This is a genomic window from Nocardia sp. NPDC056100, assembly GCF_042266325.1.
GTDB lineage: Bacteria > Actinomycetota > Actinomycetes > Mycobacteriales > Mycobacteriaceae > Nocardia.
The window spans coordinates 55806-286491 of the sequence record NZ_JBHJVY010000002.1 but is presented as its reverse complement, the minus strand read 5'-3'; the positions used below and the strand labels follow the sequence as shown (position 1 = coordinate 286491).

General features: G+C 65.0%; 221 protein-coding genes, 1 tRNA gene and 1 pseudogene (2 of these 223 only partly in view). 84 read left to right on the top strand and 139 right to left on the bottom strand.

Annotated features, from left to right (window positions below; translation table 11 throughout):
* The 3 genes from ACFC0O_RS12975 to ACFC0O_RS12965 all read right to left on the bottom strand — a co-directional run.
* On the bottom strand, window positions 1–570 hold the 5' portion of the coding sequence (locus tag ACFC0O_RS12975) for a TetR/AcrR family transcriptional regulator (RefSeq protein ID WP_375956919.1). Its footprint begins 57 nt before the window's first position; the window shows 570 of its 627 coding nt (coding positions 1–570); the start codon lies at window positions 568–570; its stop codon lies off the left edge, out of view.
* A gap of 307 nt (window positions 571–877) precedes the next feature.
* Window positions 878–2056 (bottom strand): PucR family transcriptional regulator, encoded by a 1179-nt coding sequence (locus tag ACFC0O_RS12970; RefSeq protein ID WP_375956916.1) that lies wholly within the window; start codon window positions 2054–2056, stop codon window positions 878–880.
* Window positions 2057–2312: 256 nt separating this feature from the next.
* Window positions 2313–2558, bottom strand: a complete 246-nt coding sequence (locus ACFC0O_RS12965; protein WP_375956913.1) for a hypothetical protein — start codon at window positions 2556–2558, stop codon at window positions 2313–2315.
* Window positions 2559–2819: 261 nt separating this feature from the next.
* On the opposite strand from ACFC0O_RS12965, the gene ACFC0O_RS12960 reads away from it, so the two are divergent.
* On the top strand, window positions 2820–3434 hold the full coding sequence (locus tag ACFC0O_RS12960; RefSeq protein WP_375956910.1) for a TetR/AcrR family transcriptional regulator: 615 nt from the start codon (window positions 2820–2822) through the stop codon (window positions 3432–3434).
* Between the two features lie 423 nt (window positions 3435–3857).
* On the opposite strand, the gene tatC is transcribed toward ACFC0O_RS12960, so the two are convergent.
* Window positions 3858–4739 carry a twin-arginine translocase subunit TatC gene (gene tatC / locus ACFC0O_RS12955; protein WP_375960704.1) on the bottom strand — a complete coding sequence of 294 codons (882 nt, stop codon included), beginning with the start codon at window positions 4737–4739 and terminating at the stop codon, window positions 3858–3860.
* A 355-nt stretch (window positions 4740–5094) separates the two neighbouring features.
* Between tatC and ACFC0O_RS12950 the strand changes: the two genes are divergently transcribed.
* On the top strand, window positions 5095–5700 hold the full coding sequence (locus ACFC0O_RS12950; protein WP_375956907.1) for a TetR/AcrR family transcriptional regulator: 606 nt from the start codon (window positions 5095–5097) through the stop codon (window positions 5698–5700).
* Window positions 5701–5743: 43 nt separating this feature from the next.
* On the opposite strand, the gene ACFC0O_RS12945 is transcribed toward ACFC0O_RS12950, so the two are convergent.
* Genes ACFC0O_RS12945 through ACFC0O_RS12930 form a run of 4 tightly spaced genes read right to left on the bottom strand, consistent with a single transcriptional unit; the run spans window position 5744 to window position 10310 of the window.
* Window positions 5744–6649 (bottom strand): hypothetical protein, encoded by a 906-nt coding sequence (locus ACFC0O_RS12945; RefSeq protein ID WP_375956904.1) that lies wholly within the window; start codon window positions 6647–6649, stop codon window positions 5744–5746.
* A complete protein-coding gene (gene hpnE / locus ACFC0O_RS12940) occupies window positions 6646–8082 on the bottom strand; it encodes a hydroxysqualene dehydroxylase HpnE (RefSeq protein ID WP_375960702.1) in 1437 nt (478 codons plus the stop codon). Before hpnE ends, ACFC0O_RS12945 begins: the two co-directional genes overlap by 4 nt.
* Window positions 8007–9041 (bottom strand): NAD(P)H-dependent flavin oxidoreductase, encoded by a 1035-nt coding sequence (locus ACFC0O_RS12935; protein ID WP_375956901.1) that lies wholly within the window; start codon window positions 9039–9041, stop codon window positions 8007–8009. Before ACFC0O_RS12935 ends, hpnE begins: the two co-directional genes overlap by 76 nt.
* 48 nt (window positions 9042–9089) lie before the next feature.
* Window positions 9090–10310, bottom strand: coding sequence for an oxygenase MpaB family protein (locus ACFC0O_RS12930; protein WP_375956898.1), 1221 nt, complete (start codon window positions 10308–10310; stop codon window positions 9090–9092).
* Window positions 10311–10628: 318 nt separating this feature from the next.
* Here ACFC0O_RS12930 and ACFC0O_RS12925 point away from each other — a divergent pair, with 318 nt between their 5' ends.
* The 4 genes from ACFC0O_RS12925 (at window position 10629) to ACFC0O_RS12910 (ending at window position 15505) form a co-directional block, all read left to right on the top strand.
* Complete coding sequence (locus ACFC0O_RS12925) at window positions 10629–12164, top strand: flavin-containing monooxygenase (RefSeq protein ID WP_375956896.1); 1536 nt, start codon at window positions 10629–10631, stop codon at window positions 12162–12164.
* A 315-nt stretch (window positions 12165–12479) separates the two neighbouring features.
* A complete protein-coding gene (locus ACFC0O_RS12920) occupies window positions 12480–12965 on the top strand; it encodes a gamma carbonic anhydrase family protein (RefSeq protein ID WP_375956893.1) in 486 nt (161 codons plus the stop codon).
* A gap of 5 nt (window positions 12966–12970) precedes the next feature.
* Window positions 12971–14032 (top strand): hypothetical protein, encoded by a 1062-nt coding sequence (locus tag ACFC0O_RS12915; RefSeq protein ID WP_375956890.1) that lies wholly within the window; start codon window positions 12971–12973, stop codon window positions 14030–14032.
* 417 nt (window positions 14033–14449) lie between these two features.
* Window positions 14450–15505 (top strand): alpha/beta hydrolase, encoded by a 1056-nt coding sequence (locus ACFC0O_RS12910; protein ID WP_375956887.1) that lies wholly within the window; start codon window positions 14450–14452, stop codon window positions 15503–15505.
* Window positions 15506–15545: 40 nt separating this feature from the next.
* On the opposite strand, the gene ACFC0O_RS12905 is transcribed toward ACFC0O_RS12910, so the two are convergent.
* Genes ACFC0O_RS12905 through ACFC0O_RS12890 form a run of 4 tightly spaced genes read right to left on the bottom strand, consistent with a single transcriptional unit; the run spans window position 15546 to window position 21062 of the window.
* Window positions 15546–16481, bottom strand: coding sequence for a glucosyl-3-phosphoglycerate synthase (locus tag ACFC0O_RS12905; RefSeq protein WP_375956884.1), 936 nt, complete (start codon window positions 16479–16481; stop codon window positions 15546–15548).
* Window positions 16478–18010, bottom strand: coding sequence for an ArnT family glycosyltransferase (locus ACFC0O_RS12900; RefSeq protein WP_375956882.1), 1533 nt, complete (start codon window positions 18008–18010; stop codon window positions 16478–16480). Before ACFC0O_RS12900 ends, ACFC0O_RS12905 begins: the two co-directional genes overlap by 4 nt.
* The gene (locus ACFC0O_RS12895; RefSeq protein ID WP_375956880.1) at window positions 18007–19641 is read right to left on the bottom strand and encodes an MFS transporter; all 1635 of its coding nucleotides are present in this window, start codon (window positions 19639–19641) and stop codon (window positions 18007–18009) included. Before ACFC0O_RS12895 ends, ACFC0O_RS12900 begins: the two co-directional genes overlap by 4 nt.
* Complete coding sequence (locus ACFC0O_RS12890; RefSeq protein ID WP_375956878.1) at window positions 19638–21062, bottom strand: condensation domain-containing protein; 1425 nt, start codon at window positions 21060–21062, stop codon at window positions 19638–19640. Before ACFC0O_RS12890 ends, ACFC0O_RS12895 begins: the two co-directional genes overlap by 4 nt.
* Window positions 21063–21352: 290 nt before the next feature.
* On the opposite strand from ACFC0O_RS12890, the gene ACFC0O_RS12885 reads away from it, so the two are divergent.
* Together ACFC0O_RS12885 and ACFC0O_RS12880 are read left to right on the top strand one after the other, a co-directional pair.
* A complete protein-coding gene (locus tag ACFC0O_RS12885) occupies window positions 21353–22360 on the top strand; it encodes an alpha/beta hydrolase (protein ID WP_375956875.1) in 1008 nt (335 codons plus the stop codon).
* A 118-nt stretch (window positions 22361–22478) separates the two neighbouring features.
* Window positions 22479–22865, top strand: coding sequence for a hypothetical protein (locus ACFC0O_RS12880; protein ID WP_375956872.1), 387 nt, complete (start codon window positions 22479–22481; stop codon window positions 22863–22865).
* 28 nt (window positions 22866–22893) lie between these two features.
* Here ACFC0O_RS12880 and ACFC0O_RS12875 read toward each other — a convergent pair whose 3' ends face one another.
* The 7 genes from ACFC0O_RS12875 to ACFC0O_RS12845 form a co-directional block, all read right to left on the bottom strand.
* Complete coding sequence (locus tag ACFC0O_RS12875; RefSeq protein ID WP_375956869.1) at window positions 22894–23253, bottom strand: STAS domain-containing protein; 360 nt, start codon at window positions 23251–23253, stop codon at window positions 22894–22896.
* Window positions 23254–23425: 172 nt separating this feature from the next.
* Complete coding sequence (locus ACFC0O_RS12870) at window positions 23426–23686, bottom strand: DUF4235 domain-containing protein (protein ID WP_375956867.1); 261 nt, start codon at window positions 23684–23686, stop codon at window positions 23426–23428.
* Window positions 23683–24075 carry a DUF3618 domain-containing protein gene (locus ACFC0O_RS12865; protein WP_375956865.1) on the bottom strand — a complete coding sequence of 131 codons (393 nt, stop codon included), beginning with the start codon at window positions 24073–24075 and terminating at the stop codon, window positions 23683–23685. Before ACFC0O_RS12865 ends, ACFC0O_RS12870 begins: the two co-directional genes overlap by 4 nt.
* Window positions 24072–24509 carry a phage holin family protein gene (locus ACFC0O_RS12860; protein WP_375956862.1) on the bottom strand — a complete coding sequence of 146 codons (438 nt, stop codon included), beginning with the start codon at window positions 24507–24509 and terminating at the stop codon, window positions 24072–24074. Before ACFC0O_RS12860 ends, ACFC0O_RS12865 begins: the two co-directional genes overlap by 4 nt.
* Before the next feature lie 68 nt (window positions 24510–24577).
* Window positions 24578–25882 carry an NAD(P)/FAD-dependent oxidoreductase gene (locus tag ACFC0O_RS12855; RefSeq protein ID WP_375960700.1) on the bottom strand — a complete coding sequence of 435 codons (1305 nt, stop codon included), beginning with the start codon at window positions 25880–25882 and terminating at the stop codon, window positions 24578–24580.
* Window positions 25883–26077: 195 nt separating this feature from the next.
* Window positions 26078–26323 carry a CsbD family protein gene (locus ACFC0O_RS12850; RefSeq protein ID WP_375956859.1) on the bottom strand — a complete coding sequence of 82 codons (246 nt, stop codon included), beginning with the start codon at window positions 26321–26323 and terminating at the stop codon, window positions 26078–26080.
* 428 nt (window positions 26324–26751) lie between these two features.
* Window positions 26752–27669: an NmrA/HSCARG family protein gene (locus tag ACFC0O_RS12845; protein WP_375956857.1), complete on the bottom strand. Its 918-nt coding sequence runs from the start codon at window positions 27667–27669 to the stop codon at window positions 26752–26754.
* 105 nt (window positions 27670–27774) lie between these two features.
* On the opposite strand from ACFC0O_RS12845, the gene ACFC0O_RS12840 reads away from it, so the two are divergent.
* From ACFC0O_RS12840 to ACFC0O_RS12810, 7 genes are all read left to right on the top strand, one after another.
* Window positions 27775–28356, top strand: coding sequence for a TetR/AcrR family transcriptional regulator (locus tag ACFC0O_RS12840; protein ID WP_375956855.1), 582 nt, complete (start codon window positions 27775–27777; stop codon window positions 28354–28356).
* 919 nt (window positions 28357–29275) lie between these two features.
* Window positions 29276–30553 (top strand): cytochrome P450, encoded by a 1278-nt coding sequence (locus tag ACFC0O_RS12835; protein ID WP_375956852.1) that lies wholly within the window; start codon window positions 29276–29278, stop codon window positions 30551–30553.
* Window positions 30550–31803 (top strand): cytochrome P450, encoded by a 1254-nt coding sequence (locus ACFC0O_RS12830; protein ID WP_375956849.1) that lies wholly within the window; start codon window positions 30550–30552, stop codon window positions 31801–31803. The genes ACFC0O_RS12835 and ACFC0O_RS12830 overlap by 4 nt, the downstream gene beginning before the upstream one ends.
* Window positions 31804–31961: 158 nt before the next feature.
* Entirely contained in the window at window positions 31962–33791 is a 1830-nt protein-coding gene (locus ACFC0O_RS12825; RefSeq protein ID WP_375956846.1) for an acyl-CoA dehydrogenase family protein, read from the top strand.
* Window positions 33792–34434: 643 nt separating this feature from the next.
* Window positions 34435–35232 (top strand): DMT family transporter, encoded by a 798-nt coding sequence (locus ACFC0O_RS12820; protein WP_375956843.1) that lies wholly within the window; start codon window positions 34435–34437, stop codon window positions 35230–35232.
* A gap of 98 nt (window positions 35233–35330) precedes the next feature.
* Complete coding sequence (locus ACFC0O_RS12815; protein WP_375956840.1) at window positions 35331–35909, top strand: HAD family hydrolase; 579 nt, start codon at window positions 35331–35333, stop codon at window positions 35907–35909.
* A gap of 136 nt (window positions 35910–36045) precedes the next feature.
* A complete protein-coding gene (locus ACFC0O_RS12810) occupies window positions 36046–36396 on the top strand; it encodes a DUF732 domain-containing protein (protein ID WP_375956837.1) in 351 nt (116 codons plus the stop codon).
* Between the two features lie 57 nt (window positions 36397–36453).
* Here the strand turns inward: ACFC0O_RS12810 and ACFC0O_RS12805 are convergent, their stop codons facing one another.
* From ACFC0O_RS12805 to ACFC0O_RS12770, 8 genes are read right to left on the bottom strand one after another with little or no spacing between them, the layout of a single operon-like run.
* A complete protein-coding gene (locus tag ACFC0O_RS12805; protein WP_375956834.1) occupies window positions 36454–37854 on the bottom strand; it encodes an aspartate ammonia-lyase in 1401 nt (466 codons plus the stop codon).
* Window positions 37855–37869: 15 nt separating this feature from the next.
* A complete protein-coding gene (locus tag ACFC0O_RS12800; protein ID WP_375960698.1) occupies window positions 37870–39027 on the bottom strand; it encodes a M20 family metallopeptidase in 1158 nt (385 codons plus the stop codon).
* Window positions 39028–39032: 5 nt separating this feature from the next.
* A complete protein-coding gene (locus tag ACFC0O_RS12795) occupies window positions 39033–39707 on the bottom strand; it encodes a DUF1028 domain-containing protein (protein ID WP_375956831.1) in 675 nt (224 codons plus the stop codon).
* The gene (locus ACFC0O_RS12790) at window positions 39704–40150 is read right to left on the bottom strand and encodes a RidA family protein (protein ID WP_375960696.1); all 447 of its coding nucleotides are present in this window, start codon (window positions 40148–40150) and stop codon (window positions 39704–39706) included. The genes ACFC0O_RS12795 and ACFC0O_RS12790 overlap by 4 nt, the downstream gene beginning before the upstream one ends.
* A 25-nt stretch (window positions 40151–40175) precedes the next feature.
* Complete coding sequence (locus ACFC0O_RS12785; protein ID WP_375956829.1) at window positions 40176–41444, bottom strand: flavin-containing monooxygenase; 1269 nt, start codon at window positions 41442–41444, stop codon at window positions 40176–40178.
* A 42-nt stretch (window positions 41445–41486) separates the two neighbouring features.
* Entirely contained in the window at window positions 41487–42992 is a 1506-nt protein-coding gene (locus tag ACFC0O_RS12780; protein WP_375956827.1) for an aldehyde dehydrogenase, read from the bottom strand.
* Between the two features lie 2 nt (window positions 42993–42994).
* A complete protein-coding gene (locus tag ACFC0O_RS12775; RefSeq protein WP_364645631.1) occupies window positions 42995–43366 on the bottom strand; it encodes a cupin domain-containing protein in 372 nt (123 codons plus the stop codon).
* Window positions 43367–43377: 11 nt separating this feature from the next.
* Complete coding sequence (locus ACFC0O_RS12770; protein ID WP_375956823.1) at window positions 43378–45492, bottom strand: FAD-dependent oxidoreductase; 2115 nt, start codon at window positions 45490–45492, stop codon at window positions 43378–43380.
* 146 nt (window positions 45493–45638) lie between these two features.
* On the opposite strand from ACFC0O_RS12770, the gene ACFC0O_RS12765 reads away from it, so the two are divergent.
* From ACFC0O_RS12765 to ACFC0O_RS12755, 3 genes are all read left to right on the top strand, one after another.
* Complete coding sequence (locus ACFC0O_RS12765; RefSeq protein ID WP_375956820.1) at window positions 45639–46274, top strand: TetR/AcrR family transcriptional regulator; 636 nt, start codon at window positions 45639–45641, stop codon at window positions 46272–46274.
* Window positions 46271–47185: a LysR family transcriptional regulator gene (locus ACFC0O_RS12760; protein ID WP_375956817.1), complete on the top strand. Its 915-nt coding sequence runs from the start codon at window positions 46271–46273 to the stop codon at window positions 47183–47185. Before ACFC0O_RS12765 ends, ACFC0O_RS12760 begins: the two co-directional genes overlap by 4 nt.
* 169 nt (window positions 47186–47354) lie before the next feature.
* Window positions 47355–48869 carry an APC family permease gene (locus ACFC0O_RS12755; RefSeq protein ID WP_375956814.1) on the top strand — a complete coding sequence of 505 codons (1515 nt, stop codon included), beginning with the start codon at window positions 47355–47357 and terminating at the stop codon, window positions 48867–48869.
* 33 nt (window positions 48870–48902) lie between these two features.
* Here the strand turns inward: ACFC0O_RS12755 and ACFC0O_RS12750 are convergent, their stop codons facing one another.
* From ACFC0O_RS12750 to ACFC0O_RS12740, 3 genes are read right to left on the bottom strand one after another with little or no spacing between them, the layout of a single operon-like run.
* Window positions 48903–50360 (bottom strand): flavin-containing monooxygenase, encoded by a 1458-nt coding sequence (locus ACFC0O_RS12750; RefSeq protein WP_375956811.1) that lies wholly within the window; start codon window positions 50358–50360, stop codon window positions 48903–48905.
* Window positions 50357–51979, bottom strand: coding sequence for a GMC family oxidoreductase (locus ACFC0O_RS12745; protein ID WP_375956808.1), 1623 nt, complete (start codon window positions 51977–51979; stop codon window positions 50357–50359). The genes ACFC0O_RS12750 and ACFC0O_RS12745 overlap by 4 nt, the downstream gene beginning before the upstream one ends.
* A gap of 3 nt (window positions 51980–51982) precedes the next feature.
* A complete protein-coding gene (locus ACFC0O_RS12740; RefSeq protein ID WP_375956805.1) occupies window positions 51983–52606 on the bottom strand; it encodes a TetR/AcrR family transcriptional regulator in 624 nt (207 codons plus the stop codon).
* 353 nt (window positions 52607–52959) lie between these two features.
* Between ACFC0O_RS12740 and ACFC0O_RS12735 the strand changes: the two genes are divergently transcribed.
* Both ACFC0O_RS12735 and ACFC0O_RS12730 read left to right on the top strand, forming a co-directional pair.
* Entirely contained in the window at window positions 52960–54057 is a 1098-nt protein-coding gene (locus ACFC0O_RS12735; RefSeq protein ID WP_375956802.1) for a ferredoxin reductase, read from the top strand.
* Between the two features lie 15 nt (window positions 54058–54072).
* On the top strand, window positions 54073–55401 hold the full coding sequence (locus tag ACFC0O_RS12730) for a fatty acid desaturase family protein (protein ID WP_375956799.1): 1329 nt from the start codon (window positions 54073–54075) through the stop codon (window positions 55399–55401).
* Window positions 55402–55448: 47 nt separating this feature from the next.
* Here the strand turns inward: ACFC0O_RS12730 and ACFC0O_RS12725 are convergent, their stop codons facing one another.
* The 3 genes from ACFC0O_RS12725 to ACFC0O_RS12715 form a co-directional block, all read right to left on the bottom strand.
* Window positions 55449–56741 (bottom strand): YhgE/Pip domain-containing protein, encoded by a 1293-nt coding sequence (locus ACFC0O_RS12725; RefSeq protein ID WP_375956796.1) that lies wholly within the window; start codon window positions 56739–56741, stop codon window positions 55449–55451.
* Between the two features lie 236 nt (window positions 56742–56977).
* Window positions 56978–57820: an IPT/TIG domain-containing protein gene (locus ACFC0O_RS12720; protein ID WP_375956794.1), complete on the bottom strand. Its 843-nt coding sequence runs from the start codon at window positions 57818–57820 to the stop codon at window positions 56978–56980.
* Between the two features lie 194 nt (window positions 57821–58014).
* Window positions 58015–58392, bottom strand: a complete 378-nt coding sequence (locus ACFC0O_RS12715; protein WP_375956791.1) for a hypothetical protein — start codon at window positions 58390–58392, stop codon at window positions 58015–58017.
* Here ACFC0O_RS12715 and ACFC0O_RS12710 point away from each other — a divergent pair.
* Window positions 58382–58606 carry a hypothetical protein gene (locus ACFC0O_RS12710; protein ID WP_375956789.1) on the top strand — a complete coding sequence of 75 codons (225 nt, stop codon included), beginning with the start codon at window positions 58382–58384 and terminating at the stop codon, window positions 58604–58606. The genes ACFC0O_RS12715 and ACFC0O_RS12710 overlap by 11 nt on opposite strands.
* Window positions 58607–58618: 12 nt before the next feature.
* Here the strand turns inward: ACFC0O_RS12710 and ACFC0O_RS12705 are convergent, their stop codons facing one another.
* Both ACFC0O_RS12705 and ACFC0O_RS12700 read right to left on the bottom strand, forming a co-directional pair.
* Entirely contained in the window at window positions 58619–59623 is a 1005-nt protein-coding gene (locus ACFC0O_RS12705; protein ID WP_375956786.1) for a MaoC family dehydratase, read from the bottom strand.
* Window positions 59620–60510: an HpcH/HpaI aldolase/citrate lyase family protein gene (locus tag ACFC0O_RS12700; RefSeq protein ID WP_375956783.1), complete on the bottom strand. Its 891-nt coding sequence runs from the start codon at window positions 60508–60510 to the stop codon at window positions 59620–59622. The genes ACFC0O_RS12705 and ACFC0O_RS12700 overlap by 4 nt, the downstream gene beginning before the upstream one ends.
* A gap of 93 nt (window positions 60511–60603) precedes the next feature.
* Between ACFC0O_RS12700 and ACFC0O_RS12695 the strand changes: the two genes are divergently transcribed.
* Complete coding sequence (locus ACFC0O_RS12695; RefSeq protein WP_375956780.1) at window positions 60604–61761, top strand: acyl-CoA dehydrogenase family protein; 1158 nt, start codon at window positions 60604–60606, stop codon at window positions 61759–61761.
* 163 nt (window positions 61762–61924) lie between these two features.
* Here the strand turns inward: ACFC0O_RS12695 and ACFC0O_RS12690 are convergent, their stop codons facing one another.
* The 18 genes from ACFC0O_RS12690 to ACFC0O_RS12605 all read right to left on the bottom strand — a co-directional run bounded on the left by ACFC0O_RS12690 (window position 61925) and on the right by ACFC0O_RS12605 (window position 80158).
* On the bottom strand, window positions 61925–63235 hold the full coding sequence (locus ACFC0O_RS12690) for a phytoene desaturase family protein (RefSeq protein ID WP_375956777.1): 1311 nt from the start codon (window positions 63233–63235) through the stop codon (window positions 61925–61927).
* A gap of 14 nt (window positions 63236–63249) precedes the next feature.
* Window positions 63250–64113: an SDR family oxidoreductase gene (locus tag ACFC0O_RS12685; RefSeq protein ID WP_375956775.1), complete on the bottom strand. Its 864-nt coding sequence runs from the start codon at window positions 64111–64113 to the stop codon at window positions 63250–63252.
* A 39-nt stretch (window positions 64114–64152) separates the two neighbouring features.
* Entirely contained in the window at window positions 64153–65316 is a 1164-nt protein-coding gene (locus tag ACFC0O_RS12680) for an acyl-CoA dehydrogenase family protein (protein WP_375960694.1), read from the bottom strand.
* Window positions 65316–66119 carry an enoyl-CoA hydratase/isomerase family protein gene (locus ACFC0O_RS12675; RefSeq protein ID WP_375956772.1) on the bottom strand — a complete coding sequence of 268 codons (804 nt, stop codon included), beginning with the start codon at window positions 66117–66119 and terminating at the stop codon, window positions 65316–65318. Before ACFC0O_RS12675 ends, ACFC0O_RS12680 begins: the two co-directional genes overlap by 1 nt.
* Window positions 66120–66194: 75 nt before the next feature.
* Window positions 66195–67388: an acetyl-CoA acetyltransferase gene (locus tag ACFC0O_RS12670; protein ID WP_375956769.1), complete on the bottom strand. Its 1194-nt coding sequence runs from the start codon at window positions 67386–67388 to the stop codon at window positions 66195–66197.
* Window positions 67385–68770: an OB-fold domain-containing protein gene (locus tag ACFC0O_RS12665; protein ID WP_375956766.1), complete on the bottom strand. Its 1386-nt coding sequence runs from the start codon at window positions 68768–68770 to the stop codon at window positions 67385–67387. The genes ACFC0O_RS12670 and ACFC0O_RS12665 overlap by 4 nt, the downstream gene beginning before the upstream one ends.
* Window positions 68767–69963 (bottom strand): acetyl-CoA C-acetyltransferase, encoded by a 1197-nt coding sequence (locus ACFC0O_RS12660; RefSeq protein WP_375956763.1) that lies wholly within the window; start codon window positions 69961–69963, stop codon window positions 68767–68769. Before ACFC0O_RS12660 ends, ACFC0O_RS12665 begins: the two co-directional genes overlap by 4 nt.
* On the bottom strand, window positions 69960–71219 hold the full coding sequence (locus tag ACFC0O_RS12655; RefSeq protein WP_375956760.1) for an acetyl-CoA hydrolase/transferase family protein: 1260 nt from the start codon (window positions 71217–71219) through the stop codon (window positions 69960–69962). Before ACFC0O_RS12655 ends, ACFC0O_RS12660 begins: the two co-directional genes overlap by 4 nt.
* Window positions 71216–71452 carry a hypothetical protein gene (locus ACFC0O_RS12650; RefSeq protein WP_375956757.1) on the bottom strand — a complete coding sequence of 79 codons (237 nt, stop codon included), beginning with the start codon at window positions 71450–71452 and terminating at the stop codon, window positions 71216–71218. Before ACFC0O_RS12650 ends, ACFC0O_RS12655 begins: the two co-directional genes overlap by 4 nt.
* A gap of 9 nt (window positions 71453–71461) precedes the next feature.
* The gene (locus ACFC0O_RS12645) at window positions 71462–71947 is read right to left on the bottom strand and encodes an aromatic-ring-hydroxylating dioxygenase subunit beta (RefSeq protein WP_375956754.1); all 486 of its coding nucleotides are present in this window, start codon (window positions 71945–71947) and stop codon (window positions 71462–71464) included.
* On the bottom strand, window positions 71947–73218 hold the full coding sequence (locus tag ACFC0O_RS12640) for a Rieske 2Fe-2S domain-containing protein (protein ID WP_375956751.1): 1272 nt from the start codon (window positions 73216–73218) through the stop codon (window positions 71947–71949). Before ACFC0O_RS12640 ends, ACFC0O_RS12645 begins: the two co-directional genes overlap by 1 nt.
* A complete protein-coding gene (locus ACFC0O_RS12635; protein WP_375956748.1) occupies window positions 73215–74927 on the bottom strand; it encodes a class I adenylate-forming enzyme family protein in 1713 nt (570 codons plus the stop codon). The genes ACFC0O_RS12640 and ACFC0O_RS12635 overlap by 4 nt, the downstream gene beginning before the upstream one ends.
* Window positions 74924–76579: a class I adenylate-forming enzyme family protein gene (locus ACFC0O_RS12630; protein WP_375956745.1), complete on the bottom strand. Its 1656-nt coding sequence runs from the start codon at window positions 76577–76579 to the stop codon at window positions 74924–74926. Before ACFC0O_RS12630 ends, ACFC0O_RS12635 begins: the two co-directional genes overlap by 4 nt.
* 8 nt (window positions 76580–76587) lie before the next feature.
* Window positions 76588–77361, bottom strand: a complete 774-nt coding sequence (locus tag ACFC0O_RS12625) for an enoyl-CoA hydratase/isomerase family protein (protein WP_375956743.1) — start codon at window positions 77359–77361, stop codon at window positions 76588–76590.
* Between the two features lies 1 nt (window position 77362).
* A complete protein-coding gene (locus tag ACFC0O_RS12620; RefSeq protein ID WP_375956740.1) occupies window positions 77363–78172 on the bottom strand; it encodes an enoyl-CoA hydratase/isomerase family protein in 810 nt (269 codons plus the stop codon).
* Window positions 78169–78966, bottom strand: coding sequence for an enoyl-CoA hydratase/isomerase family protein (locus tag ACFC0O_RS12615; RefSeq protein ID WP_375956737.1), 798 nt, complete (start codon window positions 78964–78966; stop codon window positions 78169–78171). Before ACFC0O_RS12615 ends, ACFC0O_RS12620 begins: the two co-directional genes overlap by 4 nt.
* On the bottom strand, window positions 78963–79709 hold the full coding sequence (gene fabG, locus ACFC0O_RS12610) for a 3-oxoacyl-ACP reductase FabG (RefSeq protein WP_375956734.1): 747 nt from the start codon (window positions 79707–79709) through the stop codon (window positions 78963–78965). Before fabG ends, ACFC0O_RS12615 begins: the two co-directional genes overlap by 4 nt.
* Complete coding sequence (locus tag ACFC0O_RS12605) at window positions 79706–80158, bottom strand: MaoC family dehydratase (protein ID WP_375956732.1); 453 nt, start codon at window positions 80156–80158, stop codon at window positions 79706–79708. Before ACFC0O_RS12605 ends, fabG begins: the two co-directional genes overlap by 4 nt.
* A gap of 154 nt (window positions 80159–80312) precedes the next feature.
* Here ACFC0O_RS12605 and ACFC0O_RS12600 point away from each other — a divergent pair, with 154 nt between their 5' ends.
* A complete protein-coding gene (locus ACFC0O_RS12600; protein ID WP_375956729.1) occupies window positions 80313–81011 on the top strand; it encodes a TetR/AcrR family transcriptional regulator in 699 nt (232 codons plus the stop codon).
* 5 nt (window positions 81012–81016) lie between these two features.
* Here the strand turns inward: ACFC0O_RS12600 and ACFC0O_RS12595 are convergent, their stop codons facing one another.
* The 4 genes from ACFC0O_RS12595 to ACFC0O_RS12580 all read right to left on the bottom strand — a co-directional run bounded on the left by ACFC0O_RS12595 (window position 81017) and on the right by ACFC0O_RS12580 (window position 84800).
* On the bottom strand, window positions 81017–82171 hold the full coding sequence (locus tag ACFC0O_RS12595) for an acyl-CoA dehydrogenase family protein (RefSeq protein ID WP_375956727.1): 1155 nt from the start codon (window positions 82169–82171) through the stop codon (window positions 81017–81019).
* A gap of 1 nt (window position 82172) precedes the next feature.
* Window positions 82173–83321, bottom strand: coding sequence for an acetyl-CoA C-acetyltransferase (locus tag ACFC0O_RS12590; RefSeq protein ID WP_375956724.1), 1149 nt, complete (start codon window positions 83319–83321; stop codon window positions 82173–82175).
* 85 nt (window positions 83322–83406) lie between these two features.
* Window positions 83407–84006, bottom strand: coding sequence for a TetR/AcrR family transcriptional regulator (locus tag ACFC0O_RS12585; protein WP_375956722.1), 600 nt, complete (start codon window positions 84004–84006; stop codon window positions 83407–83409).
* Complete coding sequence (locus ACFC0O_RS12580; RefSeq protein ID WP_375956719.1) at window positions 84003–84800, bottom strand: SDR family NAD(P)-dependent oxidoreductase; 798 nt, start codon at window positions 84798–84800, stop codon at window positions 84003–84005. Before ACFC0O_RS12580 ends, ACFC0O_RS12585 begins: the two co-directional genes overlap by 4 nt.
* Window positions 84801–84902: 102 nt before the next feature.
* On the opposite strand from ACFC0O_RS12580, the gene ACFC0O_RS12575 reads away from it, so the two are divergent.
* Window positions 84903–85781, top strand: a complete 879-nt coding sequence (locus tag ACFC0O_RS12575) for a PaaI family thioesterase (protein ID WP_375956716.1) — start codon at window positions 84903–84905, stop codon at window positions 85779–85781.
* Between the two features lie 356 nt (window positions 85782–86137).
* On the opposite strand, the gene ACFC0O_RS12570 is transcribed toward ACFC0O_RS12575, so the two are convergent.
* Window positions 86138–86404 (bottom strand): hypothetical protein, encoded by a 267-nt coding sequence (locus ACFC0O_RS12570; RefSeq protein WP_375956713.1) that lies wholly within the window; start codon window positions 86402–86404, stop codon window positions 86138–86140.
* Between the two features lie 290 nt (window positions 86405–86694).
* A complete protein-coding gene (locus ACFC0O_RS12565) occupies window positions 86695–86979 on the bottom strand; it encodes a hypothetical protein (RefSeq protein WP_375956710.1) in 285 nt (94 codons plus the stop codon).
* 291 nt (window positions 86980–87270) lie between these two features.
* On the opposite strand from ACFC0O_RS12565, the gene ACFC0O_RS12560 reads away from it, so the two are divergent.
* Genes ACFC0O_RS12560 through ACFC0O_RS12550 form a run of 3 tightly spaced genes read left to right on the top strand, consistent with a single transcriptional unit; the run spans window position 87271 to window position 90818 of the window.
* Entirely contained in the window at window positions 87271–88731 is a 1461-nt protein-coding gene (locus ACFC0O_RS12560) for a glycosyltransferase family 87 protein (RefSeq protein WP_375956708.1), read from the top strand.
* Between the two features lie 60 nt (window positions 88732–88791).
* Window positions 88792–89802, top strand: a complete 1011-nt coding sequence (locus ACFC0O_RS12555) for an alpha/beta hydrolase (protein ID WP_375956705.1) — start codon at window positions 88792–88794, stop codon at window positions 89800–89802.
* Between the two features lie 38 nt (window positions 89803–89840).
* Window positions 89841–90818, top strand: coding sequence for an alpha/beta hydrolase (locus ACFC0O_RS12550; protein ID WP_375956702.1), 978 nt, complete (start codon window positions 89841–89843; stop codon window positions 90816–90818).
* A 14-nt stretch (window positions 90819–90832) separates the two neighbouring features.
* Here the strand turns inward: ACFC0O_RS12550 and ACFC0O_RS12545 are convergent, their stop codons facing one another.
* Window positions 90833–91612, bottom strand: coding sequence for an IclR family transcriptional regulator (locus ACFC0O_RS12545; RefSeq protein WP_375956700.1), 780 nt, complete (start codon window positions 91610–91612; stop codon window positions 90833–90835).
* Window positions 91613–92132: 520 nt separating this feature from the next.
* A complete protein-coding gene (locus tag ACFC0O_RS12540) occupies window positions 92133–95426 on the bottom strand; it encodes a BTAD domain-containing putative transcriptional regulator (RefSeq protein WP_375956697.1) in 3294 nt (1097 codons plus the stop codon).
* A gap of 389 nt (window positions 95427–95815) precedes the next feature.
* On the opposite strand from ACFC0O_RS12540, the gene ACFC0O_RS12535 reads away from it, so the two are divergent.
* Genes ACFC0O_RS12535 through ACFC0O_RS12490 form a run of 10 tightly spaced genes read left to right on the top strand, consistent with a single transcriptional unit; the run spans window position 95816 to window position 105621 of the window.
* On the top strand, window positions 95816–96646 hold the full coding sequence (locus ACFC0O_RS12535) for an ABC transporter permease (RefSeq protein ID WP_375956694.1): 831 nt from the start codon (window positions 95816–95818) through the stop codon (window positions 96644–96646).
* Window positions 96643–97503, top strand: coding sequence for an ABC transporter permease (locus ACFC0O_RS12530; protein WP_375956691.1), 861 nt, complete (start codon window positions 96643–96645; stop codon window positions 97501–97503). The genes ACFC0O_RS12535 and ACFC0O_RS12530 overlap by 4 nt, the downstream gene beginning before the upstream one ends.
* A gap of 26 nt (window positions 97504–97529) precedes the next feature.
* Window positions 97530–98564, top strand: coding sequence for an MlaD family protein (locus ACFC0O_RS12525; protein WP_375956689.1), 1035 nt, complete (start codon window positions 97530–97532; stop codon window positions 98562–98564).
* Entirely contained in the window at window positions 98561–99568 is a 1008-nt protein-coding gene (locus ACFC0O_RS12520) for an MlaD family protein (RefSeq protein WP_375956686.1), read from the top strand. The genes ACFC0O_RS12525 and ACFC0O_RS12520 overlap by 4 nt, the downstream gene beginning before the upstream one ends.
* Complete coding sequence (locus tag ACFC0O_RS12515) at window positions 99556–100587, top strand: MlaD family protein (protein ID WP_375956683.1); 1032 nt, start codon at window positions 99556–99558, stop codon at window positions 100585–100587. Before ACFC0O_RS12520 ends, ACFC0O_RS12515 begins: the two co-directional genes overlap by 13 nt.
* Entirely contained in the window at window positions 100587–101690 is a 1104-nt protein-coding gene (locus ACFC0O_RS12510) for an MlaD family protein (RefSeq protein ID WP_375956680.1), read from the top strand. Before ACFC0O_RS12515 ends, ACFC0O_RS12510 begins: the two co-directional genes overlap by 1 nt.
* Window positions 101687–102754 carry an MlaD family protein gene (locus tag ACFC0O_RS12505; RefSeq protein ID WP_375956677.1) on the top strand — a complete coding sequence of 356 codons (1068 nt, stop codon included), beginning with the start codon at window positions 101687–101689 and terminating at the stop codon, window positions 102752–102754. Before ACFC0O_RS12510 ends, ACFC0O_RS12505 begins: the two co-directional genes overlap by 4 nt.
* Window positions 102751–103731, top strand: a complete 981-nt coding sequence (locus ACFC0O_RS12500) for an MlaD family protein (RefSeq protein ID WP_375956674.1) — start codon at window positions 102751–102753, stop codon at window positions 103729–103731. Before ACFC0O_RS12505 ends, ACFC0O_RS12500 begins: the two co-directional genes overlap by 4 nt.
* 26 nt (window positions 103732–103757) lie before the next feature.
* Window positions 103758–104351, top strand: coding sequence for a hypothetical protein (locus ACFC0O_RS12495; RefSeq protein ID WP_375956671.1), 594 nt, complete (start codon window positions 103758–103760; stop codon window positions 104349–104351).
* A 37-nt stretch (window positions 104352–104388) separates the two neighbouring features.
* Window positions 104389–105621, top strand: coding sequence for a DUF445 domain-containing protein (locus ACFC0O_RS12490; protein ID WP_375956668.1), 1233 nt, complete (start codon window positions 104389–104391; stop codon window positions 105619–105621).
* Window positions 105622–105627: 6 nt separating this feature from the next.
* On the opposite strand, the gene ACFC0O_RS12485 is transcribed toward ACFC0O_RS12490, so the two are convergent.
* A complete protein-coding gene (locus ACFC0O_RS12485; protein ID WP_375956665.1) occupies window positions 105628–105849 on the bottom strand; it encodes a hypothetical protein in 222 nt (73 codons plus the stop codon).
* Between the two features lie 124 nt (window positions 105850–105973).
* Window positions 105974–107461, bottom strand: a complete 1488-nt coding sequence (locus tag ACFC0O_RS12480; protein WP_375956662.1) for a cytochrome P450 — start codon at window positions 107459–107461, stop codon at window positions 105974–105976.
* Window positions 107462–107567: 106 nt separating this feature from the next.
* Here ACFC0O_RS12480 and ACFC0O_RS12475 point away from each other — a divergent pair, with 106 nt between their 5' ends.
* The 4 genes from ACFC0O_RS12475 to ACFC0O_RS12460 all read left to right on the top strand — a co-directional run bounded on the left by ACFC0O_RS12475 (window position 107568) and on the right by ACFC0O_RS12460 (window position 112491).
* Window positions 107568–109121 (top strand): succinic semialdehyde dehydrogenase, encoded by a 1554-nt coding sequence (locus ACFC0O_RS12475; RefSeq protein ID WP_375956659.1) that lies wholly within the window; start codon window positions 107568–107570, stop codon window positions 109119–109121.
* 27 nt (window positions 109122–109148) lie between these two features.
* The gene (locus tag ACFC0O_RS12470) at window positions 109149–109952 is read left to right on the top strand and encodes an SDR family oxidoreductase (protein ID WP_375956656.1); all 804 of its coding nucleotides are present in this window, start codon (window positions 109149–109151) and stop codon (window positions 109950–109952) included.
* Between the two features lie 48 nt (window positions 109953–110000).
* A complete protein-coding gene (locus ACFC0O_RS12465) occupies window positions 110001–111776 on the top strand; it encodes an AMP-dependent synthetase/ligase (RefSeq protein ID WP_375956653.1) in 1776 nt (591 codons plus the stop codon).
* 82 nt (window positions 111777–111858) lie between these two features.
* On the top strand, window positions 111859–112491 hold the full coding sequence (locus tag ACFC0O_RS12460; protein ID WP_375956650.1) for a TetR/AcrR family transcriptional regulator: 633 nt from the start codon (window positions 111859–111861) through the stop codon (window positions 112489–112491).
* 90 nt (window positions 112492–112581) lie between these two features.
* Here ACFC0O_RS12460 and ACFC0O_RS12455 read toward each other — a convergent pair whose 3' ends face one another.
* The 5 genes from ACFC0O_RS12455 to ACFC0O_RS12435 form a co-directional block, all read right to left on the bottom strand.
* Entirely contained in the window at window positions 112582–113406 is an 825-nt protein-coding gene (locus ACFC0O_RS12455; protein ID WP_375956647.1) for an SDR family oxidoreductase, read from the bottom strand.
* A gap of 1 nt (window position 113407) precedes the next feature.
* Complete coding sequence (locus ACFC0O_RS12450) at window positions 113408–113932, bottom strand: hypothetical protein (protein ID WP_375956645.1); 525 nt, start codon at window positions 113930–113932, stop codon at window positions 113408–113410.
* Between the two features lie 75 nt (window positions 113933–114007).
* Complete coding sequence (locus tag ACFC0O_RS12445; protein ID WP_375956642.1) at window positions 114008–115048, bottom strand: alpha/beta hydrolase; 1041 nt, start codon at window positions 115046–115048, stop codon at window positions 114008–114010.
* Window positions 115045–116583, bottom strand: coding sequence for a flavin-containing monooxygenase (locus ACFC0O_RS12440; protein WP_375956640.1), 1539 nt, complete (start codon window positions 116581–116583; stop codon window positions 115045–115047). The genes ACFC0O_RS12445 and ACFC0O_RS12440 overlap by 4 nt, the downstream gene beginning before the upstream one ends.
* A gap of 96 nt (window positions 116584–116679) precedes the next feature.
* Window positions 116680–117594 (bottom strand): oxygenase MpaB family protein, encoded by a 915-nt coding sequence (locus tag ACFC0O_RS12435; protein ID WP_375956637.1) that lies wholly within the window; start codon window positions 117592–117594, stop codon window positions 116680–116682.
* Window positions 117595–117735: 141 nt separating this feature from the next.
* Between ACFC0O_RS12435 and ACFC0O_RS12430 the strand changes: the two genes are divergently transcribed.
* Window positions 117736–118374: a TetR/AcrR family transcriptional regulator gene (locus ACFC0O_RS12430; RefSeq protein WP_375956634.1), complete on the top strand. Its 639-nt coding sequence runs from the start codon at window positions 117736–117738 to the stop codon at window positions 118372–118374.
* A 201-nt stretch (window positions 118375–118575) separates the two neighbouring features.
* On the opposite strand, the gene ACFC0O_RS12425 is transcribed toward ACFC0O_RS12430, so the two are convergent.
* Both ACFC0O_RS12425 and ACFC0O_RS12420 read right to left on the bottom strand, forming a co-directional pair.
* The gene (locus ACFC0O_RS12425; protein ID WP_375956632.1) at window positions 118576–119478 is read right to left on the bottom strand and encodes an oxygenase MpaB family protein; all 903 of its coding nucleotides are present in this window, start codon (window positions 119476–119478) and stop codon (window positions 118576–118578) included.
* Window positions 119479–119542: 64 nt separating this feature from the next.
* Entirely contained in the window at window positions 119543–120172 is a 630-nt protein-coding gene (locus ACFC0O_RS12420) for a TetR/AcrR family transcriptional regulator (RefSeq protein WP_375956629.1), read from the bottom strand.
* Between the two features lie 358 nt (window positions 120173–120530).
* Here ACFC0O_RS12420 and ACFC0O_RS12415 point away from each other — a divergent pair, with 358 nt between their 5' ends.
* Entirely contained in the window at window positions 120531–123251 is a 2721-nt protein-coding gene (locus ACFC0O_RS12415) for an alkaline phosphatase family protein (protein WP_375956626.1), read from the top strand.
* Window positions 123252–123331: 80 nt separating this feature from the next.
* Here the strand turns inward: ACFC0O_RS12415 and ACFC0O_RS12410 are convergent, their stop codons facing one another.
* Window positions 123332–123547, bottom strand: coding sequence for a hypothetical protein (locus ACFC0O_RS12410; protein ID WP_375956624.1), 216 nt, complete (start codon window positions 123545–123547; stop codon window positions 123332–123334).
* Between the two features lie 369 nt (window positions 123548–123916).
* Between ACFC0O_RS12410 and ACFC0O_RS12405 the strand changes: the two genes are divergently transcribed.
* The 3 genes from ACFC0O_RS12405 (at window position 123917) to ACFC0O_RS12395 (ending at window position 127593) form a co-directional block, all read left to right on the top strand.
* A complete protein-coding gene (locus ACFC0O_RS12405; RefSeq protein WP_375956621.1) occupies window positions 123917–124942 on the top strand; it encodes an alpha/beta hydrolase in 1026 nt (341 codons plus the stop codon).
* 436 nt (window positions 124943–125378) lie between these two features.
* The gene (locus tag ACFC0O_RS12400; RefSeq protein WP_375956619.1) at window positions 125379–126473 is read left to right on the top strand and encodes a S1 family peptidase; all 1095 of its coding nucleotides are present in this window, start codon (window positions 125379–125381) and stop codon (window positions 126471–126473) included.
* Window positions 126474–126573: 100 nt separating this feature from the next.
* Window positions 126574–127593, top strand: coding sequence for an alpha/beta hydrolase-fold protein (locus tag ACFC0O_RS12395; protein ID WP_375956616.1), 1020 nt, complete (start codon window positions 126574–126576; stop codon window positions 127591–127593).
* A 175-nt stretch (window positions 127594–127768) separates the two neighbouring features.
* On the opposite strand, the gene ACFC0O_RS12390 is transcribed toward ACFC0O_RS12395, so the two are convergent.
* The 11 genes from ACFC0O_RS12390 to ACFC0O_RS12340 all read right to left on the bottom strand — a co-directional run bounded on the left by ACFC0O_RS12390 (window position 127769) and on the right by ACFC0O_RS12340 (window position 138993).
* Window positions 127769–128686 carry a DUF4913 domain-containing protein gene (locus ACFC0O_RS12390; protein WP_375956613.1) on the bottom strand — a complete coding sequence of 306 codons (918 nt, stop codon included), beginning with the start codon at window positions 128684–128686 and terminating at the stop codon, window positions 127769–127771.
* Window positions 128683–130539, bottom strand: a complete 1857-nt coding sequence (locus ACFC0O_RS12385) for a type IV secretory system conjugative DNA transfer family protein (protein ID WP_375956610.1) — start codon at window positions 130537–130539, stop codon at window positions 128683–128685. Before ACFC0O_RS12385 ends, ACFC0O_RS12390 begins: the two co-directional genes overlap by 4 nt.
* Window positions 130540–130612: 73 nt before the next feature.
* Window positions 130613–131899, bottom strand: a complete 1287-nt coding sequence (locus ACFC0O_RS12380; protein ID WP_375956607.1) for a hypothetical protein — start codon at window positions 131897–131899, stop codon at window positions 130613–130615.
* The gene (locus ACFC0O_RS12375; RefSeq protein WP_375956604.1) at window positions 131896–132681 is read right to left on the bottom strand and encodes a hypothetical protein; all 786 of its coding nucleotides are present in this window, start codon (window positions 132679–132681) and stop codon (window positions 131896–131898) included. The genes ACFC0O_RS12380 and ACFC0O_RS12375 overlap by 4 nt, the downstream gene beginning before the upstream one ends.
* A gap of 334 nt (window positions 132682–133015) precedes the next feature.
* Window positions 133016–133948 carry a hypothetical protein gene (locus ACFC0O_RS12370; RefSeq protein ID WP_375956601.1) on the bottom strand — a complete coding sequence of 311 codons (933 nt, stop codon included), beginning with the start codon at window positions 133946–133948 and terminating at the stop codon, window positions 133016–133018.
* 57 nt (window positions 133949–134005) lie between these two features.
* A complete protein-coding gene (locus ACFC0O_RS12365) occupies window positions 134006–134947 on the bottom strand; it encodes a hypothetical protein (protein WP_375956598.1) in 942 nt (313 codons plus the stop codon).
* Window positions 134944–135855, bottom strand: coding sequence for a hypothetical protein (locus tag ACFC0O_RS12360; RefSeq protein WP_375956596.1), 912 nt, complete (start codon window positions 135853–135855; stop codon window positions 134944–134946). The genes ACFC0O_RS12365 and ACFC0O_RS12360 overlap by 4 nt, the downstream gene beginning before the upstream one ends.
* Before the next feature lie 85 nt (window positions 135856–135940).
* Window positions 135941–136813 (bottom strand): hypothetical protein, encoded by an 873-nt coding sequence (locus ACFC0O_RS12355; protein ID WP_375956594.1) that lies wholly within the window; start codon window positions 136811–136813, stop codon window positions 135941–135943.
* A 67-nt stretch (window positions 136814–136880) separates the two neighbouring features.
* Window positions 136881–137879 (bottom strand): hypothetical protein, encoded by a 999-nt coding sequence (locus tag ACFC0O_RS12350; protein WP_375956592.1) that lies wholly within the window; start codon window positions 137877–137879, stop codon window positions 136881–136883.
* Entirely contained in the window at window positions 137876–138445 is a 570-nt protein-coding gene (locus ACFC0O_RS12345) for a hypothetical protein (RefSeq protein ID WP_375956591.1), read from the bottom strand. Before ACFC0O_RS12345 ends, ACFC0O_RS12350 begins: the two co-directional genes overlap by 4 nt.
* Window positions 138442–138993, bottom strand: coding sequence for a hypothetical protein (locus ACFC0O_RS12340; protein ID WP_375956589.1), 552 nt, complete (start codon window positions 138991–138993; stop codon window positions 138442–138444). The genes ACFC0O_RS12345 and ACFC0O_RS12340 overlap by 4 nt, the downstream gene beginning before the upstream one ends.
* A gap of 339 nt (window positions 138994–139332) precedes the next feature.
* On the opposite strand from ACFC0O_RS12340, the gene ACFC0O_RS12335 reads away from it, so the two are divergent.
* On the top strand, window positions 139333–139767 hold the full coding sequence (locus tag ACFC0O_RS12335; protein ID WP_375956586.1) for a bleomycin resistance protein: 435 nt from the start codon (window positions 139333–139335) through the stop codon (window positions 139765–139767).
* Window positions 139768–139837: 70 nt separating this feature from the next.
* Here the strand turns inward: ACFC0O_RS12335 and ACFC0O_RS12330 are convergent, their stop codons facing one another.
* From ACFC0O_RS12330 to ACFC0O_RS12260, 15 genes are all read right to left on the bottom strand, one after another.
* On the bottom strand, window positions 139838–140887 hold the full coding sequence (locus ACFC0O_RS12330; protein ID WP_375956583.1) for a C40 family peptidase: 1050 nt from the start codon (window positions 140885–140887) through the stop codon (window positions 139838–139840).
* 63 nt (window positions 140888–140950) lie between these two features.
* Window positions 140951–142648, bottom strand: coding sequence for a hypothetical protein (locus ACFC0O_RS12325; protein WP_375956581.1), 1698 nt, complete (start codon window positions 142646–142648; stop codon window positions 140951–140953).
* Window positions 142649–142707: 59 nt separating this feature from the next.
* Window positions 142708–144183, bottom strand: a complete 1476-nt coding sequence (locus ACFC0O_RS12320) for an SCO6880 family protein (RefSeq protein ID WP_375956578.1) — start codon at window positions 144181–144183, stop codon at window positions 142708–142710.
* Window positions 144180–145517, bottom strand: coding sequence for a hypothetical protein (locus ACFC0O_RS12315; RefSeq protein ID WP_375956575.1), 1338 nt, complete (start codon window positions 145515–145517; stop codon window positions 144180–144182). The genes ACFC0O_RS12320 and ACFC0O_RS12315 overlap by 4 nt, the downstream gene beginning before the upstream one ends.
* A 107-nt stretch (window positions 145518–145624) precedes the next feature.
* Entirely contained in the window at window positions 145625–146401 is a 777-nt protein-coding gene (locus tag ACFC0O_RS12310) for a hypothetical protein (RefSeq protein ID WP_375956572.1), read from the bottom strand.
* Between the two features lie 42 nt (window positions 146402–146443).
* A complete protein-coding gene (locus ACFC0O_RS12305; RefSeq protein WP_375956569.1) occupies window positions 146444–147025 on the bottom strand; it encodes a hypothetical protein in 582 nt (193 codons plus the stop codon).
* A gap of 79 nt (window positions 147026–147104) precedes the next feature.
* On the bottom strand, window positions 147105–147338 hold the full coding sequence (locus ACFC0O_RS12300; protein WP_375956566.1) for a hypothetical protein: 234 nt from the start codon (window positions 147336–147338) through the stop codon (window positions 147105–147107).
* A complete protein-coding gene (locus ACFC0O_RS12295) occupies window positions 147338–148174 on the bottom strand; it encodes an alpha/beta fold hydrolase (protein ID WP_375956563.1) in 837 nt (278 codons plus the stop codon). Before ACFC0O_RS12295 ends, ACFC0O_RS12300 begins: the two co-directional genes overlap by 1 nt.
* A 164-nt stretch (window positions 148175–148338) precedes the next feature.
* A complete protein-coding gene (locus ACFC0O_RS12290; RefSeq protein ID WP_375956561.1) occupies window positions 148339–148632 on the bottom strand; it encodes a hypothetical protein in 294 nt (97 codons plus the stop codon).
* Window positions 148632–149102: a hypothetical protein gene (locus ACFC0O_RS12285; protein WP_375956559.1), complete on the bottom strand. Its 471-nt coding sequence runs from the start codon at window positions 149100–149102 to the stop codon at window positions 148632–148634. The genes ACFC0O_RS12290 and ACFC0O_RS12285 overlap by 1 nt, the downstream gene beginning before the upstream one ends.
* A 192-nt stretch (window positions 149103–149294) precedes the next feature.
* Complete coding sequence (locus ACFC0O_RS12280; RefSeq protein WP_375956556.1) at window positions 149295–149696, bottom strand: hypothetical protein; 402 nt, start codon at window positions 149694–149696, stop codon at window positions 149295–149297.
* Between the two features lie 431 nt (window positions 149697–150127).
* The gene (locus ACFC0O_RS12275) at window positions 150128–151612 is read right to left on the bottom strand and encodes a cutinase family protein (RefSeq protein ID WP_375956553.1); all 1485 of its coding nucleotides are present in this window, start codon (window positions 151610–151612) and stop codon (window positions 150128–150130) included.
* Between the two features lie 54 nt (window positions 151613–151666).
* Entirely contained in the window at window positions 151667–152560 is an 894-nt protein-coding gene (locus ACFC0O_RS12270) for a lipase family protein (protein ID WP_375956550.1), read from the bottom strand.
* Between the two features lie 197 nt (window positions 152561–152757).
* Window positions 152758–153963 (bottom strand): cutinase family protein, encoded by a 1206-nt coding sequence (locus ACFC0O_RS12265; protein WP_375956547.1) that lies wholly within the window; start codon window positions 153961–153963, stop codon window positions 152758–152760.
* Window positions 153964–153998: 35 nt separating this feature from the next.
* A complete protein-coding gene (locus ACFC0O_RS12260) occupies window positions 153999–154790 on the bottom strand; it encodes a hypothetical protein (RefSeq protein ID WP_375956544.1) in 792 nt (263 codons plus the stop codon).
* A gap of 779 nt (window positions 154791–155569) precedes the next feature.
* Here ACFC0O_RS12260 and ACFC0O_RS12255 point away from each other — a divergent pair.
* The 4 genes from ACFC0O_RS12255 (at window position 155570) to ACFC0O_RS12240 (ending at window position 159108) form a co-directional block, all read left to right on the top strand.
* Window positions 155570–156379, top strand: coding sequence for a helix-turn-helix domain-containing protein (locus ACFC0O_RS12255; RefSeq protein ID WP_375956541.1), 810 nt, complete (start codon window positions 155570–155572; stop codon window positions 156377–156379).
* A 1311-nt stretch (window positions 156380–157690) separates the two neighbouring features.
* Window positions 157691–158374 carry an alpha/beta hydrolase gene (locus tag ACFC0O_RS12250; protein ID WP_375956538.1) on the top strand — a complete coding sequence of 228 codons (684 nt, stop codon included), beginning with the start codon at window positions 157691–157693 and terminating at the stop codon, window positions 158372–158374.
* Window positions 158361–158510, top strand: coding sequence for a hypothetical protein (locus ACFC0O_RS12245; protein ID WP_375956535.1), 150 nt, complete (start codon window positions 158361–158363; stop codon window positions 158508–158510). Before ACFC0O_RS12250 ends, ACFC0O_RS12245 begins: the two co-directional genes overlap by 14 nt.
* Before the next feature lie 58 nt (window positions 158511–158568).
* Window positions 158569–159108 carry an NUDIX domain-containing protein gene (locus ACFC0O_RS12240; RefSeq protein ID WP_375956533.1) on the top strand — a complete coding sequence of 180 codons (540 nt, stop codon included), beginning with the start codon at window positions 158569–158571 and terminating at the stop codon, window positions 159106–159108.
* 288 nt (window positions 159109–159396) lie between these two features.
* On the opposite strand, the gene ACFC0O_RS12235 is transcribed toward ACFC0O_RS12240, so the two are convergent.
* The 3 genes from ACFC0O_RS12235 to ACFC0O_RS12225 all read right to left on the bottom strand — a co-directional run bounded on the left by ACFC0O_RS12235 (window position 159397) and on the right by ACFC0O_RS12225 (window position 162473).
* Window positions 159397–159990, bottom strand: coding sequence for a GNAT family N-acetyltransferase (locus ACFC0O_RS12235; RefSeq protein ID WP_375956530.1), 594 nt, complete (start codon window positions 159988–159990; stop codon window positions 159397–159399).
* A gap of 153 nt (window positions 159991–160143) precedes the next feature.
* The gene (locus ACFC0O_RS12230; RefSeq protein WP_375956527.1) at window positions 160144–161037 is read right to left on the bottom strand and encodes a phosphotransferase enzyme family protein; all 894 of its coding nucleotides are present in this window, start codon (window positions 161035–161037) and stop codon (window positions 160144–160146) included.
* Window positions 161034–162473 (bottom strand): XRE family transcriptional regulator, encoded by a 1440-nt coding sequence (locus ACFC0O_RS12225; protein ID WP_375956525.1) that lies wholly within the window; start codon window positions 162471–162473, stop codon window positions 161034–161036. The genes ACFC0O_RS12230 and ACFC0O_RS12225 overlap by 4 nt, the downstream gene beginning before the upstream one ends.
* A gap of 677 nt (window positions 162474–163150) precedes the next feature.
* Between ACFC0O_RS12225 and ACFC0O_RS12220 the strand changes: the two genes are divergently transcribed.
* From ACFC0O_RS12220 to ACFC0O_RS12205, 4 genes are all read left to right on the top strand, one after another.
* A complete protein-coding gene (locus ACFC0O_RS12220; protein ID WP_375956522.1) occupies window positions 163151–163408 on the top strand; it encodes a helix-turn-helix domain-containing protein in 258 nt (85 codons plus the stop codon).
* The gene (locus ACFC0O_RS12215; RefSeq protein WP_375956520.1) at window positions 163405–163782 is read left to right on the top strand and encodes a hypothetical protein; all 378 of its coding nucleotides are present in this window, start codon (window positions 163405–163407) and stop codon (window positions 163780–163782) included. The genes ACFC0O_RS12220 and ACFC0O_RS12215 overlap by 4 nt, the downstream gene beginning before the upstream one ends.
* Window positions 163779–164582, top strand: coding sequence for an SAM-dependent methyltransferase (locus ACFC0O_RS12210; RefSeq protein ID WP_375956517.1), 804 nt, complete (start codon window positions 163779–163781; stop codon window positions 164580–164582). Before ACFC0O_RS12215 ends, ACFC0O_RS12210 begins: the two co-directional genes overlap by 4 nt.
* 108 nt (window positions 164583–164690) lie before the next feature.
* Entirely contained in the window at window positions 164691–164906 is a 216-nt protein-coding gene (locus ACFC0O_RS12205) for a hypothetical protein (RefSeq protein ID WP_375956514.1), read from the top strand.
* 303 nt (window positions 164907–165209) lie between these two features.
* Here the strand turns inward: ACFC0O_RS12205 and ACFC0O_RS12200 are convergent, their stop codons facing one another.
* Window positions 165210–165917, bottom strand: coding sequence for an alpha/beta fold hydrolase (locus ACFC0O_RS12200; RefSeq protein ID WP_375956512.1), 708 nt, complete (start codon window positions 165915–165917; stop codon window positions 165210–165212).
* Window positions 165914–166240: an ArsR/SmtB family transcription factor gene (locus ACFC0O_RS12195; protein WP_375956509.1), complete on the bottom strand. Its 327-nt coding sequence runs from the start codon at window positions 166238–166240 to the stop codon at window positions 165914–165916. The genes ACFC0O_RS12200 and ACFC0O_RS12195 overlap by 4 nt, the downstream gene beginning before the upstream one ends.
* A 64-nt stretch (window positions 166241–166304) precedes the next feature.
* Between ACFC0O_RS12195 and ACFC0O_RS12190 the strand changes: the two are divergent.
* Window positions 166305–166439, top strand: a pseudogene (locus tag ACFC0O_RS12190) (pyridoxamine 5'-phosphate oxidase family protein); the annotation flags it as partial.
* Between the two features lie 141 nt (window positions 166440–166580).
* Here the strand turns inward: ACFC0O_RS12190 and ACFC0O_RS12185 are convergent.
* Complete coding sequence (locus tag ACFC0O_RS12185) at window positions 166581–167087, bottom strand: DUF6879 family protein (RefSeq protein WP_375956506.1); 507 nt, start codon at window positions 167085–167087, stop codon at window positions 166581–166583.
* Window positions 167088–167390: 303 nt separating this feature from the next.
* Here ACFC0O_RS12185 and ACFC0O_RS12180 point away from each other — a divergent pair, with 303 nt between their 5' ends.
* Window positions 167391–168143: an HAD family hydrolase gene (locus tag ACFC0O_RS12180; protein WP_375956503.1), complete on the top strand. Its 753-nt coding sequence runs from the start codon at window positions 167391–167393 to the stop codon at window positions 168141–168143.
* 181 nt (window positions 168144–168324) lie between these two features.
* Here ACFC0O_RS12180 and ACFC0O_RS12175 read toward each other — a convergent pair whose 3' ends face one another.
* From ACFC0O_RS12175 to ACFC0O_RS12160, 4 genes are all read right to left on the bottom strand, one after another.
* Window positions 168325–168846, bottom strand: a complete 522-nt coding sequence (locus tag ACFC0O_RS12175; RefSeq protein ID WP_375956500.1) for a DUF6879 family protein — start codon at window positions 168844–168846, stop codon at window positions 168325–168327.
* A 161-nt stretch (window positions 168847–169007) separates the two neighbouring features.
* Window positions 169008–169679, bottom strand: a complete 672-nt coding sequence (locus ACFC0O_RS12170) for an SGNH/GDSL hydrolase family protein (protein WP_375956498.1) — start codon at window positions 169677–169679, stop codon at window positions 169008–169010.
* A gap of 159 nt (window positions 169680–169838) precedes the next feature.
* A complete protein-coding gene (locus ACFC0O_RS12165) occupies window positions 169839–170726 on the bottom strand; it encodes a phosphotransferase enzyme family protein (RefSeq protein WP_375956495.1) in 888 nt (295 codons plus the stop codon).
* Complete coding sequence (locus tag ACFC0O_RS12160) at window positions 170723–172060, bottom strand: helix-turn-helix domain-containing protein (protein ID WP_375956493.1); 1338 nt, start codon at window positions 172058–172060, stop codon at window positions 170723–170725. Before ACFC0O_RS12160 ends, ACFC0O_RS12165 begins: the two co-directional genes overlap by 4 nt.
* 1180 nt (window positions 172061–173240) lie before the next feature.
* On the opposite strand from ACFC0O_RS12160, the gene ACFC0O_RS12155 reads away from it, so the two are divergent.
* Complete coding sequence (locus ACFC0O_RS12155; protein WP_375956490.1) at window positions 173241–173624, top strand: hypothetical protein; 384 nt, start codon at window positions 173241–173243, stop codon at window positions 173622–173624.
* Window positions 173625–173792: 168 nt separating this feature from the next.
* Window positions 173793–174155, top strand: a complete 363-nt coding sequence (locus ACFC0O_RS12150; protein ID WP_375956487.1) for a hypothetical protein — start codon at window positions 173793–173795, stop codon at window positions 174153–174155.
* A 120-nt stretch (window positions 174156–174275) separates the two neighbouring features.
* Here the strand turns inward: ACFC0O_RS12150 and ACFC0O_RS12145 are convergent, their stop codons facing one another.
* Window positions 174276–175424: a helix-turn-helix domain-containing protein gene (locus tag ACFC0O_RS12145; RefSeq protein ID WP_375956484.1), complete on the bottom strand. Its 1149-nt coding sequence runs from the start codon at window positions 175422–175424 to the stop codon at window positions 174276–174278.
* A 133-nt stretch (window positions 175425–175557) separates the two neighbouring features.
* Between ACFC0O_RS12145 and ACFC0O_RS12140 the strand changes: the two genes are divergently transcribed.
* Window positions 175558–177144, top strand: a complete 1587-nt coding sequence (locus ACFC0O_RS12140; RefSeq protein WP_375956481.1) for an MFS transporter — start codon at window positions 175558–175560, stop codon at window positions 177142–177144.
* Window positions 177145–177211: 67 nt separating this feature from the next.
* Here ACFC0O_RS12140 and ACFC0O_RS12135 read toward each other — a convergent pair whose 3' ends face one another.
* The 3 genes from ACFC0O_RS12135 to ACFC0O_RS12125 form a co-directional block, all read right to left on the bottom strand.
* Window positions 177212–177619, bottom strand: coding sequence for a hypothetical protein (locus ACFC0O_RS12135; RefSeq protein WP_375956478.1), 408 nt, complete (start codon window positions 177617–177619; stop codon window positions 177212–177214).
* Between the two features lie 24 nt (window positions 177620–177643).
* Complete coding sequence (locus ACFC0O_RS12130) at window positions 177644–178177, bottom strand: hypothetical protein (protein WP_375956475.1); 534 nt, start codon at window positions 178175–178177, stop codon at window positions 177644–177646.
* A gap of 1343 nt (window positions 178178–179520) precedes the next feature.
* Window positions 179521–180168: an MspA family porin gene (locus ACFC0O_RS12125; RefSeq protein ID WP_375956472.1), complete on the bottom strand. Its 648-nt coding sequence runs from the start codon at window positions 180166–180168 to the stop codon at window positions 179521–179523.
* Between the two features lie 294 nt (window positions 180169–180462).
* Between ACFC0O_RS12125 and ACFC0O_RS12120 the strand changes: the two genes are divergently transcribed.
* Complete coding sequence (locus ACFC0O_RS12120) at window positions 180463–181728, top strand: helix-turn-helix domain-containing protein (RefSeq protein ID WP_375956469.1); 1266 nt, start codon at window positions 180463–180465, stop codon at window positions 181726–181728.
* Between the two features lie 310 nt (window positions 181729–182038).
* Here ACFC0O_RS12120 and ACFC0O_RS12115 read toward each other — a convergent pair whose 3' ends face one another.
* Complete coding sequence (locus ACFC0O_RS12115) at window positions 182039–182710, bottom strand: HdeD family acid-resistance protein (protein ID WP_375956466.1); 672 nt, start codon at window positions 182708–182710, stop codon at window positions 182039–182041.
* An 86-nt stretch (window positions 182711–182796) separates the two neighbouring features.
* Here ACFC0O_RS12115 and ACFC0O_RS12110 point away from each other — a divergent pair, with 86 nt between their 5' ends.
* Window positions 182797–183075 (top strand): hypothetical protein, encoded by a 279-nt coding sequence (locus ACFC0O_RS12110; RefSeq protein WP_375956464.1) that lies wholly within the window; start codon window positions 182797–182799, stop codon window positions 183073–183075.
* A 296-nt stretch (window positions 183076–183371) separates the two neighbouring features.
* Window positions 183372–184022, top strand: coding sequence for a hypothetical protein (locus ACFC0O_RS12105; protein WP_375956461.1), 651 nt, complete (start codon window positions 183372–183374; stop codon window positions 184020–184022).
* An 84-nt stretch (window positions 184023–184106) separates the two neighbouring features.
* Here the strand turns inward: ACFC0O_RS12105 and ACFC0O_RS12100 are convergent, their stop codons facing one another.
* From ACFC0O_RS12100 to ACFC0O_RS12080, 5 genes are all read right to left on the bottom strand, one after another.
* Window positions 184107–184859: a hypothetical protein gene (locus ACFC0O_RS12100; protein ID WP_375956458.1), complete on the bottom strand. Its 753-nt coding sequence runs from the start codon at window positions 184857–184859 to the stop codon at window positions 184107–184109.
* Window positions 184860–185004: 145 nt separating this feature from the next.
* Window positions 185005–185469, bottom strand: coding sequence for a hypothetical protein (locus tag ACFC0O_RS12095; RefSeq protein WP_375956456.1), 465 nt, complete (start codon window positions 185467–185469; stop codon window positions 185005–185007).
* Window positions 185470–185618: 149 nt separating this feature from the next.
* Window positions 185619–185996 (bottom strand): hypothetical protein, encoded by a 378-nt coding sequence (locus tag ACFC0O_RS12090; RefSeq protein ID WP_375956454.1) that lies wholly within the window; start codon window positions 185994–185996, stop codon window positions 185619–185621.
* A gap of 77 nt (window positions 185997–186073) precedes the next feature.
* A complete protein-coding gene (locus ACFC0O_RS12085) occupies window positions 186074–186529 on the bottom strand; it encodes a hypothetical protein (protein ID WP_375956452.1) in 456 nt (151 codons plus the stop codon).
* Between the two features lie 39 nt (window positions 186530–186568).
* Window positions 186569–186841, bottom strand: coding sequence for a hypothetical protein (locus tag ACFC0O_RS12080; protein WP_375956449.1), 273 nt, complete (start codon window positions 186839–186841; stop codon window positions 186569–186571).
* 217 nt (window positions 186842–187058) lie between these two features.
* Between ACFC0O_RS12080 and ACFC0O_RS12075 the strand changes: the two genes are divergently transcribed.
* The gene (locus ACFC0O_RS12075; RefSeq protein ID WP_375956446.1) at window positions 187059–187679 is read left to right on the top strand and encodes a DUF4304 domain-containing protein; all 621 of its coding nucleotides are present in this window, start codon (window positions 187059–187061) and stop codon (window positions 187677–187679) included.
* A 51-nt stretch (window positions 187680–187730) separates the two neighbouring features.
* Here the strand turns inward: ACFC0O_RS12075 and ACFC0O_RS12070 are convergent, their stop codons facing one another.
* Window positions 187731–188627, bottom strand: a complete 897-nt coding sequence (locus ACFC0O_RS12070; RefSeq protein ID WP_375956443.1) for a tachylectin-related carbohydrate-binding protein — start codon at window positions 188625–188627, stop codon at window positions 187731–187733.
* Window positions 188628–188892: 265 nt separating this feature from the next.
* Between ACFC0O_RS12070 and ACFC0O_RS12065 the strand changes: the two genes are divergently transcribed.
* The 3 genes from ACFC0O_RS12065 to ACFC0O_RS12055 all read left to right on the top strand — a co-directional run bounded on the left by ACFC0O_RS12065 (window position 188893) and on the right by ACFC0O_RS12055 (window position 192318).
* Window positions 188893–189327, top strand: a complete 435-nt coding sequence (locus ACFC0O_RS12065) for a hypothetical protein (protein WP_375956440.1) — start codon at window positions 188893–188895, stop codon at window positions 189325–189327.
* A 235-nt stretch (window positions 189328–189562) separates the two neighbouring features.
* Window positions 189563–190048: a hypothetical protein gene (locus ACFC0O_RS12060; protein WP_375956437.1), complete on the top strand. Its 486-nt coding sequence runs from the start codon at window positions 189563–189565 to the stop codon at window positions 190046–190048.
* A complete protein-coding gene (locus ACFC0O_RS12055) occupies window positions 190045–192318 on the top strand; it encodes a M48 family metalloprotease (protein WP_375956434.1) in 2274 nt (757 codons plus the stop codon). The genes ACFC0O_RS12060 and ACFC0O_RS12055 overlap by 4 nt, the downstream gene beginning before the upstream one ends.
* 77 nt (window positions 192319–192395) lie before the next feature.
* Here the strand turns inward: ACFC0O_RS12055 and ACFC0O_RS12050 are convergent, their stop codons facing one another.
* The 3 genes from ACFC0O_RS12050 to ACFC0O_RS12040 all read right to left on the bottom strand — a co-directional run bounded on the left by ACFC0O_RS12050 (window position 192396) and on the right by ACFC0O_RS12040 (window position 194015).
* The gene (locus ACFC0O_RS12050) at window positions 192396–192953 is read right to left on the bottom strand and encodes a hypothetical protein (protein WP_375956431.1); all 558 of its coding nucleotides are present in this window, start codon (window positions 192951–192953) and stop codon (window positions 192396–192398) included.
* 110 nt (window positions 192954–193063) lie between these two features.
* Window positions 193064–193435, bottom strand: a complete 372-nt coding sequence (locus ACFC0O_RS12045) for a hypothetical protein (protein ID WP_375956428.1) — start codon at window positions 193433–193435, stop codon at window positions 193064–193066.
* Between the two features lie 31 nt (window positions 193436–193466).
* Window positions 193467–194015 carry a roadblock/LC7 domain-containing protein gene (locus ACFC0O_RS12040; protein ID WP_375956426.1) on the bottom strand — a complete coding sequence of 183 codons (549 nt, stop codon included), beginning with the start codon at window positions 194013–194015 and terminating at the stop codon, window positions 193467–193469.
* A gap of 627 nt (window positions 194016–194642) precedes the next feature.
* Between ACFC0O_RS12040 and ACFC0O_RS12035 the strand changes: the two genes are divergently transcribed.
* Window positions 194643–195674, top strand: a complete 1032-nt coding sequence (locus ACFC0O_RS12035) for a mechanosensitive ion channel family protein (RefSeq protein WP_375956423.1) — start codon at window positions 194643–194645, stop codon at window positions 195672–195674.
* Between the two features lie 50 nt (window positions 195675–195724).
* Here ACFC0O_RS12035 and ACFC0O_RS12030 read toward each other — a convergent pair whose 3' ends face one another.
* Window positions 195725–196147 carry a hypothetical protein gene (locus ACFC0O_RS12030; protein WP_375956420.1) on the bottom strand — a complete coding sequence of 141 codons (423 nt, stop codon included), beginning with the start codon at window positions 196145–196147 and terminating at the stop codon, window positions 195725–195727.
* Window positions 196148–196410: 263 nt separating this feature from the next.
* Window positions 196411–196482 (bottom strand) — tRNA-Val (locus tag ACFC0O_RS12025).
* Window positions 196483–196784: 302 nt separating this feature from the next.
* On the opposite strand from ACFC0O_RS12025, the gene ACFC0O_RS12020 reads away from it, so the two are divergent.
* Complete coding sequence (locus tag ACFC0O_RS12020; RefSeq protein ID WP_375956417.1) at window positions 196785–197654, top strand: patatin-like phospholipase family protein; 870 nt, start codon at window positions 196785–196787, stop codon at window positions 197652–197654.
* Between the two features lie 183 nt (window positions 197655–197837).
* On the opposite strand, the gene ACFC0O_RS12015 is transcribed toward ACFC0O_RS12020, so the two are convergent.
* Both ACFC0O_RS12015 and ACFC0O_RS12010 read right to left on the bottom strand, forming a co-directional pair.
* The gene (locus ACFC0O_RS12015; protein WP_375956414.1) at window positions 197838–198836 is read right to left on the bottom strand and encodes a CapA family protein; all 999 of its coding nucleotides are present in this window, start codon (window positions 198834–198836) and stop codon (window positions 197838–197840) included.
* A gap of 771 nt (window positions 198837–199607) precedes the next feature.
* Complete coding sequence (locus tag ACFC0O_RS12010; protein WP_375956411.1) at window positions 199608–200225, bottom strand: HAD-IA family hydrolase; 618 nt, start codon at window positions 200223–200225, stop codon at window positions 199608–199610.
* 531 nt (window positions 200226–200756) lie between these two features.
* Here ACFC0O_RS12010 and ACFC0O_RS12005 point away from each other — a divergent pair.
* On the top strand, window positions 200757–201143 hold the full coding sequence (locus ACFC0O_RS12005) for a hypothetical protein (RefSeq protein ID WP_375956409.1): 387 nt from the start codon (window positions 200757–200759) through the stop codon (window positions 201141–201143).
* 95 nt (window positions 201144–201238) lie between these two features.
* On the opposite strand, the gene ACFC0O_RS12000 is transcribed toward ACFC0O_RS12005, so the two are convergent.
* Complete coding sequence (locus ACFC0O_RS12000; RefSeq protein ID WP_375956406.1) at window positions 201239–203485, bottom strand: ATP-binding cassette domain-containing protein; 2247 nt, start codon at window positions 203483–203485, stop codon at window positions 201239–201241.
* A 61-nt stretch (window positions 203486–203546) separates the two neighbouring features.
* Here ACFC0O_RS12000 and ACFC0O_RS11995 point away from each other — a divergent pair, with 61 nt between their 5' ends.
* Window positions 203547–204524, top strand: a complete 978-nt coding sequence (locus ACFC0O_RS11995) for a helix-turn-helix transcriptional regulator (protein WP_375956403.1) — start codon at window positions 203547–203549, stop codon at window positions 204522–204524.
* Window positions 204525–205041: 517 nt separating this feature from the next.
* Here the strand turns inward: ACFC0O_RS11995 and ACFC0O_RS11990 are convergent.
* Window positions 205042–205404 (bottom strand): hypothetical protein, encoded by a 363-nt coding sequence (locus tag ACFC0O_RS11990; protein WP_375956401.1) that lies wholly within the window; start codon window positions 205402–205404, stop codon window positions 205042–205044.
* A 640-nt stretch (window positions 205405–206044) separates the two neighbouring features.
* Between ACFC0O_RS11990 and ACFC0O_RS11985 the strand changes: the two genes are divergently transcribed.
* Together ACFC0O_RS11985 and ACFC0O_RS11980 are read left to right on the top strand one after the other, a co-directional pair.
* Window positions 206045–206245 carry a hypothetical protein gene (locus ACFC0O_RS11985; RefSeq protein ID WP_375956398.1) on the top strand — a complete coding sequence of 67 codons (201 nt, stop codon included), beginning with the start codon at window positions 206045–206047 and terminating at the stop codon, window positions 206243–206245.
* 802 nt (window positions 206246–207047) lie between these two features.
* Window positions 207048–207434 (top strand): hypothetical protein, encoded by a 387-nt coding sequence (locus ACFC0O_RS11980; protein ID WP_375956395.1) that lies wholly within the window; start codon window positions 207048–207050, stop codon window positions 207432–207434.
* Between the two features lie 129 nt (window positions 207435–207563).
* Here the strand turns inward: ACFC0O_RS11980 and ACFC0O_RS11975 are convergent, their stop codons facing one another.
* Together ACFC0O_RS11975 and ACFC0O_RS11970 are read right to left on the bottom strand one after the other, a co-directional pair.
* Complete coding sequence (locus ACFC0O_RS11975; protein WP_375956392.1) at window positions 207564–207980, bottom strand: response regulator; 417 nt, start codon at window positions 207978–207980, stop codon at window positions 207564–207566.
* Window positions 207959–209899, bottom strand: coding sequence for a PP2C family protein-serine/threonine phosphatase (locus ACFC0O_RS11970; RefSeq protein WP_375956389.1), 1941 nt, complete (start codon window positions 209897–209899; stop codon window positions 207959–207961). Before ACFC0O_RS11970 ends, ACFC0O_RS11975 begins: the two co-directional genes overlap by 22 nt.
* Window positions 209900–210014: 115 nt before the next feature.
* On the opposite strand from ACFC0O_RS11970, the gene ACFC0O_RS11965 reads away from it, so the two are divergent.
* The 3 genes from ACFC0O_RS11965 to ACFC0O_RS11955 all read left to right on the top strand — a co-directional run bounded on the left by ACFC0O_RS11965 (window position 210015) and on the right by ACFC0O_RS11955 (window position 213350).
* The gene (locus tag ACFC0O_RS11965; protein ID WP_375956385.1) at window positions 210015–212348 is read left to right on the top strand and encodes an ATP-binding protein; all 2334 of its coding nucleotides are present in this window, start codon (window positions 210015–210017) and stop codon (window positions 212346–212348) included.
* Window positions 212349–212547: 199 nt separating this feature from the next.
* Entirely contained in the window at window positions 212548–212901 is a 354-nt protein-coding gene (locus ACFC0O_RS11960) for an STAS domain-containing protein (protein ID WP_375956382.1), read from the top strand.
* Window positions 212902–212942: 41 nt separating this feature from the next.
* The gene (locus ACFC0O_RS11955) at window positions 212943–213350 is read left to right on the top strand and encodes an ATP-binding protein (RefSeq protein ID WP_375956379.1); all 408 of its coding nucleotides are present in this window, start codon (window positions 212943–212945) and stop codon (window positions 213348–213350) included.
* A gap of 109 nt (window positions 213351–213459) precedes the next feature.
* Here the strand turns inward: ACFC0O_RS11955 and ACFC0O_RS11950 are convergent, their stop codons facing one another.
* Entirely contained in the window at window positions 213460–213648 is a 189-nt protein-coding gene (locus ACFC0O_RS11950) for a hypothetical protein (RefSeq protein ID WP_364645426.1), read from the bottom strand.
* An 845-nt stretch (window positions 213649–214493) separates the two neighbouring features.
* Here ACFC0O_RS11950 and ACFC0O_RS11945 point away from each other — a divergent pair.
* Complete coding sequence (locus ACFC0O_RS11945; protein WP_375956376.1) at window positions 214494–214994, top strand: SRPBCC domain-containing protein; 501 nt, start codon at window positions 214494–214496, stop codon at window positions 214992–214994.
* A 195-nt stretch (window positions 214995–215189) separates the two neighbouring features.
* Window positions 215190–215576, top strand: coding sequence for a hypothetical protein (locus ACFC0O_RS11940; protein ID WP_375956374.1), 387 nt, complete (start codon window positions 215190–215192; stop codon window positions 215574–215576).
* 141 nt (window positions 215577–215717) lie between these two features.
* Here ACFC0O_RS11940 and ACFC0O_RS11935 read toward each other — a convergent pair whose 3' ends face one another.
* Entirely contained in the window at window positions 215718–216146 is a 429-nt protein-coding gene (locus ACFC0O_RS11935) for an HIT family protein (RefSeq protein WP_375956371.1), read from the bottom strand.
* 282 nt (window positions 216147–216428) lie between these two features.
* Here ACFC0O_RS11935 and ACFC0O_RS11930 point away from each other — a divergent pair, with 282 nt between their 5' ends.
* The 3 genes from ACFC0O_RS11930 (at window position 216429) to ACFC0O_RS11920 (ending at window position 218414) form a co-directional block, all read left to right on the top strand.
* Window positions 216429–216929 carry a CPCC family cysteine-rich protein gene (locus tag ACFC0O_RS11930; protein ID WP_375956368.1) on the top strand — a complete coding sequence of 167 codons (501 nt, stop codon included), beginning with the start codon at window positions 216429–216431 and terminating at the stop codon, window positions 216927–216929.
* Entirely contained in the window at window positions 216916–217974 is a 1059-nt protein-coding gene (locus tag ACFC0O_RS11925; protein WP_375956364.1) for a hypothetical protein, read from the top strand. Before ACFC0O_RS11930 ends, ACFC0O_RS11925 begins: the two co-directional genes overlap by 14 nt.
* 299 nt (window positions 217975–218273) lie before the next feature.
* Complete coding sequence (locus ACFC0O_RS11920; protein WP_375956361.1) at window positions 218274–218414, top strand: SEC-C metal-binding domain-containing protein; 141 nt, start codon at window positions 218274–218276, stop codon at window positions 218412–218414.
* Window positions 218415–218550: 136 nt separating this feature from the next.
* On the opposite strand, the gene ACFC0O_RS11915 is transcribed toward ACFC0O_RS11920, so the two are convergent.
* A complete protein-coding gene (locus ACFC0O_RS11915; RefSeq protein WP_375956358.1) occupies window positions 218551–219780 on the bottom strand; it encodes an alpha/beta fold hydrolase in 1230 nt (409 codons plus the stop codon).
* 183 nt (window positions 219781–219963) lie between these two features.
* Between ACFC0O_RS11915 and ACFC0O_RS11910 the strand changes: the two genes are divergently transcribed.
* The gene (locus ACFC0O_RS11910; protein WP_375956355.1) at window positions 219964–220668 is read left to right on the top strand and encodes an enoyl-CoA hydratase-related protein; all 705 of its coding nucleotides are present in this window, start codon (window positions 219964–219966) and stop codon (window positions 220666–220668) included.
* Between the two features lie 107 nt (window positions 220669–220775).
* On the opposite strand, the gene ACFC0O_RS11905 is transcribed toward ACFC0O_RS11910, so the two are convergent.
* The 5 genes from ACFC0O_RS11905 to ACFC0O_RS11885 all read right to left on the bottom strand — a co-directional run bounded on the left by ACFC0O_RS11905 (window position 220776) and on the right by ACFC0O_RS11885 (window position 225606).
* The gene (locus ACFC0O_RS11905) at window positions 220776–221108 is read right to left on the bottom strand and encodes a hypothetical protein (protein ID WP_375956352.1); all 333 of its coding nucleotides are present in this window, start codon (window positions 221106–221108) and stop codon (window positions 220776–220778) included.
* 890 nt (window positions 221109–221998) lie between these two features.
* Window positions 221999–222223 carry a DUF3263 domain-containing protein gene (locus tag ACFC0O_RS11900; RefSeq protein ID WP_375956349.1) on the bottom strand — a complete coding sequence of 75 codons (225 nt, stop codon included), beginning with the start codon at window positions 222221–222223 and terminating at the stop codon, window positions 221999–222001.
* A 6-nt stretch (window positions 222224–222229) separates the two neighbouring features.
* Window positions 222230–223264 carry a phosphotransferase family protein gene (locus ACFC0O_RS11895; RefSeq protein ID WP_375956346.1) on the bottom strand — a complete coding sequence of 345 codons (1035 nt, stop codon included), beginning with the start codon at window positions 223262–223264 and terminating at the stop codon, window positions 222230–222232.
* Window positions 223257–224039: an SDR family oxidoreductase gene (locus tag ACFC0O_RS11890; RefSeq protein ID WP_375956343.1), complete on the bottom strand. Its 783-nt coding sequence runs from the start codon at window positions 224037–224039 to the stop codon at window positions 223257–223259. Before ACFC0O_RS11890 ends, ACFC0O_RS11895 begins: the two co-directional genes overlap by 8 nt.
* A gap of 31 nt (window positions 224040–224070) precedes the next feature.
* On the bottom strand, window positions 224071–225606 hold the full coding sequence (locus ACFC0O_RS11885; RefSeq protein ID WP_375956340.1) for a class I adenylate-forming enzyme family protein: 1536 nt from the start codon (window positions 225604–225606) through the stop codon (window positions 224071–224073).
* A 93-nt stretch (window positions 225607–225699) separates the two neighbouring features.
* Between ACFC0O_RS11885 and ACFC0O_RS11880 the strand changes: the two genes are divergently transcribed.
* Window positions 225700–226317 carry a DUF1345 domain-containing protein gene (locus ACFC0O_RS11880; RefSeq protein WP_375956337.1) on the top strand — a complete coding sequence of 206 codons (618 nt, stop codon included), beginning with the start codon at window positions 225700–225702 and terminating at the stop codon, window positions 226315–226317.
* Between the two features lie 6 nt (window positions 226318–226323).
* Here ACFC0O_RS11880 and ACFC0O_RS11875 read toward each other — a convergent pair whose 3' ends face one another.
* Together ACFC0O_RS11875 and ACFC0O_RS11870 are read right to left on the bottom strand one after the other, a co-directional pair.
* A complete protein-coding gene (locus tag ACFC0O_RS11875) occupies window positions 226324–228021 on the bottom strand; it encodes an aldehyde dehydrogenase family protein (protein WP_375956334.1) in 1698 nt (565 codons plus the stop codon).
* The gene (locus ACFC0O_RS11870) at window positions 228018–229586 is read right to left on the bottom strand and encodes a GMC family oxidoreductase (protein WP_375956331.1); all 1569 of its coding nucleotides are present in this window, start codon (window positions 229584–229586) and stop codon (window positions 228018–228020) included. Before ACFC0O_RS11870 ends, ACFC0O_RS11875 begins: the two co-directional genes overlap by 4 nt.
* Before the next feature lie 257 nt (window positions 229587–229843).
* Here ACFC0O_RS11870 and ACFC0O_RS11865 point away from each other — a divergent pair, with 257 nt between their 5' ends.
* A protein-coding gene (locus ACFC0O_RS11865) for a saccharopine dehydrogenase family protein (RefSeq protein WP_375956328.1) crosses the window boundary here: on the top strand, window positions 229844–230686 show its 5' portion. Its footprint extends 411 nt past the window's final position; the window shows 843 of its 1254 coding nt (coding positions 1–843); its start codon is at window positions 229844–229846; its stop codon lies off the right edge, out of view.

Sequence of the window (230686 nt, the reverse complement as noted above, 5' to 3'; positions counted from 1 at the left end):
CAGCAGTGGCACCACCGTGGTCCGCACGAATTGCCGAGTCTGAGCCTCGTCGTTGAAGTCCACTCCCCCATTGGGGGTCAATAGTAGCGAATGGGCAAGGCGGGCAAGCAGTTCCGCGACCGGACGCGGTTCGTAGGGCGCCAGAACCCCGGCGCGCTGACCGCGTTCGGCGAAGGCGACGATGTAGAAGATCCCGGCCTGAACGAGCTCTTCACCGCGCAGGGTGTAGAAGCTCAGCGCGTCCTCGGGCGCGACTTCGAGCAGCCGGGTCGCGAAGGGGTGGGTGAGCGTCGCGCGGATCAGGGCGCACATCGTGGCTTCGATCTGCTCGTCCACACCGACGGCTGCCCTGCCGACCGCGGTGACCTCGCCGAGCACTCGCAACAACTCGCGCCGGAGTACCTGCTCCACGAGATTGTCCTTGGTCGTGAAGCGTCGATAGATGGTGATGCGATTCATCCCGGCCCTGCGGGCGATGTCGTCCAGGCTCGCCCGCCTGACCCCGAGCAGCAGAATCCGTTCCAACGCGGCATCCAGAATCTTCTCGTCGACCGGATCGCTGTCAACCATGTATCGAAGTTATCCGTTCCGTTGCAATGATTCAACGACGCGAACTCACGTTACCCAATCGTTTCCGGTACGGCGAGCAGTGGTTCGAGTACGTTGCCCGTCTCACCGCGCGGCAGTGCGGTCAGGAAGGACACATCGCGGGGCCCTGCTATGCGGCCCGGGCGACAACGGATGTATTCCCGCATCATCGGCGAATCCAAACCGGAATCCGCAACTTTCCTCGGTTCGAAGGTTCGCGCGCGGCGCCGCTGGAGCACTCACCGCGCGAACCTCTTCGACCGCAGACACTTTCACGAGCGGAACGGACTCATAGCGGGTCGCAGGCTCGCGCGATCAATGCCGCCCGCAGGTGCCACAGTCCGGTGGCCTGCGTGGGATCGTAGCCGGTCAACTGCCCGATTCGCTTGAGGCGATAGTCGACGGTATTACTGTGCACATGCAACAACCGGGCGGTGCGTTGCCGATTCAGGTTGGTTCCGATATGTCGCTCCAGGGTCCGCAGCAACTCCGGATGCGTATCCAGAGGATCGAGCAGCGACCCCAGCACGTCCCGGCCGAAACCCTCGCGCGAGAGCTGGTATTCCAGTGCGAGATCATCGAAGCGGTACAGGCGCGCCGCCCAGCCGAGTTTGCCCGCCATGGTGAGCAATTCGTGCGCCTGCGCGGCGGCGGTGGGTATCTGTTCCGGTGCTGCGAGCGTGGCGACCGCCGTGATGGCCGCTTCCACGGTGCGAGAGAGTGACCCGATCAATTCCTCGGCAGCCTCGGAATCCATCACGTCCCGCGGGATCAGGACGGTCCCTCCATCCACCGACAGCAGCGACAACGCCGATCCCGCTGTGCCGCCCGCGAGTTCCTCCTGGATACGGTGCACCATGCGCCTGCCGGCCTGCGTGCCGTCGAGAGCCGATGTCGCCTCCGCGGACGGTTGCAGAGACAGCACGAATACGTGATAGAACTCCGCGACCTCTATCCCGCATTCACGAGCGATCGTGGAGAACGGGTGGCCCGCGAGCAAAGCCGATGTCAAGGTCGCGACCGCGATATTGTGCTCGGTGACCGCGGTTCGCGCCTCGCGGACGTAGGCCGCCGAGACCGTCGCGGTTGTCCGATCCAGCATTTCGATGATGAGTTTGGTTGCCCGAGCGAGGTTCTCGCAGTTGGCGAGCGCTTTGTCCAGACGTGCCTCGGTGGCCCGCCCACCGGCCTCGGGCGCGATCGTCATGGTCGACACCACACGGTCCAGGCCCAGCTCGAGACCGTCGTGTATCGACTGGTGAATCGTGTCGATCGGGACGCCATCCTGCGCCCACTGCGCAACGAAACTCCCAAGCCTTTCGATCTTGTCCGGCAGATCGCGGCCATCGAGCATACTGGCGGTCAGTTCGAGGCAGGTGCGGGTGACGGTTCCGAGATCGGCGTAATTGGCGTCTTCGGCGATCGCCGGCCCGTCCGTGCCGGGCGCCGCGGCGGGTCCGAACCTCAACCACGACGAAGCCTGGGACGCTTTGGGTTGAGAGGTCGTCAGCCCGTGCATCGCTGGGCGATCGGTTTCCTCGAATGTCATCACTGGCCCTTTCCGACCTCGATCATGTCGACAGGCGGATCACCCTAACGACCGAGCGCGGGCGCACGGGACCCATCGCGACGCCGTTGTTCGAAATGCGAAGACGCACACGGCGTTTTACTGTGCGCGATCCCAATTCGGCGCGCACACCGCCGGCGGCGTCGTCGCCCGGGACTCAATGCCATAGCCGTCGGCACGGGAGTAACCGCAATCCGGGGCGCACCCGGTGATCGACGGTGACACGCAAACCGGGCACACCCACCGCCGCCAGGGCGAATTCGGTTGCCTCGGACCAGGTCGCGGTGTACTCGAGCGCCAGCTCGCCACCCGGTGTCGAACCTTCGAAGCGAACCACGATTCGGCAGTACCCATCGCGTTCCGCTCCGAGGCAGAAGGATTCATGGAATTCGGCGACCGACACATCGTTCCTTAGGTCGGGAGTCGCTGCGCGATACGGGCGGCAGTCCCCGGTATCCGCTCGTCGTTCGACGGTACGGCCTCACGCCGAGGAGGTGGTGCGGGCCGATGTCATGCTGGAGTTCTGACAGCGGGCGTCCCGAAGATGCTGCGCCACAGGCCAGTACAAGTGAAATGCGTGTAGTGCAGATTTATCGCCAATGACCAGGTTCAGCGCGGACGAGAGCCGCTTGAAACGAAGCAACGAAGAGTTTATCTTCGGTGCATGGTCGTGCCGAATGCTGATGTCGACGAGAGGATCCTGGACGCGGCATTGCATCGCATATCCCAGGTCGGCATCCGACGAGCTAGCGTGGACGATATCGCCCGCGGCTGCGGCATTACGCGGATCACGATCTATCGCAGGTTCATCAGTAAGGAGAACTTGGTCGACGCGGTTCTCACGCGCGAGGTGCACCGACTGCTGTCCGAACTGACGACCATCGCCGCGGTCACCGACAGCCCCGACGTCCAGATCGAGGAATCGGTGCTCCATGTCCTGCGGCAGACGCACGCCCATCCGCTACTGAGTAGGCTGACCGCGGTCGCGCCCGAGGAGGCTGTCGCCTTCTATACCTTGCGCGGCGGCGAAATCATCACTCTGGGAATCGATTACATTGTCGAGGCGCTCGGCCAGGCGCAACGGGGCGGCCTGATAGACCAGTACGACCCGCGTCCTGTCGCGGAATTGCTGGCGCGACTGGCGCATTCGTTGCTGCTCACCCCGGCGGGCGGGTTACGACTGCAGAACGAGGAGACGGCGCGCGAGTTCGTTCGCGGCTTCATCACTCCGCTGGTCAAACATGGCATCAAAGGCCATTCCAGCAACCTGAGTGGCTAGGAGCCGAACTGCCAGCTCGAGCCGAATTCACGTCGAGGTCTATCAGTCGGCAAGGCCCCCAGGCGATCTCAGCCCGGCCAGCTTCCTCGACGGGAGTGCTACGCTGAAGAGGTAGCCAGGGCTCGCTCGGCGGCCCCCAACCGGAGGCCTGGTTGATTGGATGGAAACCGCCGAGCGGGCTGTGGCACAGTCGCAAGATTTTGCGCCACGAGATAGACCGTAGGCCATCGCTCGCCATTCCCGGCCCGTTGAAAACAAATGTTGGATGTCCTCCGAGGCGTTTCGCGAAACCACTCGACATCCTCACAAGATCTCTCCATGTCGTTCGTGCCCACAGCTGTCAGCCCCGAAATATGCTTTCCGACAGCATATTTCGGGGCTACAGAAATGGTGGGCGACGAACTCGGTCCGCGGACCGTCGAGTCAGCGCTCGGAGATCGGTTCGGGGCGCTCGATGGCAGCGGCCTCGTCATCGGCCGGTTCACCCTGCAGAGCGCGGGCTCGACGCCGGTCGTTGAATCGCGCGAACTGCACGGCCAACTCGAACAACGCGGTCAAGGCGAAGGCCAGGGCGAGCATCGAGAAGGGGTCCTGCGGGGTCACCGCGGCCGCGAAGACGAACAACGCGAAGATCGCGCCTCGCCGACTGGAGGCGAGCCTGCGGTAGCTGAGTACGCCGACCACATTGAGCCCGATAACCAGAAGGGGCGCTTCGAAACTGACGCCGAAGATGATCAGCAGCTTGATGATGAAACCGAAGTATTGAGCGCCGCTGAGCGCGGTGATCTGGACGTTGTTCCCGATGCTGAGCAGAAACGCCAGCGCGTGAGCCACCACGGCGTACGCCAGCGCGGCGCCCAGTGCGAACAGGGCGGTGCCGGTGCCGACGAAGCCGATGGCGTAGCGACGTTCGCGACGGAACAGCCCGGGTGTCACGAATGCCCACAGCTGATACAGCCAGACGGGCGTAGCGAGGACCACGCCCGCCGTGAGCCCGATCTTCAGGCGCAGGGTGAACTGTTCGAACGGCGCGGTGGCCAGCAACAGGCAGGAGCCGTCCGAGGTCAGTACGGCACGTGAACTCTGCGGGAGCGAGCAATAGGGTCCCCGCAGGACGTCACCCAGGCTCTGCATACCGAGCAGTGAGTGTGAATACCACAGGAACCCGAGCAGACTGGTCGCCACCACGGCCGCCAGCGCCTTGAGCAGGCGGGCCCGAAGTTCGGCGAGATGCTGGACCAGAGACATGGTGCCGTCACGAGGGCCGGTTCGGCGCGGACGACGGAGATCGAACGGGATGTGCATGGCTTGGATGGCTCCCGATCCGGTGAAGACCCGAGTGCCCACCGAGGGGGGCACTCGGACCCTCGGTGGGACGTCATACCGCGCATGGTTTCGGTGAATGCGCGGTAAACGGGCGCGGCTACGGACGAGGGGATTGGAAGCAACTCGCCCGGACCACGTTCAGATGGCTCTTGTCGAATGCAAAGCTAGAACGAAAGCCGCTTTGCGACAACGGATTCAAGCGGGCGCTGGAAAGCCGACAGTCCGGTTGGCCGCATCGGATGTGCAACCGCACAGCCGCGGGGATGAGATCCGAGCCCACGGGCCCTCGAGCACATCCGGTGAATCAATGAAACACAGTCTGTAGGATCGATGCATGGTGTACGGGTGCGACGAACTCCACGAACGAATTCTCGACGCCGCACTCGCGCGCATGCTTCAGGTCGGGATTCGGCGAGCGAGTCTTGATGACATCGCACGCCGCTCGGGAGTGAGCAGGGTGACGATCTATCGCCGGTTCACCACCAAGGAGAATCTGATCGACGCGACGATCGCGCGCGAGATCCAGCGGGTGCTGACGGCCGTGGCGACCGTCGCGCCCGCGGACGGCACCCTCGACGCGCAGATCGAAGCGATGGTCCGATACGTTCTGCGTCAGACACAGACTCATCCGCTGGTCACCCAACTGTTGGAGATCGCCCCGGAAGAAATATTGGGTTTCTACACCGTCCGCGGTGAGCAAGCCGTCGGACTCGGCGTCTACTACATCGTCGAGGTCCTCGAGGGCGCGCAGCGCCGCGGATTGATCGGCCGATACGACACCCGCCCCGTCGCCGAACTTCTCGCCCGGCTGATGCATTCGGTATTCCTCACCCCCACCGGAGGAGTCGACTTCCGCGACGAAGCGACCTCAGGTGCGTTCATCGCTCAGTGTGTGGTGCCGATGATCAAACACGGCATCCCATCGCACGCCCTCCGCTGATACCGAAGGCGCACCGCGTGTCGATCGCGCCGTGCGCATCGCGTTACCACGTAACGCCCAGTCCCAGATAGGCCAGTCGGCTCGTCTGGATCTCGCGGGACCGGGCAAGCGCAACGTCGATGCGCTCGTCGGCAGTGGTGTCCAGTAGGCGTCGTCCCGGCCAGATCTCGTAGTCCCCGACCAGATCCGGCTCGGCGAGCAGAGCGGCCTGAAACAACCGCTCGCGTTCGCTGAGCACGGTCAGTATCGGAATGTTCGACCACCGCGACCACGCGTGATCGACGATGTCGGCCACGCGATCTCGGTCGTAGGGCTGCTGTTCGAGCCAGGTTCTGATCAGTGTGCTGCCCGCGTCGAGATAGCGGGACTCGTCCCGCCCCGCACGACGCTCACGGTCCGCGACAGCCGGAGCCAAGGGCTGCCAGCGCCGTTCGCTCAGTTCGAGCAGCGGGCCGAGGTACTCTTCGGCGGCGAGGATGAGCAGCAGCGCCCCGGCCAGGACATCACCCCGCACGAGCAGCGGTGTGATGTAGGCGTCAACGGGTGCGAGCAGCCGATCACGCGTGCTGCCACCGCGGTGTTCGATGACATCACGCAGATCCCGTCCTGAGATGCCCATCTCGACCAGGCAGTCCCGAAATGCCTTGGTATGGCGCACCGCGTCGATCATCTGCGTGGCGAAGAACTCCATTGTCGCGGTATCCGGGGCGGCCGCCACCAGGAGCCCGGACGCGCGCGCCGCTTCTTCCCCTATCGCGCAACGGAATCCGAGTTCGTGCACCAGTGCGTCCCGTAACGGACCGGCACTCGGTATTCGGTCGGGCGGGACCGTGGGGGCGGTGACCGCCTCGGTCGCGGACTGCCGGACCAGGGCGGCCAACCAGGATTCGAGGTCGCAGTGGGCGATCGTCAGGGTGGGCGCACACGCGCCTTCCGCGTACCGCGTCATACCGGCGGCAATTCCAGCAGGGCCGCAACGGCTTTGGCCGCACTCTGCACGGCGCTCTCCATCGTCGCCGACCAGTCGGTGCTGGTCCAATCCCCCGCCAGCATCAAGGTGGGGACGGAAGTGCGCTGGTCGGGTCGCAAGCCGTCGAGACCGACAACCTGGGAGAAGGTGGCCTGGGCCATCTTCACCACGTGCGCGTGCACGACGCGAGCCTGCGCGGCCTCGGGATAGTAGCGGCGCAACAGGGCGACCTGCTCACGGATGATCTCCTCATTGCCGCGATTGATCTGTTCATAGGCGCCACTGGTCGTCAGGCAGTACAGCCACGTGCCGTCCGCGCTCCGGCGATGCATGCGCTGGCGGTCGAAGACCTCGTCGATGACGCCGGTTCCGCCGATGAGCGCCTCCATCGCCGCCTTGGTCCGCAGCGGGCGGTCCAGATAGAGATTGGTGCTCACGATGGGCGTGTGGCCCAATTTGTCCGCCGCGGCGTAGATTTCGGAGTGTTCGGGAAGGTCGTCGAGCAATCCGCCGATGCGGGAGTTGGGTACGGCGCAGATCACCGCATCGGCGGGGATTCGGCTGCCATCCGCGAGTTGCACACCCACGACCGCACCCGATTCGATCACCACGCGCCGCGCGACCGTGCGATACCGCACATCCACCCCGAACTTGTCGAAGACCCGCTTGGCTCCATCGATGAGCAGGGTGTCCAGGTCCACGGTCGGATATCCGATCGTCACGGCCCGGCGCTCGCGCGTGCCCAGCCGAATCGCCGTCGCCACCACGTCCGCGAAGATCTTGGCCGATTCTCGCTCGACGGGCTCGGCTGCGATACCGAGGGCCAGCCAATCCCACACCGCCTCACGAGCTTTCGCCGGCATACCGACACGCCGCAACCACTGATCGGTGGTGATGTCGGCCAGATCCGGCGGCTGCCGCAATGCCTGGCGGCCCAGTCGCAGCGTCGCGCGAACAGCGCGTAGCCGGTCCAGCGGGCTCGCGTCGGGGTGCGCGCCCATCAGAGTGCACAGCGCGCGAAATCCCTTGGTATGCATGATTACCGTGCGACCACCGGGCCACCGCAGCGCCCCGTGGTGCGGAAACTCCAGATAGTCCTGGGATCCGATACTGGTCAGGTACCGGATCATGTGTTCGTAGCCGGTGGCCAGGACGTGCTGGCCATTGTCCGGCCGATCCTCGACCTCCCCCACCCACATCGCTTGCGTGCGCCCACCCAGCCGTGCCCGCCGTTCCAGGAGGGTGACCTGTTTACCTGCTTCGGCCAGCCAGACCGACGCGGCCAGGCCCGCCAGACCACCGCCGACAACGACATAACGCCGCGGATCACTCATTCTCAATGCTCCTGCGCTGCGCGAGGTTTCGTGAAATGGGTGGTCATCCCTCGATGGGCTCTGCTGCCGGCCAGGGATTGCACCAGGTGCGAACCGATCAGCTCCTCCGCCTCGGTGACGATGCGAGAGATCAGTTCCTCGCAGCTGGGAATGTCCTCGATCAGCCCCTGCACCTGCCCCGCGGTCCAGGTACCGGCGTCGAGATCGCCGTCCTCGAGCACGCGTCGCCCGCGCGCGCCGGACACCAGATCGCGCACATCCGCGAAAACCCCTCCCGCCTGCTCGATCTCGACCACCTTGCGACTGATCTCGTTATCGGCGACGCGGGCGGTGTTGTGCATGGTGCGCAGAATCAGTCGGGTGTCACGTTCGGTGTTGGCGACGATGCGGGCCTTGACCTTGGGGTGGATCGGGGCTTCTCGCGTGCACATGAATCGGGTGCCCATATTGATGCCGTCCGCCCCCAGGGCCATGGCCGCCACCAGCCCGCGTCCGTCGGCGATTCCCCCCGAGGCGATGATCGGGATCTCGAGGGCGCGGGCCGTGATCGGGATGAGCACCAGCCCGGTGACGTCATCCTCACCGGGATGCCCGGCGCATTCGAATCCGTCGATCGATACGCAGTCCACGCCGACCGCCTGCGCCTTCACCGCGTGCCGCAGGCTGGTGCATTTGTGAATCACCTTCACCCCGGCCGAGCGGAACAGCGGCATGAACGGTTCGGGATTGCTGCCCGCGGTCTCGACGATGCGTATGCCGGAATCGATGATCGCCTCGGCGTACTCACGATAGGGCGGCGGCGAGATCGTGGGCAGAATGGTCAGATTGACCCCGAAGGGTTTGTCGGTCAGATCCCGCGTGCGTTCGATCTCACGAACCAGGTCCTCGGGCGTCGGCTGGGTCAGCGCGGTGATGAATCCCAGCGCGCCCGCTTGGGCGACGGGAGCGACCAGCTCGGCCCGCCCCACCCACATCATCCCGCCCTGTGCGATCGGATGGTCGATGCCGAACATCTCGGTGAATCGGGTGCGAATCATATCGTTCCTCCTCGTGCATTGCCTTGGTAGCTCTGCGATTTCAGTTGCTCAGGCGGGGTGGTGGCTCACCGAACCGCCGATCACGGCCGGTTCGGAGCCGACCAGGGTCCGCAGGAAGCCCTCCTGTGCGCGCCGCCCGCGCGCGGCGAAGTATTCGGCCGATCCGGGGATCATCCGGGTGGTCGCCGAGCGGGCGATATTGACCGGTAGTCGCATCAGCGGATACCAGGGCGTGGCGCGACCCGGCAGACCCAGGTGGCGCATGGCTCGGGCGCCCAGGAAGGTCGAGGCCAGCGAAAGATGCTGAGCGCGTGCGAGTTTGCGACGCTGGGGGGCCAGGCGCCGGTAGTGCCATGCGAGCGGATCGTCGGCGAGGGATCTGGCCAGCCGCGATGAGGTCTCATCGGGGTTGGTGATCGCTGCGAGCGTGAGTCGCAGGATGCGCACCGAATCCTGAAAGCTCTTGGGCAGCAGATCATCCTGCACACCCATCAGCCAGCCGACATAGCGGGTCAGATGCGCGGCGGCTTCCAGATCCGCACGGCGCGGCACGATTCCCATTGCCATGCCCACGAGTACGGGCACCATCAGCGAGCCGACCAGTGTCGCGGCCATGTCGGTCTGATTGATCGGTATCCCCCACTCCCGGGTCTCCCAGTCCGGCATGGCCGCGACGTGGCGGCGTACGAACGAGTGGATCAGCCGGACGTGGATCGTGGATCGGTAGCCGGGCCCGCGCTCGTGCATCCCGTTCTCCGATGTGACATCCAATGCCCACTGCAGCGTCTCGGCGAACCGTCGCGCGGGCCCGCGCTCGAGCGCACCGGTGCGGAGCAACGTCCGGTTGAATCCGGAGGCCAGGTAGCCGCCCAGGAACGCGACGTCGCGGGCCAGGTAGACCCCGTCCACTCCGCCGCTGCGGTAGACCCACGCGCCGCGTCGGAGCATGTCGTGATCGACCCACTCCGGCTCCTGTTCGATGCGGGCGAAGAACTCCCGCAACGGTTCCGGCGCCTCGGGCACCTGGTCGATGCCCAGCCGCACGGCCCGGTCGAACATGGGTCGAGTCCGCTCCAGGCCCACCTCGGCCATCCAGTCCAGCAATCGATCCATCGGCTCGTCACCGACCAGCAGATCCGCACCGAGAGTTGCCCATTCCTCGGCCGAAGGCGCGCACACGCCCAGCCGGGCGGAGATGAGGTCGAGCCCCGCGATCTTGCGGGGCGCGGCCGGGTGGCGCGCGGGGATTTCGGATATCGATGCGTTCATGGTCCGCCTTTTCGCGAGAGAGGAGAGTTGCAGTGAAATCTGCTGTTGGTCACCGCAATTCGATGCACTCAAGGCTCGCGTCGACTGGCGGCACGGGCGTCGGCTCGTGGCGACGGCATGCATCGAAGATACGAACTTTGTATCATTGGGTCAAGATCTGGAGAGACAAAGCACCCATACTTGTTACATCGATACTTCTCGGATACATTGGACCGCCGGAGGCGCATTCTCCGATCCGCCGCGCGGGATCAATCCGATCTGTCCCGATCGAGACGCGGAAATCTTTCCGGCACAAGCGATTGCCACACAGGAGCGACCGTGAGCAACAACCAATCGACAAAGCCGTCGATCGCGATCATCGGCAGTGGGTTCAGCGGAATCGGGCTGGCGATCCGCCTGAAACGAGCCGGTTTCTCCGATCTCACCGTCTACGAGAAAGCGGGCGATGTCGGTGGCGTCTGGCGCGACAATACCTACCCCGGCGCGGCCTGCGATGCTCCCTCGCACCTGTACTCATACTCGTTCGAACCGAATCCGGACTGGTCTCGCCGCTTCGCCGAACAACCCGAGATTCTGCGCTACCTACGGCACTGCGCGGCCAAATACGATGTGCTGCGCCATGTTCAGGTCAATACCGACATCACCGAGGTCGAGTTCGATTCCACCTCGCGACTGTGGCGATTGCGGACCGAGGACGGTCGGCACGCCACCGCCCAGGTGCTGATCTCGGCCTGTGGCCAATTGAGCACGCCCGCCTACCCCGACCTACCCGGCCTCGACAGCTTCACCGGCAAGATCTTCCATTCCGCGCAGTGGGACCACGACCACGATCTCACCGGTCGCGATGTCGCGGTCATCGGTAACGGCGCCAGCGCGATTCAGTTCGTACCGCATGTGGCCGAACAGGCTCGCTCATTGACGGTCTTCCAGCGTCAGGCGCACTGGATCAGCCCCAAACCCGATCACGTGTATCCCCGGCTGCGTAAGCGAGCGAACCGACGACTTCCGCTGTTGCAGCGGATGTCCCGGCTCGCGGTGTTCTGCTGGTTCGAGGGCGTGCTCAATCCGATGCTGATCTCACCGATGGGCCGTCGCATACTGTCCGCACCGGTTCGCGCGTGGTGTCGGTGGAATCTGCGCACGGTCAGCGATCCCGAGGCGCGTCGCGCGCTGCTGCCGTCCTACGAGGTGGGATGCAATCGGATCCTCACTTCCAACGACTACTACGCGACCCTCAATCGCCCGAATACCGGGCTGTGCGCCAGCCCCATCACCGATGTCCGCCCGCGCGCTCTGATCACCGAGGACGGTCGAATTCATCACGCGGACACCATCATCCTGGCCACCGGCTTCCGCTCGCACGACTTCGTCGCGCCGATGCGGGTCATCGGGCCGGGCGGGTTGTCGCTGCGGGAGGCCTGGAGCGACCGCCCCCACGCCTATCTCGGCCTGACCGTCCCCGGGTTCCCCAACTTCTTCCTGATGTACGGCCCCAATACCAATGTCGGTTCGGGGTCGATCGTGCATATGCTCGAGAGCCAGATGAACTACATCGTCAGCGCCGTGGAGCAGGCCGCGACCTCGCACTACCTCGACGTGCGCGCGGATCTGCTCGAACAGTTCGACCGGACGACCCAGGACCGCCTCGAGCGCACCGTGTGGAACACCGGCGGATGCAACAGCTGGTACATCGCCACAACGACGACCGGCCCGGCCAATACCAACAACTGGCCCGGTTCCATGCTCGGCTACCGCTTGCGCACACGTGCCCTGGATCCGGCGGATTACCGCACCACGACACCGCTCACCCTGGCCCCGGAGCCCACCGATCCGTCGGTTCCTACCCATTCCTGAGGTCACCGACGAGGCGATGCCGCCCTCCAGCCGATATCGACACGGATCCGCCGCATGCCGGGGCGGGTCCGTGTCGTGCGTCTCGGACGTATCGACCGATCCGCAGGAGCGGTGGCTTTGTGATCCAGCCCGACCACCAACAGCGGTTCGCCCTGTCGGCCCTCCAAGAACCCGATTCCGACCGTCGACTGACCCCGCCTTCATCCTACTTTGTACCGAATAGTCAAGTGGAACAACGGGTTCGAGTGCTCAGGATGAGCAGACACCCGAGTCCGGCGAGCCATCGGCGATCGACCCGACAACGAAAGGCCATCCATGCCAGTCCTCTCATCCGGCGATAAGGTCCCCCGCGTACACCCCGACGCGGTCGTGTCGACAAGCGCCACCCTCATCGGCGATGTCGTCGTGGAGGCGGACTGCTCCATCGGGCACGATGCCGTCCTTCGCGGTGATCTCGCCCCGGTGCTCGTGCGATCCGGGGCCACGATTCAGAATGGCGCGGTCCTGCACGCCCCGGCCGGCGCACCGGTCGAGATCGGCCGGGACGCCACGATCGCCAATCGCTGCTGTGTTCAGGGCGCGAGAATCGGCGCGCGAACCGTGGTGGCGGACGGGGCGATCATTCTCACCGACGCGATCGTCGGCGCGGACTGCGCGGTCGCCGCCGGGGCGGTCGTGCTGGGCGGAACCTGCGTCCCCGACCGGATGCTGATCACGGGCAGGCCCGCGACCGGCTGGTCACCGCGCACCACCGAGGTTGGGCCGAGTCGAGCCTACGACCGTATCGATGTGGCCGGGTGAGCGGCGTGCGTAGCGATTTCGAGCGTCAATGGATCGCGCTGAGCGTGGTCGCCGAAGTGGTCGAGCACTTCGACACCCATGCGACCCTGGGGCCGCTGATCCACGTCGATCCGCATTTCGGTCGAGTCACCTTCTTCCGAATTCCGGGCCGCATGATCCTGCATGTCGTCGGGGACGATCGTGCCGCCGACGAGTGTCGGCATCTGTTGTCGGACAGGGGACTTCGAGGCTGGCGACTGCATCCCGTACCGGACGGGGAGACCCCGCTGGTCAGCGTGTGCGAGGACATCCACCGGATCACCGGCGGCGATCGGGTGTACAACGTCCTGGCCGACGCGGGTTTCGCGACGATCGAGGAGCTCGCGGCGACTCCGATACAGGCGCTTCGAGAGCTACCGAACCGCGGCCCGGACACCACCGCTCACATCGAAGACATCTTGATCTGGTGGCATGCGAATTTCGCTCTCACTCAAGGGTTTCTGCCAGCGCCGGTGAAAGCGGCGTTGGCCGAGACGGCCGCCTCACTCGAGGGGTGCGGACTGCTGGCGGTGTGCGGATTCCCGGTGTCGGGCAAGTCCACGGCGGCGAAGTACATCGCCGATATCGCCGGAGCCACCGTGCTGACCCAGGCCGGGTTCGCACCCGAACTCGAACGTGTGGCGCTGGCGGCCCTCGGTGGCGCGGCGGGAGATCGCGATAGTGACCTCTATCGGCGGGTGGTGGCCCCGGCGCTCTACGAAGGGCTGGTGCGCACCGGCTTGCGGATAGCCCCGAAGCACCCGGTCGTACTCGACGCCTCGTTCCTTCCCGTCATACGGCACGTCACGACAAAGCATCTCGCACTCGCCGACTATCTGCGAGGTATGGCCGACGTGCCTGCCGCGACGCCGGTCGTCACGGTGTGGATGGATTCCTCACCTTCGGATATTCGGACGCGAATGACCAAGCGCGGCACCGAACGCGACGTGTCACGACTGGCAGGTTGGGACTACTTCCGAACGACGATGTTCAGCGACCATGATCGCGTAATCGCTTGCGCCGCATCCGATTTCATCATAATAAACTGAACCGCCGAAGGCTCATGGATTCACATCCCCGGCGGCGCGCACCCAGGTCATGTACCATTGCGTCGCAATTCGATTCATCGCTTCATCTCGATGAGCGGCCGACCGCGCTCATCACGATCCTCCGTTCGGACACCGGTGGCCATTTCCTGGCGGCGCGACCGGACCGGGCGGATCGATGAGGTTCCGTCTCGCCCCACGCACGGAACCACGTCACGGTGGTCCGGAGCACCCAACCCCCCGCTCCGGACCACCACCTCGTTTCACCCTCGCCCCGCTTTCGGGTATCACGGTTCGCTGTTGCAGGTCGTGTGCCGAGCGCGCTGGAAGGTTCACAGCAATCGAACTCGATAGCCATCGGGGCCCTTCCGATGCCGTTCACTACGGGAAATCGTAAGTCGCACAGAGGACTACCAACCCGTGACAACATCCAGATACGCGAATCACCGTGGGCTGTCGCGCTCGGCGGCGTTGCTGCTGTCGGTAATCGTGGCCGTGGCCGCGATAGTGCGCGTGCCCGGCTCGGCGGCGGCGGACACCGAATCGGCGCCGTTGTCCCCCAACGGCTCCCACCTCGATCGGATCGAGACCAGGGGACATGACGCGATCGACATGTACGTCCATTCCGCGGCCATGAACACCGATATCCGGTTGCAGGTGCTGCGCGCGGTGGATCCCACCCGGCCCGCGCCGACCCTCTATTTGCTCAATGGATCCGATGGGGGCGTCGGCGGCGGCTGGTACGACGAGACCGATGTCGTCCGCTTCTTCGCCGATAAGCAGGTCAATGTGGTGATTCCGATCGGCGGCGCGGGCAGCTATTTCACCGACTGGCGTTCGGAGGACCCCACTCTGGGCCGTCCGCGCTGGACCACGTTCCTCACCCGAGAGTTGCCTCCCATCGTCGATGCCACGCTGAACGGATCGGGTGTCAATGCCATCGCCGGAATCTCGATGGGCGGTACCGCGGTGTTCCAATTGGCCGAAGCCGCACCGGGTCTGTACCGGGCCATCGCCTCCTACAGCGGATGCGTGCCGACCAGCGATCCGGCGGGTCAGGCGTTCGTCGCCCTGGTGGTCGCACGCTTCGCGGGCAGCCCGACGAACATGTGGGGTCCGCCCGACGATCCCGAGTGGACCGCCAAGGATCCCGCACTGCACGTGGATCTACTGCGCGGCACCGAAATCTATGTATCGGTTGGCAGCGGGCTGCCCGGACCGCTGGACACCCCCACCGGAGTCCGCGGCGACACTCAACGCCTGACCTGGCAACTGCTGTTCGGCAGTCCACTAGAGGTCCTGGCCAACGATTGCACCCATCGCCTCCGAGATCGTTTGCACGACTTGGCGATTCCGGCGACATTCGACTTCCGCCCGACCGGTACCCACTCCTGGGGCTATTGGCAGCAGGACCTGCACAACTCCTGGCCTCGACTCGAGGCGGCCCTGTCCGGGTCGAACCGCGCGGGCCGGTAGCTCGCGCGGTTCGACCGCTCGGCCGATAGCGGTTCGGACATCAGATCCGCGCGGGCAACTGCGGCCCGAGCGCGGCGGGGATACCCGACATGGGCGGTCGGTCGGCGGCATCGAGTTCGGCGGCTGTGCGCAGCCAGGTGTCGCCATCGCGGGTCAGCTGCGGCAGGGGTACACCGGAATCTTGAATTCGCAAGCGGTGCAGCAGGGTTGCGATGATCTGGCGACTCATGACGGCTAATTCGTGGGTGGGCCGATTGCGATGGATGCGGGTGCCGAGGTCGACCTCGGTGATGGCACGCAGACCGTGTCGCTGCCAGCAGTCGATGAGGATGCCGATCTCCACCCCGTAGCCGGGCGCCATCGGAATGGTGGTGAGCAGGCTACGTGTGGCGGCGTATTCGCCGCTGAGCGGTTGGGCGAGTTCGGCCAGCGCGGGTGCCAAGGCAGCGAGCAGGGGTCGGGCCACCAATTGGGTGACGCGCCCGCCGCCGTCGAGATCGTAGGTCGCGCCGATCCGCAGCGGTCGACGGTAGCAGCCCTTGACCAGTCGCAGCCGGTGGTCGGTGAGTAGGGGTGCGAGTAGGGACGGCACGATCGTCGGGCTGGGCGACACCAGATCCGAATCGACGAACACGATCAGATCGCCGCTCGCGACCGCCAATGAGCGCCACAGCACTTCGCCTTTACCCGGCCGCGTCGGCAGATCGGGAACCGCCTGCTCCCGGGTATAGACGATCGCGCCGGCGGCCCGGGCGCGATCACGGGTTCGGTCGGTGGATCCGGAGTCGACGACCAGCAGTTCGTCGACGAGCCCGCCCACCAGCGGACGAATCGACGCGATCACCCCGGTGATGGTCTCCTGCTCGTTCAACGCGGGCAGCACCACCGAGACGCGCCGCCCGTTCTTGCGGGCGATGAGTTCGGGGATCGTCCAGGGCTGATCGAAGCGGACGAAGTCGGTGGGGGGCGGGGTCATCGAAGGCTCCTGTTGTCGAGGATGTCGGTGGTCATGTCTGCCCAGATGTCAGACCAGGGGCGGGTGGGACGCTCACAACGCCAGATCGTCACGTGGCGGTCGATGCCGGGGAACCCGAGCCGATCATCCACATGAACGAGCGCGGTGATGTCGGAAAAAGATTGGCGCAGAGTGGTTTCGGAGCCGTCGATCATGACGAACAGCGCGCTCGTGGTCGCGGGTGGCGGGGTGCCGAACAGCGCGAAACCACGGTTGGGGCTGTACACCGAGAAAGGTCCACCGGCCAGATTGTCCAAAGCGGCAGCCTGCCAATAGGTTTGCGCGATCACAATGGTGCCCTCGCGTCGATCGGCGGGTAGGTCCCGGTAGGCACCGGTGACGGCGGAGACCAGCCGATCCCACCCCGAGGTTCCGAAAAGTCGCATACGCAACGAGATTTCGGCCTGGGTGTCGGCGGGTTCGCGCAGGTGCGAAGCGGGTAGCGGGAGCAAGCCCACGATGAGGACGAAGACGGCGGCCGATACCGCCACAGCACAGGCCAACACACCGCGCGATGCCCGGGAACGCCATGGGCGCAGTGTCGTCAACGCGTACGTGGCGCCGGCTGCGAACAGCGCCGGCAGATAACTCGCGAAGTAGTAGGGGCGACCGTCGATCGCGACGATGAAGACGATATCGGCCCCCGCCGCGATGGCCACGAAGCGGTGGCGACGCCACTCGACGTCGACAATCAATGCCCGCAATCCATTGAGCAGCAAGGGTATTCCCAGCAGACCGGCAAGTAGTGCGAACTGAACCGGCAGCCCGGCGACGCCGCCGGTGGCGGCGCGTTGTTCACGGTCCACGACCGCTCCCATCGCCAGTTGCGGCCAGCCGTGCGAGTGCTGCCACCAGGCCATCGGTATTGCCGACACGCAGACCAGCGCCAGCCCCATCCAGAGTGCGCTGCGCCTGAGCAGATTTCGCGGACCTGCGGTCACCACGCCCACGGCGAGGGTTCCCAGAAGCACGGGGGCAAGGAGTTTCACCTGCACATCGAGGGCGACGATCAACGTCGCGGCGAATAGCAACCTGTCATCTCGCGTGCGAGTCCAGCGGATCAGCAGCCATATCGTTGTCGCCGAGAGCGTGGCGTCGAACGCGAAGGTCGACAATGTCGCGGTCTGGGTGATCAGAAAGGGGCACGTGGCGTAGGCCAGTGCCGCGAGGGTTTGCGCGGCCCGATCACCGCCGAACTCCCTGGCGATGGCCGCGGATACCGCGATCGCCGCGGCACCGGCGAGGATCGATGAAATACGCAGTACCACAAGAGATCCCGGGGCGACCGAGTGTGCGGCGTGTGCGAGCAAGGGAACCAGCGGCCCCTGGTCGACATACCCCGGCGACAGATGCCGACCGGCCGACAGAAAGTACAGCTCGTCGCCGAAATAGTCGTACCGCGCGCACCGGGCCAGCAGCAGGACGGTTGTCACGGCCATGATCGTGATCACCGGCCCGGTGGCGAAGCGGACCCCGTTCTCGCGGCTCATGCCCGGCTGCCCGCATCGCGTGGCATGAGCAGTGTCAGCATGCCGAGGGCGAACGCGATCGCGGCCATGATGGACATCAGCGTGCTCAGCGCCGCGATGTAGGTCTGGGCCATGGTGACCGCGGCGGCGTCGATACCGACGTCGGGAATGGTTGCCGGGCAGGTGGAACCGTCGACCATCGGTGTGGGGGAAGCGAATGCGGCATGGGCGCAGGTGTCGAACCGCCCCACCTCGGCCAAGGTCCGCTCGAGTGGTATTCCGCGCTCCATCAGCGCGCGCGCGAACGCCGACTCCCCCGCTGCGATGCCGTCGCCGTCGCTGATCCGAGCGAAGAACACGGTGCCCAGCGCGGCAGCACCGAACGCGCTGCCGAGCTGTTGGATGGTCGGCAGCAGGCCCGACGCCGAGCCGACCTCACTGTCGGTCACACGCGCGGTCATCAGCGCGGGCAGTGCCGCGGCGAACCAACCGATGCCTATGCCCGCCAGGCAGATCGGCGCGGCGAGAACACGGGCCTCGACACCTGCCGATGAGTGGTGCAGCAAGCTCGCGATCACCGCCGCCGACACCGCGAACACCAGGATGCCGACGGTGAGGGTCCGCGATCCCAGACGTGCAACCAGCAGCGGTGCGGTAGCCGCGGCCGGGATCGCCCCGAGCGCGAACGGTGTCATGAACGTGGCGGTCTGCCACGCGGACAGGCCGATCCCGGATTGCATGGTGGCCGAGACCGTGAACAGGAAGGCGGTGAAGACTCCGTAGAACACCAGCATCGCGATCGCGCCGACGGCGAAGGTGCGATCGGTGAAGATCGCACCGCGGAGCAGTCCGGTTCCTTCTGCCCGGTATTGCTGCCAACCGAATACGACCAGCACCAGGCAGCCCACGCCCAGCATAACCAGAATGGCTGCCGGCCACCCTCTTTCGCGACCGACCGTGACCGGATACAACACCAGCAGCAGCCCCACCGAGGCCAGAAGCACGCCGGGGATGTCCGCACGCGTGGAGGTGGGCGACGCACCGATGTGCAGCCCCCGATACGCCAGAATCAGGGCGAGCACGCCGACGGGTGCGTTGAGCAGGAAGATCGCATGCCATCCCAGTCCCAACGGGTCGGTGGCGACGATCGCGCCACCGACGAGCGGGCCCGCCAGTCCGGCGGATCCGGCGACCGCGCCGTAGATTCCGAATGCGAGCGCGCGCCGATCGGGGGCGAAGCTGGCATTGACGATGGCCACCGTCTGCGCCGCCATCCCGGCGGCCGCGATGCCCTGCACCATTCGTCCGCCGATCAGAGCCGTGCTCTGCTCACAGCAGCCACACCAGATCGACGCCATGATGAACCCGGCCATCGACGCCAGGAAAAGCGTTCTGCGACCATGGATATCGCCGAGTCGGGTAGCGGTCGGGAGTGCGCACGCGAAGGCGAGGCTGTAGCCGGTGACGACGAACAGTTGCGCGGAACCTGTCGCCGCCAGGTCGCGAGCGAGGGTGGGAAGCGCGGTGTTGACGACGGTCATGTCCAGCATCTGGAGAAAGACCGCGAGCAGGCACGCTGCGAAAGCGCCCCGGGCCGTGCGCAGCGGAACGGGGCGGACGGTGCCCACGTCCGCCGCGGTTCGGATGCTCATCGCCGAGTATCGATATCGACGCTGTAGTCGCCGTCCGTCGCCACCGTCGTCAGGATCGCGGTCAGTGTTTTGACATAGCGGTTGATCGAGGCATGCGCCTCGGGGGTGTCGGGGAACAGCAGACTCAGGGTGGTCACGTCGGAGAAACGATTGACCCAGACGTAGACCGCACCCGAGGCGGCCCGGTTGCCGTAGATACCGCCGTTGATGTGATCGAGAATCTCCGCGCCCGGGATCTTGCGGACATCGATATGCGAGAGCATGGTCGCGGCCCAGCCTGGTCGCGTGCGGATGGCCGGGTCGGTCGCGGCGAGTTCCAGGACACGATGCGGGGAGATATCGGTGAGTTCCTTGGCTTCGTCGACAACCCACTGGGCGGTGGACACCAGCGAGGTGAAGGTGTCGGTGGGCTCGAGTTGGAACGCGATCGGGATCAGGTTGGTGTACCAGCCGATGGATCCACTCTCACCGGATTCCTTGCGGGTGTTGACCGGGGTGAGCGCGAAATACCATTCGCGCCCGGCCAATTCGAGATCGGTCAATGCCAGCGCGACGAACAGTCCGCTCAGAAAGCGCCCACCGTTGTCGGTACACACCTGCTCGAACCGCAGTGCGGTCCGCTCGTCGAACAGCGGGACGGTGATCTGCGCGCCGTCGCGAAACCCGGATCCCTTGTCCTGGCCCAGATCCACCGGCATAGCGGGCATCTCACCGCCGTTCTGGCGAAGCAGTCGCACCCACGTGCGCGTAGGTGGCGACTCGGGGAGCAATATTGCGTTGAGCGCACGCTCACGGCAGCAGTAGTGCAGGTGGCTGCCGACGGGTGGGAGTTCGGCTCTGCTGCCGGCGGATTCGATGCCGTAGATCATGAGCAGTTCGGCGAAGGTCAACGCCTGACCCACACCATCGGTGTGCAGGTGGTCGATGGCGGCGAAGATGGTGAACGAGGTCCCGTGATCGATGACCCCGAAGCCGAAGCAGTCCCAGTGCAGGGCGTTGGGAACAAGCCGGTGTACATGTGCGCGGATCGCACTGCCGGAGTCGAACAGTCCGTAGTCGCGGGTGATCACCGAGATCGTGTCGGCGGGGACGGTTCGCCGCGCGATCGCCCCGCCGGGTTCGTGGGTGAACCAGCTGGCGAAGGTGTCGTGGCGACGCAGGAACCGAGTCACGGTGCGTTTGAGAGCCGGACGGTCCGGGTGTCCCGGTAATTCGACCGCGATCATGCACAACCGTGAGGCATGCACGCCCGCATCGACATTGCGCAGGGTGGCTCGCAAATACTGCTCCTGCTGATAGGACGGCGGCGTGGGATGCGGTGGTGCGGCGAGCATGGCGGCGTGGGACTCCGGGGCGATTGTCCAGCCGGTAATGCGGCCGGGCGCGGGAGTCCAATCGTCGATGAAGCCGAAGTCGAGCACGGACCCCTCGATTCCTCACGGGATTTCTCCGAGAACTGTTGTCGCAGCGCAGTTAACGACACCGTGCGAGATCAGAGCGCGGGGAACCCGAATCTTGTGAGGACTTCCAACCATCCGCGCGCCCCGACTCCCGCGACGATCCGGGATTTCCAGAGATGTTGCTGGCCAGTCGAGTTCGCACCTACCGTCTCCGCTCACAACCAACCACGAGTGCGGGAGTCGCGATGAGGCATGTATCCGGGTGGCCGCTGCGCCGATGCCGAATCCGGTCGCGACGATTGCTCACCACGATGACCCTGGCATTGGTTCTACCGAGCTCGGTGATCGGCACCGCGGCACCGGCTCCGACACCAATCGCGGTATCGGAGGTGAGGGTGAACGCGCGTGGCGCGGCCGACGGATCGCACCTGGTCTCCGCCGCCGACGGAGCCGGGCGCATGCTCGATCTCGATGTGTACTCGGCGGCCATGGACAGCGTCATCACGGTGAAAGTGCTTCGCGCACCGGATGGTTCGATCCCCACCCCGGTTCTGTACCTGCTCAACGGCGCCAATGGCGGGCTCGATGCGAGCAGTTGGTTCGACCAAACCGATATCGCGGACTTCTTCGCCGATACACAGATCAGCCTCGTGATTCCGATGGGCGGGCGCGCCAGTTATTTCACCGACTGGCGTACCGACGACCCGGTACTCGGACGACAACGGTGGGCGACATTCCTGACCAGCGAACTGCCGGTGATCATCGATTCGGCCATTCGAGGAAACGGCTCGAATGCCATCGGCGGAATTTCCATGGCCGCCACATCGGTCTTCCAATTGGCGTTGGCCGCACCGGGACTGTATCGGGCGATCGGCTCCTACAGCGGCTGTGCCCGCACAAGCGACCCCGTCGGCCACGCTTTCGTGAGTGCGGTGGTGGCCCGCTGGGCAGGAAACGCGGTCAACATGTGGGGCCCGCCCGGCGACCCCGAATGGAACGCCACCGACCCCTACCTGCACGCGGATCAGTTGCGCGGCACCGCGATCTACGTCTCGGCCGGTACCGGCGTACCGGGCGCGCTCGACACGCTCGACGGTCCGGGCATCGCGGGCGATACCGCCAAACTGCAAGCACAGCTGACCACCGGCGTCGTCATCGAGGCGCTGTCCGCACGGTGCGCGGTGGCCCTGCGCGACCGTCTGGCAGCTCTCCGAATACCCGCCACCTTCAATCTGCGCCCGGTCGGAACTCACTCCTGGGGGTACTGGCAACAGGATCTTCATGATTCGTGGCCGCTGTTCGAACACGCACTGCACTGACCCGTGCGGATCGTCCGCCGGAAATCCACCACGCCGTCGTCTGCGTGTTTCGGGTCACCGGCGCCGGGCATTCACCCAATGCCCGCCAGGGTGTGGTTGACCAATCGAAAGGCCCGTCATGACAAAGGATTTCGACTCTCGACCTGGCGGCATCGCGACCGAGGATTCCGCTCGCGCGCAGTTGCTCGCGTTGATCGCCGAACTCGCGGCGGCAGGGGTCCGCCCCACCGAGCATTCATTCGGCGCGAGCGCGGATCGGCGAGCCTCGATCCGTGTGGTCGGCTGGGGTGTGGGTGGCTGCCGGGGGCGCTGGCACGGCTGTGAGCCGGGATGCGAGCTGGTGGTGACGACCAACGCGAAACTCGCGCTGATGTGCGAGCAGCCGGACCGCGTGCGCTTCTCGCGCGCCCGGCCGCGATATGTTGCCCCTTCGGATCTACCGAATCTGCGACAGGTGCTGGCGGCTGCACGAGTACTGCTGCTGCCGCGCCCACTCGCTGCCTGACACGCTCGCCGCTGAACGGCGAAAGCGGTCATCCCAACGCGTTCGCCTGGTTCATTGCCGCGGGAAGGCTGTCACACATGGCGAACAGCACGTCCGCGCCGGTGATCTCGAGCGGACGCGATACCGGGTACGAGCCGACGATGCGCAGCGATTCCGGGCTGTGCTGGGCCGCGGCGGCCAGCACGGTGATCCCGGCCGACCCCAGAAAGCTGACCCCGGTCATATCGATCACCACGGTGCGCGGGCTTGTATGCAAGGCGTCGCGCAGCACACGGTCCAGCAAAGGCGCTGATGTCACGTCGACTTCCCCGGTCACGGTCACGACCGGGGTTGTGGTGTCGGTGTCGAGCTGCACCTGTAGGAGCTGAGTCTTGTCGGGATCGTTCATCCGCGAGTTCCCTGTCACGTTGCCCGATTTACACCATTACGTGAACGGGTTTACCACTTCGTCGGAGGTTTCGATAATGACCGTTCCGCTGACCATTCAGTCAATCCGACCGACCAGTCGCTGACGTTCGACCAGCTCACGAATGGTGACCGGGTGGAACTCGCCCTGTGTCCTACTTGTCGGGCCACGTGCCGGTCAGTCGCTGGTAGCCCGCCGCTCCGGCGCGGTCGATGGAGGCTTTCACCAGACCGAAGATCGCGCCCTGCAGTGCCGCCGCGACGAGGACTTCCTGCCAGCTGTAGTTCCGCGCGGTCGCGCTCGGGGCCTGGTCTTCGCCGCTGGCCCGGCGCCAGATCTGGGTGAACACCGCGTTCGCTGCGATACCACCGAGCACCCCGACCAGCATGCCGATGGGTTTGTACAGAGTATTCACGCACGCCTCCGCTTCGAGATCCACCAGAACACGGCGACACCGGAAAGTGCTGCGGCCGTGAGGGGAATCGGGTTCCGGCGCGCGATGTCGGTGGCTTGCAGGACCCGAGCGAGCACCGGTTCGGGTGTTCTGGCCACTGCCGTGTCCGCGGCCAGGGCCGCCTGTTCGCGCACCTGTGCAGCGGCCGCGCGGGCGTGCTCGCCGACCTCGGTTGCGCGCTCACGCGCCGCCTGTGCGGTCTCGTGCGCCTTGTCCTGCGCGCGGGCGCGCACGTCGGCTTTGTCGCTCAGTTCTGAGACCGTTTGAGCGAGTTCCGCTCTGGCTTGGTCGCGATCCTGGCGGACACTGTCGAGTTCGTCCGCACCATGTGATTCTGCTGGGTCGCTCATCGCCGCCCTCGTTCCTTGATGGTTTCCACATCGTCGCGGACGCCCGCGAGTGTGTCGGTCGGGACCGGGGGCGCGGCCTGGCCGACGGTCTTCTTGCCCGCCAATGCCAGCACCCCGCCGAGTACGAGCAGCACGGCCGCGATGATCAAGGCCGCCGCCCAATCGGGCACCGCGCGCGATAGCCCCAGTACCGCAGCGGCGACCAGGGTCGCGCCGCCGTAGAACGCCAGGAGCGCACCGGCTCCCGCGATGCCCGCGCCTTTGGCTATACCGCCGGCTTTGGCTTGCGTTTCGAGCACGGCCAGTCGCATTTCGTCCCGAACCAAGCGGGTCAATTGGGTGCTGGCGTTCTCGACAAGTTCTGCGACGGAACGTTTTTCCTCGGCCAGGGATACCGAGGGAATCTGGTTCCTCGTTCCTGCTGCATCGGTCATGATCGTCACCTCCTGTTATGTGGCACTTACCCGGCGATCTCGATGTGAAACGATGTCGCGGGGTGCCGTCAGTGGTGTTCCGGAATGCCCTCGCTGCCGGTGAAACTCGCTTCGCCCGAGTCGACGAGGCCGAGGGTCGACAGCGGGCGCGGAGTGACCACGTTGGTGAGATAGGACAGGGTGATCGCCCAACGGTTGACGCCTCGGGACACCGCGAAGGTGTGGTAGGCCCGGGTGATCGCCTTTGCCGGGAATCCCGACAGATGCACGCCCAGTGGGTTGGCGACCGCGAAGCGCGGCCCGAGGTCTACGACCAGACCCATATCGCGATGCTTGTACGATTTCGCCACTCCCACACCCACACTGGCCGCGACATTGCGCGCCAGAGCCTTGCCCTGGCGGGTGGCGTGCTGTGCGGTGGGCGGGGTGATCTTGCCCGGGTTGGTGACATCGGGAACCGCCGCCGCGTCACCACCGGCGAAGACATCGGGATGAGAGGGAACGCGCAGGGAGGTGTCCACGACCAGCCGTCCGCGTTCCATCGGCAGATCCAATCCCGTGAGCAGCGGCGCGCCGGTCACCCCGGTAACCCAGGCGACCGTGCGCGTGGGAACGACTGTGTCGTCGGTCAGTACGACCTGATCCTCGGTCAATTCTCGCAGTGAGGTCTGTAAGCGGATATCGATACCGCGATCGCGCAGGACACTCAATGCGTTGTCCCCCAACCTATTACCGACCTCGGGCATCACACGGTCGGCGGTATCCAGGAGCAGGAAACGGATCTCGGTGGGGTCGAAACCGCGGCGACGCGCATACGCGTCGGCCAGCGCGCGCAACTGCGCGATCAGTTCGGTTCCGGCGTAGGAGGCCCCGACCACCACCACCGTGCGTAGGGCTTGGCGGACGGCGGGATCGGATTCGTGGTCGGCCAATTCGAGCTGGCGCAGGAAATGCTCACGCAGATACACCGCCTCGGCGATGGTCTTGAGACCGCGAGCGTGCTCGGACAAACCGGGGACGTCGAACAGCCGGGTGACCGAACCCGGGGTGAGAACCAATCTGTCCCATGACAATTCGGTCCGCGTATCACCCTCGCCGGTGATCGTGACGGTCTTGCCATCCAGGTCCACCGCATCGACCTTCCCGATCACCAGCTTGACCCGGGGCAGGGTGTCGGTGAGGGAGATGGCGACGAACCGGGGATCGATCAGACCGCCCGCCACATCGGGCAGCAACGGTGTGTAGAGGTGGTAGTCGGTCGGGGAAACGAGCACGACCTCCACATCCTCATCCGATCTGCTCAGGATGCGACAGAGCTTCCTCGCGCAGGTGAAACCTGCGAATCCACTGCCGACTATCACCACGCGCCGCAGACCCGCGCTCTTGTCAACCGTCACCGGAGGCACTCCGTTCGTCTCGACTCCCTACGCCTTTCCCGCCGCATCGGATATGAAACCGCGCAGGGCGCAGGGGACCGGGCCGACTATGCGTTGGAGCTCATCTGGTCTATAGGCAGCCGGTGGCATCGCTGACACCGTCCGCCTCATGGATGGGAAGCGATTCAGGACCTACCGGTTCTGATGCGCGCGCTGACGCTGTTCGTCCAATTCCGCCGCGGCACGCTCCTTCCCGGCCTCGGCTTCCTTCTTTGCCGCGTCACGCTGCGATTCGGCTTTGTCCTGCTGAGCGCGTCCTTCCTGGCGCAGGTCATCGTTGCCGAAAACCGCTCCCGCCGCCTCCTTGGCCGTACCCTTCGCGCCTTCGACGGCCCCTTCGAGCCCTTCACGCACGCCGCTCTTGTCATGCTCGGACATGAGATTTGCCTCCACAATCGATTCAATACGGACACCAGCGACCTACCCTGGCATTCCGCCTCGAAACACCCTTCCTGTCAGTCTGTTTCACGTCGTCCGAGCGAGTTGCGAGCGAGAGTCGAACCTCAGAGAAGGACGGATCTCATTGCGGCCCAACTGATGTGCGCGAGCCGCAGAATAGGGCACGCGCCGCGCCAGGGTGGGAGCTCAACCCGGTGAGCAAGGCGGCGGAGGTGACCGCCGCGCTCAGCTCATCGAAGTCACCGGCGGAAGGGAAGGTTCGGACTCGCCTGAACCACATGGGAAGGCCGTCCCGACGGAGTCGAGCGGACGACAGTGAGATTGCTGCGGATGTCACCTATTCGCGCGCGTTCAGCCGGAAAACGAGGTCCGGCCCGAACGGGCCGAAGCGGAACCCATGTCAGGCATCAACTCGCGAGGTAGTACTGCGCCCATTCTTCGAAGGCAGTGAGTGAGATGCCGAGGGCACTGGCGTACGCCGGGCGGCCTGGTTGGCCGGCCGTATTGAGCCATTCGAGCGCGGCGGCGAAGGGCGGCATTCCCGCAGCCAACGCTTGCTGTTCGGTCATGTCGGGTGCGGCGAGGTCTGTCCGCAAGGCGCGGGAGAGGATCTGGGCGATCTCCGTCATCGACAGGTAGTCGCTCGCCAATTCCAGCTCGACTCTGTGGAATCGCTTCGGCGCGGTGATGGCTGCGGCGGCCGCGCGGCCGATGTCGTCCACCGCGACCAGGGACAGCCGGGTCTCGGGGTTGATGACGCTCACCAGACCGCCCTCGATGCCGCGCGGGAACATGTACGCCGCGGACGGCAGGAAGTTCTCCATGAACGTGCCCGGCTTGAGCAGCGTCCAATGAGGAAAGCCCGCCTCGCGAACCCGGTCCTGGATCGTGCTCTTCGCATTCAGAGAAGGTTCCATCGACGCCCAGCGCCCGTCGGCCCAGCCGGGAGTTTCGGTGTGCTGACCGGCGCCGGTCACCGAGGTGTGCACGAATTGCGGCACACCGGCGGCCTTCGCGCCCTCGATGAGGTTCACGCCCTGCGTCACCTCCCCGTCGAAATCGAAGCCGCCCGCGGTGATTCCGGGCATCTGCACGGAGAACACTGCCCGGGCACCTTCCGCAGCCCGAATCGCCGAATCGCGGTCGTGTAGGTCGCCGGTGACCAGTTCGGCACCGATCGCCTCGATGGCCTTGGCCCGGTCGGTGGCCGGGTCGCGCACCAGGGCGCGGACTCGAACTCCGGCCCCGAGCAGGGCGCGCGCGGTGGCACCACCCTGCTTGCCGGTGGCGCCCGTGACCAGGACGGGCGAAGTATCTGTGGACATTTGCGCTCCTCGACTACTCAACCATCTAAACGGCGGGGCCCGCCGTTTAGCACTCACGTACGATATGGCGGGGCCCGCCGTTTTCGCAATACAGGAGGTGACACCGTGTCCGAACAGCAGCGTGCGGATGCTCGCCGCAACTACGCCCGCGTCCTCGCCGTCGCCGAACAAGAGGTCGCCACCCACGGCGCCGGTGCCTCCTTGGAGCAGATCGCCCGCATCGCGAAGGTTGGCTCGGCGACCGTGCGCCGCCACTTCCCCACGCGCCACGCGTTGCTGGAGGCGGTCTCCCGGAAACGGATCGAGGTGCTGTGCGACCGCGCCCACAACCTGACAGGTACGGGCGATAGTCGAACCGCCCTGCTGGACTGGCTGACCGATGTCGTCACCTACTGCGTTCACGCTCGGGGCCTGGCTGTCGCGCTGGCCTACGACGCCGCCGGATCCGACCCGGTAGACGGCAACTCGTGCTCGGCCGCGCTGGAAGAGGCAGGAAACCCCTTGCTGCGCAGCGCAATCGAGGATGGGGCAGTAGCGCAAGGTGTCGCTGTCGCAGACCTGATCGCGGTGATCGTCGGTATCGCCCTGGCCACCGAGCACCATCCCGACCCTGTCACCCGCGCGAAACAGCTGTTCGAACTGTCCGTGGCCGGTGTGAGCCCGCACAGCCAGCCCGCCGCGCAGTGACCAGCATGCCGCCCACACCTGTGGGACGGCTTCTGATTTCGGCGGTCGTCGCCACATGCACCGAGCCGAACAATCACATCGTCGACCGGCGACAAAATTCCCGCGTTGCGGTACGACGGTGAGTTCGTTGTCGGTACGACCTCCGCATTTCGTTGCCGACAGTGGGACGGAGTGTTCTTATGGCGCGGCACATTTCAGGACAGACCGGTAGGTTTTTGCGCCCGAGACGCACTCCCGTGGCTCGAGCCTGGCAACCTCGTTCTCGGGAGCCTCCCTCGGAGGCGATCACGGATGTTGCGACGAGAACGAAGCTGATGGAGCAACCGGGCTCCTACCTAAGACCGCCCCGCCTGTCCATGAGATTCGGTGATCGGCAGATCGACCGTGACTTCGCAGGCAGGGCAGCAGGATCCGCAACGACGGGATCCGCTGTTGCTCCTAGCAACCTGTTCCAACGCGGAATCTGTATCGCCGAGCGTTCGACCGTGGTCGTGGCGGTGGAACTGCGCAGAGCCTCGGCAACCTCGACGAACCAGCGCGGTGCATTGAACATTCGTCCAGGTCCCGTCAGTCAAGTCCACATTCATACTGCGGGAGCCATCGCTCACAGCTATCATCAAGTCGTGCACGAAACGTGTTATGGCAAAACATGTTTGAGCCCTCCCCCGCCACCACCGCGATCCTGCCTGATCACAGCAGCAAAGCTGGGCCGAGGAGCTCAGGACTCGTATCCGACTGGGGCGCATAGAGAATGCCCACTCTCTCTGCATCCGAGTAGCAATTGATTTCGGTAGATCCACTTGCGAACTGACCTATTAGCTTCACATTGGCCACATCCGCCCCAGGTACCGACGGCGTGAAACCCACTGCAGGGGAATGACGTTCATCGGTCCATTCCACCCTGCCCCGGGAGCATCCCTTGTCCACCGACGCGTCACCGGTCTCGGTGACACCGCACTCGACCGCCCGTGCCTACGCACCGGAGCGGGTTGCGGAGCGATCAGCACTGAGGTTGTACGCACCAGAATTCGCGGCTGACCCGCACCGCGCCTACGAGGAACTACGTCAGTACAGCCCCGCGGTCCCGGTCGAAGTCGCGGCCGGCGTTCCGGCGATGCTGGTACTCGACTACCGCCAAGCCCTGCGCATCCTCGGCGACCCCGATCACTTCCCCGCCGACCATCGAGCGTGGCGAACGACGATCCCGGACCAGTGCCCTGTTCTACCGATGATGGAGTGGGGCCCCGCCAGTGACGACAGCGATGACTCCGCTCGCGCACGCAGCGCGTACACCGCGGCCATGGAAAGCATCGATTTGCACGCATTGCGCGCCGCAGTCGAAGCCGCCGCGGTGCCGCTGATCAATGCATTCTGTGAATCGGGCTCGGCTGACTTGCTCGGACAGTACGCCCGCCCGCTCACCGAGCAGGTGCTGCACGATCTTCTGGGCCTTCCCTCGGAGATACGAGATCTCGTGCACGCGGCGATGAGCGCATTGAACGTGACCACCGATCCCGAATCCTCCGATCTCAATGAGCAGATCTTCAGAAATGTTGTCACGCAGGCCGTGACGGCCAAGCGTCACGCTCCGGCACAGGACGCGATCTCGCAATTGCTCACGCACCAGGCAGGATTCGATGACAGCGAAGTCGTGGAGTTGATTCTCCAGCTGTACGCGATGGGATCCGAACCGACCTGGAATCTGATCGTCAACACCCTGCTGCTGATGGCCACCGACGCGGGATTCCACGATGGCCTGGTCAGCGGTGCTATCCAGGTGCGTGATGCCATAGACGAAGTGCTGTTCACCGATCCGCCCGTGCAGAACGGCTGCCCCCGCTACCCTCGCCAGCCGCAGATCATCGGAAACGTCTGGCTGCCGGTCAATCAACCCGTGCTGATCAGCCTGACCGCGTGCAACAACGATCCCGCAATCAGCGGGGACCGTGCCGGCAATCGTGCGCATCTGGCCTGGGGCGCCGGACCACACAGCTGCCCCGCCCAATCGGTAGCCATCCTCATCGTCCAGGAGGCGATCGATCAGCTCCTGGACGCGCTACCCGAGATCGCACTCGCAGTGCCGATCGAGGAACTGAGCTGGCACCCCAGCACTTTTCACCGCGCCCCGGTCGCGATACCCGTGACCTTTCCACCCGCCCCACCCCTGACCTTCCTGCAAGGAGCCAACAACCGGTGAACGCACCGCACACGCCCGCACCGACCACCGAGGACGCCCCCTTGCCGGTCGAGGCCCTCGGACCCCGAATCCCGCTGCACGCACCGGAATTCGCCGCCGACCCACACCGCGCGTATAACAACATGCGCGCCCGCTACGGCTCCCTGGTCCCGGTCGAGCTAGCGCCCGGGGTGTCGGCGACCCTGGTCATCAACTTCCATACCGCGGTGCGAATCCTCAACGATCCCTACCACTTTCCCGCCGACCCTCGCACCTGGCAACGCACCATGCCCCCAGGACTGGACATGATGCCGATGGTCGAATGGCGGCCCAACGCACTGCGTTCCGATGGCGCCGAGCACGCGCGCTATCGCAGCGCCACGGTCAACGCACTCGCGGACCTCAATCTGCACGCGGTCCGTGCCACGGTCGAGCCGATCGCGATTCCGCTGATCAACGCCTTCTGCGAGGACGGTTCCGCGGATGTGATCGCGCAATACATTCTCCCGCTGGTGTTCTCCTCCATCAATCACATGCTGGGCTGCCCCGCTCACATCGGCGAGCGGGTCGCCGCGGCCAGTGCGGCGATGTTCGAGGGCGTGGACACCGACACGGTCAACACGATGCTGAACGAGGCCCTGCTGGAGCTGTCACTCCTCAAACGCAGATCTCCAGACGATGACATCACCACGCGCCTGGTCCGTGACCCGGCCGCGCTCTCCGACGAGGAGATGATCCACCAGCTGGTGACCCACTACTCCGCCGGTGTGGAGATCCCGCAGAACCTCATCGCCAACACGCTGCTGCTGATGCTCACCGATCAGCGGTTCGCGCTCGGCGGCACCGCTTTCCCGCCGTCCACCAGCACCGCGATCGACGAGATCCTGGCCAAGGATCCACCACTGGCCAACTACTGCCTGTCCTATCCTCGCCAGCCTGTCGTAGTCGACAAGGTCTGGCTCCCAGCCCATCAGCCCGTGATCATCAGCATGGCCGCGTGCAACAACGATCCGGAAATGAACGACGGCCAGTACCTGCGCAACGGATGGAACCTGGCCTGGAGCGCGGGCCCGCACTCGTGCCCGATGCAGGCCCGCGCCGCCTCACTCTTGATCGTGCAGGAGGCGATCGACCTGCTCCTGGACGCGCTACCCGAAATCCGCCTGGCCGTGCCCGCCGAGGAATTGGTATGGCGCCCAGGGCCTTTCCACCGCGCACTGGCAGCGCTGCCCGTCACATTCCCTCCCTCACCCCCGCTGAACATTGGATAGGAGGCAGCACCAACAGTATTCGCGAACCCCGGCCCGCCAGCTGCGCGGCCGCGGGCTCGCGTGGTTGAACGATGATCCGCGCATAACCTAGCGACCGCTCTCCACGGCGGTCGCTGATCGGTGCGCGCGATCAGCTCGAGCGTCGAAGTGAGTTCCACATGACAACCAAAGACCTTTTCCGCGACCGGATTCCCGCGCATACACCCCCGGTGATCAACGATCAACACACTGTTCGCGCGCTGCGTACGGTGATATTCGGTGCACAGACCGCCTTGCATACCCGGGTTCGAGATATCGTCGTCGGGCTACCCGATCAGCCACGGTCAGGAGCCACGTACTCCGAACTGACGCAGAATGCTCCCGACCTGCTCCGCACGGTTATTCGTGAGCTCGGCCGCCCCGCGCGCGAGATTGCCGCAGATCCGCAATTGCGTGGCGCACTGTGCGATTGGGCCCAGGTCGCAGCCCCTCGCCTGCTGTTGGTGTTGACAGGGCATTTCGATCTCGCCATCGGGGCAATCCTGGCCCTGGGCAACGGCTCGGACTACCAGCAGAACTGCCTGCGCGAGCTCGATACCGCAGCGACCCTCGGGGCATTGATGCTCACCGAGCTCGGCGGCACCAATGGCGCCGATCAGCAAACCACCGCCACCTGGGATCCAATCGCAGGCGGATTCGTCCTGACCACACCCTGTCCCGCCGCGGTCAAATTCATGCCCAACGTCGCGGACCCCGATATCCCCAAAACCGTTGTTGTCACTGCCCGTTTGCTGATCCACGGCCGTGACGAAGGGGTGCTTCCGTTCCTGCTGCGGTTACGCACCTCCGAAGGTCTGGCCGACGGTGTGGACGTAGTCCGTCTGCCCGACAAAGACTCCGCGCCGATGGATCATGCCATGGTGCGATTCCACAACGTACGCCTGCCAGTGGACGCCCTGCTGGGCGGAGACTGGGCGCGCATCGACGCCGATGGGGTCTTCGAATGCGCGCTGCCCCCACGCCGACGGTTCCATGCGGCGATCAGTGTGCTCGGTAATGGACGCCTCGACCTGGCCAACGCGGCAATCGCCAGTGCCCGAGCCGCCCTCGCGGGGCTCGTCAACTACACCAACCAGCGCCGTCCCGGCACCGGAACTCGGATGGCCGATCGGGATGCGGTGCAACGAGATTTGATCCGCGCGCTTGTCGAGGTTTATGCGACGAGTGTGCTGGGCCGGCACATCCGCGACATCCGCGCGGCCGGGACCCACACTGGTCCTGACGACGCGATGTGGTCCATGCTCGCAAAACCGTTGCTGTCCAACACCGCCCATCAGACCGTGATCACCTGCCGTCAACGCGCAGCCGCGCAGGGCGCACTCCGCATCAACCACCTCCAGGACTGGATCGGGAATCTCGAAGCGATCATCACCGCTGAAGGCGAGAACCAGATCCTGCAGGTCACCGCAGGCAAACTCGCCGTCGACCGGCCACCACTGCGGCTGCCGGACACCCCCACCCAACAACCCTGGCATATCGTGATGCTCGAAAAGCGCGAACGCGCCATCGCCGCCGCCCTTCGCCAGGGCACATACGACGCCACCGGCGTCGCACCCGGGCCCGATTCCGCGGCCATAGAATTGGCCACCGCCATTGCCGAACGCCTTGCCGCGCAGGCGCTTCTGTCCGCCGCCCGGTCCTGCAACCATCCCTTCGCACGACAGCTCGCATCCTCGGCCGCAGCGGCCTACGCACTGCAGCGAATCAGGGCGCACGCAGTGTGGTATACCACCCACCAACACATGTCATCACAACGCGCGACACAGCTCACCACCGAACTCCACCATCACTACGCCCTGCTCACCTCACACCTATCCACCATGGTCAGTGCCTTCGACATCCCCGAACTGCCCGGTCCCATCTTCTCCACCGACTACATCCGCGCCTGGCAGGACCACGCGGGCTGGGCAGACACCACATTCTCTACCAGCATTCCGATATCTCAGTGAACACACCCGGCGATCAGACCCGACTGCGAACGAGCACGGTAATGATCACGGTGTGCCACCGTCCCTGAAGATCCCACGACCCCGCTGACAAATCCGGCGGGGTCGCTGTCGGTCCGGTGCCGAAGACTGTTGGCCGCCACCGCCGCTGCTCAGGTCACGGCTTCCGCGATGCGCTCGCCGATCCCCGGAACACCCTCAACCGCGTGCGCGATGAGAAACGCCTCAACCTGTTGCCTGCGCCAGGACGCTCCAGCTGCCTCTCTGGCGACGTACCCTCCTGCACCACACGGGAATTGGGACGATCCGTGCCGCGAATTGTCCAGTTGGAGTATCCGATTCCGACCATATACACAAACATCGTGTCGACCGGCAGGCACGGATACAGAGTGGATATCGGAGTCCCTCGTGACATCCTCTCGGCAGAGCTCGCTGGCATCGCGAATCATGTTGTGCGCGAAAGGTCTGGACGCGGGCCGAACAGAATCTGAACCGCGTTGAACTCCGTGGTGGGCTGTGGCTTACTCATAGGATGAATTCGGTCTCGACTATCGAGCGATCGTCGGGGCGCGCGCTTCCCCTCTGGTCGGTTCCGATGGTGTTCATCGTCGGCGCGACTTCGCAATACGCTGGTGCCGCGCTCGGAGTGTCTCTGTTCGATACCACCGAACCCACGACTGTCGCTTGGTTGCGGGCTGCCGCGGCGAGCGTGGCGTTGCTGGCCTGGCGGCGGCCATGGCGAGCTCGGTGGACGCGGCGGACGATCGCGGTGGCAGCCGGGTTCGGCATCGTCACGCTGTCGATGAATATCGTGTTCTTCGAGGCGATTGCGCGCATTCCGCTCGGCACGGCGGTCGCCATCGAATTCCTCGGCCCCGTTGCCGTCGCCACGCTCGGTTCGCGTCGAGCCCGCGACCTGCTCGCGGTCGCATTGGTCGCCATCGGCGTGGTCCTGCTGGCCGGAGTCCAACTGGACGTGGAACCGGTCGGCATCGCCTTCGCCCTAGCTGCGGCCGTCCTGTGGGCGGGGTACATCCTGGTCGGCAAACGCGTCGCCGACGCGGGCGACGGTCAGGACTCGCTCGCGGTGGGAATGGCCGCCGCCGCGATCCTGTCCGCGCCGTTCGTGCTGATCCCCCAATTCGCCATCGACGCAACGGTTTTTGCCGACCCTCGCACCTGGCTGCTCGGTCTCGGGATCGGGATCTTGTCGAGCGCGGTGCCGTACGCACTGGACCAGGTGGTGTTGACCGCGGTCGGTCGGGCCCGCTTCGCGCTGCTGCTCGCCCTGCTCCCGGCCACCGCGACCGTGGTCGGCGCGATCGCCCTCGCCCAACGCCCGACGGTGTTCGAACTGGCGGGCATGGTGTTGGTCATGCTGGCCCTGACCATCAGCGCGATACCCACGCGCCAGCCGGCACCGGAACCACCCGCGCCGCTGTAACTTCCCGCCCCATCGGCGATGTCATGACAGGACCGCACGAACCGACCCGGATCGACGAGCCTGTGTGCATTGTGGTCGGATCTGCCAAGATGCACGGAATGAGCATGGAGCGTGCGGGACTCGTCATCTGGGACGTCGACGGCACCTTGATTGCGGCCGATGCCGACGACGAGGGTATCGACGAGTCTCATCAGCAGTTGGATGAGGTTGTGACCGAAGAGGAATCGGAGCCGGAAGGCGATCAGCCCGCCTACCCGGGCGCGGCGGACACCCTGAAAATCCTTGACGCACACGGGCTCGTACAGACTGTGCTGACCGAGACTCCGCGATCCGCCGCCGAGATCACACTTCGGGCCGCCGGATTGGACCGGCATATCGATTTCGACATAGGCGCATTCGGATCCGATGCACGCGACCGATCCGACCTTCCCGCTGTCGTGGCCACACGGTTCGAAAGCAAGTACGGCAAGCCGCTCTCCCCGGCGCGCACGGTGGTCATCGGTGACGCGCCCCATCACATTGCCTACGCCAGGCATGCGAGGTTCGGTGTCATCGTCGTCGCCCACCGAACACTTCGCGAGGAGTTGGCTCAGCATTCACCGGATGCGATCGTCGATGCCTTGTATCCGAATGTTGTTGCGGCCCTCGTGGAGTCACTCACCAGCACGTGGCCGTGAGCCACTGAAGTCTGCCAGTGGCCGCGAGTCACCGCGCGGTGCGGCTGCCGCGCCGCACCTGACACATCCCACCCTCGGACCGTCGACTATGCGATGATCCGGAAACGCCGTATCCCACGAGGCAATTCGAGGTGACATGAGCGCAAGACTCTGGGCCGCACTGCCGATAGCGATCAGCGTCACCGTCCTGGCCGCCTGCGGCTCGGACGACGAATCGTCCTCAACCAAGGACATCGCGTTCCTGGCCGCCGTCAAGCATGACGGAGTGCCGACCGCCGACGGGGATATCTTCGCCACCGCGAAAACCGTGTGCCGAGAGATGCGCGAGCAGGGGCGCACAGCTGCCGATGAAGTGAACGCGGTGGCCGCCGTCCCTGGGGCGCGGGATACACCGGCCCCGCTCTACACCCGCGACCACGCCCGAAAGATCGTGGACGAAGCCATCACGTTCTATTGCCCCGAATACAACGGCCAGGCTGCAAACTGACACCGCATCGAAAGACCGCGAGTCCTCGCATGGTTAGCCGTTCGTAGCGGGCCACGGTCACCGGCGGCGCAGGTTGTCCGGGCTCAGTATGCGCGTCAAGGCCGCGTCGTCGATCAGTGCGGAGCGGCGTACCAACTCGGCAATGGAGGCACCGGTGGCAATCGCTTCGGCAACCAGGGCTGATGTCGCCTCGTATCCGAGTACCGGATTGAGCACGGTGGCGATGCTGGCTGAGCTGAGGACGGCCTCGAGCATGCGGTCGGGGTTGGCGGTGATGCCGCGGATGCAGCGCTCGGTCAGGACTTGTACAGCAGCGGTCAGGTGGGTGAGGGAGGACAGCAGGGCTCGGGCGATGATCGGCTCGAAGGCGTTGAGTTGGAGTTGGCCGGACTCAGCGGCCATGGTGATGGTGAGGTCGTTGCCGACCACTTCGAAGGCGACCTGGTTGACGACTTCGGGGATTACGGGATTCACCTTGCCCGGCATAATGCTCGAACCCGCCTGTACGGGTGGGAGATTGATCTCGCCGAGGCCCGCTCGGGGGCCGGAGGACAGCAGACGTAGATCGTTGCAGATCTTGGACAGCTTGATCGCGGACCGTTTAGTGACGCCGGAGAGTTGGACGAACGCACCGACGTCGGAGGTGGCTTCGACCAAGTCCCGGGCGGTGGTCAATGGCAGGCCGGTGATCCGGCGCAGGTGCTCGCACACGATGTCCGGGTAGGCGGGATGGGTGTTGAGTCCGGTGCCGATCGCGGTGCCGCCCAAGTTGATTTCGGCGATCAGCATGGACGCTTCGGCGAGACGGTCAGCATCCTCGCCAATGGTCACGGCGAACGCGCCGAACTCCTGGCCCAGGGTCATCGGCACGGCGTCTTGCAGTTGGGTCCGGCCGAGTTTGAGCATGTCGGCGAATTCGACGGCTTTCGCCGCGCACTGCTCGGCGAGTGCGCGAAGTGTGTGTTCCAGTGTGCGCGAAGCGAATCCGAGCGACACCTTCACCGCGGTGGGATAGACGTCGTTCGTGCTCTGGCCGCGATTGACGTGTTCGAGTGGGTGGATGATGTGGTAGTCGCCGCGCTGATGGCCCAGAATCTCCAGCGCACGGTTGGCGATCACCTCGTTGGCGTTCATGTTGGTCGAAGTGCCCGCACCACCCTGGATCTGGTCGACGACGAAGTGGTCGTGGAGGGCACCGGCGCGAATCTCGGTGCAGGCCGCGATGATCGCCTCGGCGATGTTCCTGTCGAGCTCGCCCAGGTCCCGATTGGCTTGTGCTGCTGCTTGTTTCACCGAAGTGATCGCGACGACCAGATCGGGTAGCCGCGAGATCGGTACCCCGCTGATCGGAAAGTTCGCCATGGCGCGCGCGGTGTGCACGCCGTAGTAGGCGTCGGCGGGAACCTCGTGAAAGCCGAGCAGATCATGCTCGGTGCGGACGGGGGTCGGTGTGACCATGGCTGTGCTCCTGCGTCAGTCCACGCGGTGGCCGTGGATCAGGCGATTCCTGATCCGGGTATCGGTGGCGGTGTCGACGATCGTGCCCGCCAGCGCTACCGCGCCCTGTCCGATCGCGGTGTCGGCGGCGGGTGTGGTGGTGGCGGTGGCGAATTCGGGCTGATGGTTGACCGCGGGCATCGAATCGATGCCGATGTACGGGTGGATGGCGGGGATGAGCTGGGAGACGTTGCCCATATCGGTGGATGCCCGGGCCATCATCGCGTCCGCGCCCGAGGTGAAATGGCGTCCCGCCGCGATCGCGCGGCGCTCGTAGCAGGCGAGAAGTTCGGTGTCCGTACGGAATTCGGCGTAGGGCTTGGATTCGGGGGTGACGGTGAGTTCGGCACCCGAGGCCCATGCGCCCGCTTCGAAGCAGCGCAGGATGCGGGGTTCGACCTCGGCGAGTTCGGCGAGCGTTTCGGCGCGCACGTACCACCGGCCTGCGGTATGTTCGGCGATCGCGTTCGGCGCTTCACCGCCGCGCGTCATCATGCCGTGCACTCGCACCGAGTGCGGCAGTTGCTGGCGCAGCAGCCCGATCGCGACCTGCGCGATGGTGAACGCGTCGGCCGCGTTGACACCGCGCTCGGGGTAGGCGGCCGCGTGCGCGGCTTTGCCGCGATACTCGATGTGACTGTGCGACACCGCGAATGGCCGGGCCACGGCCACGTCGACCGGGCCGGGGTGGACCATCGCTGCCGCATGCTGGCCATCGAAACCGCCGCGTTCGAGAAGCTCGATCTTGCCGCCGCCGCCCTCCTCTGCGGGTGTGCCGATCACCGACAATGTGAGGCCCAGGTCATCGACGACAGGTGCGAGCGCGAGTGCCGCACCCACGGAGATGGCCGAGATCAGATTGTGGCCGCAGGCGTGTCCGAGGCTGGGGAGCGCGTCGTACTCCGCGCACAGCGTGATGTGCAGGTCACCGCTGCCGATCCGGGCCGCGAACGCGGTCTCCAGGTCGCAGTACCGGTCGGTGACCTCGAATCCGTTGTCCGCCAACTGTTCCGCGACCCGGCGCGCCGATCGGACTTCCTCCCAGGCGATTTCGGGATGGTCGTAGAGATCGCGAGACAGCCGAATCAAGGCCGGGTGGGCGGTAGCCACTCCGCCGGCGACCACGTCGTCGATGGTGGTCACAGATCACCCGGAACGCCGTAGGACGGAGCAGCGGTTGGATCGATGCCACGCATCCGATAGTCGGCCTTCTGCGGTTGCCAAAGCTCCCACAGGGCAACGAGATCCGCCAACGGGTCGGCGGCATAGTCGACCCGCAGATCGGTCACCGGCCAGGACACATCGTCGACGACCAGCAGACCTGCGGAATGCACCGGTCCCGCCTCACCGCCGGCGGCCAAGCCCGCGCGGAGCCCGTCGAGTAGGCGGTCCTCGAAGGTCGCCGACCCGCTTCCGGTGTAACCCGCGAGCATTTCGGTCAGGACGCCGTCGTGGGCGAGCAGATTTCCCGCGGCCACGGCCTGCTCACCGACAGCCTCACCGTGGGCTCCGAGACTGTATGCGCCGGAGTGCACCGCCGTGCCGCCATGGATATCGACGACGGTCACCTGGCGGTGATCCGGGAACCGCTCGTGCGCCAAGGCCGCCTCGAGCGCTGCGGTGGCACTATGCCCAGCGTCCAGCAAGTCCAGGACGTGCACACCGAGTGCCGGATTCGTAATGTTCTGCGAGGCAACAACTCCCACGCCCGCGCGCGGGTGGGCACAGCGCGCCGCCACCGCCGGACTCGACGAGCAGATGACCACACCGAAGGCCCCGGTGCCGGGGTCACGCGCTACCAGCGACAGGGTCATGCGCGGGTGTCCTTCGGCTCGCTGAGCACCGCCGTGGCATCGATCTCGACCAGCCACTCCGGACGAGCGAGGGCCTCGACGACCAGACCTGTCGAGACCGGGTACACGCCTTCGAGCCAGCGTCCCATCACTTGATACACCGGTTCGCGGTACCGGATGTCGGTCAGATAGACGGTGACCTTGACGATGTCGCGCAGTGAGCTGCCCGCCTCGTCGAGCAGCATGGCGATATTGCTCATGGCCCGCTCGGCTTGCGCGGCCACATCACCGATGCCGACGGATTCCCGGGTCTCGAGGTCCTGGCCGATCTGGCCGCGCAGGTAGACCACGCCACCGGCGACCACGGCTTGGCACAGGTCGTTCGAGAGATTCTGCTCGGGATAGGTGTCTTTGGTGTTGAACGGCCGAATCCGCCGGTGTGTGGGGGAAGTCAAGGCGCACAGTTCCTTTCGGATGCCGAGGGATGGTTCAGGAGACGGGGACTGTTCGGCTTGCCGCCTTGTGGGCGAGGTAGCCGCGTTGGATCGCGATCTGCCCGGCGATGTATGCGGCGTCGTGCCACACGCCCCACAGGAAGCTCGATCCGCGATTCGACAGCCACGGCAGGCCGAGGAAGTACAGTCCCGGCTCGGCCGAGACGCCGCGCTGGTGCACCGGTCTTCCCCGGTCGTCGAATGTGTCGACCCGCAGCCAGTCATAGTCATTGGCGAATCCGGTCGCCCACACGATCGTGCGCACACCAGCCTCGGCGAGCGCGAGTTCGGCGGCGGGTTCGGTCACACAGCTCGGCAGGGGGCCGAGCAGATGCGCGTCGGGCTCCTCGGGCAGCTCGAGACCGTTGCGGGCGACATACTCATCCGCCTCGGCCAACATCGCCAGATAGTTCGCATCACCGTTCTCGATGTTCGTCCGCAGGTCCGAGGCGAACCGCAGGACACCGTTGGTGAAGGTCGTCGCCGTTCCCCACAGGGTGATCCCGTCGGCGGCGAGAGCTCGGAAGTCGACGGTGTGCCCGCCACGAGCTCCGCTGACCGCGATCGTCACATGCTCGGCTCCCAGCGGTGGAACCGCCGCACCCCATTTGCCCAAAACTCCGAGCCACCAGCAGAAGTCGCGGCCTCGATAGCTGCGCGGTGGGCGATCGTGTGGCCCGACGGCGAGATGGACCGCGCGGCCCGAGCGCCGCAGCTCATCGGCGATCTGCACGCCGGATGATCCGGCCCCAACCACCAGCACCGCGCCCTCGGGCAGCTGCCGCGGATTGCGGTAGGAGCTCGAGTGGATCTGATGAATACCCGCGTCGGCGGGAATGACATTGGGGATGATCGGCCGCTGGAACGCACCGGTCGCCGAGACGACGAAGCGTGCGTCGATGGTTCCTATGGATGTCTCGACCTGAAAGCCCGGCCGCCCGGCGTTGCGACGCACCGCGGTGACCTCGACGCCGGTGCGAATCGGCGCGGCGATCTTGTCGGCATAGGCGGCCAGATAATCCGCGACCTGCTCTTTGGTGGCGAATTCGTCTGCGTCGATATCGAATTCCAGTCCGGGGAAGCGGTCATGCCATGCGGGTCCATTGGCAACCAGCGAATCCCAGCGCCACGAACGCCATCGCTCCGCGACGCGATCACGCTCGAGCACCAGGTGTGTGATGCCGTGGGCGGTGAGGTGCTCACTCATCGCGATACCGGCCTGACCGGCACCGACCACGAGAACGTCGATCTCCTCGGTGGACACTTGCACCTCCGAATGCCTTGGGAGAGTTGTCAATTCCATGACTCAGCCGACCGCGGGTCGAATGGTGAACCAGGTCGTCTTCAAGCCGGTGTACTTATCGAGCGCATGCAAAGAGAGGTCGCGGCCGAAGCCCGACTGTTTGAAACCGCCGAAAGGTGTTTGGGCACTGAGCGCGTCGACGGTGTTCACCGACACCGTGCCCGCCCGCAGCGCGGAGGACACCCGGTGGGCGCGATCGAGACTGTTCGTCCACACCGATGCGGCCAGGCCGTACACGCTGTCGTTGGCCATGCGCACCGCCTCGGCTTCATCGCGGAAGGTCTGTATCGAGAGCACCGGGCCGAAGACCTCCTGGGTGACCAGCTCCGAGTCCGCTTGCAGGCCAGTGAAAATGGTGGGCTCGACGAAGCATCCCCGCCCGGCCACGGTGGTGCGGTTGCCGCCGAGCAGCACCTCACCCTCGGCGCGGGCACGGTCGATGAACCCCATGACGGTGCGGGTGTGTTCCTCGGATACGAGCGCGCCCAGGGTGGAGGCCGGGTCGAGTGGATCGCCCGGGCGGATCGCAGCGGCGTGCCGCAGCAGCGCCTCGGTCAGATACTCGGCCGTGTCCTCCTGCACCAGCAGGCGCGAGTTGGCCGAGCACACCGCCCCCTGGTTGTAGAATGCGCCGAACACCGCCTTCTCCGCGGCCGCGTCGAGATCAGCGTCGGCGAACACGAGATTCGGGCTCTTGCCGCCACATTCGAGCCACACCTGTTTGAGGTTGGAGTCGGCGGCGTAGCGCAGGAACCTCTTGCCGGTCGCGGTGGAACCGGTGAAGGCGAGCACGTCGACATCCATGTGCAGGCCCAGCGCCGCACCCGCGGTAGCACCCAGGCCGGGCACGACATTGAGCACACCGTCGGGCAGTCCGGCTTCGGCCGCCAGTTCGGCGAGCCGCAGCGCCGACAACGGTGACTGCTCAGCGGGTTTGAGCACAACACTGTTTCCGGCGGCAAGTGCGGGTGCGAGCTTCCACACCGCGAGATCGAGCGGGAAATTCCACGGCACGACCGCGCCGACCACACCCAAGGGTTCGCGCGTGACCAGAGCCAGCGCACCGGGATCGGTGGGCGCGATCTCGCCGGGGATCTTGTCCAGCGCCTCGGCGTAGTACGTGAAAAGCGCTGCGGCAGAAGGTACATCGACCGTGTCGGCCTCGACGACGAGCTTGCCCATATCGAGCGAGTCCAGCAGCGCCAGTTCGTGCCGATGCTCGAGCATCAGGTCCGCGAGCCGCAACAGCACCCGCTTGCGTTCAGCCGAGGCCGCCCGGCACCAGACCCCGGACTCGAACGCCGAGCGCGCGGCGCGCACGGCCCGATCCACGTCGGCGGCGTCGCCGGCACTTACGCGCGCCAGCACGTCGCCGGTCGCCGGTGCGATCGAGTCGAACGTCTCGCCCGAGGCGGCGGGGCGAAAGGATCCGTCGATGAACAGTTCGGTACGCGGAGTGAGTGTTTCGGCCAGGGCCGACCAGTCGGCGGCCGAGGATGGTGGTGTCATCGTCACTCCCCGGGGATGTAGATGGCGAACTGCTTGAGCAGCGGCGCGTCGACCCGGTACTCCCCGCGCCAGCCGCGTTCGAGGGTGAATGAGTCGCCGGGGCCGAAGGTGCGAGCCACGCCGTCCTCGGAGGTCAGCGTCAGTGATCCCTCCAGGACGTGGGTGAACTCGTCGCCGGGATAGGACTCGATGTATTCGGTGTAGGGCTGTGCGCGCCAGGAGCCGACGCTGAATCGCTGGTCGGCACTGGCGAGATGGGCGCTTTCGTGTTCCTGCGGATCTCCGGCGCGCAGAGTCTCGGCGGTGACGTAGGCGCTGGGGGTCATGGTGGCGGCGAGTTCGGGGCCGGTGGGAATGGGAGTGGCGGAAGGCATCGGTGGTCTCCTCAAAGTTGTTGTGCGACAAGTGAAGGGAAGGGCAGTAGCACGGATTCGGTTGACAGGCCGGTGACTTCGCGCCGGAAGGGCACCGGATCGGTGTTGGCGGGCTCGTCGAGTTCCTCGGCGTAGCGGTGGCCCGACCACACGGCGGCGGCGATGGTCCCGGGGGCCCAGGCGTCGCCGATGCCACGCACCGAACGCAGGTCGGCCGCCTCCCATTCGTCCTTGCGCCGGTGCAGCTCGTGGTACAGGCCGTCATTGGGCAGTCGCGCGGTGACGAAGACGACGCTGTCGGCGGGCATGGTGACCTCGTGGCCGGTGAACGCACAGGTGGTCGTCACGCCGTCGGCGGTGACCGCGGTGACGGCCCGGTTGACCTGAACCTCGACACCGGCGTTCATCACCCGCTTGCGGATGCGATGCACTTCCATGGTGTTGGTGGTCCACTGCGAAACATGGGCGGCGGGGGTGACCAGGGTGACGTCGAACTTCTCGGTGGCGAGCAGTTCGGCGATCACGCCGCCGAGGTAGTAGTGGTCGTCGTCGAAGAGCACGACCTTGCGACCGCGCGGGCGCAGTCCGGCGAAAATATCGTCGGGAGTGAGGATTTCGGCTTCGGCGTCGATCGGGATCGGGTGGGTGTGCCAGCGTGCGACACCATCGCGCCGCCAGTGCGAACCGGTGGCGATGACCACCTGCTGAAAGTCGTTGTCGAGGATGTCATCGGCGGTCATCGGGCTCTGCCGGAAGACCTCGACATTGTCGAGTCGACGCAGTTGCTGTTCGCGGTAGTCGACCACGCGGATCCACGCGGACAGACCCGGCAGACTCGATTCGGTGCGCACCCGTCCACCGAGTTCACGCGTCGCCTCGGCCAGGCTGACCGGGTAGCCGCGCTGACCGAGCGCACGCGCGGCCTCCAGCCCCGCCGGGCCCGCGCCGACGACCAGCACCGTCGATTCGCTCGAGCGGGGTTTGATCCGCTCGGGATGCCACCCGCGCCGGAATTCCTCACCCATGGTGGGGTTTTGGGTGCAGCGGATCGGCGACATCGTGAAGTCACCGGAGACGCAGATGTTGCAGCCGATGCACTCGCGAATGTCCTCGAGATCGCCGGTCTCGATCTTGCGGGGCAGGAAGGGATCGGCGATCGAGGGCCGTGCCGCGCCGATGAGATCGAGCACGCCGCTCTTGACCTGATGCACCATCATGTCCGGTGAGGTGAAACGGCCGACGCCCACAACGGGTTTGGTGGTGAGCTGCTTGAGCCCGCGAACATAGGGTTCCTGCTCACCCTCGGGCCCGAAGCGGGAGGTGACCGAATCGTCCTCCCAGCTGCCCAGGACGAAATCCCATAGATCCGGGAGCTCGCCGAGCATTCCGATGACGTCTTCCATCTCCGCCCGCGTGATGCCCGCGTCGCCGAGCAACTCGTCCACCGAGATTCGGCAGGCGACCGCGGCACGGCCCTCGCAGATCTCGCGGGTGTCCTCGAGGATTTCGCGCAGCAGCCGAACCCGGTTCACCAGGCTGCCGCCGTATTCGTCGGTGCGGTTGTTGTAGCGCGGGGACAGGAAGTGATGGAGTCCGCCGATCGCGTGCCCGGCGTAGACGTAGACGATGTCGTACTCCGCGCGCAGGGACCGGCGCACCGCTTCGCGATGCCAATGCCGCAGGTCGGCGATATCGGACCGGGTCATCTCGCGTGCCTGCACCGGATCGTAGTTCCACGAGACCACCGGCAGGTTCTGCGGTCCCAGCGGGGTTTCGCGACTGATCAGGTTGGGGCTGTTGAGTCCGTTGTGGGCGAGTTCGATCCCTGCCAGCGCGCCGCCCTCGTGGATCTTCTCCGAGATCCGGGTGAGGGCGGGCAGGTCTTGGTCGTCCCAGAGCCGCAGTTCGATGAACGGGCCGATATCGGAGGTGGGGTGGATCTCGACCTGTTCGGTGCACACCACCGCCCAGCCGCCTTCGGCTTTGACCTGCCGCATGAACGCCTCGCCGGAGGGGTCGCGGTAGCCCATGCCGTTGCAGTGCGGGACTTGGAAGAAGCGATTGCGGGCGGTCACCGGTCCGATTCGGACCGGTTCGAAGAGGATGTCGTACCGGGGATCACGCACGGCAGGCTCCTGACTGGAGTGGGGATCAGATCGAACCGTTCTTTGCGATTGATCTCAAATAATTGCTCAGGCCGGACCATCTGTCCACTTCAAGAAAGGTCAACTCAGAACTTGTTTTCTGATGCAGTTCATAAATAATGATGAACATGGCGCGTCCGAAGAAGCAGGAGAACAGGCGGCACGAGATGGTGGCCGCCGCGACAGCCGCGATCGCCCAGCGGGGGTTGACCGGGCTGCGCATCAAGGACGTCGCGCAGGAGGCGGGACTGTCGGCGGGGCTGGTCAGCTACTACTACCCCTCGATGGAAGATCTGCTGCTCGAAGTTCACGAAGCGGCGGTGGATCGGTTCTATCGGCGCAGGCTCGACGCCGTGCGCGAGTGCTCCGATCCGGTCGAGAGGCTTTGTAGGACAGTGCGACTCGGCATTCCGGATTCCGCCGACGACCCGCTGTGCGCGGTGCTGTACGAACTGCATGTGCACGCCAGTCGCAATCCCCGGCATTCGGTGCTGATGACCACGCTGTTCGATCTGGAGGTGTCGCTGTACACCACCGCGCTCGAGATCGGCCGCAGCCACGGCGCGTTCACCTTCACCGCGTCCGCGGACGAAATCGCCCAGACGGCAGTCGGATTGGAGGATGCGTTCGGGTTGCATATCGTCGCGCGCAACCGCCGGATAAGCGCGGTCGGTGCGCGCAACAGTGTGCTGCGATACCTGGAGGCGATGCTCGGGTGTCGACTCGGTGAGTTCGAGGCGGCCGAGAGCGCGGCGGTGTCATGAACTCGCAGCGACGACCCGATGTGACCCTCACGCAGCTGCGCTATTTCGTCGAGGCGGCGACGTTCCTGAGCATGACTCGGGCTGCCGAGCGGTTGATGGTGGCGCAATCGGCGATCTCGTCGTCGATCTCGCAGTTGGAGAACCAGATCGGCACTCCCCTATTCATCCGACAGCGCTCGCGTGGGCTGGTGCTGACCGCCGCGGGCGAGCAGATGCTGCGCGATACCCGCAGTGTGCTCGCGCATCTGGGCGATGTCCTCGATGCCGCGCGCGGCCATGAGGACGCGGTTCGAGGCCGGGTGCGGTTGGCGTCCTTCATCACCCTGACTCCGTTCCTGCTGCCGCGGCTCATTTCCGATGTGGGGCAGGCATATCCGGAGCTGGAGATCGATGTCGTGGAGGTGCGGCCGGACACCGTGCGGGCGGCACTACGTGATGGCAGTAGCGAACTGGCGCTGTGCTACGACCTGGGAATCGCCGACGATCTCGACTGCGAGGTGTTGGCCACCTACGCCCCGCACGTGGTGCTACCCCCGGACCATCGACTGGCGGGCGCGGCGGCGATTGAGTTACGGGACCTGGCCGATGACCCGATGGTCCTGCTCGACCTGCCGGTGAGCCGCGACTATTTCCTCGCGATGTTCACCACCGCGGGCATCACCCCGACCGTCCGGTATCGGACCGGCAGCTACGAAGCCGTGCGCGGACTGGTGGCGCGCGGTCACGGCTTCTCGATCCTCAATCAGCTACCCGCCTCGGATGTCACCTACGACGGCGGGCGCGTGGTCACCGTCCCCATCGCAGACGATGTCGAGCCGCTATCGGTCGTACTCGCGAGCCTCAAAGGCGTGCAGAGCACCGCCCGCGTGCGCGCGGTCGCCACCCGGATTCGGGCGACCTTCGCCACATGAGTGGCATGGCGAGTCTGCCGGGGCTCACCATTTTCGATGATCTGCATCAAAAAACCATACGACTCGAAATTGGCCGTTCACATGTTCTGAACACGATGGCGTTGTTTGCTGAACATCATTCATCGAGATGAATCTCAAAGAATTCTCGGCACATCGAATCGAGACGAACATGACTGACACCCCGACAGCCCTGGCGACCGAACAATCAGCGCACCTGGTCAAAGCCCTGCGCCGCTTCGACATCGTCTTCCTCATCATCGCCGCTGTCGTCGGCCTGGAAACCCTCGGTCAGGTCTCCACCTTCGGCGCACAAACCTTCACCTGGGCCCTGGTCCTCGCGGTGACCTTCCTGCTCCCCTACGGCCTGATCTTCGCCGAAGTCGGCTCGACGTTCACCGAGGAAGGTGGTGCGTACACCTGGGTCCGGACGGCTTTCGGTCGCGGCGCCGGGGCCATCGCCGCGCTGCTCACCTGGGTCACCCAACCGGTATGGGTCGGCGGGTCGATCTCGTTTCTCGCCGCCGCCACCTGGGATGAGCACGTCGGATCCCTGCCCGCCGGATCGGTCGGCGACTACCTGTTCAAACTCGGCTTCATCTGGCTGACCGTGCTCGCGGCGGTCGTCAGCCTGCGCCGGGGCAAGTGGATTCCGACCATCGGCGCGATTCTGAAACTGGGACTGCTGCTGTTCTTCGTCGGCACCACCGTCGCGTACGCGATCCAGCACGGCGTAGCCGGACTCTCCTTCGACGATTTCAGCCCCACCATGACCGGCCTGCTCGGAGTCACTCCGATCCTGCTGTTCGCCTACCTCGGCTTCGAATCATCCAGCGCGGCAGCGGCGGAGATGGACAATCCGGCCCGCGACGTCCCCATCTCGCTGCTGCGCTCCTGCCTGACCGCCGCCGCGTGCTACCTGATCCCGATCTTCGCGATCCTGGTCGTCGTCCCGAAGGACCAGATCACCGGCATCGGCGGACTCCTCGAAGCCATCGGCACCGTGTTCTCGGTCTACGGTCCGGCCGCCGAACCACTCGCCACCGTGGCGGCAGTGCTGTTCATCGTGATCCTGATGAGTCAGGGCTCGGCGTGGATGATCATCAGTGACCGCGTCCAGGCCGTCGCGGCCGCGGACGGCGCGTTCTTCGGCGGGTTCTTCGGCGTCTTCCATCGCCGACTCGGCACGCCGCTGCGCGTGAATCTCCTTTCCGGCGTCGTCGCGACGGTGTTCATGCTCGTGGCGATGCAGGTAACCGGTTCCAGCGCTTCGGTTTTCGCGGTCGTGCTGAGCATCTCGATCACGACCTTCCTGCTGAGCTATCTGCTGGTGATCCCGGCGGCGATCCGCCTGCGCACCCGATTCCCGGATCAGCCTCGGCCGTTCCGGGTGCCGGTGAGCAATCGTGGTTTCGCCGCCCTGGGCGTGATCTGCCTGGCCTGGGTGCTGCTCGGCTCGTTCGTGGCGATCTTCCCCGGCGTTCTGGACAGCCTGTTCGGACTCGACTACGACTTCATGGCGGTCTGGGGCGTGGACCGCACCCAGTTCGAGGTATTCACCCTCGGCACGCTGGCGGTCCTGCTGGTGCTCGGCGGGGTCGGCTACTGGCGCGCGGCCGCGGTACGGGGTCAGACCGAAACCGTTCTGGCACAGAACAACCCGGCACTGGTCACCTCCACCGAGTGACTCGTTCGAGCACGCTGAATCGACATGACGTGCTCACGCTCGCGTCACGGTGTAGTCCGTCGGGTCGAAGCGTGCGGTCATGCGGCGGAGGCGACGTGCGGACCAGGGCCAGGAGAAGCCGTTGCGGCCGTTCTTGTCGAAGTAGTAGCTGCGGCATCCGCCCGAGTTGTAGACCGTGCTCTGGAGCGCGGCTTGGACGTCGGTGTTGAACTGCCGCATCACATGTGGACGGACCTCCAGCGATGCCGCGGCGCTGCGCCGCAGATGAGTCAGCGCCTGAATCACCTGCTGCAGTTGGGATTCGATGATCAGGAACCCCGAGGCGACGGCCGAGACGTTCGGCCCGAAAAGGATGTAGAGGTTCGGGAAGCCCGGCACCGTGGTTCCCAGGTACGCCTGGGGGCTGCCGTCCCAGTGCTCGGACAGGCTGCGGCCATCACTGCCCCGAACCTTGTCCGCGATCGGCATGTCGAGGATCTTGAATCCGGTCGCCATGATCACGACATCGACTTCGGTTTTGGAATTGTCTTCGCCGATAAGGGTATTCCCGCGAACGGCGGTCAGGCCGGTCGAGATGACCGAGACGTTCGGGCGGGCGAGCGCCGGGTAGTAGTCACTCGACATCAGCAGCCGTTTGCAGCCGACCGACCACTCGGGAGTGAGGGCGGCGCGCAACGCGGGGTCCTCGATGGACGCGTGGATGTTCTGGCGTCCAAGCCATTTGAAGGCCGCCTGCCCCCAGCGATGGTTGAACGCGATATTGGTGAGTTCGAGAATCAATTCCTCACGCCGACGGTTGAATCGGTGCACCCACCCCAGACGATGCACACCCAGGCGTCGCGTGATCCGGGACGGCGCGGGCTCCATCTTGGGCACCACCCACTGCGGAGTCCGTTGCAGCACATGGAGTTCGGCCACCTGTTCGGCAATGCTCGGCACCACCTGGATCGCCGAGGCTCCGGTTCCCACGATCGCCACCCGCTGTCCGGTCAGATCGACCTCGTGATCCCAGCGCGAGGTGTGGAACACCGGCCCCGGGAAGGAGTCGAGGCCGTCGATATCGGGCAGGCTCGGCTCATGCCACGGTCCGGCGGCGGCGACGAGCGAACGGGCACGGATCTCACCGTCGCTGGTGTCCAATACCCAGCACCGCTGCGGCTCATCCCAACTCGCCTCGAATACTTCGACCCCGAGACGCAGATGCTCGCCGACGCCGAAGCGCTCGGCGGTCGCACGCAGATAGGACAGGATCTCCGGCTGCGGCGCGAACTTTCGACTCCAGTCATCATGGGGCGCAAAGGAATACGAGTAGGCGATGGACGGAATGTCGACCGCGCACCCCGGATAGGTGTTGTCCCGCCACACGCCACCGACACTGTCGGCCTTCTCCAGCACCACGAAGTCGGTGATCCCCGCCTCGCGCAGCGTGATCGCGGTGCCGAGACCGGAGATACCGGCGCCGATCACGGCAACCTCGAACAGGGGGGTCATGCGTCCTCCAGGATCAGTTGGGCGGCGCGCTCGCCGATCATCATCGACGGCGCGTTGGTGTTGCCACCGGGAATGGACGGCATCACCGATGCGTCGGCGACGCGCAGCCGCTCGATGCCGCGCACCTTCAAGTCGGGGTCGACCACGGCTCGCTCATCCACGCCCATCCGGCATGTGCCGGTCGGGTGATAGACGCTCGAGATCCGACGGCGCGCATCCTCGCGGGCGGCCGCGGGCGTGGTGCCGGAACGGCCGGGCGCGACTTCGGCGCGAACGTAGGACGCGGCCCCCGGGTGTGCCATCGCCTCGCGGACGATCTCCAGCCCTGACATCAGCACATCGAGATCGGCGGATGCGCTGAGGTAGCGCGGGTCGATCACGGGCGCGGCATGCGGATCGCGCGAGGCCAGGCGCACCGTGCCCGAGCTCTCGGGATAGAGCAGCACCAGATAGACCGTGAAGCAGGCGCCGTCGATATCGGGGTGAACCCCCGGAATCGTGGCATCGTCGCCGCGGCGACCGAGCGGAGTCGCAAACAACTGCAGATCGGGAATGGCGTCCGCGAACTCGGACCTGAGGTGGGCGATGCCCTCCATGTACGAGCCGCCCAGGAAGGTCGAGTTCGCTCGAAGGCGTTCCTTGGCCATCGCGGCAACGAACTTCGCCGGACTCAGGATCGGACCTTCGGTCACGTTGTAGACCACCGGGACAACGGCGTGATCCTGCAAGCCCTGCCCCACCGGCAGATCACCGAGTACCGGGATCCCGTGTTCGGCCAGGTGCGCTGCCGGTCCGATTCCCGAGAGCATGAGCAGTTGAGCGGTACGGAACGAACCGGCGGACACGATGACTTCCTGGTGTGCGACAAGACGTTCCGTGCCTCGCTTGGTGGCGATTTCGACGCCGACGGCCGCACCTTTGTCGATCAGGATCCGCGTGACCTGCGCGCCAGTCCGCACGCGCAGGTTCGGCGGCGCATCACGCAGATACGCCTCCGCCGAGCTCTGCCGACGCCCGCCGGCCGCGTTCCATTGGGCGACCGAGACGCCCTCCTGTTCGGCGGCGTTGTAGTCGGGGTTGCGGGCGAGTCCCGCGGTCGTAGCGAGCGAGTCGAGGAAGGCGTCGGTCACCGCGGCGAGATCGCGCGCCCGGGTGACACCGATCGGGCCCGAGCCGCCGCGGTAGTCGTTCGCGCCGTCCTCGAACGCCTCCATGCGCTTGAAGATCGGCAGCACATCGGTGTGACTCCAGCCGACGCATCCGGCCGCGGCCCAGTCGTCGTAGTTGCTGTGGTGCCCGCGGGACCAGATCATCCCGTTGACCGCACTGCCGCCACCGAGTCCACGTCCGTGCATCTGCGATACCCGGCGGTCGGCGGCATACGGTTGCGGGCTGGTGCGCGGTTGCCAGGTGACACTGCGCTGCAGCGCGCCGACCCCGTGCATCGCCCCGACCATGCCAGGCACCCGGACGAGCTGAGAGTCGTTGCGGCCGCCCGCTTCCAGCAGCAGGACCTCGGCACCGGCATCGGCGATCCGGCGTGCAGCGGCCGCTCCGGCGCTGCCGCCGCCGACTACGATGTAGTCCGCGGATGTGTCACGCGGTAGTTCTCGAGCCATGGGTTATCTCTCTTTGTCGGATCGCTCGATGGCGACGGACGGGTAGTTACGGCGAAGCGCGACAAGGGCATTGCTCAGCTCGATCGCGGCCTGTAAACGAGCGTCCTCGAGCTCGGGTCGCGGCAGGACTTCGCGCAGGACGGCCTCGCCGTCGAACATGTGCACCAGCGAGGTGCCCATCAACCGGAGCACGGCGGGATCGACTCCGGCGCCCACCGAGGGCACCACCGCGAGCTCGTCGACGGCGGCGTAGAGCCGGGCCGCCACCGGAGTGAGCTGCTCGCGCAACTCGGCGTCCGTGCGCGCGGCGATCAGCAATTCGAACCAGACCGCGTTGATCTGCGCTCGCGACTGGTTTCGCGTCAACGCGAGCATCTGTTCGACGGGCGCGTCACCGAGGGCGAGAAAACCCGCGAGGTGTCGGCGACCGACCTCTTCGGCGACTTCGACGACCAGCGCGAGCCGCGAGTCGAAATGGCGGAACAGCCCGCCCTTGGACACCCCTGCCCGGGTACAGATCTCGCCGAGGGAAGCACGGTAGTAGCCGATCTCGGCGATCGTGTCGATCGTCGCGTCCACCAACGCCGCCTTCGTGGATGCCGTGCGCTCGGCCTGGGTGCGGCGCACATGCTGGGTTTCGGTCACACCGCAGATTGCAACCAATCGGTCTCTAAATGTCAATAGGTCGAAGTTTATTGGGGGACAGGGACATTCGAGCGATGCTGCTCGAGGCGTCACGGGCGCAAAACCATCTCGGTGACCGGGACTTGCCCTTGCCAGTACGACTCTCGTACCCGCCTCGGGCGGCGCGGTATGCGCCGCGAGGGATGCTGGATGTTCGCCAACAACCGCCGTCAGCATCGACAAGAGTGGCAGTCGGGTGAACGAGCGTTCTCCCGCCCGCACCAATGAATTCGGCGGTTTGTAGGGACATCTCACAACCGGTGTTTAATTCAGTGCACGGGTGTTACGACTCAGACATGGCGGAACGGGGTGCTCGACCGAAGGTATCGCGCGGGAGACTGGTGCTCCTGCGAGCGATCAGACATCTGTTCACACCGCTACGGCCCGATGACTACCTCGAGATGATCAATCCGCTGTGGACCACGCGGGAGTTGCGCGGGCGCGTGGAGAAGGTGGTGCAGGAGGGGTCGCAGGCGGCGTCGGTGTTCATCCGGCCCGGGTACGACTGGGGTGGACACCGGCCGGGTCAGTACGTGCGGCTGGGTGTGCTCATCGATGGCGTATTCCATTGGCGCGCATATTCTTTGACCTCGGATCCGGACGCGGCTGACGGGCTGATATCGGTGACGCCGAAAGTCGTGGAGGGCGGGGTCGTTTCACCGTATCTGGTCCGGAAGATCCAGCCGGGCGAGGTGGTTCGGCTCGGTGAGGTCGAGGGAGTGTTCACCCTGCCCGAACCGACACCCGCGAAGCTGCTGTTCCTCAGCGCCGGAAGTGGTATCACGCCGATCGCGGGCATGCTGCGCAGTTTGGATCGGCGTGGGGCGCTCGGCGATGTGGTTGTCGCGCATTCCGCGCACGAGCCCGCGCAGGTGATGTTCGATGCGCTGCTGCGGGATCTGGACCACCGCCATCCGGGGCTGCGCCTGGACATCCGGCTGACGGGAGAGCACGGCAGGCTTACCCCCGGCGATCTGGACACCCTGTGCCCGGATTGGCGTGAGCGCGAAGCGTTCTGCTCCGGCCCGCCGGACATGCTGGACGCGCTCACCGCGCACTGGGACGCGCACGGCATCGCGGATCGACTGCACATGGAACGCTTTCAGCCGATCATCGGCGGCGCGGAGCACAGCGGGCAGGGCGGACTGGTGCACTTCCGGCGCAGCGGCATCGACGCCGAATGTGACGGCGGCACACCGATTCTCGTCGCCGGTGAACAGGCCGGACTGGATCTGCGGCACGGCTGCCGGATCGGAATCTGCCATACCTGCACCGGTGTCCTGCGCTCGGGCAAACTGCGCGATCTGCGCACCGGCGAGATCGGCGAACCCACCGGCCAGGCCGTGCGGATCTGCGTGAACACCGCCGAGGGCGATATCGACATCGACCTCTGATCGAAAGGATCAATCATGACTGCACCCAATCCCCTTGCGCACCTGAGTGATCGGCAACTGCAAGAGCTCGCCGAGGAATGCGACGCCATCCACGCCGAGGTCTACGCCGACCTCGGTGACCGCGACCGCCGCTACATCAAATCCGTCATCACCACCCAGCGCCAGCTCGCCGTCGCCGGCCGGACTCTGCTGCTGGGCTCGGTCTCCCCACCGGCTTGGTTGGCGGGCACCGCTTGCCTGGGCATGGCGAAGATCCTGGAGAACATGGAGATCGGCCATAACATCATGCACGGCCAATGGGATTGGATGAACGATCCCGACATCCACTCCACGGTCTGGGATTGGGACACCGCCTCCACCGCGGAGGCATGGAAGCACTCCCACAACTACATTCACCACACCTTCACCAATATCCGTGGCAAGGACAAGGATCTCGGCTACGAGATCATGCGGATCGACCCGAACCAGAAATGGAGTCCGGTCTACCTCGCCCAGCCGTTCTACAACGTGCTGCTCATGGCCTTCTTCGAATGGGGAGTGGCCGTGCACGATTTGGACATCGAGGCCATCCGCGCCGGGGACAAACCGATGCCCGAGGTCTGGCAGGACCTCAAAGGCATCGCAGGCAAAGCGCGAGCGCAGATCACCAAGGACTACATCGGCTGGCCGCTGGTGAGCGCGGCGGCGTTCGGCGCTGCCCAGCTCGTACTCCGCGGGCGACTGCCGCAGCCACAGTCCTCACGAATCGGCAAGGGCCTCAGGGCAATCAGCGGCAAGCGCCGCGTCGGTACGACCGCGAACCTGCTCGACAGACTGCTCCCCGGAGCCGAACGCACCTTCCTGGCCACCGTCGCCGCGACCTTCACCGCCAACATCATTCGCAACGTATGGGCGCACGGCATCATCTTCTGCGGCCACTTCCCCGACCAGACCTACACTTTCAGCCAAGACGAGGTCGATAACGAAACCCGTGGCGGCTGGTACGCCCGGCAACTGGTCGGCGCCGCCAACATCGAGGGCAGCCCTCTGTTCCACATCATCAGCGGCAACCTCGGCTACCAGGTAGAACACCACCTGTTCCCCGACATGCCGAGCAGCCGCTACGCCGAAATCGCCCCTCGGGTAAAAGATCTCTGCGAACGCTACCAACTCCCCTACAACTCCGGCCCCCTCACCCGACAGTGGACCATGGTCCACCGCACCATCGCCCGCCTCGCCTTCCCCGGCGGCGAACCCCGCCCGAAGCCCGGCCCCTACCACCGCGACACCGACCCGTTCACGCCGAACGGCCCCAGCGAATCCGACCGCTTCCGCAACCGGATACCGGCCGACGACAGAGTGTGAGTGTGTGTTCGCACTTTTGATCGTTCAGCGGACGCGGGGCGGTAAGTTCACTCCTCGGTCACGCGTGCCCGATCGGCGCTGCGGTGCAGTCCTTTTCGGTCGTAGAAGGCGGTGATCGCCGCACCGAAGCACAGTCCGATCAGCAGGCCGAGCAAGGTCATCCAGGTGCCGTGGGCCAGACCTGAGGAGCCGCGGGCGTCGAAGTACAGAATGGCTCGGATGCCGAGGAAGACCTGGTGCATCGGCTCGAAGGTCGAGAGCCAGCCCATGGCTTTCGGGGTCGCTTCGATGGGGACGGATCCGCCTGCGGAGGGCAGGCCGAGCACGATGAACAGGATCAGGTTCACCAACAGACCGGCCGATCCGAATGCGGCGAGCACCGAGAGCGCGGTAACGCCGACCGCGATGATCGCCAGCGTGCTGTAGAGGAACAGCATCGGTGCCCGGTCGATGGGCATGTCGAGAAGTGTTGCGACGGCGAGGAATACAGCCGACACCAGCGGCGCGACGATCGCGAGAATCCCCCACTTGAGCAGCAGAGTCCGCAGCCGCGAGATGGGCGTCGATGGATAGTGCACGTACCAGGGGCCGTATTCGGTCGGGGTGAAGCCGAGGGCCGCGTCCACCATCGTGTGAATGATCATGGCTCCGGTGAATCCGGCCAACAGAACCAACAGCGTGTAGAAGAAGGCCGACAGGCCGCCGCCGGTGCCGTCTGGCAGCGGTCGGAATGGCGTGATGACCACATCGACAGGTTCGGCGAGGGTCAGTTGAGCGGCCCCGGACACCGGTGGCGCCGCAGTGTCCGGCGTCGGACGGAGTTGGGCGTCGACGGTGTCGGTGAGTTGCCTGCCGACCGTCTCGTTCACCTTCGCCAGCGCCTGCTCGGTGATGCGCAGGGTGATGCTGGTGGCGTAACTACCGATGCGAGGATTGGTCTGGATGGTGATGACGGGTCGCTCTACCTTGCCGGAGACAACGCTGGCGGTGCCGAGAATGCCGAGTCGCTTGGTGAAGTCGTTCGGGATGATGATCGCGCCGTAGATCTTCCCGTCCAGCAACAGCTTCTGCATTTCGGGGATGCCCGTGACCGTCAGGTCGACCTTGTCTGCGGGAATGTTCTGCGCCAACGCGGTCGCAATCTGGTCGCCTACGTTGGTGGGCTGTCCACCCAATGTGTCACCGACGTCCTGATTGACCAGCGCGATCGGAAAGTCGTGCAGATTCTTCTCGGGGTTGACGACGTACCCGAGATACATCAGAGACAGCAACGCCATCAGCAGACCGACGACCACGATGGGCCGAGTCCATACCTGCGCGCGAACGGGTTTCCCTGTCATCGAACCGGCCCCTGTTCCTGACGATGTTCGAGAACTGCTCGGTGATCTGGCGAGAGCTAAGGCGAATTTTGCCACCTCATCGCGACTGCACCGCGGCGGCGAGCCGGGCAATTGGCGCAGCGGGTTACGACGCTCAATCCAGAGACACCCTCGACTCGCCACCGAAACGAGCACCCTGAACTGTCACGAGCAAGGTGCTGTCGCACAGCGGTGATCGGCGTCGGGCCTGTGCGCCGCTACTCCTGATCTCCGAACTTGATTTCCAGGTCGATAACACCGGCGGTCTTGCCCCAGACCACTTCGTTGGTCGCATTGATCTGCAATCCGGCTCGGCTGGCTACCCCATACTTGTGATACAGGTTGTATGTATCGCTATCCATATGGTCGCCGCGGCATATGTACCAGAAATGTGGCACGTCTTTTGTGGTTGCTCGGACGGTGCCGCTCATACTGCCCGTGAGCTTGTTGTTCTGATTCGGCACCAGGCTGATGCTGATGCCGAATTGCAGTTTCCCGCATGGGATGTGCCCGACGGTGTCGCTCGGGTCGGTAGCGCGAACGGCTCGCCATAGTTGCGAATCCGCGCCCGGCACGCCGGGCACTACTCGAACCAAGCCGTCGGCTCCGGCAACGAGCTGGCCCCAGCCGTTGAACCTCGTTTTCCCATAGATTTTGTGTCGGGATGTCTGCGTTACGCGCTGACGTGACGGCCACGTTTCGGCGAAAGCCCAGTTGAGCGCTTCATTCTCTGAATCCGGACAGATAGAAGTATCCGGCGGCGCTTCATCCTCCGCGGTGCTCGGCTCGGTGAAGTGGAACTCGCTGTCGCGACCACCGTTCGCGGGCTTCTCGCCATCAGCGAGGACGATCAGGTGCGTCCAACGGTCGCGATCGAGCGCAGGGCAGGTCAAAGTCATCTGAGTATCGCTGTTCACAGTGAACTGCGCGGGGTACTGCCGGGAGTCCCCGTCCTGGAAGAAGACCCGGGTTGCGCGAGTGAAACCCGACCCGGAGACGAATATCTGTGCACCGCCGCCGAATTCAGCTGCGTTGGGATTGATGCTGGTGACTTGTGTCATCGATCTGCGCCTCCCCTGTATCGGCGCAGAATCGGCGACTTGCGCTCACTGGTGACACTGCGACTGTCGAACCGTCCAAGATGCCTTCTGGCACAAAGGATCTGGGCGCGACCAACCCCTCAAGCCTCCCACAGAACACCACTCTGCCGCAGGCGAACGAGGTTGCTCGTAATCGGCGCCGGACGGGATTGCGGTCAGCCCCGGAACTCGATCCAGAAGGCGAAAGTGCACGTCTCGTTCTCGACGTGATCCCACGAGAAGGTCAGCACATCCGGGATCGTGACAACCGTGTTGACTTCGGTGCGTTTGACCAGGTACTCGATCGGGGTCAGATCATCTGCGGTCTGGTCGATCTCGCCATCGTGAGAGTCCTCGAGAAGGGCCGATCGAAAGTCCACGACACCGATTGTTCGCGGACGGAACACCAGGCTCACCTGATCCCTGTCCCAGTCCTTGGTTACGGTGCACGCGCCCCGGATGATCTCGCGGCCATCGACCTCATCGACGGTGTACCCGTCTACGAGAGCTTCCCCGCCGTGCTCGTTGACGAGCCTGACATTCGTGATCAGCACCGACTATCCCCTTTCAGTTCGCCCCGAGGCGTTGGAGGACGCTTCGGTCACGAGGTTATCGCAGGTTCGGCTAACCAGGTGCAACTATTGTGCGCCAACCACTTTCATCGAGGCGGTCGTCGCCGCTGAAGAGCATCAGCGCAAGGGAATCGCCAGCCGTGATCGCCGCCGCACGCCGGACCGTCCAATTCACTTCCGGCCGCTGACCACGTGAACCGGACGGCACTCAACGGTTCAAGGCGAGGAAACGCCAGTCCAGGACCGACACGCTCTCACCATCGCGGTCTGCTGATACAACTGCCCGCAGGTCGAGCAGTGTGCCGTGGGCGCCCACCGAGGTGAGGTTCTCGATCGTCAAGACGGTGCGGAGGGTGTCTCCCTCGTAGACGGGCGCGGTGTGATCGCACCCGCGCCACGCGGGGACCGTCACCAGACCCGGCAGGTCACGGTTGATCTGGGCGAGCGCGATGGCAATGGTGTGACCACCGTAGACCAGTCGGCGACCGCCTGCTGCTGACGAATCATGGTGCACCGCTGCGATGTTGAGAGTGAGGCGGGCCAGCTCGGGAGCACTGGAGACGACATCGCCTCCCGTGATCTCCCAGGACATGCCCGCGGACAGCTCTGATGCGGATGGGGCGGATGCCGGTAGGGCGGACAGGTCCCATCCCGCGAATGAGGCTGCGGCGGTGGCGATATCGGTCTCGGTGCCGAGGGTCGTGAGATCGTCATGGCGACCGGTGTCCGCGCCGGGGTCGCGGAGAGGGATCATGGCGCAGCGGTGGAAGTCCAGAATCGGGCGGTCCCGTTGGTCGACGGTGACAACACGGAGGACGGCCATGCCGGTGTCAGCGCGGTCGGGTTTGAGCGAATTCTGCCGTAGCGCAACGACGGTGGTGGTTGTGCGCAGCGTGTCGCCGATCGCGGGGGCGCGATGGAAGGCCAGACCGCGGTAGAAGAGGTTCGCCTTCACCCGGCGTGTGGCGAGAGTCGATTGCCCGATGGCGAGATTCCAGACGAGTGCCGGATGCGCCAGCGGACCGCGACCGGTGACACGTTGGGCGAGTTCGGTATCCAGTGGCAGCCGAAGTCGGTCGCCGACGATCGACTGGTGCACCGCCGCGTGCCCGTGCGTCAGGGTCACCGCGGGTGCGCCGTCGAATCGCATACCGGGTTCGAGGTCCTCGAAGTACGGGCCATCGGTCGCGAATGACTTGGTGGCGAATGTCATTGCCGCTCCTGGATGTCGCTGATCGCCGAACCTGCGCGGGCCAGTACTCGGCGCGCCTGCGCCGCGACAGCGTCATCGATCATTCGACCGTCCCGGGTGAACGCACCGATCCCGCGCCGGTGATTCGCGTGCACGGCCGCCACAGTGGCTTCGGCGTCGGCGATCTCGTCCTCGCTGGGCCGGAAGGCGGCATTGACCACCGGCACCTGCCGGGGGTGGATCACCCACTTGCCATCGAAACCCAGTCGCGCGGATTCGGTTGCACTGGAGGCGAATTCGTCATCGACGAGCACTCCCAGCTGTGGACCGTCTATTGCCTCCACACCGGCCGAGCGCGCGGCGAACAGCATCGCGTCCTGTGCGTGGCACCAGCGGTCCACTCCCCTGCGGCCCAATGACGCTCCCAGATCGGCATAACCCAGCGCCACACCACGCAGCAACGGTGAGGCGTGCGCGATCTCCCTCGCGGCCGCGATCGCGGCCGCAGATTCCAGGAGTGCGTACAACCGCACCGGGTCGGTACGGCCCGAGCGGGCCCGCGTACCGTGCAACAGTCGATCAGCGAAGGCGATATCTCCTGGACAGTCGGTCTTGGGCAGCATGATCGAATCGGGGCCGCCCGGCTCGGCGCAGGCGGCCACATCCAGGTGGCACCACGGCGTACCGGGCGCGTTGACCCGGACCACCAGCACCGGTGCACCGGCCGCCCGCGCACGGGCCAGCATGCTCGCCAATCCTGCGCGTGCCCCGTCTTTTTCGCTCGGCGCGACCGAATCCTCGAGGTCTATGATGATGCCCTCCGCGCCGGAGTGCACCGCTTTGCCGATCAACTCGGGCCGGGTGGCCGGGACCGACAGCCATGATCTCGGCGCAATCTGCTGACCCACGAATCATCCTTTCATCCGCCTCATATTTTAATCTATATTAAAGTAAAGAACCGAGCGAGGCAGGTCCAGCTCGGCGGTGAACAAGGGAGTACCGTGAGCCAGCTGTCCGAAGAAGAGCAGTTCGTCGTCCGGACGGTCCGGGACTTCGTCGAGCGTGAGGTGCGCCCGGTGGTCCGCGAGCTCGAGCACGCGAATACCTATCCGGAGGCGTTGATCGAGCAGATGAGAAAGCTCGGCATCTTCGGGCTGGCGATTCCCGAATCCTTCGGCGGCACCGCGGTTTCCATGCCCTGCTATGTGGGCGTCACCGAGGAGCTTGCCCGCGGCTGGATGAGCCTGGCCGGGGCCATGGGCGGACATACCGTGGTATCGAAGCTGCTGTTGGCCTTCGGCACCCCAGAGCAGCAGCAGCGCTACCTGCCACGCATGGCGACCGGCGAAATCCGCGCCACCATGGCCCTCACCGAACCCGGCGGCGGTTCGGACCTGCAAGCCATGACCACCACCGCCAAGCGCGACCCCGACGGCTACACGATCAATGGCGCGAAGATGTGGATCAGCAATGCTCGGCGCTCCCAGCTCATCGCACTGCTGTGCAAGACCGATCCGAAGACCCGTCCACGTCATCGAGGCATCAGCATCATGCTGGTGGAACACGGCCCGGGACTGACGGTCTCGCGTGATCTGCCCAAGCTCGGCTACAAGGGCGTGGAGAGCTGCGAACTGTCCTTCGACCGATACCGCGCACCGTTGGATGCCCTGCTCGGCGGTGTCGAGGGCGAGGGCTTCGCCCAGATGATGAAGGGCCTGGAGACCGGCCGTATTCAAGTGGCATCACGCGCGCTGGGTGTGGCCCAGGCAGCCTTCGACGACGCCTTCCACTACGCCCAGTCCCGTGAAAGTTTCGGCCAGCCCATCTGGAAACACCAATCCATCGGCCACTATCTGGCCGATATGGCCACCAAATTGGCGGCCGCACGCCAATTGGTGCTGCACGCCGCCGATCGCGCCGATACCGGCCAGCGCTGCGATATGGAAGCCGGGATGGCCAAACTGTTCGCCTCCGAGGTGGCCATGGAGATCGCCCTCACCGCCCTGCGCATCCACGGGGGCAACGGATATTCCACCGAATACGACGTCGAACGCTTCTTCCGCGACGCCCCGCTCATGATTGTCGGCGAAGGCACCAATGAGATCCAGCGCAATGTAATCGCGGCGCAGCTCGTGGCCCGGGGTGGGCTCGACCACTGAGTGAGCCGGGCGCGGATCACGTTGCACGACAGAGTGATCCGCCAGTCCGGCTCCGGATACGATGCTGCCCCCGTCACCATATGCGGTGACGGGGGCAGCGTCGGGGTTCAGCCGCCGCGGAGAACGCGGGAACCGCAAGCTCGGGCGCGAACGAGTCGAATCGTCATCCGCGCGCGGGCACCGGATGGGCGTCGTGGATCTTGTCCACGACGAGTTTCGCGGTTTCGGCGCAGGCGGTGGTGCCGCCGTTGGCGTATTCCTTCACACCGTCACCGACATTCCACAGATTGGCGATCGGAGTGTCGTGCGGCAGGTCGAAACCCGCGACGGCTCGCTGCGGCGGCCAGGCATCACGGGTGACCGCGATGGACAGGATCCGGGCAGAGTCGAAGCCCGCGATCTCCTCACGCAAGTCGTCGAGAATCAGTGCGGTTTCGGCCTTTTCGTCGAAGTCGCCGATGGCCGGTTTCGGGATGCCCGCCGCCGCGTACAGGTGCCAGCCCGCCGGGGCCATTTCGGGGCAGGTGGCGGTGAAGTTGGCGACGTAGCAGAGGCGGCGGCTCTTGGCGAAGCTCAGCATGCCGGGAGCCTGAGACAGCGGAGTTTGGCTGGCGAAATTCACGGTGATCATGGCGCAAGGACGATCGGCCGCCGCGACCCGATCGATGTATTCGGCGGGCAGGTTGTGCTTGCCTGCCAACTCGACGGTGGCGGCGGGGCCGATATCACTCACCGCGAAACGGCAACTGATATCGATGGTTTCGCCATCACGCTCGATGCGCGCACCGCTGACCAATCCATCATCGAAGGTGAGTTCACGTACCTCACCCGATAGCCATACCTGCCCGCCATTGGCCTCGATCACCTCGGCCAGGGATTTCCAGACCCCGATGGTGCCTTCGGGGCAGAACCCGAACTTCTTGAAGGCAGTCTTGCGTGTGAAGTAGGTCAGGAACACTCGCGCGGGTAGTTCCTCGGAGCCGACCGCGAAGATGGATCCACACATATTGCGGAAGATGCCCTGGACCGATTCGTTCTTGGTGTACTTGCGCACCCAGTCCGCGGTGGACAGTTCGTACTCGGGCAGTCCGCTGTCATCTCGTGCCGCACCCAGGCCCTTGACGAGTTTGGCGCCCTGGCGGGTGAGTTTGGACAGCAGCAGTCCCCAGCCGCCACCGGTGACGTCGACATCCTTGCCGCCGATGCGATACAGGATCGGCGGATTCGCCGGGCGCACATCGAATTTCGCGCCGACCTCATCGAAGGTTTCCTCGGTGATGCTGCCGAGTTCGATGACGATGGCTCCGTTGTTGACCTTGAATCCGTCGATCTCGGTGGTGGAGGCACGCCCGCCGACACGGTCCAGGCGCTCCACCACCAGGGTGCGATATCCCAGGTGCGAGAGTCGTGCGGCAGCGAGGAGCCCGCCTGCTCCGGCTCCGATTACCAGTGCGTCCCAATTGTTTTCGGTCATCTCAGTACCTCGATTCAGCCGAGCGGATTGGCGCCGGGTTCCGCGCCCGACATATCGGTGATCAGGTCCCATTGCGCGGCGACCTCGTCGATGCTCGGCGGCGCGGCGAAGACCGCGCCCTTGTTCTGAAACTGCTGCACGCGATACACCCGCCCGCCTCCGGCGACCACCACCGTCGCGGTGTCCGAACATTCATCGCTCATGAGATAGCCGACAACGCCCGCGACATGAGCGGGCGGCAGCTGATCGAGCATTTCCTTGGGCGCGATATCCGCGGTCATGCGGGTCGCGGCCAGGGGTGCGACGGCGTTGGCGAGGATATTGTTCCGGCCACCCTCGATGGACAGCGTGTTGACCAGGCCGACCAAGCCGAGTTTGGCCGCGCCGTAGTTGGCCTGGCCGAAGTTGCCGAACAGACCGCTGGTGGAGGTCGCCATGACAATGCGGCCGTGGTTCTGCGCACGGAAGTACGGCCACGCGGCGCGGGAGACGAAATAGCCGCCCCACAGGTGCACCCGCTGCACCGATTCCCAGTTGTCAGCTGTCATTTTCGCGAACGAGCCGTCGCGGAGGATGCCCGCGTTGTTGACCACCCCGTGCACGGTCCCGAATTCGTCGACGGCGGCCTTGACCAGGTTGGCCGCGCCCTCCTCGGTGGCGACACTGTCGTAATTGGCGATCGCGGTACCGCCCGCGGCGCGGATCTCCTCGACCACGGCATCGGCCATGGACTCACTCGCGCCTGAGCCGTCGCGGGCACCGCCCAGGTCGTTGACCACCACCAGCGCGCCCTCGGTGGCGAGCAGCAACGCGTATTCGCGCCCCAGTCCCCCGCCCGCTCCGGTGACGACGATGACCCGATCGGTTACTCCAGGCATGATTCTCCTTGCCCTGCTGGCTATTTCGACGTGTGGATATCAGTAGGATGCGGGCAGACCGAGCACGGTCTGCGCCACGAAATTGAGCACCATTTCCCGGCTGACCGGCGCGGTGCGCATGAGCCGGGCCACGAACCACATTTCGGCGAGGCCGTACTCTTTGGACAGACCGTTGCCACCGTGGGTCTGAATGGCCTGATCGAGAGCCTTCAGCGACGCCTCGGCGGCGGCGAACTTGGCGATATTGGCCGCCGCGGCGGCATTTTCGCCATCGTCGAAGATCTCGGCAGCCCGATACATGGACAGGCGCGCGAGTTCGACGGCGATATGACATTCGGCGAGCGGATGCGAAACGCCCTGGTGCGCACCGATCGGCACCGACCACACCCGCCGGTCCTTGGCATACCGGACCGCCTTGTCGATGGCATATCGCCCGATGCCCGAACTGATGGCCGCAGCCAGAATCCGCTCGGGATTCAGACCGGCGAATACCTGGCGCAGCCCACTGCCGTGCTCACCGATGAGTGCCTCGGGACCAACGCGTACCTCATCGAAGAACAGGGTGAACTGGTGATCCGGCGAGACCACGGCGGTGTCCAGGGGCTGGCGCACCACGCCCGGGGCGTCGGAGGGAACCACGAACATGGACAACGGGTTTCGCTTACTATCGTCCAGATCCCCGGCGCGGGTGATGACCAGTAGCGCGTCGGCTTCGTCGGCTGCCGAGATGAAGTATTTGCCGCCCGAGATGATCCAGTCTTCACCGTCGCGGCGAGCAGTGGTCTTGACCGCGTGACTGTTGGATCCGGAGTCGGGTTCGGTGAGGCAGAACGCCATCTTGGCGGTGCCGTCGGCCAGTTTCGGCAGCCACTGCCGCTTCATCTGCGGTGAACCGTGCGCGGCCACGATGGAACCGCAGATGGCCGGCGAGATCACCGTCAACAGCAGGGGAATACCGTGCGCGGCAAGCTCGTCGATGACCACCGCGAGTTCGGCCAGCCCCGCTCCCCCACCGCCGTACTCCTCGGGCAGGTGCACACCGAGCATTCCGGCGGCCCCCAGCTCGGCCCACAATTCGTCGACCTTGCGTCCTTCCCGCGAGCGCTCCAGAAAGTAAGCCGCACCGTACTTTTCGGCGATCTTGGCCACGCTGTCGCGCAGTAGCGCGCGCTCTTCGGTGTCGATGACAAGTCCCTGCACGATCACTGTCCTTCGAAGGTCGGGCGCCGCTTGGCCATGAAGTCGGCGATGGCGCCGGTGGCATCGGCGGTGCGGGCGGTGCGGCGCAGCGCATCGGTTTCGGCCGCCAATTGCTCGAAATACGTGCTGTTGCCGGAATCTCGGAGCAGGCGGCGCATTTCGCCATAGGCGCGGGTGGGCCCTGCGGCCAGGCGGCGGACCGCGGTGTCGGCGGCCTCGGCCAACTCATCGGCGGGCACCGTCCGGGTGACCAGGCCCCATTCGGCCGCGGTGTCGGCATAGATCACGCGATCCTCGAAGAACATCTCGGCCGCACGCCGATGGCCGATGAGCCGTGGCAGATACCACGAGTTCCCGGCATCGCTGGAGATGCCGATCCTGCCGAATCCGGTGGCGAATTTGGTGCCCTGCGCGGCGATCGCGATATCGGCGATGTACAGCAGTGAGAGTCCGCCCCCTGCGCAGGCCCCGTGCACCGCTGTCACGATCGGTACCTCCAGACGCGAGAGCAGCCGCAGCGCTTCGTGATACGGAATGGCCATCCGGGTCAGGGTCTCGGCCATCTGGTCGGGGCTCGCCTCGTTGAATGCCGCGATATCCCCGCCGACGCTGAATACCGGGCCATTGCCCGTGATCAGCACGGCCCGCACGCTCCGGTCGCCCGCCAGCTCGGTCGCGATCGCCAGGATGGCGTCACCGAACTCCTGATTCATGGCATTGCCGACCTGCGGCCGGTTCAGGCGTATGAACGCGATGTCGTCCTTGACGTCGTACTCGACCACGGGCGCATCGGCCTCGGCTGTCACAAGCTCACCTCCATTTGAATTTAATATAGATTAAATATTGGCAACCGGTCAATGAGTGCGCCGATCACCGAAACCTCAGCCCAGCTCGCGCCCTACCACCGTGATCGCCGAAACACACGCGCCGGGTCGGCCACCGAGATTGTGGGTCAACGCCATTCGCGGATCGGGTAGCTGCCGCTGCCCCGCCGCACCGCGCAACTGCAACCAGCACTCGTAGAGCATGCGCAGGCCGCTCGCGCCGACCGGATGGCCGAAGGACTTCAGACCACCGTCGATATTGATCGGAAGACGACCGCCGGCATCGAAATCGCCTGCGAGACTGTCCTTCCAGGCCGAGCCGGGGTCGCTGAATCCCATATCCTCCATGAGCACCAGTTCGGTCGGGGTGAAGCAGTCGTGCACTTCGGCGAAGTCCAGGTCGCGACGCGGATCGGTGATACCCGCCTGGAGGTACGCATCGCGCACATTGCGCACCACCTCGGGGAAGGTGGTGAAGTCGTAGGCCGGATCCACCGCTCCCCGGCCCGGACTTCCTACTGCCGAAACAGCTTTCACGTATACGGGGGCATCGGTGTAGTCGAGCGCGCGGTCGGCGGGGACGATGACCGCGCAGGCCGCACCATCGGAGACGCCGGAGCAATCGAACACTCCGAGCCGTCCCGCGACCAGTGGCGCAGTGGAGATTTTCGTCTTCGAGACTTCGGAGCGGAACTGCGCCTTGGGATTTCGCGCGCCATTGACGTGGTTCTTCCACGCGACGTGGGTCATGGCATCGCGCATGGACACGGGGTCGACGCCGTAGCGGGCGCAATAGGCCGGATCGAGCATGGAGAACGCGGCGGGTGCGGTGACCGCCAGTTCCGAGGCGGTGCCGTCGTTGGGCGGATCGCCACGTAGCAAACCGGAATAGCCCGAATCCTTGAGCTTTTCGACCCCGGTCGCCACGACCATGTCATAGGCCCCGGAGGCGACCGAGTAGCAGGCATTGCGGAAGGACTCCGTGCCGCTGGCGCAGTAGTTCTCGACGCGGGTGACCGGTGTGTAGTCCAATCCGAGCGCTTTGCTCACCAGCAGTCCGCTCTGCGCGCTGGACAGAGTGCCCAGCCAATAGGCCTCGACCGCCGTGCGATCGAGCCTCGGATTACCGGTGAAGCATTCGTCCACCGCATCGATGATCAGATCCTCGGCGGAACGATCCCAGCGTTCCCCGAAGCGGGTGCAGCCCATCGCCACCACGGCGACCTTGTCGCGAATACCTCTGCTGGTCACAGCAATACGGCCTTCCAGAAGTAGTTGTGGACGCCGCCGGCGGTGTACAGCCGCCGAAAGACCGGGCGTACCCGGCTGCCGACCGCGAGCATCTGCGCCGCACCGTCGGCGAGTTCAAGGGTGTATCGGCCGCCGCCGTCGAAGTCGACCACGGCCGCCACCACCGGCGGCGCCGGAGAATATGCCAGCCGGTCCACCGTGAAAGTCGCGACGGTGCCGGGCATATGCGCTCTCGGCTCATCGGTCATGGCATCGACACTGCGGCAGTTCTTGCACACCCGTGCGGGCGGTAAATGGACGAAACCGCAGGTGGTGCACGAGCTTGCGGTCAGTCCGAACTTCCATGCCACACCACGTGCCGACGGTGGGGCGGCAGGGCGATCGGGTTCGGGCCGTCGCGGCGGTTCGCGATCGAGCAGCCCGCGCCAACTCAGATAGGTGGTGTAGGAAACATCCACTCCGGCAGCCAACTGGGTAGCCACCGGCACCCGCTGTCGTCGCTGCTCGATCAGATCGGTGGTGCGCAACAGGATCGCATCGCACCCGTCGGCCGCCGACACCACGAGAATCGTCTCGTCGGGCCCGGCGGTATCGAGGATTCGCGCGAGCGCCAGCCCCAGATCTGCCGTCCCGCTGTGCCCGATGGGCGACACGGTCGTGGACTTGCAGCCCGACCACCGCTTTCCGGCGGTCTTCACCACACCGGCATTGGGTGAGACCACCACCAGGTGGTCCGGCTGATCACCCACCGCCATCGAATCAGGATCCCCAACTCGCGCCAGGATCGCCGCCCAGGCCCGATCGATGAGGGGTCCGTACTGGTCGACCCCGAACCTCTCTTCCCACTGCTGTCCCGCAACAGCTCCCGGCGCGCGCCACCGGTCGAGGAACTCGCCCGTGATGCTCACCTGGGAGACGATCGCGGCGAGCGAGTCGGTGGCGGGGCCGAAGACGAAGGCCGCCGCCCCATCTCCCCCACCACGTTCATCCGACGATCCGGGCCGTCCGACCCGCACATCCGCGAAAACCGCCAGTCCATGTCCGGCGGCCGCACTTCGCCACGCCGCCACGGCGCTGCGCGCGGACCCGCAGACGTCGGTCACGAAGACATCGGCGGGCAATCCCAGCGCGGCATGCACCGCCGTGGCATTCGTCTTGTCCGCGTAGGCGGGTGTGGTCGTGGCAAAGTGCAGTGACCGCACACGCGCGCGGTCCAGTGCGGCCGCCGCCGCGGCTACCGCCAGCGTGGTGCTGTCCTCGTCGTAGCCGGCGACCACCCGCGAGCCGGTGCCCGCGTCGATGGTCAGGGCCGCGCCGAGGTCGGCCAGCCGCACCCGGAAGGCGGGAAGGTAGGTGGCGTAGGAGACGATGCCGGTACTCATGCGGCCTCGAAGATCGCTGCCATGCCCTGGCCACCGCCGATACACATCGATTCCAGGGCGTAGCGGCCGCGGCGGCGTCGGAGTTCATGGACCAGGGTGGTGAGGATACGAACGCCGGTGGCTCCGATGGGGTGGCCGAGGGAGATGGCGGAACCGTTGACGTTGAGGCGGTCGTGATCGTCGAAGCCCCAGCCCTTCAGTACGGCCAGGACCTGGACCGCGAAGGCTTCGTTGAGTTCGACCAGGTCCATATCGTCGAAGGACAGTCCGGTGCGGGCGAAAAGTTTCGCGACAGCCGGAACCGGGCCGATGCCCATGCGGGAGGGGTCGCAGCCCGCGGCGGCCCAGCCGTGCAGAAAGGCGATGGGGGTGAGGCCGAGTTCGTCGAGCTTATCTTCGGCAACGATGAGGCAGGCCGCGGCGGCGTCGTTCTGCTGGCTCGAATTGCCCGCTGTGACAGTGCCATTCGGGGTGATCACCCCCAGTCTGCTCAGCGATTCGGACGTCGAGTCGGGCCGGATGCCCTCGTCGCGGGTGAACAGGACCGAGTCACCCTTGCGCTGGGGCACGTCGACCGCGATCACTTCGCTGTCGAATCTGCCGGATTCCCATGCGGCAGCGGCTCTGCGGTGGCTGCGCGCAGCGTACTCATCGGCGGCGGCCCGGGTGATCGCGTAGTCGGTGGCCAAATTCTCGGCGGTTTCGATCATGCCGCTGATGCGTCCGAAGCGCGATTCCGGTTGGGAGCGTTCACGTCCCCGGTCGAGGCGATCGTAGAAGGTGGCGTTGCCCGAGCGCGCACCCCACCGCATGTCTCGGGTGTAGTACTCGATATTGCTCATCGATTCGACCCCACCGGCCAGGACCGCGTCGGCCGCTCCGGTCTGCACCATCATGGCGGCCGTCACCACCGCTTGCAGTCCGCCGCCGCAGCGGCGATCGGTCTGAAAGCCGGGCAGCTCCACCGGAAGTCCGGCTTCCAGCGCCGCCCAACGGCCGATGCACGGGGCCTCGGAATTGGCATAGGACTGGGCCATGGCCACATCGTCGATGCGGGCGGGGTCGATACCGGAGGTGGCCACAACGGCCTTCAGTATCGTGGCGGCGAGCTGCTCGGCCGGCAGTGCGCGCAATGCGCCACCGAACGAGCCCACCGGCGTGCGCAAGGGGCTGACTATCGCGGCCCGTTTCATAGTTGTTCCTCCATACGAGCTTTCGCGAGATGCTCGCGGTGGTCGGGATGGGCGATGTCGATCAGGCGATCGGCGCGCTCGGCGAGCGAGAGGCCGCGCAGGTCGGCGATGCCGTATTCGGTGACGAAGATTCCGGCGTCCGAGCGGGCGGTGCTCACCGGGCCGGACAGGGTGGTAACGATGCGACTGCGGGCCCCGGCCGTGGAGGGCAGGGCCACGATGGGGAGCCCGCCGGGCGAGGATGCCGCCGCGCGCAGGAAATCCGCCGCCCCGCCTACCGCGCCGACGTAGGTGCCGCCCGCGACTTCGGCGTTGACCTGTCCGGTGAGGTCTACCTCTATCGCGGAATTGATTGCGGTGAAGCGGGTCTGGCGTGCGAGCACCTCGAGGTTGTGGGTGTAGGACGCGGGACGCAGTTCGATGGTGTTGCCCAGGTGTGCGGCCTCGAACAGGCGCCGGGTTCCGATCAGCATGGCCCCGATCGCCAGCGCGTGGTCTGCCCGCTTGCGGGTACCGGTGACCGCGCCGCATTCGATCAGGTCCACGACCGCGTCACCGAGCAGTCCGGAGTGGATGCCGAGGTGCCGGCGGTCCTTCAACTGCCGCAAGACCGATTCGGGAACCGCACCGATGCCGAATTGCAGTGTGGCCCCGTCCTCGATGAGATCGGCGACCGATTCGGCAAGACGGATCGTGACAGGATCCTCGGACAGTGCGGGCAATTCCACCGGTGGCCTGGAGGTTTCGATGAGGACGTCGATATCGGCATCGGTGAGATATCGCATCCCCGCCGTCGCGGGCACCTGATCGTTGACCTCCGCGATGACGACCCTGGCGGAATCGAGTGCGGCGGTGAGGTAGTCGTCGGCCAGTCCGAGGCTGTAGCGGCCGTCATCGCGCGGTGCGCACTGCACCAGCACCACGTCGGCACGGAGCGGACCCGCCGATACCAGCCAGGGCAGTGTCGAGTAGTGGCCCGGATAGATATCCAGCACACCGGCTTTGGCGAGCGCCCGGTTCGCACCGGTCCCGCAGTAGGACACCAGTCGCAGGTGATCGGCATGCTCGGGCCGGACGGTGCCCGCGAACTGGATACCGAGAAAGCAGCGCAGCCTGTCGAACCGGTCGCGCTGGGCCACCAGGGCCTCGGTGAGCGTGAGCGGTTCCGCGCACGCCTGCCCCCACACGAGGGTGTCCCCATCGCGCAGATAGGGACCGAAGTCGAAGGTGTCCGCCGGAACACGTTGCGGTGTCACCTTTCTCGCCACCGGTTCGCCGAAGGATCGAGCAGTCGTTCCATCTGCCCTTCGGCCAGCCACACGATGGTCTCCAGCTCCAACGCGTCCAGGTACCGCACCCGGCCGGTCTTCAGATCGTGCAGGCGCAGACGTGGACCGTTGGCGGTCTCATCGATACTCACCGCCACCCGCGCGAACTCACTGTGCACCACGCCCTGCCCGGCCGGCGGTGGCCTGCGCTCCGATTCCATTGCCGTATCTCAGATCAGGAAGCCGAGGGTGGGAAGCGCCTCGGCGCTGTTCACCAGGACCACGGTCTTACGCGCGAGCTTGAGCTCCCCCGCGACCCAGCGCACCACATAGGTGACCCGTCCTGCCCAGGTCTCGATACCGCGCGGCTTGGATTCGTACAGCACGAAATTGGCCCCGGCGGTGGTCTCGTCCCCCGACCGCTGCAGGATCTCGACATTGGAGATCGTGCGCCGCAGATTCGACGGCGGCGACTGCGCGTACCGCTTACCGGTGCGCAGTTGCTGCAATCGGGTCGTGATGCGGCGCCGGTTGTCGTAGATGACCGAGACGTGCGTGGCCGGATCGTGCGCGCCGCCGTCGACCGGCACCCAGTAGATGGCGTCATCGGTCCACAACGCCTCCCACGCGGTGTAATCGTGTTCGTCGGCGTAGCGGGCTTCGCGGTAGATGAACTGTTCGATCGTGTCCAGACCGATATCGCTCAGGCTGCCCATCACGCCTCCATCAGGGTCTTGTAGTGCTGCCAGAAGGCACGCATGGCGGTTTCGTCGGTCGCGCCACCGATACGGAAACCGTTGTCGTCCAATGTTTCCCGTGCCACACCACGCCGGATGTCGAGCCATTCGGGCCGTAGCTGCGCCACGCCTACCTGATTGCGCTCGTACATTTCGGTGTCATCGGCCAGCAGCATGCCCGCGGGCCCGATCGAGCCGATCGATTGCGAGAGCATGCGCCGGTTGAGCTCGTTCGCTCCGTCCAGTTGCACCGACGTGGCGAACTGCACGCATTCGGTGGCCGAAACCGGCTGGATATTGAAGACCTGGATCTCGGCGATGAACAGGTTGGGAAAGATCATCACGTGCGGTGCGCCCTCGATCATGATCTGGTCGGCTGCCGCGCCGTGCACCTCGCGCATCGCGGCCACGTACTCCGGGACGCGGTCGGCGGTGGTGCCGAACCAGCGCATGGGTTCGGCGAATTTCCGGAATTCCGGACGTAGGTCGTTCTCACTGTGCCCATTGCCGAGCGCACGGGTCACAGCGGTGGAGGCATCGCTGTAGAGCGGGCCGATGGTGGAGCCGGTCACCGAGAAGATCGAGCCGTGCACGAATTGCGGGTGGTAGCCGTCGGTTTCGTTCTCCGCCAGCAGTTTCCAGTTGGCGCGGGTACGGTGCCGGAGCCAGCCGGTGTCCAGGCGCACCTTGCCGGTGGGCGAGAGCCGTGCCAGCCGATCGATCTCCCCGGCAGCGGCGCCGAGATGTTCCAGCAGCGGCGGTACGTCGGGATTGAAGCTGCCGAACACGAACCCGTGGTAGCTCTCCACGCGCGGTACCACACCCAGTCCGAGGTCCAGCTTGACCTTGCCGTAGCCCTTGTTGAACGGATAGCCCAGCAGCTCACCGGTATTGCGGTAGGTCCAACCGTGATACGGGCAGCGGAACGAACTCGAATTGCCCTGCTGCTCATCGCACACCAGATTGCCGCGATGCGCACAGCGATTGCCGACCACGTGCACATCACCGCCGCGGTCACGCAGCAGAATCACGTCCTGCGGACCGATATTCTTGCGCACGTAATCGTTCGGCTGCGGCACCTCGGATTCATGACCGACGAACACCCAGCCGCCGTACCAGATGCGCTCGAGTTCATCGGCGAAGACCGCCGGATCGGTGTAGAGCGATCCGTGGACGCGCTCGGGCTGGATGAGTTGTGAATAGTCCACGCGCGGAAACTCTTTCGTCACCGGCGGAATCGTCACCGTCATAGTCGCTCCATTCGTGCCTTGGCGTATTCCACGAGACGGAACTTCTGCACCTTGCCGGTCGGAGTGGTGGGAAGCTCTGTCGCGGTGAGGAATACGACGTGCTTGGGAACCTTGAATCGAGCCAGGTTCGTCTTACAGATTTCGATCACCTGCGCGGCCCCGACCGTCGAGCCCGGTGCGCGCACCACGCACGCGCACCCCACCTCACCCCAGCGCTCATCCGGTACGCCGATCAGGTACGCCTGGCTGATCTCGGGATGCGCGGTGAGCAATTCCTCGATCTCCCTGGGCATCACCAGTTCTCCGCCGCTCTTGTAGAGCTCCTTGGAGCGACCGGTCACCTCGAGATAGCCGTCCGGGCGCACCCGGCCCAGATCGCCGGAGTACACCCAGCCGTCGCGCAGTCCACGCGCGGTTTCGGCGGGCTTGGCCCAGAAGCCGAGCATGGCGGTCGGACCGCGGGAGACGAGTTCCCCTTCGGTGCCTTCGGGTAGGAACGCACCGGTATCGGGATCAGCGGTGCGGTACTGCACGAGCGCGCCCGCACAGTCCGTAAGTCCCGCGGCCCCGGCCATTTTCGGCGCGCCGACCGTCGTCGAGGTGAGCTCGTAGGGATCCTCGGGGCGGGTCAGGGTCATGGCCCCGCCGGTTTCGGTCATGCCGTAGCCGGTGACGATCTCGCTCGCACCGAGTTCATCGCGAACCCGCTCCCACAGCCACACCGGTGCGGGCGCGGCCCCGGACAACACCGCTTGCAACGAGGACAGGTCATAGCTGTGGCGTTCGGGATGTTCGAGCAGTGCGATGGTCATGGTGGGGACGCACAGGATGTCGGTGGCCCGGTGTCGCTCGATGCCGGACAGGTAGCCCTGTGGGCTGAACGACGGCTGTGGGATGACTGCACCGCCGACCATGGTGGCGGCGATGATGCCCTCCACGTAACCGAACATGTGATAGCAGGGCAGCGAGAACAGGATCCGGCGGCCGTCACCGAACGCGCGGGTCAGCGCGGAGGCGAATCCGGTGCGCAGTACGGCGTCATGGGTCACCATGACGCCCTTGGGTGAGCCGGTGGTACCGGAGGTGTACAGGATGTCGCCCACGGCATCGGGGTACACGATGCGTTCGGCTGCCGCACCGCGATAACGGTCTCCGAGTAAACCGAGCTCGGCGACGGTGAGCACACCCGCGCGCTCGCGCCCATCGGTGCTGAACTGAATCACTGTGTGCAGCTGTGGAAGTCGGGTGCCGTCGCGCTCGAGCTGCTCCCAGCCGGGCATGATCTCATCGAGCATGCCGAGATAGTCCAGCTCGGCGAAACCCGTCATGGTGATGAGCACCCGGCATTCGGATTGACCGAGTACATAGGCCAATTCGTCGGCGCGGTACAGGTAGTTCAACGGCACCGCGACCGCGCCTGCCTTGGCGATCGCGAACTTCAATGGCACGAACTGCGGATAGTTGGCCATCAGCAGACCGACATGATCGCCCTCGCACACACCCAGAGCGGCGAGTCCGTCGGCGAATTCGGTGGCGAGCCGGGCGGTCTCGGCATAGGTGAGGATGAGATCATCGGTGAGTACGAGTGGTCGATCGCCATAGGTCGCGGCCCGCTCGTCGAGCCAGCTCCCCAGTGAGCACGGTGTCCAGTCCTGGAATTGCTCGCACAGCGCCGCACGCCGGGACGCTATATCGGCCACCGCGCTCACCTGATCTCGTCGAAACGTCCGGCCGAGATCGCCTGTACGACCTCGAATTTGCGCACCTTGCCCGAGGCGGTGACCGGGAGTTCGTCTGCCACGAACCAGCGTTTGGGCTGTTTGAAGGTCGCGAGCCGGTCGCGCACATGCGCGCGTAGCGAATCCGCCGGATTCGTCGGTGAGTCCGCGCGCAGCACCACGACCGCGCTGACCGCCTCACCCCATTTCGGGTCGGGTACGCCGACCACGGTCACCTGAGCCACCGAATCGTGCTCCAGCAGCAGTGATTCCACCTCGGCGGGCGCGATGTTCTCACCACCGCTGATGATCAGATCCTTGAGTCGGCCGGTGAGAGTGATATAGCCGCGGGCGTCCATGGACCCGAGGTCGCCGGTGTGCAGCCAGCCGTCGGCGTCGACGGTGGCGGCCGTGGCAACCGGATCGCCCAGGTACTCGATCATTTGCTGATATCCGCGGGCGCAGATCTCGCCCTCCTCCCCCAGAGCTGCCACGCTGCCGTCCGCGAGCCGGGCGATCTTGCACTCCACCTGGGGAATCGGCCGACCCACAGTGGTGAGTTGATCGTGCGGACTGTCCTGGCGGCGGATCATGGTGAGCACCGGAGCCAACTCGGTTTGGCCGAACAGGTTGTGCACCGTGCCGCCGAACACCGTGCGCGCGCCGTCGATCAGGACCGGAGCCACCGTCGCGGCCCCGCCGAGGATGCTGCGAAAGCGTGGGGCGGGCAGATCGCTTCCGCGCAGGGCGTCCAGAAGTGCGCCGAGTACGGTCGGTACGAAGAACAACACGCTCGCCTGCTCGGCGACGGCCCACTCCAATACCGCTCGGGGTGCGAAGGTTTCCACCAGTAGCAGAGTCCCGCCGATATACGCGGGACCGAGGGTGCTGATCACGCAGGCCGCGGTATGGAACATGGGCAGCGGGCCGATACACACCGCGCCCGATTCGATTTCGGCCGCGCTCATAGTCATCTTGGCGACATTGACCAGCGAGCGATGGCGCAGCAGTACACCTTTCGGGTTGCCGGTGGTTCCGGAGGTGTACTGCAACATGACCGGGGCATCAGGATCGGTGGCGTTGGGTCCGCGAACGATCGGTATGGCTCCCGGCTCGGCCTGCCAGCGCGCCCGGTCGGCAAGGCTGATGATATGGGAACATTCGGGCACTCGCGCGGCGGCCTCGATCGCCGCCGCGGCCATATCGCTGCCACGGTTGGATTCTGCGTGCAGCAGTACGGTCGCACCGGAGTGCCGGAGTACGTATTCCAATTCATCGACCTGGAAGGCCGGATTGACCGCGACGAGCACGACACCGGCCAGCGCCGCACCGTATTCGATGATCGGCCATTCCAGGACGTTGGGAGCCCAGAGCGCGACGTACGCACCGGGTTCGGTGACGCGCAGCAGCGCGGTGGCGACGCGTTCGGCCCGCTCGTACAGCTCGGCGTAGCTGAGCCGTTCGATGATGGTGCCGCCGTGTGGTGTTCCGGCGAGTGCCAGGCGTTCGGGGTGGGCCCGCGCCCGATCGGCGAGTAGTGAACCGACGGTGTGCTCCGAGAGCGGCACACCGGTATCGGCGCGACGATACGCCTCGGGGAGAGAATCGAAATCGACGGGGGCCAAATGGGCTTCGATGGCCATGCGCGCTCCTAGCGGCCGTGAAATTGCGGGGCGCGGCGTTCGTGGAACGCCGCGACACCTTCGGCGAAATCCTCGGTGTCGAAGAGCCGGACCTGCGCATCGACCTCGTGATCGAGCATCGCGACCGGATCGGCGGGCCAGCGGCCCAGCGAAGCCTTCAGTTCACACAGCGCCAACGGCGCGACGGTGGCGATCCGCTCGGCATCGGCCAGCGCGCACTGCAACGCGGTGCCCGCGGGCACCACCGAGTCCACCAGGCCCAGCTCGAAAGCCGCACTGCCGGAGAGCTTTTGCGGCAACAGCATAAGCTGCTTGGCACGCGCCCACCCGACCCTGGCCGGGAGCGAGGCGAATATGCCCATATCGCCGGCCAATCCGACACCGGTGAACGCGGTGCTGAACACCGCGTCCTCGGCGGCCACCACCCGATCGCACGCGATGGCCAGTGACACGCCCGCACCGAAGGCGGCCCCCTCCACCGCCGCCAGCACCGGCTTGGTCCCGGACCAGATCGCGCGCACCACCCGTTGTGCCGCTTGGGCTCTCGGTCGGCTCGCCTCCTCCGGCATGCGCTCCATGGTGGAGATATCGCCGCCCGCGCAGAAGCCCGGACCCGCACCGGTGAGCACGATCACCCGCACCGACGGATCGGACATGGCCTGCTCGAGATGTTCGGCCAGGGCAACGCGCAAACCGATATCGATGGCATTGCGGCGTTCGGGCCGGTTGAGAGTGACGATCCGGATCGTCGCGCGATCCTCGATGAGTACGACCTCGCCCATATCACTTCCCAACGAACACGGGCGGGCGGCGTTCGATGACCGCGGCCAGTCCCTCGAGCGAATCCTGAGTACCGGACAGCTCGGCGACGGTCCGCGCCTCCTCCGCCAGCCGTTCCGGCACGCTCGCGCCCACGCCGCCCCACACCAGGCGCTTCACCGCGGCAACGGCTTTCGGAGCCATATCGCCGAAGTGCGCAGCGTAGGTGAGAGCTTCGATCTCGAGCGCGTCATCGGGGACCACCCGGGTGAGCAGACCGATCTCGAGAGCCTGCGCGGCGCTCAGCGTCGGATTGGTCAGCAGCAGTTCCATGGCCTTGCGGAGCCCGACCAGTTGGGTGAGCGTCACCGACACCCCGGCGTCCGGGGCCATGCCCACCCGCACCGCACCCGACATGAATTTCGCCGATTCGGCGGCGATGACGAAGTCCGAGGCGCAGACCAGGCCGAAACCACCTCCGCCCGCCGCGAATCCGTGCACGGCCGAGATCACCGGGACCTGGAGTTCGAGCAGCGCCGAGACGGTGATCTGCAACCATGCGGTCGCCTCACGCAGGTAGTCCGGGAGCGCTCGGCCTTTGGCGGCGAAGACCCGCACATCACCACCGGCGCAGAAGTTCGGACCGTTCCCGGTGATCAGTACCGACCTGACCGACCGATCGCCGTGGCAGGTCATGATCGTGGCGTGCAGGGCACGCAGAAACGGCACATCCATGCCATTGGAGGCCTCGGGGCGGTTGAGCCGGATGCGGGCGATACCGCTGTCGGCCATTTCCAGCAGCACCGGTGCGCGGTCCGGTGGTGAGTCGCTCATCGTGATGTCCTTTCACCGTGGGCGTTTCGGTCGGACTGATCGCGCGCGGTGAAGGCCGCGATGCCCGCACCCGCATCGCCACCGGCGAGGTGGTCCAGAACGGTGCGCTGTTCGAGGTCGAGTCCCTCGGCCAAGGGCAGTCGCAATCCCTGCTGGACAAGAGATTTCGATGCGGCGAGCGCGGTGCGGTCGCGCCGCGCCAGTCGTGCGGCGAAAGCGGGTACGGCGGTGTCGAATTCGGCGGCGGCGTAGACACGGTAGGCCAGGCCCCAGTCCAACGCCTCCGCCGCGGTGAGCCGGTCGGCGGTGAGAATGTGCGCGAGGGCGCGCTGGCGGCCGACCAGTCGAGGCAGTCGCTGACTACCGCCACCGCCGGGGATCTGACCGAACTTGGTGTGCGTGTCCGCCAGTATCGCGTTCTCGTGCAGCAGGACGATATCGGCGGCCTGGGCGAGCTCGAAACCACCGGCCATCGCGAATCCCTCGACCGCGCAGACCACCGGCACCGGCAAGGTGCCGATGAGTGAGCAGGCGGCGGCGAAGTTCGTGAACAGGCGCGCCATCGCCTCGCGGCCCTGGGCGCGCAGTCGTTCGAGTTCGCGGAAATCGCCACCGGCGCAGAAGTTTCCACCGCTGCCGCGAATGACGATGACGCGCGCGTCGCGGGCCGCGTCGAGCAGTGCGTGTTCCAATGCGCGCCCCAACTCGACCGTGATGGCGTTGAGTTGTTCGGGACGATTGAGGGTCAGGGTGGCGACATCACCGGCGCGGGAGGTCAGCACGGTATCACTCACATCAATCGCCCCCCACCGACTTCCAGGACCGCACCGGTCATATAGCTGGACAGATCCGAGGCCAGGAACAGGGCCGCACCGGCCACCTCGCTCGGTTCGCCCGCCCGCTTCATCGGAATGTCGGCCTCGCGCGCGGCGAAAACCTCGGGATTCATCGCGGCGGTCATGGGCGTGCGAATCAGGCCGGGCTGGATGGCGTTGACGCGAACACCCTTGTGCGCCAGCTCTTTCGCCGATGCTTTGGTGAGCCCGACGATGCCCGCCTTGGCGGCGCTGTAGTTGCTCTGCCCCGGATTGCCGGACTTGCCCGAGAGCGAGGACATATTGACGATCGATCCGCCACCGGCCTCGCGCATGACCGCCGAGGCCGCGCGCACGCCGAGCCAGGCGCCGCGCAGATGGACCGCGATCACCGTATCGAAATCGTCGGTGGTCATCTTGCGCAGCGACGCATCGCGGGTGACACCGGCATTGTTGACGAACACATCGAGCCGCCCGGACCAGCGCAGGGTCTCATCGACCAGTTGCTGCATCGACTCTTGTTCGGAGACATCACATTTCATGCCAATCGCGCGGCCGCCGACCACCTCGGCCGCAGCGCGCACACCGGGTTCGTTCAGATCGGCGAGCACGACGGCCGCGCCGTGCGCGTGGAACAGTTCGGCCACCGCCAGCCCGATACCACCCGCCGCGCCGGTGACGATCGCGGTCCGGCCATCGAGCAACCCGCTCGCGGCGCTCACGCGAGGAACCGGGCGATCGACTCGGCGACACAGGCGGGCTTGGCCGCGCCGTCGATCTCGATGGTGGTGATCAGGGTGGCCTGAATGCCGCCCGGCACTTCGCTGACCGACTCGAGGCGTGTGCTCGCCCGGACCCTCGAGTTCACCGGCACCGGCGCGATGAAGCGCACCTTGTCGAAGCCGTAATTGACTGCCATGGAGAGCTTTTCGATCGTGTACAGCTGATGGTTCAGCACCGGCAGCAGCGACAGCGTGAGCAGCCCGTGCGCGATGGTGCCACCGAACGGCCCGGCCGCGGCCCTGTCCGGCTCGACGTGAATCCACTGCTGATCACCGGTGGCGTCCGCGAACGCGTCGATCCGTTCCTGGTCGATGTCCAGCCACTGACTGGTCCCCAGTTCGGTGCCTGCCGCAGCGGCGAATTCGTCCAGATTGCCGAAGACCTTCACACCCATACTCCTTGATGGTTTTGAATTTAATATAGATTCAGAAAGTGACACAGGTCAACAGTTCCTACATCCCGTGCGGCACACTCCAGCGCTGGCAGAACCGCTGCGGCGCGGGCTGGCGAGTGCTGACCTGCGATAGCCGTATAGTCGACATGTGGTTAGAAAATCCGCCGCGATCGACGAGACGCCCGCCGCTCCGCCCACCGCCGCGGAGACCAAGGCCGCCCGCACCCGCACTCGCATTCTGGACGCGGCCGCATTCGTATTGAGCCGCAAGGGTTATGGCGGCACCCGGCTCTCGGATGTGGCCGAGCAGGCGAATCTGCAGGCGCCCGCGATCTACTACCACTTCCCTTCCCGCGAGGACCTCATCGAAGAGGTCATGTGGGCCGGGGTGGCGAGCATGCGTGAACACGTCACCGCGGTACTGGACGCACTGCCGCCGGAAACCGCACCGCTGGATCGCATCGACGCGGCGGTCGAAGCGCATCTGCGCCATGAACTCGAGATCTCGGACTACACGACGGCCGCGATTCGCAATGCCGGGCAGATTCCCGAGCGCATTCGTGCCCGCCAGGTCGCCGAAGAAAACGCCTACGGCGATATTTGGCGCGCGCTGTTCAGCGCCGCCAAATCCGAAGGGCTGCTGCGGCCCGAACTCGATCCGCGCGTGGCGCGCATGCTGGTGCTCGGTGCGCTCAATTGGGCAGCGGAGTGGTGGAATCCGCGCCGCGGCTCACTGGACGCGGTGGTGCGCACCGCGCAGACCATGGTGCGCAACGGGCTGTCCGCCGAGGCGGAAGACAGCGACACCGCGAAACCCAAACGCCGCACCCGCCGCGCCACCGCCTGAACGAATCAGCGACCGCTTGCGAGATCACGACCGATGAGTTCCTTCATGATCTCGGTGGTGCCCGCGTAGATCGTTTGGATGCGAGTGTCGGCGTACATGCGCGCCACCGGGTACTCGAGCATGTAGCCGTAGCCGCCGTGCAGTTGCAGGCAGCGGTCGATGACGCGTTTCTGCAACTCGCTCAGATACCACTTGCCTTTGGCGGCATCGATGGCGGTGAGTTCCCCGCCGTTGTAGGCCAGGATCGCCTTGTCCACGTACGCCTCGGCGACATCCAATTCCGTTGCCATTTCCGCGAGTTCGAACCTCGTGTGCTGGAAATCCGCGACCGCTTGCCCGAAAGCCTTGCGCTCGCGGGTGTATCGCACGGTATCGGTGAAAACTCGACGCGCTCCGGCATAGGAGACGGCAATGATCCCCATCCGTTCGGGGACGAGATTGTCGAACAGGTGAAACAGGCCGCGCCCTTCGGTGCCGAGCAGATTCTCCTGTGGCACAACGACATTGTCGAAGTACAGCTCGGCGGTGTCCTGACCGTGCAGACCGAGTTTTCGCAGTGGCGCACCGCTGCTGAATCCCTCGGCGCCGCGTTCGACCACGAAAAGGCTCAAACCACGTGAACCCGCCCGCGGGTCGGTGCGGGCCGCGACGATCACGATATCGGCACTGGTGCCACAGGAGATGAAAGTCTTCTGCCCGTTGAGAATCCAATCAGTCCCCGACCGGACGGCCGTGGTCTTGATGCCCTGGAGATCTGAGCCCGCCCCCGGCTCGGTCATGGCGATGGCTCCGATGGTGTCGCCGGTGGCAAAGCCACGCAGCCAACGCCGCTTCTGTTCCTCGGTACACAGATTCAGCAGGTAGTGCAGGATGATGTCCTCCTGCATGCTGACCGTCACCATGAACGAGGTGGCGTACACCCGCGCGGATTCCTCCCGCACGATCATCGGATAGCGGTAGTCGGTCTCCCCTGACCCACCGTATTCCGCAGGCACCGACAGCCCGAAGATCCCGTTCTCGGCGGCTGATCGAATGGCATCTCGATCGACCAGATACTGTTCGTCCCAGTGCTCGATATGGGGCACCACCTCCCGTGCGAAGTATTCGCGCACGGCCTCGCGGTAGCGCTCGTGATCGGCGGTGTACAGACTCCGTCGCACCTCAGAGCCTTTCGATAATGGTGACGTTGGCCTGACCGCCGCCCTCACACATGGTTTGCAGACCGTAGCGGCCACCGGTGCGCTCGAGTTCGTGCAGCAGGGTGGTCATCAAGCGCGCTCCGGTCGCGCCGAGGGGATGACCCAGAGCGATGGCGCCGCCGTTGATGTTCACCTTCGCCGGATCGGCCTTGGTATCTTTCAACCACGCCTGCACGACGCTGGCGAAGGCCTCGTTGATCTCCACGGCGTCGATATCGTCGATCGTGAGGCCGGTCTTCTCCAGTGCGCGCAGGGTTGCGGGGATCGGGGCGGTGAGCATCAGCACCGGATCGTCGCCGAGCACCGAGAGGTGGTGAATGCGGGCGCGGGGGGTGAACCCGTGGTCGGTCAGTGCCCGCTCCGATGCGATCAGCAGGGCCGCGGAACCATCGGACACCTGGCTCGACACCGCGGCAGTGAGTCGTCCGTCCGGCACCAGGGTGCGCAGGGCGGCCATTTTCTCGGGAGTGGTGTCCACGCGTGGGCCCTCATCGCGGGTCACACCGTCGAACGGCTGGATCTCACGATCGAATCGGCCCTCGGTCTGAGCGCGAATGGCGCGCGCATGGCTCTCGAGGGCGAAGGCTTCCATATCCTCGCGGCTCAAACCCCAACGTTCGGCGATCATTTCAGCGCTGCGGAACTGGGAGATCTCGGTCGTGCCGTAGCGGGCCTGCCAGTCCCGTCCGCCCCACGGATCGGTCGCGCCATACGGCTCGCCCGCCGCGAACGAGCTCAGGATCGGAAACTGCGTCATCTTCTGCACACCCCCGGCAATCACCAGATCCGAGGTACCGCTCATGACCGCCTGCGCGGCGAAATGCACTGCCTGCTGTGAGGATCCGCACTGGCGGTCGACGGTCACCCCGGGCACGGTTTCGGGCAGTCCCGCCGACAACGCGGCCGTGCGCGCGATGTCACCGGCTTGTGAGCCGATCGTGTCGAGACAACCGAAGACGACATCCTCGATGGCGCCGGGGTCGAAATCGCCACGTTCGACCAGGCGGCGAATGACGTGTGCGCCGAGATCGGCGGGATGGGTGTCGGTGAATCCGCCTTTGCGCCGCCCCACCGGGGTGCGGACCGCGTCGACGATGTATGCCTCTGGCATGGTTGGCCTCCTGAACTTCTTCTCATTGCTTAATTGAAATTAGATTTGATTTGTCCAGCAGAGATTGTGCGGCTCCCAGTTACCGCTAGGCCGCCAGGCCACCGCGCACGAGCAGCTGCGCGGTCATGATCACCTCGGTGACCGAGCCGCGCTCCCGGTCCCACCACTCCGCCGCCCAGTTGAGCGCGCCGACCACCAGCATGCGGGCGGTACGCAGATCCAGGTCCGCGCGAATCGAACCGTCCTGACGGCCCTGCTCCAGCAGACCGCGCCAAAGTGCGTGGTACTGCGCACTTTCCGCCGCGACGGGGGCATGCATATCTGGGGGTAGCTGGCCGCTGTTGCGGCTCACCGCGCGAGCGAAATCCGACAGTTCCAGCTCGACCCGCAGATGCGCCTCAACCGCCGCGTCGATGCGATCGAGCGAAGTGGCGTCTCCGGGAAGGGCGGCCAGCGCATCGGACACGTGCGTGCGCACCCACCGCTGTCCGACCACCATGACTTCGCCGATCAGCTCCTCGCGGGAGGAGAAGTAGTAATACATCGCGGGTGCGCGCAACTCGGCACACCGGGCGATATCACTGAGCCGGGTACCGGCGTAGCCGTTGCGCGCCAGCACCGTCGCCGCGGCGGCGAGTATGCGGTCGCGGGTGCCATTGCCCTGCTCGGATTTCGGCTCGGTCATGGCATCGTGTATCCGCCACTGACCGAGAGCACCTGACCGGTGACCTGCCGGGCCGCGGACTCCGAGGACATCCAGACCACGGTGTTGGCGATGTCCTGGGCCACGGTGAGCCGACGCAGCGGAATGTCCTTGCGCAGGAAATCGATCTGCTGCTCGTTGAAGACCGCGTCCTGTCCCGCTGCCCAAAGACTGTCCGCGCCAACAGCTTCCGGGCCTTCCGGAATGACCAGGCCCGGGCACACGACATTCGAGCGGATGCCATGGCGACCGTGCTCACGCGCGGTGGTGCGTGCCAATGCCAGCAGCGCCGCCTTGGTCGCGCCGTAGACGCCCTGGCGAATCTGCCCGAACGCGGCGTCGCTGGCGATGAATACGATCGACCCCGCGCCCGCGGCCCGCATGGGCTCGATGGCTGCCTGTGTGCACGCGATAGCGGTGAAGATATTGACCTCGACCAGGCGCTGCCAGCGCCCCCGATCGGTGTCCTGCGCAAGGAAGTTCGGCACGCTCCACCCCGCGTTGTTGACCAGCGCGTCCAGCCCGCCCCACGCCTGCACCGCACATCCCACCGCGGCCTCGGCCGCGCCCTCGACGGTCAGGTCCCCCACCGCCAACTCGACTTCGGCCGCCCCGAGCACGAGCGCTTCCGCGCGCACCCGCTCGGCTTGCGCCTTGTCGATATCCCCCAGCACGATCCGCGCGCCTTCCCGCGCGAACCCGTGCACGATCCCCCGTCCGATATTGGATGCCCCACCGGTTACCAGCACTCGCGCCCCGGCCAAACCCAGATCCATGAACGCGACCTTCCCGCCCGAGTCATATAATCTATTTTCAATTCAAAAAGATACGGCGCGCCAGCGCCGGTGGCAAGCACCGCCCTTGCCGGGAAGGCCTCCATGACATCGACCACCGCCGCGCCGGGATCGGGCACCCCCGCCACCACCGTTCGCGCCGCCGATCCCGCGCGCCGCGCAACCGAGGTCTCGGCCTACCCCACCCTCCCCACCGAGCGCCGCTTCCGAATCCGCGTTGTCGCGACCGACGCCGGACGGGTACACGCCCAGCAAACGTTGCCCCTCGAGACAGCCCGCACCGGCACCCATCTCGCCGGATCCCTCGGCCCCCTGGTCGATTTCACCATCGGCCGCGCCACCCAGACGGTCCTGTCCCCCACCGTCGCCATCCGCACCGCGGGCCTGCGCATGGACCTGCTCAGCACCGCCCTCACCCCCGGCGAGATCATCGAAGCGCATTCGCGCATCCTCGACCTCGACAACTACTCGGTGTACGGCGAAGTCCACATCACCACCGCCGATGGCCGCCCCGTGGCCCGCGCCTCAGCCCGAATGCTCATAGTGCCCGGCGAAATCGGCCCCACCGATCCCGCCGACGCCGTCACCCCACCCCACCCGCCAACATCCTTGGCCGCCCTGTTGACCCCTCTCACTCATCCGATGTCCGCGGGCGGGGTCACTCTCACCGCCCCCACCGCCCCCTGGATGACCAACCCCTGGGGCATAGCCCACGGCGGCATCCCTGCGGCCTTCGCCGGCCTAGCCCTCGAGGACGCGGCCCACATCACCGCCGGCCCAGTCCGTTTCATCGACCTCTCGCTCACCTACCATCGCCCGATTACGCTCGGCGAAGACGATATTCACACCGATGCCCGCATCGACCGCCTCGGCGCTCGCACCCTCGCCGCCACCTGCTCTGTCTACCAACAGGATTCGGACCGTCCGGCTGCAACAGCCACGGCGAGTTTGATACGTATGTGACTCGCCTAAATGGTTGCGTCGGGGCTGGTCGCGGGAAACGCCGACGCCCATCGCTGGGCACGGCGGAGCAAAGCTTTCACGAACACGGCCGCCACCTGACCGCGGAGCCCTCAACTCCGTTACCGCAATTCCGGCGGCATCTCGCACCGCTGGCAGGCGTCAGGGTTCGATGCGAACGCGTGGAGCCTGAAAAGTCAACGAGCCGTCGGCATCTGAATCGATCGCACTACCTGACTCAGCAAACCTGGAAGCAGGATTAACTCATGCTCGACTACATTCTGCGGGTACTACGCACTCCTGTACCTGCCCGGTGGCCCCGGGTTCGCACACACCGCGCAGCCCCGGGAACCGGAGAGTCAGGTTCGGAGACGGCGGCTGACATAGGCGACGATCCGACGCACCGAACTGTTGTTCTCCGGCTTCCAGTCGTCCTCCGGGATGTCGATGCCGAACCGCTTGCCGACCTGTTCGCGCAGTTCGGTAAAAGCGATCTCGTCCAGATGGTGGATGGGTTGCAGTCCGTCATCCAGGTCGATCTTGTAGTCACGCTCCTCCGCCGCCGGGAAGATGATGTCGTTGAACAGGATATGACGCACAGCCGCGATGATCTCGTCATCCTTCATGAAACACGCACCGCAATCTCTACAGTCCGGCAACAGTTTCGGGCTGACGCCCAGCCGGGCACGAATACCATTCTGAGGCTCCGGTGCCCACGGCGGTCGGTCAATGCCTCACATTCGATGCGGCACGCACAGGATTCATCAGCCGCTCACTTCAGCCTGGGCGCAATGGGAACTTGCTGTCGCCCAAGCAGTTCGGATGGCCGCCCAATGCCTGGGTCACGGCGATAGCAGAGGTCGGGATACAGCCTGCCCGTCGCCGTGGACGGCAAGCTGCGCTCGCTGGTGGCGAGTCAACGGGTGGGTGTGCCTCTGGCGTAGCTTCCGACGCTGGAATCATGGCCGGGCCGCAGGATGTAGGTTTCGGGCGGGTAGGTCATGCGGACCACGACGAACTGCTCGAGCGGGTCGAGAGATCGCGGTCGCGGGTCGGCGTCGGCAGGGCCGGGGCCGCAGGCGGCGAATGCCAGCGCCAGCAATGCGATCGTTGCCGCGGTCGCGGTGATCACTCGCTGTGGCCAGCGGTCGGGGATGGGTAGATCGTTGTCCAGAGCCGTCCCGTGGGTCGATTCGTGCACTCGCACATCCCCTTTCGGTGGGCCGCGGATTCCCGCCCGGGCGAGCAGATGGAACCCGGGCGGGAATGCGCAGCTGTTCTCAGATGACGGCCAGGATGATCCCCAGGATTGCTCCCAGACTTGCAACTGCGAGGCCGGCCGCGCTGCCGATACCGGGCAAGAACATGATTCCTCCATTGGTCGTCGGATTTCTTGGTGCCGGCCATTCGAGAACGCCGGTCGAGTGATTTCTAGCCGCGCATCGGCTAGGGGCACAACGGTTCTCCCGTCTCACGGGAATCGCGCAGATCGGTGACCACCTATGGGACCGCCGTCGCGCGCCGGATTGCTCTTACCACGGCGTTGCACGAGTTTTCAGCGATCGTTGAACGGTGGGTGGAACGTTGGGAATTCCCTGCCGCATCACGGAGGAGCAATTTCCGAGGAGGACATATGGACCCGCGTCGAGGTGGCGAGCGGATCCGCGCCGTCGCATCGGTCAGGCGATTTCTCCTACCGGCAGGCACTACTCCCGCGACGATACTGCCGATAGTCATGTGGCCTATCGCCATTCTGACAATGCTCGACGCCGTGGTCTTCAGGGCATTCGCAGGCGACGCCACCGACGACTTCCGACCGGTTCGTCTTGCGGTGACCGCATTCCTGCACCATCGCCCCGTCTATACCGAGAACCTCGACACCACCGATCCGCACTACCTGTATCCGCCCGGCGGAACCCTGTTGCTGGCGCCGCTCGGGCCCATCGACGAACAGGTCGCCCGGCAGATCTTCGTCGTGGTGAACGCGGCCGCGATCGTTGCGGCGATCTGTGTGCTGGTCCGGATGTTCGGCTATCGGCTCGATACCGGGATCGCTCCGATCGCTTTGACCTTCGCATTCTTGTCCGAAGCGACGATCAATACTCTGACTTTCGGCAACGTCAACGGGATCATTCTGTTGCTGGAAGCGGTATTCCTGCGAGCGCTGCTCGCGCGCAGGAATATTCGGGCGGGACTCGTGATGGGACTGACGATCACCGTCAAGCCCACGCTCGCACCGCTGCTGCTGATCACCATCGCTCGCCGCCAGTGGTCCACCATCGTTACGGCGGTGATCACACCGGTCGCGATCACCGCCATCGCGTGGCCGCTCTCCACGGACCCGCTGGCGTATTTTCAGCGAAATCTGCCCTACAGCATGCACATTCGCGACTACTTCAACTCGTCGATCTCCGGAATGGCCCGCTACTACGGAATCTCACCGCCGCTGACACTGATCCTGCGCGCGGGAACCGCTATCCTGATCGTCTCGATCCTCTGGCTGCTCTACCGCTATTACCGTCGCGACGAAGTGTTCTTCGTAGGCACCACGGCGGGGGTGTTGATGCTCGGATCGTTCCTGCTGAGTTCGCTGGGGCAGCAGTACTACTCGATGTTCGCCTTCCCGCTGCTGATGACGGTGACGCTGCGGCAATCCCTGATCCGCAATTGGCCGGCTTGGGCAGCGATCTTCGCCTTCATGAGCTACGACAAGTGGCTGCTGGACTCGAATCAATCCTTGGGCCGCGCCCTCGAATACTGGCGTGTACCAATAGGATGGGCCGCACTGCTCATCGTCATGGCATGCGTGTTGACCGACCGCTACCTCGCCGCCACACGTGAGGGCCGACTCGCAGACGGGATCGACCCCCCGCACCTTGCCCCCGATCTCCCAGGCCGAGCGCACACCCCCAGCAGCCACCTGGACATTGCCCGGTCGTTCAACGTTTTTTGAGCGGCGTGTGGATCCTTGGTGCAATTCGCAACGCGTGAGCCAAAACTGAGGAGGGACCGCATGACTCAGTACCGACGGCCTGCCCGGATCGACGATTTCGCGGCAGATTCGCTGCGAGCGCTCGGGGTGCTCGCCGCACACGGTCAGCAGGGGCGAGCGCCCGCCGATCCACGTCATCGGCGCGTCGATCCGGCGGTCGCGGCGTTGATTCGCCCGGGTCCCGCGCTCGCCGAGGTGTCCACCATCTCGATGCCGGGTGAGGTGAATCCGCTGGCGCTGCGGACCTATCGGCCGACTCATGATCCGCGGCCGCTACCAGGCATCGTGTACTTACACGGTGGTGGTTGTGTACTGGGAGGTTTGGACAGCCACGACGCGTTCCTGCGCACCCTCGCCGCCCAAACCGGCCATCTGGTGATCTCGGTGGACTATCGGCTGGCCCCGGAGTTCCCGTTTCCGGCGGCGATCGATGACGCATGTGCCGCAACGGAATACATATTCGACCACGCGGACCGCTTCTGCCTCGACCGAAGCCGCTTCACACTGGCAGGAGACGGTGCCGGCGCTGCACTCGCCGCGACGGTGGCGCAGCTGACTCGCACGGCCGCGATGCCGACCCACCAGGTGCTGATCAATCCGCAAACCCGATGGCAACCCGCGACAGCCAGCCGCATGGCCTTCGCCAGCGGCACCTATCCGACTGCGGCACTGCTGAATTGGTTCACCGAATGCTATCTGCCCGATCCGGACGACCGCCACGACCCGCTAGCCACGCCCACGCTGAGCGGCCGCCTGGGCGAGCTGCCACCGGCGACGGTGATCACGGCCGAACTCGATCCGCTCCGCGATGAGGGTGAGCTCTACGCCCGGGCGATGAGCGATGCGGGCGTCGATGTCGCACATTATCGAATGCCGGGCGCTTTTCACCTGCTGTGGCTGGCGACCGCGATCAATTCGCTGGCCCAGCGCCGCGTGATCGCCTTCATCGCGCGGCGCATCGCGGGCGGCATCCCCTGCCAATCCACGCCCGCTACCGAAGCCCCCTGGCGACGTCGGCTATTTCTGACGTAATCACGACCGGCACACCGTAATACGAAATCGAGAATGGGATGACGGACGACAATGACCAGCCCCGCAACGGGCACCGCGCGATCGACTACTCCGGTGACACTCACCTCGCACTGAACCACCTGTCCTCGGCCCCGGACTTCTTCAGTGCACCGATAGCGACCCAGCGCCGCTACGCCGATCGCCGCTGGGCCGAAATCGCATCACCACCGCCGCACGTGCCCTCGGTGGTGACCGTGACGATGCCGACCGCGGCCGGACTGCTGGCCCTGCGGATCTATCGCCCCGCTCTGGTGTCGAGGCCGCGGCCGGGAATCCTGTATTTCCACGGGGGCGGTTTCGTGCTCGGCGGGTTGGACAGCCATGATCCCTTCCTGCGCACCCTGTGCGCGAGCCTGGGCAGCGTCGTGGTCTCGGTCGACTATCGGCTCGCACCTGAGCATCCCTTCCCCGCCGCCGCTGAAGATGCCTGTGGGGCAGCCGATTACCTGATCCGTCATGCCGATGTCTTCGGTATCGATCCCGAGCTGATCACGGTGGCTGGTGATGGCGCGGGTGCGGCGCTCGCCGCAACAGTGGTCCAGCACCGGCGGGCCGCGAACGAGAGCGGGATCATCCACCAGATACTCATCACTCCGCTGCTGCGCTGGCCGACCGAACCGGACACGATGAGTCGGCGCATCTTCTCCGAAGGCTACGACCTCACCCTCGAACTGCTGGACTGGTTCGCCTCCTGCTACCTGCCCGATCCCGCCGATCGGCTCGACATCCGCGCCGCGCCCGGGTTGGCAAAGGACCTGCGCGATCTGCCGCCGACCACCGTGATCACCGCCGGGCTGGATCCACTGCGGGATGAGGGCGAGCAGTACGCCGAGGAACTGGCGGCGGCGAACGTGGATGTCGCTCTGCGTCGACTCGACGGCGCCTTCCACATGCTGTGGCTGGCCAGCGCCATCAGTCCCGCGGTGCAGCGCACCGTCATCGACACGATCGACCTGCGGCTGGGCCGCCGACTCTGAACCATCGGCAGCGCTCACGCCACCGTCTCATCGGACGACTTCTCTAGTGCGACAACGATTTCGGCCAACGCCTGCCGCATCAGGATCGCCGCACCGATATGGTCGTCCAGCTCGCCGGAGCGGCCCGACATCGACAATGCGGCCACACCCGCCCCGGCGACCATGATCGGCATCCCCACCGCACTGCGTCCGGGGGTGAGCCAGCCGTGGCTGAGGTGATATCCCCGCGTTTGCGCTGCGGCCAATTCCCCCTGCAGCCCCACCGAATCGGGGGTGGAGGCGGTGAATCGACGCAGCGACCCGCGCAGCACCTGCCCGCGAATCGGTTCGGGCGCGACCGCGAGCAACGGTGTGACGCCCGCGCCCGCGTGCAGGCTGTGCACCGCGCCGGGACGCAAAGCACCTGTGGCCGAACCTGATTGACGGGCATCGAGACATACCGCAGTGCAATGGACGCGCACGGTGAGCGCGACGTCGAGCCCGGTCTGTTCGGCGAGTCCGGCGGCGATCGGGCGCACCGCCCGCATCAGCTCGGCATGGTTGTGCCCGCATCGGTCGGCCAGGCGCGCACTGGGAATCAGGGCGCCGTCTATCTCGGAGACGAATCCGGCGCTTCGTAACAACCGCAGATAGCGATAGGCCGAGGAGGACGGGACCGCCGTCGCCTCGATGACCTCCGCCGCCGTGACCGAGCCACGATCCTGAATGAACGACAGAATGCGCAGTCCCCGATCCAGTGGCGACAATTCACGGTTCGCGACATGGTCGCCGGACTTCGGAACAGAACTCGTCACGGGTACCTCCCAAGAGCCGGGTTCGGACGAGACATGACGATAATCGCCGATTTCTGTTCCACCTACAGCCGTTGACCTGGTCATTCCAGGGATTTTCAACACATTTTGAACAGTGGTCCAGATGAACGGCCCCGTTAACGAACCGAACCCGGCTCTCGTGTTGTGGGGGGATCACGAGTGCCGGGTTCGGACGTGTAGCCGGGTCGTAGTGGAGTGAGGGAAACCGGGCGGCCCGGAGACTAGAGGAACGCCGCCCGCGAATATCGACCCGGATGCTGACCGCAAGGACCAGCCAACGCGCAGTAACACGATTTCTCTGAGTTCACCTCCTTGGCCGAATTCGGCGGCGCACTCGGATAATCGGGCAGATTCCGAGTTGCACGTCACCGAATCCCGTTGTGCACCAATCGAAATAGGCAGTCATCAATTGGTACACAACCGAGCCTATTGCCGAGCCTCGAACACGACAACGGTCGCTGAGCTGAGCGTTCACCCGACGTTGAGCGGTCCTCGAGCCGTCCTATGCGCGCATGGTCGCCTCGCTGCGTTCGGGCCCCGATTCGTTTCCGAGCGTGCGCCGTTCGGCGTCCAGGCGAGTCAGGAACATCACCGCGCCCCGTTCTTCGGCAAGGGCGTACGCCTCGGCCAGTATCGTGCGCGCGTCCGCGCGGCGTTCCCGCGCGGCATAGCGGCGGGCCAGATCCAGCAGCGCGGTGAGCAGGTCGACGATCGATTCGCTGCGCCGCAGATGCCGAACCGACGATTCCAGCAGCGTGACCCGCTCTTCGTCGGGTGCCGTGCGCGCGACCGCGCGCAATGCGATGCCCAGGCTCCGATCGCAATTCCAGCGTTGTGCGAGTTCGAGTTCGGTGGCGGCCAATTCGGCGGCCCGGCCGGTATCGCCGAGACGGAACAACTCCCCCGAGGCCAGACTGCGCCACGGCACGAACGCCGGATTATCCAGTCCCCAGGCCACCGCCCGGCGGCCGGTCTCCAGGAAACAGGCCGCCGACTCGCGGGGGCGCCCGCGCAGGGACGCCAGCACACCGCGCGCGGTATTGACCGTCAGCCATTCCCACAGCTCCGGATTGACCGTGGCGGCCGCGTGCTCGATCCAGCGCTCGGCCTCGTCGACGCGGCCCAAGCCGATCAGCGCATAGGCACGATAGGTGGCCAGGGTCGCCGGATATCCCGCTGCGCCATCCTCGTCATAGGCCCCCAGCAGCCCGCATTCGAGCAGAGAGCGATCGAATTCCGCACGCCGGAAACATATTTCGGCGCGCAGGGCGGCGCGGTGCACATCCACCGAGGCGAACAGCCGCGGGTCGCGCTGCTCCCCGAGCTGCCAGGCCAGGGTCAGCTCATCGGCCCACAGGGCGATCTGCGCGTGCATCCCGGTCAGTTCCCGGGGTAGCACATCGGCGTGCAGCCCGAGTTCGCCGGAGAAACACCGCAGCGCGTCGGCGGCCGGAATGCGGACTCCGAACGCGTCATCGAGGATCGTGACCGCGGCGGCCACCGGATCATCCACCGCTTCGCGTTGCGCGGCAACGAATGTCGACCATGTCTGCGGCCGCAATGCCGCGATCACCCATTCGCAGGCGTGCACGGCCTGCGCGGCCACCGGATCGCGGGCCTCGGTCTCGGCCAGCACCTCGGCGAGCAGCGCGGCGGCGGCATCGACGTGCCGCTGGGTGGCCATGGTCCACAGCAGCGGCACCAGCGCGGTTGGCGCGCCCCCGGTGCGGCGTTGATCGCGCAGCGCCTCATCCAGATACAGGCGCGCCGCAGTGGGATTGGTGAACTGCGCCAGGCAACCCAGCCGCAACAACACTTCGTCGTGCGGGTCCGGCACCGCGATCCGCCGCGCGGCCTCGAGATGGCGGACCGCGTCCGCGGCGTCGAGGCGTGCGACGCAATCCTCGGCCGCGGCGATGAGCACACTTACCCACTCCGCGTATTGCGGCCCCTCCAGTTCCAGCAGATACGAGGCGGTTTCGCGCGCGGGTCGACCGGTCAACACCGCATGGCGGGCCGCGGCCACCAGGATCCGCGCATCGTCACGCGGTTTGAGCACGTTCCCGATCATCGTGCCGATGAGCGGATGACGGAACACCGGCGGATCCACCGACCGCAATACCCCTGCGGTATAGAGCAATTCGCACCGCTCACGGGTCGCGGCCTCGGGCTCACCCACCACCGCCGCGACGACCGGCAGCGTGGCCCGGCCCGGCGGCAACGCCACGATCGCGTGATAGGTGGCGAGCAATTCCGGTGTGCCCGTCTCCAATTGGCGACGCACCGCCAGCGAGTACGCACCATCGGGAAGGTAGGCGGGAAGCACGTCACGATCGGGGAATCGGCGCAGATCGGCCAGCAGACCCGTCAGCAGGTCGGGGATTGCGACCGTCGCCCGGCAGATCTCCTCGACCAGATCCGGGCTCGGCACCGCACCCAGTCTCCGGGTGATGATCTCGACGATCGATCGATCATCGAGCACCCCGACCCGCACGATCTCGTTCGCCGCGCGTTCGAGCGCGGCCTGGCGCATCGCGGCATCCGGTTCCCATTGCCGGTCCTCCATCGCGGCCACGACCAGCACGGCCATCGCGTGCAGCCGGACAGCGACCGAGCACAGCACTCGCACCGAGGTCTCGTCGGCGTCGAAGACGTCATCGACCAGGATCAGCAGCGCCCGCTCCCGCGCGGCCATGGCCAGTGCCTCGAGCAGCGCATCGGCATACTCCGTATCGGTGGCATCGTGTTCGATCATCCGAACCGAATCCTCCGCTACCGCATCACAGATCGCGGTCAGCAGCGGCGGCTGCCCGGCCCGCTCGGCGTGACCGGTCCCGACCCGGACCACCCGCAAATCCGGCGATCGCCGATGAAGTTCTTGCAGCACAGCCGATTTGCCGTACCCCCGATAGGATTCCAGCACCACGAAGGCACCGGTTCCTTGGGCGGCCCGTTGAGCATAATCTCGCAGCACCGCGAGTTCGGATTCCCGGCCCGAGAACATCGGCAGACTCGGTGTGCTCGAAGTCTGCTCGCCCCCGGCCGGGGGCGGTGAAACAGGCGGCGCGACGGGGCTGTCGACCCCTGCCAGTACCTGCCCGTGCACTGCCCGCAGTTCCACCCCGGGCTCCACACCCAACTGGTCGACCAGCACTCGCCGCGTCGACCGGTACACCTCGAGCGCCTCCGACCGCCGCCCGCGCGCATGCAGCGCCCGCATCAGCAACACCGGTGGCCGCTCGCGCAACGGTTGCTCGGCCACGAACCTGCGCAGCCGATCGATCACCTGCTCGGACCGATTCGCCAGCACCGACGCTTCCAGGCCATCCTCCACGAGCGAGAGTCGGCGCTCGGTCAACGCGGCCCGCTGTCCAGCCGCGAACGGTCCCGGAATCCCGGACAACGCCTCCCCCGAAAACACTTCCAGCGCAGTGTCGTAACGCTCTTGCGCCCCGTGCCAATCCCCCACTTCCCGCAATGCCTCCGCCTCGGCCACGAGCCGCTCGAACACCCCGAGATCGCACTGCTCGTCCTCGATCCGCAACTGGTACCCGCCGTGCCCGGACACCAACACCGTAGGCGGTGTCCGCGGCGGTCGGTTCGGCTCCAGCACCCGCCGCAACGCCGACACATGTGTCTGCACCACCCCGACACCGCCCGTCGGCTGCTCCCCGTCGTACAGCGCGTTGACCAGCGTCTCCACCGGCACCCATTGCCGCCGCCGCAATGCAAGTACACACAGCAGAGCACGGCGCTGCGGCGGACCGAGGTTCGACAGCTTCGCGCTTCGCCACACTTCAACGCCATTGAGTAGAACCAGCCTTACAACATCCGGCCCGTCTGCGTTACGCCCCATTACTGGTCCACCAGCCCTCCTGTGGGTTGCCAGAATATTGCCACGGCTCGACAGCAAGCATCGCGGCGGTCCACGATGACGCTGTCGAGCTCCGACCAACCGGGGGCAACTCCGGACACCTGGTTAACCACCGGTAAACCGCGTGAGAAATCTTGACACAGTGCTGTGTCTACTGCCAGAGTGTGGCCACAGTGTGTTCGCCAAGTCACATCCACCCCGGTGGTGTTCGACAGTTCACACTGTTCGGCCGCGCGGGGACGGCGGCGATGCGGGGCGTTGGCAGGAGGTGCGCGATGCGGGTCTTACCGCGTGGGCGCGGCGAAGGAAGCATGACAAAGGGTGGATCGCCCGCATTGCGGGCATTACGAGCCAACACGGGCGAGACCATGGGGTCGAGTCTCGGCACGCTGGGGCGGGCGGTGCGATCGGGGCTCGAGGCCACGCGGATCGCGGTCACCGATGCCGCACGCGGGCGGTTACAATCGCGAGAAGCGTTGCGGCAGGCGTGGTTTCTGGTCACGGTCACCACCATCCCGGGGCTGTTGATGGCGGTGCCGTTCGGCGTGATCGTGTCGGCGCAGGTCGGCAACGTGGTACATCAGCTCGGCGCGAATTCGCTCATCGGGGCGGCGGGCGGACTCGGGGTGATCAAACAGGGAGCACCTCTGGCGACCGGAATCCTGTTGGGCGGGGCCGGATCCGCGGCGATCGCGGCAGACCTGGGGGCACGCACCATTCGCGATGAGATCGACGCCATGCGGGTCATGGGAATCGATCCGGTGCAACGGCTGGTGGTACCGCAGTTGGTGGCGATGCTGGTGGTCGCACCCCTGCTGAACATCCTGATTCTGGTGGTGGGCATTGTCGCGGGCTACATCGCGGCGATCGCGGCGCTGGGGGTGACACCGGGCAGTTACTGGGAGTCGTTCGGCGGCTTCGCCTCCTCGGCGGATGTGTGGCTGTCGCTGGTCAAGTCGGTCATCTTCGGCTACATCGTGGTGGTGATCGCCTGCCAGCGCGGACTCGAGGCCCGGGGTGGCCCCCGAGGGGTGGCCGATGGGGTGAACGCGGCGGTGATTCTGTCGGTGGTCACCATCGCGGTGGCCAATACCGGAATCACGCAGGTGGCCACCATGTTTCTGCCGACCCGGGTGGCATGATGGCCGCGCCGTATGTTCCGGTACTGCTGCGCCCGCTGGACCATGTGCGCAGACTGCGACCGCTGCGACCGCTGGACGAGATCGGCTTCGTGCTGGTGTTCGCCTGGCAGGTGCTGGCGGCGATTCCGTTGACGCTCAGGCACTATCGCTCGCAGGTCGTGGTGACCATCACCAATATGACCTGGGGTCGCGGCAGCGTGATCGTCGGCGGCGGCACCGCCGCCGTCATGGTGGTCATGGGCGCGGCCGTAGGCGCTTCGATCGGCATCGAGGCCTACGGTGCGTTGAACACCGTTGCGCTGGGCCAAGTTTCAGGGCTCGTGTCCGCGTTCGCGAATACTCGTGAGCTGGCACCGATCGCGGCGGGAGTCGGTTTCGCGGCACAGGCGGGGTGCCGGATGACCGCGGAGATCGGGGCAATGCGGATCTCCGAGGAGATCGACGCCATCGAATCGCTCGGCATCCGGTCGGTACCGTTCGTGGTCACCACACGGGTGATCGCCGCGGTGGCCTCGATCGTGCCGACCTTCCTGATCGCGCTGATCGTCAGTTATGTGTCGGCAGCACTGGTGGTGACGACATTGCACGGGGAACCGAGCGGGGTCTACAACCACTACTTCACCAGTTTCGTGGTCGGCTGGGACATCCTGGCGGCGGTACTCAAAGTCGCGGTGTTCGGCGTGGCCGTCATCCTGATCCATTGCTACCAAGGGTTTTTCGCCACCGGCGGACCAGAAGGCGTCGGTATCGCGTCGGGACGGGCCATCCGCGCCAGCCTGGTCGCCATCGTCGCGCTCGACATGATCATGACCATCGTGCTGTGGGGCTTCAACGCCCCCATCACCTTCTCGGGGTAGGCATGCCTGTATTCGGACTTCCCGGGGTGAGCGCCACCCCATGGTGCGTGCGCCTGGTCGGGGCCATCACCGCCGCAGCCGCCGCGGCCGCCGTGATCGGCTGGCACTTCGCCCCGCAACGAACATCGCCCGATCGCGTCACCGTGCAGCTGCTCACCGAGAGTGTCGGCAACGGAATCGAATCCGGCAGCGACGTCCGCCTGGACGGCGTGCGCGTGGGGTCGGTAGCGGCCATCGCCACCGCAGGCACCGGACGCCAGAGCATCCATATCGAGCTGGACCGCACCCAGATCACGGGCCTCACCGATGCGCTCGGCGTCGATTACGCACCCGGAAACCTGTTCGGCGTCAGCGAGATCGAGTTGCGCCCTGGCTCGGGCGGCGCGCCACTGCGTGATCGGACGGTCGTGGACCTCACCGGTGATCGTGCCGTGCGCGCCCGCGACGCCACCATATCGACGCTGCTGCGATCGCTGGGACAGCTGACCAATGACGTCGTCACACCCCAGATGATTTCGGTGCTGCATCGGATAGCCAGCGATACCCGCGCGTTCACTCCCTTGTTCCAGGCCATCGTCACCACGGCACAATCGGTGGCAGATACCCAGCGGCTGCCCTCGTCATATCTCTTGCGCCAGTACGGCTCCACCCTCGCGGGCGTGCCGCCGACGGTGCAGGGCGTGCTGGATGTGTTGAACGCCCCGTACTCCGACCCGTACCTGCGTCAACCCGACAAGCTGGCGAAGTTCGACGCCAGCGTGAGCATGGTCGCCAATAATCTGATCGGTGCCTTGACCGGGGCGCTCGACACCGGGAACGCCTACTACGCGGGCTGCGCGGGAGTCTTCGTGCCACTGTTGTCCGCGCTGGCGGGCACCGTTCCCGATCCCGATGCGACCTCCGACCGGTTGACCGAACTGCTGCGGCGGGTGGGTGCGGCCATGCCCGAGACACCGGACGGTCCGATGGTCAATATCACCGTCGACCTTCGCGGGGTTCCCGCTCTGGCCGTACCGCTCTCGGCTCTGCTGGACGCTCGCGCGGGCGGAGGACAACGATGAAACCACCACTGTCGCTGGGCATTCGCCTCGGTGTGTTCGCCACGGTCATGATCGTGTTGTTGGTGGGCGTATTCACCGTCCTGCAACGCCCGATCGATGGCGACTCGGTCACCTACACGGCGGAGTTCACCGATGCCAACGGCCTGCGCGCGGGCAACGATGTGCGGCTCTATGGCGTGCGGGTCGGCAAGGTCGGAGAGCTGAGCCTGGACGGGGCGAACGCCAAGGTGACGTTCACGGTGTCGAGCGATCGTGTCCTCTACGGCAACACCAAGTTCGCGGTGCGCTTCCAAAGTCTCACCGGGCAGCGGTATCTCGACATTCAGCCTGCCGACGCGCCGACCAACCGGCTCGATCCACGCACCACCGTCGGCATCGCGCAGACGATTCCGGCATTCGACATCACCATGCTGTTCAACGGTCTGCAGCCGGTGTTGGCGACCCTGACGCCGCAGGACATCAATACCTTCAGCACCGGCATGCTGGGCGTGATCGAAGGCGACGGCACCGGCTTGGGTCCGGCATTGGATGCCATCGAGAAACTCGCCCGCTACACCACCGACCGCCAAGCGGTGCTGTCCACGCTGATCCGCAACCTGTCGCAGGCCGCGGACATCATAGGTGGCCGCTCCGGCAATGCCATGGCGATCATGGCGCGGCTCACCGACATTTTCGTCCAGTTGCAGGAACGTATCGGCGGAGTCATCGATTTCGCCGTCAACATCCCCCCGGTGCTCACACCGGTGCTGAGCCTGCTGCGGACCGTCGGGCTCACCGGCGATCCGAACCCCGAGCTGAACCGGGCCGTCAAAACCGCCTTCCCCGACCCGAAACAGGCCGTCGACACCTTGAATCAGGTTCCGGCGCTGCTGAACTCACTCACCGCGCTGATTCCACCGGCCGGGTCTCCCGTGGACCTCAACTGCTCACACGGCGCAGCGCCCGTGCCGCAGCAGCTGGCGGTGCTCATCGGCGGGCAAAGGATCGTATTGTGCAACAGCTGATTCGCTCGATTCCACTGCGGCGTCGCCGCGCCGGACCACTCGATGAACCGGCGGCCCGCCGCCGGGACCTGCGCTGGGGCATCACCACGCTCATCACCGTGGCAGTGCTCGCGATCGCCATCGGTGTGGTGTCGGTGGTCCACATCGGTATGGCCACCTACAGTGCTTATCTCAGCGATGCCGCCGCGCTGCGGGTCGGCGACGAGGTACGCATCGCGGGGATCACCGTCGGCGAGGTGAAAGCCATCGACCTCGAATCCGACCGTGTCGCACTGCAATTCACGGTGCGGCAAGGTGTCTTCGTAGGTGATCAGTCCACGTTGTCGGTGCGCATGCTCACCATCGTCGGCGGGCACTACGTGGCGGTATTGCCCGCCGGTGCGAAACCGCTGGGCAAGACGCCGATTCCCGCGGACCGGGTAGTACTGCCTTACAGCCTGCCGCAGCTGTTCCAGGACGCTGTCCGCCCGGCCGAGCAGATCGACGCCGAAACTTTGCGCCGCAACTTCGCCGCCGTCACCACCGCCGCCGCGGGCAGCCCGGAGGGCCTGCGCCGAGTGATCGACGCGGTGGGATCGATCGTAGACCTGCTCGACAAGCAGAATGCCGAGATCTCTCGATCCCTCGGTGTCGCAGACGAATACGTGACGGCCATCGCCGCGAACAGGTCCGCGATCGGACAGTTGGTGGCCCGGCTGCGAATCCTGGAGACCGTCATCGCAGACAACAAGGCAGCCGTCGGGGAGTCGCTGCGCAATGTCGCCGTTCTGGTCGGCCAGCTCGCACCCGCGGCACGGCTGTGGGAATCGGACCTGAAGCCATCGGCACAGGCGCTCATCGACACGATACCGGCGCTCGATCAGCTCGGCGAAAAGCTTGGGACGCTGCTGGATTCGGTACGCGGATTCGGCGAGCGCCTGCAAGGGCTACTGACCCCGCAGGGCCTCACCGTCGATCAATCGGCCTCCACGATCACCGCACCTGCGTTGTGTGTGCCGGTGCCGGGGAAGGGGTGCTGATGCTCACGAGAGTCTTCTCCTCCCGCGCGTTCGTATCCTTCGGTCTCGTCGTGGTGCTCGGATTGGCCGCGGCCGGGGTGTACACGACGCTGCGGCCGCACCCGATGATGCGCGCCTACTGCGCCGATATGCCCGATGCCATAGGTCTTTTCGAAGGCAGCGACGTCACGGTCATGGGTGTGCGGCTCGGCCGGGTCACCAAGGTCGCGAACAATGGCGCGACGGCGCGCGTGAGCTTCGAGATTCCCGCGTCACGCAAGCTGCCCGACGACGTGGGCGCGACCACCTTGGCCGATTCCCTGGTCGCCAATCGCCGGTTGGCGCTCATCGGAGCCGAACCCACTGGGGCGGGCCGCAACCCGAACACCTGCATCACCCGGACGGTCACCCCGAAGAGCCTCTCGGAAACCTTCACCGCGCTCTCACGGCTGGCCGACGAGCTCAACGGCACACCGGATCCTGGACAGACCGGCGCGGTCGGGCAGGGCCTGACCGCGCTGAATTCGCTGACCGCGCACACCGGCCCACAGCTCAACGCCATTCTGACCCGGCTCGGCACGGCCCTGCACTCCCCCGACGCCGCGATCGGTCATATCGGCGACCTCATCGACGCGGTCGGCTCCCTCGCGCGCGACGCCGCCACGTACTGGCCGGAGATCCGCGACATGCTGACCCGGCTGACGGGCACCTTCGACGATGTCTCGAATATCGCGGTGCCCCCGGTAGTCGCGATCCTCGACAAGCTCGTCGACGTGCTACCCGCGCTCAATGACCTCACGGTCACCCTCGGAGGTCCGCTGCTGCACCGACTCGATTCGGTCGAGAACCTGCCACAGCTCATACGGTCCGGAGTCGAAGGACTGCACGGCGTGCTGGCACTGGCTCCCGCGGTGTCGAGCGCCTTCGCGGCCGTCATCGATCCCGCCACCGGGGCGATCTCGATGGCCTACGCACCGCCACGGGTGGCGATTCCACAACCGGACGCCGCGGCCGTGTGCGCAGCGATCGACGCGGTCACACCCGGGACCTGCACGAGTACCACCGACGGGATGGTGAATGTGTCACTGGCACAGGTGATCATGGGACAGCTGGGGGCACGATGAACAGCATTCGCACTCGTCGGATTCGCCTCGCGGCCGTGCTGGCAGGTCTGGTACTGACCGTCAACGGTTGCGCGTTCGACCCGTCCTCGGTGCCGATACCCGGCACCACGGTCTCCGGGGATACCTATCCACTGCACATCGAATTCCCGAATGCGCTGAACCTGCCGCCGGGAGCCAAGGTGATCGCCGATGGAGTGGAGGTCGGCAATCTGCGTCGACTGCGCATCATCGATACCGATCCGGCGGGAAAACCCGTGCGCGGCTATGTGATCGCCGATATCGCACTCGCCCGATCGGTATCACTGCCCGGTGATGTCACCGCGACACTGCAGCAATCGACCCCGCTCGGCGATGTCCGCATCGCGCTCACCAGTCAGCCGGGCAGCACCGCCGCACCGCTGGCCGCCGACGCGGTGATCCCGCTCGCTCGCACCCGGCCATCCACCCAGATCGAGGACACCCTCGCCGGATTGGCGACCGCGCTCGGCAGCGGCGCGATCACCGATATCCAGAACACGGTGCGGCAGATCAATACCGCCCTGCCGCGCGATCCCCGCGACACCGCCCGCATCTTCGGGGTCCTGGGCTCGGATCTGACCGATGTCGCCGGTGATCTGGGCAGCCTGGATGCGATGCTGAGCGGACTCACCGCGGTGAACGGTACGGTCGCCGAGAATCTGCCGCTGCTGGATGAGATGTTGACAGACAGGGGAACTCGGCATCTGCTCGATTCGACGCAGTCGGTGATCGGGGTGCTGTACATCTTCACCAATCTCGGACCGGTGGCGCACTCGGCGGCGTGGCTCGCACCGCTGCTGCAATCGGCCGATGCCGCCGCGCGCGCCTACGTGCCGATGCTGTTCAGCGCCCGCCCCCTGGATCTGGCCGGACCGTCGAATCTGACGATGCTGATCGACCTCATCCAGAACAAGCTGATCCCGTTCGCGCAGCGCGGACCGAAGGTGAACCTGACCCAGGTCACGGCCGATGACACGGCCGGGACGGTCACCGACCGCACCGATCGGATTCTCGACACCCTGCGCATGATCGGAGCCGTGCAATGAGAATCCGCCTCGGGCGACCGAAAACCAGCTCGATCGTCTCCCTCGGCGCACTGGCGGGCGTCCTGCTCATCGGCATCGCCTACCTCGGACTGGGCGTGCTGCGCTATGACCCGTTCACCGACCTCACCCGAGTTCGCATGGTGCTGGCCAATTCCGGCAGCATCGGCATCGGCACCCCGGTACTGCTGACCGGCATCCCGATCGGCACGGTGACCACGGTGCGGCGAGGCACCGCCGGGGTGGAGGTGAGTCTCGAATTCGCTGGCGCACACCATATTCCGGTCTCGAGCGCGGTCAAGATCGAGAACCTGTCGGCACTCGGTGAGCCCTATATCGACTTCCAGCCGCCGGATACACGAGGTCCCTACCTGCGAGACGGCCAACAGCTCGATACCGCGAAAGTCCAGGTGCCGCTGCTGATCCCGGATCTCTCGGTCAAGGCGGTCCAGTTCATCCGCCAGCTCGATCCGGCCACCATGACCTCGCTGGTCCACACTCTCGACACCACGCTGACCGGCACCGAAGCACAGCTGCCCCAGCTCGAGCGCGCCACCTCGCTGCTGGCCGCGACGCTGCTCAGCCGCACGGGAACAATCCGGCAGCTGCTCACCGACCTGCAGACCACGGGTGCGGACATGGACTGGACCGGTCCCGCGCTCGCCGCGTCCGGACCCTACTGGTCACTGCTCGGGCAGCGGCTCGAGGAGCTCATCACCACCGCCTCACGGGTGATCGAGAAGGGCGATGCACCCCACGACTATCTCACCGGCAATGGTGTCGTGCCGTTCCTGAACCAGTTGAACGCCACCATGACCCGGCTCGGACCCGAATTCACCCAGCTCGTCCCCGTCCTGCAGCCACTGACCGCCGACGCCACCAGCTCGCTCGGCCGCCTCGACATCAGCGCGTTGATCGCCCAAGCACTCGGCACGGTCGGCGACGACAGCGCTGTACATCTGCGCCTCAGCGTCAAATGACCACACACTCACAGGAGCAGCATCTCATGACAAAAAACGACCCGGCCGAAGCAGCAGAATGCGTTGCCCCGCAGGATAATTCCACACATTCTCCGCGTGAGATCTCACTGCGGCTGTCCACGGTCCTGACCGCGGTGGCGCTGGCGGTGTTGACCGTGGCCACCATCGCGTTCGGCGCACTGTATCTGTCCGACCGAAGTGAGCTCCGGGACCGCGATACCGCCGCGGCCGATCGCGCGCACGCCGAGCGGATCGCCATGGACTACGCCCTGGGCGCATCAACCATCGACTACCGGGACACCAAATCCTGGCTCGGCAAGCTCAAGTCCGGCACCAGCACCCAACTGGCCGGCAAATTCGACGCCACCGCACCGCAATTGGAGCAGATCCTGCTGCCACTGCAATGGACCTCCAAGGCCACCCCCATTCAGGCCACGGTGGCATCGGAGAACGCGGGGGTCTACAAGGTGAACGCCTTCATCGATGTCAACTCCACCAGCGTGCAGACCCCGCAGGGCGGCAGCGTCACCGTGGCCTACTCGGTCACCATCGACCGCAACGCCGACTGGAAGATCACCGCGGTCGGCGGCGGGCTCGACGGCGCCCTGACCACCAAATAGCGCGCGCTGCCACCGATTTCGAAGGAACAACAGAACAATGAACTGGGCCGACATCGTCGCGGACCTGCGCGACCACTGGTACCTGTACGCGGTGATGCCGTTCTTCGCGTCCGCGATCGGCTGGTTCACCAAACTGGTCGCGGTCGAAATGCTCTTCAAGCCAATGGAATTCAAGGGCATCCCACCGTACCTGGGCTGGCAGGGCCTCATCCCCCGCTATTCCGCGCGCATGGCCACGGTCGCGGTGGACCTCATGATGAACCGCCTGCTCGACCCACAGGAGATCATCAACCGCATCGATCCCGTCCAATTGGCCAAACACGTTCAGGAACCGATGCTCGACACCGTCGAGGGCATCGTCGACGAACTCATGATGCGGCACCAGCCGCAACTGTGGGTGCTGCTACCGGATCAGGTGCGGCGCATGCTGATTCGCCGCGTCCAGGCCAACGCGCCGCAGATCATCGCCCAGATGATGAGCGACCTCGAAACCAATGTGAACCTGGTGTTCGACATGCGCACCATGTGCATCGACGCCCTGATGCGCGATAAGAAACTCACCATCCGGCTCATTCGCGATATCGCCACTCCCGAAATGCGGTTCATCGTCCGCTCCGGCCTGGTATTCGGATTCCTGCTGGGCGGAGTGCAGGCCATCGTCTGGGCGCTGACCCATTCGGCCCTGGTCATGCCGTTGTTCGGTGCGTTCGTCGGTTACTTCACCGACTGGCTGGCGCTGCAGATGATCTTCCGCCCCATCCAGGAACAGCGCTACCTCGGCGTCTTCCGCTGGCACGGCCTGTTCCACAAGCGCCGCGACGAGGTCGCCGTCGACTACGGCACCCTGATCGCCACCGAAATCCTCACCCCCGCCAACATCATCCACGCCATGATGACCGGCCCGCAATCGGACCGCCTGTTCAGTCTCATCGAACACGAAATCGACCGGCTCATGACTCAGCAACTCGGCCGCGCCAAACCGGTCATCGAATTCGCCTTCGGCCGAGGCTCACTCGACGCCATGAAATACGACATCGTCGCCACCGTCCGCGAACGCCTCCCCGAGAGCACCCACAACATCGAGAAATACACCATGGACGCTCTCGATGTCCCCAGCCTCATCATCGAAAAGATGCAGCTCATGACCAACGAGGAATACGAAGATCTGCTCCGCCCCGCCTTCAAACAGGACGAATGGAAAATCGTCACCGTCGGCGCCGTCCTGGGCTTCCTGATCGGCGAACTCCAGGTGCAACTGCTACTGCACTGAACCCGGTCAGCCGAGTTCGAGCGACAGCTTCCAAATCCGGACCAGCGCGTTCATCGCGCGGTCCGGGCCATCGGGATCGGCCAGGAACACCTCGATGTGCCGGCCGGTCGTCACCGCCATCCCGATCAGCATCCGCAGCGTCGAAAGCTGTTCGGGGGCGGCCGATTCCACGCCGGTGATGTCGGCCATCTGCCGCGCAACGCGCTCGACGACCACGTCCACGTCCACGGACCACATCATGAGCCCACGCAGTTGCCCGTCGTGGGCGCTGCCCTGCACGCAGGCGTCCACCACCGGCAGGTGACCGGCATTGACGACCAGAGTCGCGCTCAGCGCCCGGAACAGAAAGTCATCAATCGCCTAGCCCTGTGTGCGGCGCGGGACCTCGTCGATCGCCATATCGACCGACCAGGCAAACTGGCAGGCCGTCCACAACTTCAGGCAGCGATTTCGCCGCGTATCGCGGGAGGTAATCCGGGCCGACAGACCATTCGAATCGGCACAGCATCTGATGCAACGTCGCTTTGATCTCCATACCGGCGAAATACATGCCGATGCACTTGTGCACGCCACTGCCGAACGGCACCCAGGCGTTCTTGTGGACCTTGTCCTCACGCCGCTCGGCGGAAAAACGTTCCGGATCGAAGGCCTCCGGGTCCGGCCAGATCTCCTCGAGATGATGGGTCAGTTGCGGCACCAGACCGACGAAGGTGCCCTTCGGCAGGTGATAGCCCAGGACTTCGGTGTCAGCGAGGGTCGCGCGGACCATGGTGCGCACCGGCGGCACCAGACGCAGCGCCTCCTTCAGCACCAGATCCAGACTCACCAGCCCCTCGAGGTCGTCGTATGAGGGGAATTCGGTTCCGAGCGCGAGTGATTCGTCGCGGCAGCGGCGCTGCCACTCCGGGTTCCTGGCGAGGTGGTAGAGGATCGTGGTCAGCGTCGACGAGGTGGTGTCATGGGCGGCAAAGAGCAGAAAGATCATATGGTTGATGACGTCGGCGTCGGTGAACGACTCCCCGTCCGGTGTGCGGGCCCGGCACAGCACACTGAACAAGTCTTTCCCATCACCCGCCCGTTTGGCAGGGACCATCGCGGCGAATTCGCGTTCCAGGAAAGCACGGCTGCGCAAACCCACCGCCCATTGGGTGCCCGGCAGCCGGAACCTCGCCCCCGGCAAGGGAACCCGGATCGCTGTCGTGGTGGCTACCAGCAGATCACCGAACGCCGCGATCATGCGGTCCGCGCGCGGGCCCAGCTCCTCACCCATGAAGGTGCGAGCCGCGATGTTGAGCGACAGTTGCTTGATCGCGTGCGAGATCAGGAAGCCGGACCCGGTGCTCCAGCCGTCCATGCTCGCCGCGATGACCGGATTCATGCCCGACAGATAGGCGTGCAGTTCCTGGCGACCGAACGCACTCTGCAAGATCCGGCGATGGTGCATGTGCTCCTCGAAATCCATGAGAAGCACTCCGCGGGTGAAGAATTCACCCGCGAACCAGCCCCAGCCGAGCTCGTGACTGAAGGCCCGATCCTTGTTCGCCTGCACCACGCCGAACGCCTCGGGCCCGAGCAGCGCCACGACCCGCGTGCCACCGAGGTTGTGCCAGGAGACCGGGCCGAAGCGCCGGTACTGGCGCATAAGCCAGTCGACGGTGTCAGTGAAGTAGAAGTAGGTATCGCCGACCAGGGGTAGGCCGGGCGCACCGGGGATGGACTTCAGGCCGCTGCCCGGCGGCGGCGCCGCCGGCGGCTTCATCCACGGTGCGGGAATCGAACCCAGCAGGGCGACTGCCGAATTCCGCAACGGTTCGGGAAGGGTCAGCGAGGGCGGCTTCATCGACGATCTCCTGATAACGACGGAACGCGGGGCGGATCACCCGGCGTGGCTCTCTCTCACAGACTGAATCTTGACATGGTCCTGTGTCAACATTCACGATGATGGCATGCCCGTCCCGTCTATGACGACGTTCGACCGCTTGCGCACGCTGGCGGCGTTAGAGGATCCCGATGGCCGACAAGCCGCACCCGTCCGCGAGGTGTTCACCGGCAAGCAGATCACCACCATCCCGATCGGTACCGCCGAGGACGTGCTCTCGGCGATCACCAAAGCCCGTGCGGCCCAGATCGAATGGGCCGCACAGCCGATCACCGAGCGGGCACGGATCCTGGAACGCTTCCGCGATCTCGTCCTCGCCGACCGCGACACCATCATGGATGTCGCTCAGGCCGAGACCGGCAAGGCCCGATGGTCCGCGCTGGAGGAAGTGCTCAATATGGTGCTGAATTCGCGGTATTACGCGCAGCACGGCCCCGCGCTGCTGCGGCCCCGGCGTGTGCAGGGGGCACTGCCGGGGCTCACCAAGGCGGTGGTGAACCATCAGCCCAAGGGCGTCGTCGGCATCATCGCTCCGTGGAATTACCCTATGGCGCTGTCGATTTCGGACGCGATTCCGGCGCTGATGGCGGGCAACGCGGTAGTGATCAAGCCGGACAGCCGCACTCCGTACTGCACCTTGGTCAACGCGGATTTGCTCTACCGCGCTGGATTGCCGCGTGAGCTGCTTGCCGTGGTTCCGGGTCCGGGGTCGGTCGTGGGCTCGGCCATCGCCGAGCACTGCGACTACCTCATGTTCACCGGATCCTCCGCGACGGGGCGGCTGCTGGCCGAACAATGCGCGCGGCGGTTGATCGGCATCTCCGCGGAATTGGGCGGCAAGAACCCGATGATCGTCGCCCGGGGCGCGAACATCGACCGCGTCGCGAAGGCCGCGACCAGAGCATGTTTCGGTAATGCCGGGCAGCTGTGCATCTCGATCGAGCGCATCTATGTCGAGGCCCGGATCTTCGAGGAGTTCATCGAGAAGTTCGCCGCGGCAACCCGTTCGCTGAAACTGGGCACCCACTACGACTTCACCGACGCCATCGGCTCATTGATCTGCGCCGATCAGCTCAACACCGTCGACGCGCACGTCGAAGACGCGAAAGCCAAGGGCGCCACCGTGATCGCGGGCGGGCGAGCCCGGCCCGATATCGGTCCGCACTTTTACGAGCCGACCATTCTGACCGGCGTCACCGATGAGATGGTGTGCGCCCGTACCGAAACCTTCGGGCCCGTGGTGTCGGTGTATCGCGTCGCGGACATCGAGGATGCCATCGCCCGCGCCAATGACAGCGAGTACGGGCTCAATGCCAGCGTCTGGGCGGGCAGCGACGCCGAGGGCGAGCGGATCGCCGCTCGACTGCGCACGGGTTCGGTGAATGTGAACGAGGGCTACGGACCGTCCATGGCCAGCCTGGCCGCCCCCATGGGCGGCATGCGGTCCTCCGGTCTCGGCCGCCGCCACGGCCCGGACGGCCTGCTCAAGTACACCGAGCCGCAGACCGTCGCCACCACCCGACTGCTCGGCCTGGACCCGCCGTTCGGCATACCCGATCACCTGTGGCAGGCATCGATGGCCCCGTTGTTCCAGCTGATCCAACGCCTTCCCGGCCGCTGATCACTCTGTCCCAGAAAGGAATTCGACATGACGGTAGCCGCCATCACCGGCGCGGGCCGGGGCATTGGACTGGCCATCGCGCAGCGATTCGCCGCCGACGGCATACGGGTCGCCATCGGCGATATCGACGAGACAGCGGCGATCAACGCGGCCACCACTGTTCCCGGAGCGGTGGGCCTGCACCTGGACGTGGTCGAACCGGCGTCGTTCGAGAAGTTCCTGCGCGAAGTGGAGGAGCAACTGGGACCGATCGACATCCTGGTCAACAATGCGGGCATCATGCCCATCGGCCCGTTCCTCGATCACGACGAGCCGCTGCGCCGCCGCACCGTGGATGTCAATCTGCACGGGCCGCTCAACGGCATGGCCGCGGTACTGCCCCGAATGCGCAAGCGCGGCAGGGGACATATCGTGAACATCGCCTCCACGGCGGGCGTGGTCCCGGTGCCGGGCGGGGTCGTGTACTCCGCTACCAAACACGCCGTGGTCGGGATGAGCGAGGCCATCCGGCAGGAGCTGGCCCGCGACCGCATCGCGGTCAGCACGGTGTTGCCCACCTTCACCAATACCGAATTGATCGCGGGCACCAAGGGATTGCGCGGGTTGCCGACGGTGGAACCGGCCGATGTCGCCGACGCCGTGGCCGCCGCCATCGCGCACCGGCGGGCGGTGGTGACCGTACCCCGCTATCTGCTCAGCCTGTTCAAGGTGAGCACGCTGGCACCGACCTGGATGTCGGATCTGACCATGCGACTGTTCGGCGGCGACACCGCCTTCCTCGACATCGATCACACCAAGCGCGACGCCTACGACACGCGTATCGGCCGCTGACGCCGAATCCTGCGCGCTGCCAGCAAATTTCACCGGACTGGAGTTTCCATGCCCACCTTCGCCTCCGCCTCCGCCACGCTGTGCGAGGCATTCCAGGCCACCGTCGCCCGTGATCCGGACAAGATCGCGATCCGCACCCCGGGAGGCGCGAGCACCCTGACCTTCCGCGAGTGGGACGCGCGCGTGCGACGACTGGCAGCCGGGTTCGCCGCGCTGGGTGTCGGCCGCGGCGATCGGGTCGCGCTGATGATGACCAACCGGCCCGAGTTCTATCCGATCGATGTCGCCCTGCAACACCTCGGGGCGATCGCGTTCTCGGTCTACAACACCTCCTCACCCGAGCAGATCGACTATGTCCTGGTCGATTCCGGTGCGCGGGTGATCGTGTGCGAGGAGCAATTCGTCCCCGTGATCCGCAAGGGTGTGGCGGGTACTCCCACCGTGCGGATCGTCTGCCTCGATGCCGCTGGGCCCGACACCGTCACCCTGGAAGAGGTCGGTGCCCGCGGACTCGACAGCTTCGACTTCGAATCTGCTTGGCGCGCAGTTCAACCCGACGATGTCCTGACCCTGATCTATACCTCGGGTACCACCGGAGATCCCAAAGGCGTGCAGCTCACCCACGCCAATATGCTGGCCATGGTCGATGGCACCGAGCAGCTCACCACCGCCACCGCCGAGGAACGAGTGCTGTCCTTCCTGCCCTCGGCGCATGCCGCGGACCGCTGGTCGGCGATCTATATGCTCGAGGTCATCGGCAACCAGGTGACCACTGTCGCCGACGCCCGCACCGAATTCGCCGCCGCACTGGTGGATGTGCGGCCCACGGTGTTCGGTGCGGTCCCGCAGGTCTGGCAGAAATTGAAGGCCGGTATCGAACTGCGGGTCGGCGAGGCCTCCGGAGCGCGCGGCGCACTGGTCGATTGGGCGTTGTGGGCCGGTCGCCGCGCCTCGGACATGCGGCTCGACGGCGACTCGGTACCGTGGCCACTGCGCCTACAGGCCGAGCTCGCCGACCGCTTGGTGCTGTCCGAACTGCGTGCAGCGGTGGGTCTGGACCGGGTGCGGCTCGCCCTGTCAGGAGCGGCACCGATCTCGCCCGAGGTGCTGCGCTTCTTCAATGGTGTGGGCATCGCGGTCTCCGACGCCTGGGGCATGTCCGAACTCGCCGGCATGGCAACCATGAGCCCGCCCGGCAAGGTCCGTCTCGGAACGGTGGGCGCCATCGTCCCCGGCAGTGAGATCCGGATCGCCGAGGACGGCGAGGTACTGGTGCGTGGGCCCATAGTCATGAAGGGCTATCTCAACAAGCCTGACAAGACCGCGGAGACCATCGACGCGGACGGCTGGGTGCACACCGGCGATATCGGCGCACTCGATGATCAGGGCTACCTGCGGATCGTCGATCGCAAGAAGGAACTCATCATCAATGCCGCGGGAAAGAACATGTCCCCCAGCGTCATCGAGAACTGGATCAAGGCCTTCGCCCCGCTGATCGGCCAGGCAGTGGCCATCGGCGATAACCGCAAATACAACGTCGCCCTCATCTGTCTCGACCCCGACGCCGCCGCGATCCACGCACGGCAGGCCGGGCTGACCTGCTCGGCCGAGCTCCTCGCCACCGATCCGGGCGTGCACGCGATCGTCGAAACCGCTGTGGCACAAGCTAACACGAAGCTCTCACGAGTCGAACAGATCAAGAGGTTCGCCATCGTCCCCGACTTCTGGCAGCCCGGCACCGATGTTCTCACTCCGACGATGAAGCTGCGGCGCAAGCCCATCGCCGAACGCTACGCCGGGCTCATCGAGGGCCTGTACCGTTGAGCCGGACGACCCTGGCCACGGTGCGAGGACGCAGCGGCGTGTGTAATTGACACACGTTCGTGTCAACAGAAAGCATGAGGCAATGGCCAGTGTCGTACGCCCGTTCCGGGGTGTCCCCGCCGAGGATCGCCTCGCGCAACGCCGCGCGGACCTACTGGACGCCGGACTCGACGAGGTCGCCGAGGTCGGCGTCGCCAAACTGCGCATGAGCACGGTGTGTCAGCGAGCCGGACTCACCCAGCGCTACTTCTACGAACACTTCCGCAATCGGGACGAGTTGCTCGAGGCGATGATCGACGCCATGATCCGGGATCTGCTCACCGGGACCGTCGCCGCGGTGGAGGCACAACCCTCGGACCTGTTCGCACGCTCGCAAGCGGCGATGGACTTCTTTCTCACCACGATCATCGAGGACCCTCGGCTCGGCCGCCTCTACGCCGAGGCCGACACCCTGCCGAGCCTGGCCGCCCGCAAGGCTACTGCTCTCACCAGCTATGCCGAATTCGCCACGAGCCAGGTCATCTCGCTGTACGGCACGACCGATAACGACACACAACTGCGAATGCGGCTGGCCGCACAGGTCATCGTCAGCGGTCACGCCAACACCACGCTCGCCTGGCAGCGCGGCGAAATCAAGCTGGCCCGAACCGAATACGTCGACACCATCGCCAAGATGTTCGTCGACGCACTGCTCGGTATCCGCAACCCCGCTTAGCGTTACCCCGTAAGAGCGTTCCTCATCGCAACATCCAACATCCGTGAAACGCATCCGGCTATGGATGACCAGGCCGCTGACCGCCGGAATTCACTCGGTAAGCCGGTGAATTCTCTCGTCGTATGCGCGGCGGGCGGTCAGGTCGGTCGCGCGTGCGCGGTACCGCGTCAGTCGGCCACGAACAGCGCCGATCAGCGGATCGGGCAGTAGTGCGGCAGCAAGCTCGTACTGTCGCATCCACCCGGGTACCGCCACGATGGCCTGGCGGTACCGGCAGGAATCGACAATCGCGTCAGCGACAGCCTGAGGATCGACCGTCGGTAGCCCGTCCGTTCGGACACCTGCGGCCAGTTCCGTACGGACGGCGCCGGGCAGGATCGCTGTCACCGTCACCCCGGTGCCGGCGACCTCATCGCGGATTGCTTCGCTGAAGCCCACCACGGCAAACTTGCTGGCACAGTAGGTCGCTGCTCCCGCGGTCGGAATCTTGCCGACATAGGAGGCCACATTGACCACGTGGCCCCTCCCCCGAGCAATCATGCCCGGCAACACGAGTTTGGTGCCGTTGAGCACTCCACGCACGTTCACATCGATGATCGAGTCGGTGAGCCCGTCATCCTCTTCGACGAACTCTCCGATCGGCATAATCCCGGCATTGTTGACCAGTACGTCCAGCGGCCGACCGGCACTGCCGACAGCGGAGAGGAAGGCCGCGAAGGAATCTCGGCATCGCACGTCCAGAGGCAGACCTCGCACCCCGATAGCCGCTCCCGCGGATTCGACGAAATCACCGTCCAGGTCACCGATGAACACCGAAGCGCCCTTCGCCGCAAAGGCTTTGGCGCTCGCGTAACCGATCCCGCGGGCACCGCCGGTGATCGCCACCGTCGCTTCCTGTAGTGGTAACGACCTCATATCACCGCACCTCCGCGCCGTCTACGATGCGCCCGGCGTCGGTTCGGTCATCCCGAATCGAGCGGCCGATGAACCGCCGCAACGCGAACGAGAACAGCGGTCCGGTGAGCGTCGTGACCCGTCGAAATTGGAGACCACGCAGCAGCGTCGGCTCGGCGGCGATGGTGTAGGTCACGGCGCTGCGTTCGGGACCGATTTCGTCGACGGTCAGCCTTTCCGCGATCGCGCGAAATCCCGGTATCGGCATCTCCCCGATATAGAAAGCCAATTCGCGGCCTGCCTCGAATCGGGTGACGAACTCGTTGCTGACCAGCAGCGAGCCCAGGGTAAGTCGGCGGCGCGATCCCGGACGGTGCGGTTCGGGGGTGTCCCAGGTCGCGTCGACGATCGGAACCCAGCCGAACTCTTCGACCTCACGCCACGTTCTCTCGGCCGGTACGTCGAACTCGGCGCGGCCTCGAAGGACGATCGGCGCGTACTGATAGAAATCGGAGGAGGCCGCGATGGCGGCTGGACGAAATGGCATGGTGGAGAGCCCCTTTTCTGATCTGGTACGGCCGATTGCCGTCCTGTAGCGGTCGGCGTCGCTGCTCGACCTCGGTCATATCCGCCGGCCCCTGGCCCTTCGGCGGTCCGGTTCATCGATCGAGCGATAGAACTCGGCGATCTCCCGGATCGCGGCGCGGGCATCGGGCAGCATGTCGGCCGCCAGGTGGAAATCGTGAATCGCTCTGTCCCAGACCTGAAGCGTGCACACCACATTCGACCGAGCACATCGAGATGCCAGCAGTTCAGCGTCATGTCTGAGTACTTCGTCGGAGCCGACCTGAATGAGAATCGGTGGCAGACAGTGAAACTCGTGATCCAGCGGAGACCGAATGTCCTGGAGGGCACCGTATCGCTCCGCGTGCACCGCGACAGGTACTGCCAGCGTCGCGGTGGACAACACAGCGTCACGCGAGTCGTCCGCACGACGACCAACCGGGTTGTAGTCGGCCCATGGTGCGATGGCTGCTATCGCGCCGGGCATCGGCAGGCCGAGTTCTCTGGCCGCCAGTGCGAGGGAGAACGCGAGCCCGGCACCGGCCGAATCACCACCGAGCAGGATCCGGGCCGGTGCGAATCCGCGCTCCAGCAGATAGCGATATGCGGTCAGCGCGTCCTCGACGATATCGCCGAAACCTGCGGTGGGTAGCAGTCGGTAGTCGACATTGAATACCGGGAGCGCAGCGGCACGGGCGATCCGAGCGGCGAGACGCCGATGGCTGTGCAATCCACCGGCAAGGAACACACCACCATGGAAGTACAGCACCACCGACTGATCGACACAGCTCGGGTCGGAATGTGTATTGTGCCATAGCCATTCGGCGCGGAAATCCGGGAACCGGACGCGCTGGATCCGGGTGCCACGCGGTGCGGGAACCACCGCCATCGCCTTCTCACACGAATTGGCCAGCTTCAACATCGAAGCGCTCATCCATGGCCTGCGAGTCCTGAGTGCCGCCGCGAAGTCCAGCGCGGGCCGAACCGTTGCCCGTGAGACCGCTTGCGCTGCCAACATTCCGAGTCCTGCGCGATTCATCACCTCGATGCGCACGGGCTCGGCAATCGACTCGCTCGGATCCACGACCGGCAGGCTCATGCCGGAATTCCGTTCTCCACGGACGTCTCGAACAGATAGTCGTCGAGCGGATAGGTGCGATTGGCACGCTGCGCCTCGAAGAACCCGGACGGCCGGATATATGTCGTATCCCCCTGGGAGTTGCGGTAATACGTCCGAACGTGACCGTTCAACTCGTTCAGGTAATAGCGCAGCGATTCCCCGCGCGCGTATACCGCACGATGGTAGGCATCGGCCGCTTCCTTGCGGATCTCACAGCTCACCGCCCCGCGCCTGCGCGCCTCGGCGATGGCCCGTACGGCGTGATCGCTGGTCATCTCGACGAACGCATGCCATCCACTACCCGTCCACGAGTACGGTCCACACAGCGTCCACCGGTTGGGCAGACCGTGTACCGACACACTCTCGTAGGCTTGCAGGCCCTGCTCGGCGTAGAACTTGGCCAGGTCGAATCCCTTGCGCCCCAGTACAGTTCCCGGACGATAGGTCTCCGGATCGGAGAAGACCTCGTATCCGGTCGCCAGGACCAACACATCCAACCGGTGCCCAACGCCATCGCGGGTCTCGACGCCGGTCGCGGTGATCCTGTCGATGCCCGCGGTCTCCAACGAAACATTGTCGCGATTGAAAGCTTGCAGATAGCTGTTGGAGAAGGTGGGCCGCTTGGCGGCGGGACCGAAGTCGGGCGTCAGCCGCTCACCGGTAGCCCGGTCCTTGACGACCAGGTTCACGTACCGACGGTAGGCGGAGATCGCGGCGCGGTCGAACCGGGCCATCAACGGATGCACCGTGTGGCTCGAGCCCCTGGCCAGACCCCGCAACATCAAGTCGAGGGGAACGAGCAAGCTGGCATGCAGGCCGGTTTGCACGCCGGGAACCGACAGCAGCAGCTGCGCGGCGCGCGGCAGTGCGAAATCCGGCTTGGGTAGTGACCAGACCGGGGTGCGCTGAAAGACGGTGAGGTGCTCGACGTCCGGGGCGATGGAGGGAATGATCTGCACCGCACTCGCGCCCGTACCGATGATCCCGACGCGTTTGCCGGTCATGTCGAATCCATGATCCCAGCTGGTGGGTCGCTGGACCTTGCCGCCGAAGCTCTGACGCCCGGGGATACCGTCGTCCTGCTTCGGCCGGACGAAAGCCCCCACGGCACTGATCAAGAACCGCGCGGTAACCACCGAACCGTCCGCGATGTGCAGCTTCCAGTCGCTGTCGCCGTCATCCCACTGCTCACGCACGACTTCGGTACCGAACCGAATTCGCGGATAGAGATCAAAGCGCCGCGCGATGTCGATGTGATACTGCTCGACCTCGCCGCCCAGCGGAAAAACTCTGCTCCAGTGCGTGTTTCGGGCGAACGAGTACTGGTAAGCGAAGGCAGGCACGTCCACGCCCAAACCGGGGTAGTTATTCTCGTGCCAGCTGCCGCCCACGTCATCGGCGCGCTCGAGGATGACGAAATCGTCGATTCCCGCCATTCGCAGCTTGGCACCCGCGGCGATCCCGCCTGGGCCCGCACCGATGACTGCGACTTCGTATCGAGGTGTGTGAATCATGCTCTCGGCCCTTCCGAGCTCAACGCCACAGCGCCGCTATCAGGCGCCGGCGATGGAAGAAATGTTGTACGCCAGCTGAATACGGGAGTTCGGCCGTCAACGGACCATGGTCAGCGACGGAGTTCGCCGCGCCCGTCGCCGCGCCCGGTAGGTACTCGGCACATAGCGCAGTCGTTCGGGAATGAACGGACCGACGATCTGGACCGAACGCACCAGTGCGTCGGCTTTCCACTGACGCCTGCGGGTCCAGGTGTACCCGGCATACTCGCCCAGCAGGTCTCGTAGCAGCGGCGGTCCGTACGCCGCGATCACGAACAACGCGAATCCTCCGGCCACGCGCCCGACAGGCGACCAGAGCGCACGCGGTACGTACGGTGGCGCGGGAATGACCGAGAAGACCTCCAGCCCGGCCGCCATATCAGGGTGGCCCGCACGCAGCTGCTCCAACATGCCCGCCAGATAGGCTTCGAAGTCCTCCAGAGTATCGGGGATCATGCGCTCGGCGACGCCGAGAATCCGGCCCAGATCCTGCATTTCGGTGTACAGCTGCCGTTCGGTCTCACGTGTCACCGGCTCCCTCGAAAACGAACGCACGGCCGGCAGGAACGTGAACCAACCGGTGGCCCAAACCCACGCGTACGGTTCGGCGTTCAGCGCGTGATACCGCTTTCCCTCGTAGTCGCTCCCCTGGATGGTCCTGTGGATGTCGCGAAGCTTGCGCGCTTCGTCGTAGGCTTGCTCGCCGCCGTAGATCCAACGCTGGGTCGCCTCGAAGGATCGGATGCCGCGGCCGTAGGGATCGGTGAACACCGTCGAATGGTCGAAAACCCCTTTGGCGACAATAGGATGCGTGCCCTGCAGCACGAACGCCGCGGCTCCGTAGATCAGCCAAACTCGCATGTCACCTCCCCACTCCCAGAGATGGGTACCTGGCCCGAACGGTCGTATCGGGCGGGCCTCCGATCTCGCTGTCACTGGGATGTGCACCTGGGAATTGATGGGACAGGTCATCGCTGAACTCCTTTGTCCGGGCCGGTGCACCACATGCCGAGTGCCGCCAAACCGATTCTGATGCACACCTGCATCAGAATTTCTGATGCAAGCGTGCATCAGAATTGGCGGCAGGTCAAGGCCATAGGGCACAATGCCGGAATGGCCGCAACACGCAACTACGGCGGAGTGTCCGCCGCCGACCGTCGCGCCATCCGCCGCACCGCTCTGTTCGAGGCCGCCTTGGATCTGGTCACCGAGGAGGGCGCGAGCGCGGTCACGAAGAAGGCGGTGTGCGTGCGCGCGGGACTAACCGACCGTTACTTCTACGAGCATTTCGCGGACCGTGATGCGCTGGTGGAATCGCTCGCACACGAACTCACCGAACAGGGACTAGCGGCCGGCCTGGCCGCTATCGTCGCGGCCGAACCGCAGATCCCCGCCCAGGTACATGCCGCCATCGAGGCCGCGGCGACCTTCATCGACGAAGATCCGCGCCGGGGCGCGCTGCTGATGTGCGCCCCGACGATCGATGCCATCCAGCGAGCCCGCAAGGATGCCATCAGCACGGTCGCCAATACTCTTTCCGCGCTCATCCCGGAACTCACCGGCGACGATCCCGCCGATCGGACCGACACCGACATGGTGTGCTTCACGCTCATCGCCGGACTGGTGGAACTCGGGGTGGCTTGGCTCCGAGGCGAATTCGCGGTCAGCCGTCAGCATTTCATCGACTTGGCCACCGCGATACTGTTGTCCGGTATGCGGATCCCCAGCCAGCTGCCCGCTTCACCGACCTGATCCCACAGATCTGCCGAATAGTCCGCACCCGGAACCACTCCGAGGGATTGACCCGTGAAGCGATTCGGGCACGGTCGCGCTTGGGGGGCGGTCGATGAACCGAACTCGGACACCCGGCGCGCGGCATCTCTGCCCGAGCTGGGGGCTTCACGCCGAGAGGGATCAGCCGGTTATGCCAATCGGGCTGGGGCTCAACAGATCTCAGGCGACAATCCGCAGAGCGCCGTCGGCCTGTTTCTGTTCGCGTTCGATCGCTCGTGCTTCGCTCAGGAGTGCGTGGATGTCGCCGCGATTGATGTACTGCTCGACGAGATCGCGCACAGGTGCGAGGGCGGCGACGGCGAAGAAACTCCGGCCGAGCAGTCGGGCGGCGGCCAGGCGGGTCTTGGATCTGGTGCCGCGCAGCAGGATTCGCTCGGTGTCGTCGAAGGTCGCAAGGGTGAGCTCGTTCACGAAGGCCACGGTGGCCCGGATCGCAGGGCGAGCCCACGGCGGGGCGAAGGCTGCTGTGTGCATGTTGGCGAAGGCGTGTTCGGACGCGACGGAATAGTTCATGCGCGGGAAGAAGTCGCGGCGGTAAACCTCACACCAGTCACGGTAGGTCGCGGGCATGGTGGATACTTCGAGCCCGAGTAGACCGGCCGCGATCAGTCCTTCCTGCCAGTACTTCTCGCGCTCATCGTCGGTGAGGCGGCGGACGTAGGTCTCGTACGAGGCGAGCAGCGACAGCCACGTCAGGCCGTGGCCGACGATGGCCAGGTCGCTGCGGGTGGGGGTGAAGTCGGTGTCGGTGACCGGGTCGTGCCCGCGTACCCGGTTGTGCCTGCCCTGCACGAACTTTCCCGCACGACGGGCTTCCTCGGTATCACCGAAGATGGCCGTGTACACGTAGTACATCGTCTCGTCACCCCGCCCGAGCGGATCGACCCGCATCACGCTGGTGTCCTGAATCGATTGCGCCACTTCGGGAAACAGCAGCGCGATGTACGCGCCATTGAGCATCCCCGCGAGAGTGGCCGGATGCCCGGCGATTTCCCACGCCATCGAACCGGGACCGAAGTAGCCGTTGTCGCGGCGCGCACCAGCGCGTTTGGGAACTACCATGACTCGTTCTCCTGCTTCCTCGGAGGATCACGGCCGGTCCGCTCCGACCGAGACGTGTTGGCGCTCAAACCATTCGGCACCCGAGCAGCGGCATGATGGTGGTCCGGGCTATGTGCTCGACGTGCGCGCGATCGGCGAGCGCGGGCATGGGATGTAACAGCATCGACAACGCCAACCGGACACACATTTCGGCGGCCGCCGCCGGATCCGCCGCGTCCGAAGCGCCGATCTCCTTGGCGCGCTTGATCGTCCGGGTCATATAGGCCGTCCCCGCAGATACGAACAGGTCCGCACCCGGCCCGGTGGTCAACATCGGCAGCATGGTGTCCGGATCTGTGGTCAGCAGCCTGCGTAGCAGGTTGTCACCCGTCAAACGCGTGGCCACCGCGACTACACCGGCGACAATCCGCTCTTGCGGCGGCTCGACCCCCTCGACCGCCTGGGCCACCTCGGCCAAGAAACGCCGGATATCGCGCGTCACCACCGCGGCCAGCAGCACATCCCGGTTGGCGAACCGGCGGTAGAGCGTAATCGGTGAAACCCCAGCGGCTTTCGCGATCCGATCCAATGACGTGCGCTTGAGCCCGTGCTCGAACAGCTGCGCCTCGGCGGCCACGAGAATCCGCTCCGCGTAGACGTCGGCCTCAGCGGCATCCGGGCCGCGCAGCATCTCATCGACCAGAGATAGCAACATATGAAAATACTATCTCTCTACCTAGGCGGTGGCAATCATCGATCGTCACCGGCTCGGACTATTGGTACAGCGCCAGCAAGCGCCTATCCGAGGATGCGACGCGCAACGGCGTCACGGGCCGCGGCGACCGCAGCGCGCACGTCGAATAGCGGCATGCTCGCCCACCGGTTCGAGGGGTGTAGTCGTTGTGCGGCACCGGACTGTCCTGCAGGAGGTCGCCAACTCAACAATCGCTCAACGTTCGTGCAACACAGCACAGTTACTCGTTCGCACCTGTTGAAGCGACCGGATTCGGACCATAGTCTCGCTCTGGTCTCACGGCCGCTTCTCCCAATCATCGACAGGAGCACACGGGCGCATGGATCGACGAAACTTCATGCTCGGCGCGATGCGCACCGCGGGCGCGGCAGGCGCACTGTCATTGCTTCCGGCGAGCCTGACCAAAGCGCTGGCCGAACCCGCACCCGCGGGCGGGCTGGAGAATGTCGAACACGTGGTGATCCTCATGCAGGAGAATCGCTCGTTCGATCACTATTTCGGTGGACTGGCGGGTGTGCGAGGGTACGCCGATCTCAACGCACTGCAATTGTCCAGCGGCCGTTCGGTTTTTCATCAGCCGCAGGGCAGCGGGTTCGTACTGCCGTTCACCACGGACCTGGAGAATCTCGCGGGCACCGACCATATGCCGAGCAGCGGTCATCGTGCGTACGCGCAGGGGCGATACGACAATTGGATCGGAGCCAAAGGCCCGGACACGATGGCCCGGTACGACCGCGAATCACTCCGGTTCTATCACCAACTCGCCGACGCCTTCACGATTTGCGATCGGTACCATTGCTCGGTCAACGGCCCCACCGATCCGAATCGGATGTATCTGTTCACCGGGGTGGTTCGCACTCCGTTCGCACTGGAGAACTTCACCTCCGAACTGCAGGCACGCTTGTACGGCAGCGCCGAAACCATCCGATGGATGCGGTCCCTGCCGGTACCGCAAGTGCTCGATGCCTTGGCGGCGGTCCTGCGCGGAGTCACCAACGCGGTGCCGCGCGCCGTGCTCGACGCGCTCGCCGGATGGCTGACCGAGGTGACCGGAAGCGGGATCCCCGTACCGATGTTCTCCTACGAGGCATTGCGCACACCCGATGCGTCGAATCTGTTGCGCGACATCCTCTTCGGATTGCCGTGGACAACCTACGCCGAGCGCCTACAACAACGCGGGGTCAGCTGGCAGGTCTATCAGGAATGGGACAACTACGGCGACAACTCCCTGGAATACTTCACCGCCTTCCGCACGGCGGCGCGGGCAGCGCTGAAGTACACCGACGCCGGTGGCGGAACCGCGTTCGAGAACTTCCCGTTCTTCTACGACGCCCTCAGGCAGCAGCCCGACCGACGTGCCGCGTTGGAGGACGCCCTGCGTCGCGGCATCGATGAGCTGTCCGAGGCCGATCAGCAGCTGGTGCGGCGCGGACTACTCCGGGTGCCCGAGGGTACCGTCGCCGAACGGCTGCGCACCGATGTGGCGACGGGGAAACTCCCCAAGGTGTCGTGGATTGTCTTGCCCTACAAGCTTTCCGAGCATCCGAGCATGGGTCCGCGAAATGGTCAGGCCATCGTGCACGACGTGCTCGATGCGATCGTCAGTACTCGCGAGGTATGGAACAAGACAGTGTTCATCCTCAATTACGACGAGAACGACGGCTACTTCGATCACGTACCCGGACCGGTACCGCCGCCGGGCACCGCCGACGAATACTTCGGCGAGGCGAATATCGGTCTGGGCAGCAGAGTTCCACTGCTGGTCGTTTCGCCGTGGAGCAAACATGCCACGAGCTCGCAGCTGTTCGATCACACCTCGGTTCTGCGCTTCCTCGAGCAGGTGACCGGCGTCGAGGAGCCCAATATCAGTTCATGGCGGCGCATGATGTGCGGTGATCTGACTGCGGTGCTCGATTTCGGCGAATCCGGTCCGGCCGTGCTGCCCGTCGCGCGAGCGCAGGCATCGCAACCCGAAGATGGTGTCTCGCAGCAGGTTCCCGCCGAGCAGCGGCTGCCCGAGCAGGCCAGCGGATATCGGATTCGCCGACCCCTGCCGTACCGGCAGCTCGCCGTGGCGCGGCAGAATCCGCAGGCGGGGACCATCACCGTCGTGCTCAGCAACGACGGCACCGAGGCAGCGCATTTCGCGGTGCACCCCAATGCCTTCACCGCGGACGCCGCCCCTGAACTGTTCGACGTGGGCGCCGGCGATACGGTGGTCCGCGACTTCGCCGCACCCGCAAGATGTTACGACTACACGGTGTACGGCGAGGACGGCTTCCAGCGCCGCTACGCCGGCCATCTGAGCCGCCGCGGCGTCTCACTGGAAGTCACCGCGACGATCACCGCGGCGGATACGCGACGAATCACCCTCACCTGCGCCAATGGCGGCCCCTCGGCCGCGGTATTTCTGGTGTGCGCCAACGCATATCGTGAGGACGGCCCATGGTCGATCGAAGTGCCCGCGGGCGGGTCGATGGATCGGGATTTCGCACTCGATACCGATGCGGCGGTGGCGGGCTGGTACGACCTCACCGTCACCTCATCCTCGGACGTGGGCTTCCTGCGCAGGATTCGCGGTTACGCCGAGAACGGCCGCCCAGGGGTCACCGCCGACGACGCCGCACCGTTCGATCGCCTGCTCATGGATCGATCCATGTATGAACCGGGCCGTGATCCGGTGGTCCGCTACTGCACGAAAAATGTTATGGGCCAGCACAAATTGGCGATGTACGCGGGCCCGCCCGGCGCGGCGGGTGCCGTACCGGCATCGTCGCCGGTTCGCGTGGTCGAATTGCCCGAGGGGCGTACTCGCGACGAGCTCACGATCCCGGTCGGGATCGCCACGGGCTGGGATGCCACCGGAAGTTCGAGCGGACCCGATACCGGCAGCGCGGTGGGTAGCTCGGCATTGGGCAGCTCCTCCGGGAGCGCGGCCGGAACCGGCAACGCCCCCGTACCCTCCGGCGAGTACGTGCTGTATCACCTCGACGAATCGAATTCGCCACTGGCACAGCCTGTTCGATTCCTGGTGCTGTGAGCGAACGGGCGGCGATCCGCGCTCGCCGCCCGTTCTGTTCGGTATTTCATTGTCCGCGAGGCCGAATCGGCCGCGCGGGATCAGCTGCCAGTCGAGCTACCCGCGTGACTACCGTTGCCGGAGCTGCCGGTCGACGGAGCCGGTGGTGGGTAATACGCGGGCGGACCGGTCAGAATGATCTGATCGACCGGATCGGCGTCGAGCGGCAATGGCTCGGCCAATGCCGCGCCTGCCTGCCCGACCAGGAGCGCCGCAGAGAACAATCCGGTGGCGAGTGCCACGGCTGCTTTGGACATCGGTCAATTCTCCTTCGGATTCGAATTGGATCTCAGATCACGGCGAGAATGATTCCCAGCATTGCCCCCAGGCTCGCGACGGCCAGGCCCGCGGCACTTCCGACACCAGGCAAGAACATTATTCCTCCATTGCTCGTGGACTCGTTTCGAACCCGGCAGATCGCTGCCGGTGAAAGTGTTTCTAGCCCTGGGCAATACAGCAGGACAATGACTTTCCCGCCGCGCGGGAATGACGGCTCCGGCGTCATAGCAGGCACACCCGCTCTCGCGCCCGTGCATTCACCTCGGCGTTGTCCGGGCTTTCAAGCCCTGTTGAACCCCGAGTGGATCCTGGGAGTGAAACGGTATTCCGCGACACAGGAGGACCGCATGACCCAGCACGTTCGGTCTGCCCGGATCGACGACTTCACCACGGATACGACAATCGCACTCGCCGTTCTGGACGAGTACGGTCAGCGCGGTCAAGCGCCGACCGACCCCCGCCATCGGCGCCTCGACCCGGCGATCGGCGCGCTGATCCGACCGGGGCCCGACAACATTTCCGTGACCACCATATTGACTCCCGGCTCGCCGAATCCGCTGGTATTGCGCATCTACCGGCCTATGGGAGTCCCGCGGCTGCTGCCCGGTCTGGTGTATTTCCACGGCGGCGGATGCGTCCTGGGCGGGCTGGACAGCCATGACGCATTCCTGCGCGCGCTCGCGGCGTACACGCGCCATCTGGTGGTGTCGGTCGATTACCGCCTCGCCCCGGAGCACGAATTCCCGGCGGCTATTGATGATGCGTGCGCCGCAACCGAATACGTCTTCCAGCATGCGGGCATTCTCGATATCGACAGATCCCGATTCGTCGTGGCAGGCGATGGGTCCGGGGCAGGGCTGGCCGCGGTGGTGGCACAGCTGGCCGAGACCGCGATAGCCGCGGTACCCACCCATCAGGTGTTGATCAATCCGCAGACCCGCTGGCTGCCGGCGACCGCGAGCCGGATGCTCTTCGCGGGCGGGCCCTACCTCACTGCCGCACTGCTGGATTGGTGCATGACGTGCTACCTGCCCGATCTCAACGACCGCCATAACCTGCGCGCCGCACCGGGTTTGGCCGGATCGTTCGACGGGCTCGCACCGGCAACGGTCATCACCGCCGACCTCGATCCACTGCGCGACGAGGGCGAGCACTATGCCCACGCCTTGGCGGTCGCGGGCGTCGACGTCGGACTGTATCGACTACGCGGCGCGTTTCATCTGCTGTGGCTCGCGACCGCGATCAACCCGCTGGTGCAGCGCAAGGTAATCGGCTTCATCGCGCGCCGACTCGGTACCGGCACCGACGACCACGAGGCGTTGGCACCTGGTTTCGACTTCAGCGCCGCCGGTGGACGCCTCTCAGCTTTTTGACGGAACTGACTGTGGCACAACACATCCCACATCGGCGGATCGCATAGCGGACCAGAATGACCGGACGCGAACCGCGGTCACTGGTCCGCTGGCGTGGCGATGTGAGCACGGACGTAGTCGGCGCCACCGCCGGTGATCACCCACGGGGTGGTGAGAGCGTCGATGAGTGAGGACGCATTCCGCCAACGAGTGACGGCCCACCTGGAAACGGACGCGACCGGATACGTCGGCTCCAATAGCCGTGTCCTTGCAGGTCGTTCAATGAACGTTCCATGGTTTTTCAACCATGTCCGCAAGAGTGCACTCAACGTCCGGACTGCGCACCGAGTCGGTGCGCCAGGTCGAAGGAGTAGCGATCATTCACACACCAACGGGTTTCCCCTGGCGGAGAGGACTTCTGCCGCTACTGCTCACCGCCTGTGCGGCAGTGGCAACAATGGGGATCGCCTCGCTCCCCGAGGCGGTGGAACCACCGGACGAGTACACCGCGGCGGTCCCGCCCGCGCTGTCCACGGCGCTCTCACGTGACCTCGGCCTGGATCCGGCGCAGTATCTGCGCCGGGCCGAGGCCGCCCAGCGATTGGCCACCTTCCGAGCCGAAGCAGACCGCAGCTTCCCGAACACGGTGCGCGGTATTCGCCTCGACGGCGCGGGCCGGCCGATCGTCACCCTCGAACTGGGACCGTCGACACCGGTCGTACGGACGGCCGCCGAATCCGCCGGTTTCCTCGTCGAAACCGGCGACCGGACAACCTCGACCGAATCATTCGACGCATCCGCCGAGGTGGATCATCCACCCGCACAACCGATCCCGGACCCACCGGTGCTCGGGGCGACGCTGTTCCGCACCGTGCGCGACGGTATTCCGCGGTTCTGCCAGACGGGGTTCAACGCCACCGACCGCGACGGCGCCGCCGTCGCCATTGTCAACAACCACTGCAACCGCAACACCGGCAGTCACCATGACCCGCCCGGCATCGTTCCCGACGCCGACACCGTCCTGATGCTGCCCGCCACCATCGACCAGGCGCGAACCGCTCCGCTCGGCGCGCCGATCGGGACCCTGCTGATCGCTCCCGCAGACAGCGGGGTCGACTACGCGCTACTACGAATCGACGATGCGGCCGCACCGCGCTTTCGGAACAATCTCGTCGCCGTGCGCGGGACCGCACCGATCGCCATCGACGGCATTACCGATCCCGTTATCGGAGCGCCGATCTGCAAATCCGGCGTCCTGACCGGTTTCACCTGCGGGACCATCACATCGGTCGACACCGAATACGCCGACAACGGAGCCACCGTCACCGGGAGCATCGCGACCGGAGTGCACGCCGTGTCCGGTGAAGGCGGGGCGCCATTGATCAGCGGAACCAAAGCGGTCGGTATCGCCAGCTCGAAGTTCTTGGCACGTCAGGCAAGCGCCGAAGTCCAACTGTACTTCGAGCCGATCCGAAAGATCCTCGAAGCCGAACCGGGACTGACCTTGCGAACAACATCCGATTCCGCTGATCCCAGCGCGATCTCGAGCTGAACTCGTCGACGTCGAAATCTCGCGACGCACAGTCGGATTCGCCGGAGATCACTTCGACGATGCAGCCGATGGCAACCCATGGATTGGAACCGACTCTTCGATGAAACTCTCTGCACTGCGTAGAACGACCGGATTTCGACCTGCCGTTGTGATGTTCGCGGCCGCCCTGACGATGGTGATAGGCGGCGGCACGACGCCGGCGGAACCGACGAAGGCTGTAGCTGTCACCTCCCTCGTGAAGGAGGGGCGCACTTGGCATCTGAAGGTGTACTCCGTCGCGATGGATAAGGAGATCACCGTCGAAGTACAACGTCCGGCCGACGAATCCCAGCCCGCACCCAATCTCTACATGCTCAATGGTCTGGACGCGGGCGAGGGGACAGCGAACTGGAAAACCCAAACGAAGGCGCTCGATTGGCTGGCCGACAAACCAGTCAACATAATCCAACCGATCGGCGGTCGCGGCAGCTACTACACCGACTGGCAACAGCCCGATCCTGTTCTCGGCGTGAACAAATGGAAGACCTTCCTCACCGAGGAGTTGCCTCCGCTGCTGGACCGAGAACTGCACTCCACCGGCCTCAACGCGTTGACCGGACTATCGATGTCCGGGACATCGGTGCTGCAACTGGCCGAGGCCAAACCCGGGTTGTGGAGCACTGTCGCCGCCTACAGCGGATGCGCGCAGATCGCCGATCCTGTGGGTCAGCAACTGGTCAAGCTCGTCGTTGAAACCCAGTCCGGTGGCGACGTGCGAAACATGTACGGTCCCCCGGATAGTCCGATGTGGTCACAGAACGATCCCGTCATCAACGCCGAGAAACTGCGTGGCACCCAGCTCTACATCTTCACCGGCAGTGGGATTCCCGTGGCGGACGATGTTCAGTACTACCTGAACACTGTGCCGGGCCCCATGGGTGGGGTCAACCTCGCTCTCGGGATGCTGATCGAAGCCGCAGTCAACGGCTGCACACACAATCTCAAGAACAAGCTCGACTCGCTGAACATCCCGGCGACCTACCACTTCGACCCGGTGGGCACACACTACTGGCCGTACTGGGAACAGGCACTGCATGATTCATGGCCGCTACTCGCCAAGGGAATGGGCCTGACGAACTGAGAACGATGGCCGACCTGGACGATGCCCTGCTGTATCCGGCTCGGCCAGGACTGGATGCGGGTCGATAGCCTGCCCGCTATTCGGAAATAGCGCGCCCCTGAGTCCAGTAGCGCCAGCCATCGAGAACGGTTCTGGACCACCGGTTTCTTAAATCTTCTACGAATCTGCACGCACTTCATAACCAGCTCGTCATAGCCACGGCAAGCTGCATGCCTGCATCGGCTCGAAAAGGCCGGAAGTCCGGGCCGAAACCCAGTTCGTCGACCGGCACGGGGCCACCCTCAGGACCGAACCATCCTGTCGGCACCGAACCGAAGGGAAGACCGGGCTGGGGTACATGACGGTCAGGGGTACAGCGATGCAGCGGACCCTGCGCGGCATCGAGAATGACCCGCATATGAGGGTCGATATGCGATACGAAAAGGGTGCTCATCGCAGCCTTATCCTCTGCGACCCTCGCGGCTTCGAAGACCGCGTGTAGTGCGGCGAACCGCACCGCCACACCATGGTGTGCCCACCACTGTCGGCACCAGGTGTATTGGCCCTCACGGTGATTGGCCGCGATGCGCACCCCGGTCACCGGGAGAAGCCAGTGCTCGACGAAGTCGGCGTAGTGCGTGAATCGCGGCGGTTTGCGCTTGCGCGCAGTGTCGGTGCTGTCCCCCGTCGGCACTCGTCGTGGTGCGCCGAACCAGCCCGAGGGGATCGGGTCAGCGGAAAGTGACTGCAGGGCTATGTGTTTGGCACGCGTACAACGATGCAGAGGCCCATTCGCGGCGTCGAGAATGACCCGCATATGGGCGTCGATGTGGCTGAGCAGGAAAGTGGATATCGCGCCGCCGGACTGACTGCGTCGTGATGCTTCGAATGCGTTGTACAGGTGCGCTATCCGTACCGACACCGGACGATGGCGCCACCATTGCGTACACCAGGTGTAGGTCTGTTCCCGGTTGGCTTCGGCCAGTCGGACGCTCTGGAAGGGAAACAGCCATTGCTCGGCGAAGGTCACGAAGTCCGGGAACGCCGGGGGCTTGGGTGGCTTGCTCTGTGCACCGCCCTGCTGAGGCAGGGCATTGGCGGAGGGTGTGGTCACTGTTCGGTATCTCCGCTCGGCTCGGAGGGTGGGATCGCGCGCGGTGGTTTGCGCAGCGAGACAGCGACTTCGAACTGGTGCAGTGATGCGGTGACGAGTGGCTCGAAGGCCGGATGGTTCCACCAGAAGATCTTGCGCACGAGTAGCGGCTGATGACCGGGTAATCGCACCAGGGCCCGATCTTTGGGCAGGGCACCGAGTTTGGCGATGTTCAGCACCGGTTCGGCCCGCCAGGAGATGGTGCGGTTGACACCGCCCGGCCCGCGGGAGCGGGAGTGGTCGGCGACGTCGTGGTCATCGATCATTTTGGACCACTCGTCGAGGTAGGCGACCGAGGCGATATTGCCGCCGTAGAGTTCGATTGATTGGGCGCGCATGATTTTCACGCCGTTGACGCCCCAGAGGTCTTCGCCTTGTTCGAGCACTTGAATGATGGTCATGAGAATGATTCCGCAGCCCCCGCAGTAGGTGTAGTAGCTGGGCAGCTCACCGATGCGGGCGCAGTTGGCGGCTTCATCGAGCACCGCCAGAAGCGGTATCGCGAGGCGGCCGTCCAAGCGTGAACGCGCCACCGCGAGTGCGGCTTCGAGGATCTGGCCGACCAGGGCGGCGGTGAGTGGGCCGGCCGAGTCGGGGCCGGTCATCGACAGGGCATAGAGAGTGTCGGTGCTGGCGACGAAGTCGGCGGGTGTGAACTTGCGCAGGCGATGTCGAGCGGGTTCGTGGTCGACGTCGATGACAATCCCCGTCTCACCCTCGTAGACGCTGAAGCGTTTGCGGCTGGGGGGTGTGACCATGCGGGCATAGTTCTCGTCGGACAGGACATTGAGGAAGCGTCGTCCCATGTCGTACAACCCATCTCGCTGACGGGCATACAGGCTCTGGGCGTCCAGGATCCGTTGCGCGGGCCGGTGGTGGCCGTAGCGGCGCAGGATCAGCGCCGGGGTTTGATCCTGATCGCCAGAGAGCCATTCGGCCACGTGCAGCAGGTCCCCGCCCGCGCACGCGGCGGCAAAGGCGTACAGGCTCAACAGTTCCTGCGCGCCGCCGTCGAAGTAGGAGTCGACCTTGGCGTTGGCTTGCTGGGCCGCCGAGCCGGACGAGCCACTGACGAAGAACGCGGCGAGTTTACGTGCCGCGGGCAGGTTGGTGACCTGGGCGAGCAGGTCGACCCAGAAATCGCAGTCGGGGTAACCGCACACGGCCTGCAAATCACACAGCCAGATGTGGCCGCGTTGGGCTCGCCCATATCGGGTGTGCCGGTACAAGTCCGGCTTGTTACTGGTCGCCAGTGCTGGTCCCCACGCCGACAGGACCGCGGGAATGGCCCACGCCATCGTCTTTCCGGTCCGTTGACCAGCAGCGATGAATACCCCCAACTCGGCGGGGACGAACAGCTCGATGTTGTTGAGCACGGTGCGGCCCAACGGAGGCCCGGGCAGTTCCCGCACCCGGTGTGGGGCGTCCTTGAGCAGTCGGGTAGCCGCAGCGCGGTTGTCCTGGTGCCGAGCGACGGTGATCGAGCGCGGCGGCGCCATGGTCCGAGCCGCCGAGTCGATGCCGGTCCGGTGCGGCAGGTGAGGACGGAGCATCACTGCGGCACCGATTGCCGTGACCACGAATATCACTGCGACACAAGATGATTGCCATGGCCATTGCCTTCGTCCCAACGCCAGCTCCAGATAGGCGGCCACCGGGTTTGCGGTCATCGGCAGCCCGGCCCACCACTCCCCCAGACACAACGCTCCCCATCCGGTCAGGCCCACCAGGACCGCAGCAAGAAACAACAGGAGCAGCCAGGTCTCCTCGCCGAGCCCGCCGGTGGTGCGGCGTCGAGTTTCTCGCGCGGGCACCGCGCTCACCTCCCTTCGGCTGCCGGTGCGAGCGAGGTGGCTAAGGCCGGGTTCTGTTGTTGCGCAGCCGGTGTCATGGGTCCACACCCGCGTCATTGTCGGCGGTTACCGGCGTTCGAGCCTGCGCCCGATCGGTCGGAACCCATAGGCCCTCATCGGCAGCGGGGAGCACAGCGTCGATGGCTGCCACGATGCGCGCACCGGCCGCAGCCAGCTCGTCGGCCGCGATGTCGCTGAGATGCGTTCTCTCACTGCCGGATCCAGACGACACCGAGGTCTCCCCGTGTAAGCCAGGACCATGGTGAAGATCGTTGCTCATCCCGGTAGTAGAGCTCGCGGCAGAGAGTGCGCGGTCGCGTTCGTCGGTCAGTTGCGCGATGCGGCCCAGACGCGGGTGGGCGGGTTCGGTGCTCCAGTAGATGCCGTCACGCCCCAGCAGATAGGCGCGGTCGATGTCGGCCGCATCCACCCCGGCTCGTAGCGCGTCGCGGCGAGCGGCGCCCATCCCGTCGCGCAGGGCCTCGAGTCGCACGATGCGGATCTGGTCGTTATGGCCGTCGAAACCCTCAGCGACAGTGCTGTGTTCACAGGACAGGTCCTGGATTTCCCGTAGCAGCGCCGCGTGCCGCAACTCCCATGCGGCGGACTCGGCGTAGTTGTAGGAGATCGGTGCGTCACGAATCGCGCGGGGCAACAACGCACTGCGCGCGTCGCGGCCGGTGTCGAGGTCACCACGGCGTTCCTCCGCGTCCATGGCTTCCTCGGTCGCCGCGACCACACGATCGATCTCGTCCAGGGTGAGGTCAGCGGACAACGCCTGGGTATCGCGGGGTGCGCCGAGGGTGCGCTGCACCCTCGTACGAGCGTCAGGCTGCTGCGGTGCCGATACCGACACCGAGGCAGACCCTTTCTGCGCGTACAAGTTCGGGAACCGCCGATGAGCGTCGAGATCGGACTCCGTGGTGGTGCCGAGACCGTGACCGGTGATGGCGCGAGCCTGGTGCAGGCTGCGCCACACCACCTCGTCGATGATGACTTCTCCAACAGCTCGAGCACGAGCGAGTTGGTCGAGGTTGCGTCGTGCACGATCGGGGTGCGCGCCCCACTCGTTGACTGCTGACCGCAGCGTTTCCCACGTGTGTCGGCACTGCGGGGATTCATGCTTGCCCCACCGATCAGCGAGGGACTCGGCATGCGCGATCATCTCCGCGCTATCGGCGTCGGTGAGTCCGTACGGGGCGATTTCTCGAAGCTGGTACGACTTGGCGAAATCGGCGCGCAGTTGTCGTTCGATGCTGTCGGCGGCATCGACGTAGTAGTCGGGGTTCGCATAGCCGATTGGTTCGGCGATCCAGGTCACGGGTCGACTCCCGGCTCGGGCTCGGCGGTCGGGGATGCCCGGTTCGTGGATTCAGGAGATGAGGCCTGGTCGTGGTGCGCGGGCGAATCAGTCTGTGGGAGTGCGGCATCGACCGCCGAGCTGATACGTCGGCCGAGGGTGGGCTGCTGCTCGGTCGGCGTGATATCGACGGTGTCGAGGAGGTTGGCGACGACCAACGTCGCGTTCACTTGCCGCAGTGCGTTCAGCGACGCCAACGGCGGGCGCGGTCCTGGATCGGTGCCGGTAACCGGGCCTTGCCAGTCGGCATCGACCAGGTCGACCAGCAGGGAACGCAGGGCGTTCTCGTTGCGGGTCAGGTGATCGCCGAGCGCGTCGATCGCGGCGTGGGCGATCTCGAGCTGGCGGGTGAGGTCTTGAATCTGTTCGAGAGCCTCGGTCGCGTGGTTCTCCGCGTGGTAGAGCTGCTCGCTGAGGTGTTCGAGGCGGCCGAGTCGCCGATGTGCGGGCTGGTGATCCCAGGAAACGCCTGTGCTGCCGCGTTTTTCGGCTTCGTCGATATCGGCGGTGTCGATTCCCGCGTCGGCGGCGTCGGTGCGCGCCTGTTGCAGGTCGTCGGTGATGCCGTTGACGAACATCGCCCAGCGGTGTGCCGGGTCGCCGATATCGAGGTCGTTGTCGACGGCGTCGCTCATCCAGGCCGAGAGCTGGCAGGCGATGTCTTGGACGGCTTTGAGCTTGGCCGCGTGGACGGCGTCGAGGTCCTCGCTCCCGAAGCGGTGTGCGATCGCGCCGTCTCGCAATGCTTGGGGTCTATCGAATCTCGACCTCGCTGCCCGGTGACCGGCATCCAGCGTGTGCGGTTCACGACTGTCCCGTCGCGGGACGGGCTCGGAAGGTGGCGGAATTTCTCCGCTGCTCGATAAGTCAGAAGTGTTGTCGGACATCGTGTTCCGCCTTTATGGTTCGAAGCGGACCGCCACGAATAGTGAAATCCGGTGCGGTGGTGGTGATGTCCCTCGCGGTGTGGTGCGACGGTTGTCGCGGTGGCAGCGCCGACGCCACGGCGACTCGATGAGGTGCGGCCCTGCTGGCCCCAGCAGGGATTCAGGGACGCGGGAGGTCTGCGTACGATGGTCACGGGTCGGGCCCGCTGCTCTGCGGTGGTTCCGCGGCGACCGGGCCGGACTCGGACAGCTCCGGCGCCCAGTTCCACGTCGAGTCCTGAGGTAGCGCGACATCGACCGCGGCCTCGATCCCCTGATGTCCGATGCCCGTCTCCCCTGCGCTGTCAGCACGGAGCGCGGCGGTGGCGTGGTCGAGCAGTTGCTGTGGGCTCGGCGGACGAACACCGATGCGGTGCAACGCTTCTCCGCGCTGAGCCTCGACGGGGAGGTAGGGCGGAAGCGCGGCGTCCCGGTTCGGTTTGCTGTAGTGCCGCCAGGCGAACTCGACCGCCAGATCGTCCCACCCGTTGATCGTGGCCGCCGCCATATGCCGCGCGTCGGCGGTCTGTGCTGTCCCCCAGAGCTTTTCGGCTTCGTGCACGGTGATCTCGGCCGCGTCGGCCAGAGCGCAAACCCGCGTATTCAACAGCTCCATGTTGCGCTGATAGTCGCGCCCGGCAAGGGGGTCGCGACCGAACTGGTATCCGGTGTCGGAGAGTCGAATCTCGCGCGCTGCGGCCACGAAGGCCATGCGCTGCAGGTTCCATAAGTCCACACCGAGCATGTCCAGGTAGAACTGTTTGGCTTCGCTCGGTTCCTCAGGGACCTCCGGTTGCCCCGGCGCTGCGATGCGCCCCGCGCCGACATCGCGGGCATGCTCGATCCACGACTGCGGAACCCCGGCCGAGAGCGCGATTCGCTCGGTCGATTCGCGTACTGCGGTCAATGCGTCGAGATGATCGAGCCACTCGGTTTCGGCATCACCGGCATTGCCGTCATAGCCCTCGGAGCCGAGACTTTCGATACGGACGAATTCGGCGGCCAGGTCATGGACTTGGCGCAGCAGAGTGTTCTTCCACCGCGAGATAGATACCCCGGTAGGTACCGGGTCGGGATCAGGCATCCTCATCACCACCTGAGGTCAGAGAGATTGCGGGACACACACATTCGGTAGACCCAGTCAGGGATCGGAAGCGCTTCCCAGATCCGGAGGGCAGTTGGGTCCGTCGATTCCGGCGAGGTGCGCCGATTCCGGAGACCAGGTCACCGCTCCCCCCTCCGGCAATGCGGCATCGACCGCCGCGTTGATCGGATCAGGACCGGCGCTGTGCGGATCGGGCGGTGTCCCGATCGCCGCGCCCGCCTCGGTGAGCATGTGGGCCGGTGTCATCGGCATCTCGGGCAACGGGATATCGGGACCGTGCTGGCCGGCACGACGCAGGTTGCCGAGCGATTTGCGCGCCTCCGCGGCAATCGAGATATCGCCGTATCGGCGCCAGCGGGTGTGCACGTCGCCGATGTCGGGGCGACCCAGATAGTGCTCGACCCGTCGTCGCCATTCCGCGGCCGTCACCGACCACAACGCGGTGCGCTCGGCCGGGTCCATGCCGATGGACTGGGCGGTGCGTCCGGCGCGCATCCAGAGCGCGTCCATATTTCGGCGGAACTGTTGAGCCACTACCGTTTCCACGTCCGAGGCGGGTTCTCCGCGCGGCCGGGAGCGCTCATAGGCGATATGAACCGCGGCCATATCTTTGAGCCGCTCGATATCACCGGCCACTCGTTGCACCGTCCGGCGCCTCCCCTGGGGAGCGGGGTCCGGTAACGGTTGGTCCGCGCGCCACTCGAGGCCGCGCTGCCCGAGCGTGCGCACTCGATCGATCCACTCGGCGGGCACTCCCGCGGCACGGGCTTTGATCTCGGTCAGATCCCGCTCGCGGTCCACAGTGTTGATCTGCGTCATAGCCTGCGTGGCCGAGGCCGCGTCACCACCGGATTCGTACATGCGCTGCATCAGTTGACCGCTGCGCAACGCCAGCCGCTGAATCTGGCGCATCAACTCGAGGTGCTCCGCCGGGATCTCGCGGCGGGCCTGCGGTACAGCGTCTGTCGGCTCGGTCATATCTCGGCTCCGGGAGGAGAGTTTGTGGCAGTCGGTCCGGCATTGGCATCGGAGGCAGGAAGGGGCTCCCAGCGCAGATCGGTGTCCGCCGAGAGTGCGGCGTCCACCGTGGGGTCCATCACGCCTGCCGCCGAGTCATCGACTCCCACCCTCAACGCCTGCGTCACCTGCTCGAACATGGTGTGCGGGTTCGGAATTGGTGCAAGGACCTCGGTGTGACTGGGGTCCATCCGCAGCACGGCCAGATCGCGATGGACTCGCTCGGCGATCCCCTGCCAGGCGAAGGCACGCCAGCGTTCTTCCACTCCCCCGGGGTCATAGCGGTCGACCGAGGCGGCCAGGACCTGGTGCCATCCGCGAGTGTCGGTGGCCCACATTCCCGCTGCCTCCTCAGCGCTGAGAGAGATAGCCTGCGCGACAGCGGTGGCGCGCATCCACAGCGCGGCCATATTGCGTTCGAACTGGGCCGGTATCTGGGGGTCCTGGAAGTAGTGGGCGTCGGTGAGCAGGTGGTGATCGCGCACCACATGGATCGCGGCCATATGCTGCAGTTGCCAGGTGTCGTTGACGACACTGTCGGTCATCATCTCCCGGACCCGATCACCGGGTTCGGCAGTTCCGGCCGTGTCGACCGGGGCACGAAATCCCTGATGTCCCAACAGGAGAGCATCGCCGACGTCGATCTGGGAGATGCCGACCGCGAGAGCCTGGGTGACGATCTCCTCGCGGGAGGTGGCCAGCAGTTGCAGCTGCGTACGCCATGCCAGCACCACCGCATCGGTGTCGCCGTCGCTCATCCGATAGCCCTGACGCAGAATTCGGGCACGATCGGCGGCCAGGTTCTGGATGCGGTCCAGCAGGCGCGTGTGCCACGCGGGCACCGCCGCTGGTCTATTCGACTCGGTCATCTCGCTTCCTCACTCATCGAGTCATGGGTGTTGTGCAGCAGATGTCGTCCCGGGTCGGGATGTCGCCGACGGTCGGCGGCTCGCTTTACGGCTCGATCCCGGGCATCGTTGGGGCAGTGGCAGGTTCAGGTCGGTCCTCGGCACCGGCGAACTCGGTGGAGGTGTCGTCGGTGATACCGGCGGCATCGATCGCCTCCGATATCCGTGTGCCGGGCACCGCGTCGGCGGAAGGGGATTGCGTTGGGGTCGGCGACAAATGCGCACGGACCAACGCGGTCATTCCCGCCGCATTCGGCAGCGCATGGGGACCAGCGATGATCCCGGCGGTGTCGAGCGCTTTCGCCTGCAGCACGACCTCATCGGCAATGCTGCGGCCATGTGCGCGCCACCGCTGCACGAAGGCATCGATGTCGCCGTCCCGGACGCTGTCGGCGGCGCCGGACCAGCTCTGTGCACCCCACAGTCGGTCCGCTTCACGCTCCGACACTCCCAATACGTGTGCCACAGCGTTGATCCGGTAGCTCAGCAGGCGAAGCCCGCGGTCGAACAGATGCGCGGTCCCGACCTCGGCCCGCGCACCGCGCTCGCCATACACCGTCGCGATCGCGGCCATGTCCTGCGCATGGCGCACATGGGCTTCCAGCTTGTTCAGGAGTTGGTCTCGGTCGACGACTTTTGTGTCACGCCAATGCAGGTCGGCACGCCATCGCATGCCCAACTCACCTCGTTGTCGGCATTGCTCGACCCACGCCGACGGGATACCGGCGTCGGCGGCGACATTCTCGAGCGCCTGCCGCAGGACGCCTCGCGCGTGGAAGTCGTCGAACCACGACGTGGGCGGCGGGTCACCGGTGATGTCCTGCAGGGCATTGGCTCGGTCCTGCATCAACCGCGCGATGACCGCCCGGTCATGCACGGCCTTGAGGACCCTGGCCTGTATCCGGTTGGGCTTGTTCATCCCCGCCGCCTGGTCACGAGTCCTGCTGCGCACCAACACCATTGGCGAGCCCACCGAGCATGGCGCGTCATGGGTCGACCCCGGCATCCGGTGGCGATGATGGACCGGGTGTCGGCGCGCCGCCAGGATCTGGTCCGTCGCCCGGCTCGGGCTCCTCGCCGAAGCCGTCGATGAATTCGACATCGATGACCTCGGACATATCGATCGCGGCCTCGATCGCGGTGCCGGCGGCCTTGGCCTCCAGTTCTTTCGGCGCCTGCGCCGCCCTGTGCCGGGCGACGATGTGGAAGGTCAGCTCATCTGCTAGCCCACGTACCGCGCGCCATATCGCTTCGGAGGCTGCCGGGTTGGCCGCCGGAGCGTCGGTGCCGGTGTCCATCAGATCCGGAGCGGTGAGATCCGCGTCCTGGTTGAGCCGCTCGGCGAAGGCGTCGGCATGGGATCGATGCTCATCGGACAGATCGGCGGTACTGGCCGCGGCCGCGTAGGCGGCGGCCGCGCGCATCGCAGCGGCGTCGTCGCGGTGATGACCCGCGAGCGTTTCACTGAATCCCGCGGCACGACGGCGAATATCGATCAGGAGCTGCTTGTACTCCACGTCCAGGTCGTGGCGTTCCTTCTCCCAGTCCCCGCGATTGAGCAGATTCCGGCGCTGCAACCGATGGATCTCGTCCTTGTTCGCGCGCTCGGCCGAGCTGTCCGCGACCCTGCGGTCCAGATCCGCGTCGCCGCGTTCGAGTACACGCCGTTTGATCTGGCGTTCCAGATCGTGCAACTCTTCGACCCGATCGATCTGACGCAGCTTGAAATGCCGCTCGAGCTGATGCAGCTCGGTCTCGTGACGCTGACGCGACTGGTAGCCGGCCACTTTCAGCTCGTGCACTTCGGCGTTGTTCCGCGTGCGTACCTCGGCCTCGTCCATGCGGTGCGCGAACTCGGTCTTCGACCGTGATTCCGCGCCACGACGCTGGAGCAGGTTCATCGTCATCGCCGCGGTCTGCATGGCCTGCACGAACCCGGTGCGGAGGGCTTGCCCACCCTCGTCCAGAGGATCGCCGCCGCTCATGTCCTCACCTCCAGCGCCGAAATGAGCCATCGCGCAGATGAACTCGGGCGGGTCGCGCGAAGGTAGACCGTGAGCTGCACCGATTCGGTGCCGTCTGCGGTGTGCAGCGCGACGCCGGCCACGCGCGCGAGGTCGCGGTCGGTATCGGTCGGGTGGTCGTCGGCGGCGAGGCGGGCGGTCGCGGTGACCACGACACCGGACTCGCGCCAGCGCTGCCACTGCGCGCTCGTGATCGGTGCCAGGACTGGCGCTGCGTTCTCCCCACGAGCGACCAGTTCGGCGGCCATCAGCGGGATCGCCGCCCGGAAAGCCGAACGCTGGTCCGTCTCATCACTCGGGCGGTAGGTGAACACGCGCTCGATCACCGCGAGTGCCACCGCCGGTGCCGAGCACGGATCGACACGCTGGAACGGCTCCTCGAAATGTGCTGTGGGACAGTTGTTCTCCTCGCGAGAATCGACCGGAGTCGGCGCGCGATCACAGGAACTCGCTGCCGCGCCCACCAGGCACAGACCGACAGCGATGACGCGGGGGCATCGGGCAGGTCGCAGAGTCGGCGCGCTCATACCAACCCCTGCCGGCGATGGATCAGGGTGCCGAGATCATGTGTCCACCAATCGATCCAGGACCCCACCGGATGCGCGAGGGCAGGGTTCGTACCCGGATCGACGGCCAGCTCCAGGATCAGCCCGCTCGCGATCGCCGCCACCTCGATCGCGGCGCGATCGAATCCCTGATTGGCTACGGTGAGCCGTAGCGTCGCGACGTCGGCACCCCATTCCTCGCGCGCTTTCGCCGCGATCCAGACCGCTTGCAGTGCACCGGCTTTCGCGGCGTCCACCGCACTGTCGAAAACGACGTCGGCATGAAATCGGGCATGCCAGAACACCACACCGTCGGGTCGGCACACGGTGAAGGTGCCCAGGGTTGCGGCGTTCCAGAGCACCAGATACGGACCGCGCGCAGCCACGTCCTCCATGCGCGTCTCGGGAGTGGCGTTCCCTCCCGAAGGAACGACATAGACGCCTGCGGCCGTGTCGACATTATCGCTTTTGATCAGGTCGGCTCCGCCGCTGTCGGATCGGCTATCCGGCGGGGTGTTGTCGTGTGTCACAGATATTTCCCTTCCGCAGATGCCCGGGTAGGTTCTTGTTCTCGTATGCGGCCGATCAGCCAATGGACTGCGCGAATCGTGTTGCTCCCACCGGGCTTTCGTCGCTGGTCCCCGACCGGGTGTGCGTTCCTCGCGGACCGGTCGAGATGCCCGTTGGCGGCAAGTACGGACTGGAGTGAGCTGGCCGTAGTCGCTGTGGCAAGCCCAGGACCTCTCGGGCCCCTCGGCGGGTTGCCGGTGTCGGGTCACCCAGCCGGTGCGTTCGAGTCGGCGCAGCAGCGCGTGGCTGGTGCTGTCGGTGAACCGGAGCGAGTGTGCCGAGACCCTTACCATCGACTCATGCCAAGAACCGTGTCGCGCGTGGGTCCCGCGGTGCCGATCCTCCCGGCGCGCAATGTCGCCGCCACGCTCGAGTTCTTCGCACGATTGGGATTCGAAGTCGAGGCATATGACACGGGCTACGGGTTCGTGCACCGAGATGCGGTCGAGCTGCACTACACCGGTGCGCCCGACCATGATCCGTGGCACGCGGCGGGTGCGGCCTTCATCGCCGTGGAGGACGCCGACCGTCTGCGCGCGGAGTTCGTGTCGGCGGGAGTGTGGCCGACCGATTCGGATGATCCGCCGTGCACCGACTCCGAGCTGCACCGCAGATGGGACGCCGGTGAAGAACTTGCCCGGGTAACCCCCGCCGAGGACAAGCCGTGGCGCATGCGGGAGTTCGCACTGATGGATCCGGACAACAACCTGCTCAGGTTCGGCCAGCCGGACTGATGCTCGCGGCAATGTTCTCCTCGAACCTGCGCATACACACGGTCGACGGAGAACGGCCGAGACAGCGCGCTCAGTCATGAGAGCCTCCAGCCGCTGCCGCAGGCATGCTGAATCGACGCACATCGAGACGATCGCCCGCCCACAGCGGCGCCACGGTGACGCTCTGTCCGCTCTGGGGCGCGTGCAAGACCAGGTCCTGGCCGCTCTCGTTGCGCCCGTAATAGATGACGACATGGTGGGAGCTGCTCTGGCCCGGAGAGGTGAAGAAAATCAGGTCCCCGGGCTGGCGCTGGTCGAACGGAATCACCTGCGCGGCAGGGTCGTCCTGTTGGGCTTGGGTGTAGTGCGCCAGCCGAATTCGGCCACCCGACGCCTGATAAAGCGCATACAGGGTGAGCCCGGAACAGTCGAATCCCCCACCGGTCGGCCCGGTGGAATCCCCACCGCCCCACACATACGGGGTACCGACCCACTTCTGCGCCGCCGCGATGATCACCGCACCGAACCCACCCACCGCCGCGGATAGCGGCGCACTCGATCCATTCGTTCCGCATCCCGAGGCGGGCTGGCCGGCCTCGACCGCGGGCATCGCGCCCGGCGCGAGATGCGCGAACTCCTCGTAGAGCTGGTGCGCCAACGTCAGTTGTCCGGCATAGGCATTGACGCCCGCGACCTCCACCGCCTGGGCCAGCTCGGCCGGGGACATCCGGTCGCGACCGGTGATCGTGTCGGCGCGGTCGTAGAACCAGTTGATCTGATAGATCGGGTTCATCAAGGTTGCGATGCCGACCGAACCCCACACACTCGCGCGCAGCTGGTGTGGGCCGACCGAGTCGCCGTCGTGTCCGAGCCCATCGTTGCTGTACCGCAACGAGTCCGGGACCGCCGGATTCGCCAGGTTCCGCAATGTGGACTCGGTCGCCTGCGCCACCAGCTCGGCAATGATCACCTGCTCCGGTTCGCCGCGCTGGATGCCGATCGCGACACCATTGCGCGCCAGCTGCAACTGGCCATCGCTGAGCCCGTCGATCGACGCCCCGGTCCCACCCTGTAATCCGGTGCCCGACAACGCCGCCGCACATGAGGACGAGGAATCGGCACCGATCAACACAACCAGCATCAGGATCAACACAGCCGGTAGCGACAGTGCCAGCACGACAACTGATTTCGAGGCATTCACCACTCATCGCCCCGCCTCCTGTATTCCGGGCTCCATGGAGCTGCTGTGGTCGTCGGGCTCGCCGCTCACGAGCGCGCACTCGGCCTCGGTACCAGGTCGTAGATGGTCAAAGCGCCTATTGGTGTTGTGGATGTCGGAGGCTCGTTCGGTGGGGGTGAAGGTCATTCGGAACGCGATGCCGGGTTCGGCGGCCTCACCGGTCTTGAGCAGGAAACAGCCGGTCCCCGGCGGTGTTTCGCGGATGACCGGACCGTCGAGGCGGTCGTCGGCAGGTGGGCGTGGTGCGGCCCAGGAGGTCACCAGGAGCTTTTCGGTCTCGGTGATCGATACGGTCGAGCGAATGCGTTCGATTTCATCCGGCCCGACGGGGCCGAGGATCTTCGCGCGAGCCCGTTCGAAGAACCCGAGGGCTTTCATGCTCGCGAGATCCTTGATGGTGTGGCTGCACATGATCAGCCAGCACGCCAGCACCCGGTTGAGCCGCGTCAACGCATCGACGCGATCGACCATGAACTCCCCCACCCCCAGCACACGCCAGATCTCGTCCATGACCACACCGAACGTGCGCGCGGGCGCCAGTCCCGCATCGGCGAGCGCGTGTGCGGCCGCGACCGCGCCGAAACCCTCGGACCAGCACGTCATCAACACCGCGGCAAGGAGTTTGGTGTCCCCTTCGGGAATCCGCGAGACATCCACGCACACCGCCGGACTGTGCAGATCCAGCGGTGTGCTGGTGTGCCGGTCGAAGATCTCGCCCCACGGGCCTTCGATGAGGGCGCGCAGTGAGCGGCGGAGCATTTTGGTGCTGGCACGATAGGACGGGTTGTCGTCCTCCTCGGCGAACCGGCGCAGTCGATCCGCACCCTCGGAGATGACCGCCAGCAGATCCGACAACAGCGGCGGCTGCGCGGCGGTGAAACCCCCTGCGGGACTGTAGAGTTCACGCAGCCCGGCGGCGATAAGGGTCTCTTCGTAGTCCGCGATACGTGACCCGCGCACGAGTTCGACGAGTCCGGCGACAATGGTGATCTGGCCCGCTTCCACCCGGGCGGCCACCCGACGGCGCAAATCCCCGGCGGGGAGGCGCTCGATCACCGATCCCAGAGCTCCGACCGCGAGCGGATTGATGCTGCCGTAGCCGTAGCCCAACTCGATGATCTGACCGCCGAGTGCCTCCACCAGGTCGCGGTAATCGGGTTTGGTGTCGCCCATGCACAGCACGGTCTCCCCGGTCGCGACCGACCCGGTCACCAGTCGGCGGATCAGCGAGCTTTTGCCGAATCCGTTGAGCGCCAGCACAAAAGCGATCGGTGCGGTGATATACCCGCGCAGGAACCAGCTCATCGGGTCGAAATGCACCGGGGCACCGGTGATGTAGTGCGTACCCACAGGCGTGCCGACCGTCGGGGCGGCCGCACCCACCGAGAACGGCCACAGCCCTGCCACCTGCACCGTGGTCGAGCGCCACTCCGGCATCGCCGGAACCACACTCGCCCGGCCACCTCCCAGACCGGAGTAGCCGCGGTCGGTCAGCGTTGCCAGCGGCCGGTGGTACTCGTCATACCGGTGGTCATCACTGCGGCGAGCGGCATTCGCGCGACGATGATCGTCGGAGGAGAGCACCCATCGCGCGGGTAGCGCACGCAGGCCGCGCCGTTGCGCGGCGACCTCCACGCGCTCACGGGCTTCGGGAGTCAGCACGCGAATTCCACTGACTGTCAAGGTCTTTCGCGTGTGTTCTGACCGCGTACCCAGGTGACTCATGCGGTCACCCGCTTGGAGATCGAGGCGTGCTCGGGAAGAATCAGCCCGATACCCAAGCTCGCGGCGAACGCGGCACCTTGGACGGCATAGCAGCGGCGCACCCGCAGCCGGGCCGCCGAGGACATCGCCCGCACCGACGCTTCGATCCCGGGCATATCGCCGTCGAGGGCGTCGGTGACGGTGATCAACACACCGAAGCGGGTCAGTCCCGCACCACGAGCCTGTTCCTGGCGGGCGGCGCGGGTGTTGTCCACCCGGATCGAGGCCGACGCCGAGGCGATCCCTCGCTCGGTCTGCTCGGCCGCGAGGGCGTCTTTGTAATCGGCGTCGACGATATCGGTGGCCTCGGCCGCCGAATGCAGCCGATAGACGACCGCGACCCGCTTGCGCGGCACATCCACGCGCGGGCGCAGCAGCTCCTCCAGCCCGGTCTCGAGCACCGCACCGCGCGGCGGCGCGTCCATCTCCCAGGTGATCGACCGCGCACCGTCGTGCACGTAATGATCCCAGCGATCCGAATGCGCCACCGGGCCGATGGTGTCCCACGATTGGGTCCGCAGAATCTCGCGCCCGGCAGCCTCGATATCACGGTGGGAGGCCACGTCGTAGCGAGAACGCACCAGCCCCAACACTTCCCACGCCTCCAGCGGTGTGGCAGGCAGTCCGGCACGCGAGAGCTGAGACAGCACCCCTTGCAGGCGCTGTCCGATCTCACGCGCTTGTTCGGGAGTATCGCGCCGCATCCGGCCCTTGCCGATCGCGCGGTAGGTGAGGGCGATCCGGGCCTCGATGCGCACCCCCACTCCCCCGATATCGGCGGCGGCCTCGCGCATCACTGTTTGCGCGAACTCCGGGGACTGGGGGCGCACCAACCGTGCGACCTCCCGGCGCTGTTTGAGCCGGGTCTCGACCACGGTGTCCAGCACCGAAGTCACCGCCACCACTTCACCGCCACGGGACTGCGCGGCCAGGAACGCGCCGTACTCCTCGACCCAGGAATCGATCTGCGCTTGATCGACGAGTTCCTTCCCGCGCGGCAGCACCCGCAACACGACGCAGTAGTGATCGGTCCGACGGATATGGATCAGCGCGAACCGCCGCCCACCCGGGGTCTCATATTCCGAAAGCCGCGAATCCGCCAGCAGGCCAGGCAATCTCGCCAATCCGGGTATCCGCGAGAATCGCCCCGACCGGTACTCGAGCTCGCCCCGGGCGCGGGCCCGGGCGAACTGCGCGCGCAGCACCACCACCTCCCAGCCTGTGCGGCCGTTGATCATGACCGCGAGTGGAATGAAAAGCAGTGCGCTGCAGCCGATCACGACACCGGTCAGCATCAGCGAGCGGGTGAGCATGAAGGTCAGCATCACCACGATCACCAACCCCAGCCCCAGCATGCTCACTCCCCAGGTCAGGCCGAAGAATCCGGCCGAGCGCGGCTTCTCCCACCGCCCGTACATTCGTGTGGACGTCATCGCCGTACCTCCATCGGTCCCGGCATATCCGCATCCGAACCGGCCTCGGTGGCCTCGCGGACGCTGCCTTCCACTGCCGAGGCGGTCTGTTGCGCAGCATGTTTCACGCCCTGAGCCGCCATGATCGCCACCCCGGCGGGTCCCGCCGCCGCGGCCGTACCACCCGATGCAGCACCGCCCGATCCGGCTCCACCGCTGGACTTACTGCCCGCCGCGGAGCGACCACTGCTCGGGGTCCCACCGCCGGTGGAACCGCCGGCACCACCACCGCCGGAACTGCTGCCGTCACCACCGCCACCGGACATCGGCCTACCGCCTCCGCCACCGCCGGACGGTTCACCGCCGCTGGGGCCTCCGCGCCCACCGCCCGGCGCGTTCTCGCCTTCACCGACTTTGCGCGCGCTGGAACGATCACCTCCCATGGCCCCCATGGCGACACCGAACGCTCCACCCGCCAATGCCGCAGCCGCTCCACCCCCACCGCCGAGCGTCGAGACCGCAGGCGCGATCAAACGCATCAGAGCGGGCAAGACCACCGTGACCGATAGCAACAGCAGTAGCCCGAGCAGAGCCACCTGCGTATCAGGCTTGCCGCCGCTGTCATTGCCAGCGGCAGTGAAAGCGATCGCGTAAACGAGAGCTCCGACCGGCTTCCACAGCACAAATGCCAACGCCCACGCCAACATTCGCTTGTAGGCTTGCGAGCCCGGGCCGGTTCCGGCCGCCGCGGCCGCCATTGGAATCGCGGCCACGACCACGATCAGCACGGCCTGCCGCATCACCAGCATCACCAGCTGTACCAGCAAGCTGATGATCCCCAGAATGGAGAGCACCAGCATGATTCCGGATCCAAAGCCGTTTCCGGAGCGCATATCGGAATCCACCAACCGCGATAGCGCGCCATCCAAATCGCCCCGGGTCGCGTCGAATATCACCCAATTGCTGAACGCATCTCCCGCCTTGGTCCCCGTAGTGATCAAGGCCGCGAACATCATCGACGCGAACACCGCGCGAGCAAAGATCAGGAAGCTCTCCTGTGCCTCCCCGGCGACACCGCCACGCTTGGCCATGGCCAATCGCGCGGCCGCGAACAAGATGCCCGCGATCATCAGCAGGACCTGCAGTCCACCGGTGTACTCACGGATCGAGCTGAGCGTCGGTCCTGGCTCGCCGGTGCTTGACGCCAACTGCGGCGAAGGCAGAGTTACCCACCACGCGATAGCGATTCGAAGAGCGCTGGCCAGTGCGCCGCCGAAACCGTCGGCTAGCTTGTCCAGGGCCGAGTCCGACACCGCTCCGGCTGCCGCCTGGCCGAATTCCTTGAACTGACACACGGCTCCGATAATGTTCGGGAGACCGCACGCGATCTTGCCCGGCGAGAACTGCGAGTGTAAGAGGCTCGGATCACCAACCTGGGCAACAACAGTCAGCGAGCTGGCGTTCATCGCGCAGTTGCCTTCCACGACCCGAACTCGGCCAGCGTGCCGACTGGGATCGCAGGCTCCCAGAGAGAGTCGACGCCCTCGGGGACACGAACGCGCCAGTCGTCGTTGTGCCAGGCCATGGGCCAGTTGGCATAGGCCCATCCGCTGCTGGCTCGGACCGCGATCTGCACCACGGCGAAGTCCGGCCGATACCCGGGCAGTATTCGCACCCCTTCAGGGACTACGAGATACGTAGCGGCATTGGGCGTTTCAGCACGGCTGCGGGCAATGCGATCGATGAGCGACTGTCCACCACCGAGGTAGCGCTCGCGAACGACGTTGCGCCAGAGATCTTCCGGCGCGGCGAAAGCTCGGGCGATCGCGTCACACGCGGCCAGGCCGGCACCCTGCGGCGTGTCCGCGAACCCCGACGAAACCCCTCCTGCGACCGTGGCGGGGCCATCGCTACCGGAGAAAGGCAGGGCCGCACCTCCCCACCCTCGCTGCCATTGCAAGCGGGCGGGTGCGACAGTGAGGTAGTTCGGTTGCCCGGGATCCGGTCGCAAGGCCGGCTCTTGCGCAAGCGGGTCTCCGGCTGGGTCCCGTGGCATTTCGAGCCGATTCCCAAAGATATCGGTCGTCGGCAGGCCAGGCCCCGCGGCCGAGAGAGCCGCACTTGCCGACGTTGTCGGGTCCGCCGAGTTCGGAACAGGCTCGTGTGTCTGACCGCGGTGGTTGTTCGCAGCAAGCACGGTGACGGCAATGACAACCGCTACGGCGCTGATCAGCAACATGCTGCGGGGGCGAGGGAGGTTCATGGCATACCTTCTGGTTGTTCAATGCAGTGGCAACGCGATCGCGTCCGCGGGCAGAGCCGGTACAGCGGTCACCGCAGCTGAGTGAGGTTGATTCGGCAGCAGCAGCTTCCAGTCGTTGCCCTGCCAGATCACCTGTGCGGTGTTGCACGTGATCGACCGGTCGGACTGGGTGGTGTAGATATCGACCGCGGCATCGGTCGAGCTGTAGTGCACGATCCGATAGCCACCGATCAGCGGCGCAGTGCCGGTAATGGGCGCGGTGATGGAAATCTGCGCGCGGGCCACAGCCCACGCGTCTCGCCCGAGTCCAGGCGCGAGCATCTGCTGGCCGATGGCGGCCCACTGACTATCGGTAGCCACAGATATGCGCACCGTCGCTTGGATCGCGGCCAGAGCTGCGCCGATGGGACCGCGGTCGAATCCGCTCACCACGGCTCCGTCTTGACTCCGTGGCCCCTGATTCGCGACCGGAAGCGAGATGCCCTGGAATAGAACCGATTTCAGGTTGGCAGGGCGTTCGTTGAGATCGGCGTCAGCGGTCGCACTGGGGCCTGGACTGGTGACGTGCTGAGTGCATCCAGCGCACAGCAGCGCCCACATCACTGCCCCTACGGCGAAGGTGGCTCGCGCGCGAGGCTCCGACCGAGTTCTCATCAGTGCCCTCCACTCGGTTGCATGGTCAGTGGGTGGGGAAGAGTGCGGCGGCGATGCCGCTGGCTGAGCCGACCAACACAGCGGCGAGCAGAGCTCCGGCGAACCCTTCGATCGCTTCGTCTCGGTAGAGGCGGATCGCCAACAGACCGGCGAGATAGATAGCGCGCGCGATGCACAGCAGCAACACCATCCACGCCAGCCACCCCAACAGTGGGTAGAGGTACTGAGTAACCTGTGGGGGAAGCGATTTCGCGCTCATCACAGGCTCTCCGATCCCTCGACTGCGGCCTCTCGAACGGCAGCAACGAGTAGGTCGGAGTGGCGTCGAGACGCGACGTCGAGGGCTTGCACGACGGCCTCTGCGGCACGGGCGGGTTCGGCGTGCGGGAGCGAGTGCCCCACTCCGGGAACGAGTTCGTAGTCCGCCTGGATCTTGTCGGCCAAGCGAACGGACTGCGCCGGTGGGACGATCCGATCACGTTCCCCGGCGATCACGAAGGTGGGAATCCGACGCAGAACCGCGGCCGCGTCGGAATCAAGCGTGAAGTTGCCGTAGGCACCGAGTACATCCGTCAAGACCCGCGAATCGGCACGCTGCGTACCGCAGACAAGATTCGCCTTGGACCCGAGCCGCTGGCTCACCCGCCGGAAGCGGCGCTGTGCCATGGCGGTCGCGACGACAGCGACACCATCGAGGCGGGTGTGTCGCCACCGCGGGAGCTTCGTAATCACTGTGCGGTAATGACCTGGCAGACTGGGAAATTCAGGGAACTCGCCCGCGCCGCTGAACATGACCAGCGCCGAGAGGGCTGCGGCGCGGGTGGGGTGATGCTGCGCGTACGCGGCCGCGAGGAGCGAGCCTGCCGAGTGGGTCACCAGAACTACATCACCGGTGGTGTGGGCCATGACAGCGTCGAGGTCGTCGACCAGATGGTGCAAGGTCGTGACGGAGCGCCGGTCGGGGCTGCCAGACCGACCGTGGCCACGCTGGTCAAAGACAATCTGGCTGATGTTCCCACCGAGGCGCTCATGCACATGTTCGGTCACCGACGCCCAGTACTGCCCATCGCAGAGCAGTCCGTGGATATAGACCACGGTCGCTGGTGCGCCCTCGGCTCCCGACCGGATGGCCGCCAGTCGCAGGTCGTCGGATATCGGAATGGTCAGAAGGCAGCTATCGGGGACAGACATAGCACTGGATTCCTCGCATGTTGGGGAGTCGGGAAGTGTTGAACACCAGGGGTTTTGAGCGCGGTACTTCATTTCGCGCTGGTGATCTGGGTCATGATCGTCCCGGCACTGGTGGCGATGATGCCGCCCACCAGTGCGCCGAGGACGATCTTGGGAGCCTCGACCGCGCCGCCGTGCCAGCGCTCCCACGCGAACTTGCCACCCGCGTAGATCAGCGCCGCGATGCCGGCGAGCATCACGAACCACGACAACCAGTTCACGATCTTCAGCAGCCCTTGCGAGCCGGGCGGCGGTTCGGGGGTGATGTTGACCTGCTGCGCTAGCAGATCGACGGTGGCGGTCAGAAAATGGACACTCGACATCACGAACTTCCCGAATCCTGGGCTTCGGAGTCCGCACGTGTGGCCACGATGAAGGCAGTGATCGCAGCGCCTGTTCGGTGCACGTCGACGGGCACCGCAGTGGTCAGGTTCGCCCGCCGGGGTGGCGGCGGATCATTGGGCATGAACTGTGCGAGTTCGTCGATTTCGAAGACGATGAGTTCGTCGTGCCACTCGATCGACCAGATCGAGCCGTCGACCAGTTCCTCGACCAGGCGCCGATAGCGGCGAACCGCGGCAGGAACCTTGCCGGGCCGGACGGCGGTTACGACCAAACCCAGCACCGTGACTCCGGGCGGGGCCAGCCCCGCATGCCATTCGCGGAGCCGATCCGCGGCAGCCGTCAGCCCCGGAATGCACTCGCGGGCGGCGACGACCACGCGCTGGGTGGTGCGCGGAGAGGCGGGCCATGCCGGCCCGGTGTCGGCGGCGTGCGCCCACCACCGCGCCAATGTCGACGTACCGGCACCACCATGGGCACCTAGGACGGCGAACAACGGCGGGTACGGTCCGGTCGTCGGCAAAGGCGTCTGCCGAACCGGTGCTTGATGTCCAGGAGATGGCAAGGCAATCGTGTCGGAATCCAGGCGACCGACTGCAGTGGCGTCCCGGTCGCGAAGGTGAATGGCATTGGCACGCATGGTCTATCCCTGCCGTTGGATGTTGGAGATCAGCGGCCCGGCACCGACGCTGCGGAGGTTGATCACCTGCAGGTAGTCGGTGCGGGTGTGGTCGGGATGCAATTCGGCCAGGTGCACGTTCGCCGTGGTATCGGCGATCGGCGTGATCGCCACGCAGTGCGTGGTTCCGAGGGGTATCGAGGCGATCCCCGCCGCCAGCGACTCAGCGGAGATCGCCGAGTCAGGCGCCAGCAGGAGCATGGCCGCTGCGGCCGAACGCAGGTGGTAGTAGGCGTATTCGAAGGCGGCGATCACCCCGGGCATCGTGGAGGCATCGCCCGGACCACTGGTGATGGTCGTCGCTGACAGACCCGTGCACGCGCCCGCGAGCGATGGCGGCGAGGTGCTCGCTGGTGTGGCAGGCACAGGAGCGGCAGTCGTCCCGCCGCCGGAGTGCAGAGCGAGAACAGCGGGGATGATCACGAGCGCGGCGAGGCCAGTGGCGAGGATCGGACCTATCCGTCGACGCCCCGGCATGCGCGTCACCCGAGGCTGGGGCGTGCCAGAGTGGTGTCCAGCTGCCCCACCGGCTCTCGAATCGCTGTCCAGCCACAGCCATTCGGCCTCACTATCGGAAGGGTTCTGTCGGGAGATCGCAGGCAGTGGGGTCGGCGGTGTGTCGGAGAGCCAGCCCCACTCGTCGTTGTCGGTGCGGGTGCTGGTGTCAGTTGGATGATTGTGGGGCATTGAGATTCACCTCCAGTGCTGGTGCGTGAGTTGGGGCCCTTCGGGAAGGCGGCCCGCGAGGGACTGGTCTGGTTGTCTCGGCGCAAAGACCACCGCCTGCCCGAAGGGGTCTAGGGGAACGACGCCGTGGCGCCGGGCCGTGCGGACTGCGTTGTAGTGGGCACTGATGAACTCGCTTGTGGCACAGAGCCCTTCGGCCTGCTCGCTGATGTCGTCGTCGAGTTGGTGGTCGATCGCCCGGGCACCGTGGTCGTGAGGTTCGTTGCCGCGATGTCCCTGGCCAGCGCGGCGAACCACTTCGCGGCGGCCGCCAAGGGCGCTGTCCCGGAGGTGTCGGCGGACGCGCGGGTGTAGGAGTCGTGGCGTCCGGTGGTGTCGCTGTATTGCGTGTAGGTCGCCAGGCTGTACAGGTCGCTGCCGATCGTCACGGTGGAGGTGATCGCGGTGAACGCCTGGTTCACCCAGTTCAGCGCGGTCTGCGGCGGGATCAGTTCCACCACGGCGCCGACGATCTTCGCGCCGAGGGTCGCCAATGCCGCGATGGGATCGGCCATGCCCACGGTGGCCAATTCGCTGATGGTGCTGGTGGTGAAAACCTTCTTCGCGACCGACACCACGGTGTTGAGCCCGATGGTGCCCAGCCGGAACAGGACCGACAGGGCGTCGCTGATACCCGGTACCGCAGTGGTGGGATCGGAGGCATCCACCAAACGCTGTCCGAGCGTTTTTGTCGGCTCGTAGGACAGCTGATCGAGACTGGTGCCGGACAGGTCATTGGCGATCACCCCGACCGTGGTCTTCCATACCGTCGCCGCGAGCGCTTGCGCGATGGTGGAGATCGCCGTGATCGGATCTTTGGTATCGGATTGGGCCGCTATGTTTTTCACGGTCGTAGTGAGCGGCGTTTCCTGAGACGAGTCGCAGGTCAGGTCACCGGGAGTACAGAAGTCGGCCACACGTCCGGCGAGAACGCCGTAGTCGACAGTGGCGTTGCTAGCGATGCCTGAGCCGCCGGTGCCGGTGTTGGTCAGGGTGATCTGCGCGAGTGCGTTGCCGGAAGTGCCCGGGGCCGCGGTTGGTGTCGTTTGTCCCGGGCGGCCCGGAAGCACGCCGCCCTGTGCGCGTGTGGGATTGGCGAACAACGCAATCCCAGCGACGGCATCCGCGTTCACTGGGCCGTCACCGGCACCTACAGAGCGCGCGAACGCCGATACGACTGCGGCACCCTGGCCGTATCCGGCGACAGCGATGCGTGTGGCCGGGCATTGCTGAACGACGAGCTCGGCGTTCGTGCCGAGCAGTTGCGTCGCATCGAGCACGGCCTGCTGATACGGGGTCTCGGTTCCGTCGTCGCTATATCCGTACCGAATATATCTGCGCTGCAATGTGTTTCCAGCTTCGGCGAGCAGAGGAGTGAAGAACTGCCCCAGGGCACCGGTGTCGGTGGTCGCCGCAGCATCAGACGGTCCTTCATTGGTTCCCTGCACTCCGAGCACGTATAGCGATGGGCATGCGCCGTCGATCCGAACATCTGCTCGCGACAGGGCGATCGCACCGACGGACACACACAAACCAGCGGTCAGGAAAGCCACCATCGGGCGTGCGCGGTGCGTATGAGGCTGCTCTCGTCGGTTGTGTGGCATAGCGAATCACCTCGGTGCCCTGGGGCCCTGCAAGAAACCTGCGAGTGCCTCCATCACGTCCGGGATGCTGTCGACCGCGGTACGGAAGTGGTTGGCGTCGTATTCGCACCAGCTCACACCCACCCCGTTCCGCTGATATTCGCTGAACAAGCCGCTACCGGACTCCACCGGCACGACCTTGTCGGCAGCGCCGTGGTACAGGTGCACCGGAACCTCGGGAACTCCTGCAGCACTGCGACTTTCGTGGTCTAGTACGTAGCGCCATACCGGGTCGTCCCAAGGATGTGGATCCTTGCACCAGTGCTCCAAAGGCTGCCTGTACTGATCGAGCAGTACCGCGGCACTGAGGGTTTCGGCCTGCTGGGCGACTCGGAGCCCGTCTTCGGTGAGGACGTGCCGCAGCGGCAGGTGGTGGTAGGCGCGAGAGAGACCGATCAAGCCGGCCAGTGCCAGGGCCGCCCATGGACCGCTATGTCCGGAACGCGCCAGTGCGCCCGGATCGCTGATCACCGCGCCCGCGGCTACTCCTCGCAGGTCGAGATCCGGTGAGTAGTCCCGATGTTGTTCACTGGCCCACACCGCCGCCCGACCGCCATCGCCGTACCCCCACAGCACAATCGGAGCGTGGCTTTGGCGCGAATGCGCCGAATCCGACAGTGCCTGGGCGGCGCGAGCGAGGTCGAGCGTCACATGCGCTGCCGCGCGAGCGGCGAGAAAGGTATGCGGACCCAATCCGGTGATGCCGAGGTTCTCCCCGTCCGGAACCGCGACAATCCACCCTCGATCCAGGACCGCCTGTATCTGATCGAGCGACTCGCCACCGGTGACCAACTGCTGCGACGGTGCGCACTCTCCGCCGAGTCCATGGAAACTGGGGCAGTACAGCACAATTGGCGTCACACCCGATTCGAAGACCGAGCCGGACGTGACGACCGTCCCTGTGACTGGAATTCGCTCACCGCGAGAGTCATTGGATACGTACGCGATTCGCCACGCTCGCGCCTGGTCTGAAAGATAACGGACATTGACCGGTTGAGCGCGCAGAAGTGAACCCGGCCGACGTTTACGCTCCACGGGCACTGGCGCATAAAACTCGGTCATGGCCTACTCCCAGCGAGGTCGTGGGCGAGAGCGATGAACCAGGCGATCCCGGAACTCAGTTGACCGGTCGAGGCGTAGCCGTTGTGACGAGAGACTGTGTCAGCGAATCGAATCCAGGTCGCCGGGTTCATCAGATCGCTGTTGTCGGCCATCAGCTGCCCCCACGCCGAGGACAACTGGCCGACCAGCTTCGGCAGCACTGCCAGCGGGTTCTGCTGGGTAGCGGAGACGATCTCACCCCACCGCACGCCCGCCGCGCTAATCTCCTCGGGAGACGGGCCGGGAATTCGAGGGTCAGCGGCATCGACCAACCGCTGGGCCAGCGTCCGCGTCGGGCTGTAGTCGACGTCGGCGACCTGGACGTGGAAATCGTTGAGTACGAACGTTGTCCACGTATCGCCCAGGATCGACGACAACAGCGACTGGATCGATCCGAGCGCGGTGATCGGATCGCGTAGGTCTGCTTGGGCGGCAAGTTCGGCACCAGCACGCAGGAGTGCCGCGTTGTCCGGGGCCGAGCAGGCCAGGTCTCCGTCGACGCAAATGTCGGCGACGCGACCGGTCAGTGCTCCGTAGCCAGCATCGTCATCGGCGATTCCCCCACCATCGGACGAGGCGCCGGAGAGTTCAACTCCGGCCACCTCGGTACCGACGCTGCCGGGGGCGGGGTCGGGCACGCTTTGGCCGGGCCGACCAGGGATCACCGAGTCCCCCAGGGTGCGAGTCGGGTTGGAATACAACGCGATTGCGGCGATCTGGTCCGCTGCGACCGGTCCATTGCCGGAGCCGACGGAGCGGGCGAACTCCGCTACCGCCTGCGCGCCTTGGGAGTAGCCGACCACCGCCAGCATCGTGGCGGGGCAGGTCTGCACCACTTGGCTCGCTGCGGCGACGAGCCCATCGACCGCGGAAGCCACCGACGTCGCATAGGGATCAGCGCCGCCTCCTGGCACCGCGCCGCCGAACCCGGCCTCGTACGGCACATAGGCCCGCTGCACCAACGTGGGCACAGCCGCGACCACCGGACCCAACAGCGCACCGATCACGCCGGTATCGGCGGTAAGACTGGCTGCGGGGGACGACTGGCCGGTGCCTTGAACGCCCAGGGCATAGAGTGCAGGGCAGCCAGGTCCGATCGGCATTTGTTGTGCCGCAGCCTGTTTCGTCGCTCCCACCAGCGCGGTGCTGAACAGCAGCGTCATGACCGCGCCACCGGACATCCGGAAACCGCGTCGAGTCATGGCTGACCCACCCCAACCCCGGCACCGAATCCCGCGCCGACAGTACCGCCGGCGACCGCGCCTACCAGCGCCGCCGGAATACCCGCCACCGCTGCTCCTACTGCAGCACCTGCCGCGGCACCGATCGCGGTTCCGAACACCCCAGATGTCACTGTGCCCAGAATCGGTACCGGCACAATGGTTCCCAGCGTCGCGCCGGCGATACCGCCGACGGTGCCGCCGACCAGACCACCGATGACCGTGCCGATCGCGGCAACCGGGCCGCCAGTGACTACCCCGCCCGCGGCAGCGCCGACGCCCGCACCAGCCAGCGTCGCGCCACTAACCCGGTCAGATCGACCTGCGGGTACGCCCACCGAGTCCAGAGCTGTCGCTACTTGGGCTTCCGCCCCCGCAGAGGTGTTATTGATCCAGTCGCGGACCGGTGTGGGCAGCCACTCCGGCGACTCAGCTTGCCATTGACCGATCCGAATCATGTTGTCCGGCGGCGCAATAGGAGCAACAGGAGGCACCGGCTCTGGCAGGTGCAGATCTTGCAGGAGCACCTGTGGCGCCGGATCCGGCGAGGGTTGCGGCCTCGGGGTCGCTCCGTTGCGAACCTCCGGTGGTTGCTCACGATACTGCTGATCACTCTGATCCGGTGGAGCCTGATCACCGCCCGATGGCATCGGCGGGGCGGCCGGGGCGAGCGTGCCCGGCTGGGCAGGGCTGGTAACGCCTGGTTGATCTGCGATTGGATCAAGCCCGGTGCCCGAGGCAATGCCCGGTGCCGACAGCAATATCGACATCGGTACCGCACCCGCGACAACGATGCGTACACAGCGAGCGAGCTGTGGCCGCGATTCCAATGAGGCGGGCCGCGAGTGGGTTTCGCGCGGCGTGCATATCGCCGACCACATGGGAATTGCCACAGTCCTTCTGGGAATTTGCACCTTGAATAACCCTTCATCAGAAGAGAGCAGTCCTGTTCGCTGCGGTGAGCGTTCAGAACTCGAGAGCGCAGGGCTCCTGGCTGCGACGATGCAGCCCGGAGCCGCTGCGTCGAAGATCGGGATTTACAGGAACTGTCCCACCAGCGAAATGAGCTGGGTCACAATGCTGAGAGCGTTCGAAGCGATCGCCGAACCGAAGTTCAGGTAGGACAGAATTTCCATCGGATCCACGAGATTCCCTTTCGTAGCATTTAGCTTTCCCCAACATCAAAACCACGAAATCGCATGCACACCAGAGGGTTCGGTGGCAACAGTTTTGCCAGGCAATTTCATTTCCACTCACGCCATCGTGGATATCCAGGAACTTCCGCGTTCAAGGGGCAATAAAATCACCGTCCCGATTCGATGTGATTCCGGCTGGAAACATCACGGTTGTCCGCCCCATGCAACGATCGCGAACATCCCGCAATCCGTCGGGCGCAATCGCGTTGCCGGGATGCTCTACCCCTGGTAGGAACGGTCACGACTCAAGGGGGAGTTGAGCATTCACCGCGGTTAGCCAGGCGGTCCACCACATCCACAGAACGGGGGGAGAGGGCATGAGTCCATCTCCGAGAAGGAACATTCGCAGACGATTGCCGATCATCGACGACAGCGAGGCGGACGATCTCCAGATGCCAAATCTCGGAGCCTGGCTTCGACGCATCCGAGGAGACTGGCGCCTGAGCCGAGCGCAGACCGCCCAACGCGTGGCGATCAGCGAAACGTACGTCAAGCAGATCGAAAACGGTTATCGCCCAACCCGGGAGGTTCTCGAAGGCTTCATCAAAGCGTTCGAGATGAGCTATCCACAGGCTCGGCACACTCGAGAACTATGGGGACCACCGGCCTACCTTCCCCCGATCGACGAGCTGCGCTCGCGGATCAACACACCGGGCCGCCTCGAAGCCCTCGCGCACATGGACAAGATCGGGATGATCTGCGTTTACACCGATCCGCTGTGGAATGTGCTGTCCGCCAACGAATCCTTCCATCACGCGCTGCCGGGTCTCGACGCAGCAGGGAACAACATCGCCGTCTGGTTCTTCTGCATCCACAGAAACTCTCGACCGGCCATGAGTGTGGCGCTCGAATGGGATCACGAAGCCCACTTCCATGTCGGGATGCTTCGCGGACCGTTCGGCCTCTACCGAACCAGCCCCCGGGCGAGGGAACTCTTCGATCACCTCCGGCAGGACCGCGACTTCCGTCGCTTCTGGAACAACGACACCCACGTCGCTTACGCTCGTCAGCCCAACGAGTTCGCCCACCTCCGCGACCCAGCCACCGGCGAGCGATACTCCATCTCCATCGACATCGCGGAATTCGCCGGCACTCGCGATATCCGTGTTTGCCAGGCGTTCAGGCAACCCCTCATCGGACCGGTCATACCGCTCGAGGTGTAGGGCGTCATATTCAATAGCTATCGACATGTCCGGAGTCGCAGTTGGGGCCCGCAAGGGGTTGCAGTCAACGAATACCACTGCGGTTAGCAAACTCTCGATCAGATGATCGATGGGCCGCGATTCCGCTCGAACTCGATCAGCCCGCCGTAGGCCAGTGATTCGGTCGATATGCGGCGGGCTGCCACAGCGGCGCGCGAACGCTGGTCGATCAAACAACGTCGCCCTCGTGTGCAGGCCCCGCTTCCGATCCGATCGGCAACGGGGAACGCCAGACGGGGAATCAGTTCGCCGAGCCCATCCAATGCACACACAAACGTCTATCACATCAGCACATGCACTCGCCCGATCGAGCTGTTCTCGTAATTTGCTGGTACGAAACGGATTTCAGTTCTCCGACCGCAGAGAAACACGGCGTGCCCGTAGGTGTGAGAAGCTACGCCGCGCCTGTACACGAACGTTGAGATCCGACTCGACAGCCGCGCAGCAACGGTGTTCGATAGATCCACTATCGCTCCACCGGGAACCAGCACAGACGCTGTTGCGCGGCCACCGTCACCATCGCAGCGCAACCGCGGCAGGACAGGATGCCACCGTGGGATACGACTTCAATTGCCCCACATGCCAACACGACGACCAGGTACAGCGAGTCCCTGCCATCCGGGCCACAGGAACTTCGACCTACTACGGAACCGACTATTACTCCGGTATCGGCATCAGCGCCGGCGGACTCATCCCGACGTTCGGCTCAGCCACCATCGAGCGAACCCACTCCACCCACCTAGCAGAGTCACTCGCACCCGAGCCAGCACAGCGTCCTGCCGGAAGGATGCTCGGATTTGGCCTGCTGCTGTCGCTACCTGCGCTGCTCGCCGTCCTGGTTGCGATCGCGACGATTCGTGAGCCCGGTAGGGATGTGGCGCTCCCGCTCCTAATTCCGGTTTGTATCGGATTCGTGCTTGTGCTCGCGACACCAGCACTATTGCTAATTACAGCCGCAATCCGACGGGACCTGCGAAACTCGCGAATCCTGCGAGGGCGCGTCGCCGCTCGCCACGTCTGGACTGCAGGATACTACTGCCACCGCTGCGGGTTTTGCTTCTGGCCTTACCCGGTCGCTCCAGGAATTCCAGTGCGCCAACCTCTTTCACCCGACCAATTCCGTTGGATCGTCTGGAGTACAGGTGGATTCGCGAAGCGCTGACTGCTTGGCGCTATCTCGGCCGACAAAGCAAGTGACGAGCAGGCTGCAACGTGGGGCCCAGGATCCGTGACGGCCGTCGATGTTCTCCACCAGTCTGATTGGGTGACCTCGTGCCCACGAACAGCATTCGCCGGATCCGCACTCTCGACGGCCTCCATGTCGCGGCCACACTTGTCACCGCCGAAGGCCCCACGGATCGAGCCGTCGTCCTGGTGCACGGCGGTGGCGTCACGCGGGAGGAGGGCGGTTTCTTCACGCGTCTTGCCGCAGGCGGCGTGGCATCCATGCGGTTCGATCTCCGCGGCCACGGGGGCAGCGATGGCCACCAGGAAGAGCTGACCCTGTCGACCATCCTCAACGATATCCGTGTCACGCTGGCGGAGCTTCGTGAGGACACTGGCGCACGAGAGATCAGTCTCCTCGGTGCCAGCTTCGGAGGCGGAGTCTGCTCTTACTACGCGGCGAAGCGGCCAGACGAATTGGCAGGCTTGATATTGCTCAATCCGCAGTTCGACTACAAGAAGCGAACCATCGATTCCCGAGATTACTGGACGAACGACGTCATCAGCGACGAACGCGCCAAGGAGCTCAATGACACTGGCGCCGTGCAGTTCACGCCCACGCTGAAGCATGGCCGCCCACTGCTCAATGAGGTGTTCTGGCTGAAGCCGAACGAAATCCTCGGCGACATCACGACCCCAACTCTGATCGTCCACGGCAGCGCAGACACCCTGGTGCCCATCGACTTCACGCGCGGCAGTCGAACAGTTCACTGCACCAGTGGAATTGATTGAGATCGAGGGCTCGCAACACGGCTTCGCGGTGCACGACGACCCGCAGTATCTGAACCCGAAGAGTCAGCGATACCAGGCCGAGGTGATTGGCATGGTCGCCAGCTGGCTGACGACCGGATTCACATCACGGCAGTAGTAGATCTCTTCGACCGGTACTGACAATTCGATCGACTCGGCCGCGTACCGTCGAAGCGGTGAGGCCAACTCAGTGGACGATCCTCGATGAGCAGGTGGTCGACGAGAACCGTCACATTCGCCTATCGACCGTCAACATCAAACTTCCCGACGGTGTCCAGTTCACACAATACGTAGCCCGAATGCCGCGGTGCGCAATGACATTGGTCTTGAACGAGCGCCGCGAGCTGCTTCTGATGTACAGACATCGGTTCATCATTGATCGATGGGTGTGGGAGCTTCCAGGCGGCTACGTCGACCATGCGGAAGATGTTGCCGCGGCCGCAGCGCGCGAGGTTGAGGAAGAGACGGGCTGGCGGCCAAGGAACATGGAGCACCTGGTGACCTATCAGCCAGCGATCGGCACCCTCGACCAGCCGCAAGAGGTGTACCTCGCGCGTGGGGCGGACCTCACGAACACCACGCCTGATATCAATGAGGCTGAGGACATCCGATGGATTGGGCTCGACGAAGCGGAAGCCATGATCGACCGGGGCGAAATTGTAGGCGCGGCAACGGTTGTCGCGGTGTACCGTGCTCTCAGTCTGACCGATTCGTGAGTTCGATGACCAGCTGACGGAAGTCAGTCACCTCGCCGTTCGAGCCGTCTGGCCCGAGTCGAGTGCCTAGCAGGCTACGGCACGATGCGAGATCGGCTGCAACGATGGGCGCTTCATGCCCGATCCTCACGCGCAATCGGGAGTCATCGGTATCAGCCGCCGAGGCGAGCAGGCCGGGGTTGAACACCCGGCCACCTGTGTAGCCCTGCGGCATCTTGAGTGCCTACTAGCGAATTGCTCTGTGCGCCAGTCACCGCCGCGCTCGCGAGCGACCCGTACTGATGCCCCTCAGCGCACCAAATCGTGAATCAAAACGTCGAATTGCGGCGCGTCTGGCCAGCTCGGACGGAGGGTACCGACGCGGTACCAGCTCCAGCGCAGGTAGGTCTGGTATGCGCGCGTGTTTGCCGGCCGGACGAGCAGCGTCGCACGCTGCTCGGTGCGCGAGCCGAGTAGCTCATCGTGCAGGGCGCGGGCGATCCCTCGGCCGGTCAGTTCGGATCGGACCATGATCTCGCTCAGCGCGAAGGTTCGCGTGCCGTCCTCGGTCGTGAACTCGTCCGTGTCGTCCGCACCGTCGAGGTCCAGCCCGCCCCACCACGCGGTATTTGCGGGAAGCGGCCATCCCCATGCTTGGCCGACTGGATGATCGTCGACGACGGCAAGAATGAGCGCGAATTCTCCGGCACGACCTGGTGCCGTGTAGGCATCGAAACGGGTCATGAACGCCGCAGGGTCTGCGAACGCCGCGCCGGATTCGATCTCCTCGACGTACGCGCCGCGATAGATGCCTTCGATAGTGTCTCGGCGTGCCCGCGCTTCGGCAGCGCCCAGATGCTCGAATCGCAGGCCCGGCACAGTGTTTCGTTGCTGGCTGGTCATGATCTGCCTGCCTTACTCATTAAGTCGTCGAATTGCCTGGCGAATACCGGGTGCCAGTAACGTTGCGCCCAGCAGGATCCCGAACTCGCGGCTCTTCACTTCGTCGTTAAGCTAACGTTCCGGCTCACATATATCTGGCATCGTGCTCAGCCGCTACATCAGTGGCTGCCACCCCGTCCACGGTCGTTCTCCGCGTTCGCCTCGGATGGATGCCAACCTAAGCATGGCCTGCTCATGATGCGTCGCATTCGTTGTCGCCGCTTGGACCGCCATCGTGGTCATCCGAAACTCCCTGATATCTCGCAGTAGTTCGAAGCCCTCCCAGCTGGTGACATCGTGGCCATACACTTCGCAGAACACGGCATACTGCGCGTCGGTGATCCAGCCGAACGATGTCCGCTTTATCGCTGTATGCACCAGATCCCACTCCGGCGGACCGATCGAGGTGCGCTCCAAATCAAGCAGCACTGCCCCGCCGTCCTCCATGGCGGCGACATTGCCGACCCAGGCGTCGCCGTGGATGACGCACCACGGCAGTCCGGCTGGCAAATGACCCCACCGCTGCCGCAGTTCGGCCAAATGCTCACGCAGCCAATGACGGTCATCCTCATTCAATATCTGGGCAGCCGTGATTCGCTCTTCCAGCCTAACGAACGGTGCAACATCACCGAGATGGAACGGTGGTCGCGGCAACTCGTGCAACTGCTTGAGCAGGACCGCCACCTGAGAGGGCGTGCCATGCTCATGTGGCGGCAGTTCGCGCCAAAACGTGATCGCTCGGCCATCGACTTCCACCGGCTGTCCAACATCGGGCACGACTTGAACGGCAGGGACACCTGATGCCGCCAACCAGTTGGCAACCGCCACCTCTCGCTGTGCTGCCACCAATTGCCCCGGCCGACTGACCCGCGCGACGACATGCCCCGACAATCGGTAGATCGCGTTCTCGCTCACCTGAATCGGTTCGGCATCATCCACGTCGAGCCCGATCGCGATGCCGGCCGCGCGCACTATCGTAAGCAAATCGGCCTCCGTCACGTCCTTCATACGCGCACCAGAGCGGCTTCGATGCTCTTCATCAACTCTTCAACCTCTGTCGAATTGATGTGGGGCTGAGCCATCGCGCTCAGTTCGCGGAGATCGTCCGCGGCCCTGCGCGAACGCAGGTGACCGGCATCAATCAGGGCGGCCTGGCCAATAGCCGCTGCTTCCAGCGGGTCGCCCGTCGCCATGGTGAGCGACGCCAGCTTGATCCCCGAAATCGCCCGCGAGCGAACGAAGGCGGCTGTATGTCCGGCCACGGCAACCTCCAGTCTGGTGTGGGCTTCGCTGGCGAAACGGCCGTCCAACGCCACGTCGAACAAGGCATGTCCAGTGTCGCCGGAATGCTGAGCCGCGTCGTAGTAGGCCATCCACGGTGGATCGTTGTCAGGGGATGCATGGGAGAACTCTTCGTCGGCATGCCCGACGGCCCGAACTGCCTCCTCGGTCCGATGCAGCTTGGCCAGCGCTCGCGCTCTGGCCGCATGCAGCATGGCGCGTTCGGTAGCCGTCAGTCGATCGGCTCGGACCATGGCCAGCTCGATGAAGGTCAGTCCGTCATCGGGATGCCCGCACCAAATGGCCTGGCGGGCCATCGATGACAACACCTTACTGCGGAGGTGCCAGTCACTAACCTCCTCGGCGCAGGTCAGGCCCAGCTGGAACATGCTGCGGGCGTCGGCGTGAGCATAGGCATCGAAGGCCATGAAGCCTGCGGTGTGCCCAAGGAAGCCGACCGCGCTGTGCAGCTCCTGGCGAAGTTTCTCGGCACAGTGGGCACCGAGCAAGTTGACGGCGTAGCGCAGCTGAGTGGTCACCGCTTCCCTGACGAGCCCGCCGCCATAGGTGTGATCCCACGAGCTGAATTCCCGCGCTGCGGTGCGCACTTGCTCGATTTCGGGCATGCCAACCAACGACGGGATAGGAGTCGGCTCGATCTTTCCCAGCAGTTCGAGGAGCGGCTGTTGGGTTGCTGCCACCACCGACACGCTGAGTGCCGCTCGGATGAAGTCCTGGCGGTTCACATCATCGAGCGTAACGCGGGAACCGACCGGCAGTTTGAACCAGAGCAGCGACGGCGGGATCTCAAGGATCTCTGCCCAGCGAATCAGCTTCGAAAGCTGTTCGGGCGCAGGGCCTTTTTCGATACGACTGAGCTGAGCCTGCGTCAGGCCGAGCCATGTGGCAACTAGTTCTTGCGGCAGCGGTCGGCAGTGGAATGGGTGGATGCGGTAGGCAAAGATGACCCGGCCCATGTGCCAGGTGTCCAGTGCATCGCGCATCTGATCGGTCTGCCAGAAGGTCGGCGGTACCAATAATGGGCGCCGTAGTTCATCGCGGGCGGCGCCTTCACAAGGTGCACAGAACGTTTCACGGTTGTAGCGGTTGAGCCTGCTCCCACAGCGGCCGCAGTAGCGCTGCGCCTGGGTTTCCCGCGTCATGATGGCCACTCCCGCTTTGACTAGGGGTTTTGTCACCGTCTCGCTTTGGTCGCGGAACCGTACCAGGGCTTGACAGGTCCCGCTATACGTCTCACGCATACCCCTAATACCCCCTTGTCGTGGCACTTTTCGCGCCCGAAAGCAAACCTTTGGGCGGTCATGACAACACCGTTAGAGAGGGGGTCAGGCCATGGCCTTGCCCTTAGTCGTCCCCATTTTCGGCCTGCCAGCACGCGGCAATACCTCGCCCGCCTTATGTATGGGCTCCGCACCAGGCCGTCAGGCATTTCGTCTGCGCGCACAAGTCTCATGTGAGGTATCGGAGGCGGCTACTTTCCATCCGAAAGGGCTCGGCTGGGTCGGTGACTTTACTTTCTCCAGGCGGTGTCCTCCATCCACGGTGCGGCGATTCGCCGCGGCTGTTCAAGGCTCGGCTGCAGCACTACCGACAGACAGCGGCCGGTATTCGCGACCAGTTCATCCGTGCGGACGTCACCGTCACACAACTCGACACAACCAACACGATCACTGGATCTGCCAATCTGCTTGCACCGCTACTTATTTCACGGAGCCCGCTCTGAAGGCCAGCATGAGCGACGCCGCTCTCGGGGCACGCATCGCGCGCGAAACAGCTAATAGGCCAAGTGATTTCGATAGGTCGTCAGGAGGTGGCAGCAATGGTTCTCAGTGAGTACGAGGCCAAGGTCCTTGGCGCGATGGCGTCATGGCCTCCCACGAAGTCGGCGACCATCCGCGAACTCAGCCGTAGCACCGGGGTGCCCGAGGGATCGGTCCGGAGAGTCGTGAGGCGATTCGCACGCAACGGGTTTGCGCACGGGACCGTCCAGAGCCCGTCCCGGTGGCGACCCACCTCCCGGGGCCGGATGGCAATCACGCGCCGGGCCTATCGCGAGTATGTGGTGGGTCAGTCATGACGATGCGCGCTATCGGCTATCTCGATCGCACGGTGTCGCTGCTACGGACCGAGCACGACGAGTGCGAAATCCGCATTGCCGCCCAGCTTTTGGGTCGCGAACTCATCGCACTCATTTACGCACACGAGGACGCCTATCCATCCGAGCGGCTGCTCGAGTACGTGACATTCGAGGCCGCGCAATCGATCATCGTTCCGAGCCTGGCGCATCTGAGCGAGGACGATATCGCCGAGCTCTACAGCAGCACAGACGTGTACTGCCTCGCCGAGTCCCGGCTGTACACGATCTATTGCGCAGATGAGGCCGAGCCTGAGGGCACACTGCGCATCGCGCCTATGTGGACACCGAACGAGTTCGGGAAGGCTCGGCGATGAGCGCGCGGAAGGTGCTCACTCACCCGGGCCAGTTCTGGACCGGGTGCATGACCCCCGAATCCACGCGTGTGCGCGACTATCTCCTCGGCGGCAAAGACAACTACATATCCGATCGCGAAGCAGGGACCAGGCTCTCGAATGTGTTTCCTGCCATGCAACAGCATGTGCGGGCGGCGAATTGGTTCCATCGCTGGGCCTGCACGTACCTTGCGAAACAGGGTGCGGCGCAGTTCCTCGACATCGGTGCCGGATTCCCCTCCCCCACCGACACCCACCTTGCGGTTCGTGGCATCAATCCCGATGCCACAGTGCTGTACGTCGACGCCGATCGGTTCGTGGCCGCACACCGCCGCGCATTGTCCTGCGACGAGCACACCAAGGCGGTGGAAGCCGCCCTCGCTGATACCGGCGCGCTGATCGACCATGTGCGAGATAGCGGCTTTCTCGATTTCCAGGACCCGATCGTCCTGTCGATCGGCGGGTGGGTCCTCGAGCAGCTCCCGGACGCCGCGGCGGCGGTCCGCGAATTGTCAGCGGCCATCGTGCCCGGGTCATGGCTGGTGATCAGCCATCTCGTCACCGATCCCGACGAACAGCTCGCAGAACACATCGGCGCGGAATGTCGATTGTGGATGCCGGAGTTCCATCCACGCTCGATCGGCGAGATCGAGACGATAGTCGCGGAGTACACGCTCCTCGATCCCGGGATCATCGCGCCGCAGGGGTGGGCCGAGAACGTGTCGGACTACCCGGAGACGTTGTGCCGCAGTGCGATAGGCCGACTCGGAATGTCGCCGTAGGTGCGGTTCGGCGCATGCCGATCTGACGGGCGCCCCCGAAATCCCTGTGCCCACTCGGGGGCGTCTTTTGGTTGGGGGCACAGCTCCTGGAATCGAGGCATCCACAGCATGTTCGGCCACAATTCGAGTCTCGTTCGGGACCTGCGATACCTGTCGTGGCTCCTCACCGCCATCGGCGCTGTCGTCCTGGTCGCCTTGCTCGCCGACGCCTGGCCTGACATTCACGGGGACGAGAAGGCCGGGATGATCACCCTGTCCCTCGTATGCCTCGGTCTCGGTGGTCTGGCCGAGGCACTCGCCCACTACATCCTTTCCCGAAGGTGATCGACTGACAATTCGTGCAATTAGTCCGCGAGTCACCGAGGCCCGCACGGGCGTACCGGAGCGGTAAGGATGCCCCGCTGAAAGCTGTTGCAGCGCTGATTATCACCGACCTGTCTGCTATCCGGGCGTCAAGCCGAAGAGGATGGTCTGCGCGTTCGAGGAATCGCGGTAAACGCGCGGGGCATAGCGCCGCGACACTTCACGGGTCGCGATGGCATTCCGTGCCAAGACATCTGGGACACGTGCCCAATCCGCCTCAACCCGACGACTGTCACTCAACGGCCGCCGCAGGTGTCGGTGTCGCTACCGAGAAGGGAGCCGGTACCGAATCTGGTCGGACAGCTGAGTGAGGAAACCGGGAAAGTCGTCGTTGTGTATGACATGTCCAGTGTCGGCAACAGTGCGGACTTGGTAGCCGAGTTCGGCTAACTGCGCGCCTTTCTCGGGAGAGACAACCTGGCTCGGGTCCGCCAGCAGGACCAGACTGGGGACTGTGGGCTCAGCGGCATGAAAACCCGGGAATCGGTCCATGATGGCCAAAGTATTTGTGTCCCAACGGCTCAGGGATTCGAGCTTGCCGAGCTGAGCGGCTGAAGCCCAGCGTGGAGTGGCGGCTCGGATCTGCTCGAGGGTCCAGGGTTTCTGTGCCTGGAACATATCGGCCATGGCTGGATGGCCAGGCCCCCACGCTGGGTCGGAGTAGACGACACGATCGGGTAGAAGGTCCTCGACGATGTGAGCGAGCAGCAGCGCGCCGAGCGAGTGGCCGATGACGAGGTCGGGTCGATGCGGCACAGCCTCGGCGAGCGCGCGGGCCATGGCCTCGATCGTGTAGGTGTGCGCACGGGGGCTGTGACCGTGACCGGGCAGGTCAGGTGCGATGACCCGGTATCCGCGTTCAGCCAGCGCCGGACCCAGTTGCCACCAGCTGGTCGAGTCGGTGGTCAGGCCGTGAACCAGGACCGCGATCCGGTCGCCGGCGCCCCATTCGCGTAGGTATAGATCGGTCATTGCGCGGTGTTCTCCTTGCGATTGTGTGCGGCGCGCAGCAGAGCGTCGAGCAGCCCGGGAAAGCGGGAATCGAGGTCTGCGCGCCGAAGCGAGAGCCACCGGTACTTGCCCTCCTGACGCGTGATGCTGATCCCGGCTTCGCGCAGCACCCGGAAGTGATGGGACATGCTGGCCGCGGTGACACCGAAATCGAAACCGGTGCAAGGGTGCTCGGTCTCGTCCGCGAGCTTCACGACGATGGCCAGCCGAATCGGGTCAGCGAGGGCGTTGAGCACCGATAGCAGGTCAATGGCGTCGATGGTGGGATGGTGCAGACCTCGCATATCGGAGACCCTAACCAAAAATTAGACGCTTAGCCAATCGTCTAACTGATCGAGGACACCCCCACTGGCTTTCCTCGCCACCCATGCGGCCAACGGGCAACCCAACGTCGTGCCGGTTGCCTTCGAATTCGACCGCACCTACTTCTGGGCCGGCGGTGGTGCAACCTTCCCCCGCACACGCAAGGCACACAATGCCACTGCGGGCAATGCCCAAGTGGCCTCGGTCATCAATGCTCCGGTCTCGCTCGCCCCGTTCATCGCACGCGGCCTGCGGGTCTACGCGTGCGCCGAACCTCCAGTCGATTGCCGAGAGCCTCCAGTTGCTCCTGGACCGAGCTCGTCACTGTGCGTATTTCACCAACGGCGTCGCCAGCGCCCAGAGACGCTCTCTGGTCCGCTGGCAGTACGCCACCAGCTCAGGATCGGTGCTAATTGCCGCGCCACCCGGGGAGCGGCCATTCCTATCCGACAGACCGAACACGACTACTCGGTTGTCGATCACCCAGAAGTCGTCTGGCGGAACCTGTCCCGCTTCATTCCTGGGTAGATAGCGCACTTCCTCGCCGGCCTCAACGTTCATAGGAGCGATGGTGAGCGACCAACGCACATAGTCGCTATGCGGGACAGTGACTACCCGCAGCCGACTGACAGCTACCTGGCGTTCCGTGAGGCTTTGGACGAACTCAGTCCAATCCTGAAACCAGCTTCGGTAGTCGAACGGTTCGGAGTTCAAGAAGCGCTGAAACGGTTCGTCTTCGCCCGGTACGCCATACTCGTCTCGCACCTCCAGATGAAATGCATCGTGTTGCGCTTCCCGAAGCAGCTCAATCGTGGGACGGAAGTCCACGAAGTAGCCCCTCTCCGCTCAAGATACCTCAATCACCGTCTTCTATGCCTCGATCCGTATTTGATCAAGGCCTCCTGAGCGGTTACCGCTTTCCCAATGAGAGCGACAGTACCGCGACTTGCAGCTGTATGCGGCGCATCCAATAGAAATCTTTCCAGAAATCCCAGCCGTATATGCGTGGTCTCGCGGAGTCTCGCCCCTCAGAGAAGGGCGAGACGCTCCAGTTTTCTTGATGTGAAATTCTAATAGACATATCCGAACTTCTCATTCGACCCGCATCACACTCCGGTAGGATTGCGAGCCATGGGTGACGTACTCGTCTTGTGGGACATCGACCACACATTGACGGAGAACAACGGCGTAAATAAGGAGATATACCGGCTGGCGTTTGAGCGGCTGACCGGATGTCCCGCGTTGCATCGCGCTCGAACCGATGGACGTACCGAGCCGGTGATCATGCGGAACATGCTTGTTGACCACGGAATAGAGCCGACCTCTTTCTTCGAGTCTCAAATTCATGAAATTCTGGATTCCACAACAGCCTCCCATGCGGATAAATTACGCGCACGAGGTCATGAACTGCCGGGAGCACGCGCCGCGCTAACCGCACTTCAATCCACTGCAGGAATTATCCAATCCGTACTCACAGGCAATATCATGCCGAACGCCATCACAAAACTGTCAGCGTTTGACCTGGATGACTTCATCGACTTCGAGGTAGGAGGGTACGGCTCCGACCACGATGTCCGGGCGCACCTGGTCGCCTTCGCGCGGCAGCGGGCATCAGCGAAGTTCGATGTCAGGTTCGACAGTGCCAATACCGTGGTAATTGGAGACACAACTCGGGATGTTCAGGCAGGAAGAATCGGCGGTGCTCACGTGATCGCTGTAGCCTCGGGCTCCGACAGCGTCGAAGAACTTGTTGCCGCCGGAGCAGACATAGTCTGGCCCGATTTGAGGGATACCCGAACGGTGATAGCCGTCATCAAGAGCTTTCTGCGCGCACATGATGCCATGTTGAACACCGATGCCCGCCCGACGGGTCAATGTCACTGAAACGCCTGCCCCCAAATACAGCCCACAACCTGACTGCGTCCACCGACCGACCATCATCGATCCCGCTGTAGGTAGCCGCGTGGCCCGCCGAGCAAGCTCACTGTCGGTGATGCCCGCATCTAGGCGGAGAGCTCTCGGAGCCTCGCCCCGAGAGCTTCTCTAGCTTGATTGAGCGAACCTGTCACGGCTCGCCATACTCCGACAACGGAATCGACAGGGACCACACACGGTTCTTGACGGTGCGGACGTATTCGACAATCGCGGGATCGGTTGTCACAGCGCCGCCAACCCAACGACCATTCGGGCCGGGCTCGAACACTGTGAACGACACAATCGAGTCATCGAACAGCCACCAGTCGTCCGTGGTCAGATCGTCGATCGCGATCATGTGGCGGGGTAAGTACCGGACGTCTTCACCAGCCTCCACATTGAGGCGAGCCACGTGCTTCGCGTAGCGGGTGTAGTCGTTGTGTGGCACCGTGACTACCCGTGCCCTGTTGACTGCCACACCTCGACCTGTGGTCTTCCGGACCTGGTTCAACCAAGGCTGGAACCAGTCGTAATGCTCCGGCTCGCCATTAAGGAAGCGGACCAAAGGGGGATAGTCCGCGGGATAGTAGTCATCCCTGACCTCGAGATGAAACGCTTCACGTTTCGCCTCGTGAAACAACTTGTTGAACGCGTCACCCTGTACTAGCAGCATTGCCGCAGTAAGTCCTTTCTCCCTGGGTTCAGGAACACGAACCGGGCATTGTTGGCATGGTTGGCGGGGTCGCCGAGAAGCGGCGATATCGATACGCGCGCGAGCGGACTGCCGGCGTGATCGCGTCGAGGAACCGTTGCGAGCACCCTCGGCGGCGACGGCTAATTCGAGGCCGAAGGTTGACTGTTTAGGCGAATTTCATCGGCGATCAGCCTCGAAAGCGATGCGTGCGAAGCACGGCTCAGGTGTATCCCGTCATGGCCTGGTCGCGCTACGGTGGCTGCGTCTAGGAACAGGACATTACGCTTGTCGGCGACACCGCGAATTGATGCGCTGAGATTGCGTGATCTTTCCACGGAGTCAGCATTATATTCCGAACTGCTCTCGGCAAATCCGGGCTTGGTGGCGTCGAGATGGATGGGGCTCACCAAGAGGGTTATTGGCACCTCGCCCGTGCGCGTCCAGGCTGTCTGATCAATGTTGTCTATGTAACCGTCCAACGCGGCGGCAATGTCCTCGGGACCCCGGTCGAACCTGGTTTTGAGGTCATTTGTTCCCAGCATGATTACGACCATGTCCAGCGGTGAATGGCTACGCAGGCAGGGTTGGAAGTAAATCCGGCCGTTGCGATCATTTCGCTCCGGGTCGTCCAGATCGGTGGTTCGACCTCCCAAACCTTCCTCAATGACTGAGTACCCGTCGCCCAATATCGCCTGCAACTGACCTGTCCAACGAGTATCGGCAGGCCATCGGCCGCGCTCCTCCGAACGTTGTCCAAAAGTATTGGAATCGCCAAAACATAAGATTGTAAAGGCGGATGGATTAACGATCATTTACATTCCTCGCAAGTTGGACGGATATACCGAGATGCTCTGAGACACCGACAATTCCATCTAACCGTTGCACTCCTCGGCGGGTTAGTAGTTCAACAGATGTCAGGGCAGCGGCGACCACCGCCACAGGGGTGTGGCTATCGTGTCGGCGAACGACGCTCAGAGTGCTCGCCAGGTCCAAGGCTTCGGTACCAGTCCGCGGAGACACGCAATACGGTGCTCAGCTTCGGCGGCGGCTGCTGGCCGCGTGTCTGATCGGCCGAGCGCGAAAGCGGCCCATCGGAACTCTTGAATGTCGGCAAGTACTCGATAGCCTGGCCAACGGGTCACGTCGTAGCCGCCGTAGGCGTCAACGAAGCTTCGATATTGATCGTTGGTGATGCGCTGGAAGTCGGTGTAGTCGACTGCCAGTTGAACGAGATCCCATTCACGCCAACCCATGGATACTTTGTCGAGGTCGAGCACAATGGCCTCACCGGAGGGCGGTACCACGAGATTTCCTTGCCAGGCGTCGCCGTGGATGACGCGTGGCGGCAATGGTTCGTCGAGTTCGTCGTACAGCTGGTGCAGGCGCGCGTACCGCTCTAGGAGCCAAGAGCGGTCGTCTTCGGCGATTGGGGTTGCCGACGCGATGGGTTCTCGGATGCCGTCGAATGGCGCGTAGCTCGGCAGCGGGAACTCAGTCGGGGGTGTGAGTGCGTGCAATTGGCGGAGCATCGTACCCAGTTCGTCGGGTGTGGACGGCCGGTGATCCGGGATCAGGGTCCACCAGGTGACGGGCCGTTCGTCCACGACCGTGGGTTGCGGGATCGAGTTCACTGCTTCGACGGTCGCGATCCCATTTCTGTTGAGCCACTGCGAGATGCACAGTTCTCTCTGCGCTGTCCGATAGCTGTGCGGCTTGCCGATCCGCGCCACGATGCCGTTAGGCAACTCGAAGATCGCGTGTGAGCCGTCGCGGACGGTCACCGCTCCCTGGGCATCAACGTTGCTGAGTTTCGCCGCCCGGGTCAGCACATCGGCGGCCTGCTGGCTGGACTGGTTCATTTGGAGACCGCGGACATCTCGGAGTCGTCGGTAAGCACGCTGTACAGTCCGTTGACCTCGGGGATGGCGAGGTGTTTGATCGAGGCGCGAGAAAGCACCTGCAATTCATCGCGAATACGTTGGGAGTGAATGGCTTTCGCATGGGTCATGGCCTGCATGCCGAGCTTGGCCGCTTCCTTGGGATCGCCTATCCGCATGGTCAGTGTGGCCAATCGTGTGAGCGAAAAGGTTCGTGACCGAGGGTAGCTTTGACCCTGTCGTCGGATGGCTTGGCCGATCCGTGGCGCGGCCAACTCCATTTGGTTTCGCGCCAGCGCGACCGGGATGAGTGCCTTGCCGGTGCTGCCCAAGTGTTCGGCTTCGTCGTAGTAGCACATCCAGGGCGGGTCTTCGCCGGGCATGCTGTCGGCGAAGTAGTTATCTGAACGTGAGACCTCGGCGAGGGTTTCGTCAGTGCGCCCGAGTGCGGCGAGGAACTGTGCGCGTAGCGCGCTGAGCATGGCGCGGGTGGTGGCTGAGAGTCGGTCGGAGCGAACTTGGGCGAGTTCGATGAGCGACAGGGCGTTGTCCGCGCCGCTGGTGTAGGCCGCCATTCGGGCCATGTCGGCGAGCGTGCTCGCTCGTAGTTCCCACGATCCGGCGGCGTCTGCGCACCAGAGGGCGAATCGGGAGTGTTGGTCTGCGGTGGCGAAGTCTGCGATATCGAAGGCGGCAAAGGCTGCGACGCCACTCAGGTTGCCAACCGCTTCGAACAATGCCCGGCGCGTGTCGGGTGCGGCTCTTCCTCGCACGAGCGGTGCGAACGCGTAAAGCTGTTGACTGGCAGCAGCATTGGCAGATCCGCCACCGTGAAGGTTCTCCGCAGTCGCGGCACGGCGGGTAGCTTCCTTCACTTGCTCGACATCGGACCACGCGACGGCTCCGGCGCACCCCAGCTCGGGCACGTACCCGGCGGGCACAGCCTCGAGGTTGAACGGACTGAACACATTGGCGGTAAGCGACTTGCCGGGCTCGTCCGTGGTGGCGAGCGAGGTTGCGGCGGTACGACGCCTCGACTGCCGATCGCCGTCCGCCTGGGCACGAAGGGCGATAAGCGCACCGTTTGCCTCTAGCGCATTGTCGATTGCGGCAATGACCTCGGGCGAAGGGAGATTGGAGTCTTCCCACTCCGTCATGGTGACGTACTGGCGCGAGTAACCGATCATCGACGCCAGTACACGCTGAGATATATCCGCCTCTTTCCGAAGGCGCCTGACCTCGCGCGCCAGTTGAGCAGCAACCGTTGACGGTCGCCGGTCGGATTCGATCGTCGGGCCACCCTCACCGCTGGTCATGGCTTCATTCTGGTCTACCGCTCGGGTATGGCAAGTCCACTTTCGTAGCGACTTGCCATCCTTCTTGCCTGACCAACGCCGGGGTTTGCTCGTTGTGAACGAACCGGGAACCGCGCGGCTCGCACGTAGTCGACCAGGGGGAACTGTGGCCGACCAGCCTCACGATCCGCCGGTCCAGGCGGAGGAACCCACGCCGGGTACACGGTTGTTCCGGTTCCCCGGCGGCGTGTTCGAACTCCAGGCCAGCGGAGACGAGCCCGAAGACTACGGCGGGTTCTATCTCCAGTTCCACGATTTCCACACACCCGACGGACATGACGATAGAGGGCTGTAATGCGTTACAAGCCAACGCGTTTGGGCTATGTCCGAACCGATGAGTCAGGGGTGGCTCAACTCTGGGATCAGACTCAAATCTGTAAGCTCGCAACACGTTTGGGCTACGACCTCGCCGACATGGTGATCTACGATCCCCGTTTCGGGCGGCCCCCGTTGGCGCGTTCGAAGGCGCAGGCGACGCGGTTGGACGCGGAAGCAGTCATAGTCCCCGGCCCTGAGCATTTCGAGGGCGCGGAGATACCGGGGACGTCGGTGCAACAACTCGACGCACTGTAACCGCGGAAGAGATCTACGCCCGCCGCATGATGCCGCCGGTTCGGGACCTCGAGCCTGCTCGAGCAAACGGCGTGTAGGCAGGCTGGTCCGGGCCCCTGAAAACCATTCCGATGCTCGGAACCTCGGGAGGGGGTGGTTGATCGACGTAGCGATTCAGGACAATTCGCTGGCGTTGTTCCACAACGCAATTCGCGATGGACCCTCGACCAACCGCAACCGTGCCGAGGGTTTCCGCATCCCAAGGGGATATGTCCCAGCCCACCGAAGACGGGTTGGGGCATTCCCGCATCTACACCTGATGAGGAAATCTTGTGATGGCTGTTGATTTGGCGTCCGGGCTCGGGGCTGGGGGCGTCGGGTGAATGCTCTGGATGCGTTCAATGTCGAGGTTCGTACCGCACGTGTATGGCAAGTCCCTTCGTAGCGACTTGCCACCTTTCTTGCCTGGCTGGCGCGGCGGTTTGCTCGTGGCGAACGAGATCGTGAATCGCGCGGCTCACACCCAAACCAACGGAGGAGCGCTGATGAACCGAGGTAGCAGGGTCTTCAGGTTCCGAAAGGGGCGGACATGAACCAGGCTGAGAAGGCCGTGATCTACATCAACCTGGGTGTGTTGACCACCAAAGCCGACCGGGACTGGGCGGAGTACCACTCCCGCCAACGGGCGCATGACCTCGGGCTACGGGTCGCGGACGTCGTTGTCCTGGGCAACTCGGACGGTGCTCACCTGCGGACCCTGTACACCACTGTCCGCAAGGTGGATGCGGGGATCGTGATTACGCCGAATCTTGGCCACCTGGGCGGGGATTCGGTGGATGTCACCGCGTTCGCCGAGCTTCAGACCGCTGATCCGGCGATGCGGTACCGGTGGCGATTGCGGTTGTCGGAGAAGGAACTTCACGACGCGTTGGACTCACGTCGCCCCCAGACCCATCAGGACCAACCGCGATAGGCCACCGCACGATGCTCGGGAAGAAACGGAGGTGGCCCAGGGACAGCATCCAGAACTGAGCACTCGATGACCCCCGGGGTTCGGTTGATACAGGCAACCGCAACTACCTATTCGACCAGTACTTGCCCCGGGGGTCTTGCGCCCCTGACATTGTGGAGAGCGATAACCATGCGCGCAATCGGATACGTGAGCAAAACCCTCGCCGGTGACCGGCGCTCGGAGATCGAACACCAGATGTGGGACACCGCAACACGATTCGGCATCGAGCTGACGATGATCGCCTACGCCGAAGCACCACCGATTGACCAGCTCGAACGTCTGGAAACCCTTGTCCGGACCGACGACCCTTCGTATGTCTTCGTACCCGATCTGGCGCACCTCGGCGACATCGATCCCGTCGACATCGACGGCTGCCCAGATGTCTATCTGCTCGCCGAACAACGCCTGTACACGATCTACCTCGACAACGAGGAACAACCCGAGGGCACGCCGAGGATCATCGAACCCTGGACCGGACCCGGCGAACGATGACGTATTAGCTCGGTCGTTCCCAGCACGATCAGCTCACCCCGTGCGGTATTCAGGTGCGCGTTTTTGTGTGCTGGTGAGGACCTCGAGACCGGGGTTGTTTGGAGCGTGGTCGAGGTCGAGTCAGCCCGAAGGCATCGAGGCTTCGGCACGCCCGGTATCGCGCCGCGTGGGCTGCGGGCGCGACCGATAGGCGCTGGGTGGATTGCCGGTCCATCGAGTGAACGATCTGCTGAACGCTGCGGAGCTGGTGTAGCCGAGGCGGGCCGCGGTCTCTGTGACTGTGAGGTCGAGGACTTCGAGCATGTCGATTGCCAGCGCACAGCGGGTCTCCTCCTGGAGGATGCGGAAGTTGGTTCCCTCCTCGGCAAGTCGTCGGTGCAGAGTCCGGCGGTCCATATTCAGTCCGGCCGCGATCTCGGTCGCAGTAGGCGCAGTGTGGATCTCGTGCAGGAGGATCGCGCGGATCCTGGCAGCGAGCGGGCCGCGGGCGAGTCGATTCTGCACGAGGTCCAGGCAATGCTGCTCACACAGTGCAGCGGTCGCTGGATCCGGCATCGACATCGGTTCGGCAAGAAGATCCAGTGGGAACGTCAGTTCTGTCGTCGGACGGTCAGCGATGATCCGGAGCCGTCCCATCGGATCATGTGCGAGGTCGGTGAGCATCGCAGCCATGCCATCGATCAGTTTCGCCGCACGGTCCTCGGGAAGCGCCAACTCCAAGCGGGTATCGCCGAGACGATCGACGAGTTGTGGACTGAGACAGCGCAACACGATCACGCCGAAGATGAGGGCGATGTCACGTTCGAGCAGAAAGGCACGGACGTCGACGGGAAGATGCTTGTGCTGGAAGGTTATTCGCCCTGCGGTCTGGGTGAGGCTGACGGTGATGTCGATGAATCGGTTGCCGATCCGCAAGGTTCGTAGTGCGATTTGAAGAGCTTCGCCGGCGGTGGGGCTGCTGAGCATAGCGAAGCCCAGTAACCCGAAGTTCGTCAGCGAGAAGCGCATCGCGACCTCGGTGCCGAGGCCCGGCCGGTCTTCGAGTGTGTGCACTAGATTTCGCGCGACCGAGAGCTCTTGCACGCCTTCGACTTCCAGGTCGTCGGCGTCCATATCGGCGAGAACGAGCCCTGTCGAGGCGAGCAGGCGACGCTCGGGGATCCCGTGTTCGATTCCGACCTGGACCATATGCCGAATGCCGATGACGCCGCGTCTGAAACCCCACGACTTTCCCTCCACCGCGCCGAAAGTATCACGGTCCCGTCCCATCGGATCATTCCCGCCGTTCCGGGCGGCTCATACGGTTGCCTGAGGCCGTCCAGAAGTCGGCGCATGTACCGGGGCGATTCGCTCCCGGCTCCGACGCGGTACCGTCCGCGACAAACAAGAAGGTCCAAACCCAATGCATTCCCTGGTGATTCGATGGCTAGGACTGGCCGCGTTGTGCTTTGCCGAGCTGCTGGTGTTCCTGGACAACACCATCGTCAATGTGGCGTTGCCGAAGATTTCGACGGATTTGCATGCCGGCACCTCTGGTTTGCAGTTGGTGGTCGACATGTACACACTCGTGTTCGCCGGCCTGCTTCTGACCGGCGGGTATCTGGGTGATCGCTTCGGCCGCAAGACCGTACTCCTGATCGGAATCACAGGTTTCGCGGTGATGTCCGCACTCGCAGCGATATCGACCGACCTGGGGCAACTGATCGCCGCGCGAGCAGGCCTGGGACTGTTTGCCGCACTTGTCTTTCCGGCGACCCTGGCCATCGTGGTGATCCTGTTCGACGACCTCCGCGAACGCGCGATCGCGGTAGCCACCTGGGCCGCGGTGGCCGGAGTCGCCGCCGCGATCGGCCCGGTGGTGGGCGGGTGGCTGCTCGAGCACTACTCGTGGAGTTCGATCTTCTGGATCAATGTTCCCGCTGGTGCCATCGCCCTGGTCGCGGTGGCGGCGCTGATCCCGCCCAGTCGCAATCCCGACACTGGACGTTTCGATCTCGGTGGCATGGTGCTGTCGATGGTCGGGATCTCGATCGTTGTCTACAGCGTGATCGAAGCACCGAACCACGGCTGGCTGACCATTCGCACCCTCGGTGGGATCGTCATCGGTGCAGCGGTCATCGCGGCGTACGTGGTGTGGGAGAACCGATTCCCGTCACCATTGTTCGATATCCACCTCTTCCGTGACCGCAATTTCGCCGCGGCAGCACTGCTGCTGACATTCGGCATGTTCGCGCTCATGGGATTCGTGTTCCTGATGACCCAATACTTCCAAGGCGTCAAAGAGCTTTCACCCTTGGAGACCGGCATCCGCACACTGCCCTTCGCCATCGCGATGACGCTCTTCGCGGGACCGAGCATGTGGTTGGGGTCGAAGATCGGAGCGGGTCGTACTGCCGTGCTCGGATCGCTGGTCATGGCCCTGGCCTTCTGCCTCACCATCCGGTACGACGCGATCACCTCGTACTGGGGTGTGATCGTGCCCGTCATGGTCACCTTGGCCGCAGGCGTGTCACTTGTCGCGGGACCGGCGACCTTGATGGTGCTCAACGAACTCTCGACCGGACAGGTCGGAGCGGGATCGGCGGTCAACGACACAAGCCGCGAACTCGGCGGCACTCTGGGAGTCGCCGTTCTCGGCTCGATCCTCGCCTCGATCTACTCCGCGAGGATAACTACCGATGTGGCCGACATCCCGCTGCCTCAGGCCGCACGCGACGCGGCGGCGAACTCCATGCTGGCAGGGGTTCAAGCCGCGCGATCCATTCCGGATCCCACCGGTGCCCAACTCGGTGGTCTCGTCAAAACCGCCTTCCAGCAAGGCTTTCACATTGCCTCCCTTACTGCTGGAGGTGTTGCGGCAGTGGCCGCTATCGCTGGATGGCTCTTGCTCGAACCGAGCCCACCCTCACGCACGAGGCCCAACAAGCGGGAATCGGGATCGCCCTGCGATCCCTTACGCACACGACCCCGCCCACTTCCTCGTTCGTGAGCATGGTCGCCAAACCTGCAATGCAGCATCAGGTTTCGCCAGTGATATCGCGTGTCGTTTCCATCGTCTAACGCTGTTCGACCACTGTTGGCAGCGGCGTTGTGGTTCCTGTGGCTGTGCGGGAGAAACAGGGCGATGTTCCGCCGAGGATGAGGACGTCGGGGCCGACCCCGTCGTCGATCGCGTTGCCGTGGCGGACGATCAGTTGATAGCCGTCGGAGGTGGCGGCAATCGATTGCACGGCGAGTTCTGTCTCGGTGACGTTCCACCGTTGGCTGCCCCAGTACTTGCGAACATCAGTGAAGTATTGGTCTGCCTGCCCGGACTCGATACCGGACACGTAGTACACGACCTGAGTCTTCACCGGTCCGGTCGTGTCGTTCGGATCACCGTCGCATGGGGCTGACGCGCGGTGACCTGCGTCCAGGTCGGCGACGCCGACTCGTCGGCGTTCGATGTGCAGCCCACCGACCATCACATACCGGCCAGCCGTTTGTCGCTACTGGCTGTCTGGGCCGGGGTACAGCGGTGTGCTGGTGGAGCAGACTTTCCAAACTCCGTCGTGGTTGAGGAGACGAAATTGGACTGTGCGTGACGGAAGGTCGCCCGGGTACGTGATGATCGCGGTAGTGACCGCAGCGTTGCCGCCTTCCACCGTTCCAGAGAAGTTGTTCACTGTCGCCGATCCCCGCTCGACGTCAGCGCGCAACGCACCGAGAGTCTCCGGCCCGGCCGAGCTGAGTTCCTCAGCGATGTATCCGCATGTGATGGCCTTCAATCGTGTCTCGTCGACGGCGTTGTAGGCAGAGACATAGGCCTTCGCCGCTTCAACGATTCGGCCTTGCGCGTCGATGGTTGGTTCTCCGATGCGCTGTACCACTGAAACGATCAATGCACCGGCAACAGCGAGAACTGCGGCGGTCGACGCCGCCGTGACCGCGAATCTCCGTAACGCTGTGCCGCGACAAACTGTTGCCACGGGATTGGCGGTATTGTCCGCTCCGGCTGTCGCATCAGTGCCTTCGTTGGTCATAACGTCTCCTTTCATAACCGCGCCGCCAACCGGCGGCTACGCGCCGGTCGCATACCGTCAAGACTTGTCAGCTCGCACAGTTCAGCAGAACCCATCGTGGTTCGGGTATGACCTAGTCCTTCTTCTCCACTTGATCGGCTCTCGCCCAGCGAATAGTTATAGGGATCCACAAAATGTAGATGCAGATGGCGGCCGGTAAGGTCTGAGTCAGGAAGCCTGTCATCGATCCCCGCGTGTGCCACGTGAGCGCGAACACCACAGCAATCAGAAAGACTAACGAAACGATAGTGGCCGTTGCTCGCCACACCGTTTTATATGAGGCCACGCGACCAGCCTTATACAACTCCAAGACTTTCATTGACAATTGCCTCCACTGTAGGTGTCGGGCCACCATGAGGCGCCCGGTGGAATGCGCGTGTATTTGATCTTCAGGCAGTTACCGTGAGCTTTTGCCCACTGAGCCATTACTACTACGGATGCGGCCATTGTGCCGCATATAACACCGCCGATACCAATGGTGTACGTTCCGATGGCTGCGCAGATTACGCCGGATGCAGCGGTTACGCCTGCGCCGGAGAGGAACTCGGTCATTGCCTTGTTGAAATAGATCGTGCAGGTCCAGGTGCCACAATCGCCCACCCAGTCCTTGGACTTTCCATCGTTGACCGTGAATCTCAACCATGGCCAATAGACCTGTTGCGGCGGCCCGACCTCGGGGGGCGGCGGTGTGGCCTGGTCGGTCGGCGACGTCTGCCCGGGGGCGGGGAGCGGCTCACCAGGTGGGGCCGGAGGCGGTGGTGGCACGACTGGACCGGGCGCGCCTGGCGGCGGCATGGGCGCGCCACCGTTAGGTGTGCCGTTGCCGGTACCGGGTTCGGTACCCGGCACCGGGACAATCGGCCCATTGCCGGGACCGACAGGGGGCGGGATGAGCGCGCCGGCGTTGGGGCCCGCGCCGTTGCCGGTGGGTGGCTGGCCTGGCAGGACCGGGGTGGGCAGCGGGGGCGGTGGAGTACTCGGCGGGCCTGTGGGTGGCGGTTTGGGAACTGGAATGCATGGCCAACCTGGGTGCATCTGCTGCCACTGTTCACACGGAATATCGGGCTGCGCGGACGCGACCGAGGCGTCGGTAGCCATCGTGGCAGCCGTGGCCAGAGCGAGAGTCATCAGGACTACCACGGTGCGCGAGCCTCGGCGTACCCTGGGCGCATCAAGAGCTCTCGCGACAGGTTCGGTGTGCATCGTTGCTCTCTTCCCTAGAGCCAGATGGGTCGCCATAGACAGCGACGGTGTTGTCCTCGGTCGTGGTGGAGATGCGCGACAAGAGGTGGGCACTGGTGGTTTCACAGCCAGATCGGGTCGCCGTAGACGGTGACGGAGTTATCAGCGGTCGGGGTGGAGATGCGGACCGTGGCGTAGGAGCGCAGGGTCACCGGTCCCATGCAGGCGTCGATCTTGACTTCGACCTGGTCGGCGGTGATGGACGCGCGGTTGGTGGCCAGGGGTTTGGTGCCGAAGTCGATCGTGGCGATCGAGCCGGGTCGCAGGGTGGTGGAGATGTTGGGGTTGACCGAGGCTTGGCCGCCGATCGTGGCACCGGGGAATTGAGAGATGGTGACTGAGGCGTTGGGGCCGATGGAGAAGCCCATGCCCAGGGTCAGGCCGTTGGAGACGTCGACCTGGCAGCCGATCTGATATCCCAGGGTGAGACTGCCGGCCGAGACGGGTTGGCGCCCAGCGCCTTTGACTTCGGCCACAGCCTTCAGTGCCACGAACCCTTCGCGGGTGAACATGGTCGCGGCCAGGTTGGGATACCGGTCAAGGTTCTCGGCGGTTTTGGTGATCGAGAGCTGCCAGCCGTCGTCGGTGTCGACGACGCGGTTCTTGTCCGGCACCGTGTCGGCGTTGGCGGTGCCCACACCCGATGTGAGCGTGCCCGCGGCGACGGAGACGAACAGCGCGCTGGTGAATACGGTGCGTGCGGTGACCATGTCCTGGGCTGCCCCTTCTCGAAGTGACCCGCTCCGAACCCGGCGGCACTGCACGGGTTCGGAACGGGGGTCGATGAGTCCTCGATGAGCGGACGAGCATTGGCGACCGTCACCGCTTCGACGTGGCAACTACAGCTGGAACCCTTCTGCAAACGGAACCCCGACCGCCGTCACACCACGATGTAAACCCGCTGTCATATCGAGGTTTACACAGGTGAGAACTGCAAGTTCGCGTCGGAATCGCCCTGGATGATCCACGCCACAGTGACACCTCAGGCCCTAGAATTCGTTTCCGTGAACCACCACGATCAAGGCCGAGAAGCGCTGGCCGAGCATCTACAGCTACTTCGTGGTGAACATTCGGAGCTGAGCTTGCGTGCCATCGGTGACCGCGCACAGGTCAGCCACACGACCGTGGCGCGGGCGCTGTCGACGGCCGACAAACTTCCGTCCTGGCCCTCGATCGCCGCGATCACCCGAGTCCTCGGCGGCACGGACTGCGAGGTCGAGCCCCTGTGGCTCTGGGCCTCCAGCGGCACACCTCCGATAGCCGTGAACGACTCCGAGACTCCCGCACCACACGCTGAGCCCGGCACACAGCGCTGGCCACGCTGGTTCATTTCGGTGTGTGTGGCTTTGACCGTCGCGATGATGGTCTTGGCCATCGTGCACAGCGCCGTGCCGCCGCAGTCCAGCGCGGACCGATGGCTCGGCGACCTGGCCCAAACCGTCTTCGTCGCCGCGGCGACCGTGGCATTCGGCATCAACGGAGTACACGCCCGAGGACGCGAGCGACAATGGCTGCTGCTCGCCTGCCTGGCCAGTGGCTGCTGGGCCGCAGCCATGTTGTCCTGGACCATCGTCCACGAAATCGGCGGCAACCACGACCGCGGCACCTCGCTCGCCGAACTCGGCTTCCGCGCCTACTCAGTGCTGATGCTCATCGCGCTGTGGCTACGCCGCTCCCCCACCCGTGGCCGGGCACAACACAACGACGTCGTCCACACCCTCGCTCTCACCGCCACCGCCGCGCTGTCGATCCCCGCGCTGATCTGGATCCTCGCCGCGCTGCTGCACACTCACCCCGCGGACCTACCCGACAACACCGCGATCCGACTGATCTACCTATACCCGATCGCCGACGCCGCCATGCTGGCCTTGGCACTGCTCACCGGCGCACACGGGCACCGCGTCACCCAATCACGTGTGCTCGCAATGGCATTCGCCGCTCACGCCATCGCCGCAACCCTCGCGACCATCGATACCGCCGCCGACGCCACCACCGACCTGGTCGCCAGCTCCGAACTCGGATTCACCATCTTCACCGGGCTGCTCGCCGTCGCCGCCATCGCCCCCACGGACTACCGCACCCGCCCGTCGCGCCACCATCACCTCATTACCCGCGCACTGCAGAGCACAGGACTGATCGCCCTGGCCATCTACATCCTCACCCCGGCCATCGGTTCCCTCCCGCCTGCCGTCAGCCCCCACATCGCCGCCGGTCTCACGCTCCTGCTGGCCGTAGCGCTGATCGGCAGCTTTCACCACGCGAACCGCTGATCTTTCGATCGCCGACACCAACCTGTTGGATCAGCTCGAAACTCCTCTGATGCAAGGCATTACGGTCTATCGGTGCGGCAGGACAGCAGCACAATCGAACGAATCCCGAGCTAGCTGACTCCTCTATCGATTGCGCCGATCTGCTCCCTCGACGGAGCAGCCAATAGCGTTATGAACAAACCAATCTCGCCGTCGACACCGAACTGTCCACCGTCCACCGGCAGATCCGAAACCTACGCCTTCAGTTTCCTGAACCCACGACGGCAACCACCTTGCCGCGATGTGTGGCCGACGACGCGATTCGACCGGCTCAGCCTGCTACGACGCGGCGCATCTGCAACGCGTGAAGGGCCTCCATAACCCCGAGCGCGATAAGCCACCAACCGGCGAACAGGGTCAGTACGGAGATCGAATCGAACGGGGACACAATCAGCATGGCTCCACCCACGATGATGACGATCCCGAAGAACACCTGCCAGCCACGCGCGGGCACGACCGGATCCGACAGTGCAGCGATCAGTTGGGTGATACCGCGGAACAGCCAGCCGATTCCGATCCAGAGTGCCAGCAGGAGAATGGATTCCAGCGCGTCCCGGAAGCAGAAGAAACCCAGGATCAGGGAGAGCGCACCACTGAGGAACGCGAAAATCCGCACCCCGGCGGGAATGTGATCGCCGAAAGCCGTGACCAACTGCATGATGCCCGCCACCACGAGGTAGGTGCCGAACAGCACGCCGGCGACAACGAGTGTCGGACCAGGCCAAGACAGGATGAGCACACCCAGTACCACCGAGAGAATGCCGGTCAGAAGAATCATCTGCCAGGCAGCACGGGCCATCTGCTGCAGCGGACCCGTCACGGACTCTGTACCGGTCATGATCTGAACCAACCTTCGCTCGAGCTCTGCTCCGATTATCCGGAATGCCCTCTGTTCCCGAAGGCGTTCCAGCCCACAGGTTTCAGGTGATCCCTGATTGACCATCGTTGCGCACGATCCTCGATCTCGCGACCTCTGTGTCGGACTCCGAGCGGCGAGCGCATCACCGCGCGTTTGGGCACGATGTGTTGGTGGACGAGTATCTCGTGACGAAAGATCAGCAGTTCGACGGCTTCCGGCAGGTGTGGCACGAACGATCTGATGGTGTACTCCATGGCTCGTACAGGGTGTATTGGGGAGCCGGGCCCGTGGTGTGTATGGACGGACAGTACGAAGCCGGTTCCCAGGAAGGCATCTGGACCTATTGGGATCGGGACGGGAAAGTGGAGAGACAATCGCGTTTCCAGCATGATCACGAGATCGAGAAGCGCACGGCCCCACCATGGTTCGTCGACGTGCATGACCAGTAGTGACATCGTCCCGTTGCGGAGATCCGCTGGTATCGAGGCTGCGCTCCGATGCGTGCTGGCCGATCTGACAGTGCCACCCCACGGGCATCACGTCGATGTCGCAGGTCGGTGATGATGACTGGAAAGTCGAGAATCCGAGCGACGCCCGAGACCGGAATGACGTCGGCCTGTGCGTCGTCGGGCGTTGTGCCACTGTCGATATCGTGGATGCGAAGGTACAAGGCGTAGCGCGGAATTCGGCAGCACCTCCGCAGGTCCTGTTGGCAATCCTGAAATCTGCTCCCAGACTCGCATTCGTGCACATTGATCGGCTCGGGATCGCCCCGGTGGTGTACGACGCGATCGCCGCCGACCCCGACCCTGAGGTCCGAATGCTGTTGGCCGAGAGCTGGTATGCGCCCGGAGCCCAACGCGCCCGGCTATCCGACGACCCCGATATCCGGGTGCGCCGCGCATTGGCCGAGGGTCCACGCCCCTTCCGGACCCACATCGACCCGCTGCCCAGCCACGCCTTCACGATGCTGTGCGGCGACAGCGATCCGCAGGTTCGCGCTGTCGCCGCCGCAAAGGGATGGGAAGCGCAGCCCGCGGTGCTCCGCACGATCGTCAACGCATCCGACAGATACGCATACCTGTGGTCGAAAGCACTGGCAACCGCACGCTTGGAACCGGAGACCCTCGACCAACTGCGCCATCGAAGCTTTCCGTTCCTGCTCCGACTGGCCGAGAATCCGCACCTGCCCACCGAGTTACTCGAACTGCTCGCCACCGATTCCAATCCCGCTGTCCGACTGGCAGTCTCGATGCGCTACGGCCTCACCACACAGGCGCGCCGAGCCATCGATCACCGAGTCCTGCCCCATGACGCGATATTTCCCGCATTCTGGGCATCCACCAGCGAATCCGACCGCTTCCGCAACCGGATACCGGCCGAGGACAGAGCGTGAGCGCGTGTTCGCACTCCGAGTCGGCTCAGCTGTCTTCAGTCACGCGGTGATGCGTGACAGTGGTGATTCACTACCTGCCGTGAATTACCGGTCCCCGCCCTGCGTCGCCAATTGCTTTACCGCGGTGATCATTTCGGAGAAGAACTGCTCCGGCAACACCCGCCACGTCCACGCGCTGCCCAGGCTCGATGGAAGTCGGTCAACGGCATCGGCGACGAGACCGTATCCATAGTGTTCGGGGTGCTCCCCTGGCAGCCCGAGTCCGACCGCCAGCCAGGGCATGAGCTCTCCAAGCTCGAGATACTCCCACCACGGCGCGTCGTCCCAGCCGCGCTTGTTCTGGACAACTTCCTCGAAATACCATGCCCTCGAGCACAATCGGCGGATCGCGTGCGCGACGCGATCCTCGACGTCGGCAAGCTCGATATCGATCGCCGCATGCGCCTGACCGATATAATTGAAGACCGGACCGAACACATTGCTGGCATTGGACAACACCTCGCACACCGACGGCCGCTGCTGCTCCAGCGAGAACCAACCCTGAACTCGACCAACGTTCAACGGTTCGGCGACGGTCCACAGTCCAGAGCGACCGAGCGGCCACTCCAAGCTCTCGTCCAAGCCGGAGAACCCGAGGATCGGTCCCAGCGCCTCGTCACGCCACTCCAACGAGGCTGTGCGAGCAAGGGCACGGACCACCGCGCCTTGCTTGTCGGTAATCGGCGCATCGAGCTGTTCGACGGTGAGCGGCCCGAACTCCCGACACCATCCGTGCAGTACCGCCTGGCGAATCCGCTCCCCCGCCCGCCGCGCGGCCAGCGGTTCACGCGCGGCCACAACCACTCGGTACGTCTCGTCCCATCGATCCCGATTTCCCACACGATCATTGTCCACGGCTCACGACGAACCAGCGTCGGCGAATCAGCGTACTGCCCAACGTTATTGCCGAGACGGATCGGACCACGGTTCACGCGTGTGCCGCTCAATGCCGTGGACCCCTGGCCTGCCGATCCAGCATTCCCCGTAGCTTCTCCGCGATGCGTGTCGCGATTTCCAGAACTGACTCGGCTGTCCATCCGGCAACCGTGATGCGCGTGGTCGGGGTGTGAAGGTGGACAGTTGCCATTGATCCGGGTTCATCGAAGCTATCGCTGTCCGCGCGCATGACTGCCACCGCGCCGAGCTTGGTGAGGCGGTCGTTCTGCACGATTCGGTATAGCGGCGTGTCTTCCGTGTACACCTTGCCTGCTCGGATGCGGTCCATCTCGCCCTTCGAGGTGACCAGAGGTTCCTGCCCGATGCTGAGACTGTGCGCATCGCTATACCAAAGGCAGTTGGTCGACCCGGCCGGCTGATCCGGATCAGCCGGAACGCCCCTGGCGGACAGCCCGACGATGAATTCCGGGATCAATGTCGCCACCGCAGCGCATTCCAATGTCGCAACCATCGGGTTTCCTCTCCTTATCGTTCGCGCAGTGTAAATAGAGCGGAGCCTTGCGCCTCGGGAGGGGTTGGGCACCTTGCGTTACTTCCATTAACCCGATTCTTCAAATGGGCCTTCTCTCTGACGCTCCGTTCCGACTTCGCCTCAGCAACTCAGTAAAAGATATCGAACTGCTCTACCTCGGCGTCGGTAAGCCGACCGGCGGCAAGATTGCCGGCCTTTGTGTTTTGCAACCAGAACATATACATCCATCGACCTTCGCCCGCTGGACGTGGATCCTCACGGTATGCGGTTGCAACCTCCGTCAGCGCCTCTTCGAGGCTTCCCACGATGGGCTTCCAGGCGCCATCTTGGCCAACGGTTCCGACTTCCATCAACCCACTGGACACAACCCATTTGAGGACTGCCACTGCCTCGTCGAACGCCTCGTCCAGCGGATAGAGCTGACGAGCGTTGTCGTAGAGTTCGACGATCGACACCAGATCGCCACTTCCGCTGTACACGGCTTGTCGAGTGAGCAGTTCATTCATTGGCGATGCACCCTCACTGATTTACGATCCAGGTATCGAATATCGACTGTCTTCCCACAGTTGGCGCAAGCACCAGACTAAAAGATGCTGCGGCGGACAACCCAACCCTCAGCATCGACTTCTCTGCGGGTTTTCGCCAGCTCCTGGTCACGACCGCAGAAAAAGTCGGCAGCGCGTTGCGACAGAACCAATCCTTGGGGCTTCGCGATGTCGTCGATGCCGCCGCGGCCATAGACGTTGAGGGCGTACAGGACCGGAGGTATAGCCAAAGTATCGGGATCTTCGGCGAATTCGGAGGTACGACCGGCGGCGGGGACGAGTCGGTAGCCAGTGAGGTCGGTCGCTGCCAGCGCGGCTGCCAGGGATTCGGTGACGCCGTAGAGCCCGCCTATACCGGAAGAGAACAGCTCAGTTGTGACCGGATGCAGAATCGAGAACACCGCAGTGATGAGGGTGCGAGGCGACGTGGTGGTATCCCAGAGCTTCTCTGCGTTGTCGGCGGGAACCTCGGGACTCAGTTTGTAAAGCGTCATGAGGAAGCCTCCTCACGGTCTGGTGGGCGGGACGAGTTTTCAGGGGACGATTGGCACCGGCGGTACTGGGACGCCGGGAAGTATCCCCGGCACGCCGGGCGGTACCCCGGGCTGGGACGGAGGATTCTGCAACGCCAACCCGAACCAGGCCGCGTACAGCGGAATCAACTCGGTGCCGTCGGCGATCGAACGGTACCGCCAGACCGGAACGTCGGGCCGGTCGTCCGAAACTGTCGGATCCCAGACCGGCACATGCGCCGCCTCCGGCGGAAGCTTCGCGCGTACTCGTCGTGTGTACTCCGAGTCGTCCATGTCAGCACCTCGTTCTGCTCGGCTGTGCACCCACGGTAACGACGATAGCCAGCAAGAAGCTACGGCTGGTTTGGGACGTCAGCGGGATCGCATCATCGGCATGACCGCGCACTTGAGCCGACTGAATCCAAGAGGCACAACCACAAACCTATGTTGAGAAGATCTGTTTGCTATTCGATAGCCTGAGCGTTGACCGTGACGGCAAGGCAGGACAACGATGGACCAATTCGACTGTACGAAGAGCTATCGAGAGTTGCTTCGCGACCGGGTAGGGCCGGTGCTGCGGTCGGCGGGATGGAAAGGAACCGCGCCTACGTGGACCATAACCAACCCTGCGGGTAACCGGGCTGTCGTCAACTTCCAAGGAAACAAGTACTCCCGACGCGAGCAGGCAAGGTTCTTCATCAATCTGCGAATTCAGCCGAAGGTGTGGGTCGAGTACTGGAAGGCCATATATCCGGATCAGCAGTTGACGACGAAATCCGGCCTCTGGTTCGAGCGAATGGACCCTCCCGGCGCCAACGAGTGGAACTTCACCACCGCTGCGGAAGCCGAAGAGTGCTTCGACCACATCGTCGCTCGGCTGAACGGCGAGGCACTCCCGACGATGCAGGAACTACTCGACAACGAGCGTCTTATCGCACTACTGACCTCACGCAGCGCAACCCATCCAGGAGTCGCCGTGCTGTTGACCGAAAACGGGCCGAGCAAGGAATTGACCGCACTCTGCCGGGCGCTGCAACAGCCCGCGGAGGACCAACTACGACGACGGTATCGCGACCAAGCGCTCGACTGGATCGAAACCAAGCTCGGCCCTATCGAGACCTGGGCACTCTGAGGATTCGAATCTGCCGACGGTTCTCGAAGGGAATTTCAGTCCCCCGTGCGGTCACCATCCGTTCCCGATGATGTTGCGCGAGTGGGGATGCCACCCGGTAGTACCGAAGGGGTCCTGTGCTCCGTCGCCGCCGTAGCCGTACCACCGCAGGTCCCCGTTGTCCTCGACACCCCACAACGTGTCATAGCCGACGTCAATGGCATCGGCCCCGGCGATGGAACTGGGTCCGGCGAACAGGGAGCGGAATCCGGCCCATCCTCGGCCGATCTGATTGCCGTTGTTGGGGTGTGCCCCGGTGGCTCCGGACGGATCATTCTCACCGTCGCCGGTGTACCGGTACCAGTGCAGAGCGCCGTCGTCACGGACCCCGTAGATCTCCGGTCCGACCCCGACGATGAATTTGAAACCGAACCAGCCGTTGCCGATGATGTTGCCCGAGTTGGGATGCCAGCCGGTCGCACCTGAGGAATCGTGCTCACCTGCGCCCAGATAGCGGTACCAGTGCAGAAATCCCTCCTGGTCGACCGCATAAATCACTCGCTCGGGTTCGAATCCGAGCGGTCTGACGAAAGCGGCCCGGACGAATACGTGCAGGAAGTTCTGCCAGCCGTTGCCGATGGTGTTGCCGTTGTTGGCGTCCGCGCCCAGCACGCCCGCGGGGTCCTGGGTGCCGTCGCCGGTGTAGCGGTACCAGCGCAGGTCGCCATTGTTCTGGATGCCCATGAGCACGCCGTCGCCCATGCCGAGAATGTGCTGGAAGTCGGTCCAGCCATGCCCGATTGTATTGCCGGAGTGGGTATCCCAGCCGGTGCTGCCCGAGCGGTCGGCGGTCCCGTCACCGAGATATCGGTAGTAGCGCAGATGGCCGTCGGGTTCGACCCCGAAGACGCGCCCGGCGAACGGCGCGGACAACCCCGAGCCGCCGTGACAGATGAGCCGGAATGACATGGCGTCCTCCTTGAATCGGCCGATAGGGTCCCCGACCCTTCACATCCTGGCGCGCGGTGCCGCGGTGAGCCTGAGTACCGGACCACTCGACTTTCTCCCCATGCGCTCGGCACGACCCTTTCCCGCATATCCCGTAACTGCGCACTCGTGCGCAGCCGATCAGCAGGCTGCGGCATATGCGGATATCCAGTCGCGGGCGTGAACGTTCGCCTTTAGGGTCACGACGTGGCCGGGACATCTGGTCAAGATCGAAAGAGGTTGTGGGATGAGCAGATTCGCTGAAGTCATCGTTCTGGCACGTGGGTCGGAGGAGGTCATGGAGCATCTGGAGCAGGATGACGATTCCCGGCGATGGCATCAAACGTTCATCGCGATCGATGACACGAAATTCTCGGGGGCGGGGTTTCAGTATCGATCGAGCGAATGTTATGCCTGGATTATCCAGTTCTCCCGAAATACCTGGGGCGGGCTGTTGTCGTATCTCGAAGCCCTACCGTGGCCACGCCCGGACTCGGTGCAGGTCCTCGTCCGCGACGAGGAGGACGACTGCTTCGGACTGTGGATGATCTACGACGGCAAGCTGACCGAAGTACCTCTTCCGCGAACAGAACGGATCGAATCCCCCGGCCGCTCGGTCACCGGTGTGTTGATCAGAGAGGACCGGCAAGAACCGCCTGAGCCCGCAGGCAACATCGGATGAGCTGAGCCGCAACAGCTCTGATTGTCTGTCACCGTGCGGCGGCGTCGCGGCTCCGCTCAGAGCGCACCATGTGGTGTAAATGCGGCTCCTTCTGCAGGCCGCGCCGCAGAGACCCGACGCGATGTGCGCCCGGGCGGCCAGACACGCACTGCCCTTGTGGAAACGCCCGAAAACCTGAGTGTCGCACAGCTATTCGCGTCACACTGGAGCCCGCCGTGACTGATGGAGGGTGAGGATGTCCGATCCGCTGGTGTCGACTCTGAGTAGGGACGTTGTGCGGGCGGCTTTCCCCGAGGAACTACCGGCCTTCGACGCTGTCGCGGGCGCGTACTTCAAACGGGGTGACCGTCTGCTGCGCCGCCGGCGCGGTTCGCAAGACCCGCTGGGGTTCGGTCTCGCCGACGTGGAAACCGTCGCCACCGCTTACACCCTGGTCTACGCCAACGAGATCGTCAAAGAACTCGGCCTACTCTGGCTGAAACGCACCGGGGCACAGGCGCGAACCCGTTTCGAACGGTTTCGCCGTCGGCGCGCGCCTCGGCCCACGCCCGAACAGATGCGAGAAGTCTTGGCGAGCCTCACGCCTGAGCAGCGCGCGGCCATACTTTCGGTGGCCGGCACAGTCACCCGGAAGGTGGGCGCTCCTGCCGATCTGGCGGAGCGGATCACCTATGAGATGGACCTGCGCCTGCGTGCCGAGACCGACCCCGACGCCCTTTGACCCGCTCCCGCCCGCCCGCGGGCACCACGATCCGCTTCATCGTGCTCATCCTGCTGGTCGCTGTCGCCGGGCTGTTCAGCTTCATCCAACTCTTCTATCTGTTCCCGCCCAGCGCGAACCACTTCTTCACCATCATCGGCGACTGCTTGACGGCTACGACCGGCTACGACCCGAATGTCGACGTGGGAGCCGTCACCGATACCTACCGCACGTGCGAGTCCGACGCCTTCCGCCTCGAATTGTGGTGGTTCCTGGGCGGTTTCGCGGTGCTGGTCGGACTCACAGTGCTCCTGTATCTGACATACCCGGCGTGGGTCTCGATCCGCAACGACATGAAGCCCTATCTACCCAACGAATACAACGCCGCAGTGCTGCAGCGGTTGTCGATGCTGGCGGACCGCATGGACGTACATCCCGCCTGGTATTCAGCCGGGCGCGCGGTCGGATCCGCAGGCGGCCGCGCGTTCGGCCTGCCTGGACGGCGCCGCGTGAGCATCAACCCTCCCCTGATCACACTGTGCGCCACCGATCCGCAAGTATTCGACGCGACCGTGCTTCACGAGCTCGCCCACCTGCGCAACCGGGACCTGGACCTGACCGCGCTCACCATCGCCATCCTGTGGTCCTTCGTCGCGGTGGCCGTCGTGCCCGTGTACGCGCTGGTGCCGCTATCTCGCACCGAGTGGTATCAGGACAGGCTCGTAACCCCTTCGGCCGCATCGCTTCTGGTGGACTGGCGGCTACTGCTCATACAGTCGCTGGCGCTCACCGTTCTGGTTTACGTGGCACGAAACGCCGTACTGCGGGTGCGCGAACTGCAGGCCGACGCGACCAGCGCGGCCTACGATCGGGCCACCCCCGAACTTCTGCGGCGGCTCTATCGGCAGTCCAACAGACACGGCCTCATGCAGTGGATCGTCCGGCACAACGGTACCCATCCCTCGGCCGCCACCCGCCTCGCGGCCCGCGAGCAACCGGAGCACGCGTGGCGCCCAGCGTTGCCGGAGCTGACGATGATCGGCCTGGCCGTCGGCCTGCTCGCGTCCAATCTGCACCAACTCGGCAGCCAGGTGTATGTCGATCTGCTCCGCAGCATCAACACTTTTCATCCCGACGCACTCATCGGCCTTTGCCTCGGGCCGGTGTTCGTTGCACTCTTGTTGATCTCGTTGTGGCAGCGCACCGGGGAACGACGAGCCCCGTATCTGACCCACCCGCTCGCCCTGCTCAGCGGTCTGTACCTGGGTCTGCTCGCTCCGCTGCTGACCCGCAGGCTCTCCAGTCCGGTCGACGGTTCAGCCGCGCTCACCCGCTGGTGGCGTGGTGACGTCGTGCCAGTGCTCGGTGCGAGCGCGGCCTTGCTGGTGGGGGCGATCGTGCTTGCTCTGTGGTTCCGAGCCGCGACCGAACCTGACGCGTGCCCGCCGCACCACACCCGCTGGGTGATCGCGAGCGCAACTCTGGCCGCGAGCCCATGGTTCGCCGCCTGGTACGTCTGGACAAGTTTGCCGCCGATCGCACGCACGAACGGCCTGAGCTGCTGGATAGATGGCGCCACTCAGGGGCGGTACGCGGAGGCGTTGCTATGCCCGCCCGCATTTCCCGCCCTCAACCTGGTGGAGGTCAATCCGGCATTCCTGCTCGGCCTCACCCTGATGTGGCTGCTCCCACTGGGATTCGCCGGGCCGCTGCGAGTCCCACTCGTAGCCGGTGCCTGCGCGGGTCTCACGCTTGTCGGGGCGGGCATCGGATTGGCCTTCTGGACCAGGGACCGAGTGCCCGAGGCCAATCGCAACCTCAGCACCGCAGCCGGTGCGGAGTTCTTCGATACCTACTGGCACACCTATCTGGCGATGGTGCTCCTGGTCCAGATCGTCACCGCGGCAGCCCTTCTCGCCCTCGTTCGCAGCCGCTGCGCTCGCACCGCACTGCTGACCATGTCGATCATCGCTGTACTGGCCACCCTCGCTCAGCTCGCCACTTGGGCCACCGCGCGCTGTCTCGATCTGTGGGGACGCCATCCCACCACCTGTGTCCCGCCGCTGGTTCCGACCAAACTTGCCGCGGACCTGCACACCATCACCCTCTACAGCCTGCTGGCGGTGACACCGGTGATCCTGCTCGGCTCGGCACTGCCTCGCATTCCGAGCCGCGCCACCGGCCCCACCCGCGCCGGTGGTATCGCACTGACCGCAGTACTCATCGCCATCCTGATCGCCGTTGTACTCAATTGGCCTCTGGCATGGACCAACTGGGTGCGCTGGGGCTGACGGGGCGATGCCGCCAGTCATTACGCCGAACTTGCTCACTACTGCGACAAGCTCTCGCACAACCCTTTTCGGTGTAGTCAGGATCCTCGGCGATAAAGTGCCCCGAGTTCTTGTCTGGATAACGGGTGCGGCCGCGTCATCCGGTACTCACCGCTGCGTCGGTTGATATACAGGTATGACGGGTAGTGGCCGGATTCAGCACATTGCCAATGCATTTGGCCCGCAGCGAGCTGAATCACCAGGTTGCCGGCTGGACCGGCAAGTAGATCTGTCGCCATCCGCTCCGCCGCGGCTCGGTTCACGGGCCGAACATCGGTGAGGTAGGAGAACATCCGCCCCACATACTCCGACCACCACCGCACCCACACATCGCCACTGCTCGACGCCAGATCAGCGGCGGCGCGCAAGGCTGAATACTCCTGCGCGACTTGCCATCCCATGATTCGCCGGGAGTAGTCGTGCAGGACCCAGGCGCAGTAACTCCGCTTCGGGCACTCAGCATCCGCTGCGGCAGTCACCAATAACGGCAGCCCCGCCGGGTCGTGGAGCAGTAGATCCTCATCCTGCTCCATCAACTCCGCGTCAGTGTCGGCCGCCCAGGCCCAGAAGGACTCTTCATCAGCAAAAGGCCACACTCTCGCAGCCTAGCCACTACATCGCGGGATAACCCGCTCACCACCACTGGACCACAAGCCGTGCGCCAACCCGACCTCACGATGCCTTCATCGGATCGAGGGAAGCCTGGTCAGATCTCGAGTTCATCGCCGATCTTGCGCAGATGATGGCGTGCGAGAGCCAGATTGGCGCGCACACGATCCAGCGCCAGGTAGAGGAACAGGCCCGTGGAACGCTGGGCACTCAGCGGGCGCAGAATGTGATACTGCCCCGATAACGTGATCAGGATGTCCTCGATCCCGTCGTTGAGGCCCAGCTGTTCGATTGTGCGGATCTTGGCTCTCATCACCTCGGTGCTGCCGGCCGCGCCGATCTGAAGATCCAGCGACCGCGACCCTCCGGCTGTGCCGAGGGCCATTCCGCTGGTGCAGTCGACGACCGCCGCGCCCAGCACACCGTCGATGTTCATCATGTCCTTCAATGCCACATCCAGGTTCGACATCGCTCGCCTCTCTCCCGTATTGCGTTGCGGCTCAATAGGTTTTCGGGACATTCGATCGGGACCCGTTGGACGACAACGCGAAACCGGCACCGGTCATCACTGTTTCTGTCGAACCAACGGACGGGGCCAGCAGATCCGCGATCGCTCCCGCCACCGGACGCGCCTCCAGATGCACCCGTCCCAGCACCGCGTCGGCGGCGGTCACAACGGTCAGCATCGCGGTCGGACCTGCGGAATACACGACCACATGCCCGGCGCCACTGTCGATGACGACCTCGTGCAGGTCCGCACCGTGGGTCGTCGCGACGAAGGTCAGCGATAGCGACAGCTGCGCGGCCGCCAGGGCGGCGATACCGGTGGGTTCGATCGACTCGGGTAAATCGCTGGCGATCAGCAGACCATCGCTCGATGCCACCACCGAGCCGATCAGATACGGAAGGCACTGACGTAGCTCGGATAGTCGGAGTTCTATTTCACTGGTCGGCGGCTCCTGGTGAGAGTGCAAACGATCGCCCCTTCCTGGATTGTTCTCCAGATCATCTGCCCGCCACGACCGACGCCGACCATTTCGACACCACACGCTTTGCCGATGGGACCAGCTCGGCCGCAACCGTATCTGCGCAGAGCGAATCCTCTTGGCTCGCTGTGCTATTCATGCGCTACACGACATTTGTTCGCCCGAATCCAGGATTCGGAGGGATCGACGCAGCACGCTTACGGACCGTTCCAGCAACCTGGACCGGCAACTCGACACCGGTCAGTACCCTTGGGGCACTGACCTTTTCGCTACCCTTGCTACGTACTTACAGCATAGCGGGGCGATGGCGAATGTGGAGCTACAAATCCAGATCGGGCGCGAGCGCATCGAATAACGGTGGGTGACTTCCGCCCTCGCCCATCGCCTCACAGCAAATCCTGACCGGTACGCGTGAGCTATGCCGTGGCGCGGCCAGAGACCACCCTCCACGGATCCCCTACGCGGACCCGGCACGCGAAACCAGCCGTGTACGACGCCTCGCGGCGATCATGACTCCAGCCACGTCCCGGTGTCGCAGACCGAACACCCAAGGACCGGATTCGCCACACTGCGCGTGCACGGCGGCCTGCAGCGGCTCCGATTCCGGAAGGCATACCCGGCGCGGCACTTCGAGATCCGGACATCGGGCTCGAAATAATGAGCGTTGCCGGACCGACGAACGGAGCAGGATTGAGCGAAGTCGTTGTTCATCTCGTCGTGGCGACCGCGATCGTCGTGCTGACCTTGTTCGCGGGGTGGGCGCTGCGGCGGTACACCGAACGTCGCGCGGCCCGAGGTCACATCGACGCCGAGGTCATGACGCGCCTCGGTGAATGCCGCACTCCGATCGTGGTGCTGGTGTTCGTGGTGACCATGCGCGCGTACGCGGCGGTAGTGCCGTCGCTGCCCGTGCTGGGGACCGTGCTCGATGTGGCGATGTATGTCGCGGTGGGCTGGGTCGGGGTGTCCGCGATCGGAGTGCTCATCGCGATCGTGGCGGTGCGTTTGGGGCGCCGCAACGGCGATGATGAGCAACGGATGCAACGCATACGCACCCAGCTCAGCGTCTTCCGGACGGTAGGAATCGCGGTGGTGTGGCTGGCCACACTCGCGTTCGCGCTGCTCGATTTCCCCGCGACCCGGCCGATGGCCACCAGTTTGTTCGCTTCGGTGAGCCTGCTGAGCCTCGTGGTCGGTATCGCCGCCCAGCGGACGCTGGCGAGCCTGTTCGCCGGCCTGCAGATCGCGTTCGGCGATGTGGTGCGGATCGGGGACATGGTCGTCATCCACGACCAACGCGGCACCGTCGAAGAGATCACCCTCACCTATGTGGTGCTGCGACTGCTCGACTACCGGCGCATGGTCGTGCCCGTCACGATGTTCACCACCGAACCATTCGAGAACTGGACCCGCCGAAGCCCCGGCGTCAAAGCCGACATCTACGTCAACGTCGACCCCGCCACCCCGGTAGCGAAGGTCCGCGAATGGTTCGGCACCAGGATCGCCGAGAACCCGCACTGGGACGGCGACGAATGGTCACTGTCGATCGTCGACCAGGATCCCGGAATGGTCATGCTGCGCTTGCACTTCGAAGCCACCGCCGCCTCACCCGCCACCGCCGCACAATTGCTCGCGACCATGCGAGAAGACCTGCAGCACTGGATATCTACCAGCCTTCCCGAAGCCATCCCGCGCACCAGAACCACCACCGTGACGAACTAGATCCCACCTAATGGCGGGATGTGAACCGGGAACGGTTCAGGCGCTGGGCACTACTCGGCAACGACAGCGCTGATGTGGTCGGCGGAGAAGGGAAGGCCGGCGACAACTCGGCCCGGCTTCCAGACCGGCGGTTCGGTCGTGAAACCGCCGTCGGGCTGCAGCCTCGGCGGCTGCTGCTCGAACTCACCCGGCATGATGATCGTGGGACATGCCGCGATCACCCGAGCCGTGTCGTGAGCTCGGACGTAAGTGGTTGCCGCGGTCGACGACATGGCAGGCACGCCTGTCGGCGCCCAGCAGGTCACGATGGACTCGACGCGATAGGCGACGTCGGTGTCGTTCTGGCAGGTGAACCCATCGCAGGACACCCCTTGCGCCAGCTCCCGCGCATTCGCGGTCGACGCGCTGAACCCGAGGGCGGTGGTGAACAGTGCAGTGGCAGCGGCAACACCGAGGATGCGACGGCTTTTCATATAGCGAGCTCTTTCTCTACGTTGTTCCGACCGCCCGGGATACCGTTCCCGGATGCCGATTCGTTTCACTAGCTATTGAAAATGCTTCCTGCCAGACGAAATCGACGGCGATCGACCGTTGTGGGGTAGCGCAGGCGGTGGAAGGCAGGCGTCCCAAAGCCGACGATGTGATGGTCAGTTGCGCGCCGATACGACTCCCGAAAGCCGTATCGAGCGATGACCGTCCGAGCCCGCAGGCATATCAGCACATTTGCAGTCTGGGGCCATGGAGGCGGGACTCGAACCCGCGCCCTCCCACGTGTCGTGTTGGTGATCTACCGCTGATCTACTCCATGGCCGTGGACCAGCATACAGACGCAGGCAAGAGTTCGAGATCGTCACGGGGCGTTCATCTTCCGGCCTTCGCACTGGCCGGTCGGGCGCCGGTCGAATTACGAGATGCTTTCAGCCCGTTGATCTTCCATCTCTGGCATGTGGGCGCATCGAACCGCGCGGGATGCGGCATGCCAATGCATTGACTCCGCAGCCGACCATTGCTGAATGCCGACTTCCATTGTTTCTGTGCCTTTTTCGCGGCTCGACAGCACGGGTTGAACGAAGCCGAGCCATCGAGTGCCTTATCCCCTAAGATCGCGACATGGGGAGTGCCAGTGTCGAGTCGACGTCTGAAAATACTGTGCGACGTTCACTTGTTTTGGGTGGGGGCGGCGTGATCGGAAGCGCGTGGATGGCGGGTTTGGCCGCTGAATTGCGCCACCGCGGAATCGATTTGGGAGTGGCCGATTCAGTGGTCGGCACGTCCGCGGGCGCGATCATCGGTGCCGCGCTCCTGACAGGGCTGGACCTGTTCTCGTTTGCCGATAATCCATATCCCCCCGGTAGCCCGAAACCGCCGCAGGTGGTGGTTAAGCCCGAGCTGGTCGCCGCGTCGTTCTCGGCACTGTTCGATCGAACATCGGATCGCGAGGTGGCAGCGCGCAAGGTGGGACGCTTGGCGATGGCCGAAGCCCCGGCACAACCGGCGCATATCGCACCGATGCAGTGGCTACTCGGCGGAAACGACTGGCCGGACCACCGGCTGCGGATTGTCGCGGTAAACGCGGACACTGGTCATCGCCAGGTCTGGGACAGCGGCGTGCCCTTGGCCACCGCTGTCACCGCGAGCCGCTCCATTCCCGGCCTGTTCCCGCCTGTCGCCGTCGCAGACCGCTACTACATCGACGGCGGGTTCTGGTCGCCGACCAACGCCGATCTCGCTGCGGACTCCGATATCGTTCTGGTCGTCGAGCCACTGGCGAACCGCTTTCCGCCCGAACAGGTTCAGGCCGAACTCGCCAGCACGATGACCTCTGCCGTCGTGCGGTTCTGCCCCGACGCAGCCACGATCGATGTATTCAACGCCTTCGCAACCAAACCGGACCTCGCTGTGAGCTGGCCGGAGGCATTCCGCGCGGGCGTTCGCCAAGCCGACGACCTGGCGCAGCGGTTGATCGACGCGGGTTGGTAGCTACCACAGCGCGTTTCAATTGCTTTGGTACAAGCCCCCAGCGTTTCCGAGGAAATACCGCCAGGGCGCTGCATTCGGCCTGCACGCATTGGGAAGCTGCTGTCGGACAGCCGGTTTGGACAGCGACCAACGCCTGGTCGCGGCAAGAGAGTGCGGTTTGGTTGGCCTGCTCTTCGGACGCGGCTATGACAGCCTGAGTACTCCATAGTTGCCGTCGCGAGTGATGGTCGTGCCCAAGGGGGCCGATATCGCAGCCAGGTTCTCCAGAAGATCGATCGCAGGGTCTCCGTCGAGCGGTTGCGCGGTGTTGTGACCGTCGCGGGCCGTCGGGATGATCGTGACTGTGCCGTCGAAATCGTATTCGACCAGCAGTCCCTCCATGTGGCGATTGTGCATGACCGGCCAATCGAACACGAGGTTGCCCAGGCTGTAGAAGATCGGTCGCCCGCGGTAGACCTCCACCGGTTGAATCGAATGCGGGCCGTGCCCGATCACGATGTCGGCGCCTGCTCGGACGGCTGCGTGCGCAACGGCGTACTGGTAGTTGGCAATTGCTGTACCGGGAACGCCCCAATGCACCGAGACCACGACATGGTCGTGGTCCTTGCGGGCGTTCTCGACATCGGCGACCAGTGCCTGCAGTTCGTCGGCGAAGGGTGTGGTGATCACCGTCGGCGCAGCGCCGGGGACCTCGGCGACCCGAGGATCAGGAATATACGAAGTCACCGCCCGCATGGGCACAATCCCGGGGGCGGTCGCGGTGGCCGCGTGCTCGAACGGCCAGCAGATCGAGGAATACGCCTGAAAGGCAACGGATTTGCCCTCGCGCTGCAACACCGCCGGTCGGCGAGCCGCGGCAAGATCATGCCCGGCACCGCAATGCGCGATCCCGGCGCGATCGAGCACCTGCAGGCTCGTCACCACCGCAGCGGCCGGGAAGGTGACGTTGTTCGCGCACGAGACGACATCAATCCCAGCCCAGGTCAACGCATCCACCATCGCGGGATCGGCGTGTGTCCAGTTCGGCTTGTGCGCAACCGCGAGACCCTGTCCGCAGAGCGGGCCTTCCAAATTGACGAACCGAAAGTCGGCCTTCGCCAACACATCTCGAATCCCAACGAACGCATCCGCTGGCTCAGCGCGCAGCTGGATATTGACATCGCCCCCGAAAATCCCCTTCATAAGCACAACGCCACCACAACGGCTTCCAACTCGCATCCGGTGCGAGGCATTCGGCAGTTCAGTGCATTCTACCGCCGAGATCGCCTCGGCGCGTTGATCTTCGGCTCTGCCGCGCGGCTGCTTTGACCCGCACAACAGTTCCTTCCCGCCCGAGCACACCGGCTCGTTCCCACCGCTGACGGGTGACAGCGCTCGCGTGCGCCAGCCTGTAGGGAGCAGTTTTTCGGACGGGTTTCCAACCGGATCGCACCGGAACGTCGAAGGCCCACAACTACAACAGGGTGGCAGAAGTCCCTGGGGTGCCCAAGTGACCACAGATCCCGACGAAGGTCTGTCCAGCATGCAGAAAATCGCAGATCATCGACAACACGAAACCGATGAAGCCGCATCGTAACCCCGCCCATCCGGCCCCGTCGTCACGGTCGGTTGCGCCGCAATCGACTGGTACACCTCCGGCGGGCAGTAGGCCCCCGAACAGTCCGAGAAGTCGAACAAGGCGGGATTCTCCACCCACTTACCGAACACCCACAACCCGCCGGACAACACCAACAGCACCCCGAAAACGATCACGTACTTCTTGAACCACACGCGCGCCATGCTAGCCCGATGCCGTCCCATACATTGACGCACTGAATTCGGCAGTCGCGTGCCTTTTCACGACCTCGGATCGCGACGGCCAGTTGATCTTCCAATCGCGCCGCGCAGCAGTACTGGATGTTTCGATAGCAGTGCGGCCAGTCCCTTGGGTCTGGTCGGTCGGCTGACGGTCGCCTACGGGATGACTGGTAGATCGTGGAGGGCATTGCGAAGATCGTCCAATTGCCGGTAGTGCACCGCGATCATGCCGAGGTCCCGTGCAGTCGCAACGTTGATCTCGGTGTCATCGATGAACAGGCAGCGGTGAAGAGGTACACCGATCTGCTCGCTTGTAATCCGATACACATGGGGGTCTGGTTTGGCGTATCCGATTCGGGCGGTGTTGATCAGAATGTATGCCAGTTCGTTCAAGCCTTGCCGGGTCAAGTCCTGTTCCAGCCGTGTGGTTCCGTTGGATACCAGTGCAATAGTCACGGCTTCGCCAGCCCGGCGTAGGAGTGCGACCGCGTCGTCGTTGATGCGCGGTTCCAATTTCGACCATTCGTTTACCGCAGCGTGCGCGCGCGACATTGATCCGCAGGTGTGGGCAATATCGGCTGCGACTGCTGCCCGCCATTGTTCATCGGTGATTTGGCCGGTGATGGCCGGGCGCAAGCGATCGGGGGCGAATGCCGTTGCGGCGAGTGTGCCTACGGCAAGTTGGTTGCCGCGTTCGATGTCGTCGGCGGGCGGCCAGAGTCGCAGCACGCCATCGATGTCGCAAAGCACGGCGTCGTAGGCCGGTGCGGCCATGGTGATGATCTCCTCGACGTTGCCCCGATGCTGCCTCGCATCGGTTTCATGATCATCACACGCGACCCATATCGCCGCGACTTGTCAGCTTCTGCTGCACAGCGGATAGTCCGGGCGAGTGAAGCGAGAACCGCTGTAGGGCAGTAGTTCTCGATCGGTGCCAGCGCCGCGACCGCGGGCGGAGCAGTACGAATACTTCCCGGATTCGGCAGTAGCGTGCGTTCCGCAGCCTCGGATCGCCACAGCCAGTTGATGTTCCATCACACAACGCTCGCCGGTTAGGTCAGCGCGGCATCGCGAATTGGTTCGGCGATGATCTTCACAGCGGATCCGAGTTGGGGTGTGGGTCGTACACACCGGATTCGCTGCCTCTGGTCGTTCGGGAAGGGTTACCGATTGTCTGAATTCCCCTTGTATTTCTAGTACTACAACCGCACTGGCTGGCTCGAACAGGATCCGCACGACGGCGGCATCTTCGGGTACATCCTCAACCTTGACACCGGAGAGTTCGAGCGAGCCAGCGGCGACATCGTGATCGCCGCCCATCTCGGCGGATCCAGTGTGGTCACCGAGGTATCGCGTCTGCGCCACGAAGCTTTTGTGATCGAGACCGAACGATCCCGGTCCGATGGCCGGGCTCGAGTCGAGGGTCCGATTAGGGTGCTGTACGACGAATTGAACCTCCTGCGCGCGGATTTGGAAGCGGAACACCGCAAGCCAACCCCTGTGGAGATCGAGCGAGTCAAGTCGATCTATTCACAGGCGTTCGTGCTGTGGGAAGAACGTCAGAGGGCAACCAGCGGAGGCGTTTTCCGAATCCCGACGCCGGTTGTCCGATCAGCCAGTGGTACACAGGCGATCAGCGAGGTCGGTCCCGGACAGCCTCGCCGACGGTGGTTTTCACGTCTTCGTCGTTGACTACTCGCGGAGCGGCAGAGGCTGTTGCGGGCTGGCCACCAACGCACACCGGCGGCTCATCGTCATTGTGGTTCATCGCGACCTCTTACATATCGTCAATGCTGCAGAGCGCGACCGGTTTTCGAGTCCGGACACGTGGCGAGCTCTTCGGGTGTGCCCTCGAACACGAGTCGTCCACCATGGCGTCCAGGCCCGGGTCCGAGATCGATGATGTGGTCGGCCTGGCGGATGACATCGAGGTTGTGCTCGATGACCACCATGGTGTTGCCCTTGTCGACGAGCGTGCCGAGGAGCTCGAGCAGGATGTCGATATCGGACAGGTGCAGGCCGGTGGTCGGTTCATCGAGGATGTAGAGGGTGTTGTCGGCGGTGCGGGTCAGTTCCTTGCCGATCTTGAGCCGCTGGCATTCGCCGCCGGAGAGCGTGGTCAGCGACTGGCCGAGGCGCAGGTAGCCCAGGCCGACTTCCGCGATCCGTCGCAGCGGTCCGGCGATACCCGGTTCCCGCAGGCGCGCGGCGGCATCGGTGATGGTGAGGTCGTCGATATCTGCGATGGTCAGACCGTCCACCGTGTACCGGAGTACCTCCTGGGTGAAGCGCCGTCCGCCGCAGGTCTCGCACACCGTTTCCTGGCCGTCCATGAAGGCCAGATCGGTATAGCTCACACCGAGCCCTTTACACGTGGGGCAGGCCCCCGCCGAATTCGCGCTGAACAGAGCGGGACTCACGCCATTGCGGGAGGCGAACAGCCGCCGGACAGCGGGCGCGATACCGGCATAGGTGATCGGCGTCGAGCGCCGATTGGTGGTGAGCGGACGTTGATCGACGATGGTGGCGGGATGCCGATCGGTCAATTCCGCTACCAGACTGGACTTCCCGGATCCGGCGACCCCGGTCAGCACCGTCAACACCCCGGTGGGAATATCGACGGTGAGCCCGCGCAGATTGTTTCGCGTGGCGTTGTCGATCCGCAGTTTGCCGGTGGGAGTGCGGTGTTCGCGTCGGGTGCGGCATTCTCGCAATCCACGCCCGGTGGGGGTGTCGGCGGTGCGCAGCGCGTCGAACGGTCCCTCGAATATCACCTCACCGCCGGCGGTCCCCGCTCCCGGCCCGATTTCCACGATCCGGTCGGCGATACGCATGATGTCGGGATCGTGCTCGACGACCAGCACGGTATTGCCCTTGTCCCGCAACTGTTTCAGCATCCCGGTCAGTGATCGGACATCGTGCGGATGCAGACCCATGGTGGGCTCGTCGAAGACGTACAGCATTTCCACGAGGCTGCTGCCGAGATGCCGCACTGTCTTGATGCGCTGTGCTTCACCGCCGGACAGGGTACCGGTGGGACGGGCCAGCGACAGGTAGCCGAGTCCGATGTCGGTGAGCGCGATGAGTCGCTCGCGCAGGGCCGCCACCACCGGTGCGACACTCGGATCCGTAACGCCCGCAACCACTTCGGCGAGTTCGGCGATCTCCGTGCCGCTCATCTCGACGATGGTGCGGCCCAGCACCCGGGCCGAGCGGGCGGCGGCGTTCAACCGATCGCCACCGCAGTCCGGACACGACCGGGTATGGGTGAACTTCCGTAGCACGGTCTGCTTACGTTCGGAGAGATTGTCCGCGGTGTGCACGTAGATCCGTTCGAACCGCTCGATGACCCCCTCGTAGTCCCGCGGGGGACGGGTGCTCAGCCGTGTCGCCGCTGTTCCTCCGTACAGCAGCGCTTGTCGTTCGGACTCGGTCCACTCGCGCAGTGGAGTGGTCGTGTCGAATGAGCCGATGTCGGCGTACTGCCGGTACCAGTACTGTCCGTTGCCGAAGCCCGGCAGCACGATCGCTCCCTGTTCCAGTGACCTGTCCAGATCCAGTACACGCTCCACAGCAGTGGACATCGTGTGTCCCAATCCCGAACAGGCCGGGCACATTCCGGCCGGATCATTGAACGAGAAGTGGTTCGACTCCCCCACCTGCGGGGTGCTGATCCGCGAGAACAGCAGGCGCAGATAGCTGTACGCATCGGTGATGGTGCCGACGGTGGAGCGGGCATTGGCGCCGAGTCGTCGCTGGTCGATCACCACCACCGGCGACAAACCCTCGATGTGATCCACCTCCGGCCGAGTCCAGCGTGGTAGCCGATTGCGCACGAACGGGGGGTAGTTCTCGTTCACCTGATATCCGGCTTCGGCCGCGATGGTGTCGAACACCAGCGACGACTTCCCCGATCCGGAGACCCCGACGAAGACAACGAGGCTATTGCGCGGCACATCGAGGTCGATCCGGCGCAGATTGTTCGTGCGGGCGCCACGGATGCGGACAGAGCGGTGTTGCTCGAATGTGGTCATTCTTCGACGCTATCGACAGATGTGGCCGGATCTTGACCGCAATTAGCGCCATGATGGAGATATGGCCGATGTGACCCGTCGTACGCTCGAACTGCTGGCCCAGCTCCAGACGGGGCGGCGGTTCAGCGGAAAGGAACTGGCCGCTCGGCTCGAAACCAGCCCGCGCACGCTGCGCCGCGATGTGGAACGGCTGCGCGAGTACGGCTACCCGGTGTCGACACAGCCCGGGCCCAGCGGCTTCTATCGACTTGCCGCCGGCCAGACCCTGCCGCCGCTGGTACTCGACGACGACGAAGCGGTCGCCACACTGGTCGGCCTCACCCTGCTCGGTGCCACGGCACCGCGAGAACCCGTAGACGGCAACGGATTCGCCCCCGCGGCCGACCGCGCCTTCGGCAAACTCGACCAATTCCTGCCGCACCGCCTGCGACCGGCCGTGGTCGCGCTGCGCGACACTGTGGAGGCCGCACCACAGAACGCACCGGCGGTGCGACCCGACGCGCTGGCCATCCTCGGCACCGCGGCGGCCCGGCACGAATACCTCACCTTCACCTACCTCGACCGAGACGGACACACCTCCCACCGCCGGGTCGAGCCGTACCGCACGATCTACCTCCACCTGCGTTGGTATCTGCTGGCCTGGGACGTACGGGCGGCCGACTGGCGTACCTTCCGCCTCGATCGCATCGACGAGATCGCGCCTACCGCAAGCCATTTCACCCCGCGCCCGCTACCGGCCCGGTCGGGCGCGGAGTATCTGCGTGCGGGGTTGAGCGCCAGCCGCCACCGCGCGGTCGTCACCATCGAGACCTCCGCCGCCGCCGTCGCGGACGCGCTCAAATTCCAGGACTGCGAGATCGAGTCCCGGGGGCCGAACCGCTGCCGCCTGATCGTCCAGGTGGATTCGTTCCACTGGCTGATTCTCCAGGTCGGATTGATCGGCGCGGAATTCGCTATCGAAGAGCCCGTCGAGTTCCGCGATCACGCAGCCCAACTCGCCCAACGACTGAACCGGGCCGCTGAGTATCGGCCCACATAGTGAACAGACGACGTCGCCCTCGGGTTGCGGCTGGTAAGAGACCGGTGTCAGGATCGGATCCCGGCCAGGATCAGGTCCAGTTCAGCGACAGGGCATGGGCTGTCGAAGGCTGCGAAGACCGTCAGTCTTGCCAACGGACGAAACTCGGATGTCCGTCGGAATCGTTGACATCACATGCCCTGCACCCCCAACTCGGTGGATCACCCTCGATACTGCACCCACCCCGAATGATATTGCCGCGCATGTAATCCAGCATTGCGGAGTGCGAGAGGAAGCCGTACTTGATCGGTGTCATGGGTGCCTGACACGTCACACACACTGGGCGTTGGGGTTCTGTACGACTCATGCGACCACTGTGCCGTCGGCATGATGCCTTCGGAGGGATTCACGATTATTCGGCATGATGGCGCGTGGGGAAGCTGCTGTCCGCCAACCGGTTTGGACAGCCGACCGACGCGCGGGTCGCGGCATGGGCGGATGCGTGATGGTTCCGGCCGTCGAGAGGTTCACGCGCTCGTCAGAACGGCGGGTCGTCGAAGGGGATTATCCAATTTGCGGGGTCGCGCCAAGGTGGGGGGTCTGGCTCAGGCAGCATGTGAACGTGCGACGGTAGGGTCAGATTCAGTCGTTCAGCTTCGGCTCGAGTGGCGGCGTCCAGCTCCCAGTGCAGGTTCACGGTGTGCAGTTGCCATGCATCGAGGCTGTTGGCGAGGATGGACTCGAGGGTCCAGAAGAGCCCTGCATTGACCTCGGGCCCCTCGACGTCGACCCATCCCCGCTCGACGTCGTATACGGCGTAGACGATGACGAACCAGCGAGCTAGCTCTCCGCGGACGAAGAAGGCGTCCTGTGACCGCGTGATGCCGATACCGACTGTCACACAGGGCATCTCCCGCGAAGTCGAGCAACAATCAAGTTCGTCCACTGGCTGATCTTCCTGGCGGAAACGCGTAGGTGCAAGTTCGGTCACCCGCATTACATGCCGCTTCTCGGCATTCGGCACGATGGTGCGTCGCTGAGGCCGAGATGATCTCGGCGCGTTGACCTTCGGCCGGGCTACTCGGCCGGTTCGAACCGCGCGCCATGCGGCAGTTGGGGACGTTCCCCCGAACCCAGATCGGCTGGCCCGGTTGAACTTCGACTCACCCGCACTGGCCTGCCGGGGTCAGCGGGCTGGCCGAAACTGCTTTTGGGACATCGCACCGGTATCACAACGACTCGTGTAAACGCCCGTTCAGCACACCGATCCACTCTGCCCCTGGGAAATCGAATTCGATCATGTCCTTCATACAAAGCGATAGCGCTGCGATGTGCCTCGGCCCATTCATATTTGTCCACGCGCTCCATCCAACCTTGCCGACAACTACCAGAAGCCAAGGGCCTGTTGACATTAAGGCACGCGGTAGGTCTGATCGGCCCGGGCGGGATGCGGCAGATCAGGATGTTTGCCGCTCCCGCGCGCGACAAGGCTGCGCGAATTCTGGTTGCCGATCTCGCGGCGCACCCGCGACACTGCACGGATGAACGACAAGACCTCGATCGACGAGCTGATTGTGGCCGAGCATGTGGTCCAGGCGCTGATAGCCATCCGGGCCGAATCGAACTGCAGCCTGCGCGAGGCCATCGACGAGTTCCACGTTCGTTATGACCGCCTGAGAGTGGAACGTCCGAACGATTTCACCTTGCCGCACGGCGAATACGGTCTCAACGTCTACACCTGAGCGTTACAGATGCTCCGCGGGCCCGACCCCACCACCCGACTCCGAACAGCCGGTCGCGGAATGAGAGCGCGTTCAGTTGCGGGTCTGTGTCGGCGCGGGAGCGGGATTCGGTGGCAGGACGTGATCTTGTAGCTGGAATGCCTTGCGGCGGATTGATTTTCGGCACCGGTGCGCAGCTGTAATAGCGTGCCCAGAGCTCGCGAGCAGCCACAGATGGCGCGGCGGATCCGCCTTCGAACAGTCGTGGTCTCGACGGCGCTGGCGGCCCGCACGGGCGCGTGGGGAGATTATCGGCGATGATGCCGGATATGACAGATCCGACGCCTGGGCCGACCCTTCCTCCCTGCGAGTTGTGCGGTGGCCCTCAGATCGGCAATCTCAACCTGAAGGCCGAGCACAGCATCGGAATACACCCCGCCCGCCGCGCCTATTTCGGCTCACCGCTATCGCCCTTGACCGCGGTCGTTTGCCTGCAGTGCGGGTACACGAAACTGTTCGCGGGGCGACTCGACAAGCTCCAGGCCGAAGCCGAGAAGCATCCTGACTGGTTCACCAGATAGGTGCTTACCGAGAGGGTCGATTCAGAGTCTCGACTCGGTATGTGCGCGTGAGCATGTCGGAGCCGGACCCACGGTCCGGGCAGTGCCCGGGATACCTCGACCTGGAGCCGCACGGGCGGCACGCCGTCGAGCGTCGAATCACATTTGAAATACCGGCGTGTCGCATCGGTGGAGCGGCGACACTGTGCGCACGCACCGTTCGCGGTGCGCACATGCGTCTGTCCACAGGGAGATGATCGGCAATGTTCAAGTCTCGGCGGTCGGCGGTCGTCGCCACCACACTCACGGCGGCGGCCGCGGCACTGCTGTGTACCGCACCGCAGGCCTCGGCCTACGTCACCAGCGTGACCGTAACCTCCACCAGCGGCGGCAAATACGGCACCGGCTGCTCCTACAAGGTCACCGTCAAGGGCAGCGCGAACGAATCCATCTGGCTCTACGACAGCGCCACCTCCACCTTCACCCCGCAGCAGTTCACCCTCGACGCCACCGGCACCAGCACCTCGACGTGGACCCCGACGGTCACCGGCACCCACTACGTCCAAGCCTGGTCCTACAACGGATCCCAGTGGGCGACAATCGAAGTCGGCACCGGCACCAACCTCGGCAGCTCCTGCCTCGTCAGCTGATCCCGAGACGTTCGCACGGCCACGGGCGATAGGTAGCACTCTCTCTCGCCCGTGGCCCGAGAGTCCTCCGCTCTCTCGGTCGATTCGTTCGCCCGCGCAGGTGACCTTCGTCGGACCCGAGGGCCACACTCAGGGGGCCGTCCAATAGTCCATCGCGCCCTGCAGCACGGTCCGGAACAGCGCGAAGTCGACCGGTTTGTAGATGTAGCTGTCCGCTCCGGCGGCATAGCAACGGTCGATGTCCTCGGCGGTGGTCGAGGAGGTGAACACCACCACGGTCAGGCCGGTCAGGTCGGCATCGGCCCGAATCTGTTGCAGCACACTCAATCCGCTGATGCCCGGCATATTGAGGTCGAGGAATACCAGCCTCGGGCGCGGCTGAGTGTGGTCACGCAGGCGGGTCAGTGCGGATGCGCCGTCGGTCACGAATTCCAGGCGCAGGTGGGGATGGGAGGCGTGCAGGGCGCGTTCGATAGCCTCGCGATCCTCGTCGCTGTCCTCCACGAGCAGCACGGGGTGCTCGATCAGCTGATCAGTTCGGTCCATGCCGAGGCTCCGTTCTCCGCCGCTTCCGGTCCAGCCGGGGTGATGTCCAGGCGGGTCCACGCGGCGTCGCCGCAGACCCGCAGATGTACCGTGTCGATGCCCTCGGCCAGCCATTCGAGCAACCGATTCTCGAATTCCCTTGGCACTGACTGATTCTCCGCACCGGTCCGCAATGCGGAGACCGCCTCCACCGCGAGGTCGAGCGCGTCGGACGTCGCGACACGGGCATCGAAGGCGACCCGCCCGAGATAGCGCAGGATCAGCACGGCCGCATCGTCGTGGACGCGGAATCGGCCGACCCCGTCGGTCAGTGCCCTGGCCAGGTCAGCGGGCGGCAGTTCGCGCAGACCGGTCAACGTCGCGGCAAGTTCGGGTTCGAAGAACCGCCGGGCGTCATCGCGCGCCTCGGACAGCCCATCGGTGTAGAGCAGGATGCTGTCTCCGGGCCGCAACCGAACCGTGGCGGGTTTGAGGGAGAGCTCGGGCAGATAGCCGACGAGCTTGCCGGAGCAGTCGGCCTCCTCGACTCCCCCGTCGCGCCGCAGCACCATCGGCCGGGGATGGCCCGCGGCGAAAAGCTCTGCCCGGCACTCGTTTCCGCCGTCCGAATCGACACTCAGGCTCGCCACCGCCATGGTGAGGAAGCGGCTGATCTTCTCGTGCACCATCTTCGCGTTGAGCGCGTGCAATGCCTGTTCGACGCTGTGCCCCTCGGTGAGCAGCGTCTCCACCGTATGGCGAGCCAGTCCCGTCAGCGCCGCCGCGGCCGCGCCACGACCGCACACGTCACCGATCAGCGCGTGCAGGCGGGCGTCGGGCGCGATGACCGCACCGTAGAAGTCACCACCGACCTCCAACGTGTCCTCGGCAACCTGATAGGACGAGGCGATATCGAGTCCATCGACGATCGGCAGGGTGGCGGGAAGCAGATGCTGTTGCAACAGCAGCATGTCGCGGCGCTGCCGATCGTGCAGCGCGGCATTGTCCACGGCCAGCGCCGCGCGCCCGGCGAGGTTGTGCAGGAACTCCGCCGCCACGGTCCGCGATGAGCCGTGCCGGTGGAACACACTCAGCAGGCCCACCTCGCGGCCGTGCGCGCGCAGCACCATCGTGGCCATGGTGTCCAGGTTGGCGTCCTCGGGGAGAGCAGCGGGCCGCGGCAGCGCCGAATCCTGTGCACCTCCCTGCTGCCCGTGCTCGGAAACGCTTCCCGCCCAACGGCCTTCACGCAGATACGCCGCCAGCCGCGATTCCCGGCGGGCATCGACGTGCGCCACCGCGACCGGCTCCATGCGGCCGTTGCGCTCGATATGCACCGCCGCGCCATCGGCGATGGCAGGCACCACCATGCGCACGATGGCGCGCAACGTGTCATCGATATCGAGCGAGGAGCTCATCCGCAAGGACGCCTCGGCCAAGATCGCGTCCTGCACCTGCCGCGCGACCCGCATCTCGCGCTCGGCCCGCCCACTGTCGGCGGCCGCGGCGATATCGCGCACCTGCCGCAGCGCGCTGACGACGCCGGAGCCGATGGGTGCGGCGGTGATCACCCCGATCACCGCGCGGGTGCCGTCGGCCCGGCGGTAGGAGGCGAGCACGGCGTAATCGGTTGTGCCCGTGGCGAATTGGTCGCCGTCGTGCCCTGCCATGAGGTCGCGCAGCTGGTCCGGAGGCAGTTCGAGAAGGTCGGTGTCCGCGGCCGCGTCGAGCAGTCGCGCGGCCGATTCCGCTGCGAGCCTGTGCGTTCCGTCACCGTCTGCCCACAGCTGCGCCATGGCCTGCGGGCCGCCGATGCTGAAGGCCGTTGCCACCTCCGGCCGATCCCGCAGGCCGGTCAGCATTTCCGCGGTGGGGTCCGCGGACTCGGCCAGGGTCGACCACCATTCATGCAGTTGAGCCGACCACGGTAACTGCTGCATACGACCTCACGCTCCCTTCCGGGAGTCGGGGACGCCCGCCCCTACTGTAGGGTCCGCGACGAGATCGTGATCGTGCGGCTTGCGACCCGGGCCGCCTGCGCCGGGAGGTATGCCTGTGAATCGACCACCCGAGGACCGCGCTGCCGGCGACGACGCCTGGCTGCCCGAGGAACGGGTGCGTCTGGCCGAGGCGGCGGCCGGGCCGAGTTTCGATCTGTCGATATGTCTGAACGAGCCGATCCACCAGCTCGGCGGCATCCAGTCCTATGGCGCTCTGCTCGCCCTGGACGACACCGGTGTCGTCACCGTCGCGAGCGCCAATTGCGCAGCGGTACTGGGTGTTTCGCCCGAGGAGCTGGTGGGCTCGCCGATCGTGGCGGTGATCGGCACCGACGGCATGGCCGCGGTGGACTCGACGCTGGCCGCGCCCACCGGTGACCGCGGCGTGACGGTGCTCAGCGTTCAGGGCACCGAATTCGACGTCACCGTCTACCGATCCGATCAGTATCGGGTGCTGGAATTCGAACCCGCGTCCACGGGCCGCCCGTTCACCTTCTCGCGGTTCTATCCGAGTCTGCGCGCCACGCTGACCCGGCTGCAGAGCGGACAGGGCGTGCTCGATGTGTGCTCGACCGCGGTCGCCGAGATCCGGGCACTGACCGGGTATGACCGGGTCGTGGCCTACCGCTTCGAAGGACGCGACGGCCCCGGCGAGGTGATCGCGGAATCGGTGTCCGATCAGCTCGACCCGTGGCTCGGGCTGTGGTTTCCGGCCACCGACATCCCCCCGCAGGCGCGAACACTCTACGAGCGCAACTGGATTCGGGTCATCGGCGATGTCGACGATGCGACCGCGGCGCTGATACCGCCGCTGCTGGCGCACACCGGACAGCCATTGGATCTGTCGGATTCCACGCTGCGCACGGTATCGGGCTTCCATCTCGAGTATCTGCGCAATATCGACGTGGCCTCCTCGATGTCGGTGTCGCTGTTGCGCGAGGGCCGACTGTGGGGGCTCATCGCCTGTCACGGACTCACTCCCCGGCGACTCTCGCCCGAGATCCGCGCGGCCTGTGAGCTTTTCGGTGTCATGCTGTCGCTGCAACTGGCAGCCTTGCAGGACGCGGAGTCCGCCCTGGCCCGCCAGCGCGCCCGCCAAGCCCTGTCCCGCTTGGTCACCGCGCTCGACGCCGATATCACCGCCTCGGTGACCGGCAACGGACGGCTACTCGGCGAGCTGGTCGACGCCGCCGCCGTGGCGCTGTACATCGACGGGGAGACGACGCTGGTCACCGGTTCGCCCGAACTGGTCACGAACGAGGAGCTGGCCGTGCTGCGCCGGCATCTGCCTTCGCTGGATGCTGGAAGGGTATGGAGCAGCGACTTTCTCGGCGCGCAGGCTCCGGAGCTGGAGGCGCTGGCACCGGCGGTCTGCGGTGCGCTCGCACTCGGGGTCGGCGGCTCGGAGGACCTGATCGTGTGGCTGCGCCGGGAGCGGCACACCGCGCGCACCTGGGCGACGGATCCGGCGGCTCCGGTGCGCCTGGGCCCGCACGGTGAACGGCTCACTCCGCGTGGCTCTTCGGCGGTGTATCGCGCGATCGTGCGCGGGCACAGTGTGCCGTGGACCACGGCCGATGTGGCCGTGGCCGAGGAGTTCGGGCATGCGGTCACCGAGGTGATGGCGCGCCAGAGCGCGCGTCTGGCCGCACTCAACACCGAGCTGAGCCGGGTCAACAATGATTTGCACACCTTCGCCCACGTCGCCGCGCACGAACTCAAAGAACCCCTGCGCGGGATCGCGAACTCGGCCACGTTCATCACCGAGGACGTCGCCGACACCTTGGACCCGGTCACTGTGCGACGGCTCGACACCATCCGCGGACTCGCCAAACGCATGGATGAGCTGATCAATTCACTGCTGCATTTCGCCCAGCTCGGCCGCGCCGAACTGCATCGCGAAGAGATCGATCTGCGCCAGGCGACCGATCGGGCCCTGGAAATCGCCGGGGCCCGGCTCGACGAGCAGGGTGTCACGCTGACCCTGCCCGAGCCGGGCATCATGCTGAGCGCCGACCCGGACCGCCTGCAGGAAGTGTTGATCAACCTGCTGGTCAACGCCGCCAAGTACGCGCGCGAGGAGGAGCCGCGCGAGGTCGCCGTGGGCGCGGTCACGCAGAGTTCAGGCATTAACGCCTTTTTCGTCGCCGATAACGGCATCGGGATTCCCGGCACTGATCAGCAGGACGCGCTGCGGCTGTTCCGGCGACTCCATCCGCGCGGCACGCACGGCGGCGGGCACGGAGCGGGCCTGGCAATCGTGGACCGCATCATCAACCGCCACGGCGGCAGGCTCTGGCTTGACTCCACCCCGGGGGTCGGCACCACGGTGTGGTTCACCCTCACCGCAGAGCCTGACCAGGGCTTATCGCACCAAGAGCGCCCCTAGACGCCGACAGGCATTAGCCGCACGAGCCATCCGGATATGCTGTCGGGCACGGCGATTGAGCAAACAGTCGGCCGCATTGTCTCCGGCACTCGGTTTAACAGCCGGAGACCCGGGCACCCCAGCAATCATGTGGCGGCCGCATGATTCGTGCGGCCCAGTGGGTTCTGGCCCGCGAAATTGTGCAGAGAGGTGTGTTTTTGTGCGATTGACGGATCAACAGCGTGGGTTCGATGTGGACGTGGTGTCGATCGGCTCCGCCGTGGTGGTGGTCGCCACCGGTGAAGTGGACATCGCCACCGCGCCGCAGCTGCACGAGGCTCTCGAGCACGCCCGCGCGCAGTACGCCGGAGATCTCGTGATCGATCTCTCCCGAGTCGAATTCTTCGACTCCACCGGAGTGAACGTGCTGCTCACAGCAGCCAAGACCTCCGACACCCCGCTCCGACTCGTACCCTCCTACCCGGTACGACGCCCCCTCGAAGCCACCGGACTGACAACGGTTTTCGAGTTGTACGACTCCCTGGACGACGCGATCGCCGCCGGGCAGGGCTGAGCATTCGATTCCAGGTAGGCATTTCCACCGACCATGAGGACATGATGGACGACTCTGATCACGGCGCGCGAAGGTTCGATATCGAATTCCGTGCCGTCAACGAGGAACTGCAACGAGTACGCCACGCGCTGCGAAACTGGCTGCGCGACATCATCACCGACGAGCGCCGCGCCTACGACGTGCTGCTCGCCGTCAGCGAAGCCTGCACCAACTCGGTCGAACACGGCCATCGTGGTGACGGCCGTAACCTGCGGCTGCACGCGGTCGCCGACCACGAACAGGTCCGCATCACCGTCATCGACGGTGGCACCTGGCGGGTGCACCAGTCCCCGCCCACGACCGTGCGCGGCCTCGGTCTGCATCTGATGCGCGCACTGGTCCCCGAGGTAGAGGTCCGCACCGACGACAACGGCACCGTGGTGGAATTCGCCGCACCGATCCCTGCCTGAATCCGGTGGCTGGCAGCCACATTCGGGTACATCGCCCACGTGCCACTGCTGAGACGAAGCAGGGCACGCCCGCGTCGGCGCCCGGTCCCGGGATCGGCGGCGAGGAGCCTCAGCCCACAGGTTCACGCTCGCGCAGCCGGTGACGGCCTACCGTCGGCGCGACGAGCACGGGAAGCTCGCACGTCGGTGCGCCGAGGACATCGCGCAGGTAGAGGCAGAATGTATCGATCGTGCCGTAGCGGGCCAAGATCTGACCCACCAGCGCCCGTACCCCGGCATCGAGCACCGGTTCGTTCATCACCGACCTCCTGAGACTGCCCCGCTCGCGATCGCGTCCGGGGAAAGTGAGAAGAACAGATCGAGCACGTGATGCCCAGCCGACGCGTGCGCAAACCCCTAGCATCTCGGTTTGTCGTACTGATATCTCAACCAGACCGCCACATTGATTGCCAATTGTTTGCCTAATAGGGTCGGTGGCCGTAGAAATTGGTGCTGCAATGGGCGTGGCAATGGTTCACCGTCGATCGAACTCAGGTGCACGGGCTGGATATCGATCTGGTTACCCCACTGCGAGCAACTGGCCTTCGACGGTATTCTGCGTGAATTCCAGTTTGTAAAGCCACTTTTCGGGGTCCGACTCACCACTGAGACAGGGGCGTGCCGATGAATGTGTCAACTCGAGCAAGGACACGCGGGGAGTACGCCGCACGAAATGCGATCGACGAAAGGTCGCGTTCCGATACACACCGAGCAATAACCGCTGGATTGCTAGCTCTCGTTCCCGTGGGGTTTGCATTCGGTCCGGTGGCCGCAATGGTCATGATCGGCGGACACGCGGGAATGTCGAGTCTGGACGCGGCGCTGGTCGCCGGCGCGGTGACGGTTTCACTCGTGCTGGGCGTGATGTCGGCCGGACTCTTCGCTTCGGCACGTCACCGGAGTCGGGGCAGGAGGGCCTGACAGGAGCGCGGCCGCTGGGTGACACCACTGTCAACCCGGCGGGTACGCGCTCCCGTGCATTTCCCGTAACTGAGCACTCCCCCGCGGTCCGGTGCCCACAATCGAGAGCAGTGCTCTTGACAATGCTCGCCCAAACGGAGAGCATTGCTCTTGTTACGGAACATCGATCACACGGAGCTAGTCATGACCCTGTTTTACACCGGACCGTCCACCGCCGACCTGCACGAGAACTACGCCAAGCAGGGCCTGCTGGACGACAACGCCCCGGTGCGCTCGTCCTCTACCGTCGTGATCGATGCCCCGGTCAGCATCGTGTGGCAACTGCTCACCGATATGCGGAATTGGCCCGAGTGGCGTTCCGACGCCCGCGTTCTCGAGCTCGGCGAGCTGCGGGTGGACGCACCCTTCCGCTGGAAACTGCATGGCAGCACCATCAAGGCCGTCTTCGCCACCGTTGTCCCCGAACGCGAACTGGCCTGGACCGGAGTCTCCATGGGCTGCATGAAGGCAGTCGACCGCATGCGGCTCAGCCCACTGGGCGAGCACCGCACCGAGGTCACCATGGAAGAGTCACTCGCCGGTCCGCTGCTCACCCTCTTCTTCAGCTCCGAGAAACTGCGCGCCGGGCACGACGCCATGCTGCAGATGCTCAAGACCGCTGCCGAATCCTCGGTGCGTGTCTAGTCCCGCCTCGATCACCGAGGGCTTCCCAGATGTAGTCAGCCACGGCCGCGACACCTACGACCTGCCCACCGACCCCGATCCTCCCCGCGCAGCCGATATCGGCCGGGTACATCGGCTGGCCCGCACGAAACGTCCGGCGTGGCTATGTCTTCGAGGGAATCGCGAACCCGATATGTGCGCGGCAAAGTCATGGAAATGACCACGACTGAAACCGAGACCGTGCACTACACCATGATCGAGCCGACTCCGGACGGTGGTTCGAGGTTCACAGAAGGCCAGCTCCCGCTGTCGGTGCGCCCCGTGGCGGACGGGGTGGATCACATGGCAACCGGCGAATTAGCCACTGCGGGAGTGCTGTTCGTGCGCAGTGGTGGATTCGACAGCACACCTCATCCGGCCCCGGCGCAGCAATGGGTGGTGATGATTCGCGGCACGATCGAGGTGACGGTCACCTCGGGCCACAAGCGCGTATTCGGTCCAGGGGATCTGTTGCTGGCCGCTGATGTCGAGGGGCGCGGGCACAGCACGGTCACAGTCGGCAGCCCACCGTTCGAAGCGCTGTTCATCCCAGCGGATGCATGAACCAGGGCGAACACTCGCATTCGACAGTAGCGAACGTTCATGCGCCGCAGTCGATCTCACCGCCGATGGCTGGCGCTCGCCACTTCTGTCAGCGCAGTATGCGGCGGTAGAAGATATTCAGCGCGACATGGAAGCGCAATCTCAATTGCTCATCGCTGCAGCTAGTTCGGCGCACAGGCCAGAGAGTTCGGAGGAACGCATCCGGGGCACGCCGGGAGAATCGGCGTCGTGCCACGCCACATCTCGTGCCGTTCCAACAGGCCGGGTGAAGATGTGTTGGTGGAGATGGACCCCGGCAACGCTCAGTCCCGCGACGAAGGTGAACACATGGGCGGGTTCGAGAACCTGCCGCAGGGCGCTGATCGACGAGCGGACAGTGCGCGCGAAGGCAACGGTCTCGGCGTCGTCGAGTTGATTGAGTGTCGCAACGTGGCGTCGAGGCTCGACGAACAGGTATCCCGGCCGGACCCAGTCTTCTTGTGCTGGACGATGAGTCACCACCACAAGCTCGTCCGCACTGACCACCGGACTCACCAGTGGCCCGGCCCCGTTGTGCTTGTCGCAGATCACGCACCCCCGCATACAGCTGACGATATAGCTGCGCTGGCTGCAATGCCCAGCCGCAGAACAATCTTCGACGAGGTTTGAGCACACGGACGTCCCCGCCCAAACCGAAGCCGTTCTGGTCCAGGCCGACTCCGTACTCGTGCCACGAGCGTTGAGTTATGCACTGTGCCAGACGATCCGAGCAGCCATGGACGATGCCGCGTACTGAGACCTCATGCCTTGGCGGTCGGACTGCCTGGCAGCCAAGTTCGATCAGCGCGGCGTGCGGCATGATCGGATGATCGAGTGATTCCAGCCTATCCATGCCCCGCGTGTGGCCACCTCGTCTTCGACCAGCCGCCAGGCTCTCACTTGATCTGCCCTGTGTGCTTCTGGGAAGACGACGCCGTACAGCTGCGGTGGCCGACGCTTACGACGGGAGCGAACAAAGTCTCGTTGGCGGAGGCTCAGCGCAATGTCATCGCGTTCGGGGCCTGCGACGAGCGCGCACGTGAGTTTGCCCGTCCTGCGACGGTTGAGGAACCCGTGGATCCCACTTGGCGACCGATCGCGCCGACGGACGACTTCGAGCACTTCGCGACTGCGAATTCTGTTGTGTGGCCGAAGGATCGCACCGTGCTGTACTGGTGGACACCGACATTCTGGCGAGCCCGAGGGATCACGACACGAGGTAACAGCGTCCCGAATCTGTCAGGTAACCGGCATTTCAGTGAGCCGCGATGGTTGTCCGTCGGTGCCGGTAGGTTATCGGGCGGTGAGGACGGGAGTGGTTGTGGTCGAGAATGATTGGGCTGCTCTGGCGCGGGACATCGCGTGGGTCTTGTACCCGGATTGGGACGATGACGGGCGGATGATCTCGCCCAGAGATGGCGACAGCGTCCAGTTGCGCGATACGCGGACCGGTCAGCGAGTGCTGTTCCGGGCTGAGGACAAGGGCATCACGGTCAGCGTGACGGTACCGAACGATCCGGCGGAGGCTGGTCGACTTCGGTCGGTGCTCGAGTCGCAGCGGACGACGTCATTTTCGATGGTCCGTGACTATGAGTTGGGCCGGATGGTGCCCAATGATCAACCAATGTGGATGCCTGTCGAGCTACGCAGTGGTGGTGACGAAGCCACGGACTGCGGGCAGCGCATCGAGGAGTGTGCGCGCGAGTGGTCGACCGGCTGGCGTCACAACGCCGGATATCGGGACGAGGTGGCGAACGCGATCGTCGCGGTTCTTCGGGACGGATTGCGCACCACACCAGAAGATTTGGGTCTAAGCGCGTACAGCAGCTGCGGGCCGGAACCGTCCCCCCGCGTCGGAACGGTCGGGTCGGATCGGCCCACCTCGCGTGGTCTGCCGCCACTCTGCTCCGAGTGGGACGAATTCGCCGCGCGCCTCGAGTGGGTTTTGACCACCTTGCCCCAGCTGGGCTACCTGGATCTCTCGATCCCCGGACGATCGTTGTCCATCCAGCTCAGCAAAGAGCTGGACGGCATGATCCGCGGGGTGTGCACAACCGGCGCCGACACGAATGCCACAGAACCGCAAGAGCGAATGACTGGCTTGGGATGGCGCTGGGGCGCCCCATTCGGATGCGAAGGCATCGTCGAGAACTGGATCACCCCGCCAGTTGGGACTGGGACAACGAGCCCGACACTTGAACGGCTGGTTGAGCTTGCGATCACGACGCTGCGTACCGTCGGCGAAGTCGAGGAACCGAGCGAGCTCGCATACGATGCGTTTTCGAACCTGGCCGGAGTCGACGAAATGCCATACGTGGCGGCCGAACTTGGTGTGCCCAAGTCTGATTCGATGACATCCGAGAATCCGACAGGGATGTAGAGATGTAGAAGTCTCTGCACGCCAGCTTCGATCACTACCTCTCGATAGTCGCTCGTAGCCCAACACGTACGACATTCGGTGCGGGCGCAGGCGGTCATCGCGCGTACGCCTCTGCATTTCGGTCCGGCGCGAAATTCGGGTGCCGATGAGATGAACCGGGTGTTACCGTCGCCCGGTTCACCCGATCGACCGAGGAGGTCATCATGTACCGCGACGAGTTCCAGGCTTCGTTTTGAACGAACCAGCAAGCGCCGCAAGGGGTTCCCTTTAGCGAGTCCAACGTCAAGCGAGGCGCCCGTGTGGTGGGCGACGACACCGAGCTCATCGAAAAGCTCGGAGGCAAGGACCCCTGCCCTTGTGGCTCCGGCCACCGGTTTCCGCCGGTGCTGCCGTCCCACGGGTCGCTACGACGACACAATGGGCCACTACTACGTCCGTGACTGACTGTGCGGACCGTGCTCCACGCGAACGGCCCCGGTCCCGGATTCGCTGCTCTCGGCGATCACCCGGGCACCGGGATTGCGCGAGCACCACACGACGTCTGCGGATTTCGATTCATACAGCGGTAGTTGCCCCTCAGACCCGGCCGCGGGCGAGGTCGATCAACCGCCCGAGCACGTGATCCCCCGACGCGCGCAGGCCGTTGTGCTCGTACTCGTTGGTGATCCACGGCCGCAGCGTCGGGATCAACCGGGCGGTCTCCTCGGAAAACCTCCGCTCGACGTACATGTCGTCGGCGTAGATCGCGGCCGCGGCGGGGACCGTGCACTCGCGCAGCACGTCGGCGTCATACAGCTGCGGCCACTGGTGTGCGGCGAGGAGCTCGGCGGTCTGCTTCATCGGCCGGAGACCGTGGAAATCGTCGAAGAGCCAGGGGAATACATGTTCTCCGGTGAACAGCGTCCGGTCGGTGCGGAACTCGTCCGGCAGCACGCGCTCGGCAGACCAGCGGGTGGCGAATCCGTCGGAGTAGGAGGACTCATGGATCACCGAATACAGGGGATTGCGTGCGGTGAACGGCAGCGAGTTGGCGACGTCGTGCGCGAAGGCAGGGGACTTCGGGTCACGTTCGAGTAGGTAGTGCAGCGTCTGCTCGCCGCCGCTGGCACCGAGCAGATATCCGAGCTGCTGGAACAGCCGCGCGGTGAGCGGACTGCCGTCGGGCAGCACGACGACCCCGTCGTCGAGCATCGGTAGCAGCGCTTCCACCCGGCCGCGGTCGCCCGGATAGCGGCGATGGTAGCGGCGATTGCGCTCGATCAGGTTGGCGAATGTCGCGGTGTAGACCTCGTCGGGATGTCGCGCGATCGGCGGTAGCCCGCCGGTGAAGAATGCCTCGGCCAGGCTTTCGGGAGCGTGGGAAAGGTATGCGAGCGTGCAGAATCCGCCGAACGACTGCCCCAGCACGCTCCACTTCTCGACACCCAACTGCCGCCGCACGAACTCCGCGTCCCGGACGATCGCGTCAGCGCGGAAGTGGGTGAGGTATTCGGCCTGCTCTGCCGGAGTGCCGGACAACGTGCCGACCGGCGTGGACCGTCCGGTCCCGCGCTGATCGAGCATCAGCACCCGGTACTCCCGCAATGCCCGCGCCAGCCAACTCGGCGTCCCGAGCGACGGCCTCGGCGCCTCATGCCCCGGCCCGCCTTGAAGATAGACGAGAAACGGCCGGTCGAGCCCATCCGGATCGGCGACCTCCCGTGCGAAGACGGTGATCTTCGGTCCGTCAGCGCGGGAATGGTCGAGGGGGACGGCGAACTCGTGCTCGGTGAGCGCCAGGCCGGGGATGCACACACTGGTTGCCATACGCGCGATCCAACCAGAACGGACGCCGGGGCGGCCATCAGAATCGGCCCCTGGAATCCACCGCATTCCGCCACGTTTCGACCGATCGGACCGTTGTACTCGGCACTAGGACGGCCTCGCTGCAGATGGGGTGCCCTTGCCTTGGCGTGAAAGCGCGCCCCGCTGGTGGGATATCTTGACGCGATGCCGTACTTGCAGCGTGAGGGCCAGGTTTTCATCCTCCAGTTGGGCAACCGGGGGGACCGCGATACCGAGAACCGGTTTCATCCGGATTGGGTTGGCGAAATGGACGCTCTGCTCGATGAGGTCGCTGCGATCTCCGGCCCCTGCGGGCTCGTCACGATCGGTGACGGGAAGTTCTACTCCACCGGCTTCGATGTGGAGTGGGCTGCGCGAAACCCCGAGCGGATCAACGAGAATGTTGCCGACCTGCTGCGGTTGTTCGCCAGAATTCTCACCCTGCCGATACCGACTGTCGCCGCGATCAACGGTCATGCCTATGGTGCCGGGGCCTTTCTCGCTGTCGCACATGATCACCGGATCATGCGCCGCGATCGTGGCTATGTGTGTTTTCCCGGCGTCACGCTCGGCGTCAACTACGCTCCCGGGATGGTGGAGCTGGCACAGTCGCAGTTGCCGCTACCCGTGGCCCGTCGTGCTCTTCTCACGGGGCACCGCTACGGCGGGACCGAAGCGATGACGACGGGCTTGGTCGACTCGGTCGCTGACGAGCACGACCTCCTGATATCCGCTGTGGAGTACGCGCAGCGCCTGGCCTCGACCAGCGGGCCCGCCCTCGGCCACGTCAAGTCGTCGCTCTATCGCAATGCCACCGCGGCCCTGCTCGGATCTGTCGCGGAATACAACCACGATTCCGCTGCGGGCTGAGGGGCAGCGCATATCGCACCGAAATCGGCAGATCAGCGCGTTCGACGGCGCGTGCCCAGCGGCTATCGCAGGACGTGTCCCACGGGGTTTCACTCGTCGTCGGGAGGTCATGGTTGCGCGTCGCGTGAGAGCTGGTCGCCAGCGGGAAGGTAGATCGGCTCCGGGCGGATTCCGGTCACGTAGTCGCGGAATGCTCGCAGATACTCGCCTAGTTCCCGCTCGTCGGCGAACCTGATTCCGGTCGGGTCGAACCATTCTTGCGGTGTCGGGCGTCGCACGATCATGTAGTCCAGGGCTTCGCGCACCAGCACCCCGTAGGTCGGATCCCTGACGCACGTATCACGCACCTCCGGGGCGTAATACCGCATTTTGCCGTCGCGGTGAACGTCCATCAGCGGCCACAACAGGGCATCGAAATGCGGGATTTCGTCCCACCACATGGAGCGCAGGGGCTCTTCGGTCCGCGTTCGGCGGCGTGATTGCGGAAACTGGTGTCGGGTAGTCGCCGGATACGCCCCTGTTGTCGATGGCGCGGATCGGTCCGGTTTTGAGGTTCACCGGCGGGTACCACACGCCGCGCCACACCGGGACTCCGAGATGGCGAGGATTCAGCGGCAGCGGCGTGGCCAGTGAGATGTCGACCGTGATTCGACGCACGGGTGGCAACGGTCCGTCGGTCACCAGGTCTGCCGCCATCGACAAACAGTCCCGCACGTCGAATCCGGTCACACCGATAGCTCGTCCGAACCATGGGGCAGGGCAGTCCCGCACGTCGAATTCGATCCAGAACCGTCGCACCGTCGACATATGCGCGCGCTCCTCCTCGATCTACCGCCGAGTGCGCAGCCGAGGGTGGACGGCGTCGTGCCCGTGTCGCGGTCTACCTCGACAAACGCCGGGATATCACCCGCACGATACCAACGTTCGTTCGGCAACCACCACTTGATAATCGGCAGTTGCGCGCATTGGAAGCTGCTGGCGGCCAACTAATTTGGACGGCCAACCAACGCGCGGGTCGCGGCAGTGGAGGATGTTCAGCGTGACGGGCAGTGTGCCGCCTCAGTTGCTCATCACCGCTGCCAGGTCGGCGCACAGGCCAACCAGTTCGGAGGCCAGGATGTGGGGTGCACCCGGAGAATCGGCGTTGTGCCATGCCACCTCTGGTGCCGTTCCGACGGGCCGGGTGAAGACGTGTTGGTGGAGGTGGACCCCGGCAACGCTCAATCCCGCGACGAAGGTGAAGACATGGGCGGGTTCGAGAACCTGCCGTAGGGCTCTGATCGACAAGCGGACAGCGCGGGTGGAACCTCGGTCGCGAGGTGCTGGCCGATCAGCGCCCCGACCTCCGGCCGACGCGGTCGGCGCACTGTTGGCGGAGGCGAGCGGCGGTGGCGTTGTCGAGGGTGCGGGCGGCCGGGGAGGCGAGTAGGTGGGTGAGGCGGCGGTGGAACTGGTCAGGAGTGAGGCCGAAGCGGAGGAAGGCTGCTTCGTCGTTGCCGCCGTAGGGGGCCCATTCGGCGGCGAATTCCAGCATGTCGATCTCGAACGGGCTCATCGGGTTTCAGATTCCTGCGGTGTCGGCGATCTCGCCGGCCTTGGCGATCAGAGCGTCGATGTGGGCGAGAGTGGGTGTGCCCGCAGTGGATTCGTTGCGCGGTGCGGCGAGGGTGCGGCGACGAACGCCTTCGGCGATGATGGCCAGCTTCCACAGGCCGAGGGTGTGCCAGTAGCGCAGTGTGGCCGGGTCGCGGCCGGTTTCGTCGAGGTAGAGCTGGGCCATCTCCGCCCGGCTCGGAAAGCCCTCCAGCGTGGAGGCTTCGAAGACTCCGGAGGATGGCTCGCCTGGTTCGGGCCAGTAGGTGAGCAGGCTGCCCATATCGGCCAGGGGATCGCCGAGGGTGGACAGTTCCCAGTCCAGGACGGAGATCACCTGTCCGCTGGTGGGCGAGGTGATCAGGTTGCGCAGGTGGAAGTCGCCGTGCACCAGGCTGATTTCGTGCTGGACGGGGATCGAGGCGGCCAGCCGTCCGGTGAGTGCGTCCAGTGCCGGTGACTCGCGGGTTTTGGACCGTTCCCATTGCCCGGACCAGCGTTTGAGCTGACGCTGGGCATAGGGCCCAGGACCGGCCAGGTCCGCGAGGCCGGTGGCGGGCAGGTCGACGGTGTGGATCTTCGCGAGCGTGCCGGGCATCGAGGTGGCGATTCGGCGACGATGCTCCGGAATGAGCGAATCCGCGATCGGCATCGTGTCGACGATGACCCCGCCCACGAACTCCATCAACACGACCGGCCCGTCGGCGATCTCCGAATCGGTTGCGACGCCCAGGATTCGGGGAACAGGGACGTCGGTCTCGGCCAGCGCCGCCATGATGCGGGCCTCACGCACCACGTCGTGGGCGGAATCCAGCAGGTGTCCGAGTGGTGGCCGGCGCAGCACCCAGGCCCGGCCTTCGCCGTCGGCGACCCGGTAGGTCAGGTTCGAATAGCCGTGGCCGATCCGGCACAGGCGCAGCGGCAATGCGAAGTCGATGCCCATGGAGGTCAGCCAACGCGCTAGCGCGTCGATATCGATGGCAACAGCGGTGGAGTCACACATGGGCCGACACCTCCGCCCGGAACAGTCCGGCATCGCCGAGGCGCTGCCCGCCGTCGATCACGAATGTCTCACCCGTGACCCAGCTCGCGGCATCCGACGCCAGGAACGCGACCGCGGAGCCGATATCGCCGGGCTCGCCGATCCTGCCCAGTGCGGTGCTCGAATTCAATTGGGCCTCATGGTGTTTCCATAAGGCTTCGGCCAGCTTTGTGCGGACAACGCCCGGCGCGAGCGAATTGACCCGCACTCGCGGCGACAGTTCCAGCGCCAGTTGTTTGGTGAGGTGGATCAGTGCCGCCTTGGATGCGTTGTAGAGGCCCAGGTTCGGTTCGAAGCCCAGCCCGCCGATCGAGGCCATATTGATCACGACACCACCGTGCTCACCCATCCAGGCCCGCGTCGCCAGCCCCGTCCACAGGACCGGTGCCCACAGGTTCACCTCGAAGGTCTTGGCGAACCGCGCGTAATCCTGGTCGAGCACCGGCCCGTAGGACGGGTTGGTTCCGGCATTGTTGACCAGAATGTCGATGCGGCCGAACCATTCCAGCGCCAATTCCGTGCAGTGCCGAGCACCCGGTTCGTCGGCGGCGTGCGCGGCGACGCCGAGCGTGGTGCCGCCGATTTCGGCGGCGGCGGCGTCCGCGGACTGCTGGCTGCGCGAGGTCACGATGACGTTTCCGCCCGCCGCCGCAATGGCTTTCGCCGCGGCCAGGCCGATGCCGCGCGAGCCGCCGGTGACGATGGCGGTGCGGCCGGTGAGATCGAGTCGAGTCATGGAGCGAGTTCCTTCGTAGGTGTCGGGACGGCTAGCGCAGCGGTTCGCCCCAGCGCACCTGTCCGCGCAGCTGGTTCTTGAGGAGTTTGCCTCCGGCGTTGCGCGGCAGCTGTTCGGCGTGAACGGTGGCGAACTGAGGAATCTTGAAGTCGGCCAGGTACTTTCGGCAATGTTCGAGGACGGCGTCGATATCGACGGCGTCCGCCCCGCCGAACAGGACTGCGCCGACCTTCTCCCCCATCACCGCGTCGGGCACCGCGAGCACCGCGGCATCCGCGACCCCGGGAGCCGACAGCAGCACGGCCTCGACCTCTACGCTCGAGACGTTCTCCCCGCCGCGGTTGATGATGTCCTTGATCCGGTCGACGATGTGCACTCGTCCGGCCTCGTCGACGCGCACGATATCGCCGGTGTGTAGCCAGCCCTCGATGAGCGCGGCCGCCGTGGCCTCGGGCTTGTTCCAATATCCGGAGGTGACATTCGCACCGCGGACCACCAGCTCACCGAGGGCCGGGTTGTCATCGAGCGGGACGATCCCGAGGTCCACCGATGGCACGGCGTAGCCGACGGAATCCGCGTGCGCGCCCGCGTCCGGGTCGGGCAGGGCGGTGATCAGCGCCGCCGTCTCGGTCATGCCGTAACCGTTCATCAGATATGCCTGCGGGAACACGGCTTTCAGTGCTCGCACCAGTGCGGGCGCGATCGGCGCACCGCCGTATGCGACGGTGCGGACCGCGGACAGATCGGCGTCGCCGAACCGCGGATGCCGAAGCAGCAGCGAATAGACGGCGGGCACGGTGATCAGGAAGGAGATCCGTTCCGTCACCAGCACATCGATCAGCGTCGACAGGTCCAGCACCGGCAGTATCACGGCTGTGCCGCCCGCGTAGGCGGCCAGCACCAACTGTGAATTACAGGCTGTGACATGGAACAGCGGGACCGAGATGAGGGTGCGCAGTGCGGCCCCCTCATCTCGGGGGATCCCGGAGCAACGGACCATGTTCTCGGCGTTGGTAATGAACGCCTCGTGCGTGGTCGGAACCCCCTTCGGGTGCCCGGTCGTGCCGGAGGTGTAGAACAGTGCCGCGATCTCGCCGCCGCTCCGAGCGGGTGCGAGGTACGCGATGCCGTCCGGCAGTGCGGAATCGGCGGCCAGATCGACGGTGACGTCGGCGTCCTCGAGGACATACCGGACCTCCGGCTCGGTCGAGCGCGTATTGACCGGCACCGCGATGCCGCCGGCCAGCACCGTTCCCCAGAACGCGAGCACCCATTTCACGCCCGCCGGATACCGGATGGCCACTCGATCCCCGTACCGCATCCCGTTCTCGTACAGACCACCGGCTACTCGGGCCGCGCGATCCCACAGTTGTGCGTAGGTCAGACGCTCACCACCGACTTCGACGATCGCCTCGGTATCGGGGTGGGATTCGACGTGCGCGCGCAGCACTTGCGCCAGTGTCGCGGGCAGACCGGTATAGCGGGCGACATCGTGCGCGTCACGGACCACCGCGGAGTGGTCGAAGGGATTGCGCGCGAGGGGGATACGAACAATCGCCGGGGTCATTCGGTGACCTCCGGGAGTCGGGGAGGGTTCATGGTGACGGTCCTTCTGCTCGGTATGCGATGTCCAGTCGGCCGGTCGGGCTATCGTCTAGCAATGTCCGGAATCGCACGGTTCAGGGTGGCTTTGATCGCAGGCGTGATCGTCGGTGTGGTCGCGGGCGCGCTATCGGGACGCTGGCCCTTCGGCCTACTGATCCTGATCATCACGGCCGCGGTGGTCTATGTCGTATGGACGCTGCGGGTGCTGCTGCCGAAGGACGCCGCCGAGACTCGTGACCATGCACGTGATGCCGACGTCGATGACAGCGTGGGTGATCTCGCCTTGCTGCTCATCCTCGGCGGAAGCCTCACCAGCATCGGGATTCTGCTGGTTTCCGCCACGGATTCGAACAGGGCGCTGTACGCGGGACTGGCGATCACAGCGGTGCTCGCGGTGTGGGCGATGCTGCACACCATGTACACCGCGCGGTACGCCAGGATCTACTATCAGGAGCCGCACGGGGGTATCGACTTCAATACGCCGAATCCCCCGTGCTATATCGACTTCTGCTACTTCGCTTTCAATCTCGGTATGACATACCAGGTTTCGGACACCGACGTATCGGAGACCTCCATTCGGTCCGAGGTGCTCAAGCATTGCCTCTTCAGCTACATCTACGGCACGGTGATCATCGCGTGCAGTATCAATCTCGTTCTCGGGCTGGTCGGCTGACTGTCCTCAGCCACGCAGTGCCGAAGCGAAAATTCCTGGGAGAGAAGAGAAGCCAGGCTTGTGCGCGAAGCCGGTCAGGCGGCGCAGCGTCGTGGTACCTGTACGGTTCGTGACGAACCACGGCGGTTTCGGGGAGAGCGCGAATTCGCCGTGCAGCACCGAACGCGGAGCTGGACGGAATGGACCGCGAACCACCGTTCGCTCGGTGTCCGCGATCAGCAACCCGTTGTGCACCACACCGATTCCGCTCTGAATGTCGGCCAGGACATGACCCGGGAACGCACCCCAGGTGGCACGGGCAGTGAGGTATCCCAGTCCGGTCCAGGCATTGATCGCGACGGTGCCGTAGCCGAGCGCGGCCACCGCCTTGTCGAACCGGTCGCCCAGCTCGCGGATCGTCGCGGGATGAGCGATGAGGTTGACGCCCAGCGTGCCCTCGATCTCCTCGTTGCAGACCCGGACCGCGTGATCGAGGAATTCCTCTGCGGCACCGGGCAATTCGAGCACTCCGAGGACCGGCGCGAAGTACTCGGTGTGCAACAGGGGTTCACCACGATCAGGCGTTATGCCCTCGATGAGCACTCGCGCACCGATCCGCTGCGCTTGCGGATACGCCGCGCACGCATCTGCCAGCCGATTCCCCGACCCCGGATAGTAGGCGGGCCGCTGCGGCGCACGTTCGAGCGCCGCCCGCAGCTCACCAAGAAATCGGTGCTTCTGCGGCCAGTCCGCGGGGATCACCGCGACCTGCGCGGCGACGCAGTTGTAGCCGTTGTTGTGCAGCCGCTGCGTGGCCAGATGCTCGGCCTGGTAGCGCAGATCGGCGTCCGACCAGCGGCCCGGCGCCACGATCGTGGGTGAGACGCCACCTAATTCGCTGGTGATGGGCTTGTCGAGCACAGGGGTGCCCGCCGCCTGGTTGCGCGCGCCCTCGGCGCCGGTCCCGAACACGATCGCGTCGTGGGTAACCGCGCTGCCGGTCATATGCACCGCGCTCACGCCCGGATGGTGCACCAGCGCCGACCCCACCTCCGGCCCGCCGGTGACCAGCCGCAGGAATCCGCGTTCGATGAGCGGCGCGAAGATCTTCTCGAAGACCGGGAGCAGCGGATCGGTGAGCGGGTTGAGTTTCAGCACCACCACCCGGTTGTAGGCGTAGAGCTGATACAGCACGTCCAGCGGGGCGATGGAGAAGATATTGCCCGCACCCAGCACCACGCCGACACCGCCGGTGGCGGTCGGTGTGCGCTGCCCCAGACCGGCACGTGCCCTCAGGGTGTCGGCGTCCACGCCGGGCCGCGACCAGACCTCCGCGTGAAACCCGTTGAGCAGCAGGGTATCGAACAGGCCGTGTGGGAACACCGCGACGGCGGTCCGATTGCCGGGTGCGGCGTGCACGGGGTAGCCGTCGATCGGGCTGCGGCCCTGCTCGAGTGCGAGTAGTGATTCCGCGAGCGCGGTGGTGGCGGTGAGCAGTGAATAGGGTCCGCTGACCCATTCCTCGCCGAGCAACGACGAGTCCGGGGGCAACTGCTTGATGGCGGCGGCGGTGTCCACCCATTGCTGTGCGAACCTGGCGGTATTGGCGTGGACCTGGTCCAGCAACACTCGCCGGGCAGACAATGCTGTTCGCGCCCATTGGATCTCGCCGTGCTCGAGCGCGGTGACGATCGCGTCGACCGTCGTGGTCAGCGCCGGGTTCATGAGTGGCCTCCTTCGGAGTCGGCGTCCTCGGCGATCATCACGGCGGCTTTTTCGGCGATCATGATGGTGGGCGCGTTGGTATTTCCGCGGACCACCGAGGGCATGACCGAGGCGTCGGCCACCCGTAGCCCGTCCACACCGAGCACCCGCAGCCGCGGGTCCACGACCGCGCCGATGGCACATGTCGAGGTCGGGTGGTAGAGGGTCTGTGCCGTGCGCGCCGCGAAATCGAGCAGCTCTGCATCGGAATCCCCTGCTGGAGTCAGGAATTCACCGGTGGTGAGCTCGGACAGCGCGGGCTGCGTGGCGATGTCGAGCGCCGCGCGCAGGCCGGCGATGATGCTGGCGCGATCGGCCTCGGTGGCGAGGTAGTTGTGGTGGATGCGCGGCGCGGTCGATGGGGATGCGGAGCGCAAGGTGAGCGTGCCGCGGCTTTCCGGGTTGACCAGGCACGGCCCCACGGCGAAGCCGTGCTCGGTGGCGACGCCCATGCCCTCGCCGTGGAAGAGCACCGGCGCCATGTGGAACTGGATATCGGGTCCCGCGAGTCCGGTTCGGGTGGCCGCGAATCCGCCCGCCTCGCCGATATTCGAGGTCAGCGGCCCGCGCCCGGCGGTATGCAGCAGTTCGACGTTCTCCGGAGTGAGCGCGGTCATCAGGGATTCGTGATCGGTGCGGTAGTTGAGAAACACCGAGAGGTGGTCCTGAAGCCCTTGTCCGACAGGAAGATCGCGCACGACCTCGAGCCCGAACGCCGCCGACTGTGCTGCCGGGCCGATGCCCGACAGCAACAACAGCTGCGCCGAACCGTAAGCGCCCGCGCTGAGAACGACCTCTCGGCGTGCGGCGACCACCTCGGTGCCCTCACCGCGGCCGACCAGAATGCCGGTGGCGCGGCCGTTCTCGACAACGACGCGGCGCGCGAGGACATCGGTGAGCACGGTCAGATTGGGGCGTTCCGCCGCCGGATGCAGGTAGGCGACCGCCGCGCTACAGCGCAGACCATTGCGCTGCGTCACCTGATACCGGCCCACGCCCAACTGGGTGGCACCGTTGAAGTCGTCGTTGCGTCGATGGCCCGCCTGCTCGGCGGCGCGCAGAAACGCTTCCGCCAGTGGATGTTCCGAGCGGCTGTCGCTGACCGCGAGCGGCCCGCCCGCCCCGTGATAGATGTCCTTGCCGCGCTCGTTGTCCTCGGCCTTGACGAAGTACGGCAGCACCTCGTCGTAGCTCCAGCCCGCCGCTCCCGCGGCCGCCCAGCCGTCGTAATCAGCGCGGGCGCCACGAATGTAGATCATGGCGTTCATGGAGCTGGATCCGCCCAGGACTCGTCCGCGCGGCAGGTAGGCCCGGCGATTGTGCAGTCCCGCTTCGGGTTCGGAGTCGTAATCCCAATCCAGGGGGCCCTTGAACAGCGACGGGAAGGCGATCGGCAGGTGGATCTCCTCGGCGGTGTCGCGCGGCCCGGCCTCGATCAAGGCGACGCTCACGGCCGGGTCCTCGGACAATCTGCTGGCCAGCACGGATCCCGCGGATCCGGCGCCTACGACGACATAGTCGTACACGATCGGCACCTCTCTTGATTCATCCCTGACACGGGGCGCTATGACCCCGGTCACTGCTGCACTCGATACTGCTGCCGCAGGACGGCGAAAACCATGTGCGAGGGCCTACTAGATACCGCAGATACTGTGCGACGACACATATCGGTCGATTTTGGTAGCACCGAGCGCCCCTCGGCATTAATCTACCCAAACTCGAACTCGATTCGAGTACGACAAATATGGGCCGTCCGCGACCCACGACCCACAGGAGTACGCCCATGGGCACCAAACGAATTGTGTTCATCGGAGCGGCGGGAGAGATGTGCCGTCTGGCCATCGAACGATTCGCCGTCGCCGACGGGGATTGGGAACTGGCGCTCTACGACATCCGGCCCGACCTGCTCGAGCAACTGGTTCAGCGGTTGCCGTCCGGACTCGCGACCGCCGCGCGGCTCGACCTCTACGACCGCGAAGGGCTACGCGCCGCCATCGAGGGGGCCGCGCTGGTGGTGCTCGGCGCCGGTCCGTACAACCGCACCGCCGGTCCTGTGATGGAGGCATGTCTGCAGGCCAAGGTGCCCTATCTCGATTTCGACGACGATATCGAGAGCACCCTGCACGCGCTGTCTCTGCACGAAGACGCCCGCGCGGCAGGGATTCCCATGTACATCGGGTGCGGCGCGTCGCCCGGGTTCACCAATGTGCTGGTCGCCGACGCCGCCGCCGAGCTGGACCGGGTCGACAATATCGATGTCTACTGGGTGGTCGGCGATGAGCGCGGAGCCGTCGGCCGCGCGGTGCTCGACCACATGCTGCGCGTCGCCGCCGGCCCCTGCATGACCTGGGAGAATGGCGGACCGGTACTGCACCAGTCCTGGGCGGAGACGCGCTGGACAGAACTCGGGGCCGGGCTGGGGCTGACCATGGTGCACGAGACCGCGCACCCAGAACCGGTAACGCTGCCACGAAAGTACCCGGACGCCAAGAACATTCGATGTTTCGGCGGGCTGGACCCGGCGGGCTACAACGGAATGATCCGAGGGGTCGGCCTCGCGGTGCAAACGGGAAAGATACCAGTGGAGAAGGCGATCGACCATCTGGAAGCGCTGATGCTCAACAAG

What these genes read in the sequence shown, in the direction of transcription:
- ACFC0O_RS12555 (WP_375956705.1), top strand. Translation starts at nt 88,792, where the DNA reads ATGACTCAGTACCGACGGCCTGCCCGGATCGACGATTTCGCGGCAGAT.
- ACFC0O_RS12445 (WP_375956642.1), bottom strand. Translation starts at nt 115,048, where the DNA reads ATGAGCCTGCCGGTCGTGGATCCGAGCGAGTCGATTGCCGAGCCCGTG.
- ACFC0O_RS12505 (WP_375956677.1), top strand. Translation starts at nt 101,687, where the DNA reads ATGAACAGCATTCGCACTCGTCGGATTCGCCTCGCGGCCGTGCTGGCA.
- ACFC0O_RS12625 (WP_375956743.1), bottom strand. Translation starts at nt 77,361, where the DNA reads ATGGGCGAGGTCGTACTCATCGAGGATCGCGCGACGATCCGGATCGTC.
- ACFC0O_RS12590 (WP_375956724.1), bottom strand. Translation starts at nt 83,321, where the DNA reads ATGCCAGAGGCATACATCGTCGACGCGGTCCGCACCCCGGTGGGGCGG.
- ACFC0O_RS11940 (WP_375956374.1), top strand. Translation starts at nt 215,190, where the DNA reads ATGACCACGACTGAAACCGAGACCGTGCACTACACCATGATCGAGCCG.
- ACFC0O_RS11905 (WP_375956352.1), bottom strand. Translation starts at nt 221,108, where the DNA reads ATGTGGTGGGACGAAATCCCGCATTTCGATGCCCTGTTGTGGCCGCTG.
- ACFC0O_RS12530 (WP_375956691.1), top strand. Translation starts at nt 96,643, where the DNA reads ATGATGGCCGCGCCGTATGTTCCGGTACTGCTGCGCCCGCTGGACCAT.
- ACFC0O_RS12075 (WP_375956446.1), top strand. Translation starts at nt 187,059, where the DNA reads ATGGACCAATTCGACTGTACGAAGAGCTATCGAGAGTTGCTTCGCGAC.
- ACFC0O_RS12585 (WP_375956722.1), bottom strand. Translation starts at nt 84,006, where the DNA reads ATGACCGAGCCGAAATCCGAGCAGGGCAATGGCACCCGCGACCGCATA.
- ACFC0O_RS12630 (WP_375956745.1), bottom strand. Translation starts at nt 76,579, where the DNA reads ATGGCCATCGAAGCCCATTTGGCCCCCGTCGATTTCGATTCTCTCCCC.
- ACFC0O_RS12645 (WP_375956754.1), bottom strand. Translation starts at nt 71,947, where the DNA reads ATGGGCAGCCTGAGCGATATCGGTCTGGACACGATCGAACAGTTCATC.
- ACFC0O_RS11950 (WP_364645426.1), bottom strand. Translation starts at nt 213,648, where the DNA reads ATGAACGAACCGGTGCTCGATGCCGGGGTACGGGCGCTGGTGGGTCAG.
- ACFC0O_RS11995 (WP_375956403.1), top strand. Translation starts at nt 203,547, where the DNA reads ATGGCCGATGTGACCCGTCGTACGCTCGAACTGCTGGCCCAGCTCCAG.
- ACFC0O_RS12745 (WP_375956808.1), bottom strand. Translation starts at nt 51,979, where the DNA reads ATGGCTCGAGAACTACCGCGTGACACATCCGCGGACTACATCGTAGTC.
- ACFC0O_RS12895 (WP_375956880.1), bottom strand. Translation starts at nt 19,641, where the DNA reads ATGAGCATCCGAACCGCGGCGGACGTGGGCACCGTCCGCCCCGTTCCG.
- ACFC0O_RS12070 (WP_375956443.1), bottom strand. Translation starts at nt 188,627, where the DNA reads ATGTCATTCCGGCTCATCTGTCACGGCGGCTCGGGGTTGTCCGCGCCG.
- ACFC0O_RS12175 (WP_375956500.1), bottom strand. Translation starts at nt 168,846, where the DNA reads ATGCTGCTAGTACAGGGTGACGCGTTCAACAAGTTGTTTCACGAGGCG.
- ACFC0O_RS12395 (WP_375956616.1), top strand. Translation starts at nt 126,574, where the DNA reads ATGAAACTCTCTGCACTGCGTAGAACGACCGGATTTCGACCTGCCGTT.
- ACFC0O_RS12780 (WP_375956827.1), bottom strand. Translation starts at nt 42,992, where the DNA reads ATGACACCACCATCCTCGGCCGCCGACTGGTCGGCCCTGGCCGAAACA.
- ACFC0O_RS12460 (WP_375956650.1), top strand. Translation starts at nt 111,859, where the DNA reads ATGGCCAGTGTCGTACGCCCGTTCCGGGGTGTCCCCGCCGAGGATCGC.
- ACFC0O_RS12455 (WP_375956647.1), bottom strand. Translation starts at nt 113,406, where the DNA reads ATGAGGTCGTTACCACTACAGGAAGCGACGGTGGCGATCACCGGCGGT.
- ACFC0O_RS12345 (WP_375956591.1), bottom strand. Translation starts at nt 138,445, where the DNA reads ATGAGCGCGCCGACTCTGCGACCTGCCCGATGCCCCCGCGTCATCGCT.
- ACFC0O_RS12365 (WP_375956598.1), bottom strand. Translation starts at nt 134,947, where the DNA reads ATGACCGAGCCGACAGACGCTGTACCGCAGGCCCGCCGCGAGATCCCG.
- ACFC0O_RS12435 (WP_375956637.1), bottom strand. Translation starts at nt 117,594, where the DNA reads ATGACCTGTCCCATCAATTCCCAGGTGCACATCCCAGTGACAGCGAGA.
- ACFC0O_RS12535 (WP_375956694.1), top strand. Translation starts at nt 95,816, where the DNA reads ATGACAAAGGGTGGATCGCCCGCATTGCGGGCATTACGAGCCAACACG.
- ACFC0O_RS12685 (WP_375956775.1), bottom strand. Translation starts at nt 64,113, where the DNA reads ATGCCTGGAGTAACCGATCGGGTCATCGTCGTCACCGGAGCGGGCGGG.
- ACFC0O_RS12765 (WP_375956820.1), top strand. Translation starts at nt 45,639, where the DNA reads ATGGCGCGTCCGAAGAAGCAGGAGAACAGGCGGCACGAGATGGTGGCC.
- ACFC0O_RS12465 (WP_375956653.1), top strand. Translation starts at nt 110,001, where the DNA reads ATGCCCACCTTCGCCTCCGCCTCCGCCACGCTGTGCGAGGCATTCCAG.
- ACFC0O_RS12620 (WP_375956740.1), bottom strand. Translation starts at nt 78,172, where the DNA reads ATGAGCGACTCACCACCGGACCGCGCACCGGTGCTGCTGGAAATGGCC.
- ACFC0O_RS12580 (WP_375956719.1), bottom strand. Translation starts at nt 84,800, where the DNA reads ATGGATCTGGGTTTGGCCGGGGCGCGAGTGCTGGTAACCGGTGGGGCA.
- ACFC0O_RS12360 (WP_375956596.1), bottom strand. Translation starts at nt 135,855, where the DNA reads ATGACCGAGTCGAATAGACCAGCGGCGGTGCCCGCGTGGCACACGCGC.
- ACFC0O_RS12815 (WP_375956840.1), top strand. Translation starts at nt 35,331, where the DNA reads ATGAGCATGGAGCGTGCGGGACTCGTCATCTGGGACGTCGACGGCACC.
- tatC (WP_375960704.1), bottom strand. Translation starts at nt 4,739, where the DNA reads ATGCACATCCCGTTCGATCTCCGTCGTCCGCGCCGAACCGGCCCTCGT.
- ACFC0O_RS12945 (WP_375956904.1), bottom strand. Translation starts at nt 6,649, where the DNA reads ATGACGCGGTACGCGGAAGGCGCGTGTGCGCCCACCCTGACGATCGCC.
- ACFC0O_RS12825 (WP_375956846.1), top strand. Translation starts at nt 31,962, where the DNA reads ATGACAACCAAAGACCTTTTCCGCGACCGGATTCCCGCGCATACACCC.
- ACFC0O_RS11890 (WP_375956343.1), bottom strand. Translation starts at nt 224,039, where the DNA reads ATGACTCGACTCGATCTCACCGGCCGCACCGCCATCGTCACCGGCGGC.
- ACFC0O_RS12860 (WP_375956862.1), bottom strand. Translation starts at nt 24,509, where the DNA reads ATGACCGATGCAGCAGGAACGAGGAACCAGATTCCCTCGGTATCCCTG.
- ACFC0O_RS12480 (WP_375956662.1), bottom strand. Translation starts at nt 107,461, where the DNA reads ATGAAGCCGCCCTCGCTGACCCTTCCCGAACCGTTGCGGAATTCGGCA.
- ACFC0O_RS12930 (WP_375956898.1), bottom strand. Translation starts at nt 10,310, where the DNA reads ATGAACGCATCGATATCCGAAATCCCCGCGCGCCACCCGGCCGCGCCC.
- ACFC0O_RS12500 (WP_375956674.1), top strand. Translation starts at nt 102,751, where the DNA reads ATGAGAATCCGCCTCGGGCGACCGAAAACCAGCTCGATCGTCTCCCTC.
- ACFC0O_RS12735 (WP_375956802.1), top strand. Translation starts at nt 52,960, where the DNA reads ATGGCGGAACGGGGTGCTCGACCGAAGGTATCGCGCGGGAGACTGGTG.
- ACFC0O_RS12495 (WP_375956671.1), top strand. Translation starts at nt 103,758, where the DNA reads ATGACAAAAAACGACCCGGCCGAAGCAGCAGAATGCGTTGCCCCGCAG.
- ACFC0O_RS12420 (WP_375956629.1), bottom strand. Translation starts at nt 120,172, where the DNA reads ATGTTGCTATCTCTGGTCGATGAGATGCTGCGCGGCCCGGATGCCGCT.
- ACFC0O_RS12020 (WP_375956417.1), top strand. Translation starts at nt 196,785, where the DNA reads ATGGGGAGTGCCAGTGTCGAGTCGACGTCTGAAAATACTGTGCGACGT.
- ACFC0O_RS12265 (WP_375956547.1), bottom strand. Translation starts at nt 153,963, where the DNA reads ATGACGCTGCTGTTCAGCACCGCGCTGGTGGGAGCGACGAAACAGGCT.
- ACFC0O_RS12290 (WP_375956561.1), bottom strand. Translation starts at nt 148,632, where the DNA reads ATGTCGAGTGTCCATTTTCTGACCGCCACCGTCGATCTGCTAGCGCAG.
- ACFC0O_RS11895 (WP_375956346.1), bottom strand. Translation starts at nt 223,264, where the DNA reads ATGTGTGACTCCACCGCTGTTGCCATCGATATCGACGCGCTAGCGCGT.
- ACFC0O_RS12180 (WP_375956503.1), top strand. Translation starts at nt 167,391, where the DNA reads ATGGGTGACGTACTCGTCTTGTGGGACATCGACCACACATTGACGGAG.
- ACFC0O_RS12355 (WP_375956594.1), bottom strand. Translation starts at nt 136,813, where the DNA reads ATGAACAAGCCCAACCGGATACAGGCCAGGGTCCTCAAGGCCGTGCAT.
- ACFC0O_RS12440 (WP_375956640.1), bottom strand. Translation starts at nt 116,583, where the DNA reads ATGATTCACACACCTCGATACGAAGTCGCAGTCATCGGTGCGGGCCCA.
- ACFC0O_RS11980 (WP_375956395.1), top strand. Translation starts at nt 207,048, where the DNA reads ATGTTCAAGTCTCGGCGGTCGGCGGTCGTCGCCACCACACTCACGGCG.
- ACFC0O_RS12875 (WP_375956869.1), bottom strand. Translation starts at nt 23,253, where the DNA reads ATGAACGATCCCGACAAGACTCAGCTCCTACAGGTGCAGCTCGACACC.
- ACFC0O_RS12135 (WP_375956478.1), bottom strand. Translation starts at nt 177,619, where the DNA reads ATGGTCGGTGGGCTGCACATCGAACGCCGACGAGTCGGCGTCGCCGAC.
- ACFC0O_RS12425 (WP_375956632.1), bottom strand. Translation starts at nt 119,478, where the DNA reads ATGGTAGTTCCCAAACGCGCTGGTGCGCGCCGCGACAACGGCTACTTC.
- ACFC0O_RS12015 (WP_375956414.1), bottom strand. Translation starts at nt 198,836, where the DNA reads ATGAAGGGGATTTTCGGGGGCGATGTCAATATCCAGCTGCGCGCTGAG.
- ACFC0O_RS12865 (WP_375956865.1), bottom strand. Translation starts at nt 24,075, where the DNA reads ATGAGCGACCCAGCAGAATCACATGGTGCGGACGAACTCGACAGTGTC.
- ACFC0O_RS12705 (WP_375956786.1), bottom strand. Translation starts at nt 59,623, where the DNA reads ATGACATTCGCCACCAAGTCATTCGCGACCGATGGCCCGTACTTCGAG.
- ACFC0O_RS12140 (WP_375956481.1), top strand. Translation starts at nt 175,558, where the DNA reads ATGCATTCCCTGGTGATTCGATGGCTAGGACTGGCCGCGTTGTGCTTT.
- ACFC0O_RS12650 (WP_375956757.1), bottom strand. Translation starts at nt 71,452, where the DNA reads ATGGAATCGGAGCGCAGGCCACCGCCGGCCGGGCAGGGCGTGGTGCAC.
- ACFC0O_RS12200 (WP_375956512.1), bottom strand. Translation starts at nt 165,917, where the DNA reads ATGACCGATCTATACCTACGCGAATGGGGCGCCGGCGACCGGATCGCG.
- ACFC0O_RS12230 (WP_375956527.1), bottom strand. Translation starts at nt 161,037, where the DNA reads ATGAAGGACGTGACGGAGGCCGATTTGCTTACGATAGTGCGCGCGGCC.
- ACFC0O_RS12145 (WP_375956484.1), bottom strand. Translation starts at nt 175,424, where the DNA reads ATGGGACGGGACCGTGATACTTTCGGCGCGGTGGAGGGAAAGTCGTGG.
- ACFC0O_RS12170 (WP_375956498.1), bottom strand. Translation starts at nt 169,679, where the DNA reads ATGATCGTTAATCCATCCGCCTTTACAATCTTATGTTTTGGCGATTCC.
- ACFC0O_RS12720 (WP_375956794.1), bottom strand. Translation starts at nt 57,820, where the DNA reads ATGACACAAGTCACCAGCATCAATCCCAACGCAGCTGAATTCGGCGGC.
- ACFC0O_RS12775 (WP_364645631.1), bottom strand. Translation starts at nt 43,366, where the DNA reads ATGCCTTCCGCCACTCCCATTCCCACCGGCCCCGAACTCGCCGCCACC.
- ACFC0O_RS12795 (WP_375956831.1), bottom strand. Translation starts at nt 39,707, where the DNA reads ATGACCCTGTCGCTGGTAGCGCGTGACCCCGGCACCGGGGCCTTCGGT.
- ACFC0O_RS12415 (WP_375956626.1), top strand. Translation starts at nt 120,531, where the DNA reads ATGGATCGACGAAACTTCATGCTCGGCGCGATGCGCACCGCGGGCGCG.
- ACFC0O_RS12430 (WP_375956634.1), top strand. Translation starts at nt 117,736, where the DNA reads ATGGCCGCAACACGCAACTACGGCGGAGTGTCCGCCGCCGACCGTCGC.
- ACFC0O_RS12205 (WP_375956514.1), top strand. Translation starts at nt 164,691, where the DNA reads ATGTTCGGCCACAATTCGAGTCTCGTTCGGGACCTGCGATACCTGTCG.
- ACFC0O_RS11970 (WP_375956389.1), bottom strand. Translation starts at nt 209,899, where the DNA reads ATGCAGCAGTTACCGTGGTCGGCTCAACTGCATGAATGGTGGTCGACC.
- ACFC0O_RS12220 (WP_375956522.1), top strand. Translation starts at nt 163,151, where the DNA reads ATGGTTCTCAGTGAGTACGAGGCCAAGGTCCTTGGCGCGATGGCGTCA.
- ACFC0O_RS12215 (WP_375956520.1), top strand. Translation starts at nt 163,405, where the DNA reads ATGACGATGCGCGCTATCGGCTATCTCGATCGCACGGTGTCGCTGCTA.
- ACFC0O_RS12920 (WP_375956893.1), top strand. Translation starts at nt 12,480, where the DNA reads ATGCCAGTCCTCTCATCCGGCGATAAGGTCCCCCGCGTACACCCCGAC.
- ACFC0O_RS12080 (WP_375956449.1), bottom strand. Translation starts at nt 186,841, where the DNA reads ATGGACGACTCGGAGTACACACGACGAGTACGCGCGAAGCTTCCGCCG.
- ACFC0O_RS12665 (WP_375956766.1), bottom strand. Translation starts at nt 68,770, where the DNA reads ATGAGTACCGGCATCGTCTCCTACGCCACCTACCTTCCCGCCTTCCGG.
- ACFC0O_RS11945 (WP_375956376.1), top strand. Translation starts at nt 214,494, where the DNA reads ATGACCCTGTTTTACACCGGACCGTCCACCGCCGACCTGCACGAGAAC.
- ACFC0O_RS12260 (WP_375956544.1), bottom strand. Translation starts at nt 154,790, where the DNA reads ATGTCGATATTGCTGTCGGCACCGGGCATTGCCTCGGGCACCGGGCTT.
- ACFC0O_RS11975 (WP_375956392.1), bottom strand. Translation starts at nt 207,980, where the DNA reads ATGGACCGAACTGATCAGCTGATCGAGCACCCCGTGCTGCTCGTGGAG.
- ACFC0O_RS12045 (WP_375956428.1), bottom strand. Translation starts at nt 193,435, where the DNA reads ATGTCGAACCTGGATGTGGCATTGAAGGACATGATGAACATCGACGGT.
- ACFC0O_RS12150 (WP_375956487.1), top strand. Translation starts at nt 173,793, where the DNA reads ATGCGCGCAATCGGATACGTGAGCAAAACCCTCGCCGGTGACCGGCGC.
- ACFC0O_RS12760 (WP_375956817.1), top strand. Translation starts at nt 46,271, where the DNA reads ATGAACTCGCAGCGACGACCCGATGTGACCCTCACGCAGCTGCGCTAT.
- ACFC0O_RS12065 (WP_375956440.1), top strand. Translation starts at nt 188,893, where the DNA reads ATGAGCAGATTCGCTGAAGTCATCGTTCTGGCACGTGGGTCGGAGGAG.
- ACFC0O_RS12165 (WP_375956495.1), bottom strand. Translation starts at nt 170,726, where the DNA reads ATGAACCAGTCCAGCCAGCAGGCCGCCGATGTGCTGACCCGGGCGGCG.
- ACFC0O_RS12085 (WP_375956452.1), bottom strand. Translation starts at nt 186,529, where the DNA reads ATGACGCTTTACAAACTGAGTCCCGAGGTTCCCGCCGACAACGCAGAG.
- ACFC0O_RS12690 (WP_375956777.1), bottom strand. Translation starts at nt 63,235, where the DNA reads ATGACCGAAAACAATTGGGACGCACTGGTAATCGGAGCCGGAGCAGGC.
- ACFC0O_RS12000 (WP_375956406.1), bottom strand. Translation starts at nt 203,485, where the DNA reads ATGACCACATTCGAGCAACACCGCTCTGTCCGCATCCGTGGCGCCCGC.
- ACFC0O_RS12030 (WP_375956420.1), bottom strand. Translation starts at nt 196,147, where the DNA reads ATGAAAAGCCGTCGCATCCTCGGTGTTGCCGCTGCCACTGCACTGTTC.
- ACFC0O_RS12550 (WP_375956702.1), top strand. Translation starts at nt 89,841, where the DNA reads ATGACGGACGACAATGACCAGCCCCGCAACGGGCACCGCGCGATCGAC.
- ACFC0O_RS11880 (WP_375956337.1), top strand. Translation starts at nt 225,700, where the DNA reads ATGTCCGGAATCGCACGGTTCAGGGTGGCTTTGATCGCAGGCGTGATC.
- ACFC0O_RS12490 (WP_375956668.1), top strand. Translation starts at nt 104,389, where the DNA reads ATGAACTGGGCCGACATCGTCGCGGACCTGCGCGACCACTGGTACCTG.
- ACFC0O_RS12320 (WP_375956578.1), bottom strand. Translation starts at nt 144,183, where the DNA reads ATGACGTCCACACGAATGTACGGGCGGTGGGAGAAGCCGCGCTCGGCC.
- ACFC0O_RS11900 (WP_375956349.1), bottom strand. Translation starts at nt 222,223, where the DNA reads ATGAGCCCGTTCGAGATCGACATGCTGGAATTCGCCGCCGAATGGGCC.
- ACFC0O_RS12210 (WP_375956517.1), top strand. Translation starts at nt 163,779, where the DNA reads ATGAGCGCGCGGAAGGTGCTCACTCACCCGGGCCAGTTCTGGACCGGG.
- ACFC0O_RS12850 (WP_375956859.1), bottom strand. Translation starts at nt 26,323, where the DNA reads ATGTCCGAGCATGACAAGAGCGGCGTGCGTGAAGGGCTCGAAGGGGCC.
- ACFC0O_RS12335 (WP_375956586.1), top strand. Translation starts at nt 139,333, where the DNA reads ATGCCAAGAACCGTGTCGCGCGTGGGTCCCGCGGTGCCGATCCTCCCG.
- ACFC0O_RS12400 (WP_375956619.1), top strand. Translation starts at nt 125,379, where the DNA reads ATGGGGATCGCCTCGCTCCCCGAGGCGGTGGAACCACCGGACGAGTAC.
- ACFC0O_RS12470 (WP_375956656.1), top strand. Translation starts at nt 109,149, where the DNA reads ATGACGGTAGCCGCCATCACCGGCGCGGGCCGGGGCATTGGACTGGCC.
- ACFC0O_RS12810 (WP_375956837.1), top strand. Translation starts at nt 36,046, where the DNA reads ATGAGCGCAAGACTCTGGGCCGCACTGCCGATAGCGATCAGCGTCACC.
- ACFC0O_RS11915 (WP_375956358.1), bottom strand. Translation starts at nt 219,780, where the DNA reads ATGGCAACCAGTGTGTGCATCCCCGGCCTGGCGCTCACCGAGCACGAG.
- ACFC0O_RS12125 (WP_375956472.1), bottom strand. Translation starts at nt 180,168, where the DNA reads ATGGTCACCGCACGCACCGTATTCACCAGCGCGCTGTTCGTCTCCGTC.
- ACFC0O_RS12475 (WP_375956659.1), top strand. Translation starts at nt 107,568, where the DNA reads ATGCCCGTCCCGTCTATGACGACGTTCGACCGCTTGCGCACGCTGGCG.
- ACFC0O_RS12160 (WP_375956493.1), bottom strand. Translation starts at nt 172,060, where the DNA reads ATGACCAGCGGTGAGGGTGGCCCGACGATCGAATCCGACCGGCGACCG.
- ACFC0O_RS12900 (WP_375956882.1), bottom strand. Translation starts at nt 18,010, where the DNA reads ATGAGCCGCGAGAACGGGGTCCGCTTCGCCACCGGGCCGGTGATCACG.
- ACFC0O_RS12235 (WP_375956530.1), bottom strand. Translation starts at nt 159,990, where the DNA reads ATGACCAGCCAGCAACGAAACACTGTGCCGGGCCTGCGATTCGAGCAT.
- ACFC0O_RS12520 (WP_375956686.1), top strand. Translation starts at nt 98,561, where the DNA reads ATGAAACCACCACTGTCGCTGGGCATTCGCCTCGGTGTGTTCGCCACG.
- ACFC0O_RS12350 (WP_375956592.1), bottom strand. Translation starts at nt 137,879, where the DNA reads ATGAGCGGCGGCGATCCTCTGGACGAGGGTGGGCAAGCCCTCCGCACC.
- ACFC0O_RS12935 (WP_375956901.1), bottom strand. Translation starts at nt 9,041, where the DNA reads ATGATTCGCACCCGATTCACCGAGATGTTCGGCATCGACCATCCGATC.
- ACFC0O_RS12725 (WP_375956796.1), bottom strand. Translation starts at nt 56,741, where the DNA reads ATGACAGGGAAACCCGTTCGCGCGCAGGTATGGACTCGGCCCATCGTG.
- ACFC0O_RS12450 (WP_375956645.1), bottom strand. Translation starts at nt 113,932, where the DNA reads ATGCCATTTCGTCCAGCCGCCATCGCGGCCTCCTCCGATTTCTATCAG.
- ACFC0O_RS12195 (WP_375956509.1), bottom strand. Translation starts at nt 166,240, where the DNA reads ATGCGAGGTCTGCACCATCCCACCATCGACGCCATTGACCTGCTATCG.
- ACFC0O_RS11955 (WP_375956379.1), top strand. Translation starts at nt 212,943, where the DNA reads ATGATGGACGACTCTGATCACGGCGCGCGAAGGTTCGATATCGAATTC.
- ACFC0O_RS12130 (WP_375956475.1), bottom strand. Translation starts at nt 178,177, where the DNA reads ATGACCAACGAAGGCACTGATGCGACAGCCGGAGCGGACAATACCGCC.
- ACFC0O_RS12115 (WP_375956466.1), bottom strand. Translation starts at nt 182,710, where the DNA reads ATGGTCAATCAGGGATCACCTGAAACCTGTGGGCTGGAACGCCTTCGG.
- ACFC0O_RS11910 (WP_375956355.1), top strand. Translation starts at nt 219,964, where the DNA reads ATGCCGTACTTGCAGCGTGAGGGCCAGGTTTTCATCCTCCAGTTGGGC.
- ACFC0O_RS12570 (WP_375956713.1), bottom strand. Translation starts at nt 86,404, where the DNA reads ATGAAGGATGACGAGATCATCGCGGCTGTGCGTCATATCCTGTTCAAC.
- ACFC0O_RS11875 (WP_375956334.1), bottom strand. Translation starts at nt 228,021, where the DNA reads ATGAACCCGGCGCTGACCACGACGGTCGACGCGATCGTCACCGCGCTC.
- ACFC0O_RS12755 (WP_375956814.1), top strand. Translation starts at nt 47,355, where the DNA reads ATGACTGACACCCCGACAGCCCTGGCGACCGAACAATCAGCGCACCTG.
- ACFC0O_RS12845 (WP_375956857.1), bottom strand. Translation starts at nt 27,669, where the DNA reads ATGTCCACAGATACTTCGCCCGTCCTGGTCACGGGCGCCACCGGCAAG.
- ACFC0O_RS12880 (WP_375956872.1), top strand. Translation starts at nt 22,479, where the DNA reads ATGACAAAGGATTTCGACTCTCGACCTGGCGGCATCGCGACCGAGGAT.
- ACFC0O_RS12405 (WP_375956621.1), top strand. Translation starts at nt 123,917, where the DNA reads ATGACCCAGCACGTTCGGTCTGCCCGGATCGACGACTTCACCACGGAT.
- ACFC0O_RS12410 (WP_375956624.1), bottom strand. Translation starts at nt 123,547, where the DNA reads ATGTCCAAAGCAGCCGTGGCACTCGCCACCGGATTGTTCTCTGCGGCG.
- ACFC0O_RS12010 (WP_375956411.1), bottom strand. Translation starts at nt 200,225, where the DNA reads ATGGCCGCACCGGCCTACGACGCCGTGCTTTGCGACATCGATGGCGTG.
- ACFC0O_RS12750 (WP_375956811.1), bottom strand. Translation starts at nt 50,360, where the DNA reads ATGACCCCCCTGTTCGAGGTTGCCGTGATCGGCGCCGGTATCTCCGGT.
- ACFC0O_RS12640 (WP_375956751.1), bottom strand. Translation starts at nt 73,218, where the DNA reads ATGACGGTGACGATTCCGCCGGTGACGAAAGAGTTTCCGCGCGTGGAC.
- ACFC0O_RS12660 (WP_375956763.1), bottom strand. Translation starts at nt 69,963, where the DNA reads ATGAAACGGGCCGCGATAGTCAGCCCCTTGCGCACGCCGGTGGGCTCG.
- ACFC0O_RS12950 (WP_375956907.1), top strand. Translation starts at nt 5,095, where the DNA reads ATGGTGTACGGGTGCGACGAACTCCACGAACGAATTCTCGACGCCGCA.
- ACFC0O_RS11885 (WP_375956340.1), bottom strand. Translation starts at nt 225,606, where the DNA reads ATGACCCCGGCGATTGTTCGTATCCCCCTCGCGCGCAATCCCTTCGAC.
- ACFC0O_RS12060 (WP_375956437.1), top strand. Translation starts at nt 189,563, where the DNA reads ATGTCCGATCCGCTGGTGTCGACTCTGAGTAGGGACGTTGTGCGGGCG.
- ACFC0O_RS12275 (WP_375956553.1), bottom strand. Translation starts at nt 151,612, where the DNA reads ATGGTGGCTTTCCTGACCGCTGGTTTGTGTGTGTCCGTCGGTGCGATC.
- ACFC0O_RS12095 (WP_375956456.1), bottom strand. Translation starts at nt 185,469, where the DNA reads ATGGTTGCGACATTGGAATGCGCTGCGGTGGCGACATTGATCCCGGAA.
- ACFC0O_RS12370 (WP_375956601.1), bottom strand. Translation starts at nt 133,948, where the DNA reads ATGCCTGATCCCGACCCGGTACCTACCGGGGTATCTATCTCGCGGTGG.
- ACFC0O_RS12225 (WP_375956525.1), bottom strand. Translation starts at nt 162,473, where the DNA reads ATGACGCGGGAAACCCAGGCGCAGCGCTACTGCGGCCGCTGTGGGAGC.
- ACFC0O_RS12510 (WP_375956680.1), top strand. Translation starts at nt 100,587, where the DNA reads ATGCTCACGAGAGTCTTCTCCTCCCGCGCGTTCGTATCCTTCGGTCTC.
- ACFC0O_RS12960 (WP_375956910.1), top strand. Translation starts at nt 2,820, where the DNA reads ATGGTCGTGCCGAATGCTGATGTCGACGAGAGGATCCTGGACGCGGCA.
- ACFC0O_RS12805 (WP_375956834.1), bottom strand. Translation starts at nt 37,854, where the DNA reads ATGGTCACACCGACCCCCGTCCGCACCGAGCATGATCTGCTCGGCTTT.
- ACFC0O_RS12905 (WP_375956884.1), bottom strand. Translation starts at nt 16,481, where the DNA reads ATGACCCCGCCCCCCACCGACTTCGTCCGCTTCGATCAGCCCTGGACG.
- ACFC0O_RS12885 (WP_375956875.1), top strand. Translation starts at nt 21,353, where the DNA reads ATGACCCTGGCATTGGTTCTACCGAGCTCGGTGATCGGCACCGCGGCA.
- ACFC0O_RS12730 (WP_375956799.1), top strand. Translation starts at nt 54,073, where the DNA reads ATGACTGCACCCAATCCCCTTGCGCACCTGAGTGATCGGCAACTGCAA.
- ACFC0O_RS12305 (WP_375956569.1), bottom strand. Translation starts at nt 147,025, where the DNA reads ATGTGGGCGCTGCTGTGCGCTGGATGCACTCAGCACGTCACCAGTCCA.
- ACFC0O_RS12090 (WP_375956454.1), bottom strand. Translation starts at nt 185,996, where the DNA reads ATGAATGAACTGCTCACTCGACAAGCCGTGTACAGCGGAAGTGGCGAT.
- ACFC0O_RS12300 (WP_375956566.1), bottom strand. Translation starts at nt 147,338, where the DNA reads ATGAGCGCGAAATCGCTTCCCCCACAGGTTACTCAGTACCTCTACCCA.
- ACFC0O_RS12575 (WP_375956716.1), top strand. Translation starts at nt 84,903, where the DNA reads ATGACATCGACCACCGCCGCGCCGGGATCGGGCACCCCCGCCACCACC.
- ACFC0O_RS12155 (WP_375956490.1), top strand. Translation starts at nt 173,241, where the DNA reads ATGAACCAGGCTGAGAAGGCCGTGATCTACATCAACCTGGGTGTGTTG.
- ACFC0O_RS12310 (WP_375956572.1), bottom strand. Translation starts at nt 146,401, where the DNA reads ATGTTGCTGATCAGCGCCGTAGCGGTTGTCATTGCCGTCACCGTGCTT.
- ACFC0O_RS11985 (WP_375956398.1), top strand. Translation starts at nt 206,045, where the DNA reads ATGAACGACAAGACCTCGATCGACGAGCTGATTGTGGCCGAGCATGTG.
- ACFC0O_RS12330 (WP_375956583.1), bottom strand. Translation starts at nt 140,887, where the DNA reads ATGCTGGTTGTGTTGATCGGTGCCGATTCCTCGTCCTCATGTGCGGCG.